At 66.1% G+C, this 219,081-nt stretch carries 252 protein-coding genes, 6 pseudogenes and 1 riboswitch; of the genes and pseudogenes, 90 read left to right on the forward strand and 168 right to left on the reverse strand.

The features are described 5' to 3' along the window. Positions 1-396: 396 nt before the first annotated feature. The 10 genes from MCHLDSM_RS04055 to MCHLDSM_RS04090 all read right to left on the reverse strand — a co-directional run bounded on the left by MCHLDSM_RS04055 (position 397) and on the right by MCHLDSM_RS04090 (position 7,675). Entirely contained in the window at positions 397-975 is a 579-nt protein-coding gene (locus MCHLDSM_RS04055; RefSeq protein ID WP_048469013.1) for an aminoacyl-tRNA hydrolase, read from the reverse strand. Next, entirely contained in the window at positions 976-1,140 is a 165-nt protein-coding gene (locus MCHLDSM_RS38025; RefSeq protein ID WP_156455079.1) for a hypothetical protein, read from the reverse strand. It lies immediately after the preceding gene. Positions 1,141-2,008: 868 nt separating this feature from the next. Next, the gene (locus tag MCHLDSM_RS38350) at positions 2,009-2,176 is read right to left on the reverse strand and encodes a hypothetical protein (RefSeq protein WP_168440117.1); all 168 of its coding nucleotides are present in this window, start codon (positions 2,174-2,176) and stop codon (positions 2,009-2,011) included. A 50-nt stretch (positions 2,177-2,226) separates the two neighbouring features. Continuing rightward, a complete protein-coding gene (locus tag MCHLDSM_RS38355; RefSeq protein WP_168440119.1) occupies positions 2,227-2,373 on the reverse strand; it encodes a hypothetical protein in 147 nt (48 codons plus the stop codon). A gap of 28 nt (positions 2,374-2,401) precedes the next feature. Then, positions 2,402-2,635 (reverse strand): hypothetical protein, encoded by a 234-nt coding sequence (locus tag MCHLDSM_RS04065; protein WP_048469015.1) that lies wholly within the window; start codon positions 2,633-2,635, stop codon positions 2,402-2,404. A 652-nt stretch (positions 2,636-3,287) separates the two neighbouring features. Then, positions 3,288-3,524, reverse strand: a complete 237-nt coding sequence (locus MCHLDSM_RS35615) for a hypothetical protein (protein ID WP_082168692.1) — start codon at positions 3,522-3,524, stop codon at positions 3,288-3,290. Positions 3,525-3,580: 56 nt separating this feature from the next. After that, positions 3,581-3,952 (reverse strand): hypothetical protein, encoded by a 372-nt coding sequence (locus MCHLDSM_RS04075; RefSeq protein WP_053082869.1) that lies wholly within the window; start codon positions 3,950-3,952, stop codon positions 3,581-3,583. Positions 3,953-4,360: 408 nt separating this feature from the next. Next, positions 4,361-5,107 carry an Rv3717 family N-acetylmuramoyl-L-alanine amidase gene (locus MCHLDSM_RS04080; protein ID WP_048469016.1) on the reverse strand — a complete coding sequence of 249 codons (747 nt, stop codon included), beginning with the start codon at positions 5,105-5,107 and terminating at the stop codon, positions 4,361-4,363. Positions 5,108-5,207: 100 nt separating this feature from the next. Further along, complete coding sequence (locus MCHLDSM_RS04085) at positions 5,208-5,510, reverse strand: hypothetical protein (RefSeq protein WP_048469017.1); 303 nt, start codon at positions 5,508-5,510, stop codon at positions 5,208-5,210. A 101-nt stretch (positions 5,511-5,611) separates the two neighbouring features. Then, a complete protein-coding gene (locus tag MCHLDSM_RS04090; RefSeq protein WP_048469018.1) occupies positions 5,612-7,675 on the reverse strand; it encodes a hypothetical protein in 2,064 nt (687 codons plus the stop codon). A 198-nt stretch (positions 7,676-7,873) separates the two neighbouring features. Between MCHLDSM_RS04090 and MCHLDSM_RS04095 the strand changes: the two genes are divergently transcribed. Then, positions 7,874-8,320 carry a helix-turn-helix domain-containing protein gene (locus MCHLDSM_RS04095; RefSeq protein ID WP_048469019.1) on the forward strand — a complete coding sequence of 149 codons (447 nt, stop codon included), beginning with the start codon at positions 7,874-7,876 and terminating at the stop codon, positions 8,318-8,320. A gap of 49 nt (positions 8,321-8,369) precedes the next feature. On the opposite strand, the gene MCHLDSM_RS04100 is transcribed toward MCHLDSM_RS04095, so the two are convergent. The 12 genes from MCHLDSM_RS04100 to MCHLDSM_RS04150 form a co-directional block, all read right to left on the reverse strand. After that, a complete protein-coding gene (locus MCHLDSM_RS04100; RefSeq protein ID WP_048469020.1) occupies positions 8,370-8,573 on the reverse strand; it encodes a hypothetical protein in 204 nt (67 codons plus the stop codon). 241 nt (positions 8,574-8,814) lie between these two features. Further along, entirely contained in the window at positions 8,815-9,237 is a 423-nt protein-coding gene (locus tag MCHLDSM_RS04105; protein ID WP_048469021.1) for a hypothetical protein, read from the reverse strand. A 267-nt stretch (positions 9,238-9,504) separates the two neighbouring features. Continuing rightward, complete coding sequence (locus tag MCHLDSM_RS38360; RefSeq protein ID WP_234713890.1) at positions 9,505-9,669, reverse strand: hypothetical protein; 165 nt, start codon at positions 9,667-9,669, stop codon at positions 9,505-9,507. Positions 9,670-9,827: 158 nt separating this feature from the next. Further along, complete coding sequence (locus MCHLDSM_RS04110; protein WP_048469022.1) at positions 9,828-10,208, reverse strand: hypothetical protein; 381 nt, start codon at positions 10,206-10,208, stop codon at positions 9,828-9,830. A gap of 22 nt (positions 10,209-10,230) precedes the next feature. After that, positions 10,231-10,578: a hypothetical protein gene (locus MCHLDSM_RS04115; protein ID WP_234713850.1), complete on the reverse strand. Its 348-nt coding sequence runs from the start codon at positions 10,576-10,578 to the stop codon at positions 10,231-10,233. A gap of 132 nt (positions 10,579-10,710) precedes the next feature. Then, the gene (locus tag MCHLDSM_RS04120) at positions 10,711-11,373 is read right to left on the reverse strand and encodes a metallophosphoesterase family protein (protein ID WP_082168693.1); all 663 of its coding nucleotides are present in this window, start codon (positions 11,371-11,373) and stop codon (positions 10,711-10,713) included. A gap of 7 nt (positions 11,374-11,380) precedes the next feature. Beyond that, positions 11,381-11,677 (reverse strand): hypothetical protein, encoded by a 297-nt coding sequence (locus MCHLDSM_RS04125; RefSeq protein WP_048469024.1) that lies wholly within the window; start codon positions 11,675-11,677, stop codon positions 11,381-11,383. Positions 11,678-11,741: 64 nt separating this feature from the next. Further along, the gene (locus MCHLDSM_RS04130; RefSeq protein WP_053082871.1) at positions 11,742-13,184 is read right to left on the reverse strand and encodes an FtsK/SpoIIIE domain-containing protein; all 1,443 of its coding nucleotides are present in this window, start codon (positions 13,182-13,184) and stop codon (positions 11,742-11,744) included. Between the two features lie 373 nt (positions 13,185-13,557). Next, a complete protein-coding gene (locus MCHLDSM_RS04135; protein ID WP_234713851.1) occupies positions 13,558-14,460 on the reverse strand; it encodes an HNH endonuclease family protein in 903 nt (300 codons plus the stop codon). Between the two features lie 74 nt (positions 14,461-14,534). Next, positions 14,535-15,158, reverse strand: a complete 624-nt coding sequence (locus tag MCHLDSM_RS04140; protein ID WP_053082873.1) for a chymotrypsin family serine protease — start codon at positions 15,156-15,158, stop codon at positions 14,535-14,537. 104 nt (positions 15,159-15,262) lie between these two features. Beyond that, positions 15,263-16,150: a TrbJ/VirB5 family protein gene (locus MCHLDSM_RS04145; protein ID WP_048469026.1), complete on the reverse strand. Its 888-nt coding sequence runs from the start codon at positions 16,148-16,150 to the stop codon at positions 15,263-15,265. Between the two features lie 278 nt (positions 16,151-16,428). Beyond that, positions 16,429-16,680, reverse strand: a complete 252-nt coding sequence (locus MCHLDSM_RS04150; protein ID WP_048469027.1) for a hypothetical protein — start codon at positions 16,678-16,680, stop codon at positions 16,429-16,431. Between the two features lie 430 nt (positions 16,681-17,110). Between MCHLDSM_RS04150 and MCHLDSM_RS35620 the strand changes: the two genes are divergently transcribed. Then, on the forward strand, positions 17,111-17,437 hold the full coding sequence (locus MCHLDSM_RS35620) for a hypothetical protein (protein ID WP_082168697.1): 327 nt from the start codon (positions 17,111-17,113) through the stop codon (positions 17,435-17,437). Positions 17,438-17,449: 12 nt separating this feature from the next. Here the strand turns inward: MCHLDSM_RS35620 and MCHLDSM_RS04160 are convergent, their stop codons facing one another. From MCHLDSM_RS04160 to MCHLDSM_RS37665, 4 genes are all read right to left on the reverse strand, one after another. Continuing rightward, positions 17,450-18,127 (reverse strand): hypothetical protein, encoded by a 678-nt coding sequence (locus MCHLDSM_RS04160; RefSeq protein WP_082168735.1) that lies wholly within the window; start codon positions 18,125-18,127, stop codon positions 17,450-17,452. 198 nt (positions 18,128-18,325) lie between these two features. Next, the gene (locus MCHLDSM_RS04165) at positions 18,326-19,216 is read right to left on the reverse strand and encodes an Imm63 family immunity protein (RefSeq protein ID WP_048469030.1); all 891 of its coding nucleotides are present in this window, start codon (positions 19,214-19,216) and stop codon (positions 18,326-18,328) included. An 81-nt stretch (positions 19,217-19,297) separates the two neighbouring features. After that, positions 19,298-19,717 carry a hypothetical protein gene (locus MCHLDSM_RS04170; protein WP_048469031.1) on the reverse strand — a complete coding sequence of 140 codons (420 nt, stop codon included), beginning with the start codon at positions 19,715-19,717 and terminating at the stop codon, positions 19,298-19,300. Positions 19,718-19,783: 66 nt separating this feature from the next. After that, positions 19,784-19,984, reverse strand: a complete 201-nt coding sequence (locus tag MCHLDSM_RS37665) for a hypothetical protein (protein ID WP_131722591.1) — start codon at positions 19,982-19,984, stop codon at positions 19,784-19,786. Between the two features lie 422 nt (positions 19,985-20,406). On the opposite strand from MCHLDSM_RS37665, the gene MCHLDSM_RS04175 reads away from it, so the two are divergent. Together MCHLDSM_RS04175 and MCHLDSM_RS38365 are read left to right on the forward strand one after the other, a co-directional pair. Continuing rightward, positions 20,407-21,318 (forward strand): alpha/beta fold hydrolase, encoded by a 912-nt coding sequence (locus tag MCHLDSM_RS04175; protein ID WP_082168698.1) that lies wholly within the window; start codon positions 20,407-20,409, stop codon positions 21,316-21,318. Between the two features lie 28 nt (positions 21,319-21,346). Continuing rightward, a complete protein-coding gene (locus MCHLDSM_RS38365) occupies positions 21,347-21,514 on the forward strand; it encodes a hypothetical protein (RefSeq protein ID WP_168440011.1) in 168 nt (55 codons plus the stop codon). A gap of 15 nt (positions 21,515-21,529) precedes the next feature. Here MCHLDSM_RS38365 and MCHLDSM_RS35625 read toward each other — a convergent pair whose 3' ends face one another. Both MCHLDSM_RS35625 and MCHLDSM_RS04180 read right to left on the reverse strand, forming a co-directional pair. Then, the gene (locus MCHLDSM_RS35625; protein ID WP_234713886.1) at positions 21,530-21,928 is read right to left on the reverse strand and encodes a hypothetical protein; all 399 of its coding nucleotides are present in this window, start codon (positions 21,926-21,928) and stop codon (positions 21,530-21,532) included. Positions 21,929-22,057: 129 nt separating this feature from the next. Further along, complete coding sequence (locus MCHLDSM_RS04180) at positions 22,058-22,639, reverse strand: hypothetical protein (protein ID WP_053082878.1); 582 nt, start codon at positions 22,637-22,639, stop codon at positions 22,058-22,060. Between the two features lie 386 nt (positions 22,640-23,025). On the opposite strand from MCHLDSM_RS04180, the gene MCHLDSM_RS37670 reads away from it, so the two are divergent. Then, entirely contained in the window at positions 23,026-23,250 is a 225-nt protein-coding gene (locus tag MCHLDSM_RS37670) for a hypothetical protein (protein WP_131722592.1), read from the forward strand. Positions 23,251-23,288: 38 nt separating this feature from the next. Then, positions 23,289-23,453 (forward strand): hypothetical protein, encoded by a 165-nt coding sequence (locus tag MCHLDSM_RS38030; protein WP_156455029.1) that lies wholly within the window; start codon positions 23,289-23,291, stop codon positions 23,451-23,453. 468 nt (positions 23,454-23,921) lie between these two features. On the opposite strand, the gene MCHLDSM_RS04190 is transcribed toward MCHLDSM_RS38030, so the two are convergent. Together MCHLDSM_RS04190 and MCHLDSM_RS38980 are read right to left on the reverse strand one after the other, a co-directional pair. Next, on the reverse strand, positions 23,922-24,170 hold the full coding sequence (locus MCHLDSM_RS04190; protein ID WP_048469034.1) for a winged helix DNA-binding protein: 249 nt from the start codon (positions 24,168-24,170) through the stop codon (positions 23,922-23,924). 39 nt (positions 24,171-24,209) lie between these two features. Beyond that, positions 24,210-24,614 (reverse strand): hypothetical protein, encoded by a 405-nt coding sequence (locus MCHLDSM_RS38980; protein WP_234713852.1) that lies wholly within the window; start codon positions 24,612-24,614, stop codon positions 24,210-24,212. Between the two features lie 112 nt (positions 24,615-24,726). Between MCHLDSM_RS38980 and MCHLDSM_RS35635 the strand changes: the two genes are divergently transcribed. The 5 genes from MCHLDSM_RS35635 to MCHLDSM_RS35645 all read left to right on the forward strand — a co-directional run bounded on the left by MCHLDSM_RS35635 (position 24,727) and on the right by MCHLDSM_RS35645 (position 31,371). Beyond that, the gene (locus MCHLDSM_RS35635; RefSeq protein WP_174545824.1) at positions 24,727-25,500 is read left to right on the forward strand and encodes a hypothetical protein; all 774 of its coding nucleotides are present in this window, start codon (positions 24,727-24,729) and stop codon (positions 25,498-25,500) included. A 36-nt stretch (positions 25,501-25,536) separates the two neighbouring features. Next, positions 25,537-27,048 carry a site-specific integrase gene (locus tag MCHLDSM_RS04205; RefSeq protein ID WP_048469036.1) on the forward strand — a complete coding sequence of 504 codons (1,512 nt, stop codon included), beginning with the start codon at positions 25,537-25,539 and terminating at the stop codon, positions 27,046-27,048. Between the two features lie 923 nt (positions 27,049-27,971). After that, a complete protein-coding gene (locus tag MCHLDSM_RS38985; protein ID WP_234713853.1) occupies positions 27,972-28,829 on the forward strand; it encodes a hypothetical protein in 858 nt (285 codons plus the stop codon). After that, positions 28,826-30,967, forward strand: a complete 2,142-nt coding sequence (locus tag MCHLDSM_RS04215; protein ID WP_048469037.1) for a hypothetical protein — start codon at positions 28,826-28,828, stop codon at positions 30,965-30,967. The genes MCHLDSM_RS38985 and MCHLDSM_RS04215 overlap by 4 nt, the downstream gene beginning before the upstream one ends. Next, positions 30,964-31,371: a coiled-coil domain-containing protein gene (locus MCHLDSM_RS35645; RefSeq protein ID WP_082168700.1), complete on the forward strand. Its 408-nt coding sequence runs from the start codon at positions 30,964-30,966 to the stop codon at positions 31,369-31,371. The genes MCHLDSM_RS04215 and MCHLDSM_RS35645 overlap by 4 nt, the downstream gene beginning before the upstream one ends. A 21-nt stretch (positions 31,372-31,392) precedes the next feature. Here MCHLDSM_RS35645 and MCHLDSM_RS04225 read toward each other — a convergent pair whose 3' ends face one another. The 12 genes from MCHLDSM_RS04225 to MCHLDSM_RS04280 all read right to left on the reverse strand — a co-directional run bounded on the left by MCHLDSM_RS04225 (position 31,393) and on the right by MCHLDSM_RS04280 (position 36,151). Continuing rightward, a complete protein-coding gene (locus tag MCHLDSM_RS04225) occupies positions 31,393-31,785 on the reverse strand; it encodes an STAS domain-containing protein (RefSeq protein WP_327083148.1) in 393 nt (130 codons plus the stop codon). A gap of 65 nt (positions 31,786-31,850) precedes the next feature. Then, positions 31,851-32,237 carry a hypothetical protein gene (locus tag MCHLDSM_RS04230; RefSeq protein ID WP_048469039.1) on the reverse strand — a complete coding sequence of 129 codons (387 nt, stop codon included), beginning with the start codon at positions 32,235-32,237 and terminating at the stop codon, positions 31,851-31,853. 21 nt (positions 32,238-32,258) lie between these two features. Continuing rightward, the gene (locus tag MCHLDSM_RS04235; RefSeq protein ID WP_048469040.1) at positions 32,259-32,540 is read right to left on the reverse strand and encodes a hypothetical protein; all 282 of its coding nucleotides are present in this window, start codon (positions 32,538-32,540) and stop codon (positions 32,259-32,261) included. Positions 32,541-32,572: 32 nt separating this feature from the next. Further along, complete coding sequence (locus tag MCHLDSM_RS04240) at positions 32,573-32,851, reverse strand: GlsB/YeaQ/YmgE family stress response membrane protein (protein ID WP_048469041.1); 279 nt, start codon at positions 32,849-32,851, stop codon at positions 32,573-32,575. 110 nt (positions 32,852-32,961) lie between these two features. Further along, entirely contained in the window at positions 32,962-33,198 is a 237-nt protein-coding gene (gene mbp1 / locus MCHLDSM_RS04245; RefSeq protein WP_048469042.1) for a microaggregate-binding protein 1, read from the reverse strand. Positions 33,199-33,310: 112 nt separating this feature from the next. Further along, a complete protein-coding gene (locus MCHLDSM_RS04250) occupies positions 33,311-33,880 on the reverse strand; it encodes an Asp23/Gls24 family envelope stress response protein (RefSeq protein ID WP_048469043.1) in 570 nt (189 codons plus the stop codon). A gap of 3 nt (positions 33,881-33,883) precedes the next feature. Beyond that, positions 33,884-34,507: a DUF6286 domain-containing protein gene (locus tag MCHLDSM_RS04255; RefSeq protein ID WP_053082882.1), complete on the reverse strand. Its 624-nt coding sequence runs from the start codon at positions 34,505-34,507 to the stop codon at positions 33,884-33,886. Continuing rightward, positions 34,504-34,881, reverse strand: coding sequence for an Asp23/Gls24 family envelope stress response protein (locus tag MCHLDSM_RS04260; protein WP_048469044.1), 378 nt, complete (start codon positions 34,879-34,881; stop codon positions 34,504-34,506). Before MCHLDSM_RS04260 ends, MCHLDSM_RS04255 begins: the two co-directional genes overlap by 4 nt. Beyond that, positions 34,874-35,053, reverse strand: coding sequence for a hypothetical protein (locus MCHLDSM_RS04265; protein ID WP_048469045.1), 180 nt, complete (start codon positions 35,051-35,053; stop codon positions 34,874-34,876). The genes MCHLDSM_RS04260 and MCHLDSM_RS04265 overlap by 8 nt, the downstream gene beginning before the upstream one ends. Positions 35,054-35,108: 55 nt before the next feature. Then, positions 35,109-35,378: a hypothetical protein gene (locus MCHLDSM_RS04270; RefSeq protein WP_048469046.1), complete on the reverse strand. Its 270-nt coding sequence runs from the start codon at positions 35,376-35,378 to the stop codon at positions 35,109-35,111. Beyond that, positions 35,375-35,683, reverse strand: a complete 309-nt coding sequence (locus MCHLDSM_RS04275) for a hypothetical protein (RefSeq protein WP_048469047.1) — start codon at positions 35,681-35,683, stop codon at positions 35,375-35,377. The genes MCHLDSM_RS04270 and MCHLDSM_RS04275 overlap by 4 nt, the downstream gene beginning before the upstream one ends. Beyond that, on the reverse strand, positions 35,684-36,151 hold the full coding sequence (locus MCHLDSM_RS04280) for an Asp23/Gls24 family envelope stress response protein (protein ID WP_048469048.1): 468 nt from the start codon (positions 36,149-36,151) through the stop codon (positions 35,684-35,686). It abuts the gene before it with no gap. Here MCHLDSM_RS04280 and MCHLDSM_RS04285 point away from each other — a divergent pair. From MCHLDSM_RS04285 to MCHLDSM_RS04310, 6 genes are all read left to right on the forward strand, one after another. Beyond that, positions 36,150-36,944 (forward strand): RNA polymerase sigma factor, encoded by a 795-nt coding sequence (locus MCHLDSM_RS04285; protein ID WP_234713854.1) that lies wholly within the window; start codon positions 36,150-36,152, stop codon positions 36,942-36,944. The genes MCHLDSM_RS04280 and MCHLDSM_RS04285 overlap by 2 nt on opposite strands. Continuing rightward, positions 36,932-37,411 (forward strand): hypothetical protein, encoded by a 480-nt coding sequence (locus MCHLDSM_RS04290; protein ID WP_131722594.1) that lies wholly within the window; start codon positions 36,932-36,934, stop codon positions 37,409-37,411. Before MCHLDSM_RS04285 ends, MCHLDSM_RS04290 begins: the two co-directional genes overlap by 13 nt. Positions 37,412-37,572: 161 nt before the next feature. Further along, positions 37,573-38,442: a mechanosensitive ion channel family protein gene (locus tag MCHLDSM_RS04295; protein WP_053082910.1), complete on the forward strand. Its 870-nt coding sequence runs from the start codon at positions 37,573-37,575 to the stop codon at positions 38,440-38,442. 216 nt (positions 38,443-38,658) lie between these two features. Beyond that, positions 38,659-38,898: a hypothetical protein gene (locus tag MCHLDSM_RS38370; RefSeq protein WP_168440002.1), complete on the forward strand. Its 240-nt coding sequence runs from the start codon at positions 38,659-38,661 to the stop codon at positions 38,896-38,898. Positions 38,899-39,427: 529 nt separating this feature from the next. Beyond that, complete coding sequence (locus MCHLDSM_RS04305; RefSeq protein WP_131722595.1) at positions 39,428-39,772, forward strand: hypothetical protein; 345 nt, start codon at positions 39,428-39,430, stop codon at positions 39,770-39,772. A gap of 160 nt (positions 39,773-39,932) precedes the next feature. Beyond that, the gene (locus MCHLDSM_RS04310) at positions 39,933-40,295 is read left to right on the forward strand and encodes a hypothetical protein (protein WP_131722596.1); all 363 of its coding nucleotides are present in this window, start codon (positions 39,933-39,935) and stop codon (positions 40,293-40,295) included. Between the two features lie 516 nt (positions 40,296-40,811). On the opposite strand, the gene MCHLDSM_RS04315 is transcribed toward MCHLDSM_RS04310, so the two are convergent. The 5 genes from MCHLDSM_RS04315 to MCHLDSM_RS04335 all read right to left on the reverse strand — a co-directional run bounded on the left by MCHLDSM_RS04315 (position 40,812) and on the right by MCHLDSM_RS04335 (position 44,248). Then, on the reverse strand, positions 40,812-41,111 hold the full coding sequence (locus tag MCHLDSM_RS04315) for a hypothetical protein (RefSeq protein ID WP_060937618.1): 300 nt from the start codon (positions 41,109-41,111) through the stop codon (positions 40,812-40,814). Between the two features lie 177 nt (positions 41,112-41,288). Further along, positions 41,289-42,746, reverse strand: coding sequence for a UvrD-helicase domain-containing protein (locus tag MCHLDSM_RS04320; RefSeq protein WP_082168738.1), 1,458 nt, complete (start codon positions 42,744-42,746; stop codon positions 41,289-41,291). Positions 42,747-42,845: 99 nt separating this feature from the next. Beyond that, entirely contained in the window at positions 42,846-43,385 is a 540-nt protein-coding gene (locus tag MCHLDSM_RS04325) for an Imm61 family immunity protein (RefSeq protein ID WP_048469055.1), read from the reverse strand. A 214-nt stretch (positions 43,386-43,599) separates the two neighbouring features. After that, the gene (locus tag MCHLDSM_RS04330) at positions 43,600-43,917 is read right to left on the reverse strand and encodes a hypothetical protein (RefSeq protein ID WP_048469056.1); all 318 of its coding nucleotides are present in this window, start codon (positions 43,915-43,917) and stop codon (positions 43,600-43,602) included. Between the two features lie 61 nt (positions 43,918-43,978). Continuing rightward, positions 43,979-44,248, reverse strand: a complete 270-nt coding sequence (locus MCHLDSM_RS04335; protein WP_048469057.1) for a hypothetical protein — start codon at positions 44,246-44,248, stop codon at positions 43,979-43,981. A gap of 209 nt (positions 44,249-44,457) precedes the next feature. Between MCHLDSM_RS04335 and MCHLDSM_RS04340 the strand changes: the two genes are divergently transcribed. Continuing rightward, entirely contained in the window at positions 44,458-45,213 is a 756-nt protein-coding gene (locus MCHLDSM_RS04340; RefSeq protein WP_109788741.1) for a metallophosphoesterase, read from the forward strand. 48 nt (positions 45,214-45,261) lie between these two features. Here MCHLDSM_RS04340 and MCHLDSM_RS04345 read toward each other — a convergent pair whose 3' ends face one another. The 10 genes from MCHLDSM_RS04345 to MCHLDSM_RS38385 all read right to left on the reverse strand — a co-directional run bounded on the left by MCHLDSM_RS04345 (position 45,262) and on the right by MCHLDSM_RS38385 (position 49,873). After that, positions 45,262-45,849 (reverse strand): exonuclease domain-containing protein, encoded by a 588-nt coding sequence (locus tag MCHLDSM_RS04345; protein ID WP_048469058.1) that lies wholly within the window; start codon positions 45,847-45,849, stop codon positions 45,262-45,264. Between the two features lie 116 nt (positions 45,850-45,965). Next, on the reverse strand, positions 45,966-46,118 hold the full coding sequence (locus MCHLDSM_RS38375; protein WP_168440013.1) for a hypothetical protein: 153 nt from the start codon (positions 46,116-46,118) through the stop codon (positions 45,966-45,968). 317 nt (positions 46,119-46,435) lie between these two features. Next, entirely contained in the window at positions 46,436-46,648 is a 213-nt protein-coding gene (locus MCHLDSM_RS38990; RefSeq protein WP_234713855.1) for a hypothetical protein, read from the reverse strand. Between the two features lie 219 nt (positions 46,649-46,867). After that, positions 46,868-47,182 carry a hypothetical protein gene (locus MCHLDSM_RS04355; protein WP_048469060.1) on the reverse strand — a complete coding sequence of 105 codons (315 nt, stop codon included), beginning with the start codon at positions 47,180-47,182 and terminating at the stop codon, positions 46,868-46,870. A 159-nt stretch (positions 47,183-47,341) separates the two neighbouring features. Beyond that, positions 47,342-47,509, reverse strand: coding sequence for a hypothetical protein (locus tag MCHLDSM_RS38380; protein ID WP_168440015.1), 168 nt, complete (start codon positions 47,507-47,509; stop codon positions 47,342-47,344). A 62-nt stretch (positions 47,510-47,571) separates the two neighbouring features. Continuing rightward, on the reverse strand, positions 47,572-47,889 hold the full coding sequence (locus MCHLDSM_RS04360) for a hypothetical protein (RefSeq protein WP_082168704.1): 318 nt from the start codon (positions 47,887-47,889) through the stop codon (positions 47,572-47,574). A 150-nt stretch (positions 47,890-48,039) separates the two neighbouring features. Beyond that, positions 48,040-48,279: a hypothetical protein gene (locus MCHLDSM_RS35655; RefSeq protein WP_082168705.1), complete on the reverse strand. Its 240-nt coding sequence runs from the start codon at positions 48,277-48,279 to the stop codon at positions 48,040-48,042. A 60-nt stretch (positions 48,280-48,339) separates the two neighbouring features. Next, positions 48,340-48,549 carry a hypothetical protein gene (locus tag MCHLDSM_RS04370; RefSeq protein WP_060937619.1) on the reverse strand — a complete coding sequence of 70 codons (210 nt, stop codon included), beginning with the start codon at positions 48,547-48,549 and terminating at the stop codon, positions 48,340-48,342. 809 nt (positions 48,550-49,358) lie between these two features. Further along, positions 49,359-49,733: a type II toxin-antitoxin system death-on-curing family toxin gene (locus MCHLDSM_RS04375; protein WP_048469064.1), complete on the reverse strand. Its 375-nt coding sequence runs from the start codon at positions 49,731-49,733 to the stop codon at positions 49,359-49,361. Then, positions 49,730-49,873, reverse strand: a complete 144-nt coding sequence (locus MCHLDSM_RS38385) for a hypothetical protein (RefSeq protein WP_168440017.1) — start codon at positions 49,871-49,873, stop codon at positions 49,730-49,732. Before MCHLDSM_RS38385 ends, MCHLDSM_RS04375 begins: the two co-directional genes overlap by 4 nt. 49 nt (positions 49,874-49,922) lie before the next feature. Here MCHLDSM_RS38385 and MCHLDSM_RS04380 point away from each other — a divergent pair, with 49 nt between their 5' ends. Then, positions 49,923-50,624: a hypothetical protein gene (locus MCHLDSM_RS04380; RefSeq protein ID WP_053082884.1), complete on the forward strand. Its 702-nt coding sequence runs from the start codon at positions 49,923-49,925 to the stop codon at positions 50,622-50,624. A gap of 50 nt (positions 50,625-50,674) precedes the next feature. Here the strand turns inward: MCHLDSM_RS04380 and MCHLDSM_RS04385 are convergent, their stop codons facing one another. After that, positions 50,675-51,784 (reverse strand): hypothetical protein, encoded by a 1,110-nt coding sequence (locus tag MCHLDSM_RS04385; protein WP_234713856.1) that lies wholly within the window; start codon positions 51,782-51,784, stop codon positions 50,675-50,677. 115 nt (positions 51,785-51,899) lie between these two features. Between MCHLDSM_RS04385 and MCHLDSM_RS04390 the strand changes: the two genes are divergently transcribed. Next, positions 51,900-52,958 carry a hypothetical protein gene (locus tag MCHLDSM_RS04390; protein ID WP_048469066.1) on the forward strand — a complete coding sequence of 353 codons (1,059 nt, stop codon included), beginning with the start codon at positions 51,900-51,902 and terminating at the stop codon, positions 52,956-52,958. A gap of 203 nt (positions 52,959-53,161) precedes the next feature. Here MCHLDSM_RS04390 and MCHLDSM_RS04395 read toward each other — a convergent pair whose 3' ends face one another. Continuing rightward, a complete protein-coding gene (locus tag MCHLDSM_RS04395; protein ID WP_234713857.1) occupies positions 53,162-53,515 on the reverse strand; it encodes a DUF6283 family protein in 354 nt (117 codons plus the stop codon). A 72-nt stretch (positions 53,516-53,587) separates the two neighbouring features. After that, on the reverse strand, positions 53,588-54,580 hold the full coding sequence (locus tag MCHLDSM_RS04400; protein WP_048469067.1) for a DNA cytosine methyltransferase: 993 nt from the start codon (positions 54,578-54,580) through the stop codon (positions 53,588-53,590). A gap of 518 nt (positions 54,581-55,098) precedes the next feature. Here MCHLDSM_RS04400 and MCHLDSM_RS38035 point away from each other — a divergent pair. After that, complete coding sequence (locus MCHLDSM_RS38035) at positions 55,099-55,308, forward strand: hypothetical protein (protein ID WP_048469068.1); 210 nt, start codon at positions 55,099-55,101, stop codon at positions 55,306-55,308. 283 nt (positions 55,309-55,591) lie between these two features. On the opposite strand, the gene MCHLDSM_RS04410 is transcribed toward MCHLDSM_RS38035, so the two are convergent. Continuing rightward, positions 55,592-56,059, reverse strand: coding sequence for a hypothetical protein (locus MCHLDSM_RS04410; RefSeq protein WP_082168740.1), 468 nt, complete (start codon positions 56,057-56,059; stop codon positions 55,592-55,594). Positions 56,060-56,378: 319 nt separating this feature from the next. Between MCHLDSM_RS04410 and MCHLDSM_RS35665 the strand changes: the two genes are divergently transcribed. After that, a complete protein-coding gene (locus MCHLDSM_RS35665) occupies positions 56,379-57,461 on the forward strand; it encodes an FHA domain-containing protein (RefSeq protein WP_053082885.1) in 1,083 nt (360 codons plus the stop codon). Positions 57,462-57,583: 122 nt separating this feature from the next. After that, positions 57,584-58,204, forward strand: coding sequence for a sensor domain-containing protein (locus MCHLDSM_RS04420; protein WP_234713858.1), 621 nt, complete (start codon positions 57,584-57,586; stop codon positions 58,202-58,204). 16 nt (positions 58,205-58,220) lie between these two features. Here the strand turns inward: MCHLDSM_RS04420 and MCHLDSM_RS04425 are convergent, their stop codons facing one another. The 4 genes from MCHLDSM_RS04425 to MCHLDSM_RS04440 form a co-directional block, all read right to left on the reverse strand. Then, positions 58,221-60,143, reverse strand: a complete 1,923-nt coding sequence (locus MCHLDSM_RS04425; protein WP_048469216.1) for a serine/threonine-protein kinase — start codon at positions 60,141-60,143, stop codon at positions 58,221-58,223. A gap of 75 nt (positions 60,144-60,218) precedes the next feature. Continuing rightward, positions 60,219-61,463, reverse strand: a complete 1,245-nt coding sequence (locus tag MCHLDSM_RS04430; protein ID WP_082168706.1) for a DUF7373 family lipoprotein — start codon at positions 61,461-61,463, stop codon at positions 60,219-60,221. After that, the gene (locus MCHLDSM_RS38995; protein WP_053082886.1) at positions 61,460-61,750 is read right to left on the reverse strand and encodes a DUF4333 domain-containing protein; all 291 of its coding nucleotides are present in this window, start codon (positions 61,748-61,750) and stop codon (positions 61,460-61,462) included. The genes MCHLDSM_RS04430 and MCHLDSM_RS38995 overlap by 4 nt, the downstream gene beginning before the upstream one ends. Positions 61,751-62,126: 376 nt before the next feature. Further along, entirely contained in the window at positions 62,127-62,534 is a 408-nt protein-coding gene (locus MCHLDSM_RS04440; RefSeq protein ID WP_048469072.1) for a hypothetical protein, read from the reverse strand. Positions 62,535-62,748: 214 nt separating this feature from the next. Here MCHLDSM_RS04440 and MCHLDSM_RS04445 point away from each other — a divergent pair, with 214 nt between their 5' ends. Continuing rightward, positions 62,749-63,195: a hypothetical protein gene (locus MCHLDSM_RS04445; protein ID WP_053082887.1), complete on the forward strand. Its 447-nt coding sequence runs from the start codon at positions 62,749-62,751 to the stop codon at positions 63,193-63,195. Continuing rightward, entirely contained in the window at positions 63,186-63,785 is a 600-nt protein-coding gene (locus tag MCHLDSM_RS04450; protein WP_048469073.1) for a hypothetical protein, read from the forward strand. The genes MCHLDSM_RS04445 and MCHLDSM_RS04450 overlap by 10 nt, the downstream gene beginning before the upstream one ends. 268 nt (positions 63,786-64,053) lie before the next feature. Here MCHLDSM_RS04450 and MCHLDSM_RS04455 read toward each other — a convergent pair whose 3' ends face one another. The 8 genes from MCHLDSM_RS04455 to MCHLDSM_RS04495 all read right to left on the reverse strand — a co-directional run bounded on the left by MCHLDSM_RS04455 (position 64,054) and on the right by MCHLDSM_RS04495 (position 69,015). Next, on the reverse strand, positions 64,054-64,263 hold the full coding sequence (locus MCHLDSM_RS04455) for a hypothetical protein (protein WP_060937623.1): 210 nt from the start codon (positions 64,261-64,263) through the stop codon (positions 64,054-64,056). Positions 64,264-64,662: 399 nt separating this feature from the next. Beyond that, a complete protein-coding gene (locus tag MCHLDSM_RS04465; protein WP_048469076.1) occupies positions 64,663-64,956 on the reverse strand; it encodes a hypothetical protein in 294 nt (97 codons plus the stop codon). A gap of 65 nt (positions 64,957-65,021) precedes the next feature. Beyond that, a complete protein-coding gene (locus tag MCHLDSM_RS04470) occupies positions 65,022-65,978 on the reverse strand; it encodes a hypothetical protein (RefSeq protein ID WP_174545826.1) in 957 nt (318 codons plus the stop codon). 148 nt (positions 65,979-66,126) lie between these two features. Beyond that, the gene (locus MCHLDSM_RS04475; protein ID WP_060937625.1) at positions 66,127-66,441 is read right to left on the reverse strand and encodes a hypothetical protein; all 315 of its coding nucleotides are present in this window, start codon (positions 66,439-66,441) and stop codon (positions 66,127-66,129) included. A 361-nt stretch (positions 66,442-66,802) separates the two neighbouring features. Then, entirely contained in the window at positions 66,803-67,195 is a 393-nt protein-coding gene (locus MCHLDSM_RS04480) for a hypothetical protein (RefSeq protein ID WP_234713859.1), read from the reverse strand. Between the two features lie 59 nt (positions 67,196-67,254). Continuing rightward, complete coding sequence (locus MCHLDSM_RS04485) at positions 67,255-67,869, reverse strand: hypothetical protein (protein ID WP_048469079.1); 615 nt, start codon at positions 67,867-67,869, stop codon at positions 67,255-67,257. Between the two features lie 2 nt (positions 67,870-67,871). Then, complete coding sequence (locus MCHLDSM_RS04490; protein WP_048469080.1) at positions 67,872-68,114, reverse strand: hypothetical protein; 243 nt, start codon at positions 68,112-68,114, stop codon at positions 67,872-67,874. A 103-nt stretch (positions 68,115-68,217) separates the two neighbouring features. Beyond that, a complete protein-coding gene (locus MCHLDSM_RS04495; RefSeq protein WP_234713860.1) occupies positions 68,218-69,015 on the reverse strand; it encodes a sce7726 family protein in 798 nt (265 codons plus the stop codon). A 343-nt stretch (positions 69,016-69,358) separates the two neighbouring features. On the opposite strand from MCHLDSM_RS04495, the gene MCHLDSM_RS04500 reads away from it, so the two are divergent. Next, positions 69,359-70,372 (forward strand): Imm63 family immunity protein, encoded by a 1,014-nt coding sequence (locus MCHLDSM_RS04500; protein ID WP_048469081.1) that lies wholly within the window; start codon positions 69,359-69,361, stop codon positions 70,370-70,372. A gap of 158 nt (positions 70,373-70,530) precedes the next feature. On the opposite strand, the gene MCHLDSM_RS04505 is transcribed toward MCHLDSM_RS04500, so the two are convergent. The 20 genes from MCHLDSM_RS04505 to MCHLDSM_RS04590 all read right to left on the reverse strand — a co-directional run bounded on the left by MCHLDSM_RS04505 (position 70,531) and on the right by MCHLDSM_RS04590 (position 80,915). Beyond that, a complete protein-coding gene (locus tag MCHLDSM_RS04505) occupies positions 70,531-71,103 on the reverse strand; it encodes a hypothetical protein (RefSeq protein ID WP_082168710.1) in 573 nt (190 codons plus the stop codon). Positions 71,104-71,338: 235 nt separating this feature from the next. Then, a complete protein-coding gene (locus tag MCHLDSM_RS04510) occupies positions 71,339-71,557 on the reverse strand; it encodes a hypothetical protein (protein WP_234713861.1) in 219 nt (72 codons plus the stop codon). A gap of 419 nt (positions 71,558-71,976) precedes the next feature. Further along, a complete protein-coding gene (locus tag MCHLDSM_RS04515) occupies positions 71,977-72,510 on the reverse strand; it encodes a hypothetical protein (protein WP_048469084.1) in 534 nt (177 codons plus the stop codon). Between the two features lie 79 nt (positions 72,511-72,589). Next, a complete protein-coding gene (gene rnhA, locus MCHLDSM_RS04520; RefSeq protein ID WP_234713887.1) occupies positions 72,590-73,126 on the reverse strand; it encodes a ribonuclease HI in 537 nt (178 codons plus the stop codon). Continuing rightward, positions 73,120-73,401: a hypothetical protein gene (locus tag MCHLDSM_RS04525; RefSeq protein ID WP_048469221.1), complete on the reverse strand. Its 282-nt coding sequence runs from the start codon at positions 73,399-73,401 to the stop codon at positions 73,120-73,122. The genes rnhA and MCHLDSM_RS04525 overlap by 7 nt, the downstream gene beginning before the upstream one ends. Positions 73,402-73,536: 135 nt before the next feature. Then, entirely contained in the window at positions 73,537-73,899 is a 363-nt protein-coding gene (locus MCHLDSM_RS04530; RefSeq protein ID WP_131722598.1) for a hypothetical protein, read from the reverse strand. Between the two features lie 475 nt (positions 73,900-74,374). After that, positions 74,375-75,004: a hypothetical protein gene (locus MCHLDSM_RS04535; RefSeq protein WP_234713862.1), complete on the reverse strand. Its 630-nt coding sequence runs from the start codon at positions 75,002-75,004 to the stop codon at positions 74,375-74,377. 40 nt (positions 75,005-75,044) lie between these two features. Then, positions 75,045-75,215: a hypothetical protein gene (locus MCHLDSM_RS38390; RefSeq protein ID WP_168440019.1), complete on the reverse strand. Its 171-nt coding sequence runs from the start codon at positions 75,213-75,215 to the stop codon at positions 75,045-75,047. Positions 75,216-75,459: 244 nt separating this feature from the next. Further along, positions 75,460-75,972 (reverse strand): hypothetical protein, encoded by a 513-nt coding sequence (locus MCHLDSM_RS04540; RefSeq protein WP_048469088.1) that lies wholly within the window; start codon positions 75,970-75,972, stop codon positions 75,460-75,462. Between the two features lie 8 nt (positions 75,973-75,980). Next, positions 75,981-76,133 carry a hypothetical protein gene (locus tag MCHLDSM_RS38395; RefSeq protein ID WP_168440021.1) on the reverse strand — a complete coding sequence of 51 codons (153 nt, stop codon included), beginning with the start codon at positions 76,131-76,133 and terminating at the stop codon, positions 75,981-75,983. A gap of 2 nt (positions 76,134-76,135) precedes the next feature. Continuing rightward, positions 76,136-76,444 carry a hypothetical protein gene (locus MCHLDSM_RS04545; RefSeq protein ID WP_048469089.1) on the reverse strand — a complete coding sequence of 103 codons (309 nt, stop codon included), beginning with the start codon at positions 76,442-76,444 and terminating at the stop codon, positions 76,136-76,138. After that, a complete protein-coding gene (locus MCHLDSM_RS04550; RefSeq protein WP_048469090.1) occupies positions 76,444-77,193 on the reverse strand; it encodes a DNA-methyltransferase in 750 nt (249 codons plus the stop codon). Before MCHLDSM_RS04550 ends, MCHLDSM_RS04545 begins: the two co-directional genes overlap by 1 nt. A 28-nt stretch (positions 77,194-77,221) precedes the next feature. Further along, a complete protein-coding gene (gene whiA, locus MCHLDSM_RS04555; protein ID WP_053082889.1) occupies positions 77,222-78,160 on the reverse strand; it encodes a DNA-binding protein WhiA in 939 nt (312 codons plus the stop codon). Between the two features lie 211 nt (positions 78,161-78,371). Continuing rightward, entirely contained in the window at positions 78,372-78,536 is a 165-nt protein-coding gene (locus MCHLDSM_RS38400) for a hypothetical protein (RefSeq protein WP_168440022.1), read from the reverse strand. Positions 78,537-78,556: 20 nt separating this feature from the next. Then, on the reverse strand, positions 78,557-79,087 hold the full coding sequence (locus MCHLDSM_RS04565) for an ASCH domain-containing protein (RefSeq protein WP_234713888.1): 531 nt from the start codon (positions 79,085-79,087) through the stop codon (positions 78,557-78,559). A 40-nt stretch (positions 79,088-79,127) separates the two neighbouring features. Continuing rightward, positions 79,128-79,412 carry a hypothetical protein gene (locus tag MCHLDSM_RS04570; RefSeq protein ID WP_048469093.1) on the reverse strand — a complete coding sequence of 95 codons (285 nt, stop codon included), beginning with the start codon at positions 79,410-79,412 and terminating at the stop codon, positions 79,128-79,130. Positions 79,413-79,473: 61 nt separating this feature from the next. Beyond that, positions 79,474-79,707 carry a hypothetical protein gene (locus MCHLDSM_RS39000; protein ID WP_168440004.1) on the reverse strand — a complete coding sequence of 78 codons (234 nt, stop codon included), beginning with the start codon at positions 79,705-79,707 and terminating at the stop codon, positions 79,474-79,476. 301 nt (positions 79,708-80,008) lie between these two features. Then, positions 80,009-80,203, reverse strand: a complete 195-nt coding sequence (locus tag MCHLDSM_RS04580; RefSeq protein WP_048469095.1) for a hypothetical protein — start codon at positions 80,201-80,203, stop codon at positions 80,009-80,011. A gap of 31 nt (positions 80,204-80,234) precedes the next feature. After that, positions 80,235-80,504, reverse strand: a complete 270-nt coding sequence (locus MCHLDSM_RS04585) for a hypothetical protein (protein WP_048469096.1) — start codon at positions 80,502-80,504, stop codon at positions 80,235-80,237. A gap of 99 nt (positions 80,505-80,603) precedes the next feature. Next, a complete protein-coding gene (locus tag MCHLDSM_RS04590; protein ID WP_048469097.1) occupies positions 80,604-80,915 on the reverse strand; it encodes a PE domain-containing protein in 312 nt (103 codons plus the stop codon). A gap of 421 nt (positions 80,916-81,336) precedes the next feature. Between MCHLDSM_RS04590 and MCHLDSM_RS04595 the strand changes: the two genes are divergently transcribed. Together MCHLDSM_RS04595 and MCHLDSM_RS34890 are read left to right on the forward strand one after the other, a co-directional pair. After that, positions 81,337-82,302 (forward strand): LysR family transcriptional regulator, encoded by a 966-nt coding sequence (locus tag MCHLDSM_RS04595; protein ID WP_048469098.1) that lies wholly within the window; start codon positions 81,337-81,339, stop codon positions 82,300-82,302. A 141-nt stretch (positions 82,303-82,443) separates the two neighbouring features. Further along, positions 82,444-82,935, forward strand: a complete 492-nt coding sequence (locus MCHLDSM_RS34890; RefSeq protein WP_131722599.1) for a uracil-DNA glycosylase family protein — start codon at positions 82,444-82,446, stop codon at positions 82,933-82,935. On the opposite strand, the gene ctaD is transcribed toward MCHLDSM_RS34890, so the two are convergent. After that, positions 82,904-84,643, reverse strand: a complete 1,740-nt coding sequence (gene ctaD, locus MCHLDSM_RS04605; RefSeq protein WP_048469099.1) for an aa3-type cytochrome oxidase subunit I — start codon at positions 84,641-84,643, stop codon at positions 82,904-82,906. The genes MCHLDSM_RS34890 and ctaD overlap by 32 nt on opposite strands. Positions 84,644-84,991: 348 nt before the next feature. On the opposite strand from ctaD, the gene MCHLDSM_RS04610 reads away from it, so the two are divergent. From MCHLDSM_RS04610 to MCHLDSM_RS04630, 5 genes are read left to right on the forward strand one after another with little or no spacing between them, the layout of a single operon-like run. After that, on the forward strand, positions 84,992-86,485 hold the full coding sequence (locus tag MCHLDSM_RS04610; RefSeq protein ID WP_234713863.1) for a 4Fe-4S dicluster domain-containing protein: 1,494 nt from the start codon (positions 84,992-84,994) through the stop codon (positions 86,483-86,485). Positions 86,486-86,507: 22 nt separating this feature from the next. Continuing rightward, entirely contained in the window at positions 86,508-89,438 is a 2,931-nt protein-coding gene (locus tag MCHLDSM_RS04615; protein WP_048469101.1) for a molybdopterin dinucleotide binding domain-containing protein, read from the forward strand. Beyond that, complete coding sequence (locus MCHLDSM_RS04620; RefSeq protein WP_048469102.1) at positions 89,435-90,280, forward strand: molecular chaperone TorD family protein; 846 nt, start codon at positions 89,435-89,437, stop codon at positions 90,278-90,280. The genes MCHLDSM_RS04615 and MCHLDSM_RS04620 overlap by 4 nt, the downstream gene beginning before the upstream one ends. After that, positions 90,277-91,359, forward strand: a complete 1,083-nt coding sequence (locus MCHLDSM_RS04625) for an Mrp/NBP35 family ATP-binding protein (RefSeq protein WP_048469103.1) — start codon at positions 90,277-90,279, stop codon at positions 91,357-91,359. The genes MCHLDSM_RS04620 and MCHLDSM_RS04625 overlap by 4 nt, the downstream gene beginning before the upstream one ends. After that, positions 91,356-92,798, forward strand: a complete 1,443-nt coding sequence (locus MCHLDSM_RS04630; RefSeq protein WP_063840602.1) for a chloride channel protein — start codon at positions 91,356-91,358, stop codon at positions 92,796-92,798. Before MCHLDSM_RS04625 ends, MCHLDSM_RS04630 begins: the two co-directional genes overlap by 4 nt. Here the strand turns inward: MCHLDSM_RS04630 and MCHLDSM_RS04635 are convergent. Beyond that, the gene (locus tag MCHLDSM_RS04635) at positions 92,758-93,057 is read right to left on the reverse strand and encodes a hypothetical protein (protein ID WP_048469104.1); all 300 of its coding nucleotides are present in this window, start codon (positions 93,055-93,057) and stop codon (positions 92,758-92,760) included. The genes MCHLDSM_RS04630 and MCHLDSM_RS04635 overlap by 41 nt on opposite strands. Before the next feature lie 148 nt (positions 93,058-93,205). On the opposite strand from MCHLDSM_RS04635, the gene MCHLDSM_RS04640 reads away from it, so the two are divergent. After that, on the forward strand, positions 93,206-93,730 hold the full coding sequence (locus MCHLDSM_RS04640; RefSeq protein WP_048469105.1) for a DUF421 domain-containing protein: 525 nt from the start codon (positions 93,206-93,208) through the stop codon (positions 93,728-93,730). Between the two features lie 98 nt (positions 93,731-93,828). Here MCHLDSM_RS04640 and MCHLDSM_RS04645 read toward each other — a convergent pair whose 3' ends face one another. From MCHLDSM_RS04645 to MCHLDSM_RS04665, 5 genes are all read right to left on the reverse strand, one after another. Further along, complete coding sequence (locus tag MCHLDSM_RS04645) at positions 93,829-94,092, reverse strand: hypothetical protein (RefSeq protein ID WP_048469106.1); 264 nt, start codon at positions 94,090-94,092, stop codon at positions 93,829-93,831. Positions 94,093-94,345: 253 nt separating this feature from the next. Next, entirely contained in the window at positions 94,346-94,921 is a 576-nt protein-coding gene (locus MCHLDSM_RS04650) for a histidine phosphatase family protein (protein ID WP_048469107.1), read from the reverse strand. Continuing rightward, positions 94,918-95,415, reverse strand: a complete 498-nt coding sequence (locus tag MCHLDSM_RS04655) for a universal stress protein (RefSeq protein WP_048469108.1) — start codon at positions 95,413-95,415, stop codon at positions 94,918-94,920. Before MCHLDSM_RS04655 ends, MCHLDSM_RS04650 begins: the two co-directional genes overlap by 4 nt. Positions 95,416-95,474: 59 nt before the next feature. Then, positions 95,475-95,846: a fluoride efflux transporter CrcB gene (crcB, locus tag MCHLDSM_RS04660; RefSeq protein ID WP_048469109.1), complete on the reverse strand. Its 372-nt coding sequence runs from the start codon at positions 95,844-95,846 to the stop codon at positions 95,475-95,477. After that, positions 95,843-96,349: a fluoride efflux transporter FluC gene (locus MCHLDSM_RS04665; RefSeq protein ID WP_048469110.1), complete on the reverse strand. Its 507-nt coding sequence runs from the start codon at positions 96,347-96,349 to the stop codon at positions 95,843-95,845. The genes crcB and MCHLDSM_RS04665 overlap by 4 nt, the downstream gene beginning before the upstream one ends. A gap of 21 nt (positions 96,350-96,370) precedes the next feature. After that, positions 96,371-96,442, reverse strand: a riboswitch (Fluoride riboswitch). Between the two features lie 205 nt (positions 96,443-96,647). On the opposite strand from MCHLDSM_RS04665, the gene MCHLDSM_RS04670 reads away from it, so the two are divergent. After that, on the forward strand, positions 96,648-97,787 hold the full coding sequence (locus tag MCHLDSM_RS04670) for a TDT family transporter (protein ID WP_048469111.1): 1,140 nt from the start codon (positions 96,648-96,650) through the stop codon (positions 97,785-97,787). A gap of 207 nt (positions 97,788-97,994) precedes the next feature. On the opposite strand, the gene MCHLDSM_RS04675 is transcribed toward MCHLDSM_RS04670, so the two are convergent. The 3 genes from MCHLDSM_RS04675 to MCHLDSM_RS04685 form a co-directional block, all read right to left on the reverse strand. Then, positions 97,995-99,083 carry an ATP-dependent DNA ligase gene (locus tag MCHLDSM_RS04675; protein WP_048469112.1) on the reverse strand — a complete coding sequence of 363 codons (1,089 nt, stop codon included), beginning with the start codon at positions 99,081-99,083 and terminating at the stop codon, positions 97,995-97,997. 4 nt (positions 99,084-99,087) lie between these two features. Further along, positions 99,088-101,385, reverse strand: coding sequence for a tyrosine-type recombinase/integrase (locus MCHLDSM_RS04680; protein WP_234713865.1), 2,298 nt, complete (start codon positions 101,383-101,385; stop codon positions 99,088-99,090). Positions 101,386-101,597: 212 nt separating this feature from the next. Beyond that, on the reverse strand, positions 101,598-102,764 hold the full coding sequence (locus tag MCHLDSM_RS04685; RefSeq protein WP_109788746.1) for a tyrosine-type recombinase/integrase: 1,167 nt from the start codon (positions 102,762-102,764) through the stop codon (positions 101,598-101,600). A gap of 76 nt (positions 102,765-102,840) precedes the next feature. Between MCHLDSM_RS04685 and MCHLDSM_RS04690 the strand changes: the two genes are divergently transcribed. Next, entirely contained in the window at positions 102,841-103,710 is an 870-nt protein-coding gene (locus tag MCHLDSM_RS04690; RefSeq protein WP_268781216.1) for an ATP-dependent DNA ligase, read from the forward strand. A gap of 74 nt (positions 103,711-103,784) precedes the next feature. On the opposite strand, the gene MCHLDSM_RS04695 is transcribed toward MCHLDSM_RS04690, so the two are convergent. Further along, positions 103,785-104,129 (reverse strand): Imm63 family immunity protein, encoded by a 345-nt coding sequence (locus MCHLDSM_RS04695; RefSeq protein WP_048469226.1) that lies wholly within the window; start codon positions 104,127-104,129, stop codon positions 103,785-103,787. 58 nt (positions 104,130-104,187) lie between these two features. Further along, complete coding sequence (locus MCHLDSM_RS04700) at positions 104,188-106,011, reverse strand: TNT domain-containing protein (protein WP_048469115.1); 1,824 nt, start codon at positions 106,009-106,011, stop codon at positions 104,188-104,190. A gap of 293 nt (positions 106,012-106,304) precedes the next feature. Here MCHLDSM_RS04700 and MCHLDSM_RS04705 point away from each other — a divergent pair, with 293 nt between their 5' ends. Next, entirely contained in the window at positions 106,305-106,646 is a 342-nt protein-coding gene (locus MCHLDSM_RS04705; RefSeq protein WP_048469116.1) for a hypothetical protein, read from the forward strand. Here the strand turns inward: MCHLDSM_RS04705 and MCHLDSM_RS04710 are convergent. Both MCHLDSM_RS04710 and MCHLDSM_RS04715 read right to left on the reverse strand, forming a co-directional pair. Next, positions 106,641-106,940, reverse strand: a complete 300-nt coding sequence (locus MCHLDSM_RS04710) for a hypothetical protein (protein ID WP_048469117.1) — start codon at positions 106,938-106,940, stop codon at positions 106,641-106,643. The two genes, MCHLDSM_RS04705 and MCHLDSM_RS04710, sit on opposite strands and share 6 nt — an antisense overlap. An 81-nt stretch (positions 106,941-107,021) precedes the next feature. After that, positions 107,022-107,228, reverse strand: a complete 207-nt coding sequence (locus MCHLDSM_RS04715) for a hypothetical protein (RefSeq protein ID WP_234713866.1) — start codon at positions 107,226-107,228, stop codon at positions 107,022-107,024. Positions 107,229-107,300: 72 nt separating this feature from the next. Between MCHLDSM_RS04715 and MCHLDSM_RS34895 the strand changes: the two genes are divergently transcribed. Further along, entirely contained in the window at positions 107,301-108,845 is a 1,545-nt protein-coding gene (locus MCHLDSM_RS34895) for a nucleotidyl transferase AbiEii/AbiGii toxin family protein (RefSeq protein ID WP_082168715.1), read from the forward strand. Between the two features lie 871 nt (positions 108,846-109,716). Here MCHLDSM_RS34895 and MCHLDSM_RS04730 read toward each other — a convergent pair. Continuing rightward, on the reverse strand, positions 109,717-109,926 hold the full coding sequence (locus MCHLDSM_RS04730; RefSeq protein ID WP_048469120.1) for a hypothetical protein: 210 nt from the start codon (positions 109,924-109,926) through the stop codon (positions 109,717-109,719). Between the two features lies 1 nt (position 109,927). Here MCHLDSM_RS04730 and MCHLDSM_RS40045 point away from each other — a divergent pair, with 1 nt between their 5' ends. The 3 genes from MCHLDSM_RS40045 (at position 109,928) to MCHLDSM_RS04740 (ending at position 112,351) form a co-directional block, all read left to right on the forward strand. After that, positions 109,928-110,050: a hypothetical protein gene (locus MCHLDSM_RS40045; protein ID WP_268781147.1), complete on the forward strand. Its 123-nt coding sequence runs from the start codon at positions 109,928-109,930 to the stop codon at positions 110,048-110,050. 262 nt (positions 110,051-110,312) lie between these two features. Continuing rightward, positions 110,313-112,055: a type II toxin-antitoxin system Phd/YefM family antitoxin gene (locus MCHLDSM_RS04735; RefSeq protein WP_048469121.1), complete on the forward strand. Its 1,743-nt coding sequence runs from the start codon at positions 110,313-110,315 to the stop codon at positions 112,053-112,055. A gap of 56 nt (positions 112,056-112,111) precedes the next feature. Beyond that, entirely contained in the window at positions 112,112-112,351 is a 240-nt protein-coding gene (locus MCHLDSM_RS04740; protein ID WP_048469122.1) for a hypothetical protein, read from the forward strand. 48 nt (positions 112,352-112,399) lie between these two features. On the opposite strand, the gene MCHLDSM_RS04745 is transcribed toward MCHLDSM_RS04740, so the two are convergent. Beyond that, a complete protein-coding gene (locus tag MCHLDSM_RS04745; protein WP_048469123.1) occupies positions 112,400-113,461 on the reverse strand; it encodes a C40 family peptidase in 1,062 nt (353 codons plus the stop codon). Between the two features lie 245 nt (positions 113,462-113,706). Next, a complete protein-coding gene (locus tag MCHLDSM_RS04750) occupies positions 113,707-114,447 on the reverse strand; it encodes a TetR/AcrR family transcriptional regulator (RefSeq protein WP_082168716.1) in 741 nt (246 codons plus the stop codon). A gap of 305 nt (positions 114,448-114,752) precedes the next feature. On the opposite strand from MCHLDSM_RS04750, the gene MCHLDSM_RS04755 reads away from it, so the two are divergent. From MCHLDSM_RS04755 to MCHLDSM_RS04785, 6 genes are all read left to right on the forward strand, one after another. Continuing rightward, positions 114,753-115,664 (forward strand): DNA processing protein DprA, encoded by a 912-nt coding sequence (locus tag MCHLDSM_RS04755; RefSeq protein ID WP_053082911.1) that lies wholly within the window; start codon positions 114,753-114,755, stop codon positions 115,662-115,664. Continuing rightward, positions 115,661-116,491 carry a phosphoribosyltransferase gene (locus tag MCHLDSM_RS04760; protein ID WP_048469124.1) on the forward strand — a complete coding sequence of 277 codons (831 nt, stop codon included), beginning with the start codon at positions 115,661-115,663 and terminating at the stop codon, positions 116,489-116,491. Before MCHLDSM_RS04755 ends, MCHLDSM_RS04760 begins: the two co-directional genes overlap by 4 nt. A gap of 77 nt (positions 116,492-116,568) precedes the next feature. After that, complete coding sequence (locus tag MCHLDSM_RS04765) at positions 116,569-117,072, forward strand: MbcA/ParS/Xre antitoxin family protein (protein WP_174545828.1); 504 nt, start codon at positions 116,569-116,571, stop codon at positions 117,070-117,072. Positions 117,073-117,135: 63 nt separating this feature from the next. Next, on the forward strand, positions 117,136-117,627 hold the full coding sequence (locus tag MCHLDSM_RS04770; protein ID WP_234713867.1) for an RES family NAD+ phosphorylase: 492 nt from the start codon (positions 117,136-117,138) through the stop codon (positions 117,625-117,627). Positions 117,628-118,198: 571 nt separating this feature from the next. Then, complete coding sequence (locus MCHLDSM_RS04780; protein WP_158023718.1) at positions 118,199-118,585, forward strand: type II toxin-antitoxin system TacA family antitoxin; 387 nt, start codon at positions 118,199-118,201, stop codon at positions 118,583-118,585. Next, positions 118,582-119,079, forward strand: a complete 498-nt coding sequence (locus MCHLDSM_RS04785; RefSeq protein WP_023363547.1) for a GNAT family N-acetyltransferase — start codon at positions 118,582-118,584, stop codon at positions 119,077-119,079. Before MCHLDSM_RS04780 ends, MCHLDSM_RS04785 begins: the two co-directional genes overlap by 4 nt. A 395-nt stretch (positions 119,080-119,474) precedes the next feature. Here the strand turns inward: MCHLDSM_RS04785 and MCHLDSM_RS04790 are convergent, their stop codons facing one another. Together MCHLDSM_RS04790 and MCHLDSM_RS04795 are read right to left on the reverse strand one after the other, a co-directional pair. Next, positions 119,475-120,227, reverse strand: coding sequence for a pyridoxamine 5'-phosphate oxidase family protein (locus MCHLDSM_RS04790; RefSeq protein ID WP_084024343.1), 753 nt, complete (start codon positions 120,225-120,227; stop codon positions 119,475-119,477). A gap of 152 nt (positions 120,228-120,379) precedes the next feature. Continuing rightward, the gene (locus MCHLDSM_RS04795; RefSeq protein ID WP_023363549.1) at positions 120,380-120,949 is read right to left on the reverse strand and encodes a TIGR03086 family metal-binding protein; all 570 of its coding nucleotides are present in this window, start codon (positions 120,947-120,949) and stop codon (positions 120,380-120,382) included. 100 nt (positions 120,950-121,049) lie between these two features. On the opposite strand from MCHLDSM_RS04795, the gene MCHLDSM_RS04800 reads away from it, so the two are divergent. Further along, a complete protein-coding gene (locus MCHLDSM_RS04800) occupies positions 121,050-121,646 on the forward strand; it encodes a CGNR zinc finger domain-containing protein (protein ID WP_023363551.1) in 597 nt (198 codons plus the stop codon). Positions 121,647-121,835: 189 nt separating this feature from the next. Here MCHLDSM_RS04800 and MCHLDSM_RS04805 read toward each other — a convergent pair whose 3' ends face one another. The 5 genes from MCHLDSM_RS04805 to MCHLDSM_RS04825 form a co-directional block, all read right to left on the reverse strand. Further along, complete coding sequence (locus MCHLDSM_RS04805; protein ID WP_023363553.1) at positions 121,836-122,468, reverse strand: class I SAM-dependent methyltransferase; 633 nt, start codon at positions 122,466-122,468, stop codon at positions 121,836-121,838. A gap of 212 nt (positions 122,469-122,680) precedes the next feature. Next, complete coding sequence (locus MCHLDSM_RS04810) at positions 122,681-125,656, reverse strand: arabinosyltransferase domain-containing protein (protein WP_023363415.1); 2,976 nt, start codon at positions 125,654-125,656, stop codon at positions 122,681-122,683. A gap of 329 nt (positions 125,657-125,985) precedes the next feature. Beyond that, on the reverse strand, positions 125,986-127,026 hold the full coding sequence (locus MCHLDSM_RS04815; RefSeq protein WP_225337107.1) for an NHL repeat-containing protein: 1,041 nt from the start codon (positions 127,024-127,026) through the stop codon (positions 125,986-125,988). A 50-nt stretch (positions 127,027-127,076) separates the two neighbouring features. Next, a complete protein-coding gene (locus MCHLDSM_RS04820; RefSeq protein ID WP_023363419.1) occupies positions 127,077-127,991 on the reverse strand; it encodes a cytochrome c biogenesis CcdA family protein in 915 nt (304 codons plus the stop codon). Position 127,992: 1 nt separating this feature from the next. After that, on the reverse strand, positions 127,993-128,775 hold the full coding sequence (locus tag MCHLDSM_RS04825; RefSeq protein ID WP_023363421.1) for a DsbA family protein: 783 nt from the start codon (positions 128,773-128,775) through the stop codon (positions 127,993-127,995). Positions 128,776-129,115: 340 nt separating this feature from the next. Here MCHLDSM_RS04825 and MCHLDSM_RS04830 point away from each other — a divergent pair, with 340 nt between their 5' ends. From MCHLDSM_RS04830 to MCHLDSM_RS04850, 5 genes are all read left to right on the forward strand, one after another. Further along, entirely contained in the window at positions 129,116-129,364 is a 249-nt protein-coding gene (locus tag MCHLDSM_RS04830) for a hypothetical protein (RefSeq protein WP_023363423.1), read from the forward strand. A gap of 103 nt (positions 129,365-129,467) precedes the next feature. Next, on the forward strand, positions 129,468-130,358 hold the full coding sequence (locus tag MCHLDSM_RS04835; RefSeq protein WP_023363425.1) for an alpha/beta fold hydrolase: 891 nt from the start codon (positions 129,468-129,470) through the stop codon (positions 130,356-130,358). A gap of 226 nt (positions 130,359-130,584) precedes the next feature. Next, positions 130,585-131,058, forward strand: coding sequence for a YkgB family protein (locus MCHLDSM_RS04840; RefSeq protein WP_023363427.1), 474 nt, complete (start codon positions 130,585-130,587; stop codon positions 131,056-131,058). 233 nt (positions 131,059-131,291) lie between these two features. Further along, entirely contained in the window at positions 131,292-131,855 is a 564-nt protein-coding gene (locus MCHLDSM_RS04845; RefSeq protein WP_023363428.1) for a peroxiredoxin-like family protein, read from the forward strand. 58 nt (positions 131,856-131,913) lie between these two features. Beyond that, complete coding sequence (locus MCHLDSM_RS04850; RefSeq protein WP_046188119.1) at positions 131,914-132,594, forward strand: TetR/AcrR family transcriptional regulator; 681 nt, start codon at positions 131,914-131,916, stop codon at positions 132,592-132,594. 4 nt (positions 132,595-132,598) lie between these two features. Here MCHLDSM_RS04850 and MCHLDSM_RS04855 read toward each other — a convergent pair whose 3' ends face one another. The 3 genes from MCHLDSM_RS04855 to MCHLDSM_RS04865 form a co-directional block, all read right to left on the reverse strand. Continuing rightward, positions 132,599-133,234, reverse strand: a complete 636-nt coding sequence (locus MCHLDSM_RS04855; RefSeq protein WP_023363431.1) for an RNA polymerase sigma factor — start codon at positions 133,232-133,234, stop codon at positions 132,599-132,601. Next, positions 133,228-133,446: an anti-sigma factor family protein gene (locus MCHLDSM_RS04860; RefSeq protein WP_084051818.1), complete on the reverse strand. Its 219-nt coding sequence runs from the start codon at positions 133,444-133,446 to the stop codon at positions 133,228-133,230. Before MCHLDSM_RS04860 ends, MCHLDSM_RS04855 begins: the two co-directional genes overlap by 7 nt. 199 nt (positions 133,447-133,645) lie before the next feature. Further along, entirely contained in the window at positions 133,646-134,539 is an 894-nt protein-coding gene (locus MCHLDSM_RS04865; protein ID WP_033718784.1) for a haloalkane dehalogenase, read from the reverse strand. Positions 134,540-134,621: 82 nt separating this feature from the next. Here MCHLDSM_RS04865 and MCHLDSM_RS04870 point away from each other — a divergent pair, with 82 nt between their 5' ends. Continuing rightward, positions 134,622-135,566 carry an SDR family NAD(P)-dependent oxidoreductase gene (locus tag MCHLDSM_RS04870; protein ID WP_023363435.1) on the forward strand — a complete coding sequence of 315 codons (945 nt, stop codon included), beginning with the start codon at positions 134,622-134,624 and terminating at the stop codon, positions 135,564-135,566. Here MCHLDSM_RS04870 and MCHLDSM_RS39005 read toward each other — a convergent pair whose 3' ends face one another. The 3 genes from MCHLDSM_RS39005 to MCHLDSM_RS04890 form a co-directional block, all read right to left on the reverse strand. Continuing rightward, a complete protein-coding gene (locus MCHLDSM_RS39005) occupies positions 135,567-136,736 on the reverse strand; it encodes a redoxin family protein (RefSeq protein WP_023363437.1) in 1,170 nt (389 codons plus the stop codon). 228 nt (positions 136,737-136,964) lie between these two features. After that, positions 136,965-137,234: an anti-sigma factor family protein gene (locus MCHLDSM_RS04885; protein ID WP_023363439.1), complete on the reverse strand. Its 270-nt coding sequence runs from the start codon at positions 137,232-137,234 to the stop codon at positions 136,965-136,967. Further along, on the reverse strand, positions 137,227-137,877 hold the full coding sequence (locus MCHLDSM_RS04890) for an RNA polymerase sigma factor (protein WP_023363441.1): 651 nt from the start codon (positions 137,875-137,877) through the stop codon (positions 137,227-137,229). The genes MCHLDSM_RS04885 and MCHLDSM_RS04890 overlap by 8 nt, the downstream gene beginning before the upstream one ends. A 132-nt stretch (positions 137,878-138,009) precedes the next feature. Here MCHLDSM_RS04890 and MCHLDSM_RS04895 point away from each other — a divergent pair, with 132 nt between their 5' ends. Beyond that, a complete protein-coding gene (locus MCHLDSM_RS04895; RefSeq protein WP_023363443.1) occupies positions 138,010-138,546 on the forward strand; it encodes a carboxymuconolactone decarboxylase family protein in 537 nt (178 codons plus the stop codon). 314 nt (positions 138,547-138,860) lie between these two features. On the opposite strand, the gene ssuD is transcribed toward MCHLDSM_RS04895, so the two are convergent. The 5 genes from ssuD to MCHLDSM_RS04920 all read right to left on the reverse strand — a co-directional run bounded on the left by ssuD (position 138,861) and on the right by MCHLDSM_RS04920 (position 143,405). Continuing rightward, complete coding sequence (gene ssuD / locus MCHLDSM_RS04900) at positions 138,861-139,958, reverse strand: FMNH2-dependent alkanesulfonate monooxygenase (RefSeq protein ID WP_023363445.1); 1,098 nt, start codon at positions 139,956-139,958, stop codon at positions 138,861-138,863. Then, complete coding sequence (locus tag MCHLDSM_RS04905; RefSeq protein WP_063840604.1) at positions 139,882-140,721, reverse strand: ABC transporter ATP-binding protein; 840 nt, start codon at positions 140,719-140,721, stop codon at positions 139,882-139,884. The genes ssuD and MCHLDSM_RS04905 overlap by 77 nt, the downstream gene beginning before the upstream one ends. 1 nt (position 140,722) lies before the next feature. After that, a complete protein-coding gene (locus MCHLDSM_RS04910) occupies positions 140,723-141,547 on the reverse strand; it encodes an ABC transporter permease (protein WP_023363448.1) in 825 nt (274 codons plus the stop codon). Next, entirely contained in the window at positions 141,544-142,512 is a 969-nt protein-coding gene (locus MCHLDSM_RS04915) for an ABC transporter substrate-binding protein (protein ID WP_060937627.1), read from the reverse strand. Before MCHLDSM_RS04915 ends, MCHLDSM_RS04910 begins: the two co-directional genes overlap by 4 nt. A gap of 644 nt (positions 142,513-143,156) precedes the next feature. Continuing rightward, positions 143,157-143,405, reverse strand: coding sequence for a hypothetical protein (locus tag MCHLDSM_RS04920; RefSeq protein ID WP_023363451.1), 249 nt, complete (start codon positions 143,403-143,405; stop codon positions 143,157-143,159). A 378-nt stretch (positions 143,406-143,783) separates the two neighbouring features. On the opposite strand from MCHLDSM_RS04920, the pseudogene MCHLDSM_RS40300 reads away from it, so the two are divergent. Both MCHLDSM_RS40300 and MCHLDSM_RS39010 read left to right on the forward strand, forming a co-directional pair. Then, positions 143,784-144,131 (forward strand): annotated as a pseudogene (locus MCHLDSM_RS40300) (amidohydrolase family protein); the annotation flags it as partial. After that, a complete protein-coding gene (locus MCHLDSM_RS39010) occupies positions 144,050-144,466 on the forward strand; it encodes an amidohydrolase family protein (RefSeq protein ID WP_074243868.1) in 417 nt (138 codons plus the stop codon). The pseudogene MCHLDSM_RS40300 and the gene MCHLDSM_RS39010, both read left to right, overlap by 82 nt. A gap of 155 nt (positions 144,467-144,621) precedes the next feature. Here MCHLDSM_RS39010 and MCHLDSM_RS04930 read toward each other — a convergent pair whose 3' ends face one another. After that, complete coding sequence (locus MCHLDSM_RS04930) at positions 144,622-145,251, reverse strand: TetR/AcrR family transcriptional regulator (RefSeq protein WP_023363456.1); 630 nt, start codon at positions 145,249-145,251, stop codon at positions 144,622-144,624. Between the two features lie 91 nt (positions 145,252-145,342). On the opposite strand from MCHLDSM_RS04930, the gene MCHLDSM_RS04935 reads away from it, so the two are divergent. From MCHLDSM_RS04935 to MCHLDSM_RS04950, 4 genes are all read left to right on the forward strand, one after another. Then, positions 145,343-145,828 (forward strand): peroxiredoxin family protein, encoded by a 486-nt coding sequence (locus tag MCHLDSM_RS04935; protein ID WP_033718792.1) that lies wholly within the window; start codon positions 145,343-145,345, stop codon positions 145,826-145,828. Positions 145,829-145,949: 121 nt separating this feature from the next. Beyond that, on the forward strand, positions 145,950-146,372 hold the full coding sequence (locus tag MCHLDSM_RS38040) for a pyridoxamine 5'-phosphate oxidase family protein (protein WP_023363460.1): 423 nt from the start codon (positions 145,950-145,952) through the stop codon (positions 146,370-146,372). Between the two features lie 255 nt (positions 146,373-146,627). Continuing rightward, positions 146,628-147,209 (forward strand): peroxiredoxin-like family protein, encoded by a 582-nt coding sequence (locus MCHLDSM_RS04945; RefSeq protein WP_023363462.1) that lies wholly within the window; start codon positions 146,628-146,630, stop codon positions 147,207-147,209. A gap of 60 nt (positions 147,210-147,269) precedes the next feature. Then, positions 147,270-148,136, forward strand: a complete 867-nt coding sequence (locus MCHLDSM_RS04950; RefSeq protein WP_023363464.1) for an enoyl-CoA hydratase/isomerase family protein — start codon at positions 147,270-147,272, stop codon at positions 148,134-148,136. On the opposite strand, the pseudogene MCHLDSM_RS40660 reads toward MCHLDSM_RS04950, so the two are convergent. The 4 genes and pseudogenes from MCHLDSM_RS40660 to MCHLDSM_RS35695 all read right to left on the reverse strand — a co-directional run. Then, positions 148,127-148,264 (reverse strand): annotated as a pseudogene (locus MCHLDSM_RS40660) (ATP-binding protein); the annotation flags it as partial. The gene MCHLDSM_RS04950 and the pseudogene MCHLDSM_RS40660 overlap by 10 nt on opposite strands. Before the next feature lie 63 nt (positions 148,265-148,327). Next, positions 148,328-149,080, reverse strand: coding sequence for an SDR family NAD(P)-dependent oxidoreductase (locus MCHLDSM_RS04960; protein WP_023363468.1), 753 nt, complete (start codon positions 149,078-149,080; stop codon positions 148,328-148,330). A 246-nt stretch (positions 149,081-149,326) separates the two neighbouring features. After that, positions 149,327-149,710, reverse strand: a pseudogene (locus MCHLDSM_RS04965) (ATP-binding cassette domain-containing protein); the annotation flags it as partial. Between the two features lie 345 nt (positions 149,711-150,055). After that, a pseudogene (locus tag MCHLDSM_RS35695) lies at positions 150,056-150,379 on the reverse strand (alpha/beta hydrolase-fold protein); the annotation flags it as partial. A 70-nt stretch (positions 150,380-150,449) separates the two neighbouring features. Here MCHLDSM_RS35695 and MCHLDSM_RS04970 point away from each other — a divergent pair. From MCHLDSM_RS04970 to MCHLDSM_RS04990, 5 genes and pseudogenes are all read left to right on the forward strand, one after another. After that, a pseudogene (locus tag MCHLDSM_RS04970) lies at positions 150,450-151,034 on the forward strand (mammalian cell entry protein); the annotation flags it as partial. Next, positions 151,024-152,367 carry an MCE family protein gene (locus MCHLDSM_RS04975; RefSeq protein ID WP_023363473.1) on the forward strand — a complete coding sequence of 448 codons (1,344 nt, stop codon included), beginning with the start codon at positions 151,024-151,026 and terminating at the stop codon, positions 152,365-152,367. The pseudogene MCHLDSM_RS04970 and the gene MCHLDSM_RS04975, both read left to right, overlap by 11 nt. Before the next feature lie 2 nt (positions 152,368-152,369). Beyond that, positions 152,370-153,527 (forward strand): virulence factor Mce family protein, encoded by a 1,158-nt coding sequence (locus tag MCHLDSM_RS04980; RefSeq protein ID WP_079457956.1) that lies wholly within the window; start codon positions 152,370-152,372, stop codon positions 153,525-153,527. A 2-nt stretch (positions 153,528-153,529) separates the two neighbouring features. Beyond that, a complete protein-coding gene (locus tag MCHLDSM_RS04985) occupies positions 153,530-154,978 on the forward strand; it encodes an MCE family protein (RefSeq protein ID WP_023363477.1) in 1,449 nt (482 codons plus the stop codon). Between the two features lie 232 nt (positions 154,979-155,210). Continuing rightward, the gene (locus MCHLDSM_RS04990) at positions 155,211-156,215 is read left to right on the forward strand and encodes a glutathione S-transferase family protein (protein WP_023363479.1); all 1,005 of its coding nucleotides are present in this window, start codon (positions 155,211-155,213) and stop codon (positions 156,213-156,215) included. A gap of 48 nt (positions 156,216-156,263) precedes the next feature. Here MCHLDSM_RS04990 and MCHLDSM_RS40665 read toward each other — a convergent pair whose 3' ends face one another. The 6 genes and pseudogenes from MCHLDSM_RS40665 to MCHLDSM_RS05015 all read right to left on the reverse strand — a co-directional run bounded on the left by MCHLDSM_RS40665 (position 156,264) and on the right by MCHLDSM_RS05015 (position 159,577). Next, on the reverse strand, positions 156,264-156,464 hold the full coding sequence (locus MCHLDSM_RS40665; RefSeq protein ID WP_418303276.1) for a deazapurine DNA modification protein DpdA family protein: 201 nt from the start codon (positions 156,462-156,464) through the stop codon (positions 156,264-156,266). Then, positions 156,416-156,819 (reverse strand): annotated as a pseudogene (locus tag MCHLDSM_RS04995) (sulfate ABC transporter substrate-binding protein); the annotation flags it as partial. The pseudogene MCHLDSM_RS04995 and the gene MCHLDSM_RS40665, both read right to left, overlap by 49 nt. A 65-nt stretch (positions 156,820-156,884) precedes the next feature. Continuing rightward, the gene (locus tag MCHLDSM_RS05000) at positions 156,885-157,871 is read right to left on the reverse strand and encodes a hypothetical protein (RefSeq protein ID WP_023363483.1); all 987 of its coding nucleotides are present in this window, start codon (positions 157,869-157,871) and stop codon (positions 156,885-156,887) included. Continuing rightward, on the reverse strand, positions 157,868-158,386 hold the full coding sequence (locus MCHLDSM_RS05005; RefSeq protein ID WP_023363485.1) for a DUF6932 family protein: 519 nt from the start codon (positions 158,384-158,386) through the stop codon (positions 157,868-157,870). The genes MCHLDSM_RS05000 and MCHLDSM_RS05005 overlap by 4 nt, the downstream gene beginning before the upstream one ends. A 17-nt stretch (positions 158,387-158,403) precedes the next feature. Then, a complete protein-coding gene (locus tag MCHLDSM_RS39020; protein ID WP_023363487.1) occupies positions 158,404-159,069 on the reverse strand; it encodes a hypothetical protein in 666 nt (221 codons plus the stop codon). A gap of 151 nt (positions 159,070-159,220) precedes the next feature. Next, positions 159,221-159,577 (reverse strand): helix-turn-helix domain-containing protein, encoded by a 357-nt coding sequence (locus tag MCHLDSM_RS05015; RefSeq protein WP_023363488.1) that lies wholly within the window; start codon positions 159,575-159,577, stop codon positions 159,221-159,223. A 131-nt stretch (positions 159,578-159,708) separates the two neighbouring features. Here MCHLDSM_RS05015 and MCHLDSM_RS05020 point away from each other — a divergent pair, with 131 nt between their 5' ends. Together MCHLDSM_RS05020 and MCHLDSM_RS39025 are read left to right on the forward strand one after the other, a co-directional pair. Continuing rightward, on the forward strand, positions 159,709-160,662 hold the full coding sequence (locus tag MCHLDSM_RS05020; protein ID WP_225332378.1) for a site-specific integrase: 954 nt from the start codon (positions 159,709-159,711) through the stop codon (positions 160,660-160,662). Next, positions 160,659-162,086 carry a hypothetical protein gene (locus MCHLDSM_RS39025; protein ID WP_023363492.1) on the forward strand — a complete coding sequence of 476 codons (1,428 nt, stop codon included), beginning with the start codon at positions 160,659-160,661 and terminating at the stop codon, positions 162,084-162,086. Before MCHLDSM_RS05020 ends, MCHLDSM_RS39025 begins: the two co-directional genes overlap by 4 nt. A 780-nt stretch (positions 162,087-162,866) precedes the next feature. Here MCHLDSM_RS39025 and MCHLDSM_RS05040 read toward each other — a convergent pair. The 3 genes from MCHLDSM_RS05040 to MCHLDSM_RS35700 form a co-directional block, all read right to left on the reverse strand. Next, positions 162,867-163,523 (reverse strand): Fic family protein, encoded by a 657-nt coding sequence (locus MCHLDSM_RS05040; protein WP_053082912.1) that lies wholly within the window; start codon positions 163,521-163,523, stop codon positions 162,867-162,869. Positions 163,524-163,780: 257 nt separating this feature from the next. Next, positions 163,781-164,548, reverse strand: a complete 768-nt coding sequence (locus MCHLDSM_RS05045) for a nucleotidyl transferase AbiEii/AbiGii toxin family protein (protein ID WP_327083147.1) — start codon at positions 164,546-164,548, stop codon at positions 163,781-163,783. Next, positions 164,478-164,939 (reverse strand): helix-turn-helix domain-containing protein, encoded by a 462-nt coding sequence (locus tag MCHLDSM_RS35700; RefSeq protein ID WP_082168717.1) that lies wholly within the window; start codon positions 164,937-164,939, stop codon positions 164,478-164,480. Before MCHLDSM_RS35700 ends, MCHLDSM_RS05045 begins: the two co-directional genes overlap by 71 nt. Positions 164,940-165,028: 89 nt before the next feature. On the opposite strand from MCHLDSM_RS35700, the gene MCHLDSM_RS05055 reads away from it, so the two are divergent. Further along, entirely contained in the window at positions 165,029-165,439 is a 411-nt protein-coding gene (locus tag MCHLDSM_RS05055) for a hypothetical protein (protein ID WP_048469131.1), read from the forward strand. A 44-nt stretch (positions 165,440-165,483) separates the two neighbouring features. Here the strand turns inward: MCHLDSM_RS05055 and MCHLDSM_RS05060 are convergent, their stop codons facing one another. Then, positions 165,484-166,221, reverse strand: a complete 738-nt coding sequence (locus MCHLDSM_RS05060; RefSeq protein ID WP_048469233.1) for a S1 family peptidase — start codon at positions 166,219-166,221, stop codon at positions 165,484-165,486. A 154-nt stretch (positions 166,222-166,375) separates the two neighbouring features. Here MCHLDSM_RS05060 and MCHLDSM_RS05065 point away from each other — a divergent pair, with 154 nt between their 5' ends. The 5 genes from MCHLDSM_RS05065 (at position 166,376) to MCHLDSM_RS05085 (ending at position 173,304) form a co-directional block, all read left to right on the forward strand. Beyond that, positions 166,376-168,880, forward strand: a complete 2,505-nt coding sequence (locus MCHLDSM_RS05065; RefSeq protein WP_048469132.1) for a hypothetical protein — start codon at positions 166,376-166,378, stop codon at positions 168,878-168,880. A gap of 36 nt (positions 168,881-168,916) precedes the next feature. Next, complete coding sequence (locus tag MCHLDSM_RS05070) at positions 168,917-169,531, forward strand: hypothetical protein (RefSeq protein WP_048469133.1); 615 nt, start codon at positions 168,917-168,919, stop codon at positions 169,529-169,531. Positions 169,532-169,848: 317 nt separating this feature from the next. Continuing rightward, positions 169,849-171,321, forward strand: coding sequence for a hypothetical protein (locus MCHLDSM_RS05075; RefSeq protein WP_060937630.1), 1,473 nt, complete (start codon positions 169,849-169,851; stop codon positions 171,319-171,321). A gap of 419 nt (positions 171,322-171,740) precedes the next feature. Further along, positions 171,741-172,898: an AAA family ATPase gene (locus tag MCHLDSM_RS05080; protein ID WP_234713868.1), complete on the forward strand. Its 1,158-nt coding sequence runs from the start codon at positions 171,741-171,743 to the stop codon at positions 172,896-172,898. Positions 172,899-172,968: 70 nt separating this feature from the next. Continuing rightward, positions 172,969-173,304 (forward strand): hypothetical protein, encoded by a 336-nt coding sequence (locus MCHLDSM_RS05085; RefSeq protein WP_234713869.1) that lies wholly within the window; start codon positions 172,969-172,971, stop codon positions 173,302-173,304. A gap of 727 nt (positions 173,305-174,031) precedes the next feature. On the opposite strand, the gene MCHLDSM_RS05095 is transcribed toward MCHLDSM_RS05085, so the two are convergent. The 7 genes from MCHLDSM_RS05095 to MCHLDSM_RS05120 all read right to left on the reverse strand — a co-directional run bounded on the left by MCHLDSM_RS05095 (position 174,032) and on the right by MCHLDSM_RS05120 (position 177,832). Then, positions 174,032-174,226: a hypothetical protein gene (locus tag MCHLDSM_RS05095; RefSeq protein WP_048469138.1), complete on the reverse strand. Its 195-nt coding sequence runs from the start codon at positions 174,224-174,226 to the stop codon at positions 174,032-174,034. A 23-nt stretch (positions 174,227-174,249) separates the two neighbouring features. Beyond that, positions 174,250-174,600: a hypothetical protein gene (locus MCHLDSM_RS05100; RefSeq protein ID WP_048469139.1), complete on the reverse strand. Its 351-nt coding sequence runs from the start codon at positions 174,598-174,600 to the stop codon at positions 174,250-174,252. A gap of 34 nt (positions 174,601-174,634) precedes the next feature. After that, complete coding sequence (locus MCHLDSM_RS05105; protein WP_048469140.1) at positions 174,635-174,973, reverse strand: hypothetical protein; 339 nt, start codon at positions 174,971-174,973, stop codon at positions 174,635-174,637. Between the two features lie 62 nt (positions 174,974-175,035). Then, positions 175,036-176,256 (reverse strand): PPE family protein, encoded by a 1,221-nt coding sequence (locus MCHLDSM_RS05110; RefSeq protein ID WP_048469141.1) that lies wholly within the window; start codon positions 176,254-176,256, stop codon positions 175,036-175,038. Continuing rightward, on the reverse strand, positions 176,253-176,399 hold the full coding sequence (locus MCHLDSM_RS38045) for a hypothetical protein (protein ID WP_156455030.1): 147 nt from the start codon (positions 176,397-176,399) through the stop codon (positions 176,253-176,255). Before MCHLDSM_RS38045 ends, MCHLDSM_RS05110 begins: the two co-directional genes overlap by 4 nt. Positions 176,400-176,494: 95 nt before the next feature. Continuing rightward, positions 176,495-176,761, reverse strand: a complete 267-nt coding sequence (locus MCHLDSM_RS05115; RefSeq protein WP_048469142.1) for a hypothetical protein — start codon at positions 176,759-176,761, stop codon at positions 176,495-176,497. A gap of 153 nt (positions 176,762-176,914) precedes the next feature. Further along, entirely contained in the window at positions 176,915-177,832 is a 918-nt protein-coding gene (locus MCHLDSM_RS05120) for an ESX secretion-associated protein EspG (RefSeq protein ID WP_048469143.1), read from the reverse strand. Positions 177,833-178,003: 171 nt separating this feature from the next. Between MCHLDSM_RS05120 and MCHLDSM_RS05125 the strand changes: the two genes are divergently transcribed. Further along, the gene (locus MCHLDSM_RS05125; RefSeq protein ID WP_234713870.1) at positions 178,004-178,663 is read left to right on the forward strand and encodes a hypothetical protein; all 660 of its coding nucleotides are present in this window, start codon (positions 178,004-178,006) and stop codon (positions 178,661-178,663) included. A gap of 26 nt (positions 178,664-178,689) precedes the next feature. Beyond that, complete coding sequence (locus MCHLDSM_RS05130) at positions 178,690-178,962, forward strand: DUF6247 family protein (protein ID WP_048469145.1); 273 nt, start codon at positions 178,690-178,692, stop codon at positions 178,960-178,962. 251 nt (positions 178,963-179,213) lie between these two features. Here the strand turns inward: MCHLDSM_RS05130 and MCHLDSM_RS35705 are convergent, their stop codons facing one another. The 10 genes from MCHLDSM_RS35705 to MCHLDSM_RS05180 all read right to left on the reverse strand — a co-directional run bounded on the left by MCHLDSM_RS35705 (position 179,214) and on the right by MCHLDSM_RS05180 (position 192,820). Further along, a complete protein-coding gene (locus MCHLDSM_RS35705; RefSeq protein WP_234713871.1) occupies positions 179,214-180,080 on the reverse strand; it encodes an MPT63 family protein in 867 nt (288 codons plus the stop codon). A gap of 123 nt (positions 180,081-180,203) precedes the next feature. Next, a complete protein-coding gene (gene eccE, locus MCHLDSM_RS05140; RefSeq protein WP_048469147.1) occupies positions 180,204-181,958 on the reverse strand; it encodes a type VII secretion protein EccE in 1,755 nt (584 codons plus the stop codon). A 76-nt stretch (positions 181,959-182,034) separates the two neighbouring features. Then, positions 182,035-183,423 carry a type VII secretion-associated serine protease mycosin gene (gene mycP, locus MCHLDSM_RS05145; RefSeq protein WP_048469148.1) on the reverse strand — a complete coding sequence of 463 codons (1,389 nt, stop codon included), beginning with the start codon at positions 183,421-183,423 and terminating at the stop codon, positions 182,035-182,037. Continuing rightward, complete coding sequence (eccD, locus tag MCHLDSM_RS05150; RefSeq protein WP_048469149.1) at positions 183,423-184,907, reverse strand: type VII secretion integral membrane protein EccD; 1,485 nt, start codon at positions 184,905-184,907, stop codon at positions 183,423-183,425. Before eccD ends, mycP begins: the two co-directional genes overlap by 1 nt. A 69-nt stretch (positions 184,908-184,976) precedes the next feature. Further along, on the reverse strand, positions 184,977-185,288 hold the full coding sequence (locus MCHLDSM_RS05155) for a hypothetical protein (RefSeq protein ID WP_048469150.1): 312 nt from the start codon (positions 185,286-185,288) through the stop codon (positions 184,977-184,979). 66 nt (positions 185,289-185,354) lie between these two features. Further along, positions 185,355-187,046: a MinD/ParA family ATP-binding protein gene (locus tag MCHLDSM_RS05160; protein ID WP_048469151.1), complete on the reverse strand. Its 1,692-nt coding sequence runs from the start codon at positions 187,044-187,046 to the stop codon at positions 185,355-185,357. 70 nt (positions 187,047-187,116) lie between these two features. Further along, positions 187,117-189,312, reverse strand: coding sequence for a hypothetical protein (locus tag MCHLDSM_RS05165; RefSeq protein ID WP_082168746.1), 2,196 nt, complete (start codon positions 189,310-189,312; stop codon positions 187,117-187,119). A gap of 5 nt (positions 189,313-189,317) precedes the next feature. Continuing rightward, positions 189,318-192,137, reverse strand: coding sequence for an ATP-binding protein (locus tag MCHLDSM_RS05170; protein ID WP_048469153.1), 2,820 nt, complete (start codon positions 192,135-192,137; stop codon positions 189,318-189,320). A gap of 6 nt (positions 192,138-192,143) precedes the next feature. Then, entirely contained in the window at positions 192,144-192,452 is a 309-nt protein-coding gene (locus MCHLDSM_RS05175) for a hypothetical protein (RefSeq protein ID WP_048469154.1), read from the reverse strand. Between the two features lie 44 nt (positions 192,453-192,496). After that, positions 192,497-192,820: a hypothetical protein gene (locus MCHLDSM_RS05180; protein ID WP_048469155.1), complete on the reverse strand. Its 324-nt coding sequence runs from the start codon at positions 192,818-192,820 to the stop codon at positions 192,497-192,499. A 992-nt stretch (positions 192,821-193,812) separates the two neighbouring features. Between MCHLDSM_RS05180 and MCHLDSM_RS05185 the strand changes: the two genes are divergently transcribed. From MCHLDSM_RS05185 to MCHLDSM_RS05200, 5 genes are all read left to right on the forward strand, one after another. Further along, complete coding sequence (locus tag MCHLDSM_RS05185) at positions 193,813-194,532, forward strand: hypothetical protein (protein ID WP_048469156.1); 720 nt, start codon at positions 193,813-193,815, stop codon at positions 194,530-194,532. A 443-nt stretch (positions 194,533-194,975) separates the two neighbouring features. After that, positions 194,976-195,383 (forward strand): IS200/IS605 family transposase, encoded by a 408-nt coding sequence (gene tnpA, locus MCHLDSM_RS05190; protein WP_048469157.1) that lies wholly within the window; start codon positions 194,976-194,978, stop codon positions 195,381-195,383. Next, positions 195,383-196,564, forward strand: a complete 1,182-nt coding sequence (locus MCHLDSM_RS05195) for an RNA-guided endonuclease InsQ/TnpB family protein (protein ID WP_174545830.1) — start codon at positions 195,383-195,385, stop codon at positions 196,562-196,564. The genes tnpA and MCHLDSM_RS05195 overlap by 1 nt, the downstream gene beginning before the upstream one ends. 82 nt (positions 196,565-196,646) lie before the next feature. Next, complete coding sequence (locus tag MCHLDSM_RS40050) at positions 196,647-196,781, forward strand: hypothetical protein (RefSeq protein WP_268781181.1); 135 nt, start codon at positions 196,647-196,649, stop codon at positions 196,779-196,781. 339 nt (positions 196,782-197,120) lie between these two features. Beyond that, the gene (locus MCHLDSM_RS05200) at positions 197,121-197,561 is read left to right on the forward strand and encodes a hypothetical protein (RefSeq protein ID WP_048469158.1); all 441 of its coding nucleotides are present in this window, start codon (positions 197,121-197,123) and stop codon (positions 197,559-197,561) included. A 73-nt stretch (positions 197,562-197,634) separates the two neighbouring features. Here the strand turns inward: MCHLDSM_RS05200 and MCHLDSM_RS39030 are convergent, their stop codons facing one another. From MCHLDSM_RS39030 to MCHLDSM_RS05220, 4 genes are all read right to left on the reverse strand, one after another. Next, the gene (locus MCHLDSM_RS39030; RefSeq protein ID WP_233209490.1) at positions 197,635-197,865 is read right to left on the reverse strand and encodes a hypothetical protein; all 231 of its coding nucleotides are present in this window, start codon (positions 197,863-197,865) and stop codon (positions 197,635-197,637) included. A 176-nt stretch (positions 197,866-198,041) separates the two neighbouring features. Next, the gene (locus MCHLDSM_RS05210; protein WP_011777814.1) at positions 198,042-198,449 is read right to left on the reverse strand and encodes a DUF302 domain-containing protein; all 408 of its coding nucleotides are present in this window, start codon (positions 198,447-198,449) and stop codon (positions 198,042-198,044) included. A 17-nt stretch (positions 198,450-198,466) separates the two neighbouring features. Then, positions 198,467-200,449 carry a heavy metal translocating P-type ATPase gene (locus MCHLDSM_RS05215; protein ID WP_011777815.1) on the reverse strand — a complete coding sequence of 661 codons (1,983 nt, stop codon included), beginning with the start codon at positions 200,447-200,449 and terminating at the stop codon, positions 198,467-198,469. Further along, positions 200,442-200,819: an ArsR/SmtB family transcription factor gene (locus tag MCHLDSM_RS05220; RefSeq protein WP_011782545.1), complete on the reverse strand. Its 378-nt coding sequence runs from the start codon at positions 200,817-200,819 to the stop codon at positions 200,442-200,444. The genes MCHLDSM_RS05215 and MCHLDSM_RS05220 overlap by 8 nt, the downstream gene beginning before the upstream one ends. 154 nt (positions 200,820-200,973) lie before the next feature. Between MCHLDSM_RS05220 and MCHLDSM_RS05225 the strand changes: the two genes are divergently transcribed. The 8 genes from MCHLDSM_RS05225 to MCHLDSM_RS05255 all read left to right on the forward strand — a co-directional run bounded on the left by MCHLDSM_RS05225 (position 200,974) and on the right by MCHLDSM_RS05255 (position 208,768). Further along, entirely contained in the window at positions 200,974-201,237 is a 264-nt protein-coding gene (locus tag MCHLDSM_RS05225) for an SHOCT domain-containing protein (protein WP_011777817.1), read from the forward strand. A 5-nt stretch (positions 201,238-201,242) separates the two neighbouring features. Further along, complete coding sequence (locus tag MCHLDSM_RS05230) at positions 201,243-202,022, forward strand: hypothetical protein (protein WP_011777818.1); 780 nt, start codon at positions 201,243-201,245, stop codon at positions 202,020-202,022. Between the two features lie 252 nt (positions 202,023-202,274). After that, positions 202,275-202,442, forward strand: a complete 168-nt coding sequence (locus tag MCHLDSM_RS39035) for a hypothetical protein (protein WP_234713872.1) — start codon at positions 202,275-202,277, stop codon at positions 202,440-202,442. 422 nt (positions 202,443-202,864) lie between these two features. Continuing rightward, on the forward strand, positions 202,865-203,587 hold the full coding sequence (locus tag MCHLDSM_RS05235) for a hypothetical protein (protein WP_011777820.1): 723 nt from the start codon (positions 202,865-202,867) through the stop codon (positions 203,585-203,587). Between the two features lie 46 nt (positions 203,588-203,633). Next, the gene (locus MCHLDSM_RS05240) at positions 203,634-204,881 is read left to right on the forward strand and encodes an ImmA/IrrE family metallo-endopeptidase (protein ID WP_308212981.1); all 1,248 of its coding nucleotides are present in this window, start codon (positions 203,634-203,636) and stop codon (positions 204,879-204,881) included. 22 nt (positions 204,882-204,903) lie between these two features. Then, the gene (locus MCHLDSM_RS05245; protein WP_011777822.1) at positions 204,904-206,103 is read left to right on the forward strand and encodes a tyrosine-type recombinase/integrase; all 1,200 of its coding nucleotides are present in this window, start codon (positions 204,904-204,906) and stop codon (positions 206,101-206,103) included. Positions 206,104-206,111: 8 nt separating this feature from the next. Next, positions 206,112-208,337, forward strand: coding sequence for a tyrosine-type recombinase/integrase (locus MCHLDSM_RS05250; RefSeq protein WP_011777823.1), 2,226 nt, complete (start codon positions 206,112-206,114; stop codon positions 208,335-208,337). Beyond that, positions 208,334-208,768 (forward strand): DUF6262 family protein, encoded by a 435-nt coding sequence (locus MCHLDSM_RS05255; protein ID WP_011782546.1) that lies wholly within the window; start codon positions 208,334-208,336, stop codon positions 208,766-208,768. The genes MCHLDSM_RS05250 and MCHLDSM_RS05255 overlap by 4 nt, the downstream gene beginning before the upstream one ends. Positions 208,769-209,111: 343 nt before the next feature. On the opposite strand, the gene MCHLDSM_RS05260 is transcribed toward MCHLDSM_RS05255, so the two are convergent. The 4 genes from MCHLDSM_RS05260 to MCHLDSM_RS34905 form a co-directional block, all read right to left on the reverse strand. Next, on the reverse strand, positions 209,112-213,278 hold the full coding sequence (locus MCHLDSM_RS05260) for an FtsK/SpoIIIE domain-containing protein (RefSeq protein WP_048469159.1): 4,167 nt from the start codon (positions 213,276-213,278) through the stop codon (positions 209,112-209,114). 71 nt (positions 213,279-213,349) lie between these two features. Further along, entirely contained in the window at positions 213,350-214,876 is a 1,527-nt protein-coding gene (gene eccB, locus MCHLDSM_RS05265) for a type VII secretion protein EccB (RefSeq protein ID WP_048469160.1), read from the reverse strand. After that, the gene (locus MCHLDSM_RS05270; RefSeq protein ID WP_053082897.1) at positions 214,861-216,738 is read right to left on the reverse strand and encodes an AAA family ATPase; all 1,878 of its coding nucleotides are present in this window, start codon (positions 216,736-216,738) and stop codon (positions 214,861-214,863) included. Before MCHLDSM_RS05270 ends, eccB begins: the two co-directional genes overlap by 16 nt. Positions 216,739-216,802: 64 nt before the next feature. Beyond that, positions 216,803-217,969 carry a hypothetical protein gene (locus tag MCHLDSM_RS34905; RefSeq protein WP_234713873.1) on the reverse strand — a complete coding sequence of 389 codons (1,167 nt, stop codon included), beginning with the start codon at positions 217,967-217,969 and terminating at the stop codon, positions 216,803-216,805. Between the two features lie 186 nt (positions 217,970-218,155). Here MCHLDSM_RS34905 and MCHLDSM_RS05280 point away from each other — a divergent pair, with 186 nt between their 5' ends. After that, positions 218,156-219,055, forward strand: coding sequence for a conjugal transfer protein (locus MCHLDSM_RS05280; protein WP_082168747.1), 900 nt, complete (start codon positions 218,156-218,158; stop codon positions 219,053-219,055). Positions 219,056-219,081 lie beyond the last annotated feature (26 nt).

A 219,081-nucleotide genomic window follows, 5' to 3' on the forward strand; every position in this document is an offset into this window, starting at 1 on the left:
ACGGGTATTGGGCTCCGCCCAATGTGCCATACCTGAATTATGCTGTAATAGAACGGTTTTCAACCACCGCGTCCGCTCACGGCTCCGCCGTGCGCTTACAGTTAAATCTACTGTATTGCAACGGGTTACGGAGGAAACACTGTGCGTCGGCTGCGCCGCGCCCATACCCTCACCCATGACTACATCCTATCAGTGTTTGCTGGAACTATCACCGATCCACGCTGGCCACCGGGCGCCGGCTCACGCCGGGCCAGGCATCGCCTTACTTCCACACCATCGCCACCCCTGGGCCCCGGCATTGACCGACACGACCAGGCGACCGTTTTCATCCCGTGCCGCCGGACGGGCAGGCCATCCGCCCGGGCACTTACTCGCCGCTGCGCGTCAGGGGCGAGGTCACTGCCGTGACGCCACGACCGTCCGCGTCGGCACACCACCAAACTCGGTGAGGCCCGCATCGATGATCTCCACCACACCATGAGCGTCAGCATTCGCCTGGTAGAGGCTGAACGTCGGAACCGAGCCGGTGTCGAGCACGATCCGGCACAGCGCGTGGGCCACCTGCGCGGCGGCCTTGCCGGCCGACATCTGCGCGAGCACCCCAATTGCCCATTCCCCACACCCTGCCCGGTCTGGCAGCTCACCTGCACAGTGCAGGCCCTCCACCCGAGCCTGCGACATCCACTTCGGCATCTCCGCATAGGCCACGGGAGCGAAGGCGGCCGCCGACAGATCACCGACCGTGGCGACATACTCCGCGGTGTCCAGCGCTGCGGCGAACGCCGTCCGCGTCTTCGCCACCCGGACCGACTTCGTGAACCTGCCAGCCAACCACCTCGACCACGCTGGGTCGGCGCGATCACACAGCGCGAGTGCAGAAGCCGACGCGGTCGCGGCCACGGTGATCACCTGAACCAGCGGGTGATGCTTGGCGTCCAACGGCAACACGATCGGTTGCGCGAGAGCGTCGATCACTCAGATCCTTCCCTCGGTGGGTGCGCCTGACAGCATGAGCTTCGGTACGTCGAACCGAGGTTCGGCCAGCATATTCACCAGCTTGTCGTTCACCGCATCGGTGAGGTGACACACACCGTCGGCATCTGTCGCACTGGCGAGGATCATCCGCATGTCGAACGCCACGTCCGGATGACTCTCGAGGACCTGCTGCAGCGCGGCGACGTGTTCCCGGAGCACTTTCTGACTCAGCTCATGTTGGACGGAGAGGTCGACTACCCATTTACCTTCAACTCCTCACGTCGAGGGACAGCCGATCTGGCCGTCGAACGGTCCGCGTACGCTAACACCGGGGCAGAAACGCAGCCGGATCCTCGTCGTGTCGACACCCGAATCTCCGGCGCCTCAGGGCGCACGCACGGGTCCAGGCAACACCGCGCAGTTCGGAGTCGAGCGGTGCGAGTCACGGCAACCATTACCAGGCAGCCACGGGGCACGACCAGCGCTCACGTCACACATTGCCGGGGCACAGACCCGGGACTGGAGCAGCGCGTTCGCCTCCTTGACGACGCGCCTGACGGCGTGCAAGATTTTGTGCTGCCCTCACCGCGGCCCTGATTATCGGCAGCCGTCACCCAGGAAGCCAGGCGCCGCTCATATTCACCGGCGCGTAACCAATGTCATGAAACAGCACAGCTAGCTAGCCATTCGGCGTTTGTGCTGCGAACGCAGGTCTCGCAGCAAAACGGCTGCGCACCACTAGTGGATCGGCTGGCACGCAGCCCACTTCAGCACAGTGTTCGAGCGTTTCTACAACGGCAACGGCACGCAAAGTCCGCCGTGGGCGTGACCATCCGCACGTGCAAGTCATCTGCCACCTGCGGAATCCCGGGCCCTGGACGACCGAAGCGCACCCGGCACTTCGCGACACGACGAGTCGAAGCGCTCCCGCACCCTGCGCGCCGACAGATTGGTCATTCGTTGCCGTGGGGTGGTGGTCAGTGGGCGGTGCTAGTCGCCAATTGAGCTGAGCCAGTTTCATTTCGCTGTCGTTTCACTGTTCGGCGAGGTCCCATAGTGCATCCAGGCCGTCGCCGAACCGGTTGTATTCGTCAGATTGCTCAGAGATGGTGAGTCGACGGGATTGCCCGTCGGGCTGTGTGATGGTGATTTCAGCGTCATCGCTACCGTCACGTCTGACGATGGAGATCTCCGTGATCATCGGCGTTCTATTCCCTTCGTTGATCAGTTCACGTCCGCTACACGGGCCCGTCAGGTTGTGTGTTTCTCGACGACCCAGTCCCAGTAGCCGAGGTTGGTGTCGTCGTTCTGGACCTCGTCCTTCCAATCGCAGCGGGGGTAGTCTGCGCACTCTCCCCACACGCCAAGTTCGTTGATCAGGCGTTCTTTCAGAGTCATAGGCCGGTCGGATTCCTTCCCGTGGTAGCTAGCGGATGTAGTGCAGAAGCGCCCACACGGACCCGATCACGATGGCGTACGCCAATAGGCCCCGTATGAACCGAACGGCAATACGTATGGGCCGCAACACCAGTCGCCGCGCAGCACGTATCGTCCGCAGGGTTACGTGAGCTGCTGCCCCCGCCGACGCCGTCATCGTCACGTACGACGAGTGGGGGTCGACGCGGTTCAGGACCGCGTCGAGGATGTCGGTCATCGCCATTAGATGCTCTCCCTTGGGTTTGGTGGCACAGTCGTCATGGTGCGAAGGTGCGCCTTAAGCGGACGTGCTGATGCCGAAACGCTCTGGCGGCCTGGCGGTTACGGTGTCGAAGAGGCTTAGTTGACGGCGGGGAGCGTCCCACCCCAACACCACGGCGCCGTCAAGAACTCCGTGCTCGACAGCCTGGCGCAGGCGTGCGGCGCACACGTCGCCATAAGCGATGAGCGCGGTGGCCGGTGGCCGGCCGCTCACTACCTCGGACGGTGCCGGTGGGCGTAAGCGTCCGTACACGAAGACGACCGCTGTGGCTTTCGCCCACACCTGTTCAGCGAACCACCTCGAGTCGGGGCGCGCGGGAGTCAGGGCGATGCCCCCCTCGGCGTGGTCCGCCAAGCGCGCCAGCCATTGCGGTCTCGTGTCGGGTGGCGGATTGAGCCAAACGACTCCGCTCCATGGCGCCCTCAACCCGTTCGAAGAAGCGTCGGTGATGCACCGTGCCGCGGTGGGCCACGGTTGCGGCCCTGGCGGGGGGCACGGGTCCAGATCGAAGGGGCCGAGGGCTTCGACGAGCCAGCGCGGAGCCAATGCTGCTGCACCGCACTGGCGTGCTGACCTTTTGGCCGATGACGTGGTCACAATCGGCCGTTCCCGGTCACGATTGCGGTCCTTGTGACAGTGGAGTGAGTTCGTCGGCGAACACCTGCACGATGGCGCCGGTCGCTTCGGACTTCACCTCGTAGATGTGAAACGGGCTGTCGGTGGGGACACCGTCCATGGGGCCGAGGCGCCTGAGGACGCTTACCTCACCTTCGACCGCGCACACAGCGGCCTCGGCCGTACCGGCGAGGAATAGGGCCCGGTCACCCGGGTCGAGCTGAGGTTGAGTCATAATCGTCGCTCCAGTCGCCTGTGGGATGGGATGCCTCGCGGGTCGAAGCGTGGCGGCTACCAAGGGGTATCGGCAACGACCTGTTGGACGAATAGCCATTCGCCGGCGGCGGCCCCGTCCCGCGTTGCGAAGGTGGGCTGCTCTTCGAAGAGCCGCGGATCGCAGACGATGCGCCACTTGTGGTCGCTGAAGTTTCGGCTGACGCAGCCGCATCCGCCGTTGGGCCATAGCGTTTCGTGTACGTACCACCCGCCGTGCCGCCACGCCTCGTACGTGAACTGGCTGGGCACCTGCCCGCTCATACGGTGCTTGGCCATGGCCAGCGGGCTCACGTAGAGGCCGTTCTGCAGCTGAAACCATCCGCTCTGCAGTTCAGCGCTCTTGTGGTGATCGGGTATGGATGCTGTGTCAATTACGCTGTTGGACAACTACTTACTCCGCTTGTCGGTGATATCGACGGTTGCGTTCAGCGTTCACAGAACGTGGTCGCACCGTTGGATCATGGGGCGTTGCCGTGAGCGCACGAATGCCCGTGAAACTGGTCATGCACATCGCGTCACCGCCCCCGCCCCTCGTTAGTTCGCTCCGCCCGGTCAGTGTCGCGAGCTGCGGGCCCGCAGCTGTTGCGCGACGCGTTTTCAGGCGCTGTTTTTGAGCGATGCCGGCGACCCGACTAACGCAGGAGCATCTGGCCGGTACGGCGGGCGATTTACCTGGGCCGCATGGTCAGGCGGACCGCCGGCGAGGATTAGCAACCTTCCACCGATGGTGTTGCGCCTGCGCAACTGCCGTCGATCTGTCGAACGGTCGCAGATCAAGGGCCCGCGGTCGTCCTGTCAGCTGTGGCCGGCCTTCTGAGCGCGTAAAAAGGCGACGATGCCGTTCACGACGGCGTCTGCGTAGCGTTGCCGGCCGGCGGGGCTCTCCATGACGCCGGCCTCTGCTGGGTTTCGCATGTTGCCTAGTTCGATCAACACCGCGGGATATTGGGCGAGGTTGAGGCCGGTGAGATCGGCTCGACCGTAGAGGCCAGAGCGGCCGATGTAGTTGGCCGGGGAGAACCCCGCGGCGACGAGTTGGTCCCGCGTCTGCGTGGCCAACTCGAGGGCTGGTCCCTTCTGGGCCTGGTTTAGGGGCGGGTCAGAGAAGTTGACGTGAAAACCGTTGCCGGTAGGCGGTCCCCCGTCGGCGTGGATACTGACGATGGCATCGGGCTGCAATCCGTTGGCCGCCGCGGCCCGGGCGTCCACACACGGCCCGACCGAGGTGTCGTCGCCGCGCGAGAGCGCCGATCGGATGCCGAGGTCGGTCAGTGCTGCCCGCACTCGCAGTGTGGTGTCCCAGGTGAAGGAGTGCTCCGGGTAGCCGTCGGCGGTGGCGGTGCCGGTGGTCTGACAGTCCTTGGTTCCGCCGCGGCCAGTGGGGACCTGGCGGCTGATTGAGGCATCGTTGGACCCATTGTGACCGGGGTCGAGGAAAACGATCATGCCGGCGACGTCGGAGTCAGCCAGGGCGACTGGCGTCGCCAGAAGCGATAGCGCAGTCGTCGCCACTGCAGCGAGCGCAGCGACCAAGTTGCTCATATATCCGCTACCTCCTCACCCGCACCCGAGTATGCCGGTCAGGCAGCCCGATGAGGAGGAAGACAGCGGCATGAGAGTGCGGTTTCGCTGTGCCGACCTACTAGGCCTCGACGACGAAGGCTTCGGGCGGCAACCAGAGGGTCATCAGCAGCTTGGACCGCTTGTTGGCGCTGCCCGCTGGCATCTGTACACACCCAAGCCAGTCCCCGTCCGCGCGCCGCAGCCATGCCACCTGCCGACCGAGCATGCGCGGCTCCAGCCAAAGCCCGGAGGCCTTGAGTCCGAGCGGCAGTTCATCCTTCCGGGCGCCCGGTGGCGGGAACACGCGGGTGACGTCGACGGTGACCGCTCGATCGACGTGCGACAACGTCGGATAGTCCCCCTCCGCCCATTGTTCGAACACGCGTTCGATACTGCCAGATCGGAGTGCGCTTGTCGCCGTCGGGCTTTCTTCGACGGGAGCCGTTGTGCTCCCGAGGCCATCCAGAGGGCGAACGTTCGTTCTTATGCCGCAGCGGCGTCCTTACCCGACGCGTGGCGGCCACCACCGGTTGTTTCATGCGAGGCGCTGCCGGCATCGGCGTTCGATCCACCCTTCTGCGAAGTACCCTCGTCGCGCCGGTGGCGGCCGCCGGATTCCGACGTCCCCGAATCCGCACCCTTGGTGGCTGCGGTGGACGCCCGAGCGGTTGCATTTTGCGGCGGCGTCGCGGCATGCCGGCCGTAAGTGTCGGCAGTCTTGTCGACGGTGGATGCCCCCGCCGCCGATGTTCCGGGTTTCGGTTTCACGGTTGGGGGCTTGTCGGTGTCTTTCGCGGTTGCCGACTCGTCTGCGCCTTTCGCGGTCGCCGACTCGTCCGAGTCCTTCGCAGTCGCCGGCTCGCCGGAGGCAGTCGTGGCGGTAGCGTCTGGGTCGGTCTTACCGGAAGGCGTTGTCGCCGAGGGTGTATCGGTACGCGGCGAGGCGTCCTGTCGGTCGGGGTCAGAGGCCGCCGGTGTTGCACTTGTCGATGTTGATGCTGCCGCGTCATCGACGTCGGCGGTGGCGGCGCTCTCTGGCGGCGTCGTCGCTGCGGCACTGTCCGGCGCCGTCGTCGCTGCGGCTGCTTTCTGCTGCGTGGCCAATGGATGAGGGGAGTTGGGGACGCCCCTATCGTCGGCACCTGCGCTCGAATCCATTGCGCTGTCAGCTTCGGCCACGCTCAGGGTGCTCAAGGCGACGGGGGCCGCGGCTGACTTGAACGAGGTGACCCACCCTCCGATGGCGTGTCCTACATCGATCGCGGTGGCGATCGCGTTGAGCGTCGCCGTGGTGGCCAATGCGGCCACATTGATGGCTCCGGTGACGACAGTCGCCAGATTGTTGGGTAGGCCGGCAACCAGTGGCGAAAGACCGGCCGCGAGAAGCAATCCGGACGCTGCTGTAGCGACACCGGAGACCAGGGAGTTCACCACCTGGGCGCCGGGGCCGGTCAAATCCGCCGCGAACCGGAAGGGCATCGAGGCGAACGCCGTGACGGTGTTGGCCACCGTTCCCACGGTGCTGCCCGCAGCGCCGACCAGAATCGACACGGCGCGGGTGTAGCTACCCAGGCTCAGTGGCTCTTGGCCGACGGCGCTGATCGCCCCAATGACAGCGCCGGGCGTGCTGCCGCTGCCCAGCCAAGTTCCCACGATGGTGTTGGCCCCGCCGGCCACAAGCCCCAACGCGGACACTCCTGCATTGGTGACGGCCGAGGCGATGCCGTTCACGCCGGCGACGATGGCACTGACCGGCGCTGAGACGATGCCCTGGACGGCGGTGAGAGCGCCGTTGACGAGCGCGATGTCGGTGACCGTCTTGCCGGCGTCGAGTAGACGATTTACCGCGTCTAGCGCATTGGTTACCTGCGCGGTGACACCGTGGACGAGATCGTTGACCAAATGCAGGCCGGTGGCTCCGAGTTGGCTGACACCGGTGATCCCGTCCTGCAGCGCCAGGCCAGCGACCCCGAACGGGGTGTTGAGGAGGCCGATGTAGCTCGACGCCGCCAGCGGATTGTTCACGACGCTGGCCACCGCTTGCGCCACCGTCCCCACGGTGCCGGTCACGGTTGATGTGAGCAGCTCGGAAATCTGGCCGGTGGTCAGGGTGATGCCGTCTCCTGTAGCGCCGACCGTGTTGTTGAGCTGAAGTAGCGCACCTCCGGAGGCAGCCTTGAGGGCGACGAGAACGGCTTTCAGGGTGGGGCTGCCGGCGGCCGCGGCGATGAGCTGATCCCACAGCGAGGTGTTCAGCCCGGACGCGGTATTCAACGCGCTGGTGAGGGAATGGCTGGCGTTGTCGACGAGCGCGGTCACCGTGGAGCCCGCCGACGCCAGTGCGGCGTTGAGGTTCGCGGTGAGGGCGGCGACGTCGCGCGGGGAGATTGCCGCGGCCAGCTGCACCTCCGAGATGCTCACCTGGGGTAGGTGCACCGGCAGACCGAGCGGGTGCTGATTGGTAGCGATGACCGGACTGAGCGCGATGGCACTCGCCATGGTGAACGCAATACCGGTTCTGAACAGGGGACGGGCGGACAGTTCCACGGGAGCCTCCAACGGGCTGATCAATCGGACATGAACGATGGCGAAGACGCTGGTCAGACATGCGCTGCGGAAGCCGCTAACGTCAATAATACTTTAAACGAGTACGCTATAACACTGCGTTAAAACACTCTGTCTACGCAGTACAGCGATGGTGCGATGAGTCTGTGCGGTTATGAGCGACACCCGGATGGCCGCCGCATGAGCCGACGCGTTCTGCGCGGCTTCGACGCCGACACGTTCGCGACACTGCGCCGCGAACGGGGATTCAGCGTCAGCGACCTGGCGCGGCTGTCGGGGACGTCGCTGAGCACCATCCACCACTGGGAGGCCGGGCGGCGAACGCCGCAGATCGACATCCTGGCCACCGTCATGGCCGTTCTGGCGGCACCGATCGACGCCGTCGTGCGCATCGAGCAAGACCAGCGCTTCCCCGGTGACTGGCGGGTCATGAAGGGGCTCACCCAGCCGCAACTGGCCGCTCAAGCCCAGCTGCCCACCGCGACCGTGCAGCGGATCGAACGCGGGGAACACCCGCTGTCCGAGGCCAACGCTGACACGTTGTCTGGTCTGCTCGGGATCAGCCCGCAGACCTATCGCGACGCCTACCATCGTGCCCGCCAACGCCCCCCGGGTACGTCCTGCTGACGTGCGCCACCGAGATGTTGCCGGTTCAAGGTCACTGCGCCAGTGACGATCACTGCGGCGCCGACCCGAAGAACTGCCGAACCCATTCGGGACCGAAGGCGCCGAATCGGGCGGGATCGTCGACGAACACCTGGGTCTCGTTCCCACCGGCGGTGGTGGTGATCATGACGACCGGTCCGCCGAGTTCGTTGCCGACGAAGACCACCGGCTTCATCGGCTCGCCGGGGTAGCTGACATTGACACGGTAGGACACCTGCCCGGCGATACCGTTGTTCCGAACAATCTCCCCCAGAGTTGGTGTCACTTCGCCCATTTGAGTTGATCCCCCAGTGCTGTCGAACCGCCGCCTATTACCGCGCGGGAGCGCTTGTGCGCTGTGTCGTCAACCTAGGAGACCGTGGACGGGTGACCGCGCACATCTGCGTGTCGGCGGGGAGTTTGTGAGCCTGCCGCGGCGTTTCGCGCCGGTGACCGCGGCGGATGCGCGGTGGTCTCTAGTCGCTGGCGATGCTGTTGATGCGAGCTGTCGCGTTGTCGTGAGCGACTGTGGCCAGCCCCGCGAAGGCGCCCAGGCCACGCAGCCGGTCGAGCTGGGCCTCACTGGTCGAGCCGAGGTGGGCATTCGGGAAGTTCTGGCTGCGGAACTGTCCGACGAGTGCTTGCGCAGCGTCGGCGTCGATGTTCATGAGGGCGAGAACCAGCGTCGCGGTGACTACCTCTTCGCCCTCTTCGTTGGTTCCGGTGTCGACTCTGGTGACGTTGTCGGTGCCGCTGGACGGAATCCCGACTACAACAGCGCGGCGCGAGAAGTGTTGTTGCAGTTCCTGGTTGACCGTCGTGACGGCATCGGTGAGGCGTTGGGGGGTGAGCTGATCGCTGGTGAACAGTTCGACCTGGGCCTGTACTGGTATCAGCACGATCGTTCCCCTCTCCGGCCGCCCCGACTCCGACCAGCCTGCATCAATGCTAACCGGGGACGGTCTGCAACACGACGACCTCAGCGGTGAACGGGCTGTTCATTCCGGGTGCGGGTGTGGTTCCCATCGAGATGCTTTGCCTACGTCTCCCACCGCGGAGCGTCGTCGCTCCTGATCTCAATCCGGGCGGGTGGGCGTGGTCGGACCGCATCGCAGCGCCCACAGCGGTGTGTTCGCCGCACGGCCAGAAGCCGGTGCACCGTGGTGCTACGTGATCGCCTCGTTCGCGATCACATCAATGGCATCCGGTATCGAGGAGTTCGGGAGGCAGTCGTCGATCGCCTCGACCTCCTCGTCGCTGAGTGGGCGCCGTGCCCACGCTTCCAGTTGGTCCCTGCTGAGGGTGATTCCCCGCCTGCTGTCCATCGTCACGTCCTCCGTGCTTTCTGCCGTCTATCGATCCGCCGCTACCCCCGGCAGGATGGGCTCTCCGTGCTGCTGTGGCTGCGAGGAGATCCGCTTCTCCTGGTCTGTCGGCCATCACACCCCTGGCGCCGCTGCGTTTGCGATGAGCAGCGCCCCCAGGGCGGTCAGGCGGCGTGCAGAGCTGGGTTCCATCCGGCGCGGGCCGCTGCCGTGAGGCGGGCGACGAGGTCTGCCGCGGTGCCGCCATCCTCGGGCCCGGCGGCGACGGACAGTCGGCGGCTGACCTGGTCGGCATCGATCACTTTGATTTCGTCGAGGCACATCTCTTGCCAGCCGTGATCATCTTCGGTGGGGTAGCTGGAATACTCCCCTGATCCGTAATGCGTGAGGCCGATCTGCCCTGGTACGTAGTAGAGGCCATCGCTGAGCGCGGCGCGCGCTGCCTGAATGTCGGCCTCGGCGAGTTCGCCCTGGAGGTGGATTTCGCCGTGCACTTTCCAGTTCGACGCGTCGCGATACATCGTGGGTATGACGGTGATCTTCATGGTCTCCCCTTTCGGTTGTGGTTCATCGCCGCGGGTTGTGCCACGGCGCAGTTCTCTGGTCGCCATCGCGGGCTGTGACGGCGACGGTGAAGTGGTTGACTGTCTCTACCTGCACACCGAATTGCTGTTGGATCGCCGCGAGGAGGTCGACGCGGTAGGCCCACTGAAACGGCCCGGTCTCCCAACAGATGACGTACGGGGCGCCGTGCCCTTCGCTGATCCCCGTGCGCACCTGGGCGCCGGCGTCGGCTGCGTGCACACCCAGCTGAGCCGGGATGGCGGCCGCTACCCGTTCGGCCAGTTCCCGTGTCCGGGTGTGCGCGGTCCTCAGGCGCTGTGTTGCAGCGCCTTTGGCTGCTGTCGCATCCAAACTGCGTTCCCTCCTCACGCCGTGGTTCGGCACCTGCGGCTGATGCTCACACGCCCACTGCTCGCGATGTGAGAGGTGGGTACGTGTCGGGGACACTTTCGATTGGCGCCTCAGGGCGGCGCCGCGGCGTCCTCAGGTGGCGAACGTCACGATCCGGCTTCCCTGCACGTATTCGATGCGAGTTGGGCCGAATGCCGTCATCGGGGACCGCGGGTAGGTGTGCCCGTGAATCACCAGGCGCGGATGTCGTGCTTCGACCCAGGTCCGCAACGCGTCGATGCCGTGGTGCGCGGGGTCCTGGTGATCGTTGATCCCCCGTGGTGGGCAGTGGGTGACGAGGACATCGGCGGCCGGTAGCTGTTGCACCATTTGCCGATACTCTTCCTGGGTATAGAGGATGTCGCTGGTTCCGGCTTTGTAGCGGACGCATCCCTCGAGCCCCGTGAACGTCAGCCCCGCCACATCGACAGCGGACAGATGAAGGTTGGCGAACCCCATGTCGGCCAGATACGCGCCGTCGCAGTGGTTTCCATAGACACCGAGCGTGGGGCGGCTTGTCTGGGTCAATCCGCGGAGGTCGCCCGAGAAGAGGTCCCCGGCGAGTACTACGACGTCGACTGCTTCGGCGTCGAGGAAGCCTTCGACGTCACTGGGGAGTTCGGGCGCCATGTCCGCAATGACGAGCAGTCGTACGGTCCGCGAGGACGCCGGCGCGCGCAGTCGTTTGGCGGCGTTGCCAGCTCTTTTGATCCATGACTGCTCGGTGTTCCCGCTGCGAGCGTCGCTGACGGCCATGTGCCCGTTACCCGAGGCCTTTGGTGGTGATCGTCGCGCGGATGCGGGATAGGGAGACGGTTCTGTCGGTGAGCATGGCCCAGCTCTCCCAGTTGTCGAGGGCTTGCTCGACATCGGTGAACGATACTCCCGGTCGGCTGATGAAACATGTTGTGCCGTTGTCGGATCGGCCCGCGGATGCGATGACGGCGATGAGTTGACCCTGGTCGCTGAAGTGTTGCTCGCGGCGGAATCTGAGCTGGTAGGGTCGGCCGTCACCGTCGTCGTCGATGAAGTCGTAGGCCATCGCATAGTCGATCTCCATAGTCATTCCTTCCGATGATGCGCCGTCGGGCATTGACGTGTATCACGTTGCCTTTGAGCGTGTTTCACAAGGGCTGGTTGTTTTCACCGCTGACGGCGGGTGGGTCTGACGGTGCCGGGCTCGATTGGGCTGTGGGTCTTTTGAGTTCTCGTAGCGCCCCGTCGTGGTCGGATCCGCGTAGGTGGCCGTTGTAGTCGTCGCGGCTCTTGTCGTACTGGTACATCTGCGGGTCGGGGGTGCCGTCGTCGAGGTCGAGGTTGACCATCTTCAGGGCGTGCAGTTCGGCCATGGGCAGAGTCGCGAACTCCGGGTCTTCCACGCAAAACCATTGCCGGCTGTAGAGTTTCGGGATCTTGCGAGATACGGTGTCGCGGTAGGCTCGCCAGGGCCCGCGAATGCCTTCTGGCACCTTGGGGCCGTCGATGTCGGTGCCGGGCGTGTAGCTCCAGTACGACTGGAATTCTTTGACCGAGGCGGTCTCGGGTACGGCGACCAGGCCGCGGCCTTGCGTTTCGGGGCTGATGAGTTCGCCGACTCGTCGGGCCTTCGGTTCCATTTCTTGGGTAAAGGCCTGTTTGAGTGTCATCTCGGCCGGCGGCCCGAGTGTGATGATGAGCTTGCACTGCCCGAGGATGTCGCGGGGGATGGTCTTGGCGTAGAGATCCTGGGTGGACAGCATCATGTGCATGCGAAATTCGCGGCCCACCTTGAACATCGCGCGCAGATCGTCGACGAAGGCGTTGTCTTTGCCTGGGTGTTCCTCGTAGAGTCCGGCGACTTCGTTGCGCATGGTGGCGAATTCGTCGAGGATGATGGTCCACGCTGGAAAGCCCATGGGGTCGGGGTGGCCGGCCGCCTTGCGCTCTTGTGCGACCCTGCGGCGTCGGGACAGCTCCTGCACCGCGGCGTGGACGAGGCGTGGGTGCTCGGCCGGGCCCGATGAGATCATGACCATCTGCGCCTCGCCGTTCAGACTCGTGTAGTCGGTACCCTTCCCATCGCCCACCAGGATGGGTACGCCTTCAGCGCGCAGTTGTTCGATGATGCCGCGCACGAAAACGCTCTTGCCTGAGCCTGTTCCGCCGATGATCAGCCAGTGGTGGTAGTCCTTGAGCGCATATTCGAGCCGTTCCCCTAGTTCGTCGACGCCGATGCCGATGCTGAGCTTGTTGTAGCGGCGGATGGCTTCCTCGGGGCTGTCGACGATGACGTCGGGCAGTGGAGGGGCCACCCACGGGGCGAAGGGCTTCTTACGGGTGGCGGTGACTTGGTCACGTGCGGAGTCGACGTCGACGAGCCAGTCGCCGGCGACCGCGCCCTGTAGACGTTGGGCGACCATGGTGGCGTTGCGCCGGTCGGCGAGGTAGCCGGGGACAATGGCACGCAGGGCGTAGGACATCAGCCTGCCGGTGGTGTCGTCGTAGTGCACCGCTGAGTCGAGGAGTTCGAAGGGGAACTTGCCCGAGAGCAGCTGTCGGATCCGGTCGATGTCGCCGCCGCCGAGCACGACCTGGGGACCCGGTGGAGGCGACGGCTCGGGTGGCGTCGGCGTGGGCGCGGTGTGCTCTTGGCCTCTGTGGGTGGTGGCAGTTGGGCGTTGGAACACCCACCCGGCCCCCAGGGATGTCGCGATGACCGCCGGGATCCAGAGCAGTGAAGCGAGTTCGACATAATGCGGGTGACCCAACCGCCCCACCATGTACAACAACAATCCGATACCAGCCAGGAGCAGGCAGCCGCCGGTGAGACTGCGGCTGGGCGTGAGCCAGTAGGACTGTGCGTGGCGCGGCTGCGGCGCATCGGGGTGTGTCACAGCTAGCCCGCCATCGCCGCGTGCCGGGCGCCCAGATCGACCCGGGCCGGTGTGCGTGGTGCGCTGGTCATGGCGTCTGTCCGCACACGGCCACCGCGGCCGCCTTGTCGGACGTCGTGATGGGCAGCTGGTAAGCCACCACGACGCTGAGGTAGCGCACGACGTACGGACACTGTTGTGCGGTGTTGGTAGGTAGCCATTCACCGGGCCCGAGATCTTGCTTGGACTGGTTGGCGTGGGCGGACACGGCGAGCAGGTTGCGTTGATCGTTGGCGAACTGTTGCCGCCGGGCCGCAGACCATGCCCACGCTCCGGCGTCGAAGGCGCGATGGAGCGGCACGACATGATCGATTTGGGTTTGCGACAACGTGATTCGCTGTCCGGAGTACGGGTCGATGAGCCAGCCGGAGGTCACTTTGCAGTTGCGCGTGCCCGGCTTGAAGGTGACGTCGTGCAGCTGGGCGGCCAGTACGGTGTTGCGGACGTCGCACCCTGTCGTCGAGGCCGGATCGTTCCATGCGGGGCCGAAGACGCATCCTTCCTTCTGCCCGGTCTGCTTGTCGGTGCCGCATCCACGTTCGTAGCCCGGCGCGGGGTCGATCTCGTCGACGACGCTCACTCGCGCGATGAGGTCGTTGAACTGGTTCACCTGTGACGGCGCCGCTACGGTGCCGGCCGGTTGCGCTGCAGGAGGGCGCATCGCCCAGGCGCCGTACGCGCCGAGCGACAGTGCCAACGCCATCACGGCGGTGATGATGCGCGTGCGCGGCCGGTACCGTCTTCCACCCCGTCTCGATGCTCCCGCCAAGGCCTCGAGTAGCAGCCCGGTCATCCAACCCCCTCTGTGCCCTTGATCGCTGTCAGCGGCGATCCTCGTGCGGGCCATTGTGGGTGCGCCAGACGGCGCCTCGGGTGAAGCTGCGGCGTTGCGCGCCAGGTTTTTTGGCCCGATGAACGGGCGGCGAACCAAGACGCCCCAGCGGTGTGGGCGTCTGCAATGTCACTGGATTCGAGCGCTGCGTAACACGCTGGGCGCCGAACAGCTCAGTTCAGGCTGAGGTTCCATTTGTCGAGCCACGGTCCGATCAGTTCGGCCACGGGGTATCCGTCATCGGAGCTGGCCCTGATGGTGATGCCGACCGCAAACGCCGTGCCGTCGTCTTTGAGCCCGTACACGGGGCCACCGGAGTCGCCCGGGGCGATGTCGGCGGCGAACTTGACCTTCGATGACGAGGCCTCGACGACTCGGCCGCACGAACGGCCCGTGGCCACGCCGACCTTGCAGAGCCACATGCCCTCGGCGACGCTGGAGGCGAAGCCGGTCACCGGTAGGTGGCCGGCGATGTTTGGGTCGAGCTGCAAGGCCCCGGTCAGGCTCATCACGGCGACGTCGGTTTGATTACCTGCATCACCGGCGTACTTGCTGACTACGAAATTGGCGGCGGGTACGAGTCGTCCGTCGACCGCTGAGTTCACCGCGGCGGTGTCGCCGGTATCGCAGTGACCCGCGGTGAACAGGACCGGGGCGCCGCGCTGGTTGTGCGCAACGAAACCAGCGGTGCAGATCGAGGGGGCATCACCGAGGATCTCCATGCCTGCGCCCGGATAGAGCGCGGACACCGCGGGCAGTGGGCCGGCGTGGGCAGGGCTGGTGGGAGCGATGATCACACAACTGACGGCAACCACTGCTGCGGCGAATCGTCGCAGTCGATGCCAACTCATTTCCGTTGCCGCCCTTCGCTATTCGCTCCGCCTTGTGGTTGTGCGGCCGATCAGGCCGGGTGGACCGATCCCGGCGGTGATGGCCGGTCGTCAGGCACCCACACACCGGGCGAGATCTCCATGTAGCGGTTCATCCAGGACGGCGGCAGGGGTTGCTCGGGCGTGGGGCTCCACAGGACCACGTCGTCGTGGCCCTGCTTTTCGATGGCGTCCCGCGTGAGCCCGTTCGGAAACTGCGATTCTGGGACGTAGGGCGGGTAGTGGGGGGTATCAGTGCTCGGCGATTGTGCCGGCGCCGGCGGGAGCAGCGGCGGAAGCGACGGGTCGGTGGTGGTCTGGGGACTCAACGGCGCGGGCTGCCACCCGGCCGAAAGCACGGTCGGCGTACCCGCCGCGGCTTTCTTCGCCGTCTCGTCGGGCGACTCGCCACTGACGATGCCGTTGGCGACGACGCTGTGTCGGTCCTGAAAGGCCGACCTGGCAGACCGTATGCGTTCCTGGGCTTCGGCGACGAGTTCGTCCTTGGTTTGCCGCAGCTTCTGCTGGGGCCAGCTCTCGGCGACAGCGCGGTCACAGAGCTCGTCGTAGGCCGCGTGGTAGTCGGTGCTGATCTGGTTCATCTGCGACTTGGTGGCGCCGATGTTCTCGGCCCCGGAGTCCAACCATGCCGCCACGTTCAAGTGCCGCGCCTCGTCAGCCGTCAGCGTCTGATGATGAGCCGCCAGCTTGGTGGCCAGTGCACCCCCGGCCAGGCCGCGGAACTCAGGCTCGGTGTATCCGGCGGCCGCCAGGGCGACCCCGCCAGCACCGGCGGCCTGCTCTGCCGCCCGGCGTTGCACCTGCGCTTCACGTGCGTAGGCGGTCTCATCCTGCACCGGGAAGTGTTCGCCGATGATCAGCGCCGTTTCCGGTAGGTCCACCGGTTCGATCGCACCCATGTCTGTTGCCCCCTGACTACTGCCCAGCGTGCCTGTCACCAGACCTCCAGATTAAAGCGACGTCGCCGAGGGGGAGAGTTTGAGCGCGGTGTCGCGACGTTTTTCACCGGGAGCCCACGAGCGGCCGGGGCCTCTCTCCGTCTCCGGTTGGCGGGATGCCCAGGCCGGTGACGTCGGGTAGCCAGCACAGGGGAAGGGGCCGCCTGGCCTCAGGGCCTTGGCGTTCGCGGTGACCGTAAGCCGCCTGTTGCGGCAGTCGGTAGCGCCTTCGCCCAGCGTCATTCGGGAACGTCGATGGTGACGCCCACCTCGCCCAACGCGTTCAGGATGAACTGTGTGAGGCGTTTACCGCTGTAGTGATGCACGGGCCCGTTGATCGCGATGAACGGAACTCCTCCGAGGCTCGACGCGGCGATCGGACCGACGGTCACCGGAGGACTCAGAATGGGCCCAGGGGTGAGGGCGGTCTCACCGGTGTCACCCGGGCTGGGCATCACCTGCCGCGAGGCGTCAGGTGGCGGTGCGTTCATACGGCGCAGTTTAATGACCGACGAACCCGGCAGGCATTCCGCCGCGTGTCGCAGGGCAGTTTTTCGCCGACGCAAGCACCACCCATGGGTCGCCCAGGAGTCACCGTGCACGGCTCGCCAGACTCCGCTATCTCCGCAGCGCGCACACCTGGCCTGCGACCTCGACGACACCAGCAGATCAGCCACCAGTTGCGACGTTGGCACCGCGGTCAGCGCCTTGGCACAGCAACTCATCCTGAGCCGTGGAGCGACCGCCGTGACGCGCTAACCCCATCACCGCAACGTTCGGAGAACCGTCGCTACGGACGACGAGTCGGGTTGCACACCCTCTGACCACACGTGACGGTACGAACGTATTGCCAAACGGATCCGCGACGCGCTTGCTCCGCAAACCCACGGGACCTTAAACAGGGCTTTATACTTCTGCTCTATGGCCCGGGAGAAGAAGCCGACAGCCGACCAGATCCCCGTTCTCGAGGACCTGCGTCGCGCGGCCGCATTACGCAATGAGGCCTACCGCCATTACCTGTCGGTTTTTCACCGGGCGCTCGAAGCGGGCGTCGGCCCCAGCGTCATCGCCCGCTACGCAAGCATCAGCCCCCAAGCGGCGAACAGCACGCGAAATCGGCTTGAGGCCACTGGTGACGACAGCGACGCTCCTGCAACCGTCGACGACGTGCTCGACCGTGCCGGCTTCCCGACCCGCCCCGGAAAGGAACACCGCTCGGCGCGCGGTCGACGAAAAACCGCAAGTTGACGACGGCCGAGCTCACCAACTGGCGAGGCCGGCTTGCATCAAGCACTCCGCATCCGACAGGTACGCGGTCCTGAGGTCACTCGGTAGATCCATCCACCGCCGCCCGTGCCGATGCGCCAACACCGCTCCTATTGCCGCGGCCGTGCGGTCGCGCGCGACGGTTTGAGCCGCAGGAGGTGCCGACGAGGGGACCGGCGGCAGCGGCGAGCGCGCCTGCGCGACGGGTTCCCCGGTTTGAGCCGCGAAACGCCTCGACCAGAGAATCCGCGCGGACTCCGACACCGACACCGCGATCGTCACCCAGGCATCCCACTCCTCGGGGTCGGCCTGCTCGATATGAGACGACGGATAGACGGCCGTATCGCGCCAATGGGGGTGTCTGGTGTTCAGGTAGGACATGAACCACTCCATGGAGCGATCGAATTCGAACACTTCGGCTTCCAGCGCCGGCGATACGGTGTCACCGAGATTTGGATCCACCCAGTACGGGGTCATGCCCTGGTCGATCAGCGCATCGGCATCAGCGAGATACTCCACCTGCACCTCACCAGGCAGCGACACCCAACCGCTCCCGTGATTGCCCGCCAATCGTGCAGCAATAGATGCCCGTAGATCCTCGCGAGTCGACAGCGACTGGCGCCGCGCCATGTTCTCGGCACCGTCGATAGACGTGGCGTCGTCGGTCAACATCATCCCCCATAGCGGTCTCGGTCCGTGGTGGCGTGGAACATACCCCCGCCGCCGGACGCCGACGGGGACAAACGCGTCACGCGACCGCCTTTCGTAAACACGCTCCCCACAACACAGCCTTCAGCGGTCGCCCTGCACGCCCACAGCGGCCAAGAACGACCGCCCCGTAACCGGCAACTCAGCCCGCTGCCTTGGCCCTCACGACGGACTGAGGAAGTACTGCTCGATACGCGCCCTCGTCCGCTCTCCCCAATCAGTCGACAAAGCCGACATGAGGTTGTGCCAACGCCCCAGCCATAGCGCGTGAACAGCGGAAGGATCGCCCTCTTGATACGCCGGTGCAGCGGCCACCCAGCCGCGGGCGAGGCCCGCGGCTAGATCATCGACGATCCAGTACACCAGCTCGAGCCGGTCGTCAGTAGTCCGCGGCGGCGTGCCTGCCAGCCCATAGTAGGTCGCAGTTACACCGCTCAACACGTATCCAGGAGCCTGCCCCGCATCGCTGATGAGGTCCGGAATCACCTCGGGCACTGCTGCAGCAACAGCAGCCAGCTTCGACACCCACACTTCGAGGTCGCCGTCGACCTCGTCATAACCCATCGCCGACGCCCGCTCCGGCAGATCCGCCACCCCACTGGGATCTGACGTCGCGTTGGCGGTCTCGACCCCCGCGTCGGTCACGGGTGCTGGCGGCACAGGTCCCTCCGCGGCGGTGACGTCGTCGATGTACGCCTCCCCCACAGCACCGATAAACGGGCTCGACAGGTCGACGACCTCGTCGGGATTCAGAACGTAGGCCAGGTGAACCCGAAGCTGGCGGACACCCTGCAAGGTTTCACGCCCACCGGCCACGGCCACCGCGCGAACCCACAAGAACGGACCGTGCTCGTCGAAGTCCACCGACAGCGACGCATCGTCGGGGTGAGCATCCAGGGGAATGTGAAACCGCACCGGCCAGTCGAGCTCGACGATCCAGACCTGCCAGCCGTTGGGATCAGGCAAGCGGCGCGCCAGCGTCCCTAACACCGGGAGCTGGGCCGCCAACTCCGCCGGCCCGTCGTGCAGCGCACTGACAGCGATTCTCACCATGGCCGTAACGTAGCAAGCTCGCCGCCATCGCGACGTTCGCTGATCACGCGTGCCGCCCCGCACCCCGCCACCAGCGGCCGGCTACACCGGGAAGTCATGGATCGGCACGACATCGGGGGCACCCAAACCCACCAGGTCCGACGGCAACCGCGCGTCTCGGTGCCCCCTCGCCAGGCGCCCGTTGTTCAGATGGAACCGGCCCGTCGCAGCGTCGAACATCGCCGGCGACAGGTACCAGGTGACACCATCGGGCGTACCGAACCCACGAAGATACGACGTCGAACTGCGGCCGGTATCCGCATCGATCGAGGTGACCTTGGTGGCCCAATCCACCGAAACCAGAGCGTAGAGCCGCTCGGGGGCATAGTCCGTCGGGCTCACCTCATATCCCTCGACGAGAGCGTCCACCACCGTCCCCGGCTCCGGGTGCCGGGGGAACGAATGCACGTAACCCACCAGGATCAGTGACTCACCCTGATTCGTACTCGCCTCATAAATCATCGCTTGATTCCCCAATCTGCATGTGCTCTGCCATGACCGACCCGGCGCCCTGCGGCCCACCCTGGGTCAGCCCAGCCTCACGGGCCGGCCCAGCGCGCTGAGTAGCGAGCCGACCGCGGCGGACAACTCTGCGGCCTCACGTCCCGCTGCGGTCTGCACGTCATCGGGATCGGCGGCCCGTTCGTAGGCCACGTGGAGCCTGGCGAGATCATCGAGACGACAGTCGATTTCGCCCCCGAATGACCCCGCGCCACTGATCTGAGCCATGCGCCACCAATCCCCTACACCATCTGCAATGCCTACCCACAGAAGGTCACCCGCCCGAGCCGTCCCGCGCCTCCCCGGCGTGGGACGGCTGCACCATATCCACGCCCAGTGCTCATCAAGCGCGCACGACACGTCAACCACGCCAAAACTTCTCGCCGCCCGCGTCGTTCCCCTGCAGCAGGTCCTATCGAGGGCATCACTGCCCACCCTGGGGCGCACCCTCCGCACGCCCGGCGACGGGCACCCACGCAACCCCTCGCAGGGTCGATCCCCAACAAACTGCTCCGACACGCACGCACCTCAAGCACCAGGTCTTCACCCAGTGCCAGGCTCGCCTCTGAGGCAACCAAAGGACTGCCGACCTCGGATCCACACATCCTCTCGGCGCGCGCCTGTTCTTCTTCCCTGATGGGGGTATCACCGTGAATAACCCAGTTCTGCAACGGATCCGCGCAACCGATGGAACGGAGCTGGCTTACCGTCAGATCGGGCCGCCCACTGCTCCCCTCACCGTTGTGTTCTTACACGGCTTCTGTTTGACGATGGACGCCTGGTTACCTCAGGCGCGTCACTTGAGTGCCGCCCTCGGAAACACCGCCCGGCTGGTGCTCTATGACCACCGCGGGCACGGCCACTCCGATGTCCCCGCTGACTACGCGACCTACACACTCGCGCAACTCGGCGACGATCTTGCCTCGATCATTACCGCACTGAGCCCCGACCGACCCGTTGTGCTCGTCGGCCATTCCATGGGCGGCATGGCCGCACTCGCATTCGCAGCGCGTCACCCCGAGATGGTCCGCCAAATCGCCGGCATTGCCCTTATCTCCACCGCGGCAGGGCGACTCGATACCTGCGGCTTGGGCCGCGCACTAGCCACACCGGCGGTACCTCTCATGCAGTACTGCACACGCCTGGCACCCGGCATCGCCACTCGGATGTGGGCCCTTGCCCGCAACACCATCGCCCCGCTGATGGGGGTTCCCGTCACCGCCAACCAGGCACTGCACGCCAACCAAGCATGTTGCCGCATGATCAGTCGCACCCCCATCACCACCATCGCTGGACTACTGACCACGTTCCGCACACACGACGAGACAGCCGCGCTTCCGAGCCTGGCACACCTGCCAGCATTCGTGGCGTGCGGCAGCGACGACAAGATCACACCACTACAGCATTCGCTCGACCTCGCCGCGGCGCTCCCCGGTGCTGACTTCCTGCAAGTGCCGGGCGCAGGACACATGCTCGAACTCGAACGCCCACAACAGGTCAACGCCGGCCTGCTACGGCTCGTCGCACGCGCCCAGAACAACCGCGTCATGGCACACGCCTAACCCCGTCACAGGATAGAGGTTCGCCCAGATGTACACCGACGACATGGATTTGGAACAGGCACACCAGTGGAGCGCTCAACTCCAACGTCAGCTCGACGATCCCGCACCTCAACCCAGCTCACGACGACAGCAGATTCTCCAGGACCTCGAAGACGTCACCGAGCGCATCGCCTACCTCACCTCGACCCACTACTAAGACAAACTCGGTACCCTAGGGATCGCCGATAGCATCCACCGCGGCGTTGAAGTACGCGTCACTCGCATTATCGGTGCACTGCCAGTAGACGCACCCGGAACGGGCACCCATTACGTGGTCGTAAACATTGCCTGCGGCAACAGCTTTGGCGATGCTCTCTGCGTTCGGATAGTGAACGCGTTCCACAACGCCGAGCCGTTCCAGCGCCAGGAGCTGCGGCCGAAGTTGCGGCCCCTTCGGCCCGGGCGTCTCCCAACACCAGGCTGGACAGTGTGGGTAAACGCCACCAGCGCGACCTGACCAGTCCGGGCACACCGGACCGCGCGGACTGTTGCAGTTGCGGCCGCCATCAGCGACGCGCACGATGATCTCGGGCGTCGGCAAAGGGACCTCGGCGGCTTCCAGGACCGACACGATCAACGCGCGTAGCGCAACCGAACGCGCAGCCGGCCTACCCACCGCGTCCCTCCAGCCCACCACCACCTCCGCCAGCAGACTCCATCGCTTCGCGTCCCCCACAGCCATGTTGCAACACGACAACCCCTACGCCTTGGCCTCGTACCCCAAAACCGTTCGGCAACTGGGACACAGCGTCTTGATCCGACCGTACTGCGGCCCGGTGGATAGCGAACCCTCCGCTCCGCACCGCTCACAGATCGTGGCCGATCGGCGTTCAGCTTCGGCAATCAAGGCCTCGAACTCCGCACGCACAGCGTCGTTGTCGGTGTGTGCGTAGTACCGAAGGGTCGCGAATTTCTCTTTGGCCTGATGTAGCACGTAGTCGGGATCCAGCGCCGCCAATCCGGCGTCGAGGGCCGCTAGCAGCGGATACCAGCCTGCATCGCAGGACACCCATCGGCCCCATCGTTCTGGAATGCGCAGCAGAATGGCAATGAGCGCCTCCAAGTAGGGCCCGGCGTCACTCGGTAGGTGCAGACTGTCGCGGACCTGCTCGAGATCCAGGTTGAGTTGGGCCAGCTGCCGGGTGTAGGCCGTCACGCCGGCGTCGTCGATCGTTCCGGCTGCGAGTCCGCGCATGAGGTCATCGAGCGCGGTCCGCGCTGCCGCCCAGCGGGCCTGGTCACGTTCGGTCAGCGCGTCGACCTCGTCCCCGTCGCCATTCATCGCAATCGATCCCCCTCTCCGGCCGCGGTGACCATCGCCCGCCGCTGGTCCGTCGCGCTGCCGACCCTAAGTCGGACACGCTGCTGTCCCGCGGATCGACGCTGATCGAGGCATAGAATCTTCACCCGCTGTTCTCGAGGCACCGCCGGCCGCTCCGCCGAGGCGCACCCGGCCGCCCGGCCGCACGTCGTCGATGGGGAGTTTCCCGCGACCGGGCCGAGCACCACCCCGGGGGTGAACACGCCGCCGACCGTCTTCCCCGACATTCTCGCTCCCCAAAAGTGTCGGTCGCCATGCGCGCCGACTAACCGGCCAACAATTCCTCTGCGCACAACGCGTAGCACGCATCAGCGGAGCTATCGATCAACATCGGGACGGCGGCGACCATGCAGACACCATCAGACAAGCTTGCTGAGGCTCGTTCCTCGCTTCATCTCGCCGTCGCCGCGGCGGACGATCCCGACTATCGGCGCCAACACGCTCACCACGCATCGACCCTCGCCGCTGATGTGGTGCTGTCGAGCGATTCGAGTCCCGAGCAGAAACGTACCGCAGCCTTGTATCTGGATGAGGCGCTGGCAATGGAATCGCAGGCGCCGCAAGAGCACTGAGCGATGCTCTCCATGACGTCGTAGCGGCGGAGTGTCTGATGGCCTTGGTGTTGAGCGCCGCCCGCGATCAGTGCGGGGCGCAAGCGGAGTGGACAGCTGCGGTGCGCCACGGGAACGTCGACGTCGACGGAAATCCCGTCGACGATGGGTGGTCCTGTGACCTCGACGGCGAGTTCTGCCCGGCCTGCGCGACTGCCCGATGACGTTCGCCAAGTGCTGCTGGCGGTGCGGGCGGTGGGGCACTCACCAGTTCCGGCCGTCCAGCTTCAATGACTGCGGGCAAGGCCGCGAGTGGGAATGCGCCAATGACCACGCATGCCGCGTCCGGGCCGAAACCACAGCTGCTCTAACATCTTCCGCGCAACAATGACATGCGGAGCACCCGCAGATCATGCGATGGCCTGACGACTAACACCGTTTGGCTGACCACGTGCCGATCTCGCGCGGCCCAGGCGCAGTCGATCAAAGTGGTTGCTTGACAGAGGTGACCGTCTAGCCCCGTCCGGTTCCGTTTCAGAACGGGACGGCTGAGCAGTAGTCACAGTCGAGGCAGACCTGCACAACCAGGTGCGGTCCAGGTCTCTCGATGCGAGGCGCGTCGAAGGGGTTGGCGATGTCGAGATCGCCGCAGTCGTCGCCACCGCATTGCGGGCAGATCATCCACTTCCCGATCACAACTCGCGATCGGCGACGTGATCGCGGCCAGCCGGTGTCAGGTGATACAGAAAGGCGGTCGACGCTGGCCGGTGTCGCCGCTCGATCAGGCCCTTGCGGCACAGCGCCGCCAGTAACGACGACACATCATTGGCATCGTGACCGCCGACGTCCATCGGACGGAACCATTCGTCGGGATCGAATCCAGCGCGTTGAACCTGGCCGAGCATCCACGCCTGATTGGGTGTCAATTTGAGATCGGCCATAGCCTCCTCGTTTCGTCGTCGACGTCGACGCGGCAGCGGCTACCCGCGATCAATCATTCGCCCGTGCCCGTCGACCTGGACTTCGACGCCGTTGTAGTCGAAGTGTCGAAACCGGGCTTCCTGATAGGTGTAGGTCCCACGGTCAACCGGCGGCTCCGACACGTCGACCGTGTGATAGAGCACCTTGTGCGCACGTCCGTACACACACGGCCCCAACTCCGAGTGCGTCCACGGGCACGAGATCACCGACATGCGTCCTCCTTCGGTCGGCCACGCCGCGAATAGCGCTGCTGTGACTGTCCGTCGTATATCTCTCGCCTGGCGTTTGATCACAACGACGACCATCCAGCTGACCTGTATCGCAATCGCGGCGTTTCCCATGGTGGCGGCCCCGAGCGCCATCTCCGGCCATCTCGGGCGTGTCGGCACCACTTTGTCGCCCATCGCCCAGAGCTACACGCACGCACGACGTGGCGATACTCCAGGACCGCGCCCCAGCCGTTTAACCTCGATGGGCAGGTGAGGCGATGTCGACGAATCGGTCGGGGGTGAAGCTGTGACGGGCGGGGACGCTGCAGAGGGCGCTTTCGGCGGCGCCGACGCCACCGGAGACGGCATCGACGGACCGGACACCGCACCTATTCCGCTGCCACCGGCATCACCATTCACACCGTTTTCATGGACCGCCATATCCCCGACTTCCCCGCCCGATGGCGCGCCACCCCACGACGACGAGCACCACTCCCAGGTCAGCCAGCCGCCCGCGACGACGATCGACGCCACTCCTCCCCAGCGCCCCGAGCCCGGCTACGGCCACACCCCGGTCCGCGGGGAGGACCGCTTCGCACGGCAAGCATCCCCGTTTACGCCTTCCCCACCGGCGGGCCGCCGGCGCACTCGCATCGCCCTGGCGATCGCGGCCGCGGCGGTCATCGCAGTAGCGATCGTCACAGTGGCCGTCAGCACCAGCGACGGCGGCGGCCATGACGGCCAGAGCGACACTGCCAGCGCCAGCAATGAATCCCACCAGCGTGACGACACGGCGGAGACCAAGCTACGCACCCTGCTGCCGCCCGGTTACGAACCCTCAGCGTGCACAGCGGTCGATCCCGAAGGCAACGCGACGGCCACAATCCGATGCACCGCCAACACAGACTCAGGCGGCCCACAGTCGGCAATCTTTTCACTGTTCGGCGACGCGGCCGCCCTGCGCGCCGCATTCACCAGGGCGACGGCTGACAACTCTGTGGTGGTGTGCCCGGGCAACATCCAAACTCCCGTTCTCTGCCCGACAGGTGTGTCGAGCGCGCTAGCGGAGGTGCGTACGTGATGATGGTGCTCTGGTCGTGAGGTAGGAGGGCCCAGGGTGGCTGATGTTTTCGCTGATGGCTGGACTCTCCACTTCTACGACTTCCAGCAGCAGTTCGTATCGGTGGACGACGTCATTTCAGGCATAGCCGATGTCGAGACCTGGGCGAAGCGCAACGGTGCGCGTGACGGCACCCCGTTCTTTCTTGATCCGTGGGGCCGGGCGGATGCATTGGTGAACGCCTACTGGCGAGATCCGTTGGTGAGGGGACGGGCAACGGGGACGTTGCGTCGTTACGCCTTGTCGCTGAAGGTGTGGCTAGATTTCCTGCACGCGATCGGCGTCCGCCGATGGGATGGGGCGTCGCGATCGGATTTGGCTGCGTTTAAGGAGTGGCGGCTGTCGTCCGAGGAGAACCCCCAGCATGTGAGCGCTAACAGCTTCTGTGTCGATCGCGCGGCGATCCGCAATTTCTACTCATGGGCGGCAGAGCAGCACGGAGTCGAGAATCCCGTCCGAGCCCGTGCGCTTGCTACGTCTTGGATGGGCGGGGGCCAAGTCGTGTTGGAGAGCACCCCGTCGGGGATGCGCAGGGCCGACGTGAAATGGCTTACTCCACAGGCATTTCGGTTGTGGCGCAACCTGGGGCTGCGTGGTTTCACAATGGAGGGCGTGCCGCGTCACGATTGGCAGGGAGCGACTGAGGATCGCGACATCGCATTCGTGGAGGGTTTGTTCGGGACGGGTTTACGCCTCGGCGAGTGGTCCAGCATGTTAACCATCGAGGTGCCCCAGCCGGGCTCTGAAGGGCTTGGGCGTTCCCGCGTCGCGTCTCATTGCGCGAAGAATGGGAGCGGGCGAGTGTTCTGGATGCGGCGCCGCGTCGCCCAACAAGTCCACTTCTATCTGCACGAAGGCAGCCGCAGCGGTGCCATCGCCCGCGCGCAAAGCGCCGGCCGCTATGAACAGATTGCCGATCGATGGTTCGTTGACCGAGTTCGGCGCGATGGGCAACTGGACGTTATTGATGCGACCGGTTCGAGTCGCACGGTCCGGCTGGACGCACTCGGGCCGTCGACACGAATGAAGTTGTTCCGCCAGGGATCCGATGCCCTGGAACCGATGTGGCTGTGGCTGAATCACGATGGGACACCTCGCCCAAAACACTCCTGGTACAAGACCTTCGACCGCGCGAACACCAGGGTCGCAAAAGCGCTTGCGCCAGCGGGAGGTACGCCGCTGTGGTGCCGTCCCCACATGCTGAGGCATTCCTTTGCGCTGCGGTGGTACTGCATCGCCACGTTCGTGGCGTGGCGCCGCACCGACATGTTGACCAAGCAGGAACAGCGCGACTTCCGCAACCAACTCGGCGACGTCTGGTTCCTGCTGGCGACACTTCTCGGCCATCGCAGTGCCGAGGTAACCCGCAGCGTCTACCTGGAGCCGTTTCAGGCGCTGCAGGTGGAGGAGCTCATCGCGCTGATGGATGCCGACGATCGGCAATCACTTGAGCGTCTCGTCGCAACAGTCGGCGTCGGTGAGCCGCGCGTACTGACGGTCCCCACATGACGGGTCACCTCGCGGCGCAGCCGGATCCGGCGTGGCGACCCGTGCCGCGGCGACGCGGGCTGATCGTGACATTCGTCAGCGAGGATGGCACTCAGTCGAAGGACTTCGACTTCGGCGTTCTGCCGGGCACGCACGGAATCCAGCACGATCTTGCGATCGCATTCGAGGATGCCACCGGTGTGCTGGGCGTATCTAAGCGGTTGAGGGGGGCCGGCGCGCTGTGGCAGTCTGCCCGGCATGCCTGCTGCTGGCTTGCCCAAAACCGACCAGCACTGCGGGGACTGGCAGATTTGTCCGCCTCGGATGCCCGGCTGCTCGCCTTATCGTGTCGGGTACCCAGCGGCCCTGGCCCGGCGCCGAGCCTCAAGACACTGCTGCGCTGTAGTCCCGTCGTCTCCGACGACGCACGCCAGGCGTTCGCACGCGTGCGTCACCAGAAGAACGCGGCGGCACGACAACCGTATACAGCCGACGAGATGCGCCAAATCACCGTCGTGGCACGGGGAATGGTTCGCCGCGCGCGTAACCGATTGCGGACTAGTTGGGCAATGGTCGCCGACTATCGTGCGGGACAGTTCGATCACCTCCCCTGCGCAGACCCCGATCGCAGTCTGGCCGAAGTACTCGATCACTGCGCCCGTGAGGGCGATTTCCCACGGACCGCCTCGGGTGCACGGGCGTACGTGACCCGACGGGCGGTGACCGCCGCCGACGGACGTCGACTCCAATCGTTGCTGCATCTGAGCCCCGGCGAGGCGTGGGCATTTGGAGTTCTCCTCGCCGCACTGACCGGCCTGAACCTGTCGACGCTGGACTCGCTGCCCGCCCCGCACCGACACGCCAGCAGCCCCGAAGAACCCGGCATCGTGTTCATCAGCACCGACAAGCCACGCCGTGGGAAACGGTCGGCCATGACGGTGCCGGTGACCGCGCTGCGCACCGAACTGCGGCCGCTTGGTGGGGAGAATCGGCGCGCCACAGTGGCCAACACGTCGCTGACGACCGCGTACGGGGTCTTCATGTTGCTGCTGGAACTGACCGAACCGGCCCGCGCGCTGACCGTGTCCGAGCGCGCCTTCATCTACTACAGCGCCCAACCCGACAACGCCGAACGGAAACTCTTCGGCTACGGAATCAGCAGCACCGCCTCCGGAGTGGCTGCTCGACGGCGGTGGATGGCGCCGTGGCTAACCGGTGATGCCGAGCATGATGAGTTGCTCCTCGGGATCAGTATGGATCGGCTGCGCAAGACCTACTTGGAGCAAGTCCGACAACCCACGTCCCACACCCCGGCCACCTTGTCTCGCTATCTCAGTCGCATGGACCCGGTGCGCCACGAAGGATTCCAGATCGTCGCCGAGGCCCTCGACGAGCAGGTGACCCGAGCGCTGGCCCGACGCTCGATGACGGCGCAACCGGACACTCACGACGACGGATCCGGCCAGGACGCCGTATTGGGTAACTGCGCCGATTTCGAGCACTCGCCGATCGACGGTCAACGGTGCCGCCAATCGTTCATGGCATGCCTTGACTGCAGCAACGCCCGCGCCTTCCCCCGCCATCTGCCTGTTCAACTGGTCGTCGCCGACCGGCTCCGCGGCCTGCGCCACGAAATGCCCATCGAGCGATGGATCGCCGATCACGCCGGTCCCCTCGCGCAACTGGACGACATCTTCGCCGAATACGAGCAGGCCCAGCTGACCGCCGCGCGAACCGAGATCACCGACCGCGATCGTCAGACAGTCACCCTTCTGCTGGCGGGAAACCTGGAAGCATCGTGACCAACGCAGCTGAGGTATTCGACGTCGTGGCAGGTGTCCACCTCACCCCCGACACAGAAGTCCTGATCAACCGCACCCTTCACATCGACGGGATCCGATGCCTGTTCGGCGACCCGGTGTGGGATCTGTCCGCGGCGATCGAGGACCGCCACAGCGCCGGACAAGCCGTGCACTGGGGCGGCTTCCCGACGCCCTTTCGCTACGCCTGCAAGCTGTATTTGTTCGCCTTGCTCAACATCGTCGACGACGCACCCCGCCTTGACAGTTCCCGATCGCTCTATCCGCACATCAAGACGATCTTGGGCGAGCTGGTACCGTTGCGACGGTTCACGATCTGGCTGGCGGATAAGGGTGTGAGATCCTTCGACCAAGTCAGCGCCGAGCACCTCGACGACTATCTGCGCCACGTCACCGAGACCAGCGGTGTTAGCGCCCAATCCAAACGCTCGGCGCTCCAGGCCATCAAGCGTCTGCACGTGTACCGGGACGCTTTGCCCGCGCAGTGCCGGCTCCCCCCTGGCCCGTTGTGGGGCGGTGCGAGTGCACGTGGCCTCGCCCACTATGAGTCGTCCTGGGGTAAGCCGAACACGACCCCACGGATTCATCCCGATGTCATGGAGCCGCTGCTCTCGGCGGCGTTGATGGTCACCCGCACGGTTGCTGCCGATCTCCTTCCCGCGGCGCGCAATCTTCTGGCGATGCGGCACCTCGCCCATCAGATCGCGCCGGACATTCGTCGGGCTCCCACGCGCACGGTGTCGTTGTTCGACACCACCAAGGCCCACCTCGAATGCCTGCTTGCGGCGCTGGGCCGCAACGACGCCTCGATACCGGGTATCCGGACGGGCGACACGTCCACTGTCGATCTGATGGGGTTGGCCGTGGGTGGCTGGCTCAACTACACCGAACTGAAACGCATGAGGGAGACGTCGGTCCTGCTGGCCGAGTACGGTTTGCCGATCGAGGTGGACATGTTGCGCGCCAACACCTTCAGTCCAATCAGTACTCGCCCCTGGCGTGAAGCCCCCGTCGGTGCGAGTGAACTCGTCGAACTGCTGCGCCACGTGACGACGGCCTGTTTCCTCGTGATCGCCTATCTCTCGGGGGTTCGGACCGGCGAGGCACTCAACCTGCGGCGCGGCTGCATCAGCCGGGACTCCAAGCTGGCGTTGACACTCATGTCCGGCCAGCAGCTGAAGGCAAATGACCGGCGCCGGGACCGATCCCCGGCCACGATCCCGTGGGTCGTGACCGACGAAACCGCCCATGCCGTCGGCGTTCTTGAGCGGCTTACGGTGAGCGATCTGCTTTTTCCGGCTTTCAACATATGCTCCCAACAGCGATTCCTCTTCGGCGCTACCCGGACCAGAACACCTGGCTCCATCAACGCCGACATCACCAGCTTCGTCGAATGGTTCAACCGCGAGGTCGCTCCAGCGGTCAGCCATCCGCCGATCGGCGCCGACCCGGAGGGCACGATCCAAGTGCCGCGCCTGCGACGCACCCTGGCTTGGCACATCGTGCGGCGGCCCGGCGGAACAATTGCCGGCGCAACGCAATACGGCCACCTGCACACACAGATGATCCACGGTTATGCCGGCGGAGCCGATTCAGGATTCCTCGACGACATCACCTTCGAACGGTTTCTCCACCGTGCCGAGATCATCCACGACGATCACCAACGACTTCAGCGCGGCGAGCACGTCTCCGGTCCGGCCGCCGATGAGTACCGGGACCGCGTTGACCGGGCAAGCGCATTCGCAGGTCTGACGGTGAGCACGACGAGTCAGATCAATCAGGCACTATCGAACCCGGACCTGCAGATCCACCACGGCGCGGTCGTGACGTGCGTGTTCCGGCGCGCCACCGCAGCCTGCCTGAAAACCAGCGACGGCTCCGCTGAACCGTTCTGGAGTCGGTGCCGTCTGGGCTGTGTCAACGCCGCCCGCACCGACCGTGACGCAGCCAACCTTGCCCAGCATGTCGAAGCGCTGCAACGTGACCTGGCGACCCTCGAACTGCCCGAACCGCTTCGGCAGCGAGTTCAGCTCCGCCTCATCGAGCACCGAAATGCCCTCGCAGAACACGAAAGCAGCCGGCCAATGACAGTCCCACATCAGAGCGAGGACGACGAATGACCATCCTGGGGGATGCGGCCGCACGCAAGGATGAGGAACGCCAGCAGGTTCAGGACGCGATCAACCGTCTCCGAGATAACAAGGCCGAGCGGAGCAGTGGCGCACGCACGGTGGTGGCGTTGGCTGACGAATCGGGGATACCACGGCAGCGACTCTACGAACATCATGGCGATCTGGTGAACGAGTTCAAGGTGACCGTCGGGTGCGGACCCGTTACCCCAAATGTCGAGGCGCTGCGCGGACAACTCGTACAGGCCCAAAAGCACAACCAGGAACTGGTTGCCGAAAATGCTCAACTGCGAGGCAAGATCAAAACGCTGTGCGCGGTGATTACCGAACTCACGCACGAAACCTCCGGAGCCAACGTCGTTGTTTCAATGCCACGCAAATACCCACGTCGATGACCGGGACTATCTCGTTAACCGTTAACGAGATCGTCCCCAAAAAAGGATGGTGAGGGCTTCATGGACCGATTCGGCTGTGGGGATCTGACGCGCGGTGTCGCCGATCTGCAGTAGTCGGCTTGCCGCCCGTCCCGGTACTACGATCCAGGGCGGTGCCGTGGAGGCGTGTCGTCGGCTGATGGCCAGGAGCGTCCGCAGCCCGTCTGCGCCGAGGAACGTGACCGCGGTGAGGTCGAGGATCAGCGGTGCGTGACGAATGACGGTGCGGCCGCGCGCTTCTTGAAGGAGATCGTAGGCGTTGGACCCGTCGATGTCGCCACGGACGGCCACGATGGTGGTGCTGTGTTCGACTCTGCAGACGAAGCGTGCACGGTCGCGGTGTCGCCGTCGAGTGCGTGGTCGTCGGAACGTCATGGTCACGGTGACGAGGCCGGGAAACTGGGCCACGTCGGCTTGGCCGGCAAGATGCGAGCCTCCCGTCACGTAGGTGGCGGGAGGGCGTTTAGAGGGCAGGAGGTCACCGACTTGCGTGTCTTCTTCACCTTCTTGAGGTCGGTTTTGAGGTCGTTGACCGTGTCGCGGTGCTCGGTGAGGGATTTCTTCACCTTCTTGATGGTCTTCGTCTGTTGGTCAAGGGATTTGCGCAGCGCGGCTTCGCGGCGCTCGACGGTGCGCAGCACCTTCTGGGCGGCGGCAACACTGGCTGCCGGCGGTGTCGCGGTCTTGGCGGTGCCGCGGCTTCCGGTCTTTGTGGAGGCCTTCGCCGTGCGAGATCGTGACGGGGAAGCGGACCGCTTCTTGGTCGACGTGGTGGGTGCAGTCTTGCGGCTGCCAGTGGTCTTTTTGGTGGCGCGTTTGGTGGCCATGTGTGTCCTAACGGAAGGTGATCACTGCTGCGGCGCATTGGGGGTGGTCGTCGCGGGCGGCGGTGTGATGGGTGGGGTGTCAGGTCGCGGGTTGTCGATGAGGTCGTTCCGGTCGTTGCCGCGGCTGCTGCGGCGCCGGGTGAAGGCTGACACCGAGAGCAGTGCCCGCGACAGCCGGGTGGGGGCGCCGCCGTTGCGGCGTTGCAGGTAGAGACCCACCTTGGCCAGGGCGAAAGCCACGACTGGCAGTAGCAGCGTGGCCAGCAGCCAGCGCCGCACTGGTGAACTCAGGAGTGCCAACATGGCGGTTCCTTTCGGGTGGTGCGGCGCGCGGGTTAGCGAGTCCGGGTGCCGCGGCGGCCGGTGATACCGAGGTATCCGGCGATCAGGATGACGGCGAAGATGATTCCGACGAGGAACGGGATGATCTTGAAGCCGCCGTTTTGGTTGGAGTATCCGAGCTTGTAGGACACCCAGGTGCCCAGGAATGATCCGATCGCGCCGAGTATTACGGTGACGATGACGCCGATGTTCTGTTTGCCGGGCATGACGAGTCGTGCCAGGGCGCCGACGATGAGTCCGACGACGATGGCGCCGATGATGGTTCCGATCATGGGTTTCTCCTGTTCTGGTGGGGGCCGCGTGCGCTGAGGATCGCGGCGGTGAGCGACGGGGGGTGCTGGCGCGCCCCGCTGGGGCGGGCGGGGCAACTCAGCGGTGTGCTTTACTCGGCGGCTTTCTGGCGTGCTTCGTGGGTCTTGGCTTCGCCGCGGGCTGCTTCGGCTTCGGCTTCCTTCTGGGCGACGTCGCGCTGGGCGTCGGCTTTGTCCTGCTGGGCCTTACCCTCCTCGGTCAGGCTGTCGTTGCCGGTGACCGCGCCGATGGCCTCTTTGGCCTTGCCCTTGACGCCTTCGACGACGCCCTTGATGCCTTCGGCCGGTCCGCTGTTGCTGTCTGCCATGGGTTCTTGCCCTTCTCGATGGTGTGGTGTGTTGACTTCTCCCGCCCGTGCATGAGCGGGAAACCTGTTGGCACCCAGTGTGTTCTGGGACAACGCTGCTAGTGAGCGTGGGTCATGCGAGTCGGCGGGGGTTGGGTTTGCGGGTGTTGACGTGTAGGCGGGTTTGGACGGCGATGGAGTCGCCGAGCATGCCGACGGTGGTGGCGGCGATCTCGTCGGCGGCGTGGGCGGCGTGGGCGAGGGTGTCGGTGCCGGCGGCGGTGACGTCGAGGTGGATGCTGGGTTTGCCGCGGTCGATGACGGCTTTGCCGCTGGCGGATTTGATGGCGGGGCGCTCGCGCAGTTCGGCGGCCGCGGCGTCGGCCAGGGAGCCAAGGTTGGCCGATAGGCAGCCTTCGGAGAGGTTGCTGTCGGCCAGGGTGAGGTCCCCGGCGCGGCGGGCGGGCCGGTGGGTGGCCAGCCACCGCACCCCGAGCAGGACCAGTAGGACGCCGGCGGCGGTGACGGCCCAGGGCCACCACGCGGTTTGGGCGGCGAAGGCGAGCCCTGGCGCGGTGAGGTAGACCGGGGTGCCGTCGATCAGGTGGGTGGTCCAGATGATCATTGCCGCTCCCAGCACGAGTAGGACGAGGCCGAGGATCAGGGCGGCGAGGCGGTCGATGAACGTGGCGGTGCCGGTCATGGTTCAGGGCCTTTCCACTCGGGTGCGCACTGAGATGCGTGGTGTTGAGGCCAGCGGCGTCAAGGCGGTGCGGACGGCGCCGGCGATGGCGTCTTGGGTGACGTCGGGTCCGGTGGTGCGGGCGGTCACTTTGACGGCGCGGCGGGTCGCCGTGGCGGTGGCCTTGGTGACGCCTGGGACGACGCGGGCGGCGGCGGCGGCGAGTTTGGCGGTGTCGGAGACGTCGAGGTAGACGCTGGTCTTGGCCTGCACCGGGATGGCCTTGCGGCGGCGCGGGGACAGCGCGGTCCCGATAAAAAGGAGGCCGACGGCGGCGAGGATGGCGCCGACGGGGACCATCCAGCCGGCCGCGGATTGGCCGTCGAACCAGTCGATGGCTGCTTGGGTCCAGGAGGGTCCGGTGATCCAGCCGGCCGCGGCGATGCCGTCTCGGACGCCGATCGCGCCGAGGGCGATCAGCAGCAGAGCACTGATCACGCCGACGTAGTGCGCGGCCGCGGGTGCCAGCGGCGGCGGGGCCGATGCCGGAGATCGGGGCGTGGCCGCGGGTTGGCGGGTGCCGTTGTGCAGCGGCCCGGAGGTCGAGGTCGTCGACGGAACGTGTTCGAGGTGTTCGGGGGCGGTCATTGGACCCGCTTTCGGGTGGTGGCGTCGTTGGTGGTGACGGCGGCGACCGCCACGTCGACGCCGTCGACCTGCAATCCGGCCAGGTGCGAGAGCGCGAAGGTGACATTGGCCCGGACGGCGGCGCTGACGGCGCTGAGTTGGTAACTCCAGGGCACGGCGATGTCGACCTGTGCCCGGACGCGTCCGGCGGCGATGCTGACGTGGGTCTTGGGTTTGGTGCGTCCGGTGAGCTTGTCCAGGCCGCTGGCCTGGAGCCGAACTCCGGCGGTGTCGAGGGCGGCTTTGGCTGCGATCTGTTCGGCGACGCGGTCGTGCACGGTCAGTGAACCCCGGCCGCCGGGGTCGTGGTCGACTGCGGGCAGGGTGTCAGCCACGGCCGCGTCCCCGCAATATCGTGGTGAGGTCGAATTCGCCGTCGCGTTGCCCGCCGATCGCATAGCCGATGGCGCCCAGGATCACAGCGATCAGGAAGCCGGTGAATCCGCCGGCGGCGGCGGCGACGCCGAGCAGCAGCCCGGCCAGTAAACCTACGGTGGCAGTGGTCATTGGGGTGGTCCTCTCACATGGGTGGAAGTCGTTGTCAGACAGGGCAGTCGGGGCGTTAGAGGGTGAAGTAGCGGCGGCTGGTGTGTCGACGCCGCCACTGATACAGCCAGCGGTGCAGTCGTGCGCGCCGCGACCGCCGGATGATCAGCACCACCTCCAGGGGTGGCGCGCCGTCGGCTTGGCGGTCGATCTCGGCCAGCGCGGCGATCAGGTCGGCTGCGGAACCGCCGCGATCGGGATGGTGCGCCCTGGCTGCCGCCCGCCGAGCGCTGCGGCGGTCGCGGTCATTGGCCACGTGCTGGGCGGCGGGCGGGGTGTGGGTCATGGCGGGGCCGGGGCGATGTCTTCGACGGTGACGTTGACTGCGGCACCAGGATGCAGAGCACTGACGGTGGCGCGGACGGCGGCGGCGGTGTCACGCACCGCGCCGCCGAATACCACGACGATGTGAACGTCGACGACGTTGTCGGTGATGCGGATGCCGGCCACTCGCCGTCCGGGTAGGTAGGTGCCGACCTCGCCGAACATGCCGGGGTGCAACGCGGCGACGCCGGGAACCCCCAGGACCGCGGCAGCGAGCCGGTCGGCGGGTTCCTGCGGTGCCGGCGTCGCCGCATACCCCTCGGTCATTTACTGCACCCGCGCCGGGCGGCTGCTGTCGGTGCTGGTGTCGTCGTCGCTGTCGTCCTCGACGTGCACGTCGTTGACGGTGATGTTGACCTCGGTGACTTCCAGGCCGGTCATCTTCTCGATCGCGGCGATGACGTTGCGGCGAATCCCACCGGCCAGATCGACGATCGCGACCCCGTAGTCGGCGACGATGTCGATGTCGACAGCGGCCTGCTTCTCGCCGACCTCCACCGACACGCCCTGGCCGTGGTTGACCGAGGCGCCCGGAATGCGCTCACGAAGCTGACCGACGATACGCTGCGCGCCACCGCCCAGGTCATACACGCCGTGCACTTCACGCGCGGACAGTCCGGCGATCTTGGAGACCACCGTGTCGGCGATCGTGGTCTTGCCCTGGGAGGTGGCCAATGCGGTGTCGCTGGCGGCCGCCGGCTTCGGTGCGGTGGCGGGGGGCTGGGTGCTCGTCATGGGCACGGTTCCTTTCGATCCTCGTCTGTGGTTACAGGGGCGTAGACGAGACCGCGTCACCGAAGTGCACGTCCGGCTGGGCGATTGTGATGTAGAACACATGTACCCAACTTTCCGGGTGCGCGTGAGAGGTTTTGTCTCGACATTGCTGCGGGTGTGGCCGGTTCACCTCGCGCCGCGAGCCAGGCTTTCGGGAGGAGGTCGCGGCTTGGTGGACACCCCGCCCCGTGAAATCCTCTCGGTGACAGACCACCTAGGTGACCGCACCCTGGCTGCGGCCGCCGCCATGGGTGAACGCGCGGCGTTCGAGACGATCGTGCACCGCTACGGCCCGCTGCTCTACGGTTATGTTCGGCGCATGATCAGCGACCGCGACGGGGTCGATGACGTGGTCCAGGAGACGTTCATCGCGGCTTGGCGTCAGATCGACAACTACCGCGGTGAGTCGGCCCTCAAGACGTGGCTGTTCCGCATCTGTGACCGCAAGATTATCGACTCGCGGAGGGTGCGCTACGCCGAACCGATCGATGACCGACTCATCGACCCCATTGACCCGTCCGCGGACTCAAATCCAGCAGTTGTGTTGTCCAACACCGAGTTTCTGGCCGCCCTGGAACGCGCCCTGGCCGAACTACCGGTCCGCCAACGCGCAGTCTGGGTGCTGCGGGAAATCGACGGCTTGACGTTCCCCCAGATCGGCGTGACCCTGAAACTGAGTCCCGGGGCGGCACGCGGACATCACCACCGGGCTCAATCAACCCTTCGACTAAGGATGCAGCGATGGCAGCAATGAACGGGGACGACCCGCTCGGCGTGCTGCTCTCGCGCGCCGGACAAGCACTGCGGGAGTTGGGTGAACCCGGCTGGGATCGCATCGCCGACAACGTTATCGCCGCAGTCCGCAACACCCCACGCTCGGGGTGGCCGGTGACCGCCCAGGACCCCGACCCCCAGCAACCGCCGCTACCGGGCTGCATCGCCGTCAGCGATCTGGTCATCCGCGCGGCCCTGGCCGCAGCGCTGCGCGTCGACCAAATCTGCGCCCCTAGCGCGGTCAACGTCCACCTGGACGGCACCGACCTGCAACGCATTAGCGTCGAAATCACCGGCCGCTACGGCAACCGGCTCACCGAAGTCGCCGACCACGTACGCGACCTCGCCGCCGGCATCCTCGACGACCTGCTCGGGGTCGCCGCGCTCGGTCACCAGATCGACGTCGCCGTCATCGACATCGTGCGCGGGAACCCGCTCGCCGAATAGCGCGCGCCAGACCCGAGCCGAAAAACCGAGTTTCCCTGCGCAGAAATCAGGGAATTGACTCCGCCGAAGGTCAACGTGCCCCGGTTCCGACAAGACGCCGGGACGACTTTCGCTCATTGGCGGCCGCGCAACGTGGCTCTCTTAAGGGAATGGACGTGTATATGAGGGACGCTCTGAACGACATGTGGCGCTCGGTGGCCACCTTCGCCCCCAAACTGGTGGCTTTCCTGCTGATCCTGATCATCGGGCTGATCGTGGCCAAACTGATCTCCAAGGCGGTCGACAAGATCTTGGAACGGGTCGGGTTCGACCGCGCGGTGGAACGCGGCGGGGTCAAACGCGCCCTGGCCAACAGTCGATACGACGCGTCGACCATCGCCGGCAAGATCGTCTACTACGCGCTGGTGCTGTTCGTGCTGCAACTGGCGTTCGGGGTGTTCGGCCCCAACCCCATCAGCGAACTGCTCAGCGGAGTGATCGCGTTCCTGCCCAAACTCTTCGTCGCCCTGATCATCGTGGTGGTGGCCTCGGCGATCGCCGCCGCGGTGCGAGATCTGTTGTCCAACAGCCTCAGTGGGCTGTCCTACGGCAGAATGCTGGCCAACATCGCCAGCGTCTTCATCCTCGGCCTGGGAATCATCGCCGCGCTCAACCAGATCGGGATCGCGCTGACAGTCACCTTGCCGGTGCTGGTCGCGGTCCTGGGAACGATCGGGGGCATCCTGGTCGTCGGGGTCGGCGGCGGCCTGATCAAACCGATGCAGCACCGATGGGAGGACTACCTAAACAAAGCCGAGCAGGAAAGTCGTAACGTCCGCGACAAGGTGTCCTCCTCGCAAGACAGCGGGCGTCCGCAGCAACCAGGTCAGATCGGGGCAGCAGCGCCGGGCTCCTACGACGGCCCCTCCGGGCAGCGACACGCCCAGCCAGGCGGTGAGCCGCCCCACGGCTACCAGCAGCCCAGCTACCCACCCCCAGCGCAGCAGCAACCGCCCTACGGCACCAATCCGCCCCCGCGGCAGGGGTACTGACCCGCTGCTAGGACACACCTGTGCGGCGCTGGTTCCGGTGCAGCCTCCGGCCGACGATTCGTCAACAGCGACCCAGACGCCCACCCGCACGGCGTCTGGGTCGCTGATCTCGAGCGGGCCGTTAGGTGGGGGCAGCGGCCGGCGACGCCGTCGGACACCGAATCACCGACGCGCTCACCGAGACGCCCACACAGTTAAATGGCCGATCCAGCGGCGATGACGAACAGTGTCCAGGCCGATGCCACAGATCCCCACCGCGCCTGCCGCAGGCTGCGCCGGCCGGCGGCCCGCCGCCGCGGCGTGCGCAGCACCTCGGGGCGCCCTGAGACCGCGACACTGCTGGGCGTGGTCATCGTGTCCGGCGCGGTGGTGTGGGCGCGCCGCCAACGTCGCCGCCGGTCGTTAGCCGGTCCCGGTAACGAACAGCCTGCCGGTTACGAGAATCCCGCGATCTGAATCGCCCAGCGTCAGACAGGCCGTGCAACCTCGGTTTCGCCGAAACGCCGGGTCGCTGTCTTCCTCACGTCGTGGCAGTGGCACGCTACTGCGCCTCGGTCCGCCGGCGACGATGTCTGCGTCGCCGCCTTTGGTGTAGGCAGCTTCGCGCACGACCTCATCGGTCTCCAATCCAGCACCCAGCACGCCACCGAGAGTGGCCAGCGAGCACGTCAGCCATGCGACCGGGGGCCTGGCCGCTTTGCAACCTTCGAATGTTGGTGTTTGAATCGGGTCCAAGTGTTTGCCGAGGCGAGATCATCGGCCGTCGCTAATTGACGTCGGCTGTGCTATCAGGAGGGCGATGTGGGCACCCCGAAGGACTCGCGGTGAGTCGCTCCCCGAGGGGACGCGCCCCGCGGGTTGATCGCGACGCTAACTGGTCACTGATGAGCGAGACTGCTGACGACCAGGGCGTGGTTTACCGAGTTCTATGGTCAGCTGATTCCTGGATGTACCTCGGGTTGTGCGATTCGTATCCGCATCTGTCGTGGCAGGCAACTACAGAAGACGGCGCGTTGAACGGAATCCGCCGCCAAGTTCGACAACGCGCCGACGTTTCGTCGCCAACGGAAAGTGGATCGCGAGGGTGTTCGCCGGAAGGCTCGACCGTTTGAGTCATTCCAGCGGCGTCGATCCCCTGCTGCCTGCACTACGGCAGCGCTTCCAAACCGCCCTCAACACTGCCCTCGTCGTGGGTCGGCCACCTGAGTGCGCCACCGACCTGGGGCCGCGAACCTTAGCTGCGGTAGCGCTTATTGCCGCCGAGCACCCCGACGCCAGCGCCCAGATCATCGCCGCAGCCTATGACACCTTCCTGGACGAACACGGTTAGCACAACCCGATTGGTAGTACTGGAGATCACGGCCGTCTCAACGAGGAGGCGGGTGGCCGGCAAAGCCAACGCGGATAGGAGCTAACTGCGTCGTGCGCGTTCGGCCACCATCACGCTGGTCGGTTAGAGCGACCATTCAGTAGACAGAAGGGATGATCCGTTGCGGTGGGTGCTGACCATAGGCAGCGCGCTGGCAATCACAGTCGGCGCGGCGATCGCGCTGAGTACGCCGATCCAGTTATCGAGTGCGGATCACCGCGGGCGGCCGATTGCATGCGGCGATGCGCTGCAGGCAGACAGTGCCGCTGCGGAAGCTGCCGACGACTACAATCAGCGCCTGAACGACAGCAGCCCTGATCGCTTCATTGCCACGGACTACGAAAACCAGTGCGCAGCGATGATCGTTGAGAAGCGCCGACACGCCGTGATCGTCAGCGCCGCTGCGGCAGTGGTCGTGCTGACGACAGGCGGTCTAGGCTTTATGATCCACCGCGCTCGATCACGCGGATCAGGCTCGAAGTGAAGTCACTTTCGCTGATGGACCTGAGTTAACTGACTCTGGAACTGGGTGGACTCAGTAACGGGGATCGCGAGCCAGACCAGCGCGCGACCAGGGGAAGAGGTCAGTCACGCTGAGGCCCAGTCACCGCGTTTGAACCCGTCTTTGGCACGGCCGGCGCATCGCAGCGGCGGATCCCTGATACCAGCCGCTGTTTCGCTTCTGTCTCGCATGTCAGGCGATCGTGGTAGATCCGTCGACAACTGTCGAATGGGCGAGTGAAGCCCCGGCCCGTGGCGCCGAAACAGTGCACCCCAGCAATCGGCCGGGGACCTGCTGTGCGCCCTGGACACGTCCCGCACGCCGATCATCGCCTGGACCAGCACGCGTGACCTCCTGCTGGCAGAGATAACAGGCGAGCTGCCGACAACATCGCTCAGCGGTCTCTACTCCTGGTGGACGACCCACTCCTGAACCCGGCTGATCGTCGATCGGCCGACAGTGGGCCGCCACACCGGTCCATCAAGGGTCGAGTCGAAGCTAGAAATCGAGGACGTGCATGTCGGATTTGCGCGTGACATTGATGACCTCCACGGGCCTTTCGCAGCCCTGGGGTCGCGGCAAGGCGTAGCGGGCGTCGCCCTTCAACGCGCCCGTGTTCTTAGCGGTCGAGAGAAAAGTGGTATCGAGGCTGAACATGACGTAGCCACCGTCCTCATCCACGTCGATAACGTCCCCGGCCGCCGCCAGCTCGGCGAGGACAGTGTCCATGGGTACGGTCCCGTCGAGTTGGTACCGGCCGACGGCGTACCAGTGCATGTCCCCCATTGTCAGCGCCACGATGACCTCCTGCCCCCCAGAACCGATCCGTTCGTGTCGTGTGTGCCGAAGCTCCCCAGCTGGCCAGCCCCCCCGCTACGACACTCGCCGAGGTTGAATGGCGGTCCCCAGCAATGCCTTTCGCGCATTCGAGGTGCGGTACCCGTCATCGCTGGAGCCCAGTGACGGTTGGCGGTATCAGCTCGCAAGTGGGCCACCCATTCCCGCTCGCCCCGGCCGGTTGTACTTGTCGATCCAGGCCAGTCCGGTCCGGTCGAGCTGGCGGCGGGCCCGCGTCACCGCGACGTAGCCGAGCATCGCGTCGCTCTTGGGGATCTCACCGCGGCCGATGGGTTCGGCGAAGTCGGTGGCGATCGCCACCGAATCCCATTCTCGACCCTTGGACTTGTGCGCGGTGCTAACAGTTGTGTCACAGCGCTTCTCGTCGACCAGTGAGTCCACGGCCGCGATGATGTCGTCCGCCCCGTGTGTGTCGATCAGGTCCACGAACGGTTTGAGATCCCGGCCGGCCTCGTCCCCTTCAACGTATTCTTGCAAAGCGGCCCACGTGGGGAACACGTACAACTCGGGGTGGCTGGTCCTGCGCCCGGACTGCAACTCCTTGGCGGCCTCCGCTAGCCGCTTGATCTCCGTGCCACCGCCAGCCAAGGCCACCTGCCGCCCCTGTGCGAGCAATGACAGAACGTTGCGCACCGCTTCGGCGTTGGTCCGGCACAGTATCGCCGCGGGTCGACTCAGCACACCGATATGCGACCGCATCGCCGGGTTGCCCAACAGCCGCAACGGTGTGTCGATCTGCTGTAACCATCGGTTGGCTTCCTCGGCGATGACGTGCCCGAACCTCCACGACCGCGACAGGTAGAGCACTTCATCGGCGTCCCAACTACCCAACGCGTCGCACGCGCCGCGCCACTCGTACATCGACTGATTGCTATCACCCACGGCGATGCGCTGGGCGTGCACTTGCTGGTGCACCAGCTGCGCGACAACGGGATTGGAATCCTGCGCTTCATCGAGCATCACCACGTCCACGGGCAGCACCGGTCGCGTGAGGGCCCACATCTTCAGGTAGTGGTCGTGTTGAAACTTCAGCGCACCGTCGGCGTCGTTGACATCGGCCCAAGCGCGGCGCGCGTACGGCACCACAGCGGCCGCCAACGCTGCGTGCGCAGCCCCGAACACACCATGTTGGTGCGGGACGTGTTCGGTGGTGATGTCGTCCTCGGCGGAGTAGCAGAAACGCGTCACCGTCTCCACGGCGATGCGAGCCATCTGCACCGGCGAGATCGTGAGCTGCGGGCCGAGATCGAGAAACGTCGTCCCCAGGATCTCGGCGCGCCGTGAGGGAAGTTCACGCGGGCCGTTGAGTCGGTGTGCGAACCGTTTACCCACTGCCGCGAAAGCAAGGGAATGCGCTGTGCGGCAGGTGACATGGGTCGGGAAGCTGCGTCCGGCCTCCTGCGCGATCGACCGGTTGTACGCGATGTAGAGCGACCGGTCGCGGCGGGCCCGGGCGACCATTTTCAGCGTGCTCGTCTTACCCGTTCCTGCGCCGGCCTGGATGACGAGGTTGGCACCGCGGCGGGCGGCCTCGACGATCTGCAGCTGCTCGGCAGTGGGTTTCAGTTCGGGCATGACGGGACTGTACGAGCGCCGGCCGACGAGCGGGTGCATCGCCGCGATTGACCGCCGCATTTCTCGTCACCTCGTCCGGCTCGCGTCGGCAGCGACCGCTCAGCGGGTGTACCGGCCGTCAGCGAGCAGGGGCCGACCACCCGGATCCAGAAAAGACGCCTTCACCGACGCGAGGTCCCACTGCAGCAGGTGCGACAACGGCACCAGCTTGACCAAGCCTTCGACACCGGCGCCGCCGCCGGCCAGCGGACCGTGACCGCTGCGCACCAGGGTCAGCGATCCCGGTCGCGACGTCGTGAGCTCGAACCCGTCGGCGAGCTGGTCAGCCGACCACGGCAACTCGAGAAACGGCAGCGCCAGCGTGTCGCGGACCTCGTCACCGAGGACACCCATCAGGAATGTCTCAAGCACCGGTGTCGTCGCCGCGTAGAGCACGACCTCGTCGTTGTCGGTCGCGCCGGGCAGGTACTCCGACAGCCGAAGGCGATCGCGGTGCCACTCGATCAGGTACCGCGTCCCCTCCCCGGACACCGGGACCAGTCGGGTCGAGGCGGCGTCGACCTCGCATTTGTAGCCTGCCACCTTCGCCCATGCCAGGCATTCGTGCCCCAGCTGCGGCGGTGCGAGCTGCCCGTTCATGAGTGGCACACAGCGCCGCCGCGCGTCGACGTCCCCAGCGCCCTACACACGCGTCGTACGGTACTGGCCGCTGGCCGCGGTCGGTGACCGCGCCCGCTGGCGCCCCCGCTCAGCCGACGGCAGCTGTGGCTGGAGTGCCGCGGTCGCACACTCGAGGTTGCTGGCTGCGGCTACTGGATGCGGGTGATCACATCAACTGGCCTGCAGACGCGAGTCAGTCCCGGGCCGCGTCGATCGGACCGCGGTCGGCGGCCATGCCGGCGAGCGGCGCGGTTGACTCCGGAACGAGGTGCCCATTGGGACCGACGATGTAGCCGTCCGGTGGCGAAAGAGGCAGAGGCACAACGGTTCCGCCCGTGTCGTTAGCGTATTGGCGGGCCTCGGCGTCCTCGGCAGCGGTGAAGACGCGGATCGCCTGCGGACGGCCCGGAACCTTCACCATCATGGTGAAGTCGGACACCTGCACGTTGCCGGTCCGCTTCCGCGGCTTCTGCACGACGTGGTTAGGGGACGCTTCTCCGGGCTCGCTCACGGAGCCATTGTCCCGCTGGGCACCGACAACGTGCCTAACCACGGCAAGCAGACACCCGTGTTTATCCCCCGAGCTGGTCTGCTCGTCGGTCCTTGCGCGACTCCGACCTCACGGCCGGCGTCGAGGCTGGCATGTGCAGGTGTCGATCATCGGTCATGACGATCACGCCGCGCCGGATCAGCGTCCGGACGCCGGCGTCCGCGGAGCTGCGGGAGAAGCCTCGGGCAGCCAGCTCCCTCAAGACGGTGCCCAACGGCACACCGCGGACTCCGAGCAGGTCCACGATCGCGGTCTGTGCATCGTCGGCGACGGTACTGGTCGGTGCTGTCATCGTCGTTTTCCTCCCGAGTCGGTCGGCACGCTCAAGTACCGACACGCGCATCGTGCACCGGCCGTTCCCGCCGGCGTGTGAAGGTCACCGTGTCGGAGTCGCTTTCCTGGGCCGGCGATCGGAATTCTCGCCCGGTCCGCACCGGGACTCGCCGGGAGCCGACACAAAACGGCTTGCCCCACGCGGTTGTCGTACAGCACCGTGATCGGATGCCACCAAACCCGTTGCTATTGCCCCAACCGTCGGCGGTAGTACTTGCCGGCGATTGGGACGCCAATACGGGCCGCGCATGCGAGGTGCTCCGGCTGGCCAGCAGCCGGGGTATCCGTGTGGTCCTGCAACTCGGCGACTTCGGCTTCGCGGCCGAGAACGGCTGGGGTGAGGTGTTTCTCGCCGCCGTGTCACGAAGATGTGTTCAAGAAGACGTCGACGTGTTCTTCGTCGACGGCAATCACGAGGACTTCCCCGAGCTACTCCGTCTCCCGATCGACCGCGAGACGGGCCTCCGGCAGGTCGCCCGACGGGTCTATCACTTGCCGCGGGCGCTGCGGTGGGTGTGGCATGGCGCGACCTGGATGGCGCTGGGCGGCGCCCATTCGATGGATCGGCGCGACCGCCGCGAAGGTGTCTCGTGGTGGCCCGACGAGCATCTGACCGACGCCGACGTTGCGCGAGCGGTGGGCGCGGGTCCCGTTGACGCGATCATCGCCCACGACGCACCCGATGGCATCGACATCCCTGGGCTGTGGCCAGCGGACTCCGTCCCCGCCTCCGATGCCGCCGCCGCGCAGCGGCACCGTCAGCATGTCGGTCACGTCGTCGAGCAGACGCAGCCGGCGGTGTTGTTCCACGGCCACTACCACGTGCGCTACACCGCCGTGCGCGGGCACACGAAGGTCGTCGGCCTCGCAGATGACAGCGCCCCTCTCCGGGAGCACTGCAGCATTCTGGATCTGACGCGCTGACCGGGACGCTGGTCACGACAACGACATGGACAGCGCCGCGAGCGAACGTTATGCGCAAGCCGGATACCGCGGTAGGGGCGGCCGCAACGCCGAGGGGTGGCGGATGGGCAGCTTCATCCGCCGCGCAGCGGCGCGACTGAGCGCTGACGGCAGGATCGCCGCCAAGACTCGGGCGTCGTCGAGCGCATCGTGTGGACGGGCCTGCGGGACGTGCCAATGGGCGGCCAGGGAAGCGAGGCTGAGGCTGTCGAGTCCGAGGTCGAGCAGACCGGCGAGTTCGAGGCTGCATAACACCTCGGCGACGGGCAACGTGGCACCGCAGCGGCGGCCTTCGGCGGCCAGGAACGCGTAGTCGAAGGCGACGTTGTGGGCGACCAGGATGCGCCCGCTCATCAACGCCGCGAGCCGGGCGGCGACGTCAGCGAATCGAGGCTGACCAGCCAGCATGGCTGCGGTCAGACCGTGCACGTGAGTCGGGCCCGGGTCGACGCCGGGATCGAGCAGGGTGTACATCGAATGCTCGACGGCGCAGGTTGGACTGAGCGTCAGGGCGGCCACGCTGAGCATGCGGGCGGTGGCTGGATCAAAGCCCGACGTCTCGACGTCGATGACAACGAAGCCCCGGTCGGTAGTCATGCAGCCAGCATCGTCCTCGGCACCGACAAACTCGCAACGCGCCCCGTTGGTGCACTGCTTCCCGAGAACCGGTCGTGCTGCTTGCTCGCAACGAGGTGGCACTGACTCCCCGCTCTTCAGTAGACGGTCGACACTTCGTTGTTGTGGTGCACCGCGACGATGCTGATCTCGTCGGCATCGGACAGTTCCGGATGGTTCTGCACGACGTGTGCGGCTGCTACGGCGTTGGCGCGTTCGTCTTCGGAATCGATGTAGATCTCAATTCGCATGATGTCGTCTCACTTTCGATAGGTCGATCGATGCCATTGGGCGGCAGACAGCGTGGTGGTCTCTTCGGTGATGATCGGGTGGTGTGGGCGCGCTGGTCGTGATCAGCAGTTGTCCCAGTTGTCGACGACACGGCGGGCGGCGGCAATCAAGTCCCTCAGAGCGGCACTGATGTCGGCGTGCCCTCCATCTTGCGCACGTTCGGCGTATTCCAACGAGGCGTCCAAGTCATGGACGGCGTCTGCTAGAGCGCTCAATGTTCCTCCCGCTTTCTTTGCTATTCAATGGGTTTCAGCCTGCACACTTCAGGTGTAGGCAGTCACGGCCAGGAGCCGCGGTCGGTGTAGTCGGTTTCGTCGAGATCCCACGCCTGCCCATCGGTATCGAGCACCCAGTCGCGGCCGCACGATGGGCATCGGAAGGCAGTGAGGAGGAGCGCGATGCGGCGCGGGCTCTGCTGCAGCGCAGCCGCACCGAGGGAGGACGACGCCGGCTGCGGGTCGGCGTCCGCCCACACTCGGCCGATGCTCATTGAGGGCAGGGACGTGCTCGCGCACCGTGAGCACCGATGCACCGATCGTGCTGTCCTCCCACATATCCGCAGCCCCACGGTTGGTGACCAGGCGCCCCATTCGACAGGCATTCCGTCCCACCGAGGTGGGAGGTCGTGGGTACGCGGCCAGAGTTCGAAACCGAGCTGCTCACCGGTCATTCCACCGCCGCCTTGGGTGTCACAATCGTGGCCGGATCGTCACGACCGGGCGAGGCGGTAGCCCATAGATGCGGCCCATTGCTCCAGCAGGGCTACCGCGCCGTCTTGCGTGTGGTGCGGACCGGCGTAGGCGCCGGTGTAGACCTTCGTGGAGTAGTTGCCACCGACGGCGATGAGCACCACGGCGTCGGCATGATCGGCGGCGTGGACCGTGGCGACGTTGGCGTGCGTTCCCACGGCGATCTCGCCGCCGGTGACCACCCGGTCTTGGACGGCCGCGACGAATTCCTCGGCGTGCATGCCGATCTCGGCCAAACCATCGTTGCGGATGACCACGGCTGTGTTGAAACCCATGGCGACCTCTCTCCTTTCAGTGCGGTAGAGACCGGCCCAATGCGATCGATGTCTGTAGGTGCGAACTCGGTGTCGACGACACCGACGTGCCCGCAGCGGGTATCCGGCAGGTCGTGATGTCCAATGGGTGATCGCCCCAACGGAGTGCCAAAGGGACGTTCAGTCGCCGAGGACGTTGATGGCGTCGATCACGACACGGAGGCTGTGTCTCAAGGCCCGGCGTTCGCCTGCGAGCATCCTCTCCAGCAGTGCGTCTACGCCGTCCTCGTCCCCGGCTAGGGCCGCTTCCACGACGTTGAGCTCCACGAACTTGTTCTCGTAGGCCATCGTCAACCCACCACCCGGAAGCGGTTGTCCTGCAATGAACTAGGGAAGATCATGGTGCCCACTCAGCCACCCTGGTTGTACGACGCCTCGACCTCGGCGACGCGCGCGGCGAATCCCTGTTGGCGTGCCAGGCGGGCGACGACGTTCCACACGCTCTCTGGTTCGTCGAAGCGCTGTCCGGTCAGCGCGTATCCGACGTCCTCGACCGTCCTGCAGAGGCCGAGCACACTACTCATTCCGACGCTGTGTTCGTATTCGTAGTAGAGGGCCCAGGCGCGGATGGCCGCTTGGTCGCCGGCAGCGATCGCGTCGTGGAGAGTCCCGTCGGGCCGCGGTGGCGGCAGTCCCACACCAGCCGGTGTGCTGCGTGTCGTCGTCATCGTGAGCCTCCTGGAAACGCCGGTGATCTCTATGGCGTTTCACATGGTGTTGCATCAACTGCAAATGGGGGCGGAGCCGGTACGTGTCGTATCGGACTTTCTGTCGCGACGACTCGCCTCATCAGCCGGCGCGACGGTCGGCGAGCTGACTCAGTGCGGCGGATCGGACCGCTCGTCGCGTCGCGGCCGTCCGCGGGGTTTGGGGTCGGGCCAGTAGGGGTCGACAACCGCCAAGACTTGTTCTGGGTGCGTACGCAAGGCGGTGAGGCAGGCGACGATGAAGGCGCGCAGTTCGAGGCCGCGACCCGCGAGTGTGTGTCGAGCGTCGGCTTTGAGCCCTGAGGGGACGCGAACGGTCATCGCCGGGTCTTTGTGTTGGCTGCCGCTCATCTGCCCATCGTAAATTTATGGCTTGCCACTAACAAGTGACCCTCGCCGCGCTGCCTGCTCTCAACTGTCGACCTGATACGCGTAGCGGCCGGGACCGCACTCGCTCCACCGGCCCACCTCGAATCCGTGATCCGCCACCAGGCACGCAGCGGCCGGCCCGAGCACGCGCTCCGCCCGCCCTTCAATGCGGGCAAGCAGGGATCCGTCGGGCACCCGCGTCAACGTCCAGGCGTTCCCGCTCTCGTTCACCAGTTCGGCCACCGTAACCATCAGTTGAGACTCCTCCTGCTCACGGCTCGAAGAGGCGGCGGGCGGGCCGGGGGGTGCAGGCGCCCGCCATCGCGGGCGAACCCGTTGATCCCTGGCACCGCGGTGCACAACGCGCACGGCGCCCGCCAGCCAACGCCGATTCCATTGCGCGTCGGCGACGGACAGCGGCTGTAGCGCACAGCGTGATCGCCGAGACCGGCAAGGCCATGGCGCTCAGCGGCCCTCCATTGCAAACGTGCCAGGCCATCAGGGTCGCCGACAGGCCGATGGCCACCGCCAACGCCATCCCGGCTCGCCAGGGCCGCTGTGCGTCGATGACCTTGCCGCGCAGCTGTCCCATGAACCTGCTCCTCGTCGATCGCGCCAACCCGGCGCGCCCTGGCAGGATCACCCATCTCAACCCTGCTGGTTGGCTCCGACACTTGAACGGATCGCTTTTTCCAGCGGACAGGTGGCGATCGCCGACGGACTCGGCGGGCCACCTCGTGGGTTAGATGTGCTTGTCTCGCGAGATTGGTTACGGAGAGAGCGCGTCAGCGACGATTGGAAATGACGTTGCCCGAAAGACCTCGGAAGTGAAGGATTGACAGATGACGAACTCAGCTGGAGAAGGTGCGGACCAGGAAGGCAGCGTTCACGGGGCACTGATGGGAGACCACAGCTGGAAGTACGAAGCGGTTCTCCTAGCCTCGGCATCCGGCGCTGTCGTCGTGGACGGATGCCCCGCCGTTGCCAACGATGAGCCAGTGGAGGGCCGTGGAAGCCGGTGAGCCTGCATTTCGTGTCACCAATGTCCTGAGAGACCACAGTTAGACGCTCCAGGCTCGCAGCTGGGCGGCGATGGCCGCAACGTCGGGCACCTGGCCGGCGGCCACGGCAACGACGAATGAGAACCGATCCTCGACCGCGGCCTTCACGTGTATTCCGTTGAGGGCGAGAAACGTTCGGCATGCGGTCCAACACAACCGCTTATTGCCGTCAGCGAGAGGGTGATTCTTCGCCAGCGAATGCATGAGGGCCGCAGCCTTGGAATACAGGTCGGGGTAGGCGTCGGCACCGAACACCGTTGCGCGAGGCCGCCCTAGCGCCGACTCGAGAAGATCGTCGTCACGCACAGCGAAAGCACCGCCGACCGCGCGGAGTGCGACTTGGTGCAGGTCGTCGAGATCGAGGTACTCGGTCACGTGTCCTTCAAGAGGCGCAGTACCTCCATTTCCTCGACCATCACTCGGTCCAGAGCGGCTTGTACCGCGGCCACATGCTGCGGGTCGCGGCCCGCGTGGTCAGCCTCGGCCTCGTCGTCGCGATCACGCGTCGGCACCATCACGCGATGATATGCAGATGGGCAGGACTCCGACGGCAGGGAGACACGCGTGAACGCGATCGCACTTCGCACTTTTCTCGGCAACCGCCGTTACCTTCCTCCCAGTAATCCGAGCGCGATCGAGCTGGGCGTTCCACGGGTGCACTACGAGAGCCTGGACAGTGTCTGCACGGTGTCGAGCTGCTTGGACTGGCGAGCCGACATCTGCATGTCGGCGCTCGACGCGCCCGGCCGCGCGCCCGATGTGGTGGTCGGCAGCGTTGAGTTCCTCGTCCTGCGGCTGGGCTACGAGCCGGTCGGGGACGTGCTGCCTCAGTTCGGCGAGCGTGCGGCCGACTTTGCCGTGCTGTTCACCGACTCTTGGCTCGGCGCAGATCTCGACGAGAACGATGACTTCACCGCGGGGATGCCGATCAGCGTGGCATTGCTGGTTCTGGGCGCGCAGGTGGAGATCGCTGATCCCGAGCTGCGGGCGTGGGCCCTGGCCGAGGTCGTTCATACGATGCTGCCGACCAGCGCGGGCTTGGTGCTGATGGCAGCCGATCTGCACCAGAGGCGAGCCAGTGCCACGGCCTCGCGTGCTCTGGCCTCCGTCGCCCCGCCCGATCCGGACTGGTCGCGCATCGGCTGCTCGCGTGTCCCCGGTCACCCGTCGTTCTTCGGCCGGTCGACCGCTTACACCTACCTCGACGATGCGCGTGCCGCACTCGCCGGATGTCGCGACCGAACCGTTCGCGTGCCGGTCGGCTGAAGCGGTCCGTCCTAGGCTGCTCGACGTGTCGACGTTTCGAAGCCAGGTGCTCATGACCGGCGCCTCCTGGGCTGACCGCCAGGGCCTATCAGGTCCTGCACAAGCCTCGTCGATCGCAGGGGAATCGGTGTGTCGGGGAAGAACCGAGCGACGATGTCCCACGCTTGTCGCCGAGTGGTGACATGCAGACAGTCGATCAGCCTCACACAATCCTCGCGGTCCGACGTCGACTGTCCCGCAAGTATCTTCATGGCCAGGAGATGGTCCGCCGGCGTGGACATCACTTGCAGATGCGGGTGATCGAAAACCCGCGGCCCCTCCCCCGGGTTCCTCGATGCATAGCTCGCGGCGTGATCATTCAGCCACGTGTTTGGCCACCGACGTGCGTGAGCGATGTCGCGGACCGCGTTGACCACTGGGACATCTGTGCTGAACATCGCACCGATGTCTCGCGTACCGGCTCGGACCGTTTCGTAGGCCACGAGCATGGTCACATCGCCGATCACGTGCACCTGCCCGATCACGCCTGCGCGTTCGAGGCGCGCCGCGAGGTCGGTGAACGCGTCGAGCGTGTCGTCGCGACCGAATAGCGGTTCGAACACGGACACCCTTCCGTCGTCGGCGAGGTCGTAGCGATCAACGTAGATGCCGCGCCGGCGGAACGCTGCGGGCGTGCCCGCCAATGCGTAGAGCCGGGCTGACGGGAGATCGCTGACCCACCAGGCCGAGGTGAGGAACCGTTCCCAGGTGACCGTCCACAGCGGGCTCGGAGTCCCGTAGTGGGCTGTGATGTCCTCGGCAGCTGCGGCAAGGAGCGCGTCGTAGCGTGGCTCGCCGGTCAGGCCAGGTTCCGCCTCGATCAGGGACAAAGCGGAGCGTCCGACTTCTGCTGCGCCGCGGCGGAATTCCAGGAACATGCGCCAGCGGGTGGGCTCCGATTCCGTGTGCGCGATGGAGCGGGCAATCTCGGCGAGGGTAAGAGCTCGGGCAGCGGGCATGAGGTCGGTGCGGGCGCCGCGACGCAGGGTTACCGACAGGATCGCGGATCGTGAGTAACCGGCGACTCGGTCGATGCGGCGCGAGGACACGATGCTGCGCGCCCGGGCGGCGGAGACACCCCAGTAGTGCGCGGCCTGATCGATTGTCCACAAAGGACCCACCGACCCCAACATACGCGCGCTGTGCGCTCATGTTGAGGGCCGGGTAGCGCGCCTGGGGGACCCCGCGAGCTGCCGTGCATTGCAGAATGGAGGGCGACGACGAGAGGGGGACGCGATGAGCAGACGCGGAACAACGCCGTGGGCGGCGACCAGCATGCCCGACATCCGCCGCCAGTGGTGCCGTGCGATCGACGCGGTCGCGAACTACTCCTGGGACCACCTCTTCACCGAATTACCCCCTCAGCCACCAGCGCAGCTCGTCGCGATGCGCAAGCGCATCGACCGGACGAAGGCGAAGATGGCGGCGATCTCCGAAGTTCTCAAAGACGAGGCAGCAGCCATCCGGAGCGCACCCTTGTACTGGGTGTCGCGCGAGGCGGTCGATACGGTGATGCATGCCGCGGACACCCTCCCGGAGTGGACACCCGCCATCGCCGCCCCAGCGCAATCGGGGTTCCTCTGCTGGGCGAAGACCGCGGGCACCACGACGTGGGCCACACCGTCGGCGGAGCACACCGAGGCCTCACTCGGATCCAGCGACTACTCCCCCATGCCACTCGATGCGGCCACCAACATCACCGAACTACCGTGGGACGGCATCGTATGGTGGACTCGCCCTGACGGCCTCATGCAGCTCCTACCCTGCAGCCGGGACACTTCGGCGACGACCGCGCTCACCCGGGTCGGCATGTCATCGCCGGTCTGGGGCAGCCACACGGTCATGCTCAATCCGGACGTACCGCGCACCGCCGAGGTTCAGAAAGCGGTCGGGTCGCACCCCTTCGTGAGCGGGCTCGGTGCCGCCTGGCTTCTCATGGGCCAGGCCAACGTCACTGAAACCCGCACCATCGGTCAGCCCACGCCTCCGACACCGCCGACCGACAGCGACACCGACGACCTGGAGGCATCACCGTCGGCACCCTCGGCGGTCACCATCGTCGACCTTCTCCGACGTGGCTCAGCCACCCGCCGCTCGACCGGTGCCGGCAAGCAACTCGACCACCGCATCCCGGTAGAGGGCTACTGGCGCCAACAGCCCTGCGGGCCGCGCAACAGTCAACGTCGACCCCAGTACATCGACGACTACGTCAAGGGCCCCACCAACGCTCCACTCATCGCCAAAGAACGCGTCCACGTCTTGCGCACCCGACCCGGAACCGACCTCGAGCCATGAAAAAACCGGCCACCGCGCGCTAGCTCCGACCGACAGCTACTCCCACACACGGGGCGAGAGCGAATCGACCGTGACGAACGCCTTTCGGGACGCCGTTGCCGCGGCCACGGCCGGTACGCCCTATAGTCCGACGCCAAGCGCGGCTTCGATGCGCGCCCGACCTCGCCGATACTCGCTGGCGGGCGTTTTACCAGCGCCAGGGACTATTGCACGTCGGGTCGCCGGTGGACGATCGCGTCGATCACCGCATTCGCGCGCCGGCCGGGCGCGGCGAGGTCCCGCACACCATGCTGGGCGGCTGCCGCCCCGCTATCGAACAGGGGAACCGAACTGACGTAGTCCATAGCTGCCCGCACCACCTCGGGCGGCAGGTCGCGGCGCGCACCGGCCAGTCGCAAGGCCAGCAGCTGATCTCCGTGACAGCCCGCCCATCCAACGCATAGACGGGCTTGGGCCGTGTTCGGTGAATTCTTGTGGCAGAGAAACACTTCGGGGGGCTGAGCAGCGGTGTCCCGGTCGTATGCGGCGCTTTTGACGTACTCGCTGGCGGCCCACACCCCCGAGGGGAACGTCGCGGCGGTAGGGGCACGACTGACATGGTCGCGGCGCGGGCCCGCGGATATCGCGGTTCACGCCGCGGCCTGACGATCGGCCAGCGCCTGTGCGACCCGCTGGCCCAGCCATCGTGCGACGGGAACCGGCACTGCGTTGCCGATCTGGCGCTTGACTTGCTTGGCCGTGCCGAGGAACTGGTAGTCGTCGGAGAATCCCTGGGCGCGTGCGCATTCACGGTTGGTGAGCATCCGGTGATAGACACCGCCGGAGGTCACCGTGGCCAAGCCATGGTGGTTGCCCCCTGCGGTGATGGTGGCCAGCGGATGCTGGTCGGCACGGCGTGGTCGGGCGTTGCGCCGGTACATCACCAAGTGCGGGACATCGATCTCGGCGATCTGGTCGATCTGCGGGGAGACGTACAGGCGGCGGGTGAGTCGGGCACCGGGATCGGCTTCCAGGATGGCGGCCGCCGGCACGACCTCGGGCGGAGGGGGTGTGAGGTCGACGACGCCACCGCGGGTGAAGACACCGAACCAGCGACGTCGACGTTGGGGTGCGCCGAAGTGGGCGGCATCGAGGACCGCGGTTTGGGCGCGGTATCCCAACGCGCGCATGCCGTCGAGCCACCATTGGTACAGAACCCAATCGGCGAATTCCGGGACGTTCTCGACGATGACAGCTTCGTAGCCGTGCGCCTCGGCGGCAGCGATGACGGCGAACGCGGTGGCGCGGTCGAGTGCGCCTGCATCGTTACGGCTCATCTCCTCGTCGACGGGCAGTTTCTTGCGCCCGCCGGCGGGGGTGTGCCACACGCATGACGGTGAGGCCCACAACAGGGTGGTGCGGGGGAACCGTCGCATGTCGGCGTCGTGGAGGTTGGCCAAATGATGCTCGGTGTCGGGATGGTTGAGGCGGTGGGTGTCGACGGCGGTTTCCCAGTGATTGGCGCAGGCGTCGATGCGGTAGCCGGCCTGGCGCAGTCCTTCTGAGGATCCGCCTGCGCCGGAGAAGAAGTCGGTAACCGTGAGTCCGAGCGATCGCGCGGGGCTGTCGATGAGTGAGCGCATGTCACCCTCCCGTCAATAATTAAGTGGCTTGCCACTTACAATAGCCGGCGACGCGTTGCGGCGCCAGGCCATGTCTGTCGGAGACTCCAAACCTGTGCGATGCGCGCCCAGCCAACATCCACGATCGAGGCGGCGGGACGAAGTTCGGGGAGATCCGAACTGCCCCGTCGCGAGCGGTCACGGGACATCTCAGGCTCGTCGATCGTCAATCGCCGTGCGTCTCGATTCGCGTGGCGCAAGGTGATATCGCATGGGCGGAGCTTCACTTGACCCGGCTCGTGCCGCGGCTTCTCTCGACCGGCGTAGTGGCGAATCCTGTTGGTGCGCATGTATTCACGTCCGCCGCGGAGATGAGCAGCTTTGGCCGCGGCGGGCACCGACTCAGCGGCATTAAGTAGTTGCGCGATGGTCGACGTTCCGGGCGATCCTGTTGGCCTTCCACGGCGGGACCCAGGTGCGACATTAGGCGCTGGAGCGGGGCGCCACGTCGGCCCACCGCGCGGCGATGAGGGACGAGGGTGCGACGCCGAGCTGGTGGGCAGCGCCGAGCGCAGCCAGAACACATCGCCGAGTTCCGCCAGGACGTCAGCGGTTTCGGCGCGCCCGTAGGAGCGTTTGATGAGTGCGCCGACGACTTCTCCGCCTTCTTCTCCGACCTTCGCCACCCTCACCCAATCGCATCGCTGGACACCGAGCCGGTCGAGGTGTTCCCCGACGTCCTTGGCTAGCGCGTCGAGGTCGGTGAGTGTGCGTGGCTGCGTCGTCGACATGTGTTCTCCCCTAGGTTCTCGGGTGTGGGCACTGCACGCGCCGCGCTCCCCCGGATTGGAGTGTGGCGGTTACAGCGGTGGTCAGAACAGACGGACACGGGCAGGACGCACACAATTTCCGAGCAATGGCCTGGCGGGTGTGTCCGATGTCGGAGTCAGTCGATGCTCGTTTCGATGCACGGTCCCATCAACCGGCGGCTCGCGGGGGAGGCAGTCAGGCGCTCAGGCCACGGGAGGCGCTTCATCCGGTTGTCCGAGCGGGTGCGGCGTGGCCGAGGAGCGAGAGTTGGTTGTCGGCATCCAGAGAGTTGATTTGCCAGCTGTGCGGGAGAACGGCCATGTGGTGCTCGGTGAGCAGCCAGTAGTTGACGAGCTCGAAGACTTCGGGCAATGGTGTTCGAAAGACTTGTTCGGATTCGTGGTGGATCGTCTGCCCGGCTTCGTACCCGTCGGCGTACCAGCCGGTTTCGCCGCTGATGAACCTTGCGGTGAACGGGAGCCCGGGTCGCTGTTGCGTTATTTCGACCGTGTGGGTGGTTTCGGTGACGACGAAGTCGAGCACGTCGGCGCCGTGGCGGTCTGCTGAGGTGTGATCTTGGTCGAAGACGGAAGCGACCGATTTCAAAAGTGGGGGCGCGGCGAGCGCCTCGACGAGCGGAGGGTTGCCCCGATCAGTAAGGCCTGCGGTGCGGAGTGCGTTGGCAGTCATGAGTTGGAAAAACCTCCCGGTGCTACACAAATAGATGAAGCAGATGGGAGGACTATAACCACGCGTCAGCATCACATGCAACACCTAAAGATGAAGCATCCCGCGGTTACCCGTGTTGCGGTACGCACCCTATGGGAGCGTTGCGTCAAGCCATCTGAACTGCACATACCCGTCCGTCGGCTAGCGCAGACGTGGGAAACGCCCAACCGCCCCCCAGCGGCAGATGCCGCGCAAAGATGCAGCACCTAATCAGTTTTGCCCGTCGAATCGCCCCTGGTGTGCGATTTAAAGATGAAGCAGCATGGGATAGGATCCGGCCGTGCCGGAAATCTCCCCGCTGCTGGTGGCGACCAGCAGCGCCACGACGTTCGCAGTTCAGCCAGACAATGGTGTCGCCACGCTGGGTCGCGACCCCTCGGCGACGATTCACATTCCCGACAACCGCGTCTCCCGGCGACACCTGCTGTTCGAGCCTCGTGAGGACGGCTGGCACGCCGTCGACACCAGTCGCAACGGCACCTATCTGGCCGGCGAGCGTTTCGAGGACATCGTGATCAGTGGCGCCATGGAGGTGCACCTCGGTGCACCCGACGGCATTCCCGTCCGACTGACGCTGACCGAGACGGCCCCCCCTCGCCCCGCCGATCCGGCAGAACCCGACGCGGACGCCGATCTCGAGGAAGACTTCGCTGACGACACCGAGGATGTCGACCCCATCATCGCTCGGGTCGGATCTCAGGTCGCTGCCCGCCGTGAAGAGCTCGGATTAGCCCAACGCAAGCTGGCCCGCGATGGCGTGGTTGCCGCCGGTGCCCTCATCGCGCTCGAGAAGGGGCGCCGGTGGCCGCGGGCAAAGACCATATCCAAACTCGAAAATGCACTTGGTTGGCCTGCCGGACATCTCGGAGAGCTGCGCGACGAAGCCGAGGCCTCGCTGTCGACGACAGTAGAGGCTCCCCTGCTGGCCAGCGCAATCGAACTTCACCTGACCACACTGAGAGCCTCCATCGACCGGCTCCCCGATATCACCGATCCTGAGTACACACCGGTGGCGACGTCAATCTTGGCCGACCTGCGCAACGTGGAGCAGGTCGTGGCCAATGCCGCGCGGACGGCAAAGGGCACGCCGGCGATCGCGCGCACACTCGGCGCCGTACGCCAGATGTATGGAGACCTCATGACCCAGGCGGCGCGCTCGCCGTACGCCACTCTCGGTCAGCGTCTCTACGCCACCCGGACCGCAGGCGGGCTGACCGCCGAGGAGGCCGCCAACGCTGCCGGCGTCGCCGCGGGCGCGGTCCTGGCCGTGGAGGACGGCCAGGACGTCGACCCGGTCACGGCCGCAGCCCTTGCAGCGCTCATCTCCCAGCTCCAGGGCCCCGGTCGAATCGCTTCGCGATGACGATGAGGCCCCGCGGTGCACGCGCGGCCGGCGCCGTGGCGGTCGTGTGCGCGGCCGCGGTCACCGGGTGCACGACGACCATCCCTGGTGCGGCGCACACGTTACGGACCCAACCACCCCTCATGTCTTCAACCGCGGCGCCGCCGGCCGGGGACAGCCCCTCGGGCGGCTTCATCACGCCGACGTCCTTGGGAACGAAGCTCCTCAAGCGCGACGCCGTCGCAGCGACCGTGGGAGACGCCGGCCTCAAGCCGATACAGACCTACGACAAGCCGGATTTCAGTTCGGTGATGCAACCTCAGCAGTGTGACTACCGGGCATTCCCGGCGCGCAGCACGGCCTACATGAGTTCGCTCCTGGAAGGCATGGCTGGGGAGGCCAACAGCGACGACGCGACCGGTGTGCTGGCGGCGCAGGTTGTTTCGTCCTGGGCGACGGTGGACCACCCCAAGATGGTGCTGTCGACCATCACCGGGGAATGGCGCCTGTGCCCTGATGGCCAGGCGTTCACGTCGTTTTCCAACGGTGATACGACACCGTGGATTAGTGGGCCGATCACGACGGCGTCAGAGGATCGGGCAGTCTCGCTGATGACTCGTCAGAAGGGGGCCGCGAAGACGTGTGCGCACGTCGTGGCCACGCATCTGAACACGGTGATCGAGGCGTTGGTGTGTGGGCCGGGTGACACTGTTGCCCAGGCCAGCGTCATCGCGGATGGACTCGTAGCGAATCTGCGGGCCTGACCGCAAAAGTGGAGCGTTACTGCAGCGCCGCCGCCAGTTGGGGGGCCAGGTTCTCGTTGAGATACTGGGTGGCCAGCACTCCGCCCGGATCATCGAGCGCCGCAACAATGTTGGGGTCGTCTGCGACGACGATGGTCCCGTGATAGGCGACGAGCTGCTTGGGCAGCCCTGAGAACCCGCCCCCGCCGGCGGCTTTGTCGGTGCGGATCACGAGAAGAACATCGGACTCGATTTGGTAGAGCTTCTCGGGGTTGGCCAGCGGCCGAAGGCCAGAGGTATCGGTGGCTACGCGCCTGAGATCCTGGTTGTAGACGAAACCCAGCGCAGTCAGGTAATCCGCGGTGTTCGACGGTGTCAGGACTTGGCCGACCCCGAAGTCGGTGAGGGTGATCGCCGTCGCCGACTTGTTCTTGAACGCCGCAGTGTTCGCGTTGCGTATGTCGGCCAGCTGCGAATCTGACAGAGCGATCAGTTCATCAGCCGATTGCTGCTTGCCCAGGATGCGCCCCACCCATTTCAGTCGTTCGGGCCAGGTCCAGTCCTGGGGACGCAGCGCTTTGGGTTCAGTGATCGTGGGAGCGATCGCTGTCAGTTTCGTGTACGTCGCATCGTCGATCGCGCCGGAGGCGATGATGACGTCGGGATGGGCTGCCGACACGGCGGCCGTATCGAGGAAGCCAAGGACGTGGGTCCCGGTGGTGTCTTTCGCCTGCAGCCATCCCGGAAGTATCCCGCCGGCGGCAACGGCAACTGCCGGATGCGCGCCGAGCGCGAACACGGCGTCCGCATCGCCCGGCCCGACGACGGCAACGGTCGACGGCGCCGAGGTCAGGGTGATCGATCCGTGGGCTGTGTCGAAGGTTTGGGGCCGGTAGACCGCCTCCGGTGTGCGGTCTGGCCACCACCACAGAACGCCGGCGGCGGCCACGACCGCAACGATGGCCATCAGCAGGATCGGGCGCAACCACCGTCGCCGTGAGCGGGCGGCCACTCCCGGCCTGCTGCGTCCCGATTGTGGGCCGCTGAACCGGGCATCGGGATACGTCGACGCCTCACTTGGCGCTGGATCATCCGGGACCCGCGCGGACCGCGCCGACGCGCCGGCGGGGACATCGAGGGCAGCTGCTACAGCCGCGGCGAACTCCCCCGCGCTGCTGTAGCGGTCAGCAGGATCCTTGGCCATGACGCGGACCAAGATCGGGTTGAGGGCTTCGGGCAGGTGCGGGGCACGGTCGGTGAGCAACGGCGGCGGTTGCAACAAGTGCGCGGCCGCCATGCCCGCCAGGCCGCCGCTGAAGGGCGCGTACCCGGAGAGCAGTCGGAACAGCGAGCAACCCAGTGAATAGATATCGGCGCGCGGACCCACTGCGTGAGGGTCACCGGCGAGGGTCTCGGGTGCGGCGAAGGCGACACTGGCCAGAACGGTGCCGTCCTGGGTGAGTCCCGCCGCTTCGTTGAGTGCGCGCGCGATGCCGAAGTCGGCCAGCAGCACGCGATCGGATTCGGCGGCGAGGAGGAAGTTGGCGGGTTTGACGTCGCGATGGATGATGCCGCGGCCGTGCGCGTAGTCGAGGGCGGCGGCCACTTCGGTCACGATATGAACGGCGCGCTGGGGTGTCATGTGGCCGGCGGTCTGTTCGCGGTCGGCGTCGGTGCCCTGGACGTACTGCATTGCGATCCACAGTTGGCCGTCGCTGGTTTCCCCGCGGTCGTAGACGGTGACGATGTTGGGGTGATCGAGCGTGGCGGCCAGATCCGCTTCGCGAACGAATCGGGATCTGAACTGTTCATCGTGGGAGAGTTCGGCGCTGAGGATCTTGAGTGCGTCGTGACGGGGCAAGGAGCGGTGGGCGGCTCTGTATACGGTGCCCATGCCTCCGGCGCCGAGTTTCTCTTCGATGCGGTAGCCAGCGATGGTGGTGCCTGGAGGTAGCGTCACCACGCGGCCTCGGTGCTGTTCATCGCCTCAAACTACCGCTGTCACGAGCCGTTCCCCGGCCGCGCGCCGACGCCGTCAGGGGGCGGTGAGCATCAGATACTGGGCAGCGGACTTCTGGCGAAGTTCTTCTGGGTGGGTGGCCAGAACCACCGCGACGTAGCGGCCGGCGGTGAGAAGGCATTGGTAGAGACTGAGCGGATCGGTCTTGCTTTTATCGCTGCAGACCGTCGTCGAGGGCAGGCCGTTGGCGGGCGGGAACGGGATGAAATCGGCGTCTGCGGTGATGTCTCGGGTGAGGCCGTCGAACAGTGTCTTCGCAGCGGCGGCGTCGGGTGTTTGGTACACCGCGGCCGCGTCCCCAACGCCTTGGGCCTGCATGCCGGTGTCAGTGAACAGCTTGGCCGATGCGACCGGGTCGCCCTGAAAGTGCAGTGCCGCCCGCGGCTCGAACACACCGTTTTGGATCGTCAGATTCTCGCGGGATACCGGCAAGGTTCGTTGCAGCACCCCGCTCGAGTCGACCGGAAGGCTGCCGAACTGCGCCGGCTCGGTGGCCGGGAATTCGTCGAGCCGCGGGAGTTGCAGATCCAAGATCCTGGCGATCAGCTCGGCGGCTTCGTCGCTGTCGCCCTTCTGGATGCGGCTGTAATTGTAGATGAGGTAGTTGCCGTGTCGGGTAAAGCTTTCGACGGTGCTAGTACCGTCGGTGAGTGTGCCTGCCCGGGCGCGGGCTTGCGGATATCCAGGGATGCTGTGCGGGGACACCGACCCATTGGGATACAACGATGCGGGCGGGGGTTGCTGGCTGATGTCGTCGGCCGCGGCCCGCGCGTCTTCGGGCGAGGCGAATTCCCAGACCGAGTTCGTGAGGCCCTTGGCCCCGCTGGTGGCTTGCCCCCCTGACTCGATGGAGGTGGTTCGGTCCGACGAGAACCCGAGCACGAAGTGGTGCCGTTCGGCGAGGAATTGGACGGGGTCAGGAAGTAGCCCACTGAGCGCCTTCGCATTCTTGAGTGCGTAGGTCTCGGTGGCGACGGCATGCAGCAGTGTGGGGTCGACCTCCCAGGGGCCTACGACATAGCCGGCCAGGCGCTGCGCCTCGATCACTGTGCCGTTGCGCCCCTCCTGGTCAGCCGTCCCGAACGGGGGCGATGGAGTGGTGGGGTAATTCCCGGGGCGCAGGACGCCCGGGATGGCGGAGTCTACGGAAAAGCCCCGGTCTCGGTGGGCGTGCCCGTCGACGATCGGGGTGCAACCAGCGATGGCCAGGGCCATTGCGAGCAGGACACTGGCGGTGTGCGCGGCCTTACTCACGGTCACTGCGGGGGACTCACCGTGTAGTCGCCCGAGGAGTTGTCGAAGGTGACATTGACGCGGCGCGGGATTCCGCTGATACGCACGGTGCAGGTGAACGTTGCGCCGGCGCGCACGGTGGGGTTCTGGCCGTTGTTGCAGGTGACGTCGGAGACTGCGCCTAGTCCGTAGCCGTTGGCCTTGTCGGAAAGCAGCTGCTCGATGCTGCGTTGCGCGACGGTGATGTCGAGTTTGGTGGTGTTCAGGAAGCCCGGCTTCCACAGGCCCAAGATCAGGAACGCGGCAATGCCCACCGCAGCGGCGGCACCGACTTGAGAGGCACGTTTGGTCTTGGCAACCCTGGGGCCGGGTGGACTGTCGGGGGTCGTTGCTGCGGTAAAGCCGTGGGCGGGCGGCGGGCCAACCCGCTCGCCGGCGGCGTTCGGATCTAGCGGCGACGCCGGCTCGCCAGGCCTCTCTTGATGCAGCTCAACAGCAGCTCTTTCCTCGGCTCCGGACGGGATCGCCGCGAACGGATCCGGCTCGGCGGGCTGGGGCGTCCACGGCGCAGTCCCGTCCGGAGTTGACCGCTCCGATGACGACTGCGGGTCCGATGGATCCATAGCCGTCATTCGGGTTCGATCCGGTCGGCCCGGGCGCGTTGCACGTCCGCCCCATCGAGTCGATGAGTCACCGGACGCTCCCGCCTTCGTCGGCGCCAGAGGAGGGCCGGGGCGGTTCGCCGCCGAACTCGCTGAACCACACGAAGTACTTGTTGTCCCAGATAGCAGCATCAATGGGATCCTCGACGGCGACGCCGTCAGGGCCATAGGTGTCGAGCACCTCGAGCGCGAGCCGGAAGCACGCTGCGAGATTGGGGCCCTGCTGGCTGTCCCACAAGGCCGTCACGGCGTCGACGCGCTCCCGCACTTCTTTCACGGCGTCAACGGGAGCATCGGCAGGCAACGTGTCGAGGACTCGCCGTGCGTCAGCGAGGAGGCGTTGCCCACTAACGAACTGTCGGGCCAGAGCCTCGATCGCGACGGCAGGCTTCATCCGGAAGACAGCCTCTGCGGAGGGGCCATCGATGTCGTCCATAGGCGGGCTCCATTCCCCTCCGGCTGATCCTTCGGGACGCAGAAGGGCCGCCGACTACCTTGCTGGTCGAATCTACAGAGTTCCGGCTATCTGGCCTCGCGGCGGACGCAAGCTCGCCGCTCAGGCCGAACGCCGCCGGCGCGCGACGGGCCGCCATCGTCGGCGCTATGACGCTCACGCCGCGATAACCTACTATCACCGAAACCCAAGATGGATGCTCAATTTGCTGACCACACTGCATGCCAGCCACAACGGTCTGTTTTACCGCACCCAGCTGCACGACCTTCTGGACGTCGCGGAACTGCTCCGCGAGAGCCCGGGCCGCCTCGAATCCGCCACCACCGCTCACGGATCCCTGATCATGTGGTTCAACCCGCGATCACACTCTCTGGTCAACAAGCACGCCACCGAACTACTGCTGGCCACCACGACCTTCTCCGCGCGCCAAGTTCCCTTGCTGCACGGCAACGTCGTCATCACCGGGCACGACGGTCACGGCCATCTCGACAGCCTGTCTGAGGAGCAATTCCAACACCTCGTCAACTACGAGCCCGGCGTCATGCAGGCCCGCACCCTGAGCCGCCGCTTCGCCCGTGATCACCGCCAGCGCCGCGCAGCGTTCGACGCCGTACATGCCGCCACCCTCCCTCCGTGGCGTTGAACGCGGCCGCCCCTACGTGGGTCGATTCACCCTGGCTCACACTCGTTCGAGACCTCGCGCCGGCGGTTGCCGCTCTCATCGCCCTGGGCGCGGCATGCGTAGCGTTCGTCATCGGCCGGCGTCAGATCGCGGCCAGCAGCGCCAACCTGGACCAGCAGCTCGCCGCCCAAGCCCGCGAAGCCCGCCTCGACCGGCAAGCACAAGACGCCCGGGCCACGCGCGCCGAGCGACGCGACGCCCTCGTCGACGCCGCACGCGCCGTCCAGACCGTTCGTCACCTCGCCATCCGCCTGCACTGGATGCGCATGGCGACCCGCTCACCCGAACTGTCGGGTCAGCCCTACAGCTCCGAGGACGCCAGCACCCTCTCCCCGGACATCGACGCCGCACGCGAGACGATCGACTTCCACCTCAGCGTGCTCACCGTGATCGGCTTATCAGACCCCGCGGCGGCCCTCTCCGAGCTGCAAGACACATTCGACTCCTACTGCGACTCCCGAGACGCCCCACCAGGCGAGGTATCCGAGGTGACCGCCGGAGCCCGAGCCACCCTGAGCCGCTTCGCCGCAGCTCTACCCACGGCCGAATGACTGCTGCCGCTACACCCGTGCCACCGCGCGCACGACCCCCGACCCTCTGCCAACGGTGCTAGCCGCGCCCCGTCACGTCGTTGGTATTCGGCCCTCCTGGACACTTCCCCGAAGCCACCCACCGACAGATTCGATACCCCTGCTCATCCAGCTTCTTGGTCAGCGCGCCCTCTCGCCCGCACGCGTGGCAACGTCGAGCTTCCGAATTCCGCTTACCGGCCGCATGATTCACCGAAACGCTGGTATGGCGGGCGCGCCTCATCGTTGGTCAAAGATCCACTGGTTGCCCGGTCACCGGATCAAACACTTCGACGCGCTGGCCGAACATCTGGCCCACGGGAGCCCACCGCCACTGCAGGCCTCGCTGCTCCAAACGCCGGTCCAATTCAACCTGCTCGTCGTCGTAGCCGAAATCGTCGGCGTTGTTCATCCGCTGGATCAGCGCCCGATCACTGAGACCTTGGACGTTCATCGACATTTTCCCGCCACTCTCTGAAAGTCCGAAAGCCGCTCTGCAACTACAGAATCACACGCCACCCAGACACACCGATGACGATTGCGGATACTTCCCAGGCCGGTGGTCCGCTGCGCCCGTGCCGATACCCGCGAGGGGCGCCGGGCACGATGGTGCCCCTTCATTCGGCATCGTGCTCACATGCAGGGCACCGCTCAGTGCCGGTTGTCGTGCCGTCGTGAAGGCCACCGCAATCGGGACATTCATAGGCAAGCCCGTCAATGAGTGCCTCCAGTTGGTCATCGTCCATGCATGCGAGCTCCTGATACGAGTAGAGCGGCATCAAGTTCGCGTACGCCCACTGCCGACGCTCGTCGACGCTGTTTCGATCGGTCATTTCGCAGCCCTTCAACATGTTCCGGTTCACCCGTTGTCGGGATCGAGCAGAGCCGCCGCCAGTCGATCCTCTTCGACATCTGCGGCGACGATGACGTGCTCCTCCCCCGCCAGGAGGTAGGGCCAGCGCGCGTCGGTGAGACTGCGCCGGGCCAGATCGCGACCCAACACCGAGCAAGCCCACACCTCACCGCGCCGCTGGATCACCGTCAGACAGGCGTGCACGGCACGGGGATCGACGAACCTCGACGCACGGCTCACTGTTAGTCCGTCCTGCCGCATCTGCACCAGCTGCCGTTCCGGAATCTTGGTCTGCTGCATTATCTCTCCCGATTTCATCGCCAGGCCAGAAGGAACGTCCCTGCAAGGCGCCGGCTCGTTACCTGTCAGCCGTCCTGACCTCGGCGCAGCTCTGCGCGGCGCACGTCGGCTGTGTCGCACTCAGATTCCAGCGCCGATGTCGCTGAGCTGCCGCCCACCGCGGCGGCCTGCAGGTCGTCGACTTCGCGGTCCAAGTAATCCAGCTGTGTTCGTAACGACTTGATCGACGGCCGGATTCGCGCCGCTATAGCTTCCGCGGCAGCTGCGACGTTGCCGTATTCCTTGACAGTTGCACCTATCTGGGCGATCGCCGCGAGGTCAAGGGTGGGATACGTGGCCGTGGAGGCATCGCCCCAGTTCACGCGAACTCCGAGCGCATCTTCGAGTACCCGCAGTCGCCGGTGAAGTTCCTGCGCGTCGGGGCCTCGTCTCTTCGCGAATTCCGCCTCGACTTCGATCCGGATCGTGCGCCGTTTCTCCTGCTCGATCTGCCATATCTGGTTCTTGATCGTGCTAGCGCGCAGGGTTTCCATGCGAGACATGATCGAGCGCAACGCATCCCAGGATGGCTGGTGGTCGCGTTTACGCTCGGCCCGCACATGGACCGTCATCAGATGGTCACCTCCGGTAGGTGGTGACATCAACCCCCAACCGTGCGGCAGTTCGCCGTCTTTGACGATGGCTGGGTCGGAGACGACGATCCACCACTCATGGCATTGATCGGCCCACTGATCGGCCTTATCTGCCGCACGGGCGATTTCGCGGCGCCAGTCCGCGCGAGAGGTCTTGATCTCGTATCCGATGAGGCATCGGCCCGACGCGGCGGTATACCCAACATAGACGGCGTCCGCGCGGCGGCCGTCCCCAAAAGGGCCGTTCGCACTCACCTCGGGGATCAACGTTCCACCGGCCCATTGATCCGCCGGGCCCGTTAGTCCATGGTGAGCGCGCAGCATTTGAAGCAGCCCTGAAGCCGTGACATTCGTTGCGCTTGAACGATTCTTAAGCTTGCCGGTAGTCACGTCGCCCCTCTCGTTCACATGATGTCCGGACCGTCCGGGGCGCGTGCTACACCCCGTCGAGGCCGCTTGTCCTAGCACCGTGGCCGTGCCGAGCGCTCCCGATGGACGGTATAAGGCGCATTCACCACGAACTTGCGTGTCCGTAGAGCTAAAAGCTGCGGACCAACAGAAGCCATGGCAGCGACGCGCCGACGATGACGGCAACCGCGAGGAAGACGAGGACAACCGGGGAGCACGTAGTCGTTGCCGAAGCCAAGCGTCCCGTGACCGCGAAGTAGGCGAGCACCGCAGACAGGGCCAGCATTCCGAACGCCGCCGCGCCTATCGAGATCGGTTGGGCAGGCTCGGTAAGTCTCGCGTCGAGCCGCGGCGCGCCCCAGAATGCAAATGCCGTGCAGCCCACAAGCATGACGACGCTCGCGATCGCCATGCCGTCATTCAGCGCCATGAATTTGTTCGTCATCTGCTGCTCCCTTGCTCTTGACCGCCGAGGGCTTTGTCCGGCGGCGTTTACCATCTGTCCAATCGACGACTTCGGTGCGTCGCAACCGCGACGCGGCTCGCCCTGGCGTTGCCGATTGCTGATGCCCCAGCAGCTTCATCTCCCAGAGCCGAGGTGAATCGGAACGACACGAAACTGCGGCCTCATTTTGACGGAGTGACGCCAGCGCCCCGGTCGCCAGCGCGCCGCGCTGCACGGTGATCCCCGACCGAAGTACGGACGGAACCCGCCGCTGGTCGCGGGAAGCCACCAGGCCGGCGTGCAGTCTCTGGCGTCGGACACAATGCGGTGGAATGTCACGCCGGCTCCGCCGGGGACGGGTTCACTCGAAGTGGCAGGCCGCCATGACGCGGTGTTCGGTGTCCACGATGTTGGAGACGTCGGCGGCGAAGCCACCGGCGATCCCGCGCTGGCTGGCCGATGCGGAGGGGGCCGGGTTGTCCCTGGCCAATGCCACCATCCCCATCGCGTGCCGGGCCCGCTCGGCGATGCGGGCGAGCTCGGATCTCACAGACGGAGACGATGTTGACTCGGCGTGGCGCTGCAGTGTGTCCGCCCACGCCAGGTAGTCGCTGAGCGGCGGGCCCGCGTCGATCTGGTCGTCTGAGATGAGGTCGCGGTGCTCGTGGATGTAGGACACCGTCGCACGGACAGCTCGACAATCAGCACTCGGAGCGGTGATCAGGAACGCGGCGGCACCGACTGCAGATGCCACCAAAACGACGAAGGCTGCGGCGCGGACCCATTGGCTCCCTCGCGGCGCACGTTCTCGGTTCATCGTTGGGTGGGCAGCGCTTTGCCGGTCAGTGGTACCTCGAACGAGGCGCACATCGCCAACACGGGACTGCACGGCCAGTCCACCTGGCACTCTGAATAGGTCGTGCCGTCGAACTCACCGCCGCCTATGTACAGCGGGGTGCACCCACGGCACCACAGCGCCAGCCGTGGCACCGCGGCGCACCCTCCGTCGGGATCACGATCATGCCCGCAGTCGCCCTCCCAGCACTCTTGCGGTTTGGTCGAAACCCGCCACGGTCGATGAATGTCGAGGTGGGCGAACAAGCCGTCGCCGTAGGGACCCTCACCGACCGCTCCGTGCCGGCGGGCTATGGCCTCACGTAACGCAACCTCGAGCGGCTCACGCCGATCACGGGGAGGCACACCGAACAGCCCTGGGTCGACATCGGGCTCGCCGACCGGACGGTTCAACCGGTCGGCGGCTTCGGCGGGGTCGATCAGCGCCGCGTAGTGGTGGCGGTAGCGGTCGGTGTCCCACACGTGCGCGCTGACGAAGCCCATGGCGTCGGGCATCCCGTGGAATGGCCCGAACATCCATCGCAGACCGTCTGCCTCGACGCCCACGGCCAGCTGACCGTCCCACATGCCCATCGTCACTCTCCCCGTGTCGCCGCTTCTACTTCGCGTCGGTGCGCCACGGACGCGGCGGCCGCGGCGGCGGTCATGCCCGATTTCCACTGGGCGTAGAACCCGTCCATGGAGTAGCCGTCGGTGTTCTCGTCGCCATCGGCGCTGTGGCCCAGCTGCGCTTCGAGCTCGTCGACCCAGCGCTCCCATGGCGTGGGGTCACAGGCCGCCGACTCGGCGGCCCACAGTGCGGCGTGATCGTCGTCCATGCCTCGATTCTGTGCCCGCGTCCCGACAACCGCGGGATGCACACGCTCAGCGGGGCCGGAATCTGCGATCCCACGTCCGTGAGCCTGATCCGACACGGGCCGGTTACCCGGCGGCGAGGCTGCGACCAGGCGGCAGGAACTCCTCTGCGGGGCGGTACAGGAGCGCACCGAGCCGCCGCCAGGCGGTCGGCGTCAGGCTCAGTCCGGCCGCGGCGGCCCGCAGAGATGCGGGTAGGCCGGCGTCGCGGGCTGCCTGGCGTTTGCGCTGGTCACGGCGGGCCAGTTCGGTGACGAACTCGTGGTAGGCGGTCTCGACGTCCAGCTGCATGAACAGGCCGTTGAGTCGGCGGTAGATGCGGGTGTTGGGCACGTCCTGCTCGTAGCCCACGCGCCGACCCATGATGTTGAGCAGTTCGTCTCGGCGCAGCACCCGAAACAGCGCGGAACGGTCGATGCGGTCCAGTCCCCCGCTGGGTGGCCGGACGGCTACGACGGTGTCGTTGTCGGTCAGGCTCGAGACCCCAACATGGGATGGGGTGGCGGCAAGCACTCGGGCCAGCTTGGCCGGCGATGTCAGCACGATGACATGCTCGAAACACGTTGCGTAGCTGTGCAGTTGAAGATCGAGACGGCCCAGGCCGTCCATGTCTGACTTGATCTCGTAGACCACTGGTCGCTCGCTGGCGATGACGAGGTCGGCCACCGACATGAACACCGGCAAGCCGGTCATCGCGTTCACCACCTCGCCAGTGCCGGCTGCTTGGCTGATCAGAGCGGTGGCGTAGACGTATTCGCATCGGTACTCGCGCCGCAGAACCGCGTAGGCGGTGTCGAACGCGCCCGCCAAGGTGTCACCGGGCAGAGCATGATCGAGGACGGATGCGAGCCGGGCCCACGGCACGGGATGGTGTTTACCGGCTAACTGCCTGATGCAGCGGGTGCTGAATGCCGCTGCAAGCTCCCGGCCACCGCGTCTGTTCATCGCCACCCCTCTTGCCCCAGGTGCGGGCCGTCCGCGACGCTGCGGGCCACACCGCCAGATGATTTCGCCGATTGTCGACACCCTTGGGCGGCGGTGGTGGGACGTCCACACCAGACGGCACAGGAAAGTTCCCACCAGGGCAGGACGGCCGAGGGAATGTGCGGCGAAGCCGCGTCACACCCGCACCCTCGCGACGGCACAGCCTAGGGTGCGCTCATAAGCACCAGGCGGCGAGGCGCTCGCGGGGAAGGAGTACGGCAGCATGGAGGATCCTGCAACGTTGCGGTTCGTGATCCGTGAGGTCACCGCAGCGAATTCCGTGCAGGTCGATGAGGTGATCGGGACCGAGGCCGCGGTTCTGACCGCTATGCCCACGACCGACGGGCAGACGGTGTACTGCGCTCAGCTGGCGCAGCCAATCACGCATCAGATCGACCCCGCCCAGCGCGACCGCTACGACCCCGCCTACCTCGCCGAGGATCACACGGGCACCTTCGCCTGGACCTACTTCGTCACTGTTCACCCCCACCAACCAGCAGCGCTTCACCCCGGCGCTATCGGTGTCGCCGCCGAACTCGCATTCGTCACCGACCTCACCCTCAGCGCTGATGCGTACTTCGACCCGAACAAGGCCGTGTGGGCCGCCACCGTCGTCATCGACGCCGCCACTACTGACACCGTCGCCGGGCAGACCGCACCCGCTGCACCGCCAGCCACCGCCACCGCCCAGCACTGGCCGCCACAGGCAGCCGCCGAACCGCCGGCGCCCGCTCCCGTCGGGCCCGCGCCGTCACAGCTGCTCCATCACAGCGACAACACTGTGTCATCCCACCAGTTCGCCCATGCACTCGACGCCGCCATATCGACCGCGGCCACCCTGACAGGGACACCCGCCGACAGCATCCCACGACCGCAGGAAGTGAAGCCGCGCAAACATTCTCGCCACCGCGGAGACGGACCGTCATACAGCATCGGCTCCGAGTTCCGCTACCACACAGCCGATCCCATCCATGGCCTGATCTGGAAGTCGACGACCGACCCCGAGGAGGCCCTTTACTGGATTGTCGACGACGTCACCAGGTCCCTCGCCATCACGTGGGCACACCGCACCCCCGCCGCTGCCACCATGAACGACCGACAACTGCAATGGACGGTGGCTGTCCCGTTCTGGCACACCTTGATGACAGCGCTCGATCCGCGGTGGGAGGCCAAGACACGGGCTCGCATCGCCGAACTGCGCGACCACGCCGGTCTCGGTCGCCCGCAGCGGCGATAGCAGGCCGTTCAGCCGCGGTCGGCATGCCGCCCCACGCACGCATGTGGCATGAATTCGATACCAGGATCACCATGACGGCATCTGGCGACCTGCGCCGATATCTCATCGTTCGACTGGGCATTGTCCCCAGTTGACCACTGGCGGTGGAACAGGGCGGCTCAGAGAGCGTTCCCAGCTGCCGGCGGCGTGCTCCATGCCCGCAACGCGTGAACGTGTTGCGCCGCGGCCAGTACCTCCGCGGGCGGGCCGGGCATCCCCTCAGCCATCGATGCGTACGAGCTGGCAAAGGTGAGCATCGCAGCGACGTCGTGAAGTCCGCTGTGCGATCGCAGCAAGCCGGGAAACGCCGGCATCGGCGACGGTTCGAAACCGTCGTCAGGAACCAACGGGCTGCACACTCGCACCATCTCCACGAAGGCAGCGGCTCCAAACAGGTACAAGGCCAACGAAAGCGCGAAGTTAGCACCTTCGGCACGGCGATAACGGTCATCGGGGTCGTTGCAGTGCACCGCGGCGGCCTCGATCAGCGACGCGGCCTCGGCAACATAGCTGGCGCAAGTGGTCACGGGCGGGTATCCCCCTGATTCCTCGAACTTCCGCCAGGTTCGTGCTTCCGGTGTCGATGCGGCGCAGGCATCGGTGTACCGAAGTCCCGGGTAGCGCTGCTGAAGGCGACGCGCGTCGGCCTTGCGCGCATTGTGTCGGCGTGGCGTGTCTTGGTCGTCACTCATCGTCGGGTCCCGTCCCACTCAGTGCTGCATCGTGCGGCCCCACACACGCACGGCAGCAGAGCAGCAGGTCGGAATGACTGGACTCACTTCCGCAGCGCCCGCGGGGGCGTTCCCTCAAAAGGTCGGTGGCGGTGTGGGGCCGTCACCGGGGAGGTCCGCCGAACGGCCGACGGTCTGTTCAAGGATAGTCGGCTCGGCGAGACGATGCACAGCCCTCCCTAGCGACACGCAGTGGCTAGACGCCGACCACGCTGGTGACGATGGCCCAGAAGTCGGGGTCCGCTGTGGTCACCACCTGCCCGTCCTCGACACTCCAGGTGCCGAGCGGCGCATCGGCGATCAGGGCATCGGTGATCGCCCAGCAGGTCTTGTCGTCGTAGGTGACACCAACACGCGCGGCGACGTAACCGAACCGAATGTCCATACGCGTCAACGGACGCTGCTGTGCTGTCACGGTGCGACACCGCCTCTCGTTGTCTGGCCCCTCGGGAAGGTGGCGAAGATCTGTCTCAAGCTTGGTCACGACCTGCTGCGGTTGCGTAGCCAACGGGCCCCGGCGAGAACCAGGACGACGAGTACGACCACGATGAAAAGTACTGGGGCTAAACGGAACAGGGAATGCGCTACGTCGCTTCCGGTTCGCCAGGAGAAGCCCCGAAGCAAGGTGTCGATGAACGATCCGTGGCCGCCGTGGGGGCCGTGATGGGACCCCGTGATGGGTAGCTGCCCGAGAGGAGTACTCATGGGTGCCATGGTGCCCTGGACCCTCAGCTGCCAGGGCTCAGCGACGCGTTAACGGTCGCTCTTTTTCTTCCCCGGCGTCTCCGGGGGCCCGGTTGGCGTCGCGCCCTCTGACCGGCCGCGGCGGGAGCGTCAGAGCTGGCGTGGGTCGCCGGCCACCAGCCACGGGCCGGGCAGGTCGCGCTCGGTGATCAGGCCGCCCACGGGGACGGCGGGGTGCACGTCAGCAGCCCAGTCCTCGTCACGAAGGTGTACCCACGCCTCGGCGTCGCCAGCCCGACGATGGATCGCCCCGTTGCTGATCGGTCCCCGGCACTGGAGGCAGATGTCGTGGGTGACCAACTCGGCGCCGGATCCGAGCAATGCGCGGCGGGCACGCGTGAATCGTGTCGCGTGCCCCGCAGGCGACGCGACCTCGGAGAGCCAGTCCTTAGCAGCCTCGAAGCAGCCGGTGATCACGTCCAGGTGCTCGGCATCGGGCGATGTGCGGACCGCCCGCACGATGCGGTTGCCGTCGGCCCGCACGTCGACCTCCACGCGACCCCGCGTGAACAGGTAGCCCACTGCGGACGCATGAAAGAACCTCAGCGGCATGGTGTCCCACCCGTGCGATTGGGCGGTTCTGTCCAACTCGCGCAGCCGCTTCGGGATTGGCGATGCACTCATGAGGTTCCTCCGGTTCGACAATCGTTGCCTAGCAATTAGTTTCGGGTGCCCCTCGTTTACGCCTTCGCCACAGGACGGCTCAGCTGCCGGCGTGTCGACGAACACCCCGGCGACCACGCCGCGCCCCGCCTGCCGGCCGGCGGAACCCCTCGCCGTTCTGCCGCCTCGGCGACCCGCCGTGTTCGATGGCCCCGCGAGTCGCCAGGGCGTCGGCGAGCTCGTTGCCCTCATGCCCCGCGTGACCCTTGATCCACCGCCAGTCAACGGTGAGAGTGGTTGCCGCAGCGTCCAATCGCTGCCACAGATCGGCGTTCTTCACGGGCTGACGCGCGGCGGTACGCCAACCGTTGCGTTTCCAGCCGGCGATCCAGCTGGTGATGCCACTGCGCACGTACTGACTGTCCGTCCACAGCTGCACGGGCGAACCCGAGGTGATCGCCTCCAACGCCATGATGGCCGCCGTCAACTCCATGCGGTTGTTGGTCGTCGCAGACTCTCCGCCGTAGAGCTGCGTTTCCTCGCCGTCGACGAAGCGCACCACCGCGCCCCACCCACCCGGTCCGGGATTGCCGTGGCAGGCGCCGTCGGTGTAGACGACGATGAGTTCGCTCACGATGCCTCTCGCTTGTAGACATCGCCCTCGACGTACTCGATGCTGCTGCCATCGACACCCGACACCGCCGTCCAGTGGTAGTCCGACTCGATGTGACTCACCCGCCATACGCGTCGATCGAGCGCCTCGACGAGTTGATTGTCCCCACCTGACCCGGCGAAGAACGCGTCCCCCGAACTCGGTTCATGCCACCGGTTCAGCGCCCCGATCAGCTCGTCGGCAGTGCGCGCAACACGAGCATCGGCCAACGCCTTATCAACTTGCTCCCAAAACCCCATGCGTCTCTCCTGTATCACTGTCGACCATCAGACCTGGGCCGGCCCACGACTCGCCGTTCAACGCGGGATCCGAAACGGGTCCTTGCTGCCTGAACCTCGTTGTATGCAACGTGTTTGGAAACCCGCACCCGGGGCTTACGCCCCGGCGGTCGCCGTCCGAGCCCGCACCGACAGCGCAAAGAACCACGCGGCGGGGACGACGGTGACGAAGGCGACGGCATTCGCAGCAGCCGACCAACTACCGCCGCTGGCGGCGAACACCGCCACACCGATAGCCAGGGACGCAGCAAGCAGGAGGCGAATGGCCGTGGCCGCGACGTAGCGCTGCGAGCCGCCGTACACATACGCCACCACAGCCGCAGTGAAGAGGACCGACGAGACAGTCGGCGCGCTGAGCGCGTCGGCCGTCAGACAGGCCACGATCAAGATCGTCGGCACCAAGACCTCCCAGGACCGCAGAGCGGCCCAATCCCACTGCGCGCCAATCCGTTTTGCCATCGCCAAACCCTTTCGCATAATTCGCCCGCTACGTAGCGGCCAGCGGGTCTCATGGTCCGTGACTAACCGTCCGAGACGAAGCAAGCTGGCGTGTCGCGCAGTAGTTTCTTCGCGTCGAGCACGACGTAGAGCCCCCGGGGAGTCGGCGCATCGCCGCGCGGAGCCGACGCGGCACGTGCAGTCGGTGTGGGGCAGGTCGCCAGACCTGACCCTCCGACGTCTCGTACGGTCGATATGGCGCACCCTTACAGTGGCGACATGACGTCCATGGGCGAGAGCAGCGCGGACCGGCGAACCGACGGCACAGCTGGGACCCGTGCCTGGCAGACACGCCGCCGACCAACAGCCCAGCGCAGGCACCGCAGGCGGCGCCGATGATCGCAGCGCTCGCCATGCCGCTAAGGAGGGGGTCTCCGTCGACTGCCCCGATCGCTGCGCTCGGCGGAGGACGTCACCGCCGCCCCGAGGGAACTGCCTAACCCTTCAGACTCACCGCACTCTTCCTCGCGGCCCGCGTGGTAGCGCCCGCGATGCCGTGTTGCTTGCGGACACGCCTCCCCTCACGGGTGAAGTACGCCAGGTTCGCGAAGGGCAGCGGCGCTGCTGGATCGACCAGGAGACTGGCGGTCCGACCATCGATCTGCTCGGAGAAAACCCTCAGCATGGTTCGCTCCACGGTCTTCACCGCGACGCACGACGCGAAATGCACCCACAACTGATCGAGCCCTCCCAGGCATTTCAGAGGCCAGCCGCCCGCGTGAGGCTTGGCGGCACCGAGAGGCGTTCGGTAGTACTGGCCGGTGCGCGTCGACACCGATGAACCAGCCAGGCCGATGTACAGGACGGGCTCGCCTGGCGGGCGCATCGCTTCCAGGCGTCGCAGGAGTGCGGACGGGGTGGGTTGGACGCCGTCGAGGCGCAACCGCGGGCAGTTCGTGAGCAGCTCGCCCACCGCGGCCGGCGACACGCCTAACCGTTGGACGGCTTCACCGTGCATGTCGTCTGGATCCCGATTGGCGGAGACGAGGTAGACGCCCGGGCCGCTCGCTGGCACCGGCGCACCCCAGGGCACAGACCCCTCCCAGCGCACGTCGGCTGCACCCATCAGACTTCGCACGGTCGCAACCACGGTGGTCGCGGCCGGATCAGCCGTACACCTCGGGCAATGACTGAAGAGGTGGCGAGGGCGGCCCCTCGATGGGGCCCCTCAACTCCTGCGGCTGACTGGGCAGCTGGCTGATCTGGTCCGGCAGCCGCTGCGGCGAACCCACGAACTCGAAGGCGTGGACGTGGTCGTCTCGCGCATCATCACCCATCGTTCACCTGCCATCCGCCTCGATCAATCCGGTCTGACTCTCCCACAGCTGCACATGGAGGGCCAGCGACTCGCGCGCTCGCGAGCGCACGTTCTGTCAGGTTGCAGAGTGTTCGGCGCACAGCCAGTAGAGCTGCGGCCAAGGCTTGCGCCGGCGGTGATCAACGTGCGGGAAGACGATGGCCACACCCGGTTGATCGCAGTCACGGCACCGGTGTTCGGTGCCCGTGAATCGGGCTCGTGCGTCAATGACCGTCATGGCCCGCACATTCGGTCATCCCTATTGGGGCAAGTCTGAGGAACATGGCCGCCCGGTCGTGGGCCACGTCGATTAGCGCGGGGATCCGAACATGGGCGCTTCTCGCGTAGACGTGCAACGCGCCGGCGAGTTCGTATAGAAGCTCGGAGTCGGTGAGACGCTTCGGGTCTGTCTCCGACTCGCGCTCCCCGCTCTGCGGGCTTGACGTCAAGCACGCGAGGATGTCGTCCAACCGGACGACGGCTGTCTCGATCACGCTGCCGTCGTCCTGTTCGACCTCCAACACATCGAAGGGCTGGGCGCACACCTCGCCCAAGGCGCTCAGCTTGGCCACCGCGGACATACGTGCGTCGAAATGCTCGGTGGCGCGATCACGCTCGGCCTCGAGTTCGGATTCGAGGCGCTCGACCATATCCAGCAGTTCACCGTGCAGGCCGTCGAAGACACCGTATTCGCGGCAATATCGTGCACGTTCAGTCAGATCACTCAGGTTGCTCATGGTGTCGCTCAATTGTTGGGGATCGTGGGATAGGTCCACACAGCGATGGCATCGAGCAGGCGTTGATTCGCAGCGAGCAGCACGTGTGTGGTCTGTCGTAGCCGTTCGTTCTCGGCCGCCAGCTCGTCGCAGTGAGCACACGTCTTCTCGCGATTGGTCATCGTCATTCCTTCAGGTGCCGAGGTATCAGCACGGAATGGGCTCCATCGGCGCGGACGCCAACCCACTTCGTATCCGGCGGGGTTTGGCGACTCTGCGGCACACACCGCCGGCAAACGATCTCGGCGTCCGTCGTGGAAAGGTCGTAGTCGTGGTAATCGTCGTTGAGCTGAATTCGGTGATCGCAGGCGGCGAAGCACCCCTCGTTGTTGTCGGGCCGGTGCAATCTGGTCTGCGCCGAGGGATAGACGTCCCCGTTCGCATCGCAGATGCGGTAGAGGGAGGTGCAGCGATCCATGCTGGCGAGAATCATCAGGTCGCCAATTCCAGTGGCATGTGCGAAAGCCGTTCCGCCGCAGCCTCACACTGAGACTCGCGCAGCTCTACGCCGATCGCTCGGCGACCCGCCTGTCTCGCGGCCACCAGCGTCGACGCGGAGCCTGCGAACGGGTCGACGACCAATCCGCCGGGCGGACATCCGTAGCCGATGAGCGGATCGAGAAGGGCGACGGGCTTCTCTGTCTCGTTGATCGCGCGGCCATGCATCGACCGGCTGTAGATGACGGAGCGCATCAGGCGCGGCCCGCCGTCGTGGGATTCGTACGCCGAGGTGTTGACGTTGCCCGTGTGTGGCGGCCTGGTCTTCCTGCGTACCTGGCGGGCCGTCTCGTCGCCTGTCGTTGGGGTCTGGTGGTGGATTTCCGACCACGCGGCATCGGTGCGGTACCAGTGCAGTGCGTGCTCGTGTACCCGTTTGAACCGATCGGCGGCGAAGCCGCTGCCGTTGTGCTTCTCCCAGACGACGTCTTGCGACATGCGCCAGCCCGTGAACTCGTCTCGTCGGTCGAGGAACATCCGCATCGATCCGAAGCACCAGAGCGACTTGCCGAACGGACGCAACGCCGTCGGCCAGCCAGCAGGCCAGCTGTCCCAGCTGAGCGAAGTCTCACCGTAGGGGGGATCGGCGATCAGCAAATCGGCCGTCACGCCGAGCGCGGGCAGCACGTCTCGGAAGTCGCCGTGGTACAGCGCGACCCACTCATCCTCGTAGTACGGAATCACCGCGGAACCAGACTCGTGACACAGCGCATCAGGCCGGCTTGCTCGTCGAGCGCCTGTCGGCCAGTCGGATCAGGCGACGGATTCTGCCGGCGATCGCGTCCTTGGTCGTGGGTGGGTCGGCCAGCTGCGCGAGCTGCTCGAGGGAGACGAGGCGATGTTCGATGCGCAGCCGCCCGGCCTGCACCAACTGGGCTGGCGCGTCATCGCCGAGCACCATCAGAGCACGTTCGACCTCAACGGCAGTCGCCGCCGCAGCCGCCTCTGAGCGCAGACGGTTCGCGCTACCGAACTGCCGGCCCAACCCCGACGTGACGTCCTGCTCCCTGCGAGACCGACGGTCCTCCCACGCCGCCAGTGTGGCGGACGCCCCAAACGACGCCAGCAACGCGGCGATGTCCTCACCCTCACGAACAACGACGCTGATCCCCTCCGTGCGACTGTCGTGAGTCTTGGCCCGGACGCCCAATCGGCGCGCGGCGCCCACCAGTGCGACCGCGGTCTCGATACCGGGACAGCGCACCTGCACGCCTCCACTGCTGCGCCTGTCTGATGTCAGCTGGCCCGCGCCGAGAAACGCGCCGCGCCACAGCGATTCAACGCGCGCCACGTTTCCGCCGAGCAGATGGGCGGGCAGTCCGCTGACCAATTCGCCCTCCGGGGTGAGCAGCCCGGTGTGTGCGGCCAACTTCGAGACGTCGTGATCGACACGCACCACGTACCCGGAAGCGGCGCCTGGTGCTGGGTGGTGGTGCACCGTGGCGCGGTAGCCATAGAGCTCCGTCAAGCTGCGCTGCACGCGGCGTGCGGTCAGGTCCAGGTCCACTTGGGCGGATAGGGACACCCGCGATCCCGTCAGGCGGACACCGTCGACGAACCTCAAGAGCGCTGCCAGTTCGGCGACCCGTGTCTCAGGCGACTTGAACACCAGACGGCACAGCTCGCGCTTCGCTTCCGTTGTGAAGTCCACTGATTGGGTCCGATCTGTCAGTTCGTGGTTCTGTGGAGCGAACGGTAACCGTTCGGGTCGGCTCAACTCGGTAGCCGACGCGTAACCAGACCGCTTTTCTGAAGGGCCCCTCCGGGGATTGTCAGCTGCGTCGGAGGCGGCCATGCGAACGGCCGGCGCGCTGGCGCGTGCCGCCCGCGTTCGTCCTGCAGTGGCATTGGCCCAGCCGGGGTCAGAGGTAGATCGCGTAGTCCTCCGCCGCGGGATCGCCGGAGTGCGCGCGCTCGGCGATCGCATCGGCGACGGCTAGCAGGCGGTCGTGTTTGGCGTCGTCGATGTAGGTGCCGATGTTCCGTACGAGCCGGTCGTGCTCGGCCACCAGGTCGCCCGTTGACATTTGCTGCGGCTCGGCGCGTTTCACGTGCGGGCTGGCTTTGCCGGTGTCGATGGGTCGGCGAGGCGCCACAGGCCGTTGGCGAGGTTCTCGGAAGCTCTGTCGACTGCCCAGAGGGCGCATTCGCTGCACTGGCCTGTGTTGTCGTCGTACGTGTGGGCCCAACTGCATGGTCCGGTGAGGCCGGCACACGCCGCGTACTCGGTGCATCCGCAGCCTCGACAGATCCTCGGGTAGGTCCATTCGATGCGGGTGATCTCGCTGCTTGGTTGCACCCCACGGTGGGTGTTGCAGAAGAATTCGACGAATTCGGTTGGCGTCAGTCCGGGAAATCCTTCGGCTGCGACGTCTGCTGGCGAGATCGCTTCGAGCGGTTCTCGCCGCACGCCGACGACGTCGACGATGGTGATCAGCTCGCGGTCAGCGCGACGGACACCCCGGTACTTGGGGCACAGTGCCAGCTGATCACCTGCTCGCAGGCGCAGCCATCCATCGCGTCTGGTCTGGGTCTTGATGCGATCGCGTACCGCTTGCGTGGTCAGAGCCACGGACATCCACCACATGCGGCCCAGTGTGTCTGACATGCCGGCGCTCCTATCGTTGGCTGTGGTCACCGGCGAGGTGCCGCCGCCATGTGGTTTCGAACTCCGCCAGTGCTTCGGCTTTCGCATCGCGCAGGTAGCGACCGTATTCCTCGGGGTGTGCCTCTTTGAGCCTGGCCATCGCTCGGCCCGCGCACGGCGATACCGCGTTGTGGCGCAACACCGTACGTCGCACTCCGCAGCTGCACCGTGCCCGCGGCGAATCCGCTTCAACGGTCGCGTCGTCGCGATCGAGATCGATGATCTCGTGTCCGGGGTCGTTGTGGGAGGCGGTCATGTCTTCTATCGCGTCGGAGAGTGGTGGTGGCGGGAGGCCAAGTGCCGCCGACCGCGCGTGCTTAGTCGGCCAGCCCGAGTGTCCGGGGGTCGACGGGGCGGCCGGTTTTCTTGCTTGCGGTCACTGCAGCCCGGCTGGCTGCTTTGCGGACGGCGATGCTGTACCCGCGACGCGTTGCTTGATCTTCGGGCCGGATGGGCAGGGCGGCCAGTGCCTGAACCTGCGGGTCGACCGGGCGGCCCGACTTTCTGCTCGCCGTCACCGCGGTCCTGGCGGCCAGCTTGCGGACTGCCATGCTGTTCTCGCCGCGCGGCGTTCCCTCTCCCGGTGTGATGGGCAAGGTGGCGAGCGCCTGTACCCGCGGGTTGACGGGGCGGCCGGATTTCCCGCTGAATGCCACTGCGGCCCTGGCGGCGAGTTTGCGAATGAGGAGGCTCTGAGCTGGCTTGTGTGGCATGGGGTTTCCCTTTCCGATGGTGGGCCGCGAGGTGTGTTGCGAGCGGTGTTGTGGTGGACGCTAACCGGGCTGTTCCCACGGAATGCGGATCAACGCGTTTGGGTCGCAGCTTTGTTGGTCGCGGTGTCGCTGACGGGCGTCAACCGCCGAAGTGCATCGACCAGTAGACCTGCTGGGGGTGGGACTCTTGGTTGACCGTGGTCGTTTGGTCGGTGAGGTCGACGGCGGTCCCGCCGGCTTCTCGGACTGCGGTGGCCGCTAGTTCAAGCATCGTGGCGATCGCCTCTGCGTCGTCGTAGCCCGTTGTGCTGGCGTGTATTTCGAGGTTGGACATGGGTTACGCCTTCCGGGTGGTGGGTGCCGGGTCATTTCGCGTTGGCGCGCCAGGCGGTGCAGTAGGCGTACTGTCGCCCGTCGAGCAGGTGTGTGTCCGGTTCGTCACCGGGTCGGCACAACGCTGCGAGCGGGTAGCCGTTGTCGACGACGGTCAAGTCGGGTCGCCACGCGCGGCGGGCAAGTTCCTGAGCTTGATCGAGCAGCTGCGGCCAGTCGTCTTTGCGACCGGTCACCGACAAGGTCTGCGGGTGGTGGGCCGACTGCAGCTGCACCTCGATCGGGTAGTTGTGTTCGGACATGTGTCGCTCCGGTAGGGGTGGGCAGGCGTGTTGAGGTGCACCGCGGAGGGCGGCCAGGCGCCGCCGTTGGTCGACGACCGGCCTGGGCGCGTGGTGCGGTCAGAAGGTGAATCGGGCGTGGGCCGAGGCGATGGCGGCGTCCTGGTTGTCGGCCACGGATCGGAGACGCTGCGCGAAGTCCTCGATCGACTCGGGTGTCACCGCGGTGTTGACTTCGAACGTGTCCGCGGCGTTGCCTAGGGCCACCTGCGTCGCGCTGACCCGGTCGGCGGCCAGTTCACGCAGTTCAGCTACCACGTCGGCGACGACGGCGTCCCTCGCGCTGGGGTCGGAGCGCAGCTGCGCGGCCAGAGTCATCAGCTTGTCTGCACCGCGACGCAGGGCGTCGGGGTTGAAAACGATGTTTCCCATGACGCCTACCTATCAATCGCCGGTACGTCACGGCCGGACCGACGCGTTTCGGACCGCACTATTCGTCGCCGACGCGGGCAGCGGGCGTACCGTCGTGGCGTGGCCGTTCATGCCGCCGGGGCGCGGCACGGGTCGCCAGAACCCATGTTGGCCACGTTGCGGGCGGTGCCTTCCAGCAGCGACGGCGTGGCTGTGGAGTGGAAATATGACGGCCAGCTTCACTGGACTTGTCAAGGTTTGCTTCCACGTTGTGGTGAAGATCGAGGCTTCCGCGGCGCCCGGCTCGCCCGTACCCCCAACGAGACAGTCTCGTCCTGCGCTACCGGGGATCACCGCCAGCGTCCCGTGACTCCAACTAACGCGGGTCACAACCGTACGTTGTGAGGCATACACTGCGGCGGTGGAACGTCTCAGTCCTCGGATGCCCGACCTGGTCGCGTTGGAGGTGCTGCTCTCGATCGCCCGCACGGGAAGCCTCAGCGCCGCCGGGCGCCAGTGCGGCATGACGCAGCAGGCCGTCTCTGCCCGCGTGGCCGCACTGGAATCTCAGACCGGGGTGCGCATGGTTCGGCGCAGCAGGACCGGTTCCGAGTTGACCCCCGCCGGAGTAGTCACCGCGCAGTGGGCTGACCGCCTACTGGGTGTCGCACACGAGGTGGACGCTGGCCTCGCGACGCTGCGAGCGGATAGCAAGAGCAGGGTTCGCGTCCACGCGAGTCTTACGATCGCAGAACTACTCATGCCACGATGGTTGGTGACTCTGCGGACCGCTCTGGAACGTCACGGCGACGCGGTTCCCGAGGTCATTCTGACCGCCGAGAACAGCGAACACGTGATCGCGGCGGTTCTGCACGGCGATGCCGATGTCGGCTTCATCGAAAGCCCCGGCACTGCACGAGGGTTGCGGAGTCGTATCGTCGCGTACGACGAACTCGTGCTGGTCGTACCCGCCGCGCACCGGTGGACACGTCGGAGCCAACCGATCGAGATCGCCGAGCTGGCGCAGACAGCGCTCGTCACCCGCGAACCCGGTTCGGGCACCAGGGATTATTTGACAACGGCGCTTGCGGCGACCGGAGGGGGCGTGGTCCAGGCCGCCCCAGTGCTCGAACTGTCCACCGCCGCCGCCGTCCGCGCCGCGGTCCTCGCCGGCGCTGGGCCCGCCGTGATGAGCAGACTCGCCGTGAGCGATGATCTCTCACTCGGCCGAATGCGGGCCATCCCGGTGCGCGAACTCGATTTGCACCGATCGCTGCGCGCCATCTGGGTGGGGTCGCGCACACCACCGGCGGGCGCGGTGCGCGACCTCCTCGGTCACATCACGTCGGTACAGCGGTCCGCATCCGCATCCGCATCCGCGCCCGCGCCCGCGAGAACGAGACACTGACGCGTGACGCGAGACCCCTTACCGGACAAGCTCAAACGCATTGACGATCCCGCTGTCGCCCCGTTGAACTCGTTGGTCCGCGGCTGGCGAGCGGCCCATGAGACCACGTCGATTCCCTGGTTCGACCCCGACGACGGTGGCGTGCACGCGCGGCTGCTCATTCTGATGGAATCGCCCGCCACCCGTACCGTTGCATCTGCCGGGTCGGGCTTCTGCTCAATGGACAACGCCGATGGAACCAATCGGCTCCTCGCGAGTCTGGTCGCCAAAGCCGGGATCTCGCGCGCCCAGTGCATCAAGTGGAACACCGTGCCGTGGGCGCTCACCGACGAGGACGGGCGTCCGCGCGCGGCACGCCGTGCCGACATCAACGCCGGAGCCGAGCACGTGCGCGAAGTGCTCACGCTGACAACCGAACTCGACATCGTGCTGACACTCGGCAATGCCGCTCTGGCAGGCTTCATGCTCGCCGTCACCGCCGAAACGCCAGCCCAGTTGTACCGCGTCCTCGCGGCGCCGCACCCCTCGCAGCGAAACGCTGGGTCACGTTCGACGTCGCTGCGCCGCATCGAGAACGCCCTCAGCGCGATCTCGATGGAATTCAGGTCCGCACGTTCTCGTCGTTCCTACTGACGTCGCCGCCACCGGGCCCGCCGTGGTGACGGCCGATGTAGGCCTCCCGCCGCATACGCGGTGACATGTGCGGATAGTGCAATTCGAAAGCGGGCCGCTCCGAACGAATTCGAGGCAGCTCGGTGAAGTTGTGTCGCGGTGGTGGTGAGCTCGTCGCCCACTCGAGCGAGTTGCCGTAGCCCCACGGATCGTCGACGACGCACGGCTCGCCATATCGGTAACTCTTGAAGACGTTCCAGACGAACACGATGGTCGACACACCGAGGATGAACGCACCGATCGTCGAGATGACGTTGAGTGTGGTGAACCCGTCGGAGGGCAGGTAGTCGGCGTACCGCCGGGGCATGCCCTCGGTCCCGAGCCAATGCTGCACCAAGAAGGTGGTGTGAAATCCGATCAAAGTGAGCCAGAAGTGCAGTTTGCCGAGCCGCTCGTCTAGGAGGCGCCCGGTGAACTTGGGAAACCAGAAGTAGATGCCGCCGTAGGTGGCGAACACGATGGTGCCGAACAGGACGTAGTGGAAGTGCGCGACGACGAAGTAGGTGTCGGTGACGTGGAAGTCGATCGGCGGGCTGGCGAGGAGCACCCCGGAGAGCCCACCGAGCAGGAAGGTGACCAGGAACCCGACAGACCACAGCATGGGCGTCTCAAAGGTCAGCTGCCCCTTCCACATCGTGCCAATCCAGTTGAAGAACTTGATGCCCGTCGGCACCGCAATCAGATAGGACGTGAGGCTGAAGAACGGCAGCAGTACCGCGCCGGTCGCGAACATGTGGTGGGCCCACACCGCCATCGACAGCGCGGCGATCGACAGCGTGGCGTAGATCAGCGTGGTGTACCCGAACACCGGTTTTCGGCTGAACACCGGGAGGATCTCGGTGATCACCCCGAAGAACGGCAGCGCGACGATGTACACCTCTGGGTGGCCGAAGAACCAGAACAGGTGCTGCCACAGCAGCACACCGCCGTTGGCCGCGTCGTAGACGTGGGCACCGAGGTGGCGGTCGGCGGCGAGCGCGAACAGCGCCGCTGTCAACAGCGGGAAGGCCATCAAGATGAGGATGCTGGTGACGAAGACGTTCCAGGTGAAGATGGGCATCCGGAACATGGTCATACCGGGAGCGCGCATACAGACCACGGTGGTGATCATGTTCACCGCACCCAGGATGGTGCCGAGACCGGCGACGATCAGACCCATGATCCACAGGTCTCCGCCCGCACCCGGTGAGTGGATCGCGTTGCTCAACGGCGCGTACGCCGTCCACCCGAAGTCGGCGGCCCCGCCGGGGGTGATGAACCCGGACATGACGATGAGCCCACCGAGCAGGAACAGCCAGTAGGAAAACGCGTTGAGTCGGGGGAAGGCGACGTCGGGTGCGCCGATCTGCAGTGGCAGGACCAGGTTGGCGAAGGCGAAGATCACCGGCGTCGCGTAGAGCAGCAGCATGATCGTGCCGTGCATGGTGAACAGCTGGTTGTACTGCTCGTTGGACAAGAACTGCAGTCCGGGGGTGGCCAATTCTGCGCGCATGAACAACGCCATCAGGCCGCCGGCGAAGAAGAACCCGAAGGCGGTGACCATGTACATCTGCCCGATCAACTTGTGGTCAGTGGCGGTCACCAGTTGATAGAGCACCGTGCCGATGCGGCGGCGGCGCTCTGGGAAGGGCCGGCGCGCCGAAAGTTGCGGTGGTGCCGTTGCCGTCATGAGGAGCCCGTTTCCTGGGTCGTCTGACGCGACGCGTCCGTGGGACTAGAGCGTGCGCTACGTGATCGTCGATTTATGGTGGGCGCGGTTCGGTGCTTTTGTCCAACAAGCCTTCCTTGTGACGTGTCGCTTGGATGGCGCGGAACTCAGCTGGAAGGCGGCCGAGGGATGGCGTCGGGTCCTTCGTTCGGAATACCCCTTCGGGTGTGACACGGATCGCCTGAGCATCGGTATTGGCTTGTGGACCGACAAGCAATGCTTGTGGGTGCTTTCCGCCCAGAGGCGCGAGTCAGGTCGTAGTTTCAAGTCATGACCATCACGTCCCCACAACCCGGGCGATGGGTGAAGGTGCTCGACCAGACCCGATGCATCGGCTGTCACGCCTGTAGTACAGCGTGCAAGAGCGAGAACGAGGTGCCCCTCGGGGTCAACCGGACCTACGTCAAGTCCGTCGACGTGGGTAAGTTTCCCGAAGCACGCCGTGCGTTTCAGGTGACCCGGTGCAACCAGTGCACCGACGCGCCCTGCGTCGCGGCCTGTCCCACCCGCGCAATGTACAAGCGCCAGGACGGCATCGTCGATTTCGACAAGTCGATCTGCATCGGCTGCAAGGCGTGCATGGCCGCGTGCCCATACGACGCGATCTTCATCAACCCGGAGGACCACTCGGCGGAAAAGTGCAACATGTGCGCGCACCGCCTCGACGTCGGGCTCGAACCGGCGTGCGTATCGGTGTGTCCCACCGAGGCGATCCTGGTCGGCGACCTCAACGATCCCACCTCGAAGGTCGCCGAACTCGTCCAGCGCAGGCCCGTCGCAGTACGACGACCCGAGAAGGAGACCGGGCCGGGGGTCTTCTACCTCGGCGCGCACCAGGCGACGCTGGATCCCCTTGCCGCTCGGCGGCCCGACGGTGGGCTGTACGCCTGGGCGACGCAGGGCGATCCGAGCGACCCGCAACTGGTCGCCGCGGGCCACCCGCACCGGCCGACGTCCTCAGCCGCGGCGTTGGTCTCCTACGACGTGCCGCACCACGCCCCCTGGGGGTGGCGGGTCAGCCTCTACACCTGGACGAAGAGCCTCTCGGCGGGCTTGCTCGTCGTGGCGGCGGCGCTGGCCCTGCTAGGTGTGTTGCGCTGGGAGGAGGTCTCGACGAAGTGGGTTGCGCCGCTTGGCGCGCTGGCCTTCCTCGGCATCACCGGCGTGCTGCTCATCTGGGATCTCAAGCATCCATTCCGGTTCTACCTGATCTTCACGCGCCACCACTGGGGCAGCTGGCTGGTACGTGGTTCGTTCGTGCTCGGCGGGTACGGCGGCATCGTCGGCCTGTCGCTCGTATCGGCCCTGTTCGACGTTCGCTGGCTCGAGGTGGTCTGCGGGGCGCTTGCCATCCCCCTGGGTCTGGCCACCGCGTGCTACACCGCGTACCTCTTCGCTCAAGCGAAGGCGCGCGACATGTGGCAGAGCCCCTTGCTGCCAGCACATCTCGCGGTGCAGGCAGTGCTCGCCGGTACCGCCGGACTGCTGCCCTTCGCGACTGCTCTTTCCAGTGACCACGCAGTGGCGGTTCTGGAGTGGACGCTGGCCATCGCCGCCGCCCTGCACGTGCTCTTGATCTCCACGGAGCTGACCGTTCCGCATGTGACCGCCCACGCCCATCTCGCAACCTACGAGTTGACCCGCGGCCGCTTCGCGCGCTTCTTCTGGGTCGGCGTTGGCACCGTCGTCGTTGCGATCGCGGCACCGTGGATTGGCTGGGTCGCCGCACCGTTCGCCCTGATCGGTCTACTCGCCTACGAACATGCCTACGTTCAGGCCGGCCAGTCCGTCCCGCTGGCCTGAAACCACCCAAGGAGCAACGCCAATGTTCAAGCGCAAGCACACGTCCGACGATATCGACGCCCGCGCCGAGCGCGTGTCGGCTGCCCGCCGCGCCACCGAGGCGCGCGGCGAGACCTTCTACCAGGGTCCCAGCGCGGTGCATCTGGCCTCGTTCCCGCCCAAGGAGCGTTGGGACGACTGGGTCGAACTCGACTCGCGCTCCTGGCCGAAACGCGTCGAGCACCGTTACATGCTGGTGCCGACGACGTGCTTCAACTGCGAGTCGGCGTGCGGGCTGCTGGCCTACGTCGACCGCGACGACATGCACGTCCGCAAGTTCGAGGGCAACCCCGAACATCCGGGCTCGCGAGGCCGCAACTGCGCCAAGGGACCGGCCACCATCAACCAGATCACCGATCCCGACCGAATCCTGTACCCGCTGCGGCGCGTCGGCCCGCGCGGCGGCGGACAGTGGGAACGGGTCAGCTGGGACACCGCGCTCGACGCGCTCGGCGAGCGGTTGCGCACCGCGATCACCGAGGAGCGGCAGAACGAGATCATGGTGCACCTCGGCCGCCCCGGTGAGGACGGCTACACCGAACGTGTGCTCGCCAGTTGGGGTGTGGACGGGCACAATTCGCACACAAACGTATGTTCCAGCGGAGGCCGCACCGGCTACCAGTTCTGGATGGGCATCGACCGGCCCAGCCCCGACCACGCCAATGCGAAGGTGATCTATCTGATCAGTTCCCATCTGGAGACCGGGCACTACTTCAACCCGCACGCCCAGCGGATCACCGAGGCAAAAGCCAACGGTGCCAAGGTGATCGTGCTGGACACCCGCCTGTCCAACACCGCGACGCACGCCGATTACTGGCTGTCCCCGCAACCCGGTAGCGAAGCGGCGATCAACCTTGCCATCGCACGACACCTGATCACCACCGGTGCCTACGACCGCGACTTCGTCCGCCGGTGGTGGAACTGGGCTCAGTATCTGCAAGCGTGCGCACCCGACCTGCCACCGGTGTTCGAGTCGTTCGAAGCCGAACTGTCGCGCCTCTACGACGAGTTCACCTTCGAGTATGCGTCGGCTGAGTCGGGCATCGCCGCCGACATCCTGCGCGCCGTCGCCGAGACCGTCGCGGGCGCCGGCCACCGCTTCGCTGCGCACTGCTGGCGGTCCGCGGCCGCGTCGAACCTGGGGGGTTGGCAGGTGTCGCGCACCGTCGTCCTGCTGTCAGCGCTGCTGGGTGCCATCGGTACCGAGGGTGGCACGTACCCCAACGCGTGGAACAAGTTCGTGCCCAAGCCCATTCACACGCCGGCGCATCCCGCGGTGTGGCAGGACCTGACATGGCCGCTGGAATACCCGTTGGCGCAGAACGAGATGTCCTTCCTGCTTCCCCATCTCATCAAGGACGGCCGCGGCCGTCTCGACACGTACTTCAGTCGCGTCTACAACCCGGTGTGGACCAACCCGGACGGGTTGTCGTGGATGGAGGTCTTGACCGACGAGCAGGCCGTCGGCTGTTACGTCGCGCTTACTCCGACGTGGAACGAGTCCGCCTACCTCGCCGACTGGGTGTTGCCGATGGGGCACGCCTCCGAACGCCACGACACCCACTCCTACGAACAGTACGACGGCCAGTGGCTGGGTTTCCGCCAGCCGGTGCTGCGGGCCGCGAAGCAGCGGTTGGGGGAGACGGTCACCGACACCCGCGACGTCAACCCTGGCGAGGTGTGGGAGGAGAACGAGTTCTGGATCGACCTGTCCTGGCGCATCGACCCGGACGGTGAGCTGGGCATCCGGCAGCACCACGAGTCGAGGGCGCATCCCGGCGAGAAGCTCGGCGTCGACGAGTACTACGGCTGGATGTTCGAGAACTCGGTGCCGGGGCTGCCCGAGAAGGCGGCGGCGGAGGGTCTGACGCCGCTGGAGTTCATGCGGCGCTACGGCGCCTTCGAGATCGCCAAGGGCATCGGGGCAGTGCACGAACACGAGATTCCCGCCGACGAGCTCGAAGGCTCGCACGTCGACGAGTCGGGGCGGATCTACACGTCGGCACCCAAGCCCGCGAGCCCGAACGTCGTGCCGTTGGCGGCACCGGACCCCGACGCCCAGGGCAGGCGCGCCGTCGGCGTGCGAGTCGACGATCAGCTGCTGCGCGGATTCCCCACGCCCTCGGGGCGTCTGGAGTTCTACTCGACCACGCTGGCCGCGTGGGGCTGGCCCGAACATGCGCTGCCCGGCTACATCAAGAGTCACGTCCACCCCGAGAACCTCGACGACGACCAGATGGTGCTGCTGTCGACGTTCCGGTTGCCAACGCAGATCCACACCCGCTCCGCCAACGCCAAGTGGCTCGACGAACTGGCGCACACCAACCCGGTGTGGGTGCATCCGAGCGACGCCGCCCGGCTCGGCGTCGCCCGCACCGGCGACCTAGTCCGCGTCGAGACGGCGATCGGGCACTTCGTCGCCAAGGCGTGGATCACCGAGGGTATCCGGCCCGGTGTGGTGGCCTGCAGTCACCACATGGGGCGCTGGCGCACCGAGCAGCAGGCCGGTGGCGTGGGTTCCATGATGGCGACGGTGGACCTCGCCCGCGACGGCGACGAGTGGTCGATGACGCGGCTCCGGCCCGTGGCGCCGCACGCCAGCAGCGACCCCGACACCCAGCGAATCTGGTGGAGTGACACCGGCGTTCATCAGAATCTCACCTTCCCGGTGCACCCCGACCCGATCTCGGGGATGCATTGCTGGCACCAGGCGGTGCGCGTCACGCCCGCCGGGCCCGGCGATCGGGCGGGCGACATCAGCGTCGACACTGCCGCCTCCCGTGAGGTGTATCGCGACTGGCTCGCCAAGACCCGTGGCGCCCGACTGGTCTCGCCCGACGGCAACCGCAGGCCCAACTGGTTGATGCGCCCGCTCAAGCCGGGCGAGGACGCGCGACGGATCCCGAGCCCGTGACCACGTCCACCGAGGCCGGCGTCCGGGTCGAGTTGATCCGGGCCCTCGGTGCCGCCGCCCATACCCCGCCGCCCGAGTCGCATCGGGTCTTCGAGGCGCTCGGCCTGCCGCCGGCCACCGGCGCCGCACACACTCAGGCCTTCGTGCTGTCGGCTCCCCCACACGCCGCCATTCATTTGGGCCCGGAGGGCAAGCTCGGTGGCGCCGGGCTTGATCGGGTGGAGGGGTTCTGGCGGGCCGCGGGCCAGGCGCCGCCCACCGATGCCGATCATCTCGGCGTGCTGCTGATGTGCTACGCCGAGTTCGGCGAACGTGCCGATTCCCCCGGCTACCGACGAGTCGCCGAAACCCTTTTTCACGAACACATTTGGCCGTGGGCACCGGGGTATCTGCGCGCCGTGTCCGAGGTGAACGTCGCCGGTGTCACGGACTGGGCTCATCTCACCATGGCCGTGCTGGACGACGAGTATCGACGCTTATCGCCACTAGGTCGGCTGCCCCTGGCGCTACGGGAGGCACCTGCAGCCATCGAGGTCGACTGCGATTTCGACGACATGCTGGACGCCATGGTGAGTCCCGTGCGGTCCGGGTTCGTCCTCACCCATCATTCCCTCTCGACAGGCGCCGCGTCCGTTGGGGTGGGATACCGCCGCGGTGAACGACGCTTCGCGCTCAAGGCGATGCTCAACCAGGACAAGACCGCCACACTGCGATGGCTGGCCGCACACGCCGCGGACTGGGCTCAATGGCACGCTGGACGCCCGGATGCCACGACGCACTGGTGGGCGGCGCGCGCACACGACACCGCCCGCGTACTGACCGGGATGGGAGCCGACCGATGACCGACCGAGACATCCTCGCCGACCACGTTCGGGTCGCCGTCGAGGCCGTTCACGACCCCGAACTGCACCGACCGATGGGCGAACTCGGCATGATCCGCCGCGTCGAGGTGCGCCGAAGAGGCCGCGCGCGCATCGAGGTCGCGTTGACGACACCCAATTGTCCACTGGCCGAACGCATCAACCGCGACGTGACAGCGGCCGCCCGCACCGTCGACGGCGTCACCGACGTCGACGTCGAACTGACCACGATGACACCCGCCGAACGCGACCGCATCGCGGTCGCCGACCCGGCGCCACCCCGGCAGGTCTATGCCGTCGCCAGCGGCAAGGGCGGCGTCGGGAAGTCCACCATCGCCGCCAATCTCGCGGTCGCCCTGGCTCAGCGGGGTCGCCGCGTCGGGCTGATCGACGCCGACGTCTGGGGCTACTCCGTTCCCCAGCTATTCGGCGTCCACCGCGCGCCCGTCGCGATGAACGGCCGAATGCTCCCGGTGCCCGCCCACGGCGTCGCGCTGATGTCGCTCGGCTTCTTCGTCCCGCCCGACGAGCCGGTGATCTGGCGAGGACCCATGCTGCACAAGGCCCTGACACAATTCGTCGAAGACACCCACTGGGGTGAGCTGGACGTGCTGATCCTCGACCTGCCGCCCGGCACCGGCGACGTCACCCTCTCGGTGCTGGAGTTGTTGCCCGACGCCGCACTCGTCGCGGTCACCACCCCGCAGCCCGCCGCGCTGTCGGTCGCGGGGCGCATCGGCGCTCTGGCCCGGCAGGTCGGCATGCCGATCGCCGGCGTGGTGGAGAACATGAGCGAGTCGATCTGCCCCCACTGCGGCACGGGCTCGGCGCTGTTCGGTTCCGGCGGCGGCGACCAGCTCGCAACGAACCTCGGCTGCGACGTGCTGGGGCGCGTGCCACTGGACGTCGACCTTAGACAAGCCGGCGATGCCGGTATCCCCGTGATGGTGAACGCTCCCCGAAGCCCTTCCGCAACCGCCATTCTCGAGATCGTCGACCGGCTTCGACCAGTACGGCGGCCGCTGGCCGGACGGCCACTGAGCCTCACGCCGACGGGATGAGCGGGCCTCGCGAACGCGTTCCACCGCCGCTGCTCAAGCGGCGGCTGCCCTCGGGCCGCGGAGCGATGCTGCAGCCCAACGTCACCGGCGACGGCGACGCCCGCCTGACGGCACGCTTCTGGGTGCTGGTGCTGGCGACCGGCGTCGCCGCCGGACTGCTCGGGGCCGCGATGATGTGGATCCTCTTCACCGTCGAGCACGCCGCCTTCGGCGTCAATGGCAACCAGGGCGGGTTCACCGACGCCGTGGCGCGTGCCGCGGGCTGGCGCCGCGTGACGCCACTGTTGATCGCCGGAGTCTTCGGCGGCGTGGCGTGGTACCTGTTGCGCCGCTTCACCCCGGGACAGAAGTCCGAGGTCGACGAAGTGCTCTGGACCGGCGAGGGCCGCCTCTCGGTGCGACGCAGCTTGGGCACCTCGGTGATCTCCGAGATCGTCATCGGCCTCGGAGCCTCCCTCGGACGCGAAGCCGCACCGAAACTCCTTGGTGCCGTGGCCGGTTCCGTCTTCTCCGGCTGGTTGGGAATGACACCGGGCCAGACCCGGCTCCTGGTGGCGTGCGGGGCGGGTGCGGGTCTCGCCTCGGTCTACAACGTGCCGCTCGGCGGGGCCCTGTTCGCCGCCGAGGTGCTGATCGGCTCGATGAACCTTCCGGTGGTGCTGCCCGCCCTGGTGTGCTCGACGACCGCGACCTGGGTCGCGTGGATCTACCTTCCACGACACCAGACCTATCCCGGCATCCCGGACTACGCCTACGACAGTCGAATCCTGGTGTGGGCGATGATTGCCGGCCCCATCATGGGGGTGCTCGCCGCCGGCTACATCCGGCTCATCGGCTGGATCTCCCACCACCGGGTGACGGGGTGGCCGTCGCTGTTCGCCCCGTTCGTCGCGTTCGGCATCCTTGCGGCCATCGCCTTGGCCTTCCCTCAGCTCTACGGCAACGGCAAGGGCATGGCGCATGACGCCTTCCTCGGCCTCGGCACCATCGGCTTGCTTGCGGCCCTGGCCATCCTGAAGCCGTTGGTCACGGCCCTGTGTCTCAGCAGCGGCGCGTCGGGCGGCCTGTTCACACCGGTGATGAGCACCGGTGCTGTGTTGGGTGGAGCGCTCGGCTCACTATGGGGCCTGATGTGGCCGGGCAGCTCCGTGGGGGCATACGCGATGATCGGTGCGGCGGCGATGATCGGTGCAGGCATGCAGGCGCCGCTGGCCGCACTGGTGCTGGTCTTGGAACTCACCGGAACCGGGCTCGGTCTCGTGGTACCGATGATCGTGGCCACGGCCTTGGCGACGGCCGTGACCCGCTGGATCGACGGCTACTCCATCTACTCGGCCAGACTCACCGCACCGGCTCACCCTGCGGTTGCCGATGGTCGACGCCACCACGTGGGTGTGGTCACCGGGGGCCCGGTTCCGGGTGCGCCTGGAGATAGATGACCTCGATGCGTCGAACCCGGCGGCGTTCGACCGTGAGCCATGTCAGACCGCCCACGATCAGAGCTACTGCCAGGACGGCGGCGATCACGCCCGCCTCGACATGGCCGACGGCGAAGGCGAACAAGGAAGTGAAGATGAGTGCCGAACTCACACCGACGGCGATGAGGCCCGGCATCGCCCGGGTGTCCTTGAATTCCTCGCCGGAGTGTCGAAGCGACGTGCGTTGATGGTCTACCGGATCTGCTGACGTATCTCCCATGCACTCAAGCTAGCGAATTACCCTACAGCGAGCTAGATCTCCAGGCATACCCGTTCGTTGTCAGCTCACAAACGATGATTGTGAGTCGAAACCCGGTCGGGCTCCGTGGGGGGTCGTGCGTTCATCGGATTCAGGCGATGATGGTCAGATGATCGAACAGTTCATCAGCACCTGGTCGGATCTCGGGGCCGTCGTGGTGGCCACCGTCGTCATGTATGCCGCCTTCGTCCTGTTGGTCAGGATCATGGGTCAACGCAGTCTGGCCAGCATGGCCGCGTTCGACCTTGCGCTCGTCGTGGCCGTCGGCTCGCTGATCGCGCGGACGTCACTCCTCCAGGAGCCGACGCTCGCTCAGGGATTGGTCGCCCTGGTCACGCTGTTCGTCCTCCAATACGCCGTGTCGCGGCTGCGGCGCTTCCGCCGGGTCAACCATCTCGTCAGCCGCAGACCGGTTCTGCTCGTCGTCGACGGCGCGATCCTGCCCGACCAGCTGCGAACCGCGAACCTCCTGGCGGAGGAGTTACGGCAGAAGTTGCGGCTCGCCGGCGTGGGAAGCTTGGCCGACGTGTCACGCGCAACGCTGGAACGCAACGGTTCGATCAGCGTGATCCGTAGTGGCGCAAGGCTTGACAACGACGTCATGATCGACGTCGATGGTGCACTGGATGGATGACTGCGCGATGGGAGATCGACCACCGGCCGTGTCGGCCCTTCCGAGGACACCGCGCCTCTGGGGCGGTGACGCTGATCGAGGTGCTGCCACGCGACTAGTCACGCCGAGTGGCGGCAACAGTGGGTGCCGCCAGCGTCGACGACACGCCAGGCCGGAAGGCCCTCGTCGTCCAGGGCTTGCGCCACGGCCTGCACTGCGGCGGCCGAGCCGCACACCAAGATCGGTGCACCGCAATGCGTGTCGACCGATGGAATCGCAATCGACCGCCCGTCGCGTGTCGCCAGTCCCAGGTCGGCATCTAGGCAGATCGCGCCCTCGGCGACGAGGGCCGCAGCCGTTGCGCAATTCACCGCGACCATCATGACTTTGTCCCTTCCCGAGTACCGACCACCAGGAAACACGTCGCCCAGCAAGCCCGACAACGCTGAACTTCTTGTCACGCCACAGCCGCAGCTTGTGACGGGGCGACGCGCGCCATCACGCCGCGCCCGATCAGTGCCACCGTGACCGCAGTGGTTTCCTGAGTGTGCAGGGCCTGCAGACCACGCTGCGACGACGACCATCCCGGCGCAGTTGGCAGCCAACGTGGGACCAAGGACGGAATGGCGCGGCACGTCAGCGAAATCCGGGGTCGTGGTCGAGTTCGACGATGCTCCAACGCCCGTCGGCGCGTCGCAGCACCTGGTAGCTGCCTTCGGCTGCCCTCACCACCCCGATCGTCGCGTCGATGCCGTGCAAGACGGGACGGATGACGGCGTCGTGGGTGACCAGCACGATCACCTCGGGTGCGATCGGATCGACGACATCCGCCCAGCTGTTGAGGGCACTCGTCGCGCGAGTCAGGATCTCGTTGACCGGCTGCACGCCGGGCGCGTCGTCCACGCTTCCCCACCGGCCTTCGACGTCTGTCCGCACGTCACCGGCCCACTGTCCGTAGTCACGGTCGGTGAGGCGGTCGTCGACGAAGAACGGGGCCCGCGCCGCCTCGGCGATGAGTACGGCGGTGCGTCGCGCACGCTGGAGTGGGCTGCAGACCACCGCGTGTACGGGAAGCGCCCTCAGCACACCCGCCGCTGCGAGAGCCTGCTGCTCGCCAGTCGAATCCAAGGGCGGGTCGGCGAGGCCACGCAAGCGTCCCTGCGCGTTCAGCGCCGTCCGCCCGTGCCGAACCAGATAGACGGTGGCCGTCACGACGACGAACCCTCGTCGCCGGCCAACGTGTCCGCGGGCACCAGCAGCAGCGGCGTCCTGCGTTGCCCGATCATGCGGTGGGACACCGACTGTCCCAGCCCCGTGTCCAGCAGAGACAAGAGCCCGCCGCGAGGACTTCCGATGATCACCAGCAGCGCCGAATAGCGGTCGGCGACTCTGGCGAGCAGGTCGGCAGGGTCGCCGTGCCCGGCATGGTACGTCCAGGAGGCGGGCAATTCGTCTAGCAGTCGGCGCGCCTCGTTCTCCTCACCCGCAAGCGTTTCGGTCATCTGCTTCTCCCAGTCTGCTGCATCGGGGTCGATCGGCATGTCGTCGACGTCGGCGGTGTGTACGACGTGGATGTGCGCGGTCAACCGAAGCGCCAGGATCACCGAAAAGCGCAGCGCCGCAGTGCTCGCCCGGTGCGCGTCCCATCCGACGATCAACGCCGCCTGAGGCTGGGTCCGCGGCACGGGCCCATCGTGAAAGCCCATGAGGGGACCTCGCCCACCGTCGTGGCCGTATTCGTCTGCATTCATGCGAACCCTCCTCATCAAGACAGTGACCAAGCCAGTACGAGCCCTCCGACGCACGCAGCGACCGAGGCGACGAGCGATCCGAGGGCATTGGCGAACGCTCGGGTCGACCGACGCTGCTCGGCAAGGCGCACGGTTTCGAAACTCGCGGTGCTGAAGGTGGTGTAGCCACCACAGAATCCAGTACCGGCGACCTGCTGAAGGCTGCCCGGCGCGCCGTCGAAGATCACCGCACCGGCAAGGAAACCGAGTAGCAGGGATCCGGTCACGTTGAGCACCACGGTCGCCCACGGAAACGACACCCTCCACCGGTGCTTCACCGCGCTGTCGATCAGGAACCGGGCCAGCGCCCCCGACGCGCCCGCGAGCATCACCGCCACCACCGTCATGCGACCGCATCCGTCCATCGATTCGCGACGCGTCCCGCCGACGTGATCCCCGCCCAGGCCGCCCCGACGCCAAATATCACGCTGCTCAGCCCGTAGGCGACACCCAGCCAGGGCGCGCCGTCGCGGGCTAGCAGCGAAACTTCCAGTGCCAGAGTGCTGTACGTGGTGAACGCACCGCACACCCCCGTTCCGGCGAACAGCCTGATGCGCTGCCACCAACCCGCATCCGGACCGATGACGGCGAGGGCTTCGAGTAGCGCACCGAGGATGAAGGCACCGCCGACGTTGATCACGTAGGTCGCCCACGGCCAGGTTCCGTCCACGGTGGGCACCGCTAGTTCGATGAACCACCGCAGTCCCGTTCCGACGAACCCGCCGGCGAAGACCCACGCCCATGTGCTCGGTGTGCGGTGCAACGGGCGCGGCGCATCGGGATCCAACGGCAGTTCGGCGTGAACGTCAGGTGATCGCTTCGTCACGTCATCCGGTCGGTTCGAACCCATCGCGAGTTCCTCTCCGTTGTCATCGGAGTAGGAACTATCAGCCGTCGTCGGCAGTTCGGGCACGCCCAGGCGAGATCCATCGCCTCTGACAGGGTAGCGCGTTATTCTCAGCGCGTGCTTGCGAGGCGCGCCACGTCGCGGGCTTCCCGTCCATGCCGCGCGTGCCAGCAGCCATGTCACAGCGAAGATCCGGACGAGGCCCGCGCCCGCAGCCCACGAGTAGTACCTGGGAGGCCACAAGAACTGTTTGTGAGCGCGACCATTCCGCACGGCCAGCGGCTTCCGTAACTTCGGGAAGATGATCGTCGACCGCCAGACCGCCACCGCCCCGACACGCCTCGTCGAGAACATCGGACCCAACTGGTTCGCATCGGTAATGGGCACCGGCATCGTCGCGACCGCGGCAGCCAGTCTCCCGCTGACCGTGCCCGGCCTGCGAGGCTTCGCACAGGTCGTCTGGGTCGCAGCGGCACTACTGCTCTCGGCGCTCCTCGTCATCGTCGGAACGCACTGGCTGAGGCATCCCGTCGTTGCCCGCAGCCACGCTCGAAACCCGCAGATGGCCCACTTCTACGGAGCGGCACCGATGGCACTGCTCACGGTGGGCGCAGGGGCGCTGCTGGTGGGGAAGGACCTGATCGGTCTGCAGGCCGCGTTGTACGTCGACTGGGCGCTCTGGTGGGCCGGTACCTCGAGCGGACTGGTTACCGCCACGAGCATCCCGTACCTGATGTTCACCCAGCACGACGTGGGTCCCGACGCCGCGTTCGGCGGCTGGCTGATGCCGGTGGTGCCCCCGATGGTGTCCGCCGCAACCGGTGCACTGCTCATCCCGCACATGGCCGTGGCCAGTGCGCGCGCCACGATGCTCTACGGCTGCTACGCAATGTTCGGCCTGTCCCTGATCGCGGCCCTGATCATCACCACGATGATCTGGAGCCGCCTGGCCCACTTCGGCACCTCGGGCACGGCACGAGTACCCACCCTGTGGATCGTTCTCGGACCGCTGGGACAGGGCATCACCGCCGCCGGCCTGTTGGCCACCAGCGCGGCCGGGACCGTAGATCCCGCGGTCGCGGGCGGTATGAACGTCTTCGCCATTCTCTTCGGCGTTCCCGTGTGGGGGTTCGCGGTCCTGTGGGTCGCCCTCGCCACGGCATTGACTGCGCGCACGATGCGCCGAGGCATGCCGTTTGCCTTGACGTGGTGGAGTCTGACCTTCCCCGTCGGCACCTTCGTCACCGGCACCACCCAACTCGCCGTGCACACCGATCTGCCCGCATTCCGGATCGCGGCGGTGGTCGCGTACCTCGGCCTGCTCAGCACGTGGCTTCTCGTCGCGGTGCGGACCGCGCACGGGAGCATTCGCGGGCCGCTGTTGAGAACGCCTTCGTCGAGCACGGCGATCCTGGCCAGGAAGGATTCCGAGACAGCCTAGCGAGCGCCGACAACACCATGATCGGATCACACCCGGGTGGTGCACGAGCAGTCGCCGTACAACGCCGAACCACGGCGCACGGCTCGGCGAAGCCACGTTGACGCCGGTCAACGCGTTGTACAGCCGCAACCACGGATCGGTTCTCAGACGTCGCTGCGGCGGACCGGCGTCTGTGGGTCGACGGCCTCGTCAAAGACTGACTAGCCCTTATTCGAGGTCACGTCCACCCCGAGGGCCGAGCCCGGGCACGATGTCGCCGAGCGCGAACGTCAGCGGCTGTTCGAGCTGGGCATAGGTGCACGACCGTGGATCGCGGTCGGGCCGCCACCGGTTGAACTGCGCAGTGTGACGGAACCGGTCCCCTTCCATGTGGTCGTAGCGCACCTCGACCACCCGCTCGGGTCGCAGCGGGACGAACGAGAGGTCCTTGCCGGTGTTCCACCGCGAGGCTTCGTTCTTGCGCGGGGTGCGATCACCGGCGTCGTGGGCGGCCCAGTTCCACGGATGCGCATCGAAATCGGTGATCAGCGACTGCATTTCGGTGAATAGCTGGCGCCGCTTGGCCATCGGGAACGCGCCGATCACACCCACCGAGGCGAGGGTGCCGTCGTCGGTGTAGAGCCCGAGCAGCAGCGAGCCGATCGCTTCGTCGCTGGACTTGTGCACGCGGTAGCCGGCGATGACGCAGTCGGCCGTCCGTTGATGCTTGATTTTGAACATGACCCGCTTGTCGGGCTGATAGGTGACCGTCAACGGTTTGGCGATCACCCCGTCGAGGCCAGCCCCTTCGAACTCCTCGAACCACCGTCGGGCGGTTCCGAGATCGGTGGTCGACGGTGTGAGGTGAACCGAGGGACCGGCGTGGGCCAAAGCCTGTTCAAGTGCGGCGCGACGTTCGACGAACGGCCGCCGGGTGTAGTCCTCGTCGCCCAATGCGAGGAGATCGAACGCTACGAAGGACGCAGGAGTCTTCTCCGCGAGCATCCGCACTCGCGAATCGGCCGGATGGATGCGTTGTTGCAGCGCCTCGAAGTCCAACCCGTGATCGGTGGCGATGATGATCTCGCCGTCGATCACGCACCGCTCGGGCGTCTCAGTGGTGATTGCTGCGATGAGTTCGGGGAAGTACCGGGTCAGGGGCCGCTCGTTGCGGCTGCCCAACTCGACCTCGTCGCCGTCGCGGAAACAGATTGACCGGAACCCATCCCACTTTGGTTCATAGGAGGCATCGGGGGGGATCGTCGGGACCGACTTGGCCAACATCGGCGAGACCGGTGGCATGACGGGGAGCTTCATAGTCTCATTGTGGTCTCTGTTCTGCGAACGGGTTGGCGCCGTGTGAAAGTCGTTGCTGTGCCTCAGTTTGTCGGACGCGAAGGTGTTTGAGGCTTTCCTCCAGCGCGGCGACCTCGCCGAGCCAGGCGCGGTCCTTTGCCTCGGTGAGACGTTCCTCGGCGTTCTCGGTCATCTCGTTGATGCGGCCCAGCTGGGCGGGGTCGACCCGCAGGAATCGGCATCGTGTGCAGGCGTGTTCGTGCACGCACGGCGTGCCGTAGGGGCGGTGGCACTCACCCAGCGCCACCCGGCGCAGCAGGAAGTGCTCTTCGAAGTCGGCCCACTCGTCGTCGTTTGCAACCTTTGCCTCCTCGAATGGCCGCAGTTGGCGGCGCCGTTCGATGAACGCCTGGTGGGCGATGACGAGGTGCTCGGGAAACACCGCGGTGTAACCGCGGGTGGTGTCGAGGTTGAGATGTCCGAGCAGCGCTGCGGCGATGTGCAACGGCAAGCCGTTGTTGACCGCGTCGGTGGCGAACAGCCGACGGAAGTCGTGCGGGGTGAAGTGCACCGGTTGGCCAGCGTCGGTGATGCCAGCGATGGTGGCGAGGTGGATCAGAATCTGACGCACGTAGTGCCGTCCCAGCACCTCCTGACGGGTGCCCAGGGGGCGCGCGAACAGGTGCGGGAACGGTTCGCTATGGACCTTGTCGTTGGTGTCGTAGGCGATCGACAACGGCACGTGATCCTTAACGGCCTTGGCGCGGCGCAACACCTCCAGCAGCACCCCGACCAGTTCCGGAGTCATTGGGATGAGCCGCTCGCAGTCGGTCTTGGACGGCACGATGTGCAACAACGGCACCAACGTAGCGGTGGTGGAAGCGGTGTAATGCCGCAACGACAGCTGAGTCAGTTCGAGCAGTTCCTCAATGCGAATGCCAGTGTGACGCAACGTCTCCACGACCGCCCAGCCCCAAAAGCCCTCCTCTTCCAGCGCGGTCACGTCGATGGGCTCCCGGCGCCCACGAATCCAGGCCGGTCGTTGCTGGCCGGGCGCCAGGTGCACCCAGGTCCGTGCTCTCGCGTCGCCGTCGCGCCGCAGCGGTGGGCAATGCCGCAGGAACGTGGAGCCGTCGACGACGAACTCCTGGTCGTGCGTGCAGTCCAGGGCACGCTGTAGAAGCGTTGCGGTGCGGTTCTTGTGTGCGACGGCTGCGGTCAACAGTGCGGGCAGCAGCGGTGTCAGCATGCGGGTACGGTCCTGCATCGAGGCCTTCTGACGGCGTTTCTCCTTGGCCGCCGCGCGACTGAGCGCCCGCGGCACCGGGCACGGCGCCACCCAGACACCCCAGCGGACCGGGTCGTCGTGCGACCACTCGGCCAGGTCGCGGTACATCCCGCGGATGGCGAACAGGATCGAGTGCACTTCGCGTCTAGGGCTCCCGTCGAGGGTCAGCGCCAACCGTTCCCGCCACGTCGCCACCACCTCAGCCGACAACGCCAGATCAGCCTGGCCCGGGTTGATCTGCAGGATCTCCCACCAGAACAATCGGGCCAATCGGTAGGCCAAGCCTTCCAGCGAGCTGTAGTCCATGCCGGGCTGAATCTCTTCGAGATAGTCCACGAGCAAATTGCGCACCCCCGAAGCGGGCATGCCGTACCGATCGACCAGCGTCGCAGCGCTGTGCTGGCGTGTGTTGCCCCGCGCCGACCACGTCGCCCGCAGCGTCGGAGCCTCCCCAGCCAAAGGGCCCAGCGCGACCAGCAGCTCCCAGATCAGGTGTTCGCGACGCTGCCGTCCCGAGGTGCGCACCACGTCGGCGTAGAACAGCAGGTCGTCGCCGCTCAGCTGTTCGATGTCCTTACCGGTGCGAATCATCACCCGCGCCAATGCCTTTTCGGCATCGGCCTGATACTTGGGCACCGCGTCGCGGTAGGCGGGCAACGTACGCAACCGTTCCAAGTCCGACCCGCCGTTGCTGTCGAGGAACCTGCCGAGGGTAACCCGCTGCTTGGAGTCCAGCAACCAACTGTACGACGGCCGCAGTGCCCGAACCCGTAGTAACGCATTGAGCGCCTTGAGCGTGGGTGACCAATGGTCGTAGTGCGGCAACGCATCATGCTCGAACCAGGTGCGCGGCGCGGCGTCGTAACCACTGGCCAGCCACCGCTGTTCCCACGTCTGACCGGGGTATTGACCAAGCACACCCAGTAGTGCCCGGGTTCCTCGAACGATGGGCTGAAGTTGTTGGGGTGCCAGTGCCTGATGATGCTCGGCGACGACGGCACATAACTCGTCGGCGGTCAGTGACTGGATTGCCACGCCTCGGGCCCCCACTGGCAGCGGTGGAGGCGAATGATTGGCGTCATACCCCCATAGCGGCCGTACCAGGCCAGCTGGGCCGAACCGGTTGTCTGCTGGAATCGCCTGCAGGTGCGGCGATTCCGGCCGTGACAGCAACTGGACCGTGGGGCTCATCGCGCGCCGTGTCGCGGCGGCCTGTCGACGTTCCAGCGACCGGGTGTCCTCGGTGCTCAATTCGGCAGCCCCAAAAGTTCTCGGACCGCCGCGGCGTCGTAGCCGGGCTCGATCGTAGCCACGTCGATCTTCGGCCGGGCGTAGTGCTCGAGGACCTTGCCGATCAGGTCTTCCAGGCGCGGCTGAGTGTAGATCTGGGTCGTCGTGACGCTGGCATGCCGCAGCACGGTCTGCACGTCGACCAGGGTGAACGCAGGATCGGCCAGCATCCGCGCGGCGGCGGTGTGGCGGAAGTCGTGCAACGACCAGTTCGCGCCCAAGCTCGCGTTGGCGCGGCGCAGCACCGCGCGCATCGCGTGATAGTTCAGCGGCGCCGGCTGCGAGCGTCGGGTCCACCACACCGGGCCACCCGGCTCCATCGGTGGCTGCTCGGCCAGATACAGCGCCAGCCACACGAAGGAGTCCACCGACGCCGGGACGGTCTCCCGCGTGCGGCTGCCCTTGCTGGTGACCGTGATGGTGTAGCGGCCGGCATCCAGATCGCCGTGACGCATGCCCAATAGCTCCGACGCTCGCACTCCCGAGGACAGATAGAAACTCACCAATGCTCGATCGCGGTGACTGCGCAACGCGTTGAACAACGCCGCGGCAGCATCATCGGGGATCGCTCGCCACACCGGCCGCGGGGTTTTCTGTCGATAGTTGGCGCGCCGGAAGATCGTGAAGTCTTCCATCGGGTTGTGGTGCGCGTGCGGTCGGCCACCGTGCCTGGCTCGTTGTGCCGGAACGGGATTGACTAGTGGACCCAGATTGGCCGTGCAGGCGTGGTCGTAGAACCCGAAGAGCACTGAGAGCTGATGGTTGATGGTTCGCGGCGCGTACTTGCCGGACAACTCGGCCTTGCCGGTCACCGCGTTCACCGAGCCCGGCGGAGGCCTGTCCGGATCCCGACGCAGACGCTGCGGATTCGGCGTCTCCCGGAGGTGCTCGACGAACGCACGGACGTCGACCCGCTCGGCCCGTTCCCAACCGATCAGACGCTCGTGGAGGAACCGGAACCACCGCAACAGGTCGAACGCGTAACTTCGAACTGTGAGTGGACTGCAATCCGACGCTGCCAGCTCCCGCAGGTATGACGTCGCCCCGAGATGCTCGGCGTCGGGGAAGATCACCCGCCACGGCAACCCGCTCGGCACTGACTCCACCCGACCCAACACGGCCACAGCGCGATCCTCCATCGCCAGCCCTGCTCGGTTCGGAAGGCTCGCCGAAGTTCAGTCAACTAGACGCACGGCCGTGGTGGTCGATTCCGCCGGGACGTGGATCGTGTCGCGCAACGGGGCTGACGTGTCCCGGACGTTCCCTGAGCTGGCGGCGATCGGTGACGCCTTTGGTGGTCGCCGCGTCATTCTCGACGGGGAGATCGTGGCCGTCGATGCGCAGGGCCGGCCGTCGTTCACTCGGCTGCAACGTCGATGGCCGCAGCACCGTCGCCCCACCCCCACCTTGCTGCGCGAAGTCCCCGTTCGCGTGCTCGCCTTCGACGTCGTCGCCCTCGACGACCAGTCATTGACCGGCCTGCCCTATTCGGAGCGACGCGCCATCCTCGCCGAGCTGACCGACGGCCTCACCTCGCCCGTGCTGACCGTCCCGCAGTCTTTCTCGGACGTGTCACCGACAGACATGCTGCAGATAGCGAGTGAACACGGCATGGAAGGTGTCGTCGTGAAACATGTTGACTCGCCGTATATCTCGGGTCGCACGACGTTGTGGACCAAGCACCCCGTGCGGTCGACCGCGCAGCTTGTCATCGTCGCCTTCTGGCACGCGGGCGGCCCCGGTGGTGCCCGCAGTGTGGGCTCCCTCCTCGTGGCGGGCCACAACGCTGCTGGCGATCTGATCGCGGTCGGCCAGGTCGGCACCGGGTTCAGCGCGTCGACGCGTAGTCACCTGTTCGAACTGCTCGATCCGATGCGCCGCACAGATCCGACCGTCGTGTCCGCGCCCGCTGTCCCGGGCGCTATCTGGGTGAAGGGCGAACTCGTCGGGGAGGTCGCTTACCGCGAGTACGTTGCCGGACGGTGGCTGCGCCACACGAGCTGGAAAGGCCTCAGGGACGGGATCGACCCGGCGACGGTGGCCGTGCCGCCGTTGACCGCGCCGCACTGACGGGGCGAGCCGCGTCCCACGACTGCCTGGCGTCCATGCCCGGCAACGCGATCATCGCCCGGCGCCGCCGGCGATCAGAGCGATTCGCGGATATCGGGCAGCAGGTTCAGGTCGTCAGGGCGCGCCACACCCGGTTCCCATTGGCGGAACTTGGCGGCCAGCTCCCGCACACGTCGTTTCGCCCACTCCGGACTCAAGCCGCTGAGGACGTCGTACTCGTAGCGGAACCGGTCCTTGCGGTCGGAGATGTAGGAGGCCTTGTCGGTGACGATGCTCTGGGCGTACCAGTACAGGAGGTCTTCGAGTGTGCCGGCATGGTCGAAGCCCAGCTGGCCGCGTTCATAGAACGTGAAATGGTATGTGCCGCTGTCGTCGACGAAGACGTTGAGGCCGTCGTTGGTTCGCATTCCGACGGGCATGGGCGTGGTGCCCAGCCGCGCCGCAAGGCGGTCGATCTCGGTTTGCAGTTCGACGGATCTAGCGTCCGAGGGGTGGTCCGGCACGTTCGATGATTCCCTTCTCGAGTAGGTCGTTCACCGAGATCCTCGTCCCTTCGGGACCCACAACCATGTATTGAAGAGCTCCGGGGGAGGGTGTCTGTCCGAACCACGGTTCCACCGGCCCTTCGACGATGCGCCAGCCCGAGGGCAAGGGCGCCCCGGTGACCATGTAGCGGTTGTACTCACCTCCAAGGGTCTCGGGGGTGATCGCCCGGTCGCTGTAGGGGGTGCCGTCCGGCGAGAGGTACTGCCCGTACTCGGATCCGAATCTGTCGATGATCGTGCCTTCCGGTAGGTGGGCGGGTTGGGGAACGTAGCCGGGTGGGAAGCCGTCGTTGCCGGGCCAGTTCCGGGCGCCCGGCGTTCCGAAGAGATTCTGGAAATCCTGGGCGGACATGCCGCCCATCGGGTCCCAGCCGCGCATGACGGCAAGGGGCGCCCCACCTTCGGTGACCAGTTCGGCGGGGAGGCCGGCGCGGACGGCAGCACCTTCGCCACCGAACGGCGCGGTCGCCGCGGCGGCGGACAGGTCGAACGTCTTCTCTCCGGCGAAGTAGGCTGCGCTGGGGGAGTCGAGCGCATGCTGGACCTGCCCGACCGCGGTGCCCACCGGGTTGGTCACCGCCTGGTTGACGCCCTGCGCCACGTTCTTCCAGGATTCCAGGACACCGGGAGCCCCGGGCCCGCCCTGACCCAAGAGGTTCTTGATGCTCTGCTCGGAGTTGCGCCACGCGTCACCGAATCCCTCACCGAACCCGGGTGCAGGCATTCGGGCCGGCTCCGGCGGCCGGTAGAACGGGTTGACACCCTGTGCCTCTGCCTGGGCGACCATCTGCGACAGCCGCGACTCGATCTGGTCGGCTGGTACACCCTGACTGGCCAGGATCGGCCGCGCCGCGGCCTTGAACGCCTCGACGTCCTTGGCCGGTATCACCATCGGCGTCGCGTGGTCGGGCACGGGAGCCCCGGCCAGCTGGTCGAGCGCAGCGGAGAGGTTGGCTGGTTGATCGCCAGCCTTGGACGCCTCCGGTACGTGGGCGCCGGCGACCTGATCGAGCGCACCCGACAGGTCGGCCGGTTGGTCACCCGGCTTGCCCTTCGGGTCGGGCGCGCCAGGACCGAGGAGGAGGTCGTGCAGATCCGCAGGTTGATCCAGACCTCCAGCTGACCCACCCGCCGGTAGCAGCATGTCGGTCAAGGAGTGCGGGGCATCACCAGGCGGGTCGGCCCCAGTGACCGCTCGCACCACCGAGTCAGCGGACGGCACCCCGCGAGCAGCCAGGTCCCGCTCGGCATCGGTGATCGACTCCTGACCGGACGCCACCTTGATCGCCGTCGCCAATTCCTGGTCGGCGGCAACGGCTTTCAGCATCATCCGGTGAATCCGGTCGCGCACCTCGCGTTGGGCGGCCTGACGGTCCCTGAGCTGATCCTGCGTCAATCCGGCCAGCTCGAAAGTGACAGCGCCGGTGGTCAAGTCGATGTCGAGGTGCTTCTCGGCGGCGTAGCTGGTGATGTCCTCCCATTCCCGCTTCACTGCCGCAACCTGTTCCTCGGCCGCGGCCGCTGCTCGGGCGACCAGCTCGCACTCCCGCGCGTGCGTGCGCAGGTCCAATGCCACCTTCCCGGCCCCGGCACGGGCGGCGTCAGCGGCTTCGCTGTCCCAGGGGACGGCGTTCATGACGGCGGTCAGCGTGTCGGCCGCCTCGTGGGCTGCCGCGCCGTGCTCGGTTGCCGCTCGGAACATGTCCCGGATGGACGACGGCTCCCACCGCTGCACATCCTCCAAGGTGATCCCCACCGGTCAATTCCACCCCCTCGGCACTGCCCCACAAGCATGGTCCTGATCACAGCGGGCTCCCAGCCACGCGTACCGCCCGGCGACGAGGATAACAACAGATCAGCTCGGCGCCTCGCTTTGCAGCAAACCCCTTCCCCGCCAACCAGACGCCCCAGGGTGCCGCCCAGGCCTCTGCCCGGTGATCGAAAACGTTCATCGACACGATCGAGCTCCCCCAGTCGACGCGCGCGCGGTGCTTCAGTGTCGAGCGGAGCGCCCCGACAATCCACACGGGCATCACGGGAGGACTCATCATGGCCACCGCGGTCGTGATCGACATCGACGGCACCATCACCGAACACGATCGCCCGCGCGCCGCCGCCATCTTGCACGCACGCCGCACAGATCATCGGAAACCACTGCGCGCCAACATCAGTGATGACGGACGCACCGCCTACTGGGCGTATCCCTCCCGAAACGAACCGTTCAACGCGATCGCCACTGCACTCTGGTATCAGGATTGCTCAGCTGCGCGCGCCGCAAGTTGGCTGGCCGGAGAGGTCATCATCAGCGGGCCCGTCGACGGCAACGGTGCCCCTGGCCCAGTTCCCCAGGACCGCCTCGACGCGTTGCGGGCCTTGACCCGCGGTCTATGACCCGAGCCGCGGCGCGGACGCACGGTCAATCCGACCGGCCGACCCCCGGTCAGTCGCGGGCACAGCACGCGCGGCCTGGTGCAAGATCTCCGCGTGCGCAGCGATCAGTGACGAGGCTTGCGCACTGAACCCTGCCCAGCCGCTGGCTTTGGCGGCGAACGCCGCGGCGGAATCGCCGACCAGGCCGTGTTTGGCCGCCGCGGCGACGGTGCGCGCGCCTTCGTGGCGGCGGGTCATCTCTTCGTGGCATCCGTGCAATTGGCCGGCCGAGGCGGCCACGGCCTCGGGCTGCATTGCGATGCGCTCCGCTGTCACAACAGACCCCCGAACTCTCTGTCACGGCTCCCTGCGCCCACGGTAGCAAACACGGCAGGGCTACTCGAGCGGTCCGCAGTCGCGGTGTCCGACGGAGTGGGCCCGGCGACCGCACCGGGTGCAGTGCATGTCGCTGCAGGTGATCGTCGTGCGGTCGTTGCTGATGATGACGCGGCATTCCTCGTGTTTTTCGTTGGGAAAGCGGCCGGCCAAGGCGTCGTCCCACTGGACTGCCCGCGGGGCGGAGTCCTGTCGGCCGGGCTGCATCAGTTCATTATCCGGGGTCCGCTTGTCGGTGCGAAGCAGCAATGTGCCGCCCGCGAACGATATATTCCATCTATGCGAAGTGTTGCCCCGGCGTTGTTACCGATCTTCCGGTCTTCGCATCAGGCCGGTCTCCTGAGCCGCCTGTTCCTCACCGATGACGAGATCCCGATGACCGACCTCGCGCACACCCTCGACATCCCCCTGACCACGCTGCACCGCGAAACCGAACGGCTCGAACAAGCCGGGCTGTTGACGAGCCGACGCAGCGGACGAGCACGCCTGCTCCGCGCGAACCGGCGCCACCCCGCAGCGACCCCGCTAACCGACTTGCTCACCATCACCTTCGGCCCGGCTCAGGTCGTCGCCGAGGAATTCGCCGAGCTCGACGCCGCCACCGTCATCCTCCACGGCTGTTGGGCGCAGCGTTACGCCGGACAGAACGGGTCATTCCCTACTGCTGTCGAGGTCCTCGTCGTCGGCGACGGCCTCGACGACAACGACGTGCGCGCGGCCGCCGCCACCGCACACCACCGCCTGGGCCTGAGCGTCGAAACCGCGATCTGCCCCCGCAGGGCCTGGCAGGCCGAGCATCCAGACGACCCGGAGATCGCCGCCATCCGCGCGCAGCCTTTCCTGACCGTCCTCACGGCATCCGAACCGGCCTCAGTGGCCAAGGGTATCTATCGCATGCGGCCGTCTTGGACTCCCCGCTACCAGCCCGACGTCTACGTGCCCACCGACCTGACCATGCTCACCGGCCCCACCAGCGGTTCCCACGACCCGCCCGTGCACCTGTACTGGCAGCCCGGCGACCTCGACTTCGCCAACCCCGCTGACCGCGAGCTGTTCTACTCCTCGGCCCTCACCACCGCCAGCAGCTCCGAGGACTTCACCCAGTGGATCAATCGCGACGCCCTCATCGCCGCGTGGCACCACCTATCGCTGCCGACGCGCGTACGCCGCGCTTGGGAAACCCTGCACCCGACCCTACGAGACGAGGCCACCATCGTGAACGACCGCATCCGCGTCCAGGACGCCATCTTGGCCGGGATCGCCGAATTCGGCTTCGCCCTCGCCGGCGGATCAGCCCTCATCGACTACGACGTCGTCTCCCGCGAAACCGACGACATCGACGCCTTCAACGACCGCTGGGACGTCGACGCGTTCACCGCCGCCTGCACACGCGTCATCCAGGTTTGTCACGAACACGGTTGGCACGCAGCGCTCGTCGCCGACCAAGACATGGACAAGCAGATCCGCGTCGACGCCGGAACCGGTCACCCGGTCATGGTGCAGCTCGTCTACTACGGCCGCTCACAAGACCCCGAGCAACGCCCTGGCGGCGGTCTACGACTGATCTTCGACGACGTCGTCGCCGGCAAGGGCGCCGCCATCGCCGACGTCGCCCGCGGCCGCGACTTCTACGACCTCGCCAACATCCTGACCACCCCCGGCTGGACCCTGCAGCGCGTCGAATCCGCCATGCACGCAATGCGATTCGGTGACCTCATCAACCAGTTCCGCATCAACCTCGACCGCTTCCGCCGCGGCGACTTCGACGACGATATCCGCAAGTCCGGATTCGTCCCCGACTTCTGCCACGGCATCTTGGACTGACCTCCGAGTCCAAACCATGCTTTGTTAGCTCACGCCGGAAGGTACGCGGCTGCATCCTCGTGAGGTGCCGCGTGGTGCGCTGCTGTGGTTTTACCGTCGGCGACGCCGAGCTATGCGGTTTAGCAGCTTGACCGTTGGCGGAGATGATGATCGCCCACTACGGGCGCATCTAGGAAGTTGCTGACCCATTCGACGCTCAGCGTCGACTCATTCGGAGGGTAATAGTGCGTGATTGGAAATGCGTACGTGGTTGCGCGTTTACTTTCCAGGTCGCTCGAGAACGTGAAGACCGACCGCGGGGTAAGCCGCACGAAACTCATCCAACGCGGGAGGCCCTCTGATCCCACATGAAGGGAGTCGAACCCACCAACCAGGCACGAGACCACATGGGGCAACAGCTCTTTGCTCTCCAAGATGCAGTCGGCATTCCAGCTCCCGTGGCCGAAGAACCTCCGTATCCATGATGGGTTTGGCTGGGCACCGAACATGCCCGGGAATTTGACATAGCGGTCGTCGAGCACCGTGCCGTCCCGCATCCGCGTGGTCATGGCGGTAGGGCCGTACCCATCGCCATAGAACTCGGCTCGGACGGTATCCGTATCGGGCCAGGTGACATCGACCCCCCATCCGGCTTGCCCCTCGGGGGACATCGCAGCTTCGATGGTTCCAAGCGAAGGGGCTGGCAGGTCAACCGGATTGAGCTTCCTGACGCCCCCACATCGGTCTGCAATGATCTGCCGCCAGATGGGTTCTCGGTCGTCTGCCCGCTCAGCTGCAGCACCGCACCACTTCGCCTTGATCTTATGTGGTTGCATCATTTCGTCCCCCGATCGCTTACTCCCCGTCGTCTCAGCGACATGCGATACCGCAGTCAGGCAGGCTGGCCCGTTTCATCGACCCACGACGAGAGCAGTTCTTTGGTCAGTTTCGCCAACTGTTGAGCGGTGGCCGGCTCCGCCATCTCGGCGGCCAACTCGCCGTAGCTGAGTTGACTCAGGCGGGCCTGCTCATGCCCTTTGGGCGCCTGCGCCACCGCAACCAGCATCTGGATCGCGACACCACGCTCGACCTCTAATTGCACCTTGCGCTCCTTCCCGTACTACACCGCCAAGCCGAATCCCACACTTTCGGTGTGCGGCGAACTCGGGTGCTCGTTCAACGGGCATCCCGAGCAGTTGCTCCAGCTCAACTCTGATTCCAGCTAGCCGCGACAGCCGACTACCAACACCCGTCACTGTCCGGTCCGGCAGTGCCCAGGGCGACAGACCCGAACGCGATGAGAGCCTCCCTGCTGTAGACGGTCGCAGCCATGCCCGAAGCCTACGGCTCTGTCGATGGTTTCAGCAGGAGACGGACCTGAGGCGCCTGCGTTCCGGGCGAGGGGCGCTTACGATACGTGTCGTTTACGACACGCATACTATGCATAGAATCGTATGCACTTGCATTCGTGCTGTTAGAGTGTCGCTTATGTTGGTCGACACAAACGATCTTGTCTCCGCGACGGAGTTCAACCGCAACACCGGCCGGTACACCAACCGCGCCGCCGAAGGCCGCCGCGTCGTGATCATGAAGGACCAGAAGATCGTGGCCGCACTGATTGGTGTCCACGACCTGAACCGGCTCGACGCCCTCGACACCACCTCCAAGCTTGGCTTCGACGACATCCCCGATATCAGAGACGACCAAGGTGCAGATGACACCTCAGCCCAGTTGAAGGCGGTGATGCCGATCGGCGTCACCGTGGGCGGCGAGCCCGCCCACATCAACCCCCACGAGAACCTTCTCGTCGTCGGCCGCGGCGCAACCGAACTCATGGGCGTCTTCGTGACGCAAGCGGGTGCGCTGCCCGAGGCTCAGCAGTTCGTGATCGGATCCGACAACCCCACCTTCTTACTGGCGAGCGGCCCACCAGAGGCCGCACAGCCGGCAATCCTGGCCGTGTCCGTCGACATGAGCATGTCCGCGCAGCTCCGCCTCGCCGCCCAGATCTCAGGCGAGCTGCAACGGCGCGTTGCGTTGCTGCGTGACCACACGGTGAACACCGTTGAGCAGTACCGCCAACTCGACACCGGGTCGGCACCTCTGCCGACGTTGACCATCGCTCTCGACACCGCCGACATCTATCTCGGCGGACCGCTAGGTGAGGTTGTCTCCCAAATCGTCCGCAGGGGAATCGATCTCGGCGTCAACGTGTGGCTGTTCAGTAACGCCGCACTGTCTCGTCAGGCGATGCAGTTGGCCGCCATCTCTCAGCGTCTCGCTCTACACCTACCGACGGTCGATCAGTCACGCGACGTGATCGGTAGTGACGCCGCGGCCCACCTCAAACCACGCCAAGCGGTCCTCCGGAACATCGATCAAACGCTCATCCCCGTCGTCACCCCGACCGCAACCCCACCGCTCACCCCCGCCGCTCCCACCGCGCCGACGGCTGAGCAATGGCCCGCCATGCCGCAACCCGGATCCATCAACTCGATCGTCGAGATGTGGACCGCAACAGCACCTGGCGGCGAACCCTCACTACCGCTGGGCCTCGTCGACGACGCCGCCAATCACCGCCACACCCTCTTCGCTCTCCCACTGATCAAGGGTGGCCACACCACTGTCATTGCAGGCCCTGGTCAGGCCCGAGCTTTCGTACAGATCCTGCTCACCAGCGCCGCACTCACGAGTCCAGCCGACATGTACTTCCACTACCTCGGCACCCAAGTACCCCGCACGACACCCGCGGTCAGCAGCCACACATACGAAGATCTGAGGCGCACGGGCAGCAAGGCCGCCGTCCAATCCGTCGCCACGGCGCTCACGCAAGCAGCCGAAGCTTCGCCGCGGGCCGTGTGCCTCATCGTCAACATCCAGGAACTCATCGGCGCTGAACACCTGGGCGATCCCTTCATGGTCAAGGAGTTCATTCGGGACCTGATGGACGACGAGTCGACCCAGCACGTTCATGTCGTCCTGCTGTCCAACGACATCCTGCGGCTGCAAACCCAACTCCAGCCGACCCGCAGGCACCAAGCAGCCACCTCCATCTACTACGCCGGCATCGAGCCGGCCGGCGTCGCACGCGACGTCCGCGACCAGATCCGCCAGCTCCCCCAGTACAACGAGGACGCGGCACGCCACGCCATCGCGACGCATGGCGCAGAACTCGCCAACGAACGCAACGGCGTGCATCTCGTCCTCGCCCGGCCCGACGGCTCCCAGTAGCCACCGGAACGCGTTCAGCAAACGAAACAACACATAGCACCACGGGAGGACACACGATGACGTTCACCGCCACCATCACCGACCTTGCAGCCGATTCGGCGCCGCTATGGGAGTCGTTAGGTCACGCGTCAGCAGAGGACGCTCATACCGCCGCGGTGCAGCACATCAACACCGCTCAGCCCGCCGACCAGGTCAGAGCCGTAGGGGACGGCGTGTACGAGGTGTGGAGTTCCGCCGAGAGCGGCGGATCGACGCAGCACGTGGCCACACTGACCGTCGTCGCCGCTGACGACTAAGAGCTTCACCGCGTCGGTCGCAACGGCTGCAGCGGCGGCGGCGCGGACCTACGAGTGGAACCGACGGAACTCCGCTCCCGACGACAACGCACTCACCTTAACCGTTTGCCCGCTCGACGGCGCCTCGAGCACCTGACCCCCGCCGAGATAAACTTGAACGTGGCCCGGTGGACGACCTGCAGAGGCGGGAAAAACCAGGTCACCGGGCCGCGCTTGGCTGCCGCCGACCGGTACGCCGGCCGCGAACTGAGCCTCAGATGTCCGCGGGATCTCTACACCGAACATTTGCCCGGTGACGAAGCGTGACAGACCAGAGCAATCGAAGCCGACCTTGCGGTAATCGCCGGCGCGGTCAGCAGGGCCACCGCCGTCGGAGATGCCTTGCGTGGGACCGGTCATCGAGCCACCACCCCACGCATAGGGGATGCCAAGCACCTGCTTGGCGATCGCGTTGAGCTTCGCGCCGTCCGCGCCACTGGCACTTCCCAGCGCCAAACTGGCTGGGCCGCCGTCAAAACCATTGGAGGCGTTGGCCTTGGCCAACATGTTGTCCAGAACCTGGTTGCCGCCCGGCCCGCTGAGCATCTGTTGGAACGGCGCCGTCAAGCCTGACAGTCCCTGCAACCCCTGCAGTGGTGAGGACAGTGCGCTCGGGATGGATTGAGCGGCCTGAGTCAGGCTCGGGAGGATGCTCGACGCGGTCTGGTTCATCGGCATAGACGACTGGTAGGGCGACGCGCCGGCCTTGGCTAGATCGGCGGCGGTCAGCCTGGGTGCGCCAGCGCCGCGCAGCGCGTCGCCCGTTCCGCCGCGACCGCCGCCCTTGAGGGGGTCCTGAGCGTCAGGTCCGCCGCGTACCCGGTTTCCGCTGGCCTCATCGGTGTCACCCATGGCCGAGGACGCCTGCGCACCGGTGCCGGATTGCGCGGCTCCCTTACTGACGTTCTGACCGAAGTCCGTGGACATCGTGCCGGTCGCAGCCGAAAACCCGGAGCGAACCCCGCCGTCGGCAGGCAGCGGCGCACCGTTGAGACCTCCGAGCTTCTCGGCGGTGCCGCCGAAGACGCCGGCCGCCTCGGCCGGGTTCAGCGTGACGTTACCTTCGGTCATGAGCAGCTCCCGAGCGTCGCATGCGAGAGATGCAGCTTCACCGGTGTCGTAGGCCTGCGTCCCATCGCTCTCCCCTACCTGCCATTTCGGACAGTTCTCACCGCATTCTACGGGTGAACCGGCCCATATCAGAGCCTCAGGCGGGGCATTGAGCCAGAATTCCAGGCCACGGCCGGGCGTCTTGTTCCACGGCCGGCGGATGCCCGAACGAACCCGTCGCCCTGACCGTCCCCGCGTAGGCGCGGCTACCGATTCCTCGCCGGCGGCACAAGAGGCGTTCGGGTCGTCGACGAGGTGCGGGCTTTGCGTGCGCCCGCCTGCACCGTAGGCACCCCTTTGGCGGGCCCGACGCCTGCTGGATAGCCGCCCTCCAGCTCCAACCCGCCACCGCCGGACCCGCCGGGGCGCAGATACCCCCGGCTCATCAGACCCTTGACCGCGGCACCCCACCGGTCCAATTGATCAGGGCACAGCAACGGGCCGGCCAGCTGGCGCTCGATGTGCGGACGCAACAACACGGTGCCAATGACGAGCACGACCATGTTCATCGCCGCCCACGGAACGTCCAAGTCGTCGACGGTTTGCCCGGCATCGGCTCGACGGCGCCACCGCGCGACTCCCATTTCGATCAACGTGTCGAAGATCGCCGCTCCGAACGGAGTGTCGTCCACCAACGCGCGAGCCAGGTAGTCCGCCACGACGGTGTGCTTGGTGAAGAGCTGCATCACTTGCTCGCCGAAGTCGTCGACCGTCACCGGTTCGGGCCCGGAGGCCAGCACCTCGCGCAGCAGATCGGTCACGTGCCGATTGACCGCGTCGACCAAGTCGCCCTTGGTACCGAAGTGATGCTGGATCAATCCGACGGACACGCCGGCCCGCGCCGCCACCTCCCGGAGGGAGGTCGCTTCAACGCCGCGCCCGGCAAATTCCGCCAGCGCTGCATCCCGGACCTTCCCGGGCTTGTCATCCGATGGCCAGCGCGTCATCCGTCCACCGATCCCACCCGAAACCCGTACCCGCGCTTGCATTCTAGCCGTGCGCGGACGCCTGGTTCAGCGACTGACGCGACTGTTGGTTGATCATCACGATCTACCTCACTTCCGTGTGTTCCCGCCCCGCGCCAGCGCCGGTGACCCCACTTGCGAGCGTGCCGGGAGTACCCAGAACTTTCAACGCGCGAACGTCTCATCGCCCACCGGGGCGCGTTCGGCTATATGACGGTGCCGCGCGCTACCCTCCGACTACGTACGCGGTGATCGCCACCGCTGGCCAGCGAGGAGGTGTGGGCACAGTGAGCTATCCGGCGGCCGCCACCGTCGTCGCCTTGATGCGCGACATGCCCGAGGCGTTGAAGCTTGCCGACCTCGGCGAAACACTCCTCAACGTCGGCTCTGCTGACGCGCTGTGGGACGCACACGTCGGCGCCACGTTGATCGCCGTGCCGGGAACTGAACCCGACCGCGACACCGCCGCCCGCGACGTCGAGCACTGGCACACCCGCGGCTGGGGCGTCTACACGGTCCTCGACGAGCAGTATCCCGATCGGGTCCGGGCCGCCCGCCGCCCACCAGCAGTACTGATGACCCAAGGCAGTCTCGTCGCTGACGATTACGGGGTCGCGATCGTCGGTTCCCGCAAGGCCTCAACAGCCGCCCTGGGCTTCGCCGCCGACGTCGCGCGCGGCCTGGTCGATCACGAGGTCACGGTGGTGTCCGGCCTCGCCGAAGGCGTCGACACGGCGGCGATGAGCGCAGCGATCGACCTCGGTGGCCGCGTCGTCGGGGTCATCGGCACCGGCATCGACCACGCCTATCCGGCGCCGAACACCGAACTGCAGGCCACGATCGCCGAACGCGGACTGATCCTGACTCAGTTTCTCCCGGGCTTCCGCGGGGCCCGGTGGGCTTTCCCCGCCCGGAACAAGACGATGAGCGCCTACGCGCGGGCGACGGTCATCGCAGAAGCCACCGAACAGTCCGGCACCAAGCACCAAGCTCTCGAGGCCGTCGCCCACGGGCGCCGCCTCGTTCTGCACCGCACCGTCGCCGAAGGCACCACCTGGGGTCGAGCCCTGGCCGACCGGCCCGACGTGTTCGTGGTCGACAACGCCGGCGAGGCGATCGATCAGCTGGAGCACATCGCCGCCGCCGATCAATCCGTCCGCAAACGCCTCATCGCCGTCGCACCAGGCACCGACTGGTGACCGAGCGCGAGTCCGATGAGGTCCTGCGCAACGACATCGCCGTCGCCCTCAGCCGGGTCGCGTACTTCCACAACCTCGTTGCCCAAGGCCCAGGCGTCTGCCCCACCTGCCATGGCCCCACCCCCGGCCAGGGGATGTGCTCAACTTGCCTCACGACGCAGGCGAACCTCCAGGGCGCGACGTGTGACAAGACGTTCTTCCTCGCCTACGCCGATGGTTGGCACCCCGACGCGTGGTCCCAGAGCGCGCACACGATGCGCCAGTACAAGGCAGTCCATGCGCCGCAACAGTGCGTCGACGATGTCCACATGCTCACCTTCACTGCGACCTGGGTCCATGACCCATGCATCCGCGCCGCCGAGCAGCACCAGGAGTGGGACGTCGCCACCTACGTCCCCTCGAAACGGACCGGCCTGCATCCCGTCACCGGTGTCGCACTCAACATCGCCCGCATCGCTGCCCAGAACACCGACGACGAAACACCCTCGCGGATCAAGCGGGTGTCCATCGCCTGCGGACCCGTCCACGCACCCCGCGTCGCAAACGCCGACCGCTTCACCGTCCCCGACGCCGTGCGCCCGGCCATCGAAGGCAAACGGGTGCTGATCGTCGACGACACCTGGACCTCGGGCACCTCGATACAGTCCGCAGCCGCCGCCCTCAAGGCTGGAGGCGCCGCCTCCGTCACCGGACTATGCGTGGCGCGGTGGCTGAGCTGGCGCTGGGAACCCGACGTACCGCTACTCCAGAACGTCACCACCGCCCCCTACGACCCGTTCCACTGCTTCGCCGGCACTAATCAATGCCGGCTCAGCCGCAACCTATGACGACCCGACTGCCAATGAAGTTCACGCACGACGGTCCACGCCTACTGCCCAATAAAAACATTGGGTAGAGTGCGATCATGGCCGACAAGAAACCCGCCACCGCCAAAGCCCCGGCGAAAAAAGTCGCCGCCACCAAACTCCCAGCGAAGAAAACCGCGCGCAAACCCGTCAAATACGCCACCCCCCAGGTCGATCCTCGGCGCAAGCCCCGCACCGCCGCCCCTCGGACAACCCCGCGTATCGCCGCGGACGATCCGCTATCGCTGCACCGTGTCGAGTACCTATCCTCCGTCTTTTCCCGCGCACAACTCGCCCGGTGGATCGGTGTCAGCCCGTCGCAAACCTCGCGATGGGCTTCCGGCCAGGAACGGCCGGGCCCAGCTGCCGCACCCGCCCTCATCGACCTCGAACATGTCTACTCCCGCGCACGGCTGGTGTGGGGTGGCGACACCGCCAGAGTCTGGCTGGAGAGCCCCAACGTGTTCCTCAGCGGTGCACGACCACTCGATGTCCTCCTGACAGACGGAGTAGCCCCTGTCCTCGAGGCGCTGGACGCCGAAATGTGGGGCGGGGCAGCCTAAGTGCTCGTATACCGCGTATATCCCCACCTCGACGCGGCGCGACCCGGAGAGCCCGGCCACCCGTTGTACGAGCACCGGCCGCAGCGAGGCGGCCGCGCGGATCACCCGGACTACTACGTCTGGTACGTCGCGCGGCAACCGGAGGCCGCGTGCGGGGAGACGTTCGGCAACATCGCCCAGTGGGCTGACTCGATGTTCGAGTTCCCCGCGGTGCCGGGCGCGCGGCGGGTCCTGGGCGTTTATGACCTTTCCGATGACCTGCGCATCTGCGATCTCAACGATCCGCATCGCCTTGTCGAACTGGGTTTGCGCCCCACGCAAGTAGTGACCCGCAATCTGGCCGTGACATCTGCTTGGGCACACCGCATTTGGGCGGAGAACTCACCGGCTGTTGGCGGCCGGACTTGGCAGGCGGTGCAGTGGTGGTCATTTCACCGACCCCACTGGACTGTCCTCGCCAGTTGGGAGCGACCCAGGTTCGTCGAACATCAGCCCCTTAGTCTCGCGCACCCGGCAGTCATCGCGGCGGCCACAAGTTTGAACCGCTCGGTGTAAGACCAAGCCATGCCCTTCATGCACGAACGTGAATGCGGTAACGGGTCGACCAGTCGAACAACATCGACATCGATCGACGTAGAGAGGAATGTCTCGGCTAGGCTTGGGGTCGTTGTCGTCGCCAGAGCACAACGACGCGCGCCCAGCAGGTCGAAGTAACCTGAACTGCTTGATCATTCGCTCGCGCGCACGCCGCGATTACGGTATCAACGGACCTAACGGGGTCTGAAACCTGATGCGCGGCTTACCGTCCGGCCCGAGCTCCTCGGTGATCAGAAAACCGTCCTTCGGATACGTCCACGACGTGGTCCCGGGACCACATATCGAACGACTCGCTCCTGCCGTGGGCAACCAGCACGCTTGCGGATCACCCTCGACGGGGCCAGGACGCATGTGCACGGTCACCTCACCCGACTGCAAATCCTTGAACACGTAGTTGCCGTCATCGTCGACGTAACTCACGGTGTCGGTGCCGGCCGGACACAACGCGGCAACATCACCGTGGGCAGTACCGATGAAGCACACTGGAGACGGGACCTGACGAAAATTGGTTGAGGCCTGGTCTCTTATGGTGACGTCCGATGGCCGAGAACGCGCTGCCGCGGATTTGGGAACGCCGCCGCGCGCCGAACTGCATCGTTCCGCGCTTGCCGACGGTATGTACACCAATTCGGCGTACACTTCTGGTGTGGAGACGAAGAGTGGTCGCTGGCACCTGCGCGTGACCGCGGCGCAAGATGCGGTGGTGCGACGTGTGCTCGACGTCACGGGCGAGTCGCTCAACGACTATGTGGTGCGTCACGCCGTTCAGGCCGCCGAGGCCGACCTCGCTGATCGGAGAGTGTTCGTCCTCGATGACGCCGCCTGGACCGATCTTCAGGCGCTGCTCGACCGTCCGCCAAGCCCCAAGCCCGAGTTGGCGCGCCTGCTGGCGAATCCGTCGATTTTGGAACGGTGAGCTACGAGGGGCCCGTCCTCTTCGGTGCCGATCACATCGTCGACGACTTCGACTGCGGCAACGACGTGCTCAACGAGTGGCTGCGGACGAAGGCTCTGCACAATCAGCGCGAAGGAGGCAGCCGCACCTGGGTGGTGCTGGACGGGCGACGGGTGGTGGCCTTCTATGCCTCCAGCACGGCGGTGCTCATGCGCAGCCGGGCGACGAAACGCGCTGCTCGCAATCAGCCGGACCCGTTACCTGCGGTCCTGCTCGGCCGGCTGGCCGTCGACGCGAACCATCAAGGGCGTGGTCTCGCTGCAGCACTTCTCAAACATTTCATCCTCAAGTCACTTGAGGTCGCGGAGCTGACGGGGGTTCGGCTGCTGCTGGTCCACGCAAACAACGACACCGCCCGGCGCTTCTACTTGCGCTACGGTTTTGAGCCTTCTCCTGTCGACGACCTAACACTGATGCTCCTCGTAAAGGACGTCCGGCCCAGCCCATCTGCGTAACGAAGCCGAGACGGTGCTGGATCGCGTCGACACGGCCGTCGCCGCCCGGCTTGATCATCGCGAGCAATAAAACTCGCGCTGAGCGCAGACCTCCCCTGGGCGGTGGCGAACCGGTAGCGATATCGGGATGTCCGTGGCGCTGACGAAAATTGGTTGAGGCCTGGTCTGTGGCGGTGGGCTCGAGGGTTGGGAAACGTGACCTAGCGGATTTGGGAACGTGCACACTGTCGGCTGGGGAATCAGCTCGCGGATAGTGCAACTTTTGGGCGCGTCAGGACGACGCAGAGTCCAGTTCGTGCAATTCGGGCCCGGACGGGTCCCACAACGCAGCCGGTACTGAGCGTTCGTCGGGTGTCCCTCAGGTAACGGATTGGAACGGATGCCGTGCACTGTCGTCAGTGCTCGGCACGCAACGCCGCGATGCCGGTCACGACGACGCGCTGGGGTGTGAAGGTGACTCGTCGTCCGGTTTGACTTTCGTCGCGCGGCCTTTCGTCCTCCCACACTAACGTGGCTGTGCCGGTTAGTTGCAGCGTTGTCCCCGTGGGGAAGTCGATGAAGAGCAAGGCTGTGGTCGGGTCGACCGTCACATTGCCCAGGCTGTTGAACAGGTTGTTGCCCGGGTAGTCCGGCCACCAGAGGCGATCGTGCTCGATGTGGACGAAGCCGGTCGGCCCGCCTCGATGGGAGGCGTCGTTGCCTGACGTCGGATGGCTGGTGCCCAGGAAGAATGTGTCGGCGTGTTCGATCAGCCGACCGTCCTCCGGTCGCAGAAGTTCGCCGGTGAAAACCGGTGTGCGGTCTGGGCCGGAAGCGTTGGCGGGGAGGCGCAGGTGGCGGTTCCGGATGAATTTCGGGCAGTTGCCGTATGCCTGGTCGACATCGATTGTCAGACCGCCGGAATCAGCCTGGGCGAGAACGCCGTTGATGCGCACTCGGCGGCGGGTGGCGAAGTCGATCACGATAAGCCCCGCGGGCTGGCGGGCCGGTAGGTCGTGGAGCGGGTCGGCGTCGAGAAAGGGGTCCTCGATGTGCAGTGTGGTCGGTGTCGCCGCCCGGAGGAAGCCGGGTTGTCCCAGCAGCGGTGAGGTCCACAGTCGGCCTGCGGCGTCGCGTGCGGTCAGGACCGCCAGCTGCGCCGCCGCCACGAAGTCAGCTGTGGCGGTGCGGAGCTGGCCGCGGGCCGCCATCGGGGCCAGCCGCTCGGCACGCGTGCGCACTCCGGCGCGTGTCTGGACGGCCAGCTCGCCGCTGTGGAATCCCACAGCGGCGGGCCGGTTTTCGTTCGTCATCTGCAGGGTCACAGGGGGTTACGACCGGCGAAGGCGACGACTCGCTGGGTGGGGGTCGCGTCCGCGCCGGCCGCGACCTCCGGACCGAAGAGATCTTGAGGTCGCAGCGCCGGGACGAGCTGCGATCCGACCGCTTCGGCCAGGGTGGCCTCGGCCTCGTCGAAGTGGATCGGCTTGCCGATGGCCACCGCCAGGTCCCAGCTGTGGATCAGCGTCGAGTAGGTGATGATGCCGATGGCCTGGCGGGCCGGCATCTCCCCGATGACGGTCAGGATGGGACGCTCCCAGTCGGTGATGGTGGTCCACGCTTGCTGTGAGCGGTCGACGGACTTCTCGACGACCGTGAGCGGCGCTGAACCGAGGATGTCGGCCCCGCTGAAAAGTTCCTGCTCGGTCGGGCCGCCCTGTCCGTCGAGGGCCGCCGCAAAGGCGTCGATCGTGGCGACAGTGTGGCTGAGCAGCGACCGCACGCTCCACCCTGAGCACGGACTGGGGGCGTCCAGATTCGACACGCTCAGAGTGGAGACCAGGTCGACCAGGCGCTTATCGGCCTGTTGCAGCAGGTCCAACGAGTTCATCCGAGTTCCTTTCGTCAACTAACGTTTGACAGCAATGTTTACCGTTAGATTTTGTACTCGCGCTGCCTAACGTTGTCAACATCTTGATAGCATTAGTTAAATGAATACCGGGTCACGGCTCCAAAGGGCGCAGGCGGCGGGATTCGTCGTGGCGGGAGAGCCCTTGGCTGTGGACTTGGCCGACACGATCATCACCAGTCGGGATCCAGTCGTCGATCTGCTTGCCGACGAGGCGGCGTGTCGGTTCTGGTGGGGCCTGCAGCAGGATCGACTACCCGACGGGACGCCGGCTCCGTCACTTGCGCTCACCATTGAGCTGCGTCAAGCAGTTCGCGAGATACTCGACGCACACATCGCCGGGATCAGTCCCAGCGCAGCGGTCGTCAATCGCGTCAACGACATCGCATCAAGCGTGGCCTGCACCCGGCAGCTGGTGCAGACCCCAGCCGGGTGGGCCGCCCTGACCACTCGCCATCCACCGGCCGACCGGTTGTACGAACTCGCGCTAGCTGCCGTCGCCGAGAGCCTTATCGATCTGCTGGTCGGGCCTGCGCACAATCGCCTGCGCAGATGTGAGAACCCGACCTGCAGCATGCTCTTCGTCGCCTCCGACCCCCGCCGCAAGTTCTGCACCCAGAACATCTGCGCCAACAGGACACGAGTGGCCCGGCACTACCACCGCCACCACCGCAACTGACCCGGGCCCCGGCCAACCGCGCCGATGCCAACTTCGCCGGCCGCGCATGCCGAGACGCCACCGCGAACACACTGCTTGTGCTCAACACGAAGTCTCGATGACTCATCGGGCGGCCGATAGCAACCATATCGTGAGAACCCGCGATGTCCGCCCGCGCCGGTCTTTCGTCCGTCGCGGGTTGTGGGCCGATCATCGCGGCTTGGACACCTGCGCCACCCATCGTGCGCCCACGCGGTGGGTATGGGTCAAGGTCAGGCCCGCTCGCTCGGTCAGCTCCGAGGCGCTGTCGAGGCCGACCGAGGCCCAGTCAAACCAGCGACCCATCCCGCTGTCGGATTCCAGGCGAACCCGTCGCTGCTTGACACCCGATGTCGCCGGGTCGAACTCGACAAGGCATTGCCCGCCGGGAGCGAGCAACCGCGCGGCGCGGGCCAACACCCGCACGGGATCGCCAGCGAGGCCGATGTTGCCATCGACAAGTAGCACGGTGCCCCAACCACCCTCGCCGGGCAACGCACTGAACACGTCGCCGCGCAGGGCAGGCGCGCCACGCTGGTTGGCGATCCGCACGGCGGTCGCGGATTGATCGATTCCCAGTGCGGGTAGCCCGCGTCGAATCAGTTGTGCGACCAGACGTCCAGGTCCGCAGCCGAGGTCGATCGTCGGACCCGTGCACAAAGACACCACCGTTTCGTCGAAGGAGTGGTCCGCGCCGTGATGGCCGAGCCAGAGATCCACCGGCAGCTCTACGCGTTCACCGTCGTCGTGGCGAAGCCAGCAGCGCTCCCCCAGAAGCGCGCGCTCGTACTGCGGTCCCAGCATCCACCCTCCAGGTACGAGTAGAGGGCGTGGCACGCCCGTGGTGTTGAGTCGCCGATCGGTCGTCGGCTCGGGATGCGTCTGCACCCAATCGCGGTGCCTGACGCGCACGGTCATTGTTATGTCCGGGTGGCGTTGGTTGCCTGGCGAGCGCCGGGCATGTGAGGATTCCGTCAGCAACGGTCGGTATCGCGCGCGGGCGGCAGTCTGCGCGCTCAGCGTTCGGGTCGTTGATGCGCGACACCTCCGCTGCCGGGGACGATCACCTCGGTGACGGTGCGTTGGTAGGCGTCGCGGCTGGCTGTGTCCCCTGAAACCTTCACCGTTCCCCAGTCGACCTCTGGGTGCCCGACCAGACGGCTGGGGATCTCGTAGAGGTTCCCGAACTGGGCGAGCTCGGTGAAGGTGCCCCCGACGTCGGGGTCTCTGTCCTCGGTGAGCCAGGGTCGTGGTGACTCGATCACCACGACGGGTGTCTGGGCGACGCCGCCAGAGATCGTGGCGATGTCGCGCACGCACGGAAACACGAACGACTGCGGCCAGCTGAGCAGAACCGGTCCGTGGCCGGCAAGAAACCGGTTCAAGGGCACGATCGAACGCAGCCGCGGTCCGGTGAACGCCAGCCAACCGAAGGCGTCGGTGCGGGCGTCGACCGCCCGGATCCGTACCCGGTCAGCGCCGCGGGGCACCTCGGCGGCATCGACACCGATCGTGCGCCACAGTGGATGGTCGGGATCCTCGCCGGCGGCCGGCCGGTCGTTCGGGGCGCGGTCGCTGAGCACACTGACCTCCGCCCCCTGGCTGCGGCCGAATTCGAAGGCGAGCGCGTTGCCGCCGTTGGTGCGCCCCGAGACCGACACCGCGATGCCGGCGTCGGGCGAGAGCACCGGCAACACGAACCAGGGGCTGGTCATGGCTGCCGTGGCTGCGACACCGGCCGCGCGGCTACCCCACAGGAAAGTCGACGTGCCTCGCCCCGGGGGGTCGGGCGGCGGGGCGCCGGGCACGAAGCCGCCGTGGGCGGTGAATCCGGCGATCGCGCCGCCGGGGTCGGGCGCGGTGTCCAGGATCGCGCCGTCGGGCAACACTTCGATGTCATCGGCCAACCCGCACGACCGGCTGCCGCCGATCCAGTGCGTGTTCATCAGGGCCAGTGAACCGGCCGGACGGCGGATGGGCGCCGCGACAAACGAGCCAACCAGCAGGGCGAGCGCCATACCGACAGCGGTCACGGCGATCATGGCGGGACCCGCGACCACCACCCGCAGGGCACCCGGCCGTCGAGCGGCGATCCCCGCTGCAGCCGACAGCGCCGCGACCAGCCCAAGCCACAACACCGGATGAGCCAGCGGCAGGCCGAGCGGTCGGGGCGCCGTGTCGGCCCACGGGACGTCATAGACCGCAGGCAGCCACCAAGCGTTCGGCCCGGCGAAGGCCAGCGCCGCCGCTCCGGCGGCCAGCGCCGATCCCACAACCCCGGCAAGAACGCCGTAACGATCGGCCGCAGCGACTCGCTGGACGAGCATCACGACGCCCACAGTGAGCAGCGCGGCGAGTAGTCCCGCCGCTGACCCCAGGTGGTAGGACCACTTCGACGGTGACAGCGCCAGCAACGCAAGCGCCGTCGCCACCACCCCCGCCAGCCGAGCACCGGGCCGGCCGATCCGATCGCCGCGGCGCAGCCCCGCCCACAAGGTGATCGGCACCATCGCGACGGACAACAAGACGGGCAGCCGCTTGGCGAAGCTGCCCTGCTGGTCGGACCCCAACAGGTACCGATAGCGCAGTGGCTCCTCGTGCCACCGCAGCGACGGCCCGAAAAAGTTGTGCCAGTCGGTGGCCACCACCACGCCATCCCAGGTTTGATCGGCGAAGACGACGGTAAGAGCCACAGCCGCGACGCAGCACAGCATCGCGACAACCGCCGACAGGTGCATGCGAGCGGATGCCGCGCGCACTGCCGCGATCAGCCGCGGGGCGAACACCATCATCGGGGCCACGACCAGAAGGCCGTTGGCACTGATCGGCACCGTGACTGCGACGACCAGCAGCAGCCAGCCCACACCGGCCGGACTGCGAGCGCGTATTGCCAGCGCAAGAACCGCCGTAACACCCAGCGCCACATACGGTTCCGGACGGGTACCGAGGTTGAACGGCAGCCAGGTCGCCAGCAGGAACAACGCCGCCAAACTGCGGACCCGCATGCTCGCCGCGACCCCGGGCAAAGCCGCGCGTAGTACCCCCCGCGTCAACACAAACCAGGTCGCGATCGCCAATGCGGTGCTGGGGCCCCGCAGCCAAAACGGCGCCACGCTGACCCCAGTCAGCGGTGCCAGCAGCTGCTGGCTCAACGCGAACGGCGCCTCGGCGGCGTTCCACCATCGATAGTAATTACCCGGGTTGCCCGTCTCGGCCTGGTTGCGCGCGATCATGGCGGCCCAGCCGTCGTCGACGGCCAGCGGACCGATCACCGCCCACCCGGCCAGCACCGCCACCACCGCGACGTCGACCCACCACAGTCGATCCCGCTGCCGCAGCCACCGTCGACGCGGCGCGGTGGGTCGCGGCAACAACCACAGCGCCGCGGCAGCCGCGATCAGCTGCACCCCGATCAGGGCGTTCTTCAGTGGACCGGGAGACGTGGTGAAGGAATCACCGACCTCGAGGCGCACCTGCATCCCGGTCGCATCGGCCGCGTCGAGGTCCGTACGGAACCCGAACACCTCAGGAACCGGGTGGCCGGGCAGCTCGATCGTGCGCCCGGAGTCGGCGTCGCGCACCGACATCCCGGCCGGTCCGGCTGCGACGTGCACGTCACATGCGACGTCGTGGCGCGCGACCGGCAAATGCACGCTGCGCCCGTCGGCGGCAACACTGATCCCGGTGCGATCACCGCCGACGGTCAGGCCTGCAGGCCCGGTACCGGTGCTCAGCGCAATGACACGTACGGCAGATGCGGTCGCGGCGCGCAGGGCCGCGCAGGGGATCGTCGCCTGCAGGTGCAGCGGTCGGTAGGGCACCACGATCGCGCTGCTGGAGACGACCGGCTGGCCGGGCACCGGCCAGGTCAGCGTCGTCGTTTGGGCCCGCACCGGACAGAATGGCAGCGCGAGGCCGGCAACGATGCCCACGAGGCCGACAAGCAGAGCCAGCCAGCCGGGAGTCGCCTCGCGTGCACGCTGTGACTCCAAGTCTGCAGTCCCTTCGGGATCGGGCCGACAGGGTTTACACACAAGGGTGTCGGTCCGTCGTGGTGGCTCGCTCGCACACCGCTTCGACGTCACGGTGCGGTCACCATTGAGCATCACGCCCGCCATCGGTCCCCCACCACAACGCCTGCACCCCGGCGCGGCAGCTGATGCAAACCCCTGATGACCTTCTGGCCATCGGCGAGGCAGGACCGCGGCAGTGAATGTTCTGCCGGCCAACAGCAAGACTCGATGAGCGAGCCGCGCGTCGGCCACAGCGGCGCGATACGTTCACCCGGTGATCGGCTCTGGACCTGCCGAAAATCGGTCGGCTAGCCGGCAGGCAGCCGGTCGGGCGACACGATCTGCAAGTTGTCCTGGCCGACGGGGTGGCTGCCGGTGATCAGCACGGTGCCTGAAGATGGATCCACTGCAACAGAATTGGGCTGTTGGACGGTGGGGACGTCAGCGATGATGCGCGGCGTCGCGGCGTCGGTCGTGTCGATCACGCGCATCAGGTTCGATGCGGTCAGGGTGACATAAAGGCGGGCACGGCGCGCATCGTAGGCCAGCCCGTACGGGTTGCCGGGACCCTCGATCCTGGAGACCTGCGAGATCTGCGGCTCGATTCGCTCGATCAGTACCGCACCACCGTCGGTGTCGGCGAGTGCAACCAGATCGGTGGACAACCCCACCACGTGGGTCAGTTTCACACCGGCCGGGCCGTGCGCGGCCAGCCGCTGCGCGGCGCCGTCGTAGACCCATAATCCGTTTCCCCGCACATCGGCGACGGCCGCGTACTTGCCCACGCCCGCAACGCCTCCCGGCTGCACCGGGCCGCCAGGAGCCGAACCGATGACCTGGCCGTCGCGGACGAAAACGACACCGCCGCCGAGTTCGTTGGTGACCACGATGGTTCCATCCGCGGTCTGAGCGGCGTCGTGCGGCTGGTGGCCGACTCCGGTCGTCCTGGCAACAACCGCGCCCTGCGAAAGCGACACCTGCAGCAGCTCGTTGGACCCCTCCATCGGCACCAGGACCGGCCCGTCCGGTCCGGCCAGACTTAGGTGCCGCGCCGCTGCGGTGGTCGAGATCCGTCGACGCACCACACCTGTCGCAGCGGTGAACAACACCACGCCATCGGGATTGCGCACCGCCACGGCCCCGACTCCGGACCGCCCGACCACGATTCCTTCCGGCGCAGCTCCGATCGACACCACCCGGCCCGCGGGCGGAGTGCGCAACTGACCCGCGGTCGCGGGCTCAGCCGGCCGCGCCGCGCCCGATGTCGGAGGCGGACTCGACGTGGACACCGGCGAGCCGGCATCGCGGCCACACCCGACCGTCACACCGACGGCCAGGCCGACGGTCAATGCGATAGATGCTATGTCCAGCGAAACCCGCATTCGTCGAGCCCGCGGCCTCAGTCGGGGTCTGCCACCGCGGTGTGCCGGACCGAGTGCTCGACACCACCGACGATCGCGGGCCTGCCGTCCGGCGGCTGTGTCGAGTCGGCGGCCCCCGCCCGCGGGTGTCGCCGCCGGCACCGCAGCGTGAGCACCGCGACGGCCAGCACGACCAGCACCACGACGGTGTCGGGAACGTGAGCGGCCAGAGCCGCGGCGGCCGTCTCGCCCCGCAGTGCGATCCTGGGATCGACGGCGGGGATGCCGGTGCTGCCACCGAAGAAGACGAATACCGCCCCGGTCGCGACAAACAGCAGCCCACCGATGGCAGACGTGGTGTGCAGGTGCAGCCGACCGACCTGAAATGCCCTCCCACGCAACCATTTCCGATGCCCGAGGTCGAACCGCTGCCACGCCGCAGTCAATAGGAACAGCGGCGCGGTCATACCGGCGGCGTAGACGGCCAGCAGCACGCCACCGCGCACTGGGGCCGCGCCGGCGGCCGCCACCGTGAGTACCGCACCCAGGATTGGGCCGGAACAGAAGCCGGCCAGGCCGTATGCCGCTCCCAGGCCGGCGGTCGATATCCAGGTGCTGCGCTGGGCCATTCGCGCCTGAAGGCGAACCACCGGCGCCAGAGTCCACCCGCCGCCGAGGATCTGAACCAGGCCGAAAACGATGACCACCGTCCCGGCAGCAACGATCAACACCCTCCGATGCTCGGTGAGGATGGCCGCCAGTCCGCCTGTGCCCGCACCCAACGGGACCAGGACCGCGGCCAGGCCGAGATAGAAGACACCGGTGCGCGCCACCATCATCGTCGGACTAGAAAAGGCGTACGCGAAGAACGACGGCAACAGCAGCGCGTTGCACGGGTTGAGCAGCGCCAGCACCCCACCCAGAAACGCAGCCAGGTAGCCGATGTCGAGCACGTCAAGGCGCCTTCACCGCGGCGGCATCGATGACCCGACGAAGCGTGTCCAAGGATTGCGCACCGATGAGCAGCTCGTCGTTGACCAGGAAGGAGGGCACGTGGGTGATGCCGAGCTGCCGTGCGTCGCTGCGGTCGCGCTCGACCGCGTCGGCGATGGCGGGGTCAGCCAAGTCGGCGACGAACCTGTCAACGTCGAGTCCCGCGTTGCGCGCCATCGCCATCAGCGATTGCTCGGTCACCGCCCCGCTGTTTTCCGGGGCCTGGTCGCGGTAAAACGCGTCGTGAAACGCCCAGAACGCCCCTTGGCGCGCTGCTGCGCGCGCGCCGCGCGCGGCCAGCACCGACTCCGGACCCAACTTGGCCAGGTCATGCCATTCGAAGCGCACCTTGCCGGTCTGCACGTAATCGCCGATCAGCACCGGCTGGCTGTCCAGATCGAACGCCCGGCAAAACGGACACTGGAAATCACCCCACTCCGCCACCACGACCGGCGCCGACACCGATCCCCTCGCGAGGGCATCGCCCTCGGACGGCTGATGCGCGCCGCGCCACGTCTGAATCGCCGAGGACGCGGCGGTGGATCGTGACGCACCGTGCTGCGTCTGTGGTTCGGACGAATGGTGGATACCGGCCACAGCAAGCACCACCACAACCGCGACCACACTCAACGCACCCAGCCACCACCGTGCACGCCCGGCCAGCCGGCGCCCAAGGGTGCCCGAGGCTCGCGGGCGTCGCGCAGCGGAAGCGCCCGACGAGTCGTTCATCATCAGATCATCCATGGTTCACCGATCGGTCAAAGTTGGATGTCGGCTGAGGCAGAACGTCTTTCGGGCATCGCGAGCACACTCGTCTTGGAGCAAGCGATGCTGACGCGAGGGTATGCATGTCCGTAACTCCTTGCAGCCGAAGGAATCTGATCAACTCACTGATTCGAAAATCGTGCTGTCTTGAATCGAACCCTACGCGCTCACCACCGGTCGAGACTTGGCGGTCACCGTTCCGTCACAATTGGCGTGATCCAATTGCTTTGCCGCGGTGCGACAATCAGGGCTGCTGCCGAAGGCGCCGGCCCCAGCGCATGCCAACCAACCAACGCATGCCAACCAAGGAGGTTCCCTCATGAATCGAATCGCATTCTCCATCGTCGGCGCCAGCCTGCTGGCCGTGGCCGGTGTTGCCACAGCCGGACCCGCGGGGGCGACGGCCGACGACACCGTCAACTCGTTGAAATCCGAGGGCTACAACGTGCAAATCAACGGGACACCAAGCGCCAACCTCTCGGCGTGCACCGTCACCGGCGTCAAGAAGGACGCTGGGGGCGCCAACCCGACCGCCTACGTCGACATTTCTTGCCCGACCGGCTGCTGACGAGGCCGCCAACCGCACCGGACGCTACGGTGCGACGGTATGCAGCGCCCGGTAGTGTACTGTCCAGTACAGGGTAGGCTGAGATGAACGGATCCACAGGATAATGTCGCTTGCCGTCGAGCAATTATTGGCCGGGTACCGGGCATCGGGCAGAGAGTTCACCGCCGCCGGGGTGCGCTCCTTTGCCCTCGATGCCGGTGCGCCGGACGCCGAGCCGGTGGTGTGCGTGCACGGGGTTCCCGCGTCGAGCTATCTCTACCGCAAGGTCGTAGCGGCCGTGGCGCACCGGGGTCTGCGCGGTATTGCCGTCGACCTGCCCGGGCTGGGTTACGCCGAACGTCCGGCGGACTTCGACTACACCTGGACCGGCCTTGGCCGCTGGTTGCTCGCGGCCGTCGACGCGTTGGAGCTCGAACGTTTCCACCTGGTGGTGCACGACATCGGAGGGCCGATCGGGTTCGAAGTCGCCGCAGCACAGCCTGACCGGATCCGGTCGTTGACCATGCTCAACACCACTGTGGCCGTTGAGAGCTTTCAGCGCCCGTGGATGATGGAGCCGTTTGCACACACGGGCGTGGGCGAGGCGTGGCTGGCGTCGCTGCAGTTGCCCGGTGTGTTCCTGTCGTTGATGCGCTACACGGGTGTCAGCCGCAAGGTTCCGGCGGCCGAAATCGCCGCGTATGTCCCGCTGTTGCTCGGCGACGACGGCGGGCGGGCGTTCCTGAAGATCATGCGAGGCTTCGAGCCGACCGCCGACAAGCAACGGCGCTACGTGTCCGCCGTACGGAACACCCCGTATCCGGTGCAGATCGTCTGGGGCGCCCGAGACCACGCCCTGACATTGCGCCACGACGGCATTCACGCGCAACTGGCATCAGGCATCGACGACCCGATCCTGTTGCCCGCCAAACATTTCCTCCAAGAGGACTACCCAGAACAGATCGCCGACGCCGTCTGCCGTCTCGCTTCGGCCGTTGACGGACAGCGTCGGTAAACCCGACACCGTTGCGAACCTGACAGTCGCCACGAACAGCCGTTACGGCGCCCGCGTCCACTCCTTGTCAAACACACAGGCAGCGACCACGCGGACAGGCGCCTCGCGCCTGAGTCGTAGTTGACCATTCGGTCAACTTGGAGCCGAAACCCTGTTCTGTGTAACGGAAGCCGGGTTGGCCGACACCACACCAACGACAGCAGACTCCCGTTTGGAGGTTAAACTCGTGGCTACCAACAATGTCCTGACCAATCCGGGCATCCACGCGAGGCTCGAAGGCCTCGCGTCTTTCGTCGCCCGCTACGGCCTGGTCGTCGTGATCGCCTGGATCGGTGCGCTGAAGTTCACCGCCTACGAGGCCGAGGGCATCCAGCCACTGGTCGCCAACAGCCCACTGTTGAGCTGGCTCTACAACCTGTTCTCGGTGCAGACCTTCTCCAATCTGCTGGGGGTTTTCGAGATCCTCACCGCGATCCTGCTGGCCGCCAAACCCATCGCGCCCAAACTCTCGGTGCTCGGCAGCGTCCTGGCGACGCTGTTGTTCCTGACGACGATCAGCTTCCTGTTCAGCACCCCCGGCGTCGCCGAAGCGGCCGGCGGCGGATTCCCCGCATTGTCGTCGACCGGTCAGTTCCTGCTCAAGGACGTCGTCCTACTCGGGGTGTCGCTGTGGACCCTGGCCGACACCCTACGTGGGTGACCCCCACGCGATCGACGATGGGCGCCATGGTCGACGCCGACTCGGCACGCCACCACCGAAGTGCGATTCGGCCCTGGGCGGCAAGCATTGTCGTACACCGTCAGGTCATGGTGACGAAACGCCGACAGCCGCGAAATCGCCCATTACCCACCGCAGCCTCGACTGTACTGTTTAGTACACTATCTTTGTCACTTGCGGGCCCGCCACGAACTTTCTGAAAGGCAGTACTTCTCATGAGAAAAGCCAACGTCGTCGGCCCGGGCACTGTGGTGGCACCCCGGGAACTGGTCACCGTATCCGGAGAGACGGTGCGCATCCCGGATCCCGACCGCCTTGTCCATCTGCAGTTGCGTCGCTTCGCGGGCTGCCCGATCTGCAACGTGCACCTTCAGTCGATGGCGCGGCGTTACGACGAGATCGCCGCGGCCGGCATCCGTGAGGTGGTGGTGTTCCACTCCAGCGATGACGAACTGCGCCGCCACGGGGTCGAGCTGCCGTTCGCGGTCATCGGCGATCCGGCCAAGCTGCTCTACGACGAGTTCGGTGTGGGTTCCTCGCGGCGGGCCATCCTCGACCCCCGCGCCCTCGCCCCGGTCGTGGCCCAGCGGATTCGCCAACTCCTCAAGCGGGGCGACCCGACCCCGACACCGGTCTACAACAACGACCCGATCGGAGGCACCCTGGGGCTGCCGGGAGACTTCCTGATCGGCTCGGACGGCAAAGTGGTCGCCGCCAAACGCGGAATCCACGCCTACGACCAGTGGTCGGTCGACGAACTGCTGGCCCACGTGCGGTGACACCGGCCGCGGTCGCGCCGTGCCGGTCGGCCAGGGTTGCTTCTATATCCTTTTCGGGATGTCCGCATTGCGACCGACCGGCACGGCGCGCCCGCTCCCAGCGACCGCGCGCGGTCAGCGTGCGCGCGCACAGATCGTGGACGCCGCGGCCACGTTGATGTATCACAACGGCGTGAGCACCACCAGCCTCGACGACGTGCTGACCGCCGCGGGCGCCGGCAAGGGCCAGATGTATCACTATTTCGACGGCAAGGCCGACCTGGTGGCCGCGGTGATCGAGCGGCAACTGGAGTTGGTGCTCGCCGCGCAGCAACCCGAACTCGACCACACCGACTCCTGGCAGGGCATCGACGCGTGGATGGCCCGCATCGTGCGCGAGCAATCCCGAAGGGGCGGCCCGTTCGGGTGTCCGTTGGGAACGATCGCGGCCGAGTTGAAAAACGATGACACGTTTGGCCCCAGCCTGGATGCCGCGTTCGCTCGGTGGGAAGCCCCCCTGGCGCGCGGGCTGAAGGCGATGAAGGATCGCGGCGACCTGGTGCACACGGCGAAACCGGCGCGCCTGGCCGCCATGGTCATCGCCGCCCTGCAGGGCGGGATGTTGCTCGCCCGTGTGCGCGGAAACGTCACCGTGCTACGCGACACCCTCGACGGCGCGGTCACCGAACTTCACCGCTGGGCGGCTACTTCAGCACCCGCCAAACCCGGATCGGCCCGCCGCAAGCGCCAAACCCGTTGAGCCGTCAGAACTCTCGCTGGCCTGCGCTGAGGTAATCCTCAAGACTTTGACGGATCGCTGCGCGTCCGCGGTGCAGCAGCACCCGTTGATTGCCCGCGGTGATGTCGAGCACCTCGCAGACCTCCGCGGCGTCGAACCCGAGAAGGTCGCGCAGGGTCACCACGGCGCGTTGTCCCTCGGGTAACTTGTCCAGCTCACGCCGGGCAACCTCCAACAACTCGCGATGCAGAACCGAGCCCTCCGGGCTGTCCGGGAACGGCGCCGGCGGCTGTTTCCACGAGCCGGCGCCGGGCTCGCCGGGACGGTGAAAGCGCGCTGGATCCACGGTGGCCGCACCGAAGTCGGTGAGGGTCTCGTTGCGCCGATGATCGCGAACCCCGCGCTGCTTGGCGATGTTTGTCAACACCGCAAAGAGCCACGTCTTGAGCGAGGATCGGCCCTCAAAACCCCTAATGCCCTTCACCACGGCGATCCAAGTCTCTTGCACCACGTCCTCGGCTGTCGGGTGATCGGAGACGTAGGCGCGTGCGACACGCAACAGGGCGGGCGTGTGCTCGTCGACCAGTTGAGCAAAGGCACGCTGATCACCCGCGCGAAGCCCCGTGACCAACGCCTGCTCACCGGCGATCCGGGTTACCATGAGCCCGCCGTCTCGGCGAAGGCGGCCAGCAGCCGGGCGCGGTAGACCGGATCGAGGTGCTCCTCACGGATGCCGCCCAGAGTGCCGACCGTGGCGTGCAACTGGTCCAAATAAGCGGCGCAGCCCTCACATCCGTGCAGATGCGTCTCAAAGCGCGCGCGATCGTCGGCATCGAGCGCGTCCTCCAGATACGCCGTGACCAGCTCGACCATCTCCTCGCACCGCAGCGGGCGCGACCGCATCACCCCGCGCCGCCGCCACCACCACCGCATCCGGCCAGCCTTAGACGTCATTTCTCGCCCTCGACAATCATCGGGTCCCCAGATCCCCGGTCGGCGCGGCGGAATGCCGGGCCGATGAATTCAGCGTGACACGGCCAACGGGTCGTTGCCACCAGCCGTCACACTTTCGTCACGGCGCCACCTTGAGCACCTCGTGGGCGAGGAGCTCGCCGCGATCCTCCTGCAGGAAGTGCGATGCGCCTTCGATGCGCACCTGATCGATGGCGCCGGGGATGAGGTCACAGAACACCTGACCAGCTCGGGGGAAGGGGAAGATGGGGTCCTGGTCGGAGAACGCCACCAGGGCCGGCTTCTGCCACCGCGACAGCTGGTCGATGACCGCCCGCATCTCGTTGGCCCCGACGTCGTCGCCCGTGATGGGGACAAGCAGCGGGAAGCGGGCCGCCCCGGCTTTGGACTCGGGCGTGGGGAAGGGCGCGTCGTAGGCGGCGACGACGTCGTCGGCCAGGTCGGTGGCCGTCGCACCCTGGATCACCATTCCGACCGGGAGGTCGGGGTTCTTCTCGGCGAACTCGCGCCAGGACAGGAACCCTTTGGACACCCGCCCCGTGAACAGCCCGGTGTTGAAGATCGCCAGTGCAGCCACGCGATCGGAGTGCTCGACGGCCCAGCGCAGGCCGATCGGGCCGCCCCAGTCCTGCACCACGGCCGTCGCCTGCTGCACGTCGAGGCGATCGAGCACCGCGCTGACGATCTGCACGTGCCGGTCGAAGGTGTACCAGTTCGGGTCAGTCGGCTTGTCCGAGCGCCCGAAGCCGGCGTAGTCCGGCGCAATGACACGGTGGCCCGCGGCCACCAGCGGGCCGATCATCTTGCGGTACAGGTAAACCCAACTCGGCTCGCCGTGAAAACACACGATCGGCGTGCCCTCGCGCGGGCCCTCGTCGAGGTAATGGATCCGCAGACCGTCAACGTCGACATAGTGCGGCGTGAAGTCATAGCCAGGCAGGTGGGCGAATCGGCCCTCCGGGGTCCGAAAAACTTCAGGCAGGCCAACGCTCATCGGGCAGCTCCAGGTGTGAGGCAGGTGATCGTGATGTAGTGTACCGAACGGTAAAGTCAGACTTTCGGCGGTCGGAGCGGCGATGACACGGACGGATCGGGCCATTCTCATCACGGGCGCGAATTCCGGGATCGGCAAGGAGATCGCACGGCAACTGGCACTGCGCGGCGCATTTTCGACAATCTTCCTCGCGTGTCGCAACCTCACGCGAGCCGCGTCGGCACGATCCGACCTCGAGCGCGCCACGAACACCGCGCTGTTCGAAATCCTGCACATGGACGTCGCCGATCCCGGATCTGTGCAATCGGCCCTCGACACGATCACCAAACCGCTGCACACCGTCGTCTTGAACGCTGGCGGCCTCGGCGGGCCAAAACCATTGGCGCTCAACGACCATGGTGTCACCGAGGTCTTCGCCGCAAACGTGCTGGGGCACGTGATGCTGCTGGAGGCGCTGATCCAGCGTGAAATGTTAACCGCCGCCGCCGTGCTGACCGGCAGCGAGGCTGCCCGTGGTGTTGTTCAATTGCGCATCCCACCCCCAACCTTCGCCCACCATTCCGCCGACGAGTTCGCCGGCGTCATCGACGGATCCTTCTACACCGGCAGGCGCGCCACCGCGATGCTGGCTTACGCCCACGCGAAATATCTTGGTGCACTGTGGATATCGGCCCTGGCACGCCGCCATCCCGACCTTCGTCTGCTCACCGTGAGCCCGGGCAACACCGCAGGCACCAACGCGTTCGAGCACACCAACCCGATAGTGAGGACCGTCATGAGCCGCGTCGTGATGCCCTACATCGCACCGCTGTTCGGCCTTGCGCACAAGCTCGACGTCGGCGCGCGACGTCTGGTTGACGCAATCGTCGATGACTCGTACCGCAGCGGAGTGTTCTACGCCAGTGGCGCCGGGAAGCTCACCGGGCCCGTCGTCGACCAGGCGACGATCCTGGCAGACTTCGCCGACACCACGATCCAAGATCGCGCCGACGAAGCCATCCACCGATTTGTCGCCGCCGCTCGCTGACTACCGATCATCGGTGACAAGCGCCGACGGGTCGGCTGCCACGATCGCCTCCACCTCGATGCGCAGCGCGTCGAGGTGGTCGCGGGCGGCCCCGTCATAGTCGCGTGCGTGGTCATCAAGAACACACACCGTCCCCACCACGTGCCCGCCGGCGTCTCGGACCGGCATCCCGAGGTAATTACTCAAGCCGAACTCGGTCTCATCCTCGTTGCCCGCGAAGGTGTCATCGAGGCGGGAGTCACGCACGAAGATCGCCTCCCCGCCGTCGACCACCCGTTCGCAATACAGCGGCACCCGATCCGGTGCGGCGCCGGCCTTGGAGCCTGCGGCGCCCACCCGATAGAAGGCGGTGCCCGGGCCCGCCGTCGCCGCGACGACCATGGAATCGGGGTCCGAGCGCATGACCAGAACGGACTTGACACCGAGTTCGTCGGCCAGTTCTTCCAGGCGGGGCGCCACCGGGGCAAGAGAAGGTGTGGTCGCCGCTGACGTGGCCGCGCGGCCAAGAACACGGTCGACCGCCGCCAAGATGTCTTCAGGCTCGGTGCGCGTGGCGTAATTAGGATGCACGTCGATCCACCGCAACACCGACTCGGCATCGACGATCGCCACCGTGGGCATCGGCAGCGCAACGGTGCCGTCGGCGTTCACCGCCGCAAGATCAAGCCCCAGCTGCTTCTGCGCGGCCTGCGCTTCGTCGCTGGGCGCGATAACGATGCCCAACGCGGCGGCGATGCGGTTGCCCGGATCGGAGAGCACCGCGAAGCTCAGCTCATTGGCCTGCTGCATCGACACCGAACCATCCGGGCTCTGCGGGCTGATGGCCACCAGACGAACGCCGCGGGCCTCCAGCGCCGGCACCAAATCCTGTTCGTAAACGCGCAGCGCGATGTTGCAATACGGGCACCACGCCCCCCGATAGAAGACCACGACCGTGGGTGCTCCGGCCAGCACGTCGGCCGACGAGACTGACGTCCCGTCCGCCCCAATGAGCTCAGCGATCGGGAATCGCGTCCCAGGCACGGCCACCGACGCCGGCACCCCGGCCGCCTGGAGCTCGCGCTGGTCGGCGGCGAAGACCTCGAGCACCTCAGGCGGAGCCACGCCGGCCAACTGCTCCGCCAATTCTGCGACCTTCTCGCTGAAAGTGGTGAACTTAGAGCTTGTCATAGCACGCCTTCCCCGTCGGTGGTGTCATCGAGCCTGTCGACAGCGATCTCGCCTAGTGTACCAAACAGTACAGACGATGAACTCGCTTGAGCACCAAGCCCTGTCGGGTCCGAACGCACAACTGGCGGGGACTCGAGTTTCGTTGTCCCCCGCGCAGCCATGGGCCATCATCGGCGGCATGCGACGTTCGGGGGCATCGAGTTCGGCGTGGATTTGCACACGATGGCCCTAGCTACGGCCCCGCCGTCGCAGCTCGGCGACCAGAGCGTCGAAGTTCGCCGGGCGCACCTGCACCGCGTCGTCGCGCGCGGCGGCAGTGATCTTGACGGTGCGGCGAATCTGGTCGATGAAGACTCGGCAGGCTTCGCAGCCGCGTCGGTGTTGTTCGAACCGGCGCAGGTCTGTGTTACTCAGTGCGTCATCGAGATACGTCGTGACCAGCTCGATCACGTCGCTGCACGCCAGTTGCAGTTCGTTGGTGATGAATTCGTCAGTCATCGAGATACTCCTCCAGCGCAGCCCGCAGGGCGGCGCGCCCACGATGCAGCAGCACGCGTTGATTGACCGCCGAGATCCCCAACGCGTCGCAGATTTCCTCGCTCGTCCAGCCCTCGACGTCGCGCATCGAGACCACCTCGCGTTGCGCGTCTGGCAGTTTGGCCAAGGCGTGCGAGATCAAGGTGCGCACTTCGCGAGAAAGCAGTCGTTGCTCTGGCAACAGGTCCCACCTTGCGGGCACGTCAGACCAGTGGTGGGCACCCAGTTCGGCGTGAACCATCCGGTTGGGATCTACCGACGGGTACGGATCCGCCTCCGGACCTGCGACGGCAAATGGCACGGTGCGCCCCTGTGTTCGGGCCAGCGTCCGTATTCGGTTGAGCATGATGCGGAACACCCACGTCTTGACCGTCGAACGACCTTCGAAGCTCCCGATCGTGCGAACCACCGACGTCCACGTGTCTTGCACGGCATCTTCTGCAATGGACGCCGACAGGTAGATCCGCGCCATGCGGACCAGGGGTGCATGCATCGTGTCGACCAGTAGGCGGAATGCTTCGGTGTCCCCGGCCCGCAACGCGTCGACGAACTCGTCCTCGCTAGCCCACCGGTCGTCGACGACCGTGCGGATGTGTTCGCCCATTACCCAGCACCGCTCCCCAGCCGAAATTGCGGCCCGTGTAACAGATCAGCTGCACGGGCGTCTAACCAGTGGCCTCATCGATCTGGCATGCGGTGTAAGGCCATCAACCCGAACAATACTGGAGGAGAACCAATGAGCACGCTGTCCCTTGTCACCGACGCCGACGCGACCAACGACCAGGCCGAGGCGTTGGCCTCCGTGCAGCAGGCATTGGGCACGATTCCCAACCTCACCCGCGCGATGGTGCACAGTCCGGCGCTGCTGCGCGGATATCTCGGTTTGGCCGGCGCTCTCGACCGCGGAACGCTGCCGGGCTCCACCCGCGAACGCCTCGCCATCGCCATCGCACAGGCCAATGGGTGCTCGTATTGCCTGTCCGCACACAGCTACCTGGGTGAAAAGGCGGCGGGACTCAGCGCCGATCAAATCGGGTCGGCGCGCAAAGCAGATGCGGACGACCCCAAAACCGCCGCGATCCTTGCATTCGCGGTGGCCGTCAACGAACACCGCGGCCACATCGATGACGCCGATCTGGAAAACGCGCGCCGCGCAGGTCTGACCGACGCCGAGATCGCCGAAGTCATTGGCCACGTGGGCCTTAACGTGCTGACGAACTACTTCAACAACGTCGCGCACACCGAAATCGACTTCCCAATCGTGCAGCCGTGAACCGCACGGCCTGGCGGGTCACGCGACCGCGGCCCGCCAGGCCAGCCGTCACACGACACGTGCGGTGCCGGGGTCATCCTCGAAGACCGCGGCAGGGCGGCCTCTCCGATGTGAAACGGAGAGGCGCCAGAATCCGAGCCCGATACTTGACGGCGACGGCTATCACGCCCACGTCGTCACACGTCCATCGTGTCGCGGCGAGTGGGCCTGAATACCCGCTCCATGACGGAAGCGACTGCAGCTGAGGCGATTTCCGGTCAACCTGGCGGGCGCCGCTGTGGTCAGCGAGGCCAACACCTTGTCCTGACAGTCGATCACCAGCCGCCGGGGATCACCTTCGGCTGTAGGCTGTTCACCTTCGGTTCGAAGGGCAGCTGCGGGAACAGCGTCTCAGCGACCCGGTAGCACTCCTCGAGGTGCGGATACCCGGAGAGGATGAACGTGTCGATGCCGATGTCGTGGTACTCCATGATCCGGTCACGGACCTCCTCGACACTGCCCACCAGCGCGGTGCCGGCCCCGCCGGTGACCAGACCGACGCCTGCCCAGAGGTTGGGGCTCACCTCGAGGTGCTCCCTCGAGCCACGGTGCAGGGCCACCATGCGGCGTTGGCCTTCCGACTCAGAGCGGGCCAGCGCCGCCTGGGAGGCGGCGACGTCCTCGTCGCGCACGTAGCGGATCAAGTCATCGGCGGCCGCCCACGCTTCTCTGCTCGTTTCCCGCACAATGGTGTGTAGCCGGATGCCGAAGGTGACTCGTCGCCCGGCAGCGTGTGCCTTGGCCCGCATCTCGTCGAGTTTCGGCTGCACCTGCTCCGGTGGTTCGCCCCACGTCAGCACGGTGTCGATCCATTTCGCGGCGAACGCTTGCCCAGCGCCAGAGGAGGCGCCGCACATCAGCGGAGGGTGCGGCTCCTGCAGGGGAAGGTAGTGAAGCTGCCCCCCTTCGATGCGGACATATCGGCCGTTCATGTCCACGGTCTTGCCCTGCAGCAGGTCGGTCCACGCCTGGATGTACTCGTCGGCCTGCTCATAGCGTTGGCCATGCGACAGGAAGACACCGTCGCCGGCCAGTTCGACCGGATCGCCTCCACAGACCACGTTGACGGTGAGCCGACCCCTGCTGTAGCGGTCGAAGGCCGAGGCCATTCGAGCCGTCATCGACGGGGTCGACTGCCCGGGCCTGACAGCGACGATGAATCGCAGGCTCGTGGTCTCGGGTGCCAGAAACGACGCGGTGATCCATGCGTCTTCACACACCGAGCCCGTCGGGACCAGCACTCCGACATAGCCCAGATCGTCTGCGGCCTGCGCGATTTGGGTGATGTAACGCAGGTTAGCCGCCCGCGCCCGGTGCATCGTCGACAGGTGTGGGCCGTCGGTGTGGGTGGGGATGTACCAGTAGATGTCCATTCCTGCCTCCTTGATGCAAAACAGTGAGGATCTGGGCGCGGAGGGCCTGAAGTGCTGGGTCCGCCACGTCCCGCGGGCGGGGCTGGGGGTGCGCCATGTCGGCGATGATCCGTCCGGGTGGACCAGCCATCACAATCACCCGGTCTGCCAGTAGCACGGCCTCGTCGACGTCGTGGGTCACCAGGATCGCGGTGAGCGCCTCGTCGAGGATGATCCGCTCGAGTTCGGTTTGCATTTGACTGCGCAGCAGGCTGTCCAGCGCGCCCAGCGGCTCGTCGAGCAGCAGGATCTCGGGAGTGGTGACCAAGGCGCGGGCCAAGGAGGCTCGCTGCGCCATGCCGCCGGAAAGCTGATTCGGCCACGCCTTGCCGAAACCGGCCAGCCCGACCAGGTCGAGCGCATGGACGACTTGCTTTTCGATTTGGGCGGCCGGTCTCCGGAACGGCAGCGCGTAGGCGACGTTGTCAGACAACGACATCCACGGCATCAGTCGGTGCTCCTGGAAGACCAGGCCCCGGTCCCGGCCGGGTCCCCGAACGAGTCGACCGAAGGCCCGGATTTCGCCAACGAACGTGGTGTCAAGGCCCGCGATCGCGCGCAGCAGCGACGTCTTGCCAGCTCCGCTGCCACCCACGATGCCGACAACCTCTTGACGGCGGACGTCGAAGTTGACCTCGCTCAGCACATCCAGGGGACGCTTGCCGACCGTGACCCGTTTCTCGCGAATTCGTACTTGCAGGGCCGGCACCTCCGCGCCATTCACGTCAGCCACGGTAGGAGCGGTCCCAGCGGGTGAGGTAGCGGCCGAAGCGGGCGAGAAGCCCATCGGTGGCCTTTCCGAGAATGCCGATTGCGAGCATTCCGGCGATCATGGCAGCGGGCCGTGCGAAGTTGCGCGAATCCCAGATGAGCCATCCCAACCCGTTAGCCGACGCGATGACCTCCGCCGCGACCAACAGTGTCCACGACAGCGCCATCGCAACGCGCGCCGATGCGACAATCGACGGAGCCGCCGACGGCAGCAACACCGTCCGCAGCACTGTCCAGCGCGACTTCTCGTAGAGCTGCGCGACCTCCACGAGATCTTGCGAGGCAGAACGAATCCCCGCAGCGGTCGCCAGGATCAGCGTGGTGGCGGACCCGATCGCCACCAAGGTCACCTTTGAGAGCTCTCCGATGCCAAACACGATGACCAGCACCGGAATCCACGCCACCGCCGGGACCGGAATCAACGTCAAGGCGGTGGGCTCCAGGATTTTGGCTGCCAACGGGCTGGTGCCGATCACCGCCCCTGCCAGAATGCCGACCGTGCTGCCGATGGCAAAGCCAATCGCTATGCGGCGCACACTGACCCACGCGTGCTCGATCAGCGTTCCATCCATCGCCAGCCTGACGAACGCTTCGAGTGAGTCGAGCGGTCCAGCAACGAGCGTGTGCGGCAGGACGCCGCTGACCACCGCGACGTGCCATGCCACGACCAGTCCGATCGGTACGGCCAGCGCAAGTACGCAGCTTGTCAGACGATCGAAGAACCGCCGGCGTCGACGGGGCGCATTTGTCGCCACGGGCGCAGTCACCATCATCGTCATCGCGGAGGTCCGACCAGGTCCTTGACATCGACCTTCTGCTGAATGAAGCCAGCATCGGCCAGGAAATCGGCCTTCGCCGGGATGTCGGCAATGACCTCCTGAGTCAGCGTGGCGGTGAAGTCGTGGCGCGGCCAGGCCAATTCGACCACCTCCGGATCGACCCGAACTTCAGTGGCCACAATCGATTTCGCTTCTGCCGGTGATGCGCGGATGAACTCCTTTGCTTTGCCGATGGCAGCGACCAAAGCGGAGTAAACGGCCAGTGCATCTTCGGCCAGCCCGGGCCGTGCAACCGCGATGGACTGGATCGCAGCATCGCCTGCCGGTAGCAGCCTGGCGGTCTTCTGGACAAGCTGCTGCTGCACGAACGGCGGCCACACCGCCCACGCATCCAGGTGACCTGATTCGAACGCCGCCTTCGCGTCCGGCGGGGCCATATCGATCACTTGAATTAACTTGGGATCGACGCCGGCATCCTTGGCGATCTTGATCAAGGCGTAATGCGACGACGTACCCGCTAACACACCGACGCGCGCTCCGCCCAAATCGGCAGCGCTCGCGATCTTGCTGTCGATCGGTACGAGGATGTCCTGGACCAGGCTCGCGCCCAGAGCCACAATCCTGCAATGAACTCCCGCCGCCGCGGCGATTAGAGCCGGCGGCTCGGCCATGAAGACCATGTCGACCCGGTTTGTCGCCAACGCTTCTGTGACGGCTGGCGCCGAGTCGAATTCCACGTAGTCGACTTTCGTGCCGGCGCCGACGGCGGATTCGAACAACCGTTGCTTGCGCGCGATATAGAACGGTGCGTAATCGACTGCGCTGGCGAAAGTCCCAATCCGGACTGTATCCGGGGCACCACCGCCCCCGCCACAGCCACCTACGAAGAGCACGAGTGCCACAACAAATCCAATGCGGCCGACCAACCGGGCTAGCCGGCCGCCGCGAACTCGGAGCGTCGACATTCTGCAGACTCCCTTGCTACCAATCTGTCGCACGATAGATATTCCTGGTTATGGATCCATTACGTAGCTGTAGCGCACTCGTATCGCTGAACCGGATCAACAAGCCCGGCTCCAAGGACTTCAACCCTCCGAGGCAGACGGGTCTGCGCAATCGGGTCTGCGCAATGAACTGCGCCTGCTGGCACCGCATTCCCGTCCCGCACAGCGCTCGATGACCTGATAGACGATCCGGCCACGCGGACGTCGCAGTGCGGTGGGTATCGATGTTCTCCTGCATCGTCAGAGTCCATGCGCCCACCCGACAACAAACCGTGGCGCCCGCACAATAAGTTTGCAGTTCCTGTTGCGAGCGGCCACCGTTATGATCACCGCGAGTCGAAACCCGGCCTCGTCCACCGCCCTGCACTGCCCTAGAAATCTGCGGGGTTCGCCACCACAAGCAACACAGACGCCCCTCCCGCAAGCTTGAACAATGTCTTACCGCGGGCCTACGGAGAAGCGGAAGTAGTCGGGCTGGTATCGACGTTCACCGAGTCGCCCCCAGACACGCCACCACGGCCAGCCCGGCCTGGCTTGCCGGGCGAACGACAGCAACAAAAGCGCCAACACCGAGGACAGCATCGGAATCCCGACCGCCGCCTCCTTCAGCTGAGCGCGAACGTCCGCCGTCCGCTGACCATCATCACAGTGGCTTCGAGTGGGATGCGGTGTGAACAGAACGCCTGTGCCAGTTCGATATCCGAATCGGACGTGCACATCGTGACGGTGACGCCGATGACACGGTGGATACTGGACTTCGCGGCAGCCGCGGTATGGTCTAGCGGCACAAGGAGATTGGTCTCGGAATCGGGATGCCGCGGCGTTGCCCCGTGCAGGGGGGAATAGGCGACCACGTTAAAGTCCTTCGCGCCGCGCTCCTGCAGCTGGCCGTCGCCGTTTGCGAACCCGGACGCTCTGTCGCCGTCTTCGACTGCCGAAAAGCCATGCTGTCTGCAAGATCGGCCTGTCGGCCGCGACCAAACATGCTTACGCCCGCTTGGACACCAGCCCCCTGTGCGACCTCATCCGCTGTTCGTTCAAAAATGTGCACGCCGCCAACTCGCCAGCGCCGACGGCACAATCAGCGCATCGCGCCCGACCGCTAAGGATTTTAGGAGCGCCAGTACTTTCGGCCCCAGCAGTCACCACCACGGCGGCGACACAGCCGTTGGGCGTGAGGACTTCAGACGGAATCGGCGCCGAAACGATGAAATTACACCCTTGGGTTCCGCGGTTTTGCGGCCTTGCCGCTGCAGGACCCGGCCGGGGCGGCGGTCGAGCTGGAACGCTGCGTGCGACAGCTCGGGTTGTCCGGGGCGCTGGTCAATGACTGCATCCACAGACCGGGCGGACACTGCCTGGATGCACCCGAGTACGACGAGGTTTGGGCCGCCTTGGAAGCGCTGGGCGTAGCGCTGTATCTGCACCCGGGCGCCCCGCCGGCCGATCGGTGGCATGCCCTGGACGGTCGGCGCGAACTGTATGGCCCGACGGGGAGTTGGGGCGCCGCGGTCAGCGGCCACGCCCTGCGGATACTCTTCGCCGGAGTTTTCCGACCGCCATCCCTTCGGCCACCCTGATCTTGGGCCACATGGGCGCGTTCTTGCCGTTGCAGCGCAGCAGGCTCGACTCGCGTGTCCGCACCATCCAACCCGGCACACCGCTCAAGCAACCACCATCGGCCTACATCGGCACCAACATCGTGTTCACCACCAGCGGGGTGTTCTCGCCGGCGACCCTGACCGGGGCGGTGCTGGAGGTGGGCGCCGATGCTGTCATGTTTTCCGTGGACTACCCGTATGAGTCCTCGCAAGAGGCCGTCGCCCGGCTGCAGCGAACAACGCTCAGTGCCGGTGACCGGGCAAAGATCGCCCACGCCAACGCCGAACGCATCCTCGCGATCTCAGCCCGTTGAGCCGCACCTATCCATCCAAGACGGTCGCGGCACAACAGCGTCGGGTTGGCCGTGGCGTCGCTGCCGATCCGAACCAGCCTCTCGGGTGGGGCCGCCCTGCCGGCGAGCTGACGTCGACTGAGTCGCAGGCTGCTGGCTGATCAGCGCCGTCGCGCCTATGGGTTGCGCCGGTAAGCACTGACGTGCCCGAGCGCCATGTTCAGGGCGAGTTCGACGGGGCGGGCGCTGCGCATGGTCTGCGCCATCAGCAGACCGCCTTGCAGCGCGCTCATCATTGTCAACGCGAGCTCGGCCGGGTCGGCCTCGGCGGCCAGTTCGCCGTTGTCGCGCATGGCCACAAAGCCCGCGGACAGATACGATTCCCATTCGGCAAAGCACTGCGCGAGCACGTGTCGCGCAGTCTCGGATCGCTCAGCGAGTTCACCGACCAGCGAGCCAAGGGGGCAGCCGCCGACACCCTGCCTCGCGCGGGTCATGGCAACGAGGTGATCACACCAGCGCTGCAGACCCTCCCACGACGAGACCTCGCGAAGGTCGGGCTCCTGGGCGGCGATCACGCGGCCGAGCTGGATGGTGATCACCTCGCGAATGAGCGCGTCCTTGTTGGCGAAGTAGTGATACAGCTGCGACTTGCTGGTGGCGGTGACGGCCATGACATCGTCCAGGCTGGTTCCGGCCACCCCGTGCTCCTGCACCAGCGACGCCGCCGCCGCGACGATGCGGGCTCTAGTCGCCGCGCCGCGAGCCGTCAGCCGCGAACCAGCAGGGCCCTCCGTTGACACCATGACCGCAGCCTACCGACACTGGACTTGCCAGTCCACTCCTATGTCATCATGATGGACCGAGTAGTCCACCCAACCCCTCGGAAGGATGCCGATGTCCCGACTCGATTATGGTCAGCTGTTTCCCCGGATCGAGGTTCCCGCCGTCGGCGGCGCCACGATCTCCCTGCCCGGCGATCTCGCCGGGTCCTACGGCGTCATCTTGATCTACCGCGGGTCGTGGTGCCCATACTGCAATGCCCAGCTGGCCGGGTTCTCCCGCGCGCTCGACACGCTCAGTGAACTCAACGTCAAGGTGATCGCCTTGTCGGTGGATGATGAGCAGACCTCGGCTGCGCTGGTCGCCAAGCACAAGCTGCGTTTCCCGGTTGGCCATAGCGCCGACGCCGACGCGATCGCTGCGGCGACGGGTGCCTACGTCAACGACCATCCCCGTTATCTGCAATCGACGGGCTTCGTGCTGGCACCTGATGGGACGGTGCGGCTCGCGGTGTACTCGAGCGGGGCCATCGGGCGGCTGGTTGCCGACGACGTCATCGGTTTCGTCCGGTACCTGTCCGAGCACCCCGACGCGCGATGAGCAACGCCGCACACCGCTGCAGGCCGCTGCCGTGCCGCCAGACCAGCCCGACGGAACACATGCAGCCGAGCCGCCTGGTGCCCGCCGCCTCTTCCCCGGCCAAGCGGCGCGGGCGGTGAGGATGTCGAGCCCGATCCCGGCCAGCATCCGGGTGCTTATTGACGGACCGAATTACGCGCACCTGTCCACAGTTTCGGCCGGCGGTCATCCCCGCAATTGGGTGGTGTGGGTCGCGCGCGAGGACGACAACGTCCTGATCTGCACCCATGCCAAGGCCCCGAAGGCCAAGGACATGCGCCGCGACCCTCGCGTCGGCCTGTCGATCACCGCGTTCGACAACCCCTACCGGATGGCCGCCCTGCAGGGCAGGGTCATCGCAGTCCGCGACGACGCCGCCTGCCACTACATGGACCCGATCTCAATCAAATACACCGGCGCCGCCTTCCCGAGCCGCGGCCCCGGACGCGTGTGCTTTGTCATCGCGATCGACAACGCCAACCAGCACACGCTGGACTTCACCCACAACCCAACGGAAGCCGGATGAGCACCGCAACCAAAGCAACACATCGGGGCAAGACACATCGAAGTGCGGTGTGGCCCTAGCGGAAAGGGGCCGGGTCCGAACGTGGTCGACGACGACGACGCGGGCGTGGACCCTCCGGCCCCCCAACGAACTCCCCGCCCGGCACACTACGAGCCGACGAGGCGAGTGAACGCCCGCCGGCACCGAATTGATCGTCGACGGTGGGCATCTGCTCGCCCGACCTGACCATCGGCCCATCAGTAGAAGGAGATCATCATGGCCCGCACGGCCCCAGCACGATCCAAGCGCGTCACTGTCGGCGAGCAGTTCCCCACCCTGCTGCTTAGGGGACTCAACGACGAACCCGTACAGATTCCCGACCCCACGGGCGCGCTAACGCACCTGCAGTTCCGGCGTTTCGCAGGCTGCCCGGTATGCAATCTGCACCTGCGCTCGATCAGCGGACGAATCGAGGAGATCAACACCGCAGGCATCCGCGAAGTGGTGGTGTTCCACTCCACCGCCGCCGAGCTGCGCAAATACCAAGACGATATGCCCTTTGCGGTGGTCGGCGACCCCGACAAGGATCTCTACCGCCGATTCGGGGTGGAAGCCTCGACAAAAGCCCTCAGACTCGCGGCCTGGCGCGCGCTGCCCGGCGGATACTGGCACGCCATCAAGACCGCGATCGCCAAACGCCGCTCACCACTGCCCGCCTCACCGACCAACGGCAACCTCGGACTGCCCGCCGATCTGCTCATCGGGCCCGATGGACGAATCCTCGCCGCCAAGTACGGCAGCCACGCCTACGACCAATGGACGGTGGACGAAATACTCGCCACCGCACGCCAACAGTGATCGCCATCAACAACGCCCACCGGGCGCGCAGGACTTCACCCACAACCCCAAGGAAACGCGATGAGCACCCAAGCCGACACTTCGCCACGCTTCAGCGTCACACGCACCACCCCTGCACTGTGGCGGGTCACGTTCGACAACCCGCCCATCAACCTCGTCGACCCGCTGATGGTCGTCGAACTTCACCAACTCCTCACCGAAATCGAACAAGACCACCACGTTGCCGTCATCGTGTTCGAAAGCGCCAACCCCGACTTCTTCCTTAACCACGTTGACGTCGCAGCCGACCCCTCACCACTCACGGCGCTGCCCACCGCGCCCTCGCCGTTTCATCACTGGACCAATCTGCTGATCCGGATCAGCAAATTGCCAGCCGTGACGATCAGCGCCATCCGCGGCCGAGCGCGTGCCGCCGGCAGCGAGCTAGCGCTGGCCACCGACATCCGCTTCGCCAGCCGCGAACGGGCGATCCTCGGACAATTCGAAGTCGGCTTCGCCGCCATCCCAGGCGGTGGTCCATCCAGCCGGCTACCCACGATAGTCGGCCGCGGACGGGCCCTGGAGATCCTCCTCGGCGGCCACGATTTCACCGGTGAGCTGGCCGAGCGCTACGGATACGTCAACAGGGCCATCCCCGATGCCGAATTCGACGCATTCGTCGACGCATTCGCACATCGGGTGTCACGCTTCGACCTGCTCGCCCTCGCCGACATCAAACGGTTCGTGAACAACGCGTCACTACCTGCCGACGCGACCCTGCTCTCCGAAATGGACACACTCATCGGGGCCTTTGCGCGCCCCGCCGCCGCATCGATCATCGCCCAAGCACTCAAAGACGGCTTCCAACAGCCCGGCCCACTCGAGCTCACACTCGGCGACTACATCAACGACGTCCGCGCCGCGCCGGGCACACTGCCAACCCGGTGACCTGTAAGCTCCCAGCGGAGATCGAGCATCGCGGCGGGCAGCTTGGGGCTGAGGGTGAAGTCGAAGTCTTCGAAGGTGTTGTGCTGTTCGAAGCGAGCGCGACCGACTCGCCGTGCCAGGGCCGCGGTCATAGGACTCGGGTGCAAAGGTTTAATCAATAGTGGAGTACGAAAAGGAGCCGTGACGAGGAGCTATGTGACGGCGAGGCCGCCGTCCACGGCGAGAACTTGACCGGTGACCCAGTCCGAACCGGGATCGGTCAGCTTGATGATCCAGGCTGCGACGTCGTCGGGGACGCCGCGCCGCCCCAGCGGAATGGTTGCCGTCTCCAGGGCTTTGACTTCCTTTATCGCGTCCTCGCTGAGTCCCATCCTTTCCTTTAGAAATGCCGTTTCGACAGGCCCCGATGCGATCGCATTCACCCGGATGCCTGTGGAGGCCAGTTCAAGCGCCCAGCAGCGCGTGAGATGCTCGACCGCGGCTTTACTTGCCGCATAGTGAGACAAGCCAGCAGCAGGTTTCGACCCGTATGTACTGGACACATTGATGATGCTGCCGTGTGATCGGGCCAGATGCGGAAGGGCCGCCTTAGCCATGAGAGTAGGGCCGATCACGTTGATTCGGAATGTGTTGAATATTGCTTCGATCGAAACGTCGGCGAGCGCGGCGAGGACGCCCGCTCCGGCGTTGTTCACGATGACGTCTAGGCGCCCCCACCGCGCCATCGCGAAATCGATGGTCCGATAAACGTCGTCAGCATCGCCAGCATCGGCGACGAGCCCCACGATGGCTCGGTCATCGCGTGCGATGTCGTCGAGTCTGTCCTGTCGGCGGCCGGTGATAAGAACGTTGGCCCCCTGGGCGGCGTATAGTTTAGCAGCGGCGAGACCGATGCCCGCGGCGCCACCCGTGATGATCACAGTCTTCTCGGAGAATTTCGGCATAATACTTTCCCATACTTTCGAAAGTGCAAGTCCAACAACAGACCAAGCGCTGACCCCATGGTCGCGACCCGCGCGGTCGACGAGGTGATGAATGATTCAGTGACCGCAACGTTCTCGCCAGGGGTCGGCACATGCCTAACCGACCATCGGTTCCTCCATTCCGCACCGTCGACGGATCACGCATTAAGTCGAGCGTCCATGGCTCGAGATATCTGATCGACATCGAGTTCCCCGGGTTGGGAAGGATCCTGGTGGTTCATGCTCCTCCATGACGATGTTGCGGAGCTCGCTTTCCTTCTTCTTGGTGTGCTCACGCAACGGGAACGCGGTGTTGTCATACAGGCTCATCGAACCGAACAGCGCGCCGTCCTGGAACATGACGCCGAACAGTGTGCGGATGTCGTAGAGCTCCTTGGCCGAGCACTCGATGATGTTGGTGCCGTCGACGATGATCTTGCCGCGCTCGGGGCGCAGCAGACCGATCAAAGACTTCAAGTACACCGATTTACCGGTACCCGAGCCCAGCAGGACGCTGACCTCACCGGCGGGGATCTCCATCGTGACGTCTTCCCAAATTCGCTGGGCCCCAAACGACTTCGTCAACCCCTCAACCGAAACATCAATACCCACCGGACATCCCTTCGTGCATGGCGCCTATCCTCAACCGCCTTACCACCAGTTGCCTTGTGTGCTCACCCGTGAGCCACATCGGCGATGCCGATGGTGTCGCCGATCCGGGGACGACCACCGGCATATGTGGCTCTTCCTGAGTCAGATCCACGTCGTCCTCCAGTTCCGGAACGATTGGTATGAACTGGCACAAGAACGTCGCCGCCAACGAACACGGATTATCGGTGTCGGCGCGTGCCGTAGACGGCGCCGCGCATGTGAGAATCGTGGCGAGCGCACCTGCGGTAGTGGCGGCCGGAGTTCGTCCGCGCCGGAGTACTTGGGCCGCCCGGTTGCGATCGATGGTCATCGGATGGTAGCGGTCATGTCGGGGGCCATGGCTGCCAGCTGGGGAGCCCAGCTGTTCCAGTCGTGTTGCCCACCCTGGGCAATGTCAAAGTGCCCGTTGCGTCCGCCTGCGCTGCGGTAGTGGTTATAAAAGGATCGATTCGAGCCCTGCGCCTGATCGCAATGGCCGATCATCGCCGCCGGATCACTGCATGTCAGAGTGGATGGGCTGTAGACCCACAACCGGGTGTCATTGTCGACAAGCAGCGGTACGTGCACGTCAGGGTCATGCCACTTCCAACGACCTAACTGCGCGGCCCCCCACATGGCCTGGTGTTGGACGTCTCGTCAGGTGATGACGGTGGAGGGGTTTCTCGTCACTTGTGCTGAGGATGTGGTGGGAGAGGGGGCGACCCTCAAACCCGCGTTGGACAAACTCAACGGCGTACTGGCGACGCTGGACAACCGAAAAGCTGAGATCCAGCAGTCGATCAAGGGACTGAACTCCTATGCGATGAGTTTCGGCGAGGTGTTGTCCGGGGGGCCCTTCTTCAAGGCCTACATCGCCAATCTCATTCCAGGCCAATTCATTCAGCCATTTGTCGACTCCGCATTCTCCGACCTCGGGTTGGACCCCAACGTCCTGCTGCCGTCGCAACGCACCGACCCGCAGACGGGTCAGCCGGGAACCCCGGCTCTTCCGGCGCCCTACCCGCGCACCGGGCAGGCTGGCGAACCGCGGATGACGCTGCCCGACGCGATCACCGGAAACCCCGGCGACCAGGCATGTGGTCCGCCCGCAATTGCGCTACCTGGTCCCGGCTGCTATCCCTACCGGGAGCCGTCACCCGCGCCTGCGCCTGGCGGTCCACCTCCCGGTCCACCGGCGAAGCAGGTACCCGATCCCAACGCATCAACGCCGCCGACGCCAAGCCCGGTGTTCGTACCCGCACCCGGCGAACCGACGGCCTCCAGTGAGGCGGGCAATGATCAATAACCGCAGAGTCAAGGCAGCGCTGACGGCGGCGCTGGTCGTCCTCGTCGTGGTCGGGGGATACGTTGTCGTGCAATTCATTCGAGCTTCGAATCGCACGCATGTCGTTGCCTATTTCGACAACAGCAACGGCATCTTCCCCGGTGACGATGTCCGCATCCGTGGTGTCAACGTCGGCAAGATCGACAAGATCGAGCCAGAACCCACCCGGGTGAAAATCAGCTTCTGGCTGGACAGCGAGTACGCGGTTCCCGCCGACGCCAAGGCCGTGATCGTATCGCCGACGTTGGTGACCGCACGTGCCGTCCAACTCACCCCGCCCTACACCGGCGGCGCCACCCTGCAGAACGACGCGGTCATCCCCCAGGAGCGCACCGCGGTTCCGGTGGAATGGGACGACGTCCGCGTTCAGCTTGAACGCCTCACCCAGGCGTTGCAGCCCACCGAGCCTGGCGGCAGCAGCACCTTGGGAGCGTTGGTTCACACCGCCGCGGACAATCTCCGCGGTCAGGGCCCAGCGATCCGGGACGCGGTCATCAAACTGTCCCAGGCACTTTCGGCGCTCGGCGATCACAGCGGCGACATCTTCACCAGCGTCAAGAACATCGCAACGCTGGTGACCGCGCTGAAGGACAGCGCCGGACTGCTCGAGACCCTCAACGGAAACCTCGCTTCGGTCACCGGACTGCTCGCGGACGAGCCCGGCGAGGTCGCCGGCGCCGTCAAAGACCTCAATGATGTGGTCGGCAAGGTCAGCAGTTTCGTTGCAGACAACCGCGAAGCGCTGGGCACCACCTCCGACAAACTCGCATCGGTTTCGACTGCTCTGAACGAGAGCCTGGACGACATCAAACAGCTCCTGCATATCCTGCCGACGACGGCGGCCAACGCCGCCAACCTCTATCAGCCCGCACAAGGCAGCCTCACCGGCATCGCCGCGGTCAACAACTTCGCCGACCCCATCAATTTCCTGTGCGGCGCCATTCAGGCGGCATCACGCCTGGGTGCCGAACAGTCGGCGAAGCTGTGCGTGCAGTACCTGGCGCCGATCGTGAAAAACCGCCAGTACAACTTCCCGCCGCTTGGCTTCAACCCGTTCGTCGGCGCCACGGCACGCCCGAACGAGATCTCCTACAGCGAGGACTGGATGCGCCCGGATTACGTTCCGCCGCAACCGGCTCCAGCTGCGCCGCCCGCCCCACCCGGCCCCCCGTTGGCCGCCGAACAGGCAGCACCCACAGATGCGGCGGCCATAGTCGGCGGGCCGGCGCCGCAGACCACCGACCCGGCAGCCGGGCTGGCGGGAATGATGCTGCCTGCGGGGACGGGGTCATGACGATGCGCAGCTGGCGACGGATACCGGCCGCTGTCCTGACGTGCATCCTGGCGGCCACCGCGGTCGCAGGCTGTGGGTGGCGAGGGCTGAATTCCCTGCCACTCCCCGGAACCGAAGGCGGTGGGCCCGGGGCTTACACCATCCAGGCGCAGATGCCTGATGTGAACAACATCCAGCCCAATTCACGCGTGCGCGTCGGTGACGTCACGGTGGGCACAGTCACCAAAATCGAGCGCCAGGATTGGCACGCGCTGGTGACCATGAAGCTCAACGGCGATGTCACGCTACCCGCCAATTCGACAGTGACACTGGGCCAGACGGCATTGCTGGGATCGCTGCACATCGAGCTGGCGCCGCCGACCGACGAAGCGCCTGAGGGCAGGCTTCATCAGGGCTCGCTGATACCGCTGTCATCGGGAAAGGCCTACCCATCGACCGAGCAGACACTGGCGACCGCCTCGTTGCTGCTCAATGGCGGAGGTATCGCCAAGGTACAGGACATCACCACCGCGCTGAGCACCGCGTTATCCGGGCGGGAGGGAGACCTCCGCAGCCTGATGGATCAGTTGAACACATTCGTCACCCGGGTCAACGATCAAACCGGCGACATCATCGCGGCCAGCGACAGTCTCAACCGCCTGCTGGGCCAATTCGCCGAGCAGAAGCCGGTTCTCGACAAGGGCCTTGACACAATCCCCGACGCCCTGGCGGTGGTCAATCGAGAACGGGAGAATCTCATCGACGCGGTCGACCAGTTGGGCAAATTCAGCGCGCTGGCTGCCGATTCGGTCAACAAGACCAAAGCACCGTTGGTCCAGGAACTCAAAGACCTTGGGCCGGTGCTGGAATCACTGGCCAACGCCGGCCCGGCGCTGACACATGCGTTGGACCTGATACCCACGTTCCCGTTCCCGAAATCCACCTTGACCAAGTGGTTCCGCGGCGACTACGCCAACGTGAGTCTGGTCGTCGACCTGACGCTGAGCCGGATCGACAGCTCCATCTTCACCGGAACCAGATGGGAATGCGATCTGACATGGCTGGAGATGCAGTGGGGCCGAACCATTGGCCAGCTGCCCAGTCCGTGCACCAACAGTGCGCCGCCCAACGGCGCCGGTAACCCCCTACTGGCGCCCTACCGCTACAACCAGGGACCGTAACCGTGTATCTCAGCAAGCTGGTCAGACGCCAACTGTCGGTCTTCTCCGTCGTCGCAGTCGTCGCCGGAGGCACGATGGCCATCGGATACCTCGACCTGCCCAAGGCGCTGTTCGGAATCGGCCACTACCAGGTGACGGTGAACCTGCCATCGTCTGGGGGGCTGTACAAAGACGGCAACGTCACCTACCGCGGGGTTGAAGTCGGCCGCGTTGAGGACGTTCGGCTCAACGGCGGCGGAGTCGACGCGGTGCTGTCATTGAAGTCTGACACCAAGATTCCCGCCAACGTCGACGCCAATGTGCACAGTCAGACAGCTGTCGGCGAGTTGTTCATCGAGCTCGTCCCCCGCTCCGGCGACGGCCCCAAGCTCAAGGACGGTGACGTCATACCTGCCGACCACGCAACGCTGCCCCCCGATATCAACACCCTGCTGGCTCAGACCAACGCCGGACTGCAAGCCATCCCCCACGGCGATCTCAAGACTGTGATCGACGAGTCCTACACGGCGATAGGAGGATTAGGGCCAGAACTGGCGCGCATCGTCAAGGGGGCAACTACCCTTGCCGCCGATGCGCGCGCAAACCTCGACTCGCTGACCACCGTGATCGATCAATCCAAGCCCGTGCTGGACAGTCAGATCAACTCCTCGGACTCGATCCGGGCCTGGGCGGCCAACGTCGCTGAGGTCACCCGCCAACTGCAAGAACAGGATCCCGCGCTGAAAGGCGTGCTGGACAGAGGGCCTGCCGCAACAACCGAAGCACGCCAGCTGATTGACCGGCTCAAACCCACGCTGCCCGTGGTCCTGGCCAACCTCGTCAACCTCGAACAGGTGGCAGTCACCTACCAACCCAGTCTCGAACAGATCCTTGTCCTGTTCCCCAAGGACATCGAAATGCTCCAGGCGGCCCAACTCGCCAACCGCGATACCAAGCAGGACTACAAGGGACTGTTCCTGTCGTTCAACCTCAACGCCAACCTCCCTCCGCCGTGCACCACCGGTTTCCTCCCCGCTCAACAGGTACGCTCGCCCAGCGAAGTGGACTATCCCGAACGGCCGGCGGGCGACATGTACTGCCGGGTGCCGCAAGACTCGGCGTTGGACGTGCGCGGTGCGCGTAACGCCCCATGCATCACACGCCCAGGCAAGCGTGCACCCACCGTCAAGTTGTGCGAGAGCGACGAGGACTATGTGCCTCTCAACGACGGCTACAACTGGAAGGGCGACCCGAATGCCACGCTGTCCGGCCAGTCGGTACCCCAGCAGCCGCCGGGGACGCCGCCACCAGCCGGTCCCCCCGCACCGCCACCCATCGCGGTCGCCCAGTATGACCCCGCAACCGGCACGTACACCGGGCCCGACGGTAAGCAGTACACGCAGACCGATCTCGCTCGGGACGGGCGGCCGCGCGCGTGGCAGGACTTGCTCATCCCACGCGGTGGTGACTGATCGATCCGACGTGGAGCGCAGCGCATGCGAGCTACACCAATGTTCTAGGTAAAAACGTGAGATGTGTTGATGGGCATTAATACCCAATCGGTCGAAGACGCTCTTTGGACGCCGGAGGTGGCTAACCGATTGCAGGTCGAAACCCTGACCGGCACCCCTCGTCTAAACCTACGGCCACATCAATCCCACACGATTCCAGATCGGGTAACCCCTTGAAAAGGACGAGTAAACCATGAGCTATGTCGCCGCGGCCGGCGAATTCAATCGCGACACCAACTACATCAGCAGCCGCATCACCGCTGACGGCCGCGACGGCTATCCCGTCGAACCAGGCCGCTACCGCCTGATCGTCGCGCGGGCCTGTCCGTGGGCCAACCGCACGATCATTGTGCGACGACTGCTCGGCCTGGAAAAGGTTCTGTCTATTGGCTTTTGCGGACCAACGCACGATACACGCAGCTGGACCTTCGACCTCGACCCAGGTGGCCTCGACCCAGTGCTGAAGATCCATTTCTTACGCGACGCATACAACAAGCGCATACCGGACTATCCGAAGGGAGTCACGGTGCCCGCGATCGTGGACGCGCCGACGGGCGCAGTGGTCACCAACGACTTCGCCCAAATGACCGTGGACTTCTCGACGCAGTGGACCCATTTCCATCGCGAGGGCGCCCCCCAGCTCTATCCCGAGCGACGGCGCGACGAGATCGACGACGTCGCTCAGCGCATCTACACCGAGGTCAACGACGGCGTCTACCAATGCGGGTTCGCGAGCTCACAGGATGCATACGACAGAGCCTACGACCGATTATTCAGCGCACTCGATTGGCTTTCTGAGCGCCTACAGACCCAACGCTATCTCGTAGGCGACACCATCACCGAGGCAGACATCCGGCTGTTCACCACACTGGCCCGATTTGACTCCGTATATCACGGCCACTTCAAATGCAATCGGTCGAAACTCACAGAGATGCCGACGCTGTGGGCCTACGCGCGGGATCTGTTCCAGACACCGGGCTTTGGCGACACCATCGACTTCGTGCAGACCAAGCAGCACTACTACATCGTGCACACGGATATCAATCCGACACAAGTCGTGCCGAAGGGTCCTGACCTGTCAAACTGGCTCACGCCGCACGGCCGGGAAGAGTTAGGCGGTAGGCCGTTTGGAGACGGCACACCACCTGAGTCGACTCCCGAGGGGGAACACATGCCCGACGGGCCCGAAGCCCGATAGTGTCAGACGGTCTCGACACACCAGACAGCACGGCGTACCTGCTCCAGCTCACAGACCTCGTCCTCGCACATACAGTCCTCGCGGCCGCGCATTCGAGCTGTCTGAGTCGCGGTCATAGCGCTTCACTGCCACCACACACTCCTCGGGCGTGGTATGCCAGCCACCGTAAAGCGTTAAATCCCAGAGCCCACCCGCGAATGGGATGCTCTTGATCCGAATGGGATGCTCTTGATGTTGTCGGCGTTCCAGTCCTTGGCTACCTCATCGGCCCTGACCAGTCGGGTGACACCGGGCTCCACCGAGAAGTTGACGATGTCGGCGGGCTTGCGGTCGACAACGGCGCGCGGCTGATCACCCGAGGCGCCGTAGTAGAACGTGGTCACGGCCACTCCCCTGCCCTCCGGCGTGGCGGCGAAGGCGTGGATGGTCTTGCTCCAGCCGGGCTTCGGCGCGGCGTGGGCACCACGCGTAGCGTCGTCTCACCGGTCGGCCGCTTGTCGCCACCGGCGACATCACCTGGCGGCCCCCCGCCGTATCCCGCGAGCAGGGTTGCGGTAACGGCCAATGCGGCTGCGCTGCCCCATGACTTGCTGATGTGCCTCATGAACCGCTCGATGTGGTTTAACGGCAGCGGCCGCCCGCCGCGTCGCGTGCCCGACAGCAGCAAGGTTATTCGGGGTAGGGCAGTGATTCGGCGGCACGTTCGATCTGCAGCAGGCTGCGGCTGGTTGTCATGCGAGTCGATTCCTCACTGCTGAGCGCGCGCACGGTTTCGATCTGCACCTGCACGACCACTCCCTCCTCGGCGGCCAGCCGCGCGGCGGCGGCGAGGGTGTCGGGGTCGCTGACGTTGACCGCCAGAGGGGTTTTGGTGCCTGACGGGGTGAGGTATAGGCTGCCGAGGCTGCGGCGGAAACCGTCGATGGTGCCGATCGCCCATCCGCGTTCGCTGTCGTAGTTGTAGTTTTTCAGTTCGCTGCCAAGCAGCGCGGCTCCGGCCTGGGTGAAGGCGACTTCGGTAGATCCGAGGCCGCGCTGGCGTATCTGTCCGGCGATGTCCCATCCAGCTGTTCTCATTGCGGATGTGGAGCGCAGCAGGCCTCGTCGCGCTTTGATCGGTAGGTCACGCACGTCGCTGCCGACTCCGGCGGCACTGGAGCTAGCGTTGGTGAACAGCCGGGCGATTGTGCGCAGCGCCTCCGAATCGGGGCTTGAGGCGAATTGGCTTGTGCCGCCGAGTGGTACATGCTTCGCATCTCCGTCAAGTGGGGCGTCGGCGCGCAGCACAACCCGCACCGAGCCGGGACCGAGCCCGTGTATGAGAAGGTTTCGATTCAGCGCGTTCAGTTGAAGTCTCTCTCGAACGATCGCTTTGGTGGCGTCGTTGACTCCGGCGACGAAGGTTGCGAGTTTGTCCGCGCGGGTGGCATGGCCCCGCACCCCGGCGCCCTCCAAGTGCAGGTCGAGCTCGACTTGTTCAGGCGCGGTTTCTTCGGCCCAGACGCGTTCTGCGGCCGGATCACCTTGTACCGTGCCCGAATACAGCTGGCCGAGTGCGAAATCCGCGGTGTCGGGGAAATGCTCGTATTCATAGCGGATGGCGGCTCGAAGCAGGTCGTCGTCGCTGAGGCCGGAGAGGTGGCCGAGACCGGTCATTGATCGATCACCTCCACGAAGCCCTTTGTCGCACTGTCGATTATCTCACCATCGGGGCCGATCACCCGTGACCACCACCGGCGTTGCCGCTCAACGGCATATGGGTTGTCGCGGTTCACCACCAGGGCGTCGGTGAGCCCGCCCATGCAATGCAGCTTGTCTGTCTGCACAACCAGGTCACTGTGCCCGAGGGTGCCGGTGACCGAGCCGAGAGTCCACAGCGGCAGTGCGGCATCACCGTGTACCTGCTCCAACGCGTGAGCTGGCACCAGACAGGCGAAATCGCCGTCGCCGGGCGTGTCGTCTTTATAGGTGCAGAAGCCGCCGCTGAGCCAAATCGTGATCTCGTGACGATAGAACAACTGTCTGACAAGGGTGATGTGAATCCGGATCGCATCCAGAATCAAGCCACGCCGCTCGCGCGTGTGATCGGCAGCGTCATCGACGAATCGAGAGCGTACCTCGTCCAACGTCGCCCGATGGATGCCCGGCGGTAGTGTTCCGTGCTCGCCCATGCAGCGCGGAAGCATGTCTACCCCCCGTCGACGTCGATCCGCTCCTTCGTCCTGGTGCGAATGTACGCAGGCCAGGGGTCCCCGGCCGCGGCGGCCTCGTCCAGTTCGGCGTCGGTCATCTCCTCCGGCGGCTTGCCGTGCCAGGACGGAGGCATCGCGCTGGTGTTGCTCAAAATGTCCAGCGTCTCGTCGATGCAGCGCATCGCATCCTGTGCGGCGGCCACGAGTTGGCCCGTCGCGGGCTGAGCAACGTCGACCGCGCTCAACGCGGCCCCAAGCCGTTGCCGCGCATCGACGAGGTTGGTCAGGTCGCTGCGGGTCGCCACCGCGCCGGTGTCGTCGGCGATGAATGCCCGAATCAGCTCGTCGATCGCCTTGCACTGGCGGGTGTTCATGCGCTGGGCCTCAGACGGCGGCTCATACCCCACCGCACCCGGCGCCCTCACCCCAGCCGCCGCGAACGCGGTATTCTCCGACACGTCGGCCAGGTAGGCGATCGCCCGAATCGACGCATCCGAGGGCCGGGTGGCATACGTGCCCTGCCGCAGCCGGTTCAGCGTCGCGTGCGAAATGTCATGCCCGCCGTGTTGCGCCAGCTCGGCTAGCCTGCGCCCGGACGCCCCACCGTAACGTTGCGCGGCGACGTCGATCAAATCGATCAGCGATCTGCTGGTCTTACCCATAGTCAGCCCACCGCCCATTAGCTCGGTCTGTTGACGCGTCTGTATGTTCGCGCGACACCTAGTGTTCTGCCACTTGTAACGTGAGTCAAGCGCAACACACCGCATCGGCGGGCCTGCAATCGAACTACAACCCTGTAACCTGCCTCACGTGTCAGACGCCACTCGCCTTTCGGGTGGTCGCTCGGTGCTTGGAGCGGGGGCGGCTTTGCACGTCGTCACGTTCGGGCCACAGCCGTCGGCCCAGGGCCTGTTCCAGGCGGGCCAGGGAGCCGATGTCGCAGAGCACGGTGCCGGCCAGGATCCGTCCGATGGTGGTGTGGGCCACTCCGCTGGTCGCCGCGAGTGCTCGCTGGCCGGTGGCGGTCTCGGTCATGGCTGCGCGCAATGCACGCGCGAGCTGCTGCGCGGCAGGTGCCGACGGTGGCGCGTCGGGGTCCAGGTCGGCGTCCGGCCAGAACCCCCGCAAGACGTATGCGCTCGGTGGGCGGTCACCATTGCTGCGCGACACAGGCCCACGATATCCCGCCCCACCGTCGCCGCAGGCCGACGTGTCGGACCCCTCTGCTCCAATGGTGCATACACGCACCACTTGGGAAGGGGTCACCATGATGATCCAGCTGTCATCAACGGCGGCGCCGCATGCTGAGGCCCGGGGTGCAGCTGCTGCTGCCGCTGCAGTGGGGGCCGGCCATGGCTGACGGGAGCCTGGCCGCGGCGGTGCAGGCGGTGACCGGTGCGTGGATCGCCGATGGGGTGCTGGCCGCGCAGACGCTGGACAAGTTCGGTCTGCTGATCCGCCGATTCAGCCGATTCGCCGCAGTGCACGACGTCACCACCCTCGCCGCAGTCGATCACGCGCTGGTCGCGAAATTCGTTGCGGCCAAAGGCCGTACCCGCCACGGTGTCGTATCGGACGCGGCGGTGGCGACCATGCACAACCGCCGTGCGGCGCTGCGCGCGTTCTTTCGCACCGCGCGCCGGCTGCGGCTGACGCTGGACGACCCGACTATCGACATCGCCGTCCCCGCCCGACAGTCGTCCTGCCAGCGCCCACTGTCCGAGGATGAGGCCGCGCTGGTGCGGTTGTTTTCCGAACGCACCGCCCCGACTCGGCACGCCGCGACCGCGGCGTTGCTACTCGCCGGCGCGCACACCTCCGAGCTGGGACACATCACCGCCGCCGATCTGGATCCACAGGCCGCAACCGTGTGGATGCACGGCTCGAGCAAGTATCGCCCCCGCACACTGACGCTGGACCGCTGGTCGATGCGAGTGCTTTCCGAGCGCGCCGCCCACCTCACCCGCCCGCTACCCAGCCCCAAACCCTCGCCGGTGTTGTGCACCGGCGCCGGCGGAAGCGACGCACATAAGCAGGCCCGGGTGTGCGTGACCGTGCGCGAAATCCTCTCCCGCGCCGAGCTATCCGACGACTCCGGGGTGCGGCCGGCATCGCTGACCGCCTTCGCGGCGCGCCGCGAGTTCGACCGCACCGGCCGCATCGAAGACGCCGCGCGTCTCATCGGCTCACCCTCGCTGGACACCACCGCCGCCCTCATCGGCTACCACTGGCATGACCGGGCGGGCCCGTTATGAACCCCAAAGACCGGTCCCGTAAAAAGGCCGGCGCCTACGGCGCCGAACGCATCAAGCAACGCGAGCTGCGCCGGGTCGAAACGCCAATGGATCTCACGCTGCTGGAGATCGACACCATCGAGGCGATCGCCTCCCACGAGGTCATCTATCAACTCGCCGCGGTCCTGCCCGTCCACGAGCCGGGAACCCCGGGCCGGCGTCCGCACTACCCCCCATGGGTGCACGTGCTGCACAAGGCCCTAGCCGGGGTGCTGGGCTCGCACAGCAAGGCCGCCCGCGCGATGGCCCACCCCACCTACTGGCGCACCATCCGCCACCGGGCCGCCAAACATCAGCCACCAAGGGCGCCGCGGCGCCCACCACAGCGCTGGCACCACAACTACGCCCAACGGCTACTCGACGAGTACACCGACAAGCTGCTTGACACGTTTCGCCTGCTCGCGCGGCGGCTCGCGCGCGAACTCGGTTGTCTCGACCCAGACGCTGGGGTGTCCCACACCAGCCCGGCGCGCGGGCAGTACGTCGTCGGCGATGGCACCGTTGTCGCCGCACCAGTGCGCAAGGCCACCGCCGACCACTGGGCCGAACAAGGCGGACGCCACGTGCACGCCGGCATCGAAGCCCAAAACGGCGACAGCGACACCGAATTCCGCTACGGCACCAAGTTCGCCATGCTCAGTACCCGCCCCGACACCATCCGCAACAACAGGGTCATCCTCGACGTCGACGCCGTGCCAGCGGGCAAGGGCTACGGCGGTGAAGCTCGTGTCGCTCTCGACATGATCGACCGCGTCGTCGCCGACGCCGACGTACGGTGTGACGGCGTCTGCTACGACGGAGCGTTCCGCGGCAAGCACATCGACCGCGCCATGAAGCTCGGGTTGACCGTGCTCTCACCGATGCACGACAGCACCCGCGTACCCACCGCATTCGCCCGACTCGAGTGCTCGTGCGGCGACGTTCATGACCTGTGGACCGAAGATGGACGGATCTGCGAACGCCAGATCCTCGACGCCGGCGACAGACACATGCAGCCCTGCCCGGTGGCCAAGATCTACCCGCGCGGCAACGCCGACGACAGCCACCGCTGGTACATCGAGTTCGCCACCCCATCCTGCGGCACGGTGCATCGTACGCGTATCGACACCACCGACGCCGACCGCAGCTGCGGCTACAACCGCGCCGAGCACCTACGCCAGCACGTCAAGACCGACGACCGCGGCAGCGTCTACGACCGTTGCTATGGCTGGCGCGAAGACAGCGAAAGCCTCAACAACACCCTCGACCGCACCCTCTATGGCGGGCGGATGATCGCTTTTGCTGCGGTTCGCCAGTTGACCGTGATGCTCGGATTCGCTTTGGGCCGAAACGCAATAGCGGCTTACCTGCACCGCCGACGACACCCCGAAGAGCGAACCGCCTAACGCCGCCACCACGACAGCGAGGCTCACTCAGGCCGGCCACGGACGCCAGCGCGTCGCGTGGCTATCGTCGCGCCCGCTACACTCACACCCGCTACTCCCCGACGACCAGCTAATTCGCCGGGAACAACACCAGGACGCCACGAACACCGCCGAAAACCACCCCGCGCTCCCACCGGCTAGGTTTTAGTCAGGTATCCAAAGACGTCCCACTGGAGACTGCGCGGAGGGTGGTGGCGGTTTCGGGTCGACGTAGGCCAACGGAGCGAACGGTGACGCCGCGGCCGGCGGCTTATCCCCGTGATCCCGGATCGCGGCTGGCCCGCCGATGTGGATCCGCGAGATCCTCGCACCGTTGACGTCATCCTCTGCGGCCAACCCGGAGGCCGCGACTGTGCCCTTGGCCAATGAACGAACGACGGCATCCATGCTCGACCGGGTCGTCTCGGTGTGTCGCACTACCGCCTCTGCGACACGTGCATCCTCGAGGCCGGTTCCACTGGTTGTCGGCATGTGCTGCCGTGTCTCTCGCAGGGTCTGCTGCGCCGCGCGATACGCCGCGGTCGCCTCGTCCGAATTCACCCTGATCGCCATGCTCGTCACCCTCACCGCGTGCCCTCTCGCGGTCAAGACTACGGCCGCGCCGGCCCATTGAGGAGTAGGTGCCGGGTAGCCGACGCGGAAACCGCGCCACGGTATCCCCACCGGTTGGCCGTCGTGCAGCGGGCCGAGCGCCTGGCCAGCCAGACCGCCGGCCAGCCGGGCATCAGGAATCCCGGGAGTTCACTGGATAGGGATGAATTCAGTCAGGCCGCGGCGACGCAGCAGCTCCTTCACCCCGTCGCGCTCATCGTAGATGTAGGCCTGCGCGAGTAGGACGTTGAAGGTCTCGGCCAGGCTGGGATCGTTGTCGTCGACAGGAATGGTGAGCAGCACGCCAGCCCCGGAGCCGATCAGCAGGCCGTTGGCCACGAAGACCGCGGTGCGTTTGTTGCCATCCTCGAAGGGCTGGGCTTTGGCCAGGGCGACGAACACATCGACAGCATCCTCTCGTACATTGCCGCCGTGAGTCGCGTGGTCGATCAGTGCCTGCAGCGCGTCATCGCTGAGCGCATCTGGGGTGTGTCGCCCGTAGGGCGTGGCCACACCGATCCCTTGGGCTTGGGTCCGCAGCTGGCCAGGGTGAAGGGCGCCGCTGCGGGTGATCGTGGCGTTGACCGCCCGGACGAACTCGGCATCGATCGCCGGCCCTGCGTGGTCGATGACGAATTGCGTGGCGTCGCGAAGGTCCTCCAGGAGCGCACGGTCAGCGCGCGAGAGACCATCGAGTCTCCCCGAGCGGAGGAAGTTTTCGGTCTCCAGCCGACCAACGGACAAGCCGTCGAACACCTTGCCGGCCGAATACACCACCGGTGCGAAGTCGGCGACGGAGAGAGCCACGTGATGCACCCCTTCCCTCTGACTCCAAAGATACTGTCCGCCAGTCTATTCAGACGCCGAGGACACCTTCAACGAACGGTTGTCAAGCTAACCAACGGCTGCGCGTTCAGCCTTTGCGGGTTCTTCCTCGGGGATCGGATTCAGGCGGAGATGCTGCTCGTTGTCGTCCTTCGGTCGCCACTGCGGGCAGAGCTCGGCACTGCCCCGCCGCAGGTCATGCCAGCGATAGATTGGCACGTCCAGGCTGGTGCGCGCCGCTATGCCGACCCGCGTCGCAACGCTGTAATCCGTTGCCGGAGATAGTCTTCCGGGACATCGACCTGCAAGGCGGCCATTGCTCGGCGTAGGCGTTGTGAATCGTCTGCGCATAAGTGGTCGACCGCGGCATTGAGGCACCGCACCACGGCGTCACCGTAAGCCCGGGCCGCTTTGGCGACTGCGGCGTCGAAGACGTCTATTGGCGCCTGCAGCATGGCCAGGTCGATGACGTCACGGTTCCACACCGATGGGTCGGCCCATCGGTCGGCGTTCGCGAGCAGCTTGCATGCCGCGGCATCCACCATCGCCAGTGTCCACACGCCGCACACGTGTTCATTGGCGGAGGGCATATCGAGTGCGAGGTGGCCTTCGAAGACGATCTCGAACTTCACCGCCTCGCCCTCCACCTCCAGGAAGGTCCGCAGCCCGTACTGGTCGGCACGCACCGGACGCAGAACACGAAGCTCGCAATCTCGCATCGTCAGACCGTTGACGCCGGCCTCGCCGGTGACCAGACGCCGCAGCTCTCGATAGCCGTCGACGTCGGACACGAGGAAGTCGATGTCGAGAGATTCGCGGTATTCGTCGCGTTGCAAGACGATGGCGGTTCCACCACCGAAGTAACAGCGGTGCCGTGCAAGGAGTTCGGCATCGAGGCACGTGAGGACTTGCTCGACGAGGCGGTGCCGGGGTCGCCTAAACAAGGAGCCGCCCTTCGTGGCCCGCCGCGCGCGTGAGGCGTTGGATGAGCTCCTGCTCATCGGCATTCAAGGCCTCTTGGTCCACGTGGCGCCAGTTCCGCTCATAGAGCGCCAAGGCCTCTTCGTCAGACAGCGTGACATCGTCCCGGAGATTCCAGGCAAGCGCCTTCAGTTGCGGATAGTCACGGACCTGGATCATGTTGTGGCCGCTCCGATCCGGCGGCGCAGTCGCTGCAATCGCCAATCCCAGTGAATGCGCAACCGCGGCGTACGCCCCGATGGTTACCGAGGCATTGCCGCGCTCAATACGGTGCAGCGTGACCCGCGAGACGCCGGCGGTCCTCGCCGCTTCAACCATGCTGTAGGCCAGCTCGGTCCGCCGACGCTTGATCGCGGCGCCGACCTCGGCGAGGTCAGTCGCCGCAGGTGGAATGACCCTGGGTGATGCCGCTGGCACGTTTCTCATTGTATACCGCTGAGCAACGCGGCAGGAGCCGAGAACTCTTAACGCGGCACACCCAAGGGCCACGCCGTAACCTGTCAACCATGGTTCGAGGGGGTGTACTTGGCGGCGGCCTTCTTGCGACTGCTGCGATCATCGCCGCTGTCGGCGGAAGGCTGCACGAAGGCAGCATCGGCCCGTCACTCACGCGCTACGCCGTGATCGCAGGCGTTCTCGGCGCCATCCTGTTGCTGATCGAAATTCTGGGCCGCCGGCACACCGATAGGCAGCCGCGCACTTACTTCTACGTGAGCGCCACCCGCATCCAAGACGGACAAGCACTGCTTATTACCGGCCCGTACGCCACCCGCGACCTGGCAGCAGGCGACATACAACGAGTTCGGGGCGAACTCGAGCGGCGAGGCCTCGGCCCGGAATATTCATGGGGCGTGTCAGAGAGCCCCGATCGGTTCGACGGGCGCCTGAACGCCGAGCTTGGTTTCCAGCCCGCCTGACCCACGACAGCGAACGGCGTGCGGCCGCCCGCCGGGACGGAACTTTACTTCCCGTACCCGACGGGCTGCGCGCCAACGGCGGGCTTCGACGTATCCAACGTGAGCTGCATCTTCTGCAACCAGGGCTGGACCAGCTCGGCCACAGATCCGCCCGCGTCGGAGCTGCGGATGGTGATACCCACCGCTACAGCGTCGCCGTCAGGCTCGATCAGGTAGACGGGCCCACCAGAGTCACCCTTCTCCGTCACGGCATCGAAATGGACCTTGCTCGCCGTCGGAGGCTCGACCACCGCGCCGCACTGGCGCCCGGTGGTCAATCCGTACTTGCACAGCACGTCGCCCACTCGGACAGACGTGGTAGCAACGCCCTCCACTGGCCGGCGGTCGAGCACGCGGGCATCACCTGGGATCGCGGCGTTGTCCAGAGCGACGACTCCGAAGTCGGCATCCTCGCCAATGCTGCCTTCGTGGACTGCCTGCTCGAAGGTGCCGATGGTCTCGTAGGCCCCGCTGGCGGTCCACTTCATGGCGACCTTGCCGCCCATGTCGCAGTGGCCGGCCGTCAACATCACCGGCTTGCCGGCGGCGTCGTGAGCGAGCCATCCCGCGGTGCAGGTATCACCACCAGTGGCGTCGGCGTTGTAGACGGCGAGGCCGGCACCTGGGGTGATCGCAGGCGACGGCGGCAACGGCGGGGCGGCAGCGGCCGGGGAGGCGAACACGACGGCGATCGCCGCCAGCACCGCAGAGATCGCGGGACTCTTCCTCAGCGGGGTCTTCATCGTCGTTGTCACCTCCTTCTGGTATTGCACTCAACTAACAACAAGTGTATCCGGCCACGCGTTCCCGGCATAGGTGCGTTTGCTCGTCGTAGCATGTAGCCAGGCGTTTCGGCCGTTCAAGCGGGTCGGACTTGGATCCTGGGGGTCTTGTTTTATGGCTGTGAGTAAAAGCGGCGGTGACTGCGCCAACGAGGTCATCGGTTCGAACTGGCCGACCGAGAACGAGGACTCCTACGCCGCCTACGCGACTGCACTGCTCGAGAAGGCTTCGCAGGCTCAGAAGGCGGCGCAGGCCAAGCAGGCCGAGCAGCAGTACGCGCAGTCCGAGACGAGCAGCCAGACGCTCGATGCGTTGGCCAAGGCCGCCGGCATGGACGCGGCGAAGCACATGCAGAGCGCCGAGGATTTCGCGAAGGCAGCGGGGTGGGCGAAGTACGCGGCGACGGCGATCAAGGCGGCGAAGCTGGCGATGAACGAAGCCGCTGCGGCTCATGAGGCGATCCACGCCATGCCGACCATCTCCGCGACAGCTGCGTCGAAGGGCGGCAAGGGGGCCACGCAGAAGGCCAAGGACGCCGACCTGGAGGAAAAGCAGAATCTCGTGGCCGACGCCAAGGGCTCCATGGACAGCGCCCTCGACGCCGCCGACCGCGCTGTCCAGGCCGACGCCATTCCCACACCCTTTGGCGGCACCCCTGCCATCCCCGAGGGGAGCGGAACGTCCGGCACTGATGCCGGGGGCGGTTCCGGCCTACCGGGTGACGCTCCCGTTGCGTCCGTGCCCGGCGGCGGTGCCGGTGCGCCCTCGGCGAGCGCTGGTGGCGGTGGTGAGGCCCCGGCCGCTCCGGCGGCGCCGGCGCTGCCTCCGTCGGTCTTCGCCGCGCCCGCGGCTCCGCCCGCCGGGCTGGGTGGTGACCCTGCGTCGGCGCTCGGGTCGTCGCCGGCAGCTTCTGCCGGTGAGGGTGCAGGCTCGGGCATGGGTTCCGGCATGGGTGGCATGCCAATGGGTGGCTCCCCCATGGGCATGGGTCAGATGCCGATGCAGCCGCCGCAGATGCCTCAAGGCGGCGGTGCCGGTGCTGGTGGTGGGCCCGTGGGTGAGGTCGCGAAGCCGGTGTCGGACATGGTGAGCAAGCTGGCCGGTAAGGACGGCGGTTCGGGTGGCGGAGTTCCGGTGTCGGAGCAGACCTTGGACAAGCTGTTGGCCGCTCAAGGCGGCGACGGTGGTGCTGGTGGTGACCAGCAGGCTCCCTCTGATGACGGTTCGGGCGACGGCAAGCCGGGTGACGGTAAGGGAGATCATCTCGACGGCGACCCGAAGAAGGGTGCGGCCGCGGGGACGCACGATCAGGTGACGGGTGTGCGGGCTCCGACGGATCCGTATTCGGCGTCGAACACGAACCCGGCGTTGAACAATCCGGCGGCATCTCATGGTGGTGCGCCGTCGCCGGCTGCGCCGGTGGTGACGGCTCCTCCGGTGGCGGTGTCGGCGCCGATGACGGAGCTGTCGGCTGATGACAATGCGCCGGCTGCTCCGGTGCAGCATGCGTCGGCTCAGGTGCAGCCGCCGACGGTGGAGAACGCCGGGTTGCACACGCACACGGCGGCTGCGGGGATCACGGGGCCGGGTGCTCCTGCTCCGGTGTCGCCGACGCCGAATCCTCAGGCCCAGGGCGGACTGCTCGGGGCGTATCCGGCGCCGGGTGGGATGCCGGGGCCGACGCCTCCGATGGGTGGAATGCCGATGATGCCCCCAATGGGCGGTATGGGCGCCGGTGGTGGCGCCGGTGGTGGTGGTTCGGTGTCGCCGGTGCTGGCGGCGGTGCCCGCCGCGATCGGCGGCGCGGTAGTGGCGCGCGATTCGCATCGGGAACCGCAGGGCGATGCGCCGGTGGAGCGGATTTTGGCGTTGCCGCCCGAGCACGGCACGGCGGAGAACCATTTGGCCGGGTTGGCGAAGGTGTTTCGGACGCGTGGTTGGGAGTCGGAGCGCATCGCGGTCGGTGTGTTCATGGATGGCACGGTGTTGCAGCCGCGGTTGCGGTACATCGTTGCGACCAGTGACGGCTTGTCGTTGATTCCGTTGGGTATCGCGACGCCTGCGGGTGTGGAGTTGTTGTCGCAGCAGCGGGTGCGCTCGAGCTTCGTCTCCGATTGGAGTGGCAACGATCATCCGGGGCGGAAGCTGGCGGCGCTGGCCAACGAGTACTCGCAAGAGGTTGGGCGGTTGGTCTATCTGGTGTCGACCGATTCTGATGCGGCGCAGTCGCCGGGACGTAGCGGCGAGGTGACCGAGGTGTACCAGACCGCGGCGGAGACGACCGGGTTGATTCGGGACAATCGGGCGACCTCGGCGGTCGCGCCGCGCACAGAAATCGTGCGGCGCTTGCCGATTCGCGAGGAGCAGGCTCAGGAGGCGTTGGCGGCGTTCGGTGCCGCGTGGGGTTTCCATGACGCCACCGCTGATGACCTGAACTCGTCGAGGGCGATGCTGTGGGCGGCGCGGTGGGGCCGCGCGCGGTCGCGTAGCGATGACTACCCGGCGTTGTTGGCGACGTACTTGTACGTGGAGGGGTTGGAGGCGTTGCGCGCTGGGCGGCTCGACGAGGCGGCGTATTCGGCGTCGTCGATGTTGTCGGTCGAACCTCTCGACGCCTGAATCGTCGTTGGCTAGCAACAGGTTTGGGTTGCGACGATGATCAACGAGTTGGTTGACTACGCGTATCGCGGGGCGTTCGCTGAGGTCCCGGCGGAGAGTCCGGATGTGATGCCATTGTTGCGGCGGCGGGCGGCGGTGTCCCGGTCGTGGTTGTTGCTGCCGGTGCTGTGGAAGGCGCGGCTGGGGACTCTGTCGGCTGGGTGGCGTGATGAGTTGCCGCGGCCCGAGGGACCGTTGGCGTGGGACGCGGCGGGCGCGGTGAATGAGTTGCGTCGGATGCCGATCGAGCCGTGGGAGCCTGGGCCGGTCGTCGGGGGTGAGGATCCGGCGCGGGTGTGGTTCTTGGAGATGTCGGCGGCCGCGGCCGGTGTGTGCGGGCATGCCGAGGGGGCGTTCGCGTACCGGTTGGTGAATCCTCGAGATCGGGTGGCGCGGCAGCCGGAGTTCGACATGTGGCGGTTGTCGCGCCTGGCCGGCGGGGCGGTGGCCGCAGCGGCGTACGAGTCAGCAGGTGGGCTGTTCACGCTCAGTGATCTGGCCGGCCTCGATAGTGGCGATCCGGATCCGATGACGCTGGGGCCCGACGTGCGTGCGTTGATCTACGCGCCGAGGCCGAGCTACTGGGGGGCCGCTCCGTCCGTTGAGCGGTAGCGAAAGGCGGCTGGTCTCGCGGGACATGCACAGCGCAGCGGCTCGTCGCATGGTTGCCGTGAGCGTGGGTCGCGAGCCGTTGATCCTCGAACTCCAGACTTATGTCACGCATTCCCGTGACAGCGTGTCGCAATCGTCACCCATTCCCGTGACAGATGGTAGGGTCCCCCGACATGCGCATAGGTCACCGTCCGAACCGGCCAGCCTCTGGGATCTCGTCAGAGCCGATTGCAGATGACCAGTATTGGCGTGAGGTCTCGGGGTGGTGGCGACGGGATCGCCACCTCACCAGCGAACGCTTCGCCGAACTCCTGGGCGTGAAGGGCGACGCGCTCCGGCAGTACCGCTCCCGGGAGAAGAACTTCCCGGCCCCGGTCGATCACATTGGCCGCCCGTGTTTCGCTCCGGCTGACGTGTACGTCTGGATCGATGCGGCACGACCGAAGCGTCGCATCATGATTCCGCGCCTGTTTCACGCCGGCGACAACCTGCAACCCGCGGTCTTCGTCGCGAGCGAAACCATGGAGCTACCCGCCGATTGCGGCCGAACCCAGACTTGGGTCATCCATCTCTGGCTGCCCGCTGATGCGCGCGGGACTGTCGCGGTGGCCTACGGCGAGCATCACACCGCGGATTCAGAAAACCGGGCCACTGAGCTCCTGGAGCGCCTGCCCAACGTGAGTGCTGTCGCGGTCGTCACCGATGCGTTGTGCCACTTCGCTGCCGCCGATTCCGTCGACGAGTCGTTTCAGCCCGAGATCGCTATCGCTGAGCGCCACGTCGGCACCTATCGCCACGGCTGGTTCGCTTTGGCCGCGCTGTTACGCGTGAATCTGCCGTGGTGGCCGGCGGGGTTGCGACGGCCCGGTGATATCGCCGCGTGGCGGCCGGGGGCGAGCCCGCAGGCAGTCCGGCCGACCATTCCGGGCCGTTTCGACGACTCGGTGCTCGGCGATCTGCTCAAAGAGAGTGAGCCGCAACAGGCTTCACAGTGTGCGTCGCTCGTCGAATCACTCAATCGGCGGATTGAAGGCGAGATCTACCGGACACCGCCAGTGGGTGCGGATGTGCCAGGAGGTGTCGAACGGCCTGGACTCGTGCAAGCTGCGCGGCCGTTCTACTCCGTCACCGAAGCCCCTCAACCGCTGCGCTGGTTCGAGGCCCGGGAGCTGCTCGGATTGTCGGGGGCCGCACACGCCACCAGGGCTGCCGCACGCGACGTCCTGCGTGGTCGCCCTGAGATGGAGGCCGCGGTGTCCTACACGATCAGAGCGCGGGCCGCTGACGGCCCGCTGGCGCAGGAGTGGATCTCGCGACTTGAGCCGTGTGAGGATCCACAGACGCTCGGTTCGGCCTTCGGCGAGATGATGATGACCGACGAGCAACGCGCGCAGCCGCGGACGTGGTGGAGGGACCCCGAGGACGGCAACTGTTGGATCGTGGAAACTCTGGACGGCACCTATCACGCGACGGTGGCCAGCCGGTGTGGGGCGGCGCATGGGCGGTTGACTGAGTTCGAGCTCGCCGAGAGTTGCAAGGCCGCTTTCTTTCGTGCGGACGGCTGGGTATGGCCAATGCCGGTTCCGGCCATGGGCGGCTACTACACCTGCGGGTACGAAGGCAGAGGACCATCCGAGCTGGCCCGGACTGTTGCGCTGCTTCGGCTTTCGGCGGACGTCGACCTGCGCGAGGCATCCTTACCAGTGGGGCCGCCGCCAGAGTTGGTGCGTTACATCGAGTCCCATCAGGCGCCGCTGAGCGTTTTCGCTGACGACATTCCTGGGTTGTAGGCGCGGCTCGGCCCGGCTCAGCTTGTACCGATTCGGTGTTTCATTCGTTGCCGTACGATCGCGCGCCGCGCCATAGCGAGGGCCGCGATCATGGGGCCTACGTGCGGTTCGGTGCCAGCGGTGCCGGCGCGAGAGAATGACGCCCCCGACACCAAAATGTGGTGGGCGGGGCGGCCGGTGGGTGTCATTCTGATGGGCCCTGTCCTGGTTCCTTCGACACCACCCCAATCGAGATGACCGATAGTTCTGAGAGAGTTGCCGCGCCCGACGTCAACGCGTGGTTGGGCGCCCTTGAGCCGTCCGCCCGGGCAGCGTTGGTCGCGCTCGGCGAGTTGTTGGCCGGTGCGCCGAGGACGGCGGGCCCGGAGAACGCTGAGCAGTTCACCGCTCGATGTCTGAGGGTCGCCAGTGCCGCGTCATTGGTCGACGAGAACCGCGAGTTGAATCCTGTTGCCCGTCTGACGGTCCCGTTGACGCTGGCCGAGCTGATCGAGACTCATAGCGGGCGGTGTGAGGTGGGGCCCGGCGAGCGGGCCTTGGCGCCGATGTGGACGCAGACCAGCGTTGGCGATGTCCGGTTTCGGCACCCGATGTGTTTGCGTGTGCACTTTCCGGCGGGAACTGTCCTGGAGTCGGCGGATTGCGTGGTGCACGTCGAGGCGCGGGAGACCGTCATGCGGACGGCTCAGGTGAGTGTGTTCGTACGGCCTGAACACCAGGAGCTGGCGCGTGGTGTGCTCGATCGGCTGCAGGAGCGGGGCAGCGCGTTGAACCCGTATCGCGGTCGAGTGGTGCGCGCACTGTATGACGGTGGACTTCGGTTGGAGGCGTTCGACCTGCCGGCCGGGCTGACCCGATCGAACGTCATCGTGCCCGATGCTGTCTGGACGGAGATGGACCTGGGTGTCGCCTCGGTGAGGGACCACCACGCGCGGTTGAAGGCGCTGGCCCTTGGGACGCGCCGGGGAGTTCTGCTGTGCGGGCCACCTGGGACTGGCAAGTCGGCCGTGTGTGCAGTCGTCGCGCGCGAGGTTGCCGGCGACTTCACCGTCATCTACGTCGAGGCGCGTGCTGGTGTGGCGGTGCTCTCTGATGTGGTTGAGGAGGCTCAGCGGATCGGGGGGCCTGTGCTGCTGGTTCTTGAGGATGTCGACTTGTGGTGCTTGGCTCGGCGAGCTGGCGGGATGGGTCTGTCGGAGTTGTTGCAGGCCATGGATATTGGTTCGGATGCGCGGATTCTGACGGTGGCGAGCACCAACGATGCGACGACGATGGACCGCGCGGCGATCCGTACGGGCCGGTTCGATTCGGTCGTCGAGGTGGGCTTCCCGGATGCCGTGCAGGCGGGGCGGATCCTGTCGGCGCTACTGCAGGACGTTCCGGGCGGTGATGGCGTCGACGTCGCCGCGGTGGCAGCCGCGCTGCCGGCGTCGACGAGCGGCAGCGATCTACGGGAGATCGTGCGCCGCGCGGTGCTGGTGGCCGGCGACACAACGGTGTCGACGGGGCAGTTGTTGAGCGAGGTGGGCAGTGGCCGTTACCAGGCGAGGCCGCCCGCCGGCGGGATGTATCTATAAGCGGGCCTTGACACTGCAGGGTTCGCGGGTGCGACGGTGCGGGACTGGTAGACAGGTAGCAGGACAGATGATGAGGGGGCTTGTCGTGGTTGATGTGTTGTCATGGCTGACGGGTCTGGCTGGGCTGGCTGCGGCCGTAGCGACGGTCCGGACGGCGATGTCCGTCGAGGACGCCGCAGCTCAACGGCGGCGAGCGATGGTCGTGGCCGCCGGCGTGGTGGTTTTGCTGGCGGCCACCACGGTGGCGATGGCGGCAACCGGACAGCAACCGACGATGTGGGCGTTGGCCGCAATGGTCGTGGGTCTGTTCGGTGAGGCTGCGGCCGTCATCGGAGTGGACGTCTTGAACCGCCGCGCGATGCGGTTCGCAGATCCTTCGACGACTCCCCCGAACACGCTGGACTAAAACGAGGTACCGGAAACGTGTCGCGCGCACCAGATAACGGCGCGCGAGGCTACCTTGGGGCTCTCCTTCCTTGGAGACCGGTGGGGCCGGAGAGACTGGTCGACACGCGCTATAAGGCCTGGCAGGGCCTGCGTGTCGTCCAGTCTCTTTTTTGGCGCTCGGGGCGAAGCCCCCACTTGTCGTAGTTGGTGCCGGGGGCCTGGCGGTGCGCGCTTATCGTGGGAGTTATGTCTGATCAGCGATGCCGGCCAGCGCTACGGCTCGTCAAAGGTTCAGCGTCGGAGTCAGCCGCCGTGTTCACGGTCAAGGACGTGGCGGACGCCTGCGGCCTACCGCAACCCGTTGTCGCGCAGTTGGTTCCGCGGACGTGGACTGCGGAGGGGTGGATGTACACCGGGGAGCAGGTTGAGGCCGCGGTGTCGATCGCCGAGGAGTTTCGGGCGCGGTCGGCCGACGGGAATGGCGGAGAGGTTCCGCCCTCACACGACGGACCCCAGTGTTGGTGAAGTCGAACCTTGGAGTGCGGGTAGGGAGTGCTGGCATCTCGACCACATCACCCCCGTCGGGCCGTTTCGTCACGTGACTGACGCGTAACGAGCTAGGTGTGCTTTACACGCTATTGATCATAGCTTCTCTATACCTGCTATGAGTGCTATACACGCTTTACGTGCTGTGCCGACGCTGCAGCTGGGCCGGGTGGCCATCGATCCTTGTCGGCCGTTCCTGGTCAACGCTGCGCCGGACCGGAGCCGTTCGGGGCGATGCTGGCCACGATGTCGTCGGCGACCGCCACCAGCTCATTCAAAAGGGACCAGACTTGACGTTCGTCGGAGTCGGACAAGTGCGACTTGGCGCGCAAGTCGTGCAGTTGGCCGCGTTGTTCGAACCAGTTGACGAGTAGGTTCGTCGGCACGTTCGCCATGACGGGATGCCTTGTCGTGGAGGCTATTTCGCGTTGATGTTGGTGATGCGCTGGCCGTGGCCTTGGTCGGTGCCCTCAAGCTGGTCGGCCAACTTCAGAAGGGCTTCGGCGTCGCCGGCGATGTTCTGGTGGAGCTGGCCCACGTTGGTGCCAACTTTCTGGGTGACCTGCGCGAGCGAGGCGAGTAGCGGTGAGAACACCGGGGCCGGGCCGCCGTCGACGGTGTTGGTCGAGGCCTCCTTCATTGCGGTGGCGTGGATGTCCTTGATGTCGGGAAGCAGCGCCTCGACGTCCTGGGCCACACTCTTGAGTTGCGCGGCCACCGATCGCAGGTTGTCGATGTCGGCCTTGATGTTGGTATTGGCGTCGGCCATGTGCGGTTCCCCTTTTTCGCAGTTCAGTCGGTGGTCAAGGTCGCGGTGGCAGAGGGAGATTGGGGCTCGGCGCGGCTGTGCCCTCTACGGTCTCGGTGGGCGGATTGAAAAGCTCGAGGTAGCTGATCCAGCGTGTCGCCGCGCCGATCACCAGCACCAAACCGAATAGCGATGTCAACGTGTGGCCGTCGATCCCGACCGCCGGGTAGGCCAGCGGTAGAACGGTCAGGTGCGGGTGCCCTGCTGGAGTCAAAAGGTTGAGCCACACCCAGAGGTTCGACACCGGTGACAGGTACGCCCCCAGGAACCACGCCACGATGCTGAGAGTGGCGGCGATGAGCCACCAGCGTCTCGCTTTGCGGGTCGTGTCCATGCACCGATTCTATCTGCGGCACAGGTCAATCTGGGTGATGCGGAAGTTTGGCCCTGCCAGTTTCAGGCGCGGCGCTCTTCGGCCGGTGCCGCATCGGGTGTCGCGAAGATCGTGTCCCCCGACCGGGATTTGGTACCCGATGAACTGCCCGCGCCAGCTCCATGCCCCATCATCGGCGACATACCGCCGCCACCGCCGCTGCCGCTCGGCCCCATCGATCCCACGGTCTCGATGGTCGGCCTGGCGGACACACCGGAGAACACTTGCTGGCTCTTCACCGGGCCTCCGGAGGCGCCCATGTAGGTCTGACCAAGCATTCCTCCGCCGAGGCCACCGCCGACGAAACCGCCGCCGGCGCCGGCGCCGCCAGCGTCACCGCCCGCCCCGGCCCCAGCCGATGTGGCGAGGCCGGTGAACGGGCTCGGCGCGCCGGGGCCCATCCCGAAGCCGGCGGCGTCTGTGGTGCTGCCGCCCATATTGCCGAGCAGCGATTGCAGGGGCTCCATGAGAGATTGGAGGGGCTGGGTCAGCGTGCTGGGGTTGGCGGCCTGCAATAATTGGCCTGGGGCACTTGCGAATTGGCCGACGCTGCTCATCATGCTCTGGGGGATTTCGCTGGCCGTTGAGCCAGCTTGGGTGGCGCCTTCTCCGGTCTGGCCAGCTGCCTGCGTGGCCGCGTCGGTGCCGTTGCTGATGGCCGATTCGGCTGCGGAGCGCACGGCGGATTCGCCCACTTGGCCCAGGGCGCCGGCCGCGTTGGCGAGCGGTGGTGGGGGGGTTACGGGCTTGGGAACGGTGGCGGCCTGAACTGCGGCGTCGTAGGTCATCATCGAGCCGCCGTTGTTGCCCCAGAATTCGCCGTACTGGGTGTTGAGGGCGAGAATGACGCCGCTATTGACGCCGAGGAAATTGGTGGCCTCGGCGATTGCCTCGCTGATGCGGTTCATGTTGACCACAGGGGTGGGGATCATGGTGCCAGTGGAGATGGCGAAGGCTTCGGCGACGGCGAGGCAGGAGAGTGCGTTGGCCGCTGCGTTGGCCTCCATGGTGGCTAGCCAGGTCATGAACGGAACGACTGCCGCCCCCATTGCCGTGGGGGCGAGGCCTTGCCAGTTGATTCCGAGTGCGGCCAGCTCGGCGGTCATGACGGCCATCGCCTCGCCGACAAGGGCGGCGAAGTCGGTCCACATGGTGGCCGAGGCGAGCCAGGTAGCGGGGCCCGCTCCGGTTTCTTGCCGGCCGGCGTTGACTTCGGGGATGTAGGCGCCCCACGGTTCGGTCATCGCTGCACCTGATCGTCTTGGTTAGCTGATGCGGTCATCGGTGTCGGGTCGGAGACGATGGCGCGGCCTGCGGTGGCGTGGGTGTCGAGCAGCTTCCGGGTCGGATTTATCTCGGGCGGGCAGTGCTCCCAGGATGCAGCCACCGTGCTTCTCTCCTCATCCCCTTGGCGTCGATTGGCCCAGCGTTGCGCTCGTACCCAGCCCTGCGGGGTCCGGGCACGGCGTGGTGAGACGAGCCCTAGATGGCGCGGGCGCTGCCGAGGTCGGTGGCCACGGTGCTGGCGGACGCGGCCTGGATGGTCGTGCTCAGCTCCATCATCTGCTCGATGCCGGCGTTGAATGCGGCGGCGAACTGAGCCGCATTCATCTGCTGCTTGGCCATGGCCAGCGCTGAGGCGCCTTCATTGCCTGCGGGGACGACGCTGGCTGCGACACCGCTGTTGGCTGCGCCCATCGCGGCGAGCTGGGCTTGGATGCCCTGCAGCACTGCGACAGATCCGGCCATCGCTGGCACACTGCCGATTCCGACAATTCCGCTCATTGTGGATTCACCTTTCCCCCGGGCTGGATAGCAAACTTGAGTTCAAGAATAGCGGATCGTGGCAAGGGTGCCACCCGCAAGTTTCGCGTGGTCGGCGTCTCGTTTCCCATGGGTTTTTCACCGCAGCGTGATGTCATCAGGGTTGGCTCTTGCGAGTCCGCGACGCAGGGCAGCTACCGCCTCGGTCATGGCCGCCGGGGTGGCTGGTTCGTAGTTGATCCACTGACGGCCGTCCAAACCGCGGGACGGGTAACTGACCACGACCCCACCAGGCTCGCCGACGAAGAACATGACACCCATGGAGTTCCGATACACGGTCTGCTTGCCCTGGGGGGCGCGGCGGGAGATGGTGATCTGCGAGACGGCGACGTTGTCTTGGGCCAGCAGCTCGGCAAGCCCCCTCACGGTGGTACGGGCCATGCCGGCGTCGCGCAGGCCGTCGCGAGTGGTTTCGAGGACGTCCTCGGTGTCGTCGGTGCGGTCGCGCTTGAGTGCTTCGGCGGCGGTGGCCGGGATGGAAATCCGTTCCATCGGGTAGGGCTTCCACTGCTTCTGCGGGTCGAGGATGGCCATGATGATCTGGCCGACCGCCTCGTTGCGGTGCTCGTCGGTGTTACTCCGTGCGCGGTCGGTCGCCAAAGCGAGTTGCCCCGCCGCCAGTGTCGCTGTGGTGAAGGTGCCTTCGCGGTATCCGATGAGAAAGCTGGCGCGGGGCACGTCTCTGATCGCGTACTGGACCCCGTACTGCAGGAATTCGTCGGGGAGATCGGAGACGATTTCCTTGCGCTGGTTGTAGAGCAGCACGATGCCCCACACGGCCCACTCATAGCCGACGAGGCCGGCGAAGTACTCCTGGGCCGGTTCGGTCAGTTCGTTGGTGGACGGGTCCACGATGTTCCAGCGCTTGAGATCCTCGTCGACGCTGGGTCCGAGGTCGAACACCGGCATGGGGCCCAGCTCGATCGGCAACTCGTTGATGAGGCCCCGCTGGTAGAGGGCGATGAGGTGACGTTGGTCGAACACGTCGGCTGCCACGTCGACCTCCCCTCGAAACGCACGGTCACCGCCCCGGAATCACGGCCAACACGACACGCATAAACCCGCCTAATGTACGGCGAAGTTTACCGTTGAGCGATGCAAACTTCGCTCATCCGCGTGGCACGCGCTGGTGTTTCTGCCGCCAGACGCGGCGCGCCGGCAGCAGTGATGGCCATGCTGAAGACCCGTCGCGGGGCTGCGCGGCGCCGATGGCTGCTGCTGGCTGCGGCGGTGGTGGTCGCGGCTGGATTCTTGGTGGCAGGGGCGCTCGCTCAGTTCCCCATCACCGTCGCCGATACCGCGACGACGTGGATCTTCGGCGGGCGGGGCGGGGATGGCCAGCCGCAAGTTCCGGCGATCTGCGCCACTCCCCCGACCCCGACAGCCGCGCAGGTTGCCGACAGCGCATCGGTGCCGGGGGCCGATGAAACGGCGCCTGCACCGGCGCCGCCGCCGCCGGCGCTGGATAGCGACGGGAGGCCCACGCCCGAAGCGCAAGCCGTGATCGAGCGCATCCCCGCCGGCGCCGACGTCACCGTCGCTCAAGGCTGGATACTGTTTGGGCTCGCGCACCCCAACGACGCCAGCGTCGACTTTCCGTCCTTCGCGCAACGTTTCGAGCAGACCGCGGGGACGCTGAGCGCTCAAGCCACGGCCTTGGACACGGTGACGACCATGGACCCGGCCGCTGACTACTCCCCCTACCTGCTGTTCTCCCAGGCCGGCGCGTACCAGATGATGAAGCAGGGGTCAGCGTCGGCCACCGCTGAGCAGCGCGACGAACTGATCGAAGCGGTCGGTGTGACGTGCGAGAGTCGGGCCCGATGACCGGTCGGCCAACTAGGATTGAATCCATGCCGGAATACGTTCGCGTCGAGCGCAGTGGGCCGGCCATCCGCGCCGCGCTCGCCGAAGCCTCGCCTGATGAGCTGCCGGAATTCGAGGCCGAGTTCCGGATCGCGCTCGCCGAGGCCGATGATGACTTCGACCTATCCCGCGTGACTGCGGTGCTCGACCGGTGGTGGGGACGCGCCCATCTCCGTCTCAACCCACCAACTCCAGAGGAGCGGGCTGTCGTAGAGCAGGTCGCCCGCGGTGACTTTCGCGGGCTCAGTTCGACGCCGTGATCTTTCATCTGATCTCCGGCGTGCCTTCGATACGAAGTTTGCGCTGATCCTTGACGATCCGAAAGCGTACGGGGCGTACGACAAACAGACGGATCAGTGGACTGCGGAGTTCGCCGAAGGGCGTGGCCTTGTCACCTACGCCGTGAACGATCAATACGTGAAGGTGATAGTCCTTCGCATCGTCGACTTTTCGTGATTCTCGGCGCTCCGCACAGCGTGGCTTTAACCGCGGCTGCCGCTCGATCCTGACGCTATCGCTGCTCGCTGGCGGGAGGTGCGGTGATGGTTGTCGATGGCGCTGTAAGCGGGGCTTGGCCCGCGGCGCTCGAACCCCCGGCCGCCGGGGTGCCGGAGCTGCCTGTGGGCGATGCGCCGGGGGTTCCCGCGGGTGCCACTGTGGCCGGCTCCGAACCTGCCTCGGTGCCCGGAGGCGGGGTGGCGGCCGGTGTGCCTGCGCTGCCCGGGATGGGGGTTCCTTGGCTTCCGGGGGCGACGGGTGTGCCGCTGCTGCCTTGGGTGATGGGGGTTCCCTGGCTTCCGGGGGTGCCGGTGGAGGCCGGGGTTGCTGCGGCTGCAGCGCCTGGGGCTGGCGCGGTGGGTGTGGCCTCAGCAGCGGCGGCGGGGGCTCCGCCGGCCGACGACGACCGTGTAGGCGATCCTGGGTCGTACGGTGTGGGTCGCGGCGAGTTGGAGGACTGTTGCACCCATACGGCGAGATCGGGGCCGCCTGCGTTGTAGAGCACGCTGTCCGGGGTGTCTCCGGTCACGTCGAAGTACACCTTGCCTGTGGTCTGTTGCCCTTCGGCGAGCGGGGCCGGGTTGACTCCTTGGGGTGTGGCGACGCCGAACAGGACCCGGTAGGTCTGGCCGCTGCGGGCGCGGGCGTTGAGGTTGGAGACGACTGGCTGGACGGTGCCGCGCACTGCGGTGTCTGTAGCCGTTGCCTCCCAGAGGGTTCCGGTCACGGGGTAGGGGATGGCGTCTGTGCTGGGCTTGAGGTCTGTGATTGTCCAGGCCTGCACGATGTCGCCGTTGGCCAATTGGGCTGGGCTGCCGAGGGAGTGGATCGCCGAGTCGTCGGCGGACGCTGCGGGCGCGAGTAGGGTGCTGAGCCACATTGTTGTGGATGCGGCGGTGATTGCGGCTCTTGTGGCTGTGTTCACGGTCGTCCTCATCGTGTTCGTGCCCTCAGGTTTGGGGGCCCCAGCGGATGTAGGTGGAAGGTTAACTGTCGCATGGATTTAGCGTTGCGGCGGCCGGGGTGGGGGTGTTGCGTGCCTGCCCCCACTAGGTGGCTCGGGCCGCGGCGGCGGGGGTGGTTGCCGGCGGGTTGGCCGTTCGGAAGGCCTGGGCAGCTCTGGACGCTTGGGCGTCTCAGTCCGCAGTGACGGTGTTGCGGCGACTGGCGTGCGCTTGGCGGGCTCGCGGCGTTGTGGGCGTGCCACGGTGAAGAAGGATTCCTCGGCCGTGGACACCGACCAGCGGTAGCGGATCTGCCCGGTGGGAGTGTGCAGGATGCATTCCTCTGGCCCGGCGACGATCGCGTAACCCGGCGCAGCGTCCGGTGCTGTGGTCGACCAGACGAGGCGCACCTGGTGGGCGTGGGTGGGGTCGGTGTAGGAGTTGTTGTCGCTGACGATGATGTCCGCGTCGCGATGGGTGCCGTAGGTGGCTCCGATGCGTGAGGCGAAGAGTTTCCATTCGTCGCCTGGCAGTGTGATGTCGATGCTGCGGCCGCTGGTGGAGAGCCAGACGAGGAGCTGCTGGCACATGACCGCGGGGCCGAATACGTAGAAGGGTTCAGAGCCGACGGTGAAGTTGACGAAGACCTGTGCGCGGTTCGCGGTGTGGCCGATGAAGGTGCCGATGCCGCCGGGAGCTAGCGGGATCGGGAACGGGGTGTCCTCGGCCAGCGTCTTGCCTGCGACGGCGGTGGTGCGGACCGTTTGGGCCAACGGTAGTGCTGCGGTGAAGATGTCGCCTTGTTGGCCGTGTTCGCGTCGAAGGCCGAGAGCGGTGACGGTGGACAGCGCGCTGGGATCGGCGGTGAGGAATCCGATGTACATCTCGGCGTGGTCGCGGCCGTCCCGTCGCCGTTCGAGTCGGACGATGTGCACCTGGCGGTGGGTGTTGAGTCGGCACCACTCGCGATAGTTGCCGGTGGTCCATGCGTTCGCCGCGGGCGTGAATGCGATGGCGCGCATGGAGTTTGGTCCGCAGGAGGACCAGTGTTCCTGAGCCAGTGCGGTGGTGAACTGCGGGGCGAGGTCGGCGTGGAGGTCCTGGAGAGCGGTCTTGGCGAGGATTTGGGTGTTCCAGCCGGCGTGGGCAACGCGGCGGCGGATGCGTTCGGCGGCGATTTTGACGGTGCGGCTGATCCCGGCGGGGATGTCGTCGGAGCCGCGGCGGGCGTAGACGCTGTCGAGTGAGTCTGAGAGGTTGACGCCGACTTCGATGAAGGTTCTTCCGTAAAGCAGGGCGTCGACGGGTCCGATGGCGGCTTGTAGGGCGGTCGCTGCTTGGCTGGGGCGCTCGTAGTTGTATCCGACGGTGACCGCGGTGACGGCGTCGCAGTGAATGTCGAACTGTACGAGTTCTTCTCGGATGTCGTCCATGGGAAGCGCTCGGATGACGGTTTCGCGGTCGGTCCCGATCACGGTCGTGGCGTATGCCTGTGGGAGGACCTCGATGTAGGCGGCGGCGCGGTCGCCGTCCCAAGTGAATCCGACGCCGTCTGCTTCGTAGATGGCGATGGTGTTGCGTGGGCTGCGGCGCAGGGTCAGGCGTCGGTGGATCCAACCGATGAGGGTGCGGGATCGGTAGGTGAGCACTCCGATCAGGAGGGTGACGAGCGCGACCGCGGCCCAGACCTCCCATAGGACAGGCGGTTTCAGGTCGAGCAGGGCTGTCGTCAGTACGGCGGCGATGCCGACGATGACGAGGAACATGATGTTGGGTGGGCCGAGTTCGACGCCGAGTCGACGGTCGTTTTTCATCGCGAGGTCCTCGTGGTCGGTGCGTACCGGTGACCGGGCGCCGTGGTCTCTGGCGGGGTGTGATGGACGTTGGCGGTCACGCGGGCTTCTTTCGGAAGGCGAAGATGGCCAGGGCAACGGTGATGAGGACCGCGGCACCGGCGGCCAGTGCGATGAAGGCGACGTTGCGGGCGGTGTGATCGGGGGTGGGTGGCGGTGTTGGGTTGGGGGCGTGGACGCTGGGCACTCCGGCAGCGATCGGGTCGCCGGGGGCGATTTGTGCGGTCAGCGCTGCGACTGGGTCGATGACGCCCGCTCCGAGGGTGTTGTTGAGGCCGTCGGCGGGGGTGTGCGCCGACGCGAGGATGCGGTTGATGACCTGGTGTGCGGTGAGTTCTGGGTGTTTTTCGCGGATCAGGGCTGCCAGGCCGGAGACGTAGGCGGTGGCGAAGGAGGTTCCGTTGACCGGGGTGGGCACGCTTTTGACGATCGCGGCGTTGGTGAGCGCTCCGGGGGTGGGCTCGGTTGGATCGAGGGAGACGATGTTCATTGCCGGTGCTGCGACTCCGACCCAGGGGCCTGGCATGGTGTTGACGTAGGGGTCGCCGGTCAATGTTGTTCCGGCTACGGACAAGACGAGGTCGGAGAAGTACGAGGGTAGCGAGACGCTGCGTACGCCTTCCCAGTTGCGGGGGTCCGCGGGGTTGGCGGGGTCGTAGCCTGGGTTGGGTTGGCAGGTCTGGCCGCCGATGTTGCCGGCGGCGGAGACGACCACGACGTTTTTCACTACGGCGGCGTAGTAGAGGGCACCGGCGAGCTCGCGGAGGTCGACGGGGCTGCCCGCGTCGACGCAGGCGGTGACGGACAGATTGATGACGGTGGCGCCGAGGTTGGCCGCGTGGACGATGGAGCGGGCCAGTGCGGAGAGGTTCGCTGCGGAGCGGTCGGCTTCTGACCAGCCTTGGGGTGGGTTGTCTTCGCTGTAGGCGGCGCTGGTTTGGCGGATGGACAGGATTTCGGCGCCGGGGGCGACGCCGACGAATCCGTCGTTGGGTGAGGGTGCCGAAGCGATGATCCCAGCGACGAGGGTGCCGTGGTGGTCGCAGTCGGAGAGGCCGTCGCCTCGAGCGATGTAGTCGCCGCCTCCCCGCAGGCGCGGCAGACGCGACACTGGTTGGACGCCGGAGTCGATGACGGCCACGACCTGGCCGTCACCGCGGGCGAAGTTGTGTAGCCCTTCGACGTCGAACACCGCGCTGGCGGGGATGGTTCGGAACTGCGACTCGGCCAGGACAGCGGACGTGGCGCACACGGATGTCTGTTTCATGGGTACGGCGGGCCCGGGGTCGCCGTCGGGTGGGGCGATGTCGACGGCGGGATCGATTTGGGGTGCGGGGATCGCGGCCGCTGGGGGTGCCAGCCCGATCCCGACGGGGATCAGGAGGGTCGCGGTGATCGCGGCCGTCCGCTGCAGTGCGCGCAGCATCAGCGCGCTCGGGCCTTCTGGAAGAGGTCCATGGCGAGGACCACGTAGACCAGCGGTGCGGCGTAGAGCAGCCATTCGATGCGTTCCAGGAGTCGGTTGACGACGGGGCTGACGATGCGGCGTTGCTGGATTGAGTAGACCGTGGCTATGAGCGTGCCGAGGACCAGGATGCCGACCACGATGGCGGCGCGCAGCTGATTGTCTGCGTATGCCGGGGATGCCAGCAGGCCTGCGCCGAAGGCGGCGAGTAGGAGGGCTGTGGCGACCAAGGTGATGCCTTGAAGGCGGGCGTCGTCGTAGCTCTTGCCGCGGTAGAGGAGCGCCAGTGCGGTGGTGAGCACGGCCGCGAAGATGATCCATTGGTGGTTGTCCATGGCTCGTCCTGCGAAGAAGCCGGTCGCACAGAGTGTTACGAGGGCGCCGGTGAGGATGCCGACGATGCAGTCGTAGGCGGTGAGTGTCTGCTGTTCCTGGTTGAGGATGGATTCGTTGGCGCGGCCATCGCGGGGCAGGTCGCCGGCGTCGAGATCGCCGGCTCGGTCGTTGCCTTTGACGTAGCTCTCACCGGTGGCGGGGACGTAGGGCAAGGAGATGCGTGCCAGTGCCAGGGAGATTCGGCCGCTGACCAAGATGGTGAGGAAGCACAGGGCGATCAGCTGTACGCCGAGGACGGCGGTGGGGCTACGGTAGGCCATGTTCAGAGCGGCGATGATGGTGACGGCGGCTGCGGCAGAGGCGATTCCGTAGTGCAGGCGGGCGTTGGCTCGGGTGATGACGGCCAGGGACACCGACAGGGTGAACAGGACGGCGCCGGCGGCGACGAGTTGGTAGATGCCTAGTGGTCGTGGGGTGATCAGAAGAGCGGCGGTGCCGGCGAGGACGTAGGTGATGGTGAGGAACGGCGCCACGATGGGCGTGTAACTGTCTTTGTCTGTTCTTACGACCACGATCGAAATGGCTGCTGCCAGTACGGCTCCGATGACCATGAGCGTGCAGACGACCAGTCGGGCGGTGAAGTTGGGTGTGGCGGTGGAGGTCCAGAAGATGGCCAGTGCGCATACGAACGCGACGACGGCGGGTGTGACGACGAGGGTGACGCGTTGGGAGACGCGGCCGTCCCAGGAGGGGAAGTGTTCGCGTAGCCAATAGGTGATCGCTTCGGCGACGTCGTCGATGAGGGGCGGGTACTTCTCGCCTGGGTCGAGTTTGACGAGCAGTAGGCGGGATCCGTCGCGGACCTTCTCGGCGTCGAGTGTCTTCTCGGGATCCAGCGGTTGGGTGTGGAAGGGGCGGCGAAGTGTCCAGTGGGCGTCTGGGTCGGCCAGCCAGCTCGCGTCTTTACCGACGCGTTCAAGTTCGTTGCGCAGGAACGGAATTAGTTCTGCCAGGCTGTCCCCGATGAGCATGTAGTTCGACATGGGCACGTCGATGACGTGCCCGGGGACGGTGATCTGGACCCGCGCTTCGGCTTGTGTGGTTGCCATGGAGTGGTGCTCGCTTCCCCCGGGAAAGTGATTGGTGTGGTTTGGTCGGCGCGGCGTGGTGACGAGGGCCTAGCTGTCGCCGTTGTCGTGTGGTGTGGCGTCGTTGGCGCTGTGGCGCTTGGTGCGGCCGGTGGCCGTTCGCCGCTTGGGGGCTTCGTGGCCCTGTGCGGCGAGGCCTTGCGGGGTGGCCCAGCCGGTGGCGAGCACTTCGTTGATCTTGTTGGCGTAGACCTCGCCGGCGTGGGCCTCTGCTTCCTGCGCCTCGGACACCCGGCGTTGGGCGTCCGCGAAGTTGTTGCGCAGCTGGTCGAGTTCGTTGAGGCCGGCGTTGACGATGTCGGCGATGCGCTCGCGGTCGGTGATCACGTTGGTTTCGGTCATGGTGGAACTCCCCTCGTACGCGGTGTGCGGTGTGGTGACGTCGGGCTATCGGCGGGTTGGTGGTTTTCAGGTGGGCGGCAGGCTGTCGACGAGCATGGCGGCGACCTTGACGAACTGGCGGCGGGTCGTCTTGTTGAGCAGATCGAGGTTGATCGGTCCGGCCTCGGCGAGGTGCTCGTCCCATGGGATTTCCAGCACCTCGTGTTGCTCGCTGTTGCGGAAGTGCGACACGGTGGCGTCGAGGTCCAGGTGCGGCTTGGCCGGGCTCTGGTGGTTGATCAACACCACTGTGCGCGTGAGCAATTCGTTGAGTTTGCGGGCTCGCAGCCAGTCCATGATGTCCTGGCTGGCTTCGGCGCTGTCTAGCGATGTTGCGGTGACAACGACGAGGGCGTCGAGGCTGCGCATGACGGTCTCATAGGCGGGTGAGGCTGCCGAGTGGTCCATGTCGACGATGGTGAACAAGTGCCCGGCTTGCAGAACCTCTAGTGCCCGCAGGTATTCCTCGGGGGTCAAGGCGGTCGCCAACGGTTCGCGGCTGGAGCCCAACACCGACAGGCGGTGGTGATTGGACTGCATGTGGGCCTTGACGTCATTGGCTGAGTACAGCTGCTCGTCGGCGACGAAACGCTTGATGTCGCTGATCTGGTCGCCGCGCACGCGACGGGCCAGGGATCCGCTGTGATCGGTGTCCAGGGCGACGACCTCGCCCTTCTGTCGGTGGGCGGCGATAGTGGAGGCGATGCTCATCGCGCAGACCGTCTTGCCGACACCGCCCTTGAGTGCGGCGAAGCCGATTGCTTTCGGGTAGCGCAGGACCTTGTTGATTTTGGAGATGTCGAGGTCGTACTCGACTTCGGCCGCGCTCTTGCCGACCGGGATGTGCATGCGGTGCAGCTTGGCGCGCCATCCCTGCTGCGGGCCTTCCTTGCGCTGGCTTTGCAGGGTGAAGGATCGGTCGGCGCCGCGGTCACCGGCCGGGGTGAACGGCGCGGGCTGGCGGGGGGTGGCGGTGAACCCTCCGCGGGGCGGCTGGCCGTAGCCAGCGTCGGGGCCGGGTCCGGGAGGTTGCGACGGGTAGCCGCCGTAGCTCTCTTGCGGGGGCGCGGCCGGTGTCTGCGGCGGACGGGGCCAGTCGCTACCCGGTGCGGGGTAGACGTCGCGGCGCTGCACGACCTCGGTGCGTTCGACGTCGGGGTGGGATTGGGCGCCGAAGCCTGCCGGTCGCTGCGGCCAGCTCGGCGGCGGCGGTGGGGTGAATTGCTGCGTGGGCCGCTGTGGTGAGACCGGTGAGATTGCCGGGCTGGGAGGCTGCGGTGGTCCGTAGTGCGTCGGCCGCGGCGGCAATCCCGGCGCCGGTGGCGGGGCGGTCTGCGGAGGGTTGCCCGCGGCGGGCGTGTCGGGAGTTGCGTGGCGCGGCGCGTCGGGGGTCGGGTGGTAGAGCGGAGGCACCGCGGTGCGGTTGGCCGGCGCGGGGTCGACGTTCGGCTGGAGCGCGGCGGCCGGGGTCTGGGTGTCGGGGTGTTCCGGTGCAGCGGGGTTGTGCGCTGGCGGTGGCGGTTCGTTGTCGGGGGCCGCCTGCGATTCCAGTGCCTGCCCCAGCGAGGGCGCTGCCTGTCCGGTGTCGGGCTGGTCGGGGGCGGCGGGCGGTGCAGGCGGTTGACTGCCCGGTTCGGCGGACCGGTTCTCGTTGGCGAAGCGATCCTGGGCGGCGCGCAGCGCGGCGCTGTCGAGTTCGCTGCTGTTGTATTTGGTCATTGTCCCTGTCCCCCGGCTGGCGCGGCGTCGATTCTTACGGCGAAGTTTACAGTTGCTTGGTGGGTGGCTGTCATATCCAGTCCCCGAAACCACGATCATTTTTCCGCTCGATGCGGATCAGCCCTGATGTGTCCTCTGCAAACACTAGGCGGTCTATGTCCTCCTCGTCCGCGGGAATTTGCGGGATGGCCTCGACACCCCGGGCGAGCAGCACGTTGCGGGCGTGGTTGAACTTCTGGGTCCACTGGGCCGCTGACACCACCGACCGCAGCTGTGGCAAGTCGGTTCTGCGGGGCGGTTCAGCGGGTGAGGTCGGCGTGGGACGGTAACTCCGGAATAGTGCGGTGGTGCGCGCGATGGCGTCGTCAGGTGCTAATTGCGGCGTCGTCTGGCCGTGAAGTTGTGCGGCTTCGGCGCGTGCGGAGTCCAGACGGCGGGCTCGCTGAGTGTCTGCTGTCGTTGGTGGGACGGTTGCCACGTCCTGCTCGGTCGCGCCTGCCGTGACCGGTTGTGTGCCCTGTTCCGCGGTGGCGGCGGTCGCTGCGATCAGGTGGTCGCGTGGCGGCGCGAGCTGCGGTATTCCACTGCGGAACCACACCGGCGGCACGTCGGTCGCGGGCAGTGGAGTGCTGCCGATCGGGGCTGACATGGCGGGCAGGAGGGCCCCTGCGGGTCCGAGCACTGCCACGGGTGCAGCCGTCTCAGCAGTGCGGGCGCCCTGATCGTCGACCGTGGTGATGTTGCCGAGGCCGGAGACGACGACGGTGTCGGTGGGCTTGTCGGCGAGTTTGATGCGCTCTGTGGCGGCGATGAATTCCGGTGTGTCCGGCAGGATCGGCGTCGGCATGCTCGCGCTCCCTTCCTGGCTTGCACCCCATGCGGTGGCTGTGTCTTTGAGTTTGCTCCACTGGTTTGTAGTGCGCTCACGTAGCTGCTGGTAGTTGCGTTTGGCCCAGGCTGTGGGTTGGTCGAGGGCGCCGCCGAGCGCGGTGGACGTGACCGTGGCCGGGGGGTTTGGCGGATACAGGTTGAGCCAGGTTTTGGATGCGGTGACCTTCGACTTGAAGAGACTGAACAGCGAGGTCTTCTTCTCCATGAGGAACAGGATGAACTTGCCGGAGAGGTAGTAGCCGCCGGCGGCCAGGAGGACCTGAATGAGGGTGGGAAGGAACGACAGAACCGAGGTGATGAGCTGCAGGAAGAGCGTGGGTCCGGTGGCGGAGACGAACAGGACGGCGATCGCGAGGAGGAAGTGAACGGCGCCGCGGCTGGCAGTTTCGGCGAGCCCGTCGTAGGGGCGCCGGTTGGCCAGGGTGAACGCGGCGACCCAGGACGCACCGATGCCGTACCCGACGGCCAGGGAGAGGTGTTTGAAGAATTCGAGGGCGACGATGATGCTGAAGCTGAGGAAGCCCCAGGCGATGACCACGGCGGCTGCGGCGATGAGCACCGTCCACAGGTCGGGGTCGGCGGCCGTCGCTTGGTTGGGGGTCAGGCAGGCGGGGTTGGCGCCGCCGACGTTGATGCTGAGCGACCACAGGCGTGCGCACGCCGGGTCGAGGAATTCGCGGTAGTTCACCAGGAAGGTGACCGACCGGATCATGTCGTTGTGGGCGGTGGTGACGTAGTTCGTGGTCGCGTCGGCGTCGCCACCGGTGAAGGAAAGGAAGGAAGCGAAAGCCAGGACGGCGTTGATGATCTCTTGGATGATCTTGAATGGGTTGGTCGCGAGAACGACGACGACGGCCATCATGACCAGCCCGGATCCGAGGCGTTGCCACTGTGCTTTGGCGATTTGCGTGTTCGAGGGCAGCCATTGATCGAACAGCGGCGGTGCAGTGGTCGCCGGGCGGCCAGGGGGGCCAGCTGGCTTGGGGCCGGAGCGTACGGCGAAGACGCCGAGCAGCAGGACGGCGAAGGTGCCGACCATGATCGCCGTGGGTGGGAGCACGGCGTAGACACGGGAGGTGATCCCGTTGTAGAAGTTGGTCAGCGGGTTGAGCCACAGGTTCGGGTCGAGGATGAGTTTCATCAGGGCGGCCGCGTACGAGGCCCCGAGAAGATAGATGCTGTAAAAGGTTTCGGCTGCGCCGCTGTAGACCGTCCGGTGCAGTATGTCGAAGAACTTTGGTTCCAGTAGCAGGCGGTAGTGGGCGATCTGACCACCGTCGCTGTCGGACAGGTTGAGCCAGTCGAGGAATGGATTGGCCGGCTGGGTGGCGGGGATGTCTGGGCCGGGCAGCGGCGGCGGCGCGGCGGGCAGCATCGTGGTCACGACGCGACCCCGTCTGCCGCGGACCCGGTCGACATCGGCGCGGCCGACGACGTCGCGATGAGGTCGCGGGCCCGGATGCGTTTGGACGAGGTGGTGTCGCTGTAGCGGCGTCGCTGCGGCAGGAGATGTCCGATGGTGCGGACACGGGCGATGTTGCCGCTGTCGTTGTACCAGCCTTCGCCGGCGCGGTTGGCGAGGGGTTGCTTGGTCTCGGGGTCAGTGGGCGAGGTGTCCTCAACGCAGCGGGTGACCAGGCGCTGCGTGGGTGGGACGTCGGCCCAGCGCAGGCTCGCGGCGGCGTTGTCCCTGGTTTTTTGGCGCATGACGAGTTTGCGTTCGATGAGTGCGGTGTGTTCGTCGGCGTCGGCTGCGAGCTGGAAGGCGATGAGGACGAAGTTGCCGGCTTTACGGCCCATCCGGTCGGGTTGTTCGACGAGGCGTTGCATCACTTTGGAGCCCTTGAGCAGTTTGAGTTCGTCGGCGACGAACGCGCAGGCGCCTGGGATCGCGGCGAACCGTTCCGCGGTGAGGTGAGCGATCGCGGTGTAGGCCATCGCGGCGAATTTCTGCGAATCCTCTGCCTCAGAAGCAGACTCGCCCGGCTTGGGGCGATGCACCGACAGTTTGTGGGTCCGGAAGACCACGGTTTGCGCTCGCGGTGTGAAGCCGGGGTAGGTGATGCGTTCGCCGTTGATGACCGGGTCGATGAACGCGTGGGTGTAGGGAAGCCGCGCCCACGAGGACAGCGCGAGGTTGAGGTTGCGTGAGACTTGTCCCACGATGGTCGGCAGGTGCTCGATCAGGTCGCGGGTGGAGGCGATGCGCATCGCTTGCCGGTAGTCGGGGGCCAGCAGGTTGGCCAGCAGGGCCACCTCTTCGCTGCGGCGGTCGAAGCCGAGCAGCGGCAGCCACAGGTCGAGGAAGATTCGGGCAGCCTCCGCAGGCGGGAAACACTTGAGAATGTCGAGCGACAGGCCGCCGCCGAGCTCGGCGGTCGGGTCGGTGACGTCGATGATCTCGGGTCGGGTCAGCGATTGCGCGAACACGACGTATTCGCCGGCGGGGTCCTGGTCGATGATGTGGCACGGTCGACGCAAGTCGTGCATCCATCCGATCAGGCTTTTGACGAATTCGGACTTGCCAGCACCTTGAGCGCCGTTGGCGGCGGTGGAGGCGTTGCCCTTGTCGGTGGCGTTGAGGATGTCCCAGTGGACGATCTGCCCGAGGGCGTTCTCTTCGTTGATCATCACGGGGATACCGACTGGGTCACCGACGACGGTGCGGCGGATGGGCATGAATCCACTGAACAATCCGACCGTGGTTGCTTGTTTGAGGTCTTCGACCACTGCCGGGCAGGGTGCGCCGGGGATCATGGCCTGCCACAAGTCGAACTGGCCGCCGACGGGGGTCAACGGGGTGAAGCCGTGGTCGGTGAAGTGTTGTGTGATCGCCCCGACCCGCTCGTCGAGCGTTTCGAGGTGTTGGTGGGCGAAGGAGAAGATCGCTGCGACGCGCATGCCGCGGGGACCGGATTCGTCTTTGACGTGGCGGCGGAAATCGCGCTGCTCGCCGCGTTGATCGGCGTAGTCCTCGGCGTCGAATTCGTCTTGGGTGTTGGCGGCGTCTTCGGCGTCGAGTTCTCTGCGTGCGCGTCGCATCCCGGTCTTACTGATCAGTGCTTGAGAGAAGTCGAAGCGCAACGCGAAGTCGGCGTCGATGTCGATTTCCTGGTCGACGAGATAGGTGAAGGTGTTGATGTCGAAGCTGTCGACCGACGGGTACCGCGAGATGGCGATCTGGGTTTGATAGCTGGTGTAGCCGTCGGGGAACTCCGGGGACCGCGTCTCGACGTTGTGCACGGCCAGAGCCTGAGACCATCGCGTGGATTTGAAGTTCTGGCGCAAGGTGTTGCGGGCGTTCTGGGAGGAGTTTTTGACGATGACGCTGCCCACCACGACTGCGGCGATCGCCAGTGCCGTGAGCGCGATGCCGATCCAGCGATAGGTGGTCAACGTGGCCGCCGCGGCCGCCGCGGCCAGGCATGCCACGCTCAGTGCCGCGGTGGGCAGACCGCGGCCCCCGCGCTCGGTGACTGCTGGGTTGTCGTCTTTCACCTTCTCGATGAAGTCCTCGTAGAGCGCGTCGGTGTCGGCGGCCTTGTTGATGTGGACCTCGGGGAAGCTGCGCGGGTTGCGCACGGCAGCGCGGGTGACGGTGGCATCAGGGAAGTCCGGGACGGTGATGCCGCGCAGCCGGATCCGGTCGAACATCCACGCGGTGTGTTCCTCGGTGGCGCGGATCGGGCGGAACTCACGAGGCAGTGCACGGAAGTACTGGTTCTCCAGCTCGGTGATCGTGCGTCGTGAGACGTTGCGGTGCGGGTCGATCACGGCTACCGATGACAGCAATGACTCGACGATCGACCGGCTGACGGGGAAACCGATCGCCAGAAGGTAGATGCGTTGGTACTCGGCGAGTTCCCCAGTCTTGGCGACCTTGGTGTAAAGCGCGTTGAACTGGTCGTCGAGCTCGGGATAGTTCTCCTTGGTGAAGTTCGGGATGCCGGCCGCGCACCGGGCCATGACCGTGGCGGCGGGGGTCTTGGCCTTGGCGCCCATCAGGAGGAAGTCCGTGGCGCGCAGCTTGGACAGTTGGGTGAACAGTCGGTCGTGTGCGGCTTGGCAGGCGTCGATCTTGTCGACGTCGTAGGGGTTGGTGTTGATACCCCGCAGGAGGTACACGGCCCAGACTGTGCCGTCGGCGGTGTAGAGGATGTTGCCGTCTTGCTTCTTGAGGGCCGGGAAGTAGTCACCCATTGAGCGTCAGCGCCTTCCGGTGTTGGTGATGTAGGGGTTGCGGGCCGCACGCCACAGCAGGGCCAGTTGGGTGGTCTCCCCCAAGGCGCCGTCGGGATCCATCCGGTTGAGGTTCCAGTTGGCGGCAACCGTCGCTGCAGCCGCGACAGCGGTCGCCGCCAGGCCGATCCACGCGTTGGCGAGCAACGCGACGGCGACGCCGGCGGCCATGCTGACGACCATCAGGCTCATCGTGGGTAGCCGGTAGCGCTGCCCGAGGATCGTCCACTCCACGGCGACTCGGTCGACGCCGTTGAAGATTCTCGAAACGCGCATTGCGAAGTGGCCTCGCTATCTGGGTGATGTCGTTGGTGTTCGGGCTAGCTCGCCGCGCCGCCGAAGACGTTCTGGGCGAGTTCGGCGATCACCCAGACCACGCCGCACAGGCCCTCGAAGTACGCGAAGTTCTTCGCCTCGTCGGTCAGCTTCTTGGTTTTGCCGGCGCTGTCCTTATCCATCTGCACTCTCAGCGCGTGGATGACGAACGCTGCGCCGCCAATGACGCTGACGGCGAGGATTACCCGTCGCACGATGCTCATGATGGCTCCGTTGGAGGTGCCGTCACTGGAGATGTCGGCCAGGATGCGTACGGTCTGTCCGTGGGTGGCTAGTGCGGTCACCGCCGGTTCGATGAGGTCCAGCATGAGGACTCCTCTGCAGTCGTTGGCCATGTCCCGCCGATCAAGTGGCGCGGTTCGTGGTCCGGTGGTTCGGGGTGAGCGGACCGCGGTCGCGGGCCGTTCATGCGGGGAACCTAACAACGCCCCTTGGGGCCGGCGCGACACGACACTTCTACGGGGCACAAAGTTTCTCCGGCGCCACATCCTCTGCGGCGTCTTGTTTTTCGAGGCTTGGTGACGTTGTGACGGCCGTCGAATGCGTCGTCGGCGCGCTGACCGAGATGACGTCGCTCGACGCTGCACCCCGTGAGTGGTGGTCGATATCGCCGCCGCTGTGTCCGGCCGCAGTGTTCGGCTCCGACGTTCGCCTCATAGTCGGCGCGGGAGGTTCACGCAGTGCAATCGTGGGAGGACCTGGCGGCCGGAAGAGCAGCGCTGAAACGGTTTTGGGAATCCGGGTGCGAGCAAAGCCCGGTCGCCGCCGTCCCCGCCGGAGTCGTCGCCGACATGGGTGCTGCGTAGAGCGGTCCCCGCGCCGGTCCTCGGGGCGGGTGGTGATCGACGCACTGGGTCTCACCCGAGATGAAAAGCGCTGCCCGGTCAGGTTCCAGCCGAAGACTCCGGTTTAGAGGGCTGTCGCGCGGCTGCACGGGCCCTGGCCCCACACGGTCCCCAGTCGGGCGGTAGCACCCCGATCTCCCCACCGTGTGGACCTGGCGACCGCTCCCCATGAGATGCAATGCAGACGATGCTTGCGCGTAAAGCGTCGATAGCGTGGAACACACACGTTTTCCCAGGTGCCGTGTCTGACTCAGTGTGTATTTCGGTGAGTGCAGGGGGTGCAGTGCACGCGCGTATAGCACCGCTTTGGTCCGAGTCGACTTCCCTGCCAGGTCCCTGGATGTATCTGAGTCGACTCTGATACTCCCCGCGCCTGTCCCTAGGATCTCCCTAAAGGTGCCCCGACACGCCCCTGCATCCCCCCTGCCGCTGGTGAGGCCATTACCGTGCGCGTCATGAAGGCCTACATCTACGCCAGTCCTGCCGGAGCGGCGGCGCATGTGCTGTCTCAATGCTTCAGCGACTTCGCCGAGCTGTACCGGCACGGCTTCCTGCGGGACGACTCGATCGTGTGGGCCAATGCCGAAGCGCCGGACGCAAGTTTCTGGGCGCTCACGGATCGGAGCCAGTACGTGTACGTTCACCGCGCCACTGAGCCCGGCTACGTTCGGCTAACTTCAGGGCGGCTGCGCTGGGGGCGCAGTTTCGATGGCACGCTCGAGAAATTCGAGGTGGACATCGACACGCGCAACATCGCAGGCGAGCCCGACAAACATCTGACGTTGATCGTCAAACACCGCGCGCCGGGGCGGCTGGTGAAGGTCATCGACGGTTCCCGTTTGGTCGACCTCGTTGACGGTTCCTACACCCGACCCGAGGCCACCGTCATCGATTTGGCTGCCTACAGGCCGCCGGCAGAGCTGGCTGGCGCCGGTGAATTCGAGGTCAATCACGCCCGGTATCACGGCGTGAATCACATGATGTCAAGCCTGAACGCCGACAATGCCGAGTTGATTCGAAGCCATCTCGGCCTCTTCGCGTTCGACATATCCGCCGAACAGATCGCCGCGATCAACGAGCATCTGCACGTGGTGGAGACGTTCGCAGACGGGTTCGCCGAGGCCTTGTACGACCGCCTCTCGCGGGCGCATTCAGGCCCTGCTGCGCCTGACTGATCACGGGACTGCCACGCAGTTTCGGTAACGCGAAACGAACGACCGAGGTGTGATTCGTTCACGGGAGCCAGCCCGGAGCGTCGACTTCGGTGTTTCAATGCCGTGTCCGATTCGTCGTCGTCAGATCCGCGTTGCGGGCCGCATCCACTTCCAGTGACCCGAGATCGCGCCCGCGTGTGGCGCCTGCGCGCAGCACGGGTGGACCGGATCGCGACGGCTGTGAAAAGGCATGTACCGGGTGGTCGCCTGCGCGAGAAGTTGGGTTCGATGTGGACTTACCCGATCCTGACGCCGCCGTCATCTTGCGGGTCCAGAACACGACACAGGACCTCCCCATCAGTGCGTCCCGAGGGGCCCGGCGGCTTTAGCCGTCGGAGAATCGGGGCTGGTGAACACGCTGTGGTTCGTGAGGTTTGTCGGTGTCGTCTCCTAAGGTGCGCGATATGTCGGGACAGCGATTTCGTTGCACGTCGGCAGGCGTGTGCTCGCTGGGCCTGCATCTGGTGTGTTGCCCGAAGTACCGCCGCGGTGTGCTGGGTGGACGGGTTGCTCGGCGTCTGGGCGAGCTCATCGATGCGATCACAGCCGCACATGGCTGGGATATCGTGGCTCAGGAAGTGATGCCCGATCATGTGGACCTGTTCGTGCGGGTGGGGCCGACTGACGCGCCAGCGGCCGTGGTGCGTGCTTTCCAGGGTCGAACCGCGCGTGTGCGGCGGGCGGAGTTCCCGCATCTGCGTAACTTCGCGAAGGTGTTGTGGTCGCCGTCGTATATCGCCGCGGCGGTCGGCTACGCGGCAGAGTCGACGGTGCGCCGCCACATCGAGCATCAATGGGACGAGGTCGCCTGATGCGCCGGGCGTATGTGTTCAGGTTGCGTCCGACGGCGCGCCAACACGTCGCGCTGCATGCGTGTCTTGACGCGCACCGGGAGCTGTACAACGCTGCCCTCCAGGAACGTCGGGATGCGTGGGCGCACAGCAAGACCCGGATCCGATATGGCGAACAGTCCGGGCAGTTGACCGCGATTCGCGGCGTGCGCGCGGATCACGCGGTGTGGTCGTTTTCCAGCCAGCAGGCCACGCTGCACCGGTTGAGCAAGGCGTTCGACGGGTTTTTCCGACGGGTGAAAGCCGGGCAAACGCCGGGGTATCCACGGTTCAAAGGTAAGGCGCGTTTCGATTCGGTGGAGTGGCCCAAAGACGGCGACGGGGCACGCTGGCTACCCGAGCATGATCGGGTGTATCTGCAGGGCATCGGTCAGGTGAAGGTAACCGCGCACCGTCAGGTGCAGGGCCGGGTGAAGACCATCGCGGTCAAGCGGCAAGGCCGCCGTTGGATGCTGGTCCTCTCGTGTGATGATGTGCCGGTCACTCCGCTGCCGGCCACAGGCAAGCAGGCCGGTATTGACGTCGGAGTGGTGACCTACGCGACGATGTCGGATGGCGCTACGGTGGACAATCCGCGGTGGGCACGTCAGGAAGCCACTCGGCTTGAAGTGGCGCAGCAGCGATTACAGCGCGCCAAGCGTGGCTCCAACAACCGTTCTGCGCGTCGGGAGACGGTGGCCGCGCGGCATCGTAAGATCGCCGACCGCCGCAAAGACTTTAACCACAAGCAAGCGCGCCGGCTAGTCGAGTCCTACGACCTACTGGTGGTGGAGGACCTCGCGATCGCGAACATGGTTCGCCGGGTCAAGCCGAAGCCGGACCCGGAGAAACCGGGACAGTTCCTTCCTAACGGTGCCCGAGCGAAGTCCGGGCTCAACCGATCGATCAGTGACGCTGGCTGGGGTCAGTTTGTCTCGATACTGCGCGCCAAAGCGGAAGACGCTGGGCGTATCTGGGTCGAGGTCAACCCCCGGCACACCTCCGATGGGTGTGAGTGCTGCGGACACGCAGTACCGGAAAATCGCGTCCGACAAGCGGAATTCGTCTGCCAACGTTGCGGTCACACCGCACCCGCAGATGAACATGCCGCACGCAATATCCTCAGGGCTGGACTGGCCCTACACACCGCAACCGCGGCGTAAAAGAAGCCCGCCGCTTCCAGCGGCCGGAGAAGTCACAGCGGTTGTCAACGTGTCCGTCCGGCAGGGGTGCGGTGCGGTCAGGATGAAGCGGATCGGTCGGCCCGAGCCGACGCCGTTCATCATCCGCCGTAACGGCACGCTGGCCGATCGAGAGTCGGCGGCACTCATCGGCCGTGTCTATCTCGATCGCTTGTTGGGTTGGACGGCTTATCTGTAACGGGAACTGTGAAACCGTTCGCTGCCGCTGGTAGGCACGTAAGTTACATGTGTACTACCGACCGGGTAGGTCTGCTAATCCGTACGCATGTGTAGGACGTGTGTCAGGGGTCTGACTTGGATCCCCGCGTGACAGATCTGTTGTCCAATGGGCGGTCGACAGAAGTCAGGCGCCACTGAAGTGAACGCTCCTGCGTAGCGCTCATGGCGACCGCCCATGATCTCCAGATCGATCCGGGGCATCGTCGATCGGTATTGGTGAGCTAGTGGTTCAGTGAAGATTCGATGAAGAACGCGGCGTTTCGATTCATCGCCTGGGTGGCATCGGCATGATCGAGTCATGACCGAAACGCCCGAATCCCGGACTGAACCGACCGCGGTGGCCACCGAGCAGGGGCGCGGGGAGCTGTCGCCTGGATCGGACCGTCCCAACAGGCTCACCCAGAGCGCGGCATGGGTGGGCATCGTTGCTGGTGTCGTGTTCATCGTCGCGGTGATCTTCTTCTCCGGGTTCTTCGTCGGAAAGCAGTACGGCGGCGGTTACCGCGACGGGCGCGGAATGTCTTACCCCGGCGGGATGATGGGGCCCGGCGGGATGATGGGCCCCGGAGGACCCGGCGGGATGATGGGCCCCGGAGGACCCGGCGGGATGATGGGCCCTGGATCGTGGGGACCGGGCGGGATGATGGGGCCTGGATCGTGGGGACCCGGGATGATGGGCCCCGGTCAGCAGCCATCGCCGACCACAACTCCGGCCGTCCCAACCACGCCTCAGCGGTAGCCCTTTCACCCCGCGGGTTGGGCTGCACCAAGCCCCTACCGCTGTGCTGCGACAGGGTGGTGGAGCCACCTCGTTAGGGCATCGGCGGCGTGCTTCTTGCTATGCGCGTCCGAAGAGTGGTTCGCCGTCGTTGCCAGAGTAGGAAGATGAACCGGTCCAGGTCGGCGCGCAGTTCATCGGCGGTGCAGCCGGGATGACCGACGTAGTGGGTCAGTGATGCGTCGAGGCGCCCGGTGTCGGAGGCGAGCCAGTCGTTGACGAACTGCAGCAGCTCGGTCAATTCGACGGCATCGGCGATATCCAAGCGGCATAAACACGCCTCCGGATCGGGGTTGCCGTCGACGACAATCGGATTAGCCGGCCTGACGAGTGCAGGTCGGCCTTTGATTGCGGGTGTTCTCCAACAGCGTGGCCGGTGGCCTACCGCCCCAGCAGCACGCACTTGTCATCGTTCGCGCGGCGAACGCGGCCGGGGGAGGGTTAGGTGTGGTCGAGTGCGTCGATGACGGCTTGCAGTTTGGTGGTGACCTGTTCGGCGACCTGTGCTACTCCGGGTGCGTCGCTGAGGTCGGCCATCAGCGCGGGATTGATGGCATCGACGATGACGGTGTCGTTGCCGTGGGTGGTGTCGGCGCGCACGACGACGTTGCAGGGCAGCAGCAGCCCGATCTCGGGGTCGCTGAGCACGGCTTGATGCGCCAGGGGCGGGTTGCAGGCTCCCAGGATCAGATAGTCGGCCATGTCGACGTCGAGTTTGGCCTTCATGGTGGCTTTCACGTCGATCTCGGTGAGCACCCCGAACCCGTGGTCGGCCAGGGCTTTTCGGGTTCGCGTGACCGCGTCGTCGAAGGAGGTGTGCAGTGTGGTTGATAGTGCCAGTTTGGTCATCGTTGTCTCTTTCCTGCTCAGCGGTGTGCGGCGTTTCCGATCTGTGCTGTCGCGCGGCGGGTGCTCACCCGCCGGCCGTGTGGTTGCGGGATCCCGGCTAGGGGTTGGGTGCGCCCGGCGCGGACGCCGTTGGCGATGACGACGATTTCGGCGAGTTCGTGCACGAGCACCACGGCGGCCAGGCCGAGGACACCGAGTAGGGCCAGGGGCAGCAGGATGGTGATGATCGCCAACGATAGGCCGATGTTTTGCAGCATGATGCGCCGGGATCGGCGGGCGTGGGACAGCACTTGGGGCAGGTGGCGCAGGTCTTGGCCCATCAGGGCGACGTCGGCGGTTTCGATGGCGACGTCGGTGCCCATGGCGCCCATCGCGATGCCCAGGTCGGCGGTGGCCAGGGCGGGGGCGTCGTTGACGCCGTCACCGACCATCGCGGTGGGCCGCCGGGAGCGCAGTTCCTCGATGATGCGGGCCTTGTCCTCGGGCCGCAGGTCAGCGTGCACGTCGTCGATGCCGGCGTCGGCGGCCAGCGCCCGGGCGGTGCGCTCGTTGTCCCCGGTCAGCATCGCCACCTGGTAGCCGTGGGCGCGCAGCCCACCGATCACCTCGGGGGCTTCGGGTCGCAGTTCGTCGCGCACCGCCACCGCACCCAACACGGCGCCGTCGCGTTCGACGAGCACCGCGGTCGCCCCGGCGCGCTGCATCCGGTCGATGACCTCGGCCAGCGGGCCAGGTTGGATCCAGCCGGGACGCCCGAGCCGGACCAGACTCCCGTCCAGCCACCCGGACAGCCCGGCACCGGGTACCGATTCAACATCGCGGGCCGGAGTGAGCTGATCGGTGGCGGCGAGGATGGCCGCGGCCAGCGGGTGTTCACTGCGGGCCTCCAGCGCGGCGGCCACCGCCATCACCTCGCCGCCCGAAACCCCGTCGGCGGGTACCACGGTGATGACGGTGGGCTGGTTGCGGGTCAGCGTGCCGGTCTTGTCCAGGGCGATCCCACGGATGCGGCCCAATGCCTCCAGCGCGGCACCGCCTTTGATGAGGACACCCATCTTGCTCGCGGCGCCGATCGCGGCGACCACGGTGACCGGCACCGCGATCGCCAGCGCGCACGGTGAGGCCGCGACCAGCACCACCAGCGCCCGTTCGATCCACACCCGCGGATCCCCGACCACGCTGCCCGCCACGGCGATGATCGCCGCGGCGACCATGACGGCCGGCACCAGCGGGCTGGCGACCCGGTCGGCCAGGCGTTGGCTGGAACCCTTGCGAGCCTGCTCGGCCTCCACAATCGCCACGATCCGGGCCAGCGAGTTGTCGGTGGCGGTGGCGGTGATCTGCACGTCGAGCACCCCGGTGCCGTTGATCGAGCCGGCGAACACCGCATCACCGGGGCCGGCTTCGATCGGCACCGACTCCCCAGTGATCGCCGAGGTGTCCAGCGCGCTGCGGCCCGCGGTGATGACCCCGTCGGTGGCGATGCGCTCCCCGGGTTTGACCACCATCACCTCGCCCACGGCGAGTTCGGTGGGGGCGACCCGGTATTCGCGCCCACCGCGGCGCACCGTGGCGACGGCAGGGACCAGCGACAGCAGCGCCCGCAAGCCCCGGCGGGTGCGGGTGATCGAGTACTCCTCGAGGCCTTCGCTGATCGCGAACAAGAACGCCAGCATCGCGGCCTCGCCGACCTCACCGAGGGACACCGCACCGACAGCGGCGATCGTCATCAGCGTGCCGACACCGATCTTGCCCGCCACCAACCGCTTCAACGTGGACGGGACGAAGGTCACACCGGCGATCACCAGTGCCGCGGCCTCCGCCACCAGCGTCACCGGCCCGGGTCCGCCAGCCCAGCCCACGATCAGACCCGCCAGCAGCAGCACCCCGGCCAGCGCGGCAGCCCGGATCTCGCTGACCTGCCACAGTTTCTCCGGGCCCCGCTCGCGCTCATCGCGCTCGGCACCGGGGTCGTCGTGGCCGCAGCAGGTGTCACTCACAGGCAGACCCCGATGCGCTGCCTGTGCCGTAATTGGGGCACAACGCGACCGCGTTGCCGGTGGCCGCCAGCAGTGTTTCGGCCGCCGCCAACAGATCGAGCAGTTCCGGGCGGGTCAACGAATAGAACACCTGCCGTCCCTGCGGACGGCCCGCCACCAGACCGCACTCGCGCAGACACCCCACATGCGCCGACACCGTCGACTGGGCCAACCCCAACTCCGCAACCAGGTCGGCCACCCGGGCCTCCCTGTGAGCCAACCGGCCCACGATCGCCAACCGGGTGCCATCAGAGAGGCCACGGAACAACGCCACCGCCGCATCCACACCCGACGCCGGTCCGGCCAGACAACCCGCACTATCCATCGTCATTGGACGATAATACTGTGTTTTAGCTGGTAATACCGAAAGACACCGATCATTGAGGACCATCGGCCCTACCTGGCATCGGCACTGCGCGAGCAGGCTGGCCTGAGCAGCCCCCGGTGCGGGGCTTGGTATTTCAGGCGAAAGGGACACGACCATGATGTATGACGGCTGGGGCTGGGGCGGCATGGGCTCCGGTGGCTGGATCCTGATGACCGTGCTGATGGTGCTGTTCTGGGCGGCGGTGATCACCGCCGTGGTCCTGGCCATCCGCTACCTGACCGGTCCGCGGCACACCGGCGCGCACCCGCCCGGACCGGGGCCGGCACGCGCGGAAGGGCTGCTCGCCGAACGCTTCGCCCGCGGCGAGATCGACGAAGACGAATATCAGCGGCGTATGACCCTGCTGCGTGAACACCGTTGACCGCGATGCGCTCCCACCGTCTCTGGCTGATCTTGGCCATCGCGATCGCATCGGTGATCCTCGGGGTCACCACCACCGCGATCTGGCACCCCGGCGGGCCGTTCGGCCGCCAAACACCGGTCGCCAACGCCCCCTACCCGAACGCCCCAGGCGCCTGGGGTCCGGGCTCGATGGGCCCGGGCATGATGGGCCCCTGGCGGTACCCGGCCGCCCCGCCGCCGTCCTGTTCCGCGCCCGCCCTACCCGGTGCGGTGGTCGACGTCACCCTCGCCGACATGGGAGCGATGATGGGCCCCGGCGGCATGATGGGCCCGGGCATGATGAGCCGCGGCGGCATGATGGGCCCCGGCATGATGGGGCCGGGCTGGAACGGCCCGAATGGCCCGGGGCAAACCGGCTACCGATGGCCGGGCATGGGGATGATGCGCATCGTCGTCACCCCGGCCTCCGTTCCGGCGGGACCGGTGTCGTTTCGGGTACTCAACACCGGCGGGTTGAGCCACGAGCTCGTCGTGCTGCCCCTGGCACAGGGCCAGTACCCCGGATGGCGTGTCACCGGTCCCGACGGCAAGGTCGACGAGGCCGGCAGCCTAGGTGAGGCCTCCCGCACCTGCGGCGCCGACAAAGGTGACGAACAGTCACCCCAATACGGCATCGGCCCTGGCGGCACCGGCTGGACCACCATCACCCTGACCCCGGGACGCTACGAGCTGATCTGCAACATCGCCGGCCACTACTGGGCCGGGATGTATGCCGAACTCGACGTCACCAGCCCACCCAAATAAGCGAGACGAACCATGTTCACCAGACGTGCAACGATCACCACCGCGGCCATCCTCGCGCTAGCCGGATCGGTCGCAATCGGGCTCAGCGGCGGCGAGACGACCACCCTCGCACAACCCCCAGGCGGGGTTTCATCGACCAGCGGGCCCGCACTGCCGGTCCAGGGCCCATGGGACCAGTGCTGGGGACCCAACGGCTGGGACCCCAATTGCTGGGGACCCGGACCATGGGGTCCCGGCGGATACGGACCGGGCATGACGGGCCCCGGCGGATACGGCGGACCGGGCATGATGGGTCCCGGCGGATACGGACCGGGCACGATGGACCCGGGACAGTGGGGGCCAGGCATGATGGGCCCGGGACAGTGGGGTCCTGGACAGTACGGACCGGGCATGATGGGCCCCGGGCCGTGGGATTACTAACAGCGCTGCCGTCGCACCACCGAAGCCGCTGTGATCGCCGAGAGTTCGGTGACGTCAAGCCCAGGCGCATCCGCGGTCGGCGCGAGGAATCCGGCGAGAATGCGGACGGCGTCGAGCGACACGCACTCACCGGTTGACCAATCACACCTGTCTCACCTGTCACACTCACACACGTGTTCGATGCCTGCGCGGCCCTGACTTCGGCGCCCGGCAGCGTCGCAGGGTCGGTTCGCTCGGGGCGGCTCACTGCAGCGGATTCGACACCGCCGCACCACCTAAAACCAGTCGAAATGGCCGTGTTTGCACAGCATTTCACCTCTTACACATGTATACTACGAAGGTGCCTGACCAGCAGAAATCGTCCACGCGACACACGGCGCGCCTCCGTGACGATGTAGGAATAGACGTGCAATATTTCAGCCATGGACCTACAGGAGTTGGTCGAGCGGCTGATGAAGCAGCATCGCTCCGCCTTCGCCCGGCTGCTCGGGGAGATCGAAGCGGCCTACGACGAAGTGGTGGCCCTGCACGCGCGGCGGTTTCCCGACCCGCGTCAGATCCCCGGGGGCATGCTCTGCGGGGACGTGCGGGCGACCGTGCTGGCGATGAACGGTATGGATGCGCTGACCCGTACCGGCGAGTCGACGCGAGAGGTGCCCACGAGCGCGTCCTGCGGCCCGGATTCCACGTTGCGGATGACCTCGGGGTCCAATACGTCGGTACGGCTTGGCGATTCGAATATGGCCATGGCCAGGGTGCGCAAGCTGGCACCCGACGTGGTGGACGGTCTGGCGCTGTTTCTGCCGCAGGCCACACCTGCGGCGAAGCCGGGGGTGCAGTTGTTCCTCGACGACGGTGCCGCCGAACCGGTGATGGGGCCGCCGGGCTTGGAGCAGGAATACGAGTTGATCGTCTACTGGTGGCCGACACCGGACAAGGCGTCGGTGGCGGGTGCGATCCTGGCCGCGGTGGCCGACTTGAACACCAACGACGAGCGGATCCTGGTGTTCACCGCGTTGCCGCCGGCGATCCGGCCCAAGACGGCGGCCGAGGAGCAGCAGGCAGTCACCGATTACCAGCCCGACGGGGACTTCAACGAGATTTTCGGCAAGAAGTCCACCGACACTGGGGATCCGGGCGCGTAAATGAGTGCGGGGTACCGGCCGGGGTTTACCGGGGACGAGGTGGTCGGTGATGACGGTCGAGGTGTTCGGCGCACGGGTCCGCCAGGCCCGGGTGCTGCGGCAGATGACCGCCACGGCGGTGATGGAGCACATGGGGTGGCGTTCCCCGCGCCAGACGCGTCTGGAGCAGGCCGAGACCGCCACCTTGGACGCCCTCGAGTTCGAGGCGCTGGTCGCGTTGTTGCGTTTCCCGGCACGGTTTTTCACCACTGCACCGGTGTCACGGGTCGCAGCGCGGGATCTGCTGTTCCGGGCGCCCAAGGCTACGACGGTCACCGAGAAGGAGTATTTGGCGGTGTTCGCCAACGTGGTCGGTGATCTGGTCGATCAGCTCAACGGCGTGGAGAAGGGGCCCGTGGTGGCGCTGGAGCCGTTGCCGGTGGGCACCGATGTGGTCACCGCGGCGGCCAAGGCCAGGGCGTGGCTGGGCCGCGAGGCGTGCGAGCCGATCCGCTATCTGACCTATGACTTGGAAGCGGCCGGGGTTCCGGTGGTGTTGCGCACCAAGCATTCTCGCTCCACGGGTCGCATCGACTGGGACACCCAAGACGAGGAACCCGCCGGTGGGTTGACCGAGAAGCATCTGGGCTGCTCGGCGCGGACCGGGGAGTTCCGGCAACGCCCACTGGTGTTGATGCGCAGTATCGACTCCTGGGAACGCAGCCGCTGGACGGTCGCCCACGAGATCGGCCATCTGGTGTTGCACCGCCATGGCGAGGTCAGCGATGACCAGGAGAACGAGGCGTCGCGGTTCGCGTCGGAGTTCTTGGCGCCGGCGGCGGCGATCGCGGCCGAGATCACCGATGCCCCGACCCTGAATCATCTGATGCCGGTGAAGTTGAAGTGGGGAATTTCGTTGGGCGCGTTGATCATGCATCTGCGCGAATCCAAGCTGATCGATGAGCACCGCGCGGCGATGCTGCAGCGCCAGCTCTACACCCGGATCAACTCCGAGACCGGGCGCACCTGGGGAAAGACCGAACCTGGGTGGGACGCCCGCCTGCCCGAGCAGCCGCGGCTGCTGATCAAGTGGGTCGAGGCCTGCTACGGCGCGACGTCGGTGGAGATGCTGGCTGCATTGGATTTGATCTTCCCGGCCGATCTGCTGGCCGACATCCTAGCCGGACAGCGCGGGGCGAGCGCGCCGCGGCCGGCGCGGGTCGATGTTGCGCTGGCCCCGGTGGGCGGCACCGACCGTGGTGACACGGTGGTGGTGGCGGCCTCGGAGCGGTTCCGGTCGCGCCGGCAAGCCTGAACGGATTCGTGGGACATCGGCGATGGCACGCACGCAACGCATCGCCCTGGCCGAGGACACCGATACGTTCACCGTGGTGGGTCCGGATTTTCTGCCGATCGACCCGGCCGAGGAGTTCCTGCAGTTTCTGCGCGACGACGAGGCCTCCCCTAACACGGTGAAGGCCTACGCCGCGGGGCTGGCGGCCTGGTGGACGGTGCTGGAGCACACCGGTACCGACTGGCGTGAGATCAGCACCAGCCTGTTCGGGCAGTTTCTGGCCTATCTGCGCACCGGGGACCTGCCGGGCACCGCCCGCATCGGCGCCCCCGAGGGCTGGCTCGGCGCGGCCAGCACCGCGTTGCGGGCCGCGGCGGTGCTGGCCTGCTACCGCTACCACGCCGACGCCCACGGGCTCGTCGGCCCGTATCAGCGGCTGCACACCAGCCGCGGCAAACGTGGCCGGTCACGTTACATCCCGATGCTGGCCGGGGTCGGTGCGGCGCGGCCGGCCAAGGACCGCCCCATTTACACGGTGCGCCGCGGCAATCGCGCCGCCACCCCGGTGCTGCTGCCCGCCCAGGTCGGGCTCATTCTCGATGGCTGCGCCACCCAAACCGGCCATGAGTGGTCCGGGCCGGCATCGGGGCTGCGCGACCGTTTGTTGTTCGCGGTGCTGGCCGAAACGGGGATGCGGTTGGGGGAGGCATTATCGTTGCGGCACCACGATTTCCACATCGGCGCTGGCGGCACCCCGTGGATCGATATCGCCGCGCGCCAAGACCACCCCCGCGGAGCGCGCGGCAAGACGCTCTCCCCGCGGCGGGTCTATATCGGTGACGACCTGGAGGCGCTGTATTCCTCCTACGTGTGGCATCTGATCGATCACGGCGCGGATCTGGCAGTGCCGGACCTGACCACTCATTTCGTGTTCGTCAACCTGACCGCGGGGACACCGTTCGCGCCGACGCGTCCTGAAACCGTCTACGCCAAAGTCGATTCGGTCACCAGCCGCGCCGCCGGGGCGCTGCCACAGGGGTGGTCTCCGCACTGGCTGCGCCACACCCACGCCACCGCGCTGCTGCTCTCCGGCGCGGCCCCACACGTGGTGATGCGCCGCCTGGGCCACGCCGACATCCAAACCACCCTCTCCACCTACGGGTGGGTCACCGAGGACGCCGAGATGCGCACCCTGGCCCAATGGCGCAACTACGTGGCCGGCTGGAAAGGACTCACACCGTGACCACACCGATGGACCCACCGCCGCCCCGGGGCGCGGCCTCATCCCCGGTCGCGGTCAGTTCCTGGCAGTCCCAATGGGCCCGAGTGCCCGGGCAGTGGCGTAAGCCCGTCTATCCGATCGACACCGCACCCTTCCAGGAGGTGTTCCTGCGCAACCAGTTCTACCTGCGGGGCAACCGCGCCGGGGCCGCCCACGACTTCACCCCCGCCGCACCACCGCGATTCGCCGAGGAAATCGCTTGGTGGGTGTGGTGGTGCTGGGATCAGCAGCTGCGCAAGATCGAGCCGTCGCTGCTGGCGTGGCTGGTGCGCACCCTGCCCGCGGCCATCTCCGAGCACACCACCCGCACCGGCGCTGCGCCCACTAGTATCGCCGAGCTCGATCCCACCGAGCTGATCCGCCAGGCCGCGTTGAGCTTTCAGCGCCGCAACAACCGGCTGCCCTCACCCGGATCGCGGCGCAACATCAGCCACCTCATCGAACACCTGCACTTGAACGTGTCGGTATCGTGCACCGACACCCCGTGGTGGGCCCACGACATCTGGGATCTGCGCGCCGATCCCCGCATCCCGCAACGCCCGCACGAACCCTGCCACGACCAGACGGTGCGGCTGCGCGGGATCACCCCAGACTGGCTGCGCGAAGGCCTGCGGTTCTGGCTGCGCAGCGCCCTGACCTACGACCTGCTCACCTGGTCCTCGGTCGTTGACCGGGCCCGCAACCTCGGCTCGCAGCTGGGCCACTTCGCCACCACCGCAGGTCATCTGCAAGACCCCTTGATCAGCACCGACCCCGACCAGCTGCGCACGGTGTTCCTCGACTACCTCGACTACCTGCGCTCACCGCAGGCCGCCACCCATTCCGAGCGGCTCACCTCCGACACGGTCGCTAGCCTGCAAGCCCAAACCCAGTCGTTCTACACGTTCATGCACGACCACGCCGCCGAGGCAGCGACGGCCACCGCCACGGCACGCTGGCGCGACATCACCCTGACCCACACGGCGTTATGGTCGCCCATCAACGCCCCCAAACACCGCCGCCGCGCACGCGAACTCACCTGGCATTCCACCGCCGACCTGCAACGCATGCTCGCCTACCTCGACGTTTTGGCCGCAGAACCCAAACAGAAAGTGGTGCTCACCGGCCCCGACGGGGACCTCTCGGTCCTCGCAGGCCTCGGTGACCCCCAAGCCGCCCGGATCTGGCTGCTGCAAGCACTCACCGGCAGGCGGGCCTCGGAGATCTTGATGCTCGATTACGACCCGCTCGAGGCGATCCCGGGCCAGGACCGGCCCGTCGGCACCGAACCCGACAACGGGGCGTTCGTGGCGCGGCTGCGCTATCAACAGACCAAAGTCGACGGGATCGTCCCCACCATCCTGGTCGAGCAAGCCATCGTCGACATCATCGGTGAGCAACAACGATGGCTCACCACCAAATACCCTCAGCTGCAATCCAAATACCTGTTTCTCGGGCTGAAGAATCAGCACCGCGGGCAACGGCCCCGCTCCTACACCACCTACCGGGCCATGCTCGACAAACTCGACAAGTGCCACACCCTCACCGACAGCGCCGGGCGGGCACTGCGATTCACCCAAACTCACAGGCTGCGTCACACCCGGGCCACCGAACTGCTCAACGATGGCGTTCCGTTCCACGTCGTGCAGCGCTACCTCGGCCACAAAAGCCCCGAAATGACCGCCCGCTACGCCGCCACGCTGGCCGCGACCGCCGAAGCGGAATTCCTCAAACACAAGAAGATCGGGGCACACGGTGCCGACATCGACATCACCCCGCACGACATCTACGAGATGACCCAGCTGGCCGCCCGCACCGACCGCGTCCTGCCCAACGGGGTCTGTCTGTTGCCCCCGCTCAAACAATGCGACAAAGGCAACGCCTGCCTGGGCTGCGGGCACTTCGCCACCGACACCACACACCTGGACGAACTGCGCGCCCAGCTCGCCGCGACCGAGGCGCTCATCGCGACACGGCGCGACCAATACCGGCAACGCGCCGGCCGCGAACTTGGTGACGACAACATCTGGATCATCGAACGACACCGCGAAATCGACTCGCTGCATGCCATCATCGACCGCCTCGCCGCCACCGCCGACAACTCCGTCGCCGGCCCAGGCACAGGCAAACGACTGCCGCTGCTGCAGATCCAAACCCGCGGAGCCCACCAATCCGCCCTCGACAAGGCCAGCCGACCCCGCACCGGTGAGCAATGACCACACCGCGCTCCACCGACGCGATCGTCGCCCACGCCAAGAAGCGCTACGCCGCCACCGAAAACAAGATCGCCAAAGCGATCAAGGACATGCGCCGAAAAGGGCTCACGATCAACCCGCAAACCGTCGCCAAACACGCACGGGTTTCCCGCAAAAGCGTCTACAACCACAGCAACCTGCTCGACCAGATCCACGCCGAATCAGCCAAACCCACCCTCAACCCGGCACCCACGACACCCCAGCCCGACACCGAATCCAGCATCGTCACCGCCTTGCGCGAACAACTCCGCACCCAAAAGCAGCGCTACCAGACAGAGATCGCCGAACTCAAAGCCGAGAACAAAACCCTCGAACAAGCCCTCGCCACCGCACACGGCGAACTGCACCGCCTCCGCAACACAGCAACACCCACCGCGAGCCAACGTCGGTGACACCGTTACAGATAACAGTGTCCCCTACGAGAAAACCCCATCTAAAACCCACGTGGGTGACAGTCCTACACACCCCACAACCCGTTACAGATAAGGTGGCCGGCAGTGACCACGGGGAGTTTCTGGGCCACGGGCGTGGGCGAGGTGGAGCTGCGCAACGCGCTTGGCAGGACCTGGCGCCAGCGGTCGGAGGGTGGGTAGGCCGCGCCGGGAGGCCGCCGGTTGATGGTGCGCAGAGACGCCGCCGGCGCTGTACTTCGGGGACGAAGTTCCGAAGTGCAGCGCCGGACTTGAGTGTCGCGCGTCGCTCCCGGCACTGACCGCCGGGCGCGCTGCCTTACTGCTACCAGGGGCGAGCGTGAGCGGTTTGGATGACTTCGGGCACCATGGTCTCGGCGTCGACGAGCATCGCCTGACCGGGTCGACGAGGCGCGAACTTGATGCCTGTTCCCGGCCACAACGTTCCCTCGGCGACCGGGCCGCTGAACAGAAGCGTTGCTGACTGCGCGCCCGAGAGCGCCTTGTAGATGCGCGAACTCATCCGGGTGGTGGCGAAGCCCTGCGCCGGTCCGGTGATGTAGACGTGCAGGCCCAAGTCGTTGCGGCCCTCGACGAGGCCGGCGATCGGGTCGATTGGGTTCTCCTGCCCGAACATGGCCGTCGAGCCGCCGAAGGCTTGGACGCCGTCGACCAAGACGAAGATCTCGGGGCCGCTGTACCAGGAGCGGTCTCGGATCATGGCCGCGGTGAGTTGTTGGTCCATGGTGGGGTTGCGGCGCTCGATTTCGGTCTTGACCTTTGCGACGATCTCGCTGCTGGTGGTCTTGTCGCTGGAATAGCCCATGAGGTAGCCGCGCTTGCCGAGTTCCTCCTGCTCGGTGAGGAGCTCGTACTTCGTCTCCAAGATGACGATTTGAGCCTGCTCAGGAGTGAACTGCTGGACGATCGAATTGATGATGCCGCGCAGCAGCGATGTCCGCCCTGACTTGGGCTCGCCCACAGCCACGAGGTGCGGCGAGGTCATGTCGGGGATGGTGACGATGCGCAGATCCTCTGTGCTGACACCGATGGGCAGGTGCTTGTCGGTGGCGCGTTGTCCGCTCCACCACTCGGCGAATTCCGTGGGTGCCGGGGCGTGCCCGAGTTTGCGCTGGCACGTCTGCACACGATGGCGGTCGTAGACGTCCCACACCACGCTGTAGTCGATGACCGGCGGCGCCGGGTCGACTCGGGGCGCCGTGATGGCCTCGCCCTGGGCGTCGGTGTGCAGCTGTTGCATGGCCGTCACGAACCGTTGGATGGCTGAGCTGTAGTCGGCGTGAGGGTCGTAGACCGGGTTGCCTTCCTCTTCGCCAATCGGTTCTACGGGTTCGAACATCGGGATCAGAACGCGGGCGGCGAGTGATCGGTCGAGATCGACGCAGCGGCCCGGCTGGCGGGCGGGGATGGAACGGAGCAATGCTTTCTGGCGCTGATCGAGTCCTATGGACGACGCTGGATCTTCGACGGCGAGTTGGATCGTGGTGCCGAAGAAATCGTTCAACTTGAGCGGGATTCGGTTTTGCGATTCGCCTGAGACGATGAGGTGCACGCCCAGGCGGCCGCCGTCGTTGAGCAGTCGAAGGAAGGTTTCCTTGGCCTCCGGTTTCTCATCGGTGAAGCTGGGGAAGCCGTCGATGACGAGGAAGTAGTGGCCGTACGGGTCGTCGTCGACGGGGTTGGCGGCGCGCGAGGCGAAGTATTGATCCAGGGACACCACTCCCCTGACACCGAACTCCCGCTCCCGGATGTCGATGAGCCTGAACGTTTCGCCGATGAGGCGAGCGACTTTGTCGGTGTCGGACTTGCGGGCGTAGCCGCCGACGTTGGGCATCTGTTCCATCTCGCCGAGCTTGGCGCCCGCGTAGTCGACGAGGTAGAACGAGCAGAACGCTGGGGAGTAGGCGCGGCAGGCGGCGGAGATGACGGCCTCGATGGCCGTCGTGCGACCCGACGAGCCGCGTCCGATGACCCGGATGTGAGCCTTGCTTCCTTCGGGGGTGATGACGTAGGGCAGGCGGGTGTGCAGCCGCGGCGCGTCCGTGTCGCCGATCCGCAGCTCGAGCCGTTGAGACGTGGCTGGCTGAATGTCGATGTCGGCGTAGCTGATGGGGGTACGCAGCGACGGCTTCCACAATTCGAGTCCCTTGACCTCATCGAAGTGCGAAAGACGCTCGATGAGCGCGTCGCGCATGGTCGCGTACTTGATCTTCTCGTTGCCCGAATCGGCCTCGGGGGCGGGTTGTTCGTCAGCGTCGGTGACGAACTGATTGCTCAGGGTGAACCGATGAAGCCGCCTCGCCGCTGTGGCGCCGTCGGCGTTCTGTGCGGCTGCGGCGACCTTGCCGAGACGCTTGGGGATGTAGGGCGCCTCGACGTCGAAGCTGATCCCGTTGGTGAGCCGTTCGCCGGTGTCACGGCGCAGGATGAAGGCACCGATACCCATCGGTAGGTCCTTGGCGGCGTCGGTGTCTTTGAGGACGGCCCTCGACCGTTGGCCCGTCTGCGTCTTCAAGGAGATGCCGAAGGTGAGGTGTTCCATGAGGTCCTGCAGCAACGACTGATCGATGTACTGCGAGCACGGGATGATGTGCATCCCTAGGCCACCACCAACAGCGCCGACCCGGGTCAGCAGTCGGAGGTAGCCCTGCTCCTTGTGGGTCTCCATGAACTCGCGGAACTCGTCGACGAAGATGAACAGATCTGGCAGGGGCGGGAGCGTGGGGTCTTCCCGGCGCATCTTGCGATACGCCACGACGTCCTTGGCCTTGTACTTGCGCAGGAATTGCTCGCGGCGGATGATTTCGCCCTCGATCACCTCGTATGCGCGCTCGACGAGCTCGATTTCCTGTTCGAGGTTGGTGATGTTGGCGACCACGTGCGGCAACACCTCGTAGCCGGCGAAGGTCGAGCCGCCTTTGAAGTCCATCAGGATGAGGTTCAGTTTCTCGGGGGGGAAGAATGTCGCCAGCGCCAGAACTGTGCCGTTGAGCATGTAGCTCTTACCCGAGCGGGTCACGCCTTGGAACGCGCCGTGGAGGCCCGTGCCGCCGACGGAGGGTTCGGCGAAGTCGAGGGTGATGGGCTCGTTGGTCCGCTTGTAGTTCTCGGTTGCCCGAAATCCGATTGGGATCTCGAAGTTGGGGCTGAACGCGGTTTGCTTCCACCGCGGGCGGGGGTCGAACGTGGCGAGGTCTGTGATGCCGAGGGTCTGGAGGAAATCGGTTAGCTCCGTGGGTGCGGCGCTTTCGGTGGTCGCGACGCCGTCAAAGTTGGGCGGTCGGTGTCGGCTCATCTTCTGGGCGATGAGTCGGGCTTGCATGACGCTGACCGAGTCGGCGTGGGCGAAGTTCTTCTGTGTGGGGGTGGACAATTCGCGGCTTGCGGTGACTCTGATTCTTCCGGCGGTCTCGGTCAGCGATTCGCTGATGGCCCGCAGGATGATGAATGTGGTGTTGGTGGTCGAAAAGCCAGGCGGCAGTGCGACGTCGGAGTCGGGGGTGTCGACGAAGACGACGGTGTGGCTGGTGTCCTCAGCGGGGCGTTCGCGGGTGTCGTTGACGAACTCCGAGACTGACCGCCAGGCGAGGCGTGCGGTGCCGGATCGGTCGGTGCGGAAGCGGTCCTGGGTGTGGGGCGCCCATTTGAGCCAGTCCCAGTCGTCGTTGTCGGGGTTGGGGCAGATGAGTCCGATGGTCAGGTCCCGTGGTGAGGAGTTGTACATCAGGGAGACGATGACGGCGCGGGCCAGTCCCATGACGGCCTCGTGATCACCACGGAACGCGTAGGCGGGCAGTTCTCGCAGGCTCAGACCCAGGGGGCAGTTGGTGACGAATTGCTGGGTGCGCATGAACCGCCGGTAGGCCGCGTAGGTGAATGGCTCCTGTTGTTCGTCGACGGGCTCTTGATCGCGGGTCTTGATGCGCGGGAAGACTCGGGTGATGCCGACGCCGATGCGTGCGGTCAGCCATGGGTGCGTTGCTTCGGGCTCGTCGTCGGCGTCGTCGAGGGCTGGCGTTTCCGGGCGCACCGTCCACATGGTGGGGCGGCCGACGCGGGTGAAGAGGAGGTCGGGGTGTGGGTACACCAGTGATTGCAGGGCGTGGATTTGGCGGCCGTGTTGGTGGGCCAGTTTGCGCTTCTCCCTCAGCGCAAGCAGGTAGTTCTTGCGTTTGATGTTCAGCTCTCCCATCGAGCCGCCGCCAGCGCCGCCGACGCCGAGGTAGGCCAGCGCGCCGACGGCCATGCCCATCGGGGCCATCATCATCATGGGTGAGATGACGCGGGTTCCGGTGAAGATCATCATGCCGAAGAAGCTGATCATGATGACACCGATGAAGACGGGGATCAGCCGCATGTACCAGGGCCCGGGGGCCTGTTCCTCGAGGATCTCGGGATCGGGGACCACGACGGGCTGATTGTCGATCGGTGGTGACACCCGCGGCGGTGAGACGAAGGCTTCAGTGGCCATGTGTGCGTATCCCCCTGTGACAGTTGGCGATTAGTCGAGTCAGAAATGAGTGGCGCTGCGGCGACACTGGGTCAGCCCGGCGGTGCGGCGGCCTGGTCGGCCTGTTGCGGGTTGGCGGGAATGGCCTTCTGGTTGAGGTCATCTGGCAGCAGGCCGTGAACGGTGAGTGCGTTGGCGCGTGACAAGGTGGACCCCGGTGCGTACAGCTTGGCGATCGACCACGGGATGGGCAGCGGGTCGCGGGTTCCCAACCCGAGCGCCTTGACGACCTCGTCGTACTGCCCGGAGGAATCAGGCCCGATCATGTAGCGGATCCCGGTGTCGTCGATGTACATGAGCTGTTCGGCGGCGTGGGAATCCGGTGCGGCGCCGGTGATTCGGACGAACCAGCCGTGGCCGGGGTCGGTGAAGCTGGCGTTGGCGGTGGCGTTCGGGTCGGTGGACTTGAGCAGTGGAACGACCTTGCTGAGGTCCTCGGGGGCGATGGGAAGGGATTCGCCGGTGGAGATGGTCGTGGTGGCGCGCTGATCTCGTGCGCCCTTCTCCCATGACCAGCACAGGACGTGCGGCGTGCGGAAGGTCGGCGTGCGGTCGGGGTAGTGGTTGACGTCGATGTCGTTGGCCAGGGGTTGTTTGGCCAGGTCGGACGGATCGATGGTGGTGACCTGGTTGCTTCCGGTGTTGATCAGCAGTTGGGCGACGAATTCGGGTACCAGTTGCAGACCGTCGGAGAGGGCGACGCGGTATTGGCGTTGCCCGTCGGCGTCGCTGGTGGTGATGACGTCGCCGTTTCGGACCGCGGGCAGGCCGGGGTTTACTTGGCCTCGGTCAGCGATGTAGGGCGTGGTGAGTGTCGGCGCGGCGGGGATGGCGTTGAACAGGCCTAGCGAGATGGGGATGGCGTCGTCGATGACCTTCGGGTTGAGCGCGAGTGCGGCGCGGGTGGCCATGTCCTGGGGGGCGATCAACGTCCGCTCGCCCTTGTAGACCATCCAGAGTTGATCGGGCGCGGATTCGAGTTTGACGAGGATGGCGTCGGTGTTGCGCAGCGCACTGACGGCGGGGCTGACTGCGTCGGTGCCGGCGAGCAAGGTGGTCGACAGTGCATCGGTCTTGGTGAGCGAAAGATCGGTGGTGTCGGTGTGTTTGTCACAGACAGTCCAGTCGGCAGTGTCGTCGGTGCGCTGCGAGAGGTTGTTGGGGGCGGAGGGAATGCCCATCAGCTGGCCGCGCGGTTGGCCGGTCAGGGTGTCGTCCTTGACGACCTTGGGGGTGTCGGCCTTGCCGACGATCAGCCGCGCGGAGGCCAGGTTGGTGACCGGATGCAGAGCCCCGTCGAACATGACGTAGTAGCCGCCGGACTTGGTGATGACCATGCTGGCGCCGTTCTGGTCGGCGCGTGAGGCGAACACCGACATCAGTAGCCCGATGGCGGGGATCATGGCGGCGAGGAAGATTCCCACGGCGAAGGCGAGGGTTTGGGGCGAGAAGGGGCTGGTGTTGAGGCTGGTGTCGCGGCGGGTGATGCCTTGTTCGATGCGGCGGACGCCAAGGCGGTAGCCGGACAGTTGGACCTTGGTTGTCAGTTGCCGTGCCACGTGTGTTCTCCCCCTGAGTTGTCGGCGCCGGTGTGCGGTGTGGTCGGTGGTGTCGGGCTGCGCCGGCCTAGGAGCGGATCGATCTTGTCGCGCAACGCCAGGGCCACGTCCTCGGGCACGAGCGAGAAGAATTCCTCGTCGGACAGTGCCTGCATGTTGCTCGCGCCGACTCGAAGGCTGCGGTACTCCTCGGCGGCTTCGATGACGTTGCGCACGAAGCGGCCGTTGCCGGCGACGTCGATCAGACGTCGGCCGGCGTGATCTTGCACGAGCAGCAGTGAGCGCGTCTCGTCGACGATGAGGTCGCGCGACGCTGCGGGGAGTATCGAATTGCGTTGTTGGGCCAGCACTTCGGCGATCGCACCGATTTCTTCGGGGCTGTAGGAAGAGAAGTTGATTCGGCGGGCGACGCGAGAGCTGAGGCCGTCGTTGGCGTCGAGGAGGCGCTGGATGTCCTCGGGGTAGCCGGCGACGATGACGACGAGCCGGTCTCGCTCGTTTTCCATCCGCGCAAGGATGGTGTCGATGGCGATCTTGCCGAAGTCGTTCTTGGTCTCTGACACGACCAGGGTGTAGGCCTCATCGATGAACAGAACGCCGTCGAGGGCACTGTCGATGACGGCGTTGGTCTTGGCTTCGGTTTCACCGATGTGCTGGCCGACCAGCTCGGCTCGGCGCACCTCTTTGAGTTTGTTGGTCTTGATCATCCCCAGGCCGCACAAGATGTTGGCGACGATGCGGGCCACGGTGGTCTTGCCAGTTCCTGGTGGCCCGGTGAACGCCATGTGCAGCGACTTCGCCTGTGCTCCCCGGCCGCGGCGTTTAGCCTCGACATCCCAGGCGACGTCTCTTCTGAACCGCAGAACCTGATGTTTGACGTCGGTCATGCCGATCTGCCGGTTCAGTTCTGCGTCAGCTTCGGCGAGCAGCGTGTTTTGGGCTTCGGCGCGTTGGGCCTCGCGGACCTCGCTGAGGTCAGTTTCCGTGCTGGGATCCCAGTACGATCCGCGTTGCCGAATCAGTTCTGCGGTGGTCTGTTTCAGGGTGATCGTCGGATCTGCCAGCGCGGCGTCCAGTTTGTCGGTGCGCACGTAAGCCATTCCGCTGTTCCAGAGGATCGCCGCGGCGTCCTCGTCGCCTTTGGCGCGGGCGATCAGGCCGAGGTAGTAGCACGATTCGGCGCCGACGTTGATGTAGTGCGCGAGCTCGGCCTTCTTGAGGCGTTCCTCGGCGACGATGAAGTTGCCCAGGTGGGCGTAGGCGATGCCGCTGTACAGGTAGGCCGCGGACTGCAGGAGGGTGTCGGTCTCGCCGGCGTCGCGCTCATAGGCGTCGAACCTGTGGGGCGAGAGGACGTCTTGGGTGAGGTCGATGACGTCTTGCCAGCGTTCGGCGCGGAAGTGGATGTAGGCCTTCATGAGGGTCACGGGGGGCAGCGGTGACGGGGCGGCGTTGAGGACGTCGTAGGCGTCGGCGAAGCGGGACTGCCCGGCCAGGATGGCCGCGTAGCCGAGGTGGGCGATGGTGCGGGTCCGCAGGGTATAGGTCAGATCGAGTTCTGGGATGAGGCTGACCTTGGTGAAGAGGACGTCCTCCCGTAGCCGCTGGCCGTTCTCGATGACCTGGCCGAGCAGCTTTCCCCAGGTGGGCAGCGTTCGATAGATGTTCTCCACGATGGTGGGTGCCGCGGGGCGATCCTCGTCGAGGATGGCCAGTGCGCGGTAGAGGTCGCACTGATCGGGGTCGAGCTGCTGGATGCACCACTGGAAGTGTTCGCGCGCTGAGGCGGTGTTCTTGTGGACGATCCCGGCGGTCAGGCCGGTGCTGAAGTAGGTGACGAGGTCGCTGGTGCTTTGGGTCATGGTGTGGTCCCCCGGGGTGAGGCGGTCGAGGAAGGCCGCGGTGTGAAGATCATGGTTGCGGCGTTCAGGCTGTGCCGCCAGCGGGGCGGCCGATGATGCTGAGGTGGCCGACGGCGAACGATCCGTCGACTTGCCCCGCGTCGGGCCCGCCCAGGATGCCGGGCAGCGGGCCGCCCTGGTTGGGGACCGCGGGTGGGCGCTCTGTCCTCTGGATGGTCGCGGTGATGATCTGTGTGGCGATGTTGGGAATGGTGAGGGTGGCGCCGCCGCGGGTCGGGTTGATCTTCTGCACTATCTGCGTCCCTCCGATGCGCCACAGGATCTGGGTGACCAAGCGGTGTTCGTTCCAGTGGTCTTCGCCGTTGGGTTCGACGTAGTCGAAACCGGGCACGATGGTGATCGCCGAGACGACCACGGGTTCTTTGAATTCGATCGTCAATACCCCGTTGTCGACGCCGTAGATGCGGGTGCAGATCCAGGCCTGCGACTTGTCTGATCCGAAGATCAGTCCCGGGTTGTCGGAGCTGCCGGCCGGGCAATCGGCGGAAACGTTCTGCGGCAACAGTGGGGTGTCGGCGGGGGCTGTCGTCGGCGGGGGCGGCGCCTCGGCCGTCAGAGGTGGTGCGTCGATCGGGGCGGAGTCGTGGCCTCCGCCGATGACGAGCGCGCCGGCCAGCGCTACCACCAGGACCGCGGCAACCGGTGCGGCGATGCGCGCCCACCCCGGCAACGATCCCCACATCGTTGCCAGCGAGTGACCGCGCTGGCGGGCAGGTTGGGGGTCCCACGGCGCGGTCGCAGGTATGGGGTTCCCCAACGGAGCGGTGGGCGTCGGCGAGGCCGGCGGTGGGTCGTCGACGGGGGCGATATCGGCGACATCGTCGGGCACGGTGAGTTCGTCGGGCTGCGGTGGGTGCCACAGCGCGTAGCGGTCCTCCTCGACTGTTGCGGGGATGCCGGCGTGGTCGCCGTCGGGCAGCCATACCGGCGGGTCGGGGAAGGCTGGAGTGACTTTGCCGCCGCCCCCCTCGGCGCCACCCACGGGTGTCCACGGCGCCGCGACACTGGCCTGCGGGCTCGGCACGGTCTGGGCGGGGCGGGGATCGTCGCGTGCCCAGTCCTCCAACTCGGGTGCAGGTCGTTCGATCGGTGGCGGCGGTGGGGGCGCCGGAGCGGGAAGGACCTCGTTGAGCAGCGCGTTCATGGCTGCGTACTCGTCCTCAGGTGACAAGGTTCGGTCGGTGAGGAACTGATCGACCTGAGAATGGATGCGCTTGGCGTGCGCGGGTGCGATGTCTGCCGGGTCAAGCGGTAGGTCCCCCTTTTGTGCCACGTCCGCTCGCGCCTCCGGTCCGATGTTTCAACTTGACTTTATGATAGCGGCGAGTTGCCAACCGCCTGGAAAGACACCTTCATCATGCCGTCACTGTCCGAAATCCAGTTCACCCCGAGCGCGACACGGCGCCTTTTTTTCGCGACCGCCGCCGCCGCGTGGACGGCTCTTCTGGTCGTGATCGCCCTGATCGTCTGGCTCATTCGCATCGAGTCCGCACAGAAGCCAGTGGACGTCATGAGTGAGATCAACGCCTACGTCGGCGCGGAGTTCTTCGCCCGAAACTTCCTGTTGGTCTGGCTGGGCGGCAGTCCCCACGAGGCGGAGAAATTGGCGACGATGACGGCGATGCCCGGCCAACCTCAGCTCAATGCCGACCCGTTCACCGTGCTCGATATCAACGCGGTGCCACCGGTGACGCGCACTGCTGCCGGCAAGGAGACCGAATGGGGTTTGACTCTTGCCGCCACCCTGATCTCACCCGGATCAGGCACGAACGCGCGCAATTACTTTCGTGTCACCTTCGTCGAGGCCGGTGGAACGTACAAGGCGTTGATGTGGCCGCGGCCGGTTAACAACGCTGCCCGGGCGGTGCAGATCAGTTCGTATTACACCAACGGCATCGCCGCCAACACTCCGTTGGGCACGCAGGTTGGCGCGTTCTTGACCGCGTTCTACACCGGCAACAACGCGGGTTCGCTGGGCAGCTACGTGTCCTCGGAATTCACCGACAGCGCCATCAAGGGCTCGCCGTACACGTCGGTGCAAATCACCTCGATCATGGCTGCCAAGGACTCCCCTGACACCGCTACGGCGCAGCCGGGCACCACGGTGCACGTGTTGGCGACGGCCAAGGCGGCAGTGAGCACGACGACGTTCAACACCATCGACGCCCCGCTGCGGCTGACGCTGAGCAACAACAAGCAGTGGCTGGTTGACGGGTTCGACGAGCCGGTCCACTTCGGGGACGTCAGCTACAAGTAGCGGCCCGTCGTCAGGCTGCACCGACT

Source organism: Mycolicibacterium chlorophenolicum (assembly GCF_001044235.1).
In the GTDB taxonomy this organism is placed as follows: Bacteria; Actinomycetota; Actinomycetes; order Mycobacteriales; family Mycobacteriaceae; genus Mycobacterium; species Mycobacterium chlorophenolicum.

Bases quoted from the DNA above. Each gene is read 5' to 3' on its own strand.
- crcB (WP_048469109.1), bottom strand. From the start codon at position 95,846: ATGACGGTGGTGGCGGTGATGCTCGCGGGCGCGTCGGGGGCGCTGGCC.
- MCHLDSM_RS05125 (WP_234713870.1), top strand. From the start codon at position 178,004: ATGGCCATGCTGAAGACCCGTCGCGGGGCTGCGCGGCGCCGATGGCTG.
- MCHLDSM_RS38375 (WP_168440013.1), bottom strand. From the start codon at position 46,118: ATGCGAATTGAGATCTACATCGATTCCGAAGACGAACGCGCCAACGCC.
- MCHLDSM_RS04455 (WP_060937623.1), bottom strand. From the start codon at position 64,263: ATGTCGATGAACGTCCAAGGTCTCAGTGATCGGGCGCTGATCCAGCGG.
- MCHLDSM_RS38390 (WP_168440019.1), bottom strand. From the start codon at position 75,215: ATGGGTGATGATGCGCGAGACGACCACGTCCACGCCTTCGAGTTCGTG.
- MCHLDSM_RS04515 (WP_048469084.1), bottom strand. From the start codon at position 72,510: ATGAGTGCATCGCCAATCCCGAAGCGGCTGCGCGAGTTGGACAGAACC.
- MCHLDSM_RS04165 (WP_048469030.1), bottom strand. From the start codon at position 19,216: ATGGTGAGAATCGCTGTCAGTGCGCTGCACGACGGGCCGGCGGAGTTG.
- MCHLDSM_RS04080 (WP_048469016.1), bottom strand. From the start codon at position 5,107: ATGAGCAACTTGGTCGCTGCGCTCGCTGCAGTGGCGACGACTGCGCTA.
- MCHLDSM_RS04235 (WP_048469040.1), bottom strand. From the start codon at position 32,540: ATGTTGGCACTCCTGAGTTCACCAGTGCGGCGCTGGCTGCTGGCCACG.
- MCHLDSM_RS04805 (WP_023363553.1), bottom strand. From the start codon at position 122,468: ATGCTGGGACCGCAGTACGAGCGCGCGCTTCTGGGGGAGCGCTGCTGG.
- MCHLDSM_RS35615 (WP_082168692.1), bottom strand. From the start codon at position 3,524: ATGACTCAACCTCAGCTCGACCCGGGTGACCGGGCCCTATTCCTCGCC.
- MCHLDSM_RS05055 (WP_048469131.1), top strand. From the start codon at position 165,029: ATGGTTCGAGGGGGTGTACTTGGCGGCGGCCTTCTTGCGACTGCTGCG.
- MCHLDSM_RS04850 (WP_046188119.1), top strand. From the start codon at position 131,914: ATGTCCGCATTGCGACCGACCGGCACGGCGCGCCCGCTCCCAGCGACC.
- MCHLDSM_RS04990 (WP_023363479.1), top strand. From the start codon at position 155,211: ATGAGCTATGTCGCCGCGGCCGGCGAATTCAATCGCGACACCAACTAC.
- MCHLDSM_RS04095 (WP_048469019.1), top strand. From the start codon at position 7,874: ATGAGCCGACGCGTTCTGCGCGGCTTCGACGCCGACACGTTCGCGACA.
- MCHLDSM_RS04765 (WP_174545828.1), top strand. From the start codon at position 116,569: ATGGCCGACAAGAAACCCGCCACCGCCAAAGCCCCGGCGAAAAAAGTC.
- MCHLDSM_RS04275 (WP_048469047.1), bottom strand. From the start codon at position 35,683: ATGACCGAGGGGTATGCGGCGACGCCGGCACCGCAGGAACCCGCCGAC.
- MCHLDSM_RS04295 (WP_053082910.1), top strand. From the start codon at position 37,573: ATGAGGGACGCTCTGAACGACATGTGGCGCTCGGTGGCCACCTTCGCC.
- MCHLDSM_RS04670 (WP_048469111.1), top strand. From the start codon at position 96,648: ATGATCGTCGACCGCCAGACCGCCACCGCCCCGACACGCCTCGTCGAG.
- MCHLDSM_RS04490 (WP_048469080.1), bottom strand. From the start codon at position 68,114: ATGGACGACGATCACGCCGCACTGTGGGCCGCCGAGTCGGCGGCCTGT.
- MCHLDSM_RS04180 (WP_053082878.1), bottom strand. From the start codon at position 22,639: ATGAATGGCGACGGGGACGAGGTCGACGCGCTGACCGAACGTGACCAG.
- MCHLDSM_RS05105 (WP_048469140.1), bottom strand. From the start codon at position 174,973: ATGGACACGACCCGCAAAGCGAGACGCTGGTGGCTCATCGCCGCCACT.
- MCHLDSM_RS04485 (WP_048469079.1), bottom strand. From the start codon at position 67,869: ATGGGCATGTGGGACGGTCAGCTGGCCGTGGGCGTCGAGGCAGACGGT.
- MCHLDSM_RS05175 (WP_048469154.1), bottom strand. From the start codon at position 192,452: ATGCGCGTTTCGAGAATCTTCAACGGCGTCGACCGAGTCGCCGTGGAG.
- MCHLDSM_RS05095 (WP_048469138.1), bottom strand. From the start codon at position 174,226: ATGGCGAACGTGCCGACGAACCTACTCGTCAACTGGTTCGAACAACGC.
- MCHLDSM_RS04890 (WP_023363441.1), bottom strand. From the start codon at position 137,877: ATGGGCGAACACATCCGCACGGTCGTCGACGACCGGTGGGCTAGCGAG.
- MCHLDSM_RS04410 (WP_082168740.1), bottom strand. From the start codon at position 56,059: ATGACTGCCAACGCACTCCGCACCGCAGGCCTTACTGATCGGGGCAAC.
- MCHLDSM_RS05250 (WP_011777823.1), top strand. From the start codon at position 206,112: ATGGACCCACCGCCGCCCCGGGGCGCGGCCTCATCCCCGGTCGCGGTC.
- MCHLDSM_RS04400 (WP_048469067.1), bottom strand. From the start codon at position 54,580: ATGCGCTCACTCATCGACAGCCCCGCGCGATCGCTCGGACTCACGGTT.
- MCHLDSM_RS04360 (WP_082168704.1), bottom strand. From the start codon at position 47,889: ATGACGACGACACGCAGCACACCGGCTGGTGTGGGACTGCCGCCACCG.
- MCHLDSM_RS04935 (WP_033718792.1), top strand. From the start codon at position 145,343: ATGTCCCGACTCGATTATGGTCAGCTGTTTCCCCGGATCGAGGTTCCC.
- MCHLDSM_RS04355 (WP_048469060.1), bottom strand. From the start codon at position 47,182: ATGGGTTTCAACACAGCCGTGGTCATCCGCAACGATGGTTTGGCCGAG.
- MCHLDSM_RS04160 (WP_082168735.1), bottom strand. From the start codon at position 18,127: ATGTTGACCGACGACGCCACGTCTATCGACGGTGCCGAGAACATGGCG.
- MCHLDSM_RS04640 (WP_048469105.1), top strand. From the start codon at position 93,206: ATGATCGAACAGTTCATCAGCACCTGGTCGGATCTCGGGGCCGTCGTG.
- MCHLDSM_RS37670 (WP_131722592.1), top strand. From the start codon at position 23,026: ATGCAGACACCATCAGACAAGCTTGCTGAGGCTCGTTCCTCGCTTCAT.
- MCHLDSM_RS04695 (WP_048469226.1), bottom strand. From the start codon at position 104,129: ATGCCCGTCGGAATGCGAACCAACGACGGCCTCAACGTCTTCGTCGAC.
- MCHLDSM_RS04570 (WP_048469093.1), bottom strand. From the start codon at position 79,412: ATGACCGCCTCCCACAACGACCCCGGACACGAGATCATCGATCTCGAT.
- MCHLDSM_RS04865 (WP_033718784.1), bottom strand. From the start codon at position 134,539: ATGAGCGTTGGCCTGCCTGAAGTTTTTCGGACCCCGGAGGGCCGATTC.
- MCHLDSM_RS38365 (WP_168440011.1), top strand. From the start codon at position 21,347: ATGTACACCGACGACATGGATTTGGAACAGGCACACCAGTGGAGCGCT.
- MCHLDSM_RS04630 (WP_063840602.1), top strand. From the start codon at position 91,356: ATGAGCGGGCCTCGCGAACGCGTTCCACCGCCGCTGCTCAAGCGGCGG.
- MCHLDSM_RS04545 (WP_048469089.1), bottom strand. From the start codon at position 76,444: ATGATTCTCGCCAGCATGGATCGCTGCACCTCCCTCTACCGCATCTGC.
- MCHLDSM_RS38385 (WP_168440017.1), bottom strand. From the start codon at position 49,873: ATGGTGCCGACGCGTGATCGCGACGACGAGGCCGAGGCTGACCACGCG.
- mycP (WP_048469148.1), bottom strand. From the start codon at position 183,423: ATGCTGCGCGCACTGCAGCGGACGGCCGCGATCACCGCGACCCTCCTG.
- MCHLDSM_RS04750 (WP_082168716.1), bottom strand. From the start codon at position 114,447: ATGACGCGCTGGCCATCGGATGACAAGCCCGGGAAGGTCCGGGATGCA.
- MCHLDSM_RS05230 (WP_011777818.1), top strand. From the start codon at position 201,243: ATGCGCTCCCACCGTCTCTGGCTGATCTTGGCCATCGCGATCGCATCG.
- MCHLDSM_RS38370 (WP_168440002.1), top strand. From the start codon at position 38,659: ATGACGAACAGTGTCCAGGCCGATGCCACAGATCCCCACCGCGCCTGC.
- MCHLDSM_RS38380 (WP_168440015.1), bottom strand. From the start codon at position 47,509: ATGGCCTACGAGAACAAGTTCGTGGAGCTCAACGTCGTGGAAGCGGCC.
- MCHLDSM_RS04125 (WP_048469024.1), bottom strand. From the start codon at position 11,677: ATGGAGATCGACTATGCGATGGCCTACGACTTCATCGACGACGACGGT.
- MCHLDSM_RS37665 (WP_131722591.1), bottom strand. From the start codon at position 19,984: ATGGCTCAGATCAGTGGCGCGGGGTCATTCGGGGGCGAAATCGACTGT.
- MCHLDSM_RS05200 (WP_048469158.1), top strand. From the start codon at position 197,121: ATGACCGAAACGCCCGAATCCCGGACTGAACCGACCGCGGTGGCCACC.
- MCHLDSM_RS04285 (WP_234713854.1), top strand. From the start codon at position 36,150: ATGGGCACGGTTCCTTTCGATCCTCGTCTGTGGTTACAGGGGCGTAGA.
- MCHLDSM_RS35645 (WP_082168700.1), top strand. From the start codon at position 30,964: ATGACCATCCTGGGGGATGCGGCCGCACGCAAGGATGAGGAACGCCAG.
- MCHLDSM_RS04270 (WP_048469046.1), bottom strand. From the start codon at position 35,378: ATGACCCACACCCCGCCCGCCGCCCAGCACGTGGCCAATGACCGCGAC.
- MCHLDSM_RS04895 (WP_023363443.1), top strand. From the start codon at position 138,010: ATGAGCACGCTGTCCCTTGTCACCGACGCCGACGCGACCAACGACCAG.
- MCHLDSM_RS38355 (WP_168440119.1), bottom strand. From the start codon at position 2,373: ATGACTCTGAAAGAACGCCTGATCAACGAACTTGGCGTGTGGGGAGAG.
- MCHLDSM_RS04250 (WP_048469043.1), bottom strand. From the start codon at position 33,880: ATGACCGGCACCGCCACGTTCATCGACCGCCTCGCCGCCCTGATCCTC.
- MCHLDSM_RS04475 (WP_060937625.1), bottom strand. From the start codon at position 66,441: ATGACGAACAAATTCATGGCGCTGAATGACGGCATGGCGATCGCGAGC.
- MCHLDSM_RS04665 (WP_048469110.1), bottom strand. From the start codon at position 96,349: ATGGGTTCGAACCGACCGGATGACGTGACGAAGCGATCACCTGACGTT.
- MCHLDSM_RS04145 (WP_048469026.1), bottom strand. From the start codon at position 16,150: ATGGGTGCGATCGAACCGGTGGACCTACCGGAAACGGCGCTGATCATC.
- MCHLDSM_RS39025 (WP_023363492.1), top strand. From the start codon at position 160,659: ATGAACCCCAAAGACCGGTCCCGTAAAAAGGCCGGCGCCTACGGCGCC.
- MCHLDSM_RS04420 (WP_234713858.1), top strand. From the start codon at position 57,584: ATGTCTTCAACCGCGGCGCCGCCGGCCGGGGACAGCCCCTCGGGCGGC.
- MCHLDSM_RS05195 (WP_174545830.1), top strand. From the start codon at position 195,383: ATGCGCCGGGCGTATGTGTTCAGGTTGCGTCCGACGGCGCGCCAACAC.
- MCHLDSM_RS05235 (WP_011777820.1), top strand. From the start codon at position 202,865: ATGGACCTACAGGAGTTGGTCGAGCGGCTGATGAAGCAGCATCGCTCC.
- MCHLDSM_RS04120 (WP_082168693.1), bottom strand. From the start codon at position 11,373: ATGGCCGTCAGCGACGCTCGCAGCGGGAACACCGAGCAGTCATGGATC.
- MCHLDSM_RS04535 (WP_234713862.1), bottom strand. From the start codon at position 75,004: ATGGGTGCAGCCGACGTGCGCTGGGAGGGGTCTGTGCCCTGGGGTGCG.
- MCHLDSM_RS04635 (WP_048469104.1), bottom strand. From the start codon at position 93,057: ATGGGAGATACGTCAGCAGATCCGGTAGACCATCAACGCACGTCGCTT.
- MCHLDSM_RS04445 (WP_053082887.1), top strand. From the start codon at position 62,749: ATGCTCAATTTGCTGACCACACTGCATGCCAGCCACAACGGTCTGTTT.
- MCHLDSM_RS34895 (WP_082168715.1), top strand. From the start codon at position 107,301: ATGCGAAGTGTTGCCCCGGCGTTGTTACCGATCTTCCGGTCTTCGCAT.
- MCHLDSM_RS05110 (WP_048469141.1), bottom strand. From the start codon at position 176,256: ATGACCGAACCGTGGGGCGCCTACATCCCCGAAGTCAACGCCGGCCGG.
- MCHLDSM_RS05180 (WP_048469155.1), bottom strand. From the start codon at position 192,820: ATGCTGGACCTCATCGAACCGGCGGTGACCGCACTAGCCACCCACGGA.
- MCHLDSM_RS04565 (WP_234713888.1), bottom strand. From the start codon at position 79,087: ATGTCCGTGGCTCTGACCACGCAAGCGGTACGCGATCGCATCAAGACC.
- MCHLDSM_RS04910 (WP_023363448.1), bottom strand. From the start codon at position 141,547: ATGACGATGATGGTGACTGCGCCCGTGGCGACAAATGCGCCCCGTCGA.
- MCHLDSM_RS04980 (WP_079457956.1), top strand. From the start codon at position 152,370: ATGCGCAGCTGGCGACGGATACCGGCCGCTGTCCTGACGTGCATCCTG.
- MCHLDSM_RS04915 (WP_060937627.1), bottom strand. From the start codon at position 142,512: ATGTCGACGCTCCGAGTTCGCGGCGGCCGGCTAGCCCGGTTGGTCGGC.
- ctaD (WP_048469099.1), bottom strand. From the start codon at position 84,643: ATGACGGCAACGGCACCACCGCAACTTTCGGCGCGCCGGCCCTTCCCA.
- MCHLDSM_RS04705 (WP_048469116.1), top strand. From the start codon at position 106,305: ATGGCCACCGCGGTCGTGATCGACATCGACGGCACCATCACCGAACAC.
- MCHLDSM_RS04590 (WP_048469097.1), bottom strand. From the start codon at position 80,915: ATGGGAAACATCGTTTTCAACCCCGACGCCCTGCGTCGCGGTGCAGAC.
- MCHLDSM_RS05065 (WP_048469132.1), top strand. From the start codon at position 166,376: ATGGCTGTGAGTAAAAGCGGCGGTGACTGCGCCAACGAGGTCATCGGT.
- MCHLDSM_RS04335 (WP_048469057.1), bottom strand. From the start codon at position 44,248: ATGACAGCACCGACCAGTACCGTCGCCGACGATGCACAGACCGCGATC.
- MCHLDSM_RS05260 (WP_048469159.1), bottom strand. From the start codon at position 213,278: ATGGCCACTGAAGCCTTCGTCTCACCGCCGCGGGTGTCACCACCGATC.
- MCHLDSM_RS05060 (WP_048469233.1), bottom strand. From the start codon at position 166,221: ATGAAGACCCCGCTGAGGAAGAGTCCCGCGATCTCTGCGGTGCTGGCG.
- MCHLDSM_RS05220 (WP_011782545.1), bottom strand. From the start codon at position 200,819: ATGACGATGGATAGTGCGGGTTGTCTGGCCGGACCGGCGTCGGGTGTG.
- MCHLDSM_RS04500 (WP_048469081.1), top strand. From the start codon at position 69,359: ATGGAGGATCCTGCAACGTTGCGGTTCGTGATCCGTGAGGTCACCGCA.
- MCHLDSM_RS05005 (WP_023363485.1), bottom strand. From the start codon at position 158,386: ATGGGCGAGCACGGAACACTACCGCCGGGCATCCATCGGGCGACGTTG.
- MCHLDSM_RS04830 (WP_023363423.1), top strand. From the start codon at position 129,116: ATGAATCGAATCGCATTCTCCATCGTCGGCGCCAGCCTGCTGGCCGTG.
- MCHLDSM_RS04625 (WP_048469103.1), top strand. From the start codon at position 90,277: ATGACCGACCGAGACATCCTCGCCGACCACGTTCGGGTCGCCGTCGAG.
- MCHLDSM_RS04255 (WP_053082882.1), bottom strand. From the start codon at position 34,507: ATGACCGCCCCCGAACACCTCGAACACGTTCCGTCGACGACCTCGACC.
- MCHLDSM_RS04240 (WP_048469041.1), bottom strand. From the start codon at position 32,851: ATGATCGGAACCATCATCGGCGCCATCGTCGTCGGACTCATCGTCGGC.
- MCHLDSM_RS05225 (WP_011777817.1), top strand. From the start codon at position 200,974: ATGTATGACGGCTGGGGCTGGGGCGGCATGGGCTCCGGTGGCTGGATC.
- MCHLDSM_RS04860 (WP_084051818.1), bottom strand. From the start codon at position 133,446: ATGGTCGAGCTGGTCACGGCGTATCTGGAGGACGCGCTCGATGCCGAC.
- MCHLDSM_RS04795 (WP_023363549.1), bottom strand. From the start codon at position 120,949: ATGAACTCGTTGGACCTGCTGCAACAGGCCGATAAGCGCCTGGTCGAC.
- MCHLDSM_RS05045 (WP_327083147.1), bottom strand. From the start codon at position 164,548: ATGCCGATGAGCAGGAGCTCATCCAACGCCTCACGCGCGCGGCGGGCC.
- MCHLDSM_RS38040 (WP_023363460.1), top strand. From the start codon at position 145,950: ATGTCGAGCCCGATCCCGGCCAGCATCCGGGTGCTTATTGACGGACCG.
- MCHLDSM_RS04325 (WP_048469055.1), bottom strand. From the start codon at position 43,385: ATGAACGGGCAGCTCGCACCGCCGCAGCTGGGGCACGAATGCCTGGCA.
- MCHLDSM_RS04225 (WP_327083148.1), bottom strand. From the start codon at position 31,785: ATGACGTTCCGACGACCACGCACTCGACGGCGACACCGCGACCGTGCA.
- MCHLDSM_RS04370 (WP_060937619.1), bottom strand. From the start codon at position 48,549: ATGGTTACGGTGGCCGAACTGGTGAACGAGAGCGGGAACGCCTGGACG.
- MCHLDSM_RS38400 (WP_168440022.1), bottom strand. From the start codon at position 78,536: ATGTCAACGGGCGACCTGGTGGCCGAGCACGACCGGCTCGTACGGAAC.
- MCHLDSM_RS04585 (WP_048469096.1), bottom strand. From the start codon at position 80,504: ATGTCCGAACACAACTACCCGATCGAGGTGCAGCTGCAGTCGGCCCAC.
- MCHLDSM_RS04290 (WP_131722594.1), top strand. From the start codon at position 36,932: ATGGCAGCAATGAACGGGGACGACCCGCTCGGCGTGCTGCTCTCGCGC.
- MCHLDSM_RS04230 (WP_048469039.1), bottom strand. From the start codon at position 32,237: ATGGCCACCAAACGCGCCACCAAAAAGACCACTGGCAGCCGCAAGACT.
- MCHLDSM_RS05130 (WP_048469145.1), top strand. From the start codon at position 178,690: ATGCCGGAATACGTTCGCGTCGAGCGCAGTGGGCCGGCCATCCGCGCC.
- MCHLDSM_RS04390 (WP_048469066.1), top strand. From the start codon at position 51,900: ATGAGCAGACGCGGAACAACGCCGTGGGCGGCGACCAGCATGCCCGAC.
- MCHLDSM_RS05280 (WP_082168747.1), top strand. From the start codon at position 218,156: ATGCCGTCACTGTCCGAAATCCAGTTCACCCCGAGCGCGACACGGCGC.
- MCHLDSM_RS04465 (WP_048469076.1), bottom strand. From the start codon at position 64,956: ATGCAGCAGACCAAGATTCCGGAACGGCAGCTGGTGCAGATGCGGCAG.
- MCHLDSM_RS35620 (WP_082168697.1), top strand. From the start codon at position 17,111: ATGGCCCGGGAGAAGAAGCCGACAGCCGACCAGATCCCCGTTCTCGAG.
- ssuD (WP_023363445.1), bottom strand. From the start codon at position 139,958: ATGGACATCTACTGGTACATCCCCACCCACACCGACGGCCCACACCTG.
- tnpA (WP_048469157.1), top strand. From the start codon at position 194,976: ATGTCGGGACAGCGATTTCGTTGCACGTCGGCAGGCGTGTGCTCGCTG.
- MCHLDSM_RS04595 (WP_048469098.1), top strand. From the start codon at position 81,337: ATGCCCGACCTGGTCGCGTTGGAGGTGCTGCTCTCGATCGCCCGCACG.
- MCHLDSM_RS04870 (WP_023363435.1), top strand. From the start codon at position 134,622: ATGACACGGACGGATCGGGCCATTCTCATCACGGGCGCGAATTCCGGG.
- MCHLDSM_RS05245 (WP_011777822.1), top strand. From the start codon at position 204,904: ATGGCACGCACGCAACGCATCGCCCTGGCCGAGGACACCGATACGTTC.
- MCHLDSM_RS04845 (WP_023363428.1), top strand. From the start codon at position 131,292: ATGAGAAAAGCCAACGTCGTCGGCCCGGGCACTGTGGTGGCACCCCGG.
- MCHLDSM_RS04150 (WP_048469027.1), bottom strand. From the start codon at position 16,680: ATGAACGCACCGCCACCTGACGCCTCGCGGCAGGTGATGCCCAGCCCG.
- MCHLDSM_RS04855 (WP_023363431.1), bottom strand. From the start codon at position 133,234: ATGGTAACCCGGATCGCCGGTGAGCAGGCGTTGGTCACGGGGCTTCGC.
- MCHLDSM_RS04800 (WP_023363551.1), top strand. From the start codon at position 121,050: ATGAATACCGGGTCACGGCTCCAAAGGGCGCAGGCGGCGGGATTCGTC.
- MCHLDSM_RS35705 (WP_234713871.1), bottom strand. From the start codon at position 180,080: ATGTGGCTCAGCACCCTACTCGCGCCCGCAGCGTCCGCCGACGACTCG.
- MCHLDSM_RS04825 (WP_023363421.1), bottom strand. From the start codon at position 128,775: ATGGATGATCTGATGATGAACGACTCGTCGGGCGCTTCCGCTGCGCGA.
- MCHLDSM_RS04540 (WP_048469088.1), bottom strand. From the start codon at position 75,972: ATGAGCAACCTGAGTGATCTGACTGAACGTGCACGATATTGCCGCGAA.
- MCHLDSM_RS04440 (WP_048469072.1), bottom strand. From the start codon at position 62,534: ATGGACGACATCGATGGCCCCTCCGCAGAGGCTGTCTTCCGGATGAAG.
- MCHLDSM_RS04930 (WP_023363456.1), bottom strand. From the start codon at position 145,251: ATGGTGTCAACGGAGGGCCCTGCTGGTTCGCGGCTGACGGCTCGCGGC.
- MCHLDSM_RS39020 (WP_023363487.1), bottom strand. From the start codon at position 159,069: ATGGGTAAGACCAGCAGATCGCTGATCGATTTGATCGACGTCGCCGCG.
- MCHLDSM_RS04170 (WP_048469031.1), bottom strand. From the start codon at position 19,717: ATGATTTATGAGGCGAGTACGAATCAGGGTGAGTCACTGATCCTGGTG.
- MCHLDSM_RS38350 (WP_168440117.1), bottom strand. From the start codon at position 2,176: ATGATCACGGAGATCTCCATCGTCAGACGTGACGGTAGCGATGACGCT.
- MCHLDSM_RS04655 (WP_048469108.1), bottom strand. From the start codon at position 95,415: ATGGGCTTTCACGATGGGCCCGTGCCGCGGACCCAGCCTCAGGCGGCG.
- MCHLDSM_RS05170 (WP_048469153.1), bottom strand. From the start codon at position 192,137: ATGGGTGACTACTTCCCGGCCCTCAAGAAGCAAGACGGCAACATCCTC.
- MCHLDSM_RS04835 (WP_023363425.1), top strand. From the start codon at position 129,468: ATGTCGCTTGCCGTCGAGCAATTATTGGCCGGGTACCGGGCATCGGGC.
- MCHLDSM_RS05100 (WP_048469139.1), bottom strand. From the start codon at position 174,600: ATGGCCGACGCCAATACCAACATCAAGGCCGACATCGACAACCTGCGA.
- MCHLDSM_RS04975 (WP_023363473.1), top strand. From the start codon at position 151,024: ATGATCAATAACCGCAGAGTCAAGGCAGCGCTGACGGCGGCGCTGGTC.
- MCHLDSM_RS04645 (WP_048469106.1), bottom strand. From the start codon at position 94,092: ATGATGGTCGCGGTGAATTGCGCAACGGCTGCGGCCCTCGTCGCCGAG.
- MCHLDSM_RS04530 (WP_131722598.1), bottom strand. From the start codon at position 73,899: ATGGCAAAACGGATTGGCGCGCAGTGGGATTGGGCCGCTCTGCGGTCC.
- MCHLDSM_RS38990 (WP_234713855.1), bottom strand. From the start codon at position 46,648: ATGAGCATCGGCCGAGTGTGGGCGGACGCCGACCCGCAGCCGGCGTCG.
- MCHLDSM_RS38395 (WP_168440021.1), bottom strand. From the start codon at position 76,133: ATGACCAATCGCGAGAAGACGTGTGCTCACTGCGACGAGCTGGCGGCC.
- MCHLDSM_RS05165 (WP_082168746.1), bottom strand. From the start codon at position 189,312: ATGCTGCCCGCCGCGCCGCCGCCGCTGCCCGGCCCAGACATCCCCGCC.
- MCHLDSM_RS04735 (WP_048469121.1), top strand. From the start codon at position 110,313: ATGTTGGTCGACACAAACGATCTTGTCTCCGCGACGGAGTTCAACCGC.
- MCHLDSM_RS05070 (WP_048469133.1), top strand. From the start codon at position 168,917: ATGATCAACGAGTTGGTTGACTACGCGTATCGCGGGGCGTTCGCTGAG.
- MCHLDSM_RS05270 (WP_053082897.1), bottom strand. From the start codon at position 216,738: ATGACCCAAAGCACCAGCGACCTCGTCACCTACTTCAGCACCGGCCTG.
- MCHLDSM_RS05085 (WP_234713869.1), top strand. From the start codon at position 172,969: ATGAGGGGGCTTGTCGTGGTTGATGTGTTGTCATGGCTGACGGGTCTG.
- eccE (WP_048469147.1), bottom strand. From the start codon at position 181,958: ATGAAAAACGACCGTCGACTCGGCGTCGAACTCGGCCCACCCAACATC.
- MCHLDSM_RS04505 (WP_082168710.1), bottom strand. From the start codon at position 71,103: ATGAGTGACGACCAAGACACGCCACGCCGACACAATGCGCGCAAGGCC.
- MCHLDSM_RS04190 (WP_048469034.1), bottom strand. From the start codon at position 24,170: ATGGCCGATCTCAAATTGACACCCAATCAGGCGTGGATGCTCGGCCAG.
- MCHLDSM_RS05000 (WP_023363483.1), bottom strand. From the start codon at position 157,871: ATGACCGGTCTCGGCCACCTCTCCGGCCTCAGCGACGACGACCTGCTT.
- eccD (WP_048469149.1), bottom strand. From the start codon at position 184,907: ATGGCAACCACACAAGCCGAAGCGCGGGTCCAGATCACCGTCCCCGGG.
- MCHLDSM_RS04525 (WP_048469221.1), bottom strand. From the start codon at position 73,401: ATGGGGTTTTGGGAGCAAGTTGATAAGGCGTTGGCCGATGCTCGTGTT.
- MCHLDSM_RS05115 (WP_048469142.1), bottom strand. From the start codon at position 176,761: ATGGCCGGATCTGTCGCAGTGCTGCAGGGCATCCAAGCCCAGCTCGCC.
- MCHLDSM_RS39000 (WP_168440004.1), bottom strand. From the start codon at position 79,707: ATGGCAGTCCGCAAGCTGGCCGCCAGGACCGCGGTGACGGCGAGCAGA.
- MCHLDSM_RS05160 (WP_048469151.1), bottom strand. From the start codon at position 187,046: ATGACCAAATACAACAGCAGCGAACTCGACAGCGCCGCGCTGCGCGCC.
- MCHLDSM_RS04615 (WP_048469101.1), top strand. From the start codon at position 86,508: ATGTTCAAGCGCAAGCACACGTCCGACGATATCGACGCCCGCGCCGAG.
- MCHLDSM_RS04065 (WP_048469015.1), bottom strand. From the start codon at position 2,635: ATGGCGATGACCGACATCCTCGACGCGGTCCTGAACCGCGTCGACCCC.
- MCHLDSM_RS04740 (WP_048469122.1), top strand. From the start codon at position 112,112: ATGACGTTCACCGCCACCATCACCGACCTTGCAGCCGATTCGGCGCCG.
- MCHLDSM_RS04320 (WP_082168738.1), bottom strand. From the start codon at position 42,746: ATGCCCGAACTGAAACCCACTGCCGAGCAGCTGCAGATCGTCGAGGCC.
- MCHLDSM_RS35655 (WP_082168705.1), bottom strand. From the start codon at position 48,279: ATGAGCGGCAGCCAACACAAAGACCCGGCGATGACCGTTCGCGTCCCC.
- MCHLDSM_RS05210 (WP_011777814.1), bottom strand. From the start codon at position 198,449: ATGACCAAACTGGCACTATCAACCACACTGCACACCTCCTTCGACGAC.
- MCHLDSM_RS05255 (WP_011782546.1), top strand. From the start codon at position 208,334: ATGACCACACCGCGCTCCACCGACGCGATCGTCGCCCACGCCAAGAAG.
- mbp1 (WP_048469042.1), bottom strand. From the start codon at position 33,198: ATGGCAGACAGCAACAGCGGACCGGCCGAAGGCATCAAGGGCGTCGTC.
- MCHLDSM_RS04675 (WP_048469112.1), bottom strand. From the start codon at position 99,083: ATGAAGCTCCCCGTCATGCCACCGGTCTCGCCGATGTTGGCCAAGTCG.
- MCHLDSM_RS04950 (WP_023363464.1), top strand. From the start codon at position 147,270: ATGAGCACCCAAGCCGACACTTCGCCACGCTTCAGCGTCACACGCACC.
- MCHLDSM_RS38980 (WP_234713852.1), bottom strand. From the start codon at position 24,614: ATGGGCGACAAAGTGGTGCCGACACGCCCGAGATGGCCGGAGATGGCG.
- MCHLDSM_RS04110 (WP_048469022.1), bottom strand. From the start codon at position 10,208: ATGAAGATCACCGTCATACCCACGATGTATCGCGACGCGTCGAACTGG.
- MCHLDSM_RS04580 (WP_048469095.1), bottom strand. From the start codon at position 80,203: ATGTCCAACCTCGAAATACACGCCAGCACAACGGGCTACGACGACGCA.
- MCHLDSM_RS04715 (WP_234713866.1), bottom strand. From the start codon at position 107,228: ATGCAGCCCGGCCGACAGGACTCCGCCCCGCGGGCAGTCCAGTGGGAC.
- MCHLDSM_RS05020 (WP_225332378.1), top strand. From the start codon at position 159,709: ATGCTGAGGCCCGGGGTGCAGCTGCTGCTGCCGCTGCAGTGGGGGCCG.
- MCHLDSM_RS39005 (WP_023363437.1), bottom strand. From the start codon at position 136,736: ATGACAAGCTCTAAGTTCACCACTTTCAGCGAGAAGGTCGCAGAATTG.
- MCHLDSM_RS05185 (WP_048469156.1), top strand. From the start codon at position 193,813: ATGAAGGCCTACATCTACGCCAGTCCTGCCGGAGCGGCGGCGCATGTG.
- MCHLDSM_RS04745 (WP_048469123.1), bottom strand. From the start codon at position 113,461: ATGACCGAAGGTAACGTCACGCTGAACCCGGCCGAGGCGGCCGGCGTC.
- MCHLDSM_RS04345 (WP_048469058.1), bottom strand. From the start codon at position 45,849: ATGACTACCGACCGGGGCTTCGTTGTCATCGACGTCGAGACGTCGGGC.
- MCHLDSM_RS04885 (WP_023363439.1), bottom strand. From the start codon at position 137,234: ATGACTGACGAATTCATCACCAACGAACTGCAACTGGCGTGCAGCGAC.
- MCHLDSM_RS39035 (WP_234713872.1), top strand. From the start codon at position 202,275: ATGACGGGCCCCGGCGGATACGGCGGACCGGGCATGATGGGTCCCGGC.
- MCHLDSM_RS04340 (WP_109788741.1), top strand. From the start codon at position 44,458: ATGCCACCAAACCCGTTGCTATTGCCCCAACCGTCGGCGGTAGTACTT.
- MCHLDSM_RS04265 (WP_048469045.1), bottom strand. From the start codon at position 35,053: ATGACCACTGCCACCGTAGGTTTACTGGCCGGGCTGCTGCTCGGCGTC.
- MCHLDSM_RS40050 (WP_268781181.1), top strand. From the start codon at position 196,647: ATGAAGCGGATCGGTCGGCCCGAGCCGACGCCGTTCATCATCCGCCGT.
- MCHLDSM_RS04945 (WP_023363462.1), top strand. From the start codon at position 146,628: ATGGCCCGCACGGCCCCAGCACGATCCAAGCGCGTCACTGTCGGCGAG.
- MCHLDSM_RS05155 (WP_048469150.1), bottom strand. From the start codon at position 185,288: ATGACCGAAACCAACGTGATCACCGACCGCGAGCGCATCGCCGACATC.
- MCHLDSM_RS38030 (WP_156455029.1), top strand. From the start codon at position 23,289: ATGGCCTTGGTGTTGAGCGCCGCCCGCGATCAGTGCGGGGCGCAAGCG.
- MCHLDSM_RS04280 (WP_048469048.1), bottom strand. From the start codon at position 36,151: ATGACGAGCACCCAGCCCCCCGCCACCGCACCGAAGCCGGCGGCCGCC.
- MCHLDSM_RS04710 (WP_048469117.1), bottom strand. From the start codon at position 106,940: ATGCAGCCCGAGGCCGTGGCCGCCTCGGCCGGCCAATTGCACGGATGC.
- MCHLDSM_RS04960 (WP_023363468.1), bottom strand. From the start codon at position 149,080: ATGCCGAAATTCTCCGAGAAGACTGTGATCATCACGGGTGGCGCCGCG.